176 protein-coding genes, 1 tRNA gene, 4 pseudogenes and 1 riboswitch (2 of these 182 only partly in view) are annotated in these 230,686 nt (G+C 71.7%); of the genes and pseudogenes, 103 read left to right on the top strand and 78 right to left on the bottom strand.

Annotation, left to right across the window (positions count from 1 at the left end):
• A protein-coding gene (phoU, locus tag EJC51_RS23170) for a phosphate signaling complex protein PhoU (protein ID WP_097265766.1) crosses the window boundary here: on the bottom strand, positions 1-615 show its 5' portion. It extends 75 nt beyond the left edge of the window; 615 of the gene's 690 nt are visible here — the first part of the coding sequence; the start codon lies at positions 613-615; its stop codon lies off the left edge, out of view.
• A gap of 268 nt (positions 616-883) precedes the next feature.
• Between phoU and phoR the strand changes: the two genes are divergently transcribed.
• Both phoR and phoP read left to right on the top strand, forming a co-directional pair.
• Positions 884-2,188, top strand: a complete 1,305-nt coding sequence (gene phoR / locus EJC51_RS23165; RefSeq protein WP_126272846.1) for a two-component system sensor histidine kinase PhoR — start codon at positions 884-886, stop codon at positions 2,186-2,188.
• A 5-nt stretch (positions 2,189-2,193) separates the two neighbouring features.
• The gene (gene phoP / locus EJC51_RS23160) at positions 2,194-2,865 is read left to right on the top strand and encodes a two-component system response regulator PhoP (protein WP_004000192.1); all 672 of its coding nucleotides are present in this window, start codon (positions 2,194-2,196) and stop codon (positions 2,863-2,865) included.
• 67 nt (positions 2,866-2,932) lie between these two features.
• Here the strand turns inward: phoP and EJC51_RS23155 are convergent, their stop codons facing one another.
• Entirely contained in the window at positions 2,933-3,568 is a 636-nt protein-coding gene (locus tag EJC51_RS23155) for a copper chaperone PCu(A)C domain-containing protein (protein WP_126272845.1), read from the bottom strand.
• 665 nt (positions 3,569-4,233) lie between these two features.
• On the opposite strand from EJC51_RS23155, the gene EJC51_RS23145 reads away from it, so the two are divergent.
• The 6 genes from EJC51_RS23145 (at position 4,234) to EJC51_RS23120 (ending at position 10,588) form a co-directional block, all read left to right on the top strand.
• Positions 4,234-4,716 (top strand): CarD family transcriptional regulator, encoded by a 483-nt coding sequence (locus tag EJC51_RS23145; protein ID WP_003953493.1) that lies wholly within the window; start codon positions 4,234-4,236, stop codon positions 4,714-4,716.
• A gap of 295 nt (positions 4,717-5,011) precedes the next feature.
• Complete coding sequence (gene ispD / locus EJC51_RS23140; RefSeq protein WP_126272844.1) at positions 5,012-5,776, top strand: 2-C-methyl-D-erythritol 4-phosphate cytidylyltransferase; 765 nt, start codon at positions 5,012-5,014, stop codon at positions 5,774-5,776.
• Positions 5,766-6,266 carry a 2-C-methyl-D-erythritol 2,4-cyclodiphosphate synthase gene (ispF, locus tag EJC51_RS23135; RefSeq protein ID WP_126272843.1) on the top strand — a complete coding sequence of 167 codons (501 nt, stop codon included), beginning with the start codon at positions 5,766-5,768 and terminating at the stop codon, positions 6,264-6,266. Before ispD ends, ispF begins: the two co-directional genes overlap by 11 nt.
• An 88-nt stretch (positions 6,267-6,354) precedes the next feature.
• The gene (gene cysS, locus EJC51_RS23130) at positions 6,355-7,755 is read left to right on the top strand and encodes a cysteine--tRNA ligase (protein WP_126272842.1); all 1,401 of its coding nucleotides are present in this window, start codon (positions 6,355-6,357) and stop codon (positions 7,753-7,755) included.
• 113 nt (positions 7,756-7,868) lie between these two features.
• Positions 7,869-8,810, top strand: coding sequence for a 23S rRNA (guanosine(2251)-2'-O)-methyltransferase RlmB (rlmB, locus tag EJC51_RS23125; protein ID WP_126272841.1), 942 nt, complete (start codon positions 7,869-7,871; stop codon positions 8,808-8,810).
• 152 nt (positions 8,811-8,962) lie between these two features.
• Complete coding sequence (locus EJC51_RS23120) at positions 8,963-10,588, top strand: DoxX family protein (RefSeq protein WP_165951439.1); 1,626 nt, start codon at positions 8,963-8,965, stop codon at positions 10,586-10,588.
• 139 nt (positions 10,589-10,727) lie between these two features.
• Here the strand turns inward: EJC51_RS23120 and EJC51_RS23115 are convergent, their stop codons facing one another.
• The 3 genes from EJC51_RS23115 to EJC51_RS23105 all read right to left on the bottom strand — a co-directional run bounded on the left by EJC51_RS23115 (position 10,728) and on the right by EJC51_RS23105 (position 13,337).
• On the bottom strand, positions 10,728-11,459 hold the full coding sequence (locus EJC51_RS23115; RefSeq protein ID WP_126272840.1) for a nucleotidyltransferase family protein: 732 nt from the start codon (positions 11,457-11,459) through the stop codon (positions 10,728-10,730).
• A gap of 110 nt (positions 11,460-11,569) precedes the next feature.
• A complete protein-coding gene (locus EJC51_RS23110) occupies positions 11,570-12,013 on the bottom strand; it encodes a hypothetical protein (RefSeq protein WP_097265751.1) in 444 nt (147 codons plus the stop codon).
• A gap of 235 nt (positions 12,014-12,248) precedes the next feature.
• Positions 12,249-13,337 carry an ABC transporter ATP-binding protein gene (locus EJC51_RS23105; RefSeq protein WP_126272839.1) on the bottom strand — a complete coding sequence of 363 codons (1,089 nt, stop codon included), beginning with the start codon at positions 13,335-13,337 and terminating at the stop codon, positions 12,249-12,251.
• A gap of 215 nt (positions 13,338-13,552) precedes the next feature.
• Between EJC51_RS23105 and EJC51_RS23100 the strand changes: the two genes are divergently transcribed.
• The 22 genes from EJC51_RS23100 (at position 13,553) to EJC51_RS22995 (ending at position 73,348) form a co-directional block, all read left to right on the top strand.
• Positions 13,553-13,626 (top strand) — tRNA-Thr (locus tag EJC51_RS23100).
• 76 nt (positions 13,627-13,702) lie between these two features.
• Positions 13,703-14,356 carry a response regulator transcription factor gene (locus tag EJC51_RS23095; protein WP_126272838.1) on the top strand — a complete coding sequence of 218 codons (654 nt, stop codon included), beginning with the start codon at positions 13,703-13,705 and terminating at the stop codon, positions 14,354-14,356.
• A gap of 124 nt (positions 14,357-14,480) precedes the next feature.
• Positions 14,481-15,134: a response regulator transcription factor gene (locus EJC51_RS23090; protein WP_126277097.1), complete on the top strand. Its 654-nt coding sequence runs from the start codon at positions 14,481-14,483 to the stop codon at positions 15,132-15,134.
• A 1-nt stretch (position 15,135) separates the two neighbouring features.
• Positions 15,136-16,458, top strand: a complete 1,323-nt coding sequence (locus tag EJC51_RS23085) for a sensor histidine kinase (RefSeq protein WP_126272837.1) — start codon at positions 15,136-15,138, stop codon at positions 16,456-16,458.
• Positions 16,459-16,679: 221 nt separating this feature from the next.
• Positions 16,680-25,946, top strand: coding sequence for a non-ribosomal peptide synthetase (locus tag EJC51_RS23080; RefSeq protein WP_126272836.1), 9,267 nt, complete (start codon positions 16,680-16,682; stop codon positions 25,944-25,946).
• A gap of 171 nt (positions 25,947-26,117) precedes the next feature.
• Positions 26,118-54,479 carry a non-ribosomal peptide synthetase gene (locus EJC51_RS23075; protein WP_126272835.1) on the top strand — a complete coding sequence of 9,454 codons (28,362 nt, stop codon included), beginning with the start codon at positions 26,118-26,120 and terminating at the stop codon, positions 54,477-54,479.
• A gap of 7 nt (positions 54,480-54,486) precedes the next feature.
• Positions 54,487-55,656, top strand: a complete 1,170-nt coding sequence (locus EJC51_RS23070) for a cytochrome P450 (protein WP_126272834.1) — start codon at positions 54,487-54,489, stop codon at positions 55,654-55,656.
• A gap of 5 nt (positions 55,657-55,661) precedes the next feature.
• Entirely contained in the window at positions 55,662-55,967 is a 306-nt protein-coding gene (locus EJC51_RS23065) for a ferredoxin (protein ID WP_165951290.1), read from the top strand.
• Positions 55,968-56,053: 86 nt separating this feature from the next.
• Positions 56,054-56,617, top strand: coding sequence for a hypothetical protein (locus EJC51_RS23060; protein ID WP_244362801.1), 564 nt, complete (start codon positions 56,054-56,056; stop codon positions 56,615-56,617).
• Positions 56,614-57,915: a peptidoglycan-binding protein gene (locus EJC51_RS23055; RefSeq protein ID WP_126272832.1), complete on the top strand. Its 1,302-nt coding sequence runs from the start codon at positions 56,614-56,616 to the stop codon at positions 57,913-57,915. The genes EJC51_RS23060 and EJC51_RS23055 overlap by 4 nt, the downstream gene beginning before the upstream one ends.
• Positions 57,912-58,634 carry an ABC transporter ATP-binding protein gene (locus tag EJC51_RS23050; protein WP_126272831.1) on the top strand — a complete coding sequence of 241 codons (723 nt, stop codon included), beginning with the start codon at positions 57,912-57,914 and terminating at the stop codon, positions 58,632-58,634. The genes EJC51_RS23055 and EJC51_RS23050 overlap by 4 nt, the downstream gene beginning before the upstream one ends.
• Positions 58,631-59,890, top strand: coding sequence for an ABC transporter permease (locus tag EJC51_RS23045; protein WP_126272830.1), 1,260 nt, complete (start codon positions 58,631-58,633; stop codon positions 59,888-59,890). The genes EJC51_RS23050 and EJC51_RS23045 overlap by 4 nt, the downstream gene beginning before the upstream one ends.
• A gap of 300 nt (positions 59,891-60,190) precedes the next feature.
• A complete protein-coding gene (locus EJC51_RS23040; RefSeq protein ID WP_079306987.1) occupies positions 60,191-60,415 on the top strand; it encodes an MbtH family protein in 225 nt (74 codons plus the stop codon).
• A gap of 46 nt (positions 60,416-60,461) precedes the next feature.
• A complete protein-coding gene (locus tag EJC51_RS23035) occupies positions 60,462-62,591 on the top strand; it encodes an ABC transporter ATP-binding protein (protein ID WP_126272829.1) in 2,130 nt (709 codons plus the stop codon).
• A gap of 388 nt (positions 62,592-62,979) precedes the next feature.
• Positions 62,980-63,906, top strand: coding sequence for a ParB/RepB/Spo0J family partition protein (locus EJC51_RS23030; RefSeq protein ID WP_244362799.1), 927 nt, complete (start codon positions 62,980-62,982; stop codon positions 63,904-63,906).
• Between the two features lie 314 nt (positions 63,907-64,220).
• Positions 64,221-66,986, top strand: a complete 2,766-nt coding sequence (locus EJC51_RS49205; protein WP_126272828.1) for an AAA family ATPase — start codon at positions 64,221-64,223, stop codon at positions 66,984-66,986.
• A 120-nt stretch (positions 66,987-67,106) separates the two neighbouring features.
• Positions 67,107-68,447: an aminotransferase-like domain-containing protein gene (locus EJC51_RS23020; RefSeq protein WP_244362797.1), complete on the top strand. Its 1,341-nt coding sequence runs from the start codon at positions 67,107-67,109 to the stop codon at positions 68,445-68,447.
• An 87-nt stretch (positions 68,448-68,534) separates the two neighbouring features.
• On the top strand, positions 68,535-69,659 hold the full coding sequence (gene dpgA / locus EJC51_RS23015) for a 3,5-dihydroxyphenylacetyl-CoA synthase DpgA (RefSeq protein WP_126272827.1): 1,125 nt from the start codon (positions 68,535-68,537) through the stop codon (positions 69,657-69,659).
• Positions 69,660-69,676: 17 nt separating this feature from the next.
• Complete coding sequence (gene dpgB, locus EJC51_RS23010; RefSeq protein WP_244362795.1) at positions 69,677-70,339, top strand: enoyl-CoA-hydratase DpgB; 663 nt, start codon at positions 69,677-69,679, stop codon at positions 70,337-70,339.
• Positions 70,336-71,637, top strand: coding sequence for a (3,5-dihydroxyphenyl)acetyl-CoA 1,2-dioxygenase DpgC (gene dpgC, locus EJC51_RS23005; RefSeq protein WP_399582626.1), 1,302 nt, complete (start codon positions 70,336-70,338; stop codon positions 71,635-71,637). Before dpgB ends, dpgC begins: the two co-directional genes overlap by 4 nt.
• The gene (dpgD, locus tag EJC51_RS23000) at positions 71,634-72,446 is read left to right on the top strand and encodes an enoyl-CoA-hydratase DpgD (protein ID WP_207924850.1); all 813 of its coding nucleotides are present in this window, start codon (positions 71,634-71,636) and stop codon (positions 72,444-72,446) included. Before dpgC ends, dpgD begins: the two co-directional genes overlap by 4 nt.
• Positions 72,447-72,538: 92 nt before the next feature.
• Entirely contained in the window at positions 72,539-73,348 is an 810-nt protein-coding gene (locus EJC51_RS22995) for an alpha/beta fold hydrolase (RefSeq protein ID WP_126272825.1), read from the top strand.
• Between the two features lie 19 nt (positions 73,349-73,367).
• Here EJC51_RS22995 and EJC51_RS22990 read toward each other — a convergent pair whose 3' ends face one another.
• Positions 73,368-74,276 carry an aminoglycoside phosphotransferase family protein gene (locus tag EJC51_RS22990; RefSeq protein WP_425276843.1) on the bottom strand — a complete coding sequence of 303 codons (909 nt, stop codon included), beginning with the start codon at positions 74,274-74,276 and terminating at the stop codon, positions 73,368-73,370.
• A gap of 6 nt (positions 74,277-74,282) precedes the next feature.
• Between EJC51_RS22990 and EJC51_RS22985 the strand changes: the two genes are divergently transcribed.
• Together EJC51_RS22985 and EJC51_RS22980 are read left to right on the top strand one after the other, a co-directional pair.
• Positions 74,283-74,936, top strand: coding sequence for a rhomboid-like protein (locus EJC51_RS22985; RefSeq protein ID WP_126272824.1), 654 nt, complete (start codon positions 74,283-74,285; stop codon positions 74,934-74,936).
• 9 nt (positions 74,937-74,945) lie between these two features.
• Positions 74,946-76,352, top strand: coding sequence for an NAD(P)/FAD-dependent oxidoreductase (locus EJC51_RS22980; protein ID WP_208870733.1), 1,407 nt, complete (start codon positions 74,946-74,948; stop codon positions 76,350-76,352).
• A gap of 15 nt (positions 76,353-76,367) precedes the next feature.
• On the opposite strand, the pseudogene EJC51_RS22975 reads toward EJC51_RS22980, so the two are convergent.
• The 3 genes and pseudogenes from EJC51_RS22975 to EJC51_RS22965 form a co-directional block, all read right to left on the bottom strand.
• A pseudogene (locus EJC51_RS22975) lies at positions 76,368-77,893 on the bottom strand (MFS transporter).
• A gap of 59 nt (positions 77,894-77,952) precedes the next feature.
• Entirely contained in the window at positions 77,953-78,933 is a 981-nt protein-coding gene (locus EJC51_RS22970; RefSeq protein WP_126272823.1) for a zinc-binding dehydrogenase, read from the bottom strand.
• Between the two features lie 45 nt (positions 78,934-78,978).
• Positions 78,979-80,145: an NAD(P)-binding protein gene (locus tag EJC51_RS22965; RefSeq protein WP_126272822.1), complete on the bottom strand. Its 1,167-nt coding sequence runs from the start codon at positions 80,143-80,145 to the stop codon at positions 78,979-78,981.
• Between the two features lie 182 nt (positions 80,146-80,327).
• Here EJC51_RS22965 and EJC51_RS22960 point away from each other — a divergent pair, with 182 nt between their 5' ends.
• Entirely contained in the window at positions 80,328-81,005 is a 678-nt protein-coding gene (locus EJC51_RS22960; RefSeq protein ID WP_126272821.1) for a pentapeptide repeat-containing protein, read from the top strand.
• Positions 81,006-81,063: 58 nt separating this feature from the next.
• Here the strand turns inward: EJC51_RS22960 and EJC51_RS22955 are convergent, their stop codons facing one another.
• The gene (locus EJC51_RS22955) at positions 81,064-81,564 is read right to left on the bottom strand and encodes a hypothetical protein (RefSeq protein ID WP_126272820.1); all 501 of its coding nucleotides are present in this window, start codon (positions 81,562-81,564) and stop codon (positions 81,064-81,066) included.
• A gap of 59 nt (positions 81,565-81,623) precedes the next feature.
• Here EJC51_RS22955 and EJC51_RS22950 point away from each other — a divergent pair, with 59 nt between their 5' ends.
• A complete protein-coding gene (locus tag EJC51_RS22950) occupies positions 81,624-83,021 on the top strand; it encodes a M1 family metallopeptidase (RefSeq protein ID WP_126272819.1) in 1,398 nt (465 codons plus the stop codon).
• A gap of 135 nt (positions 83,022-83,156) precedes the next feature.
• The gene (locus EJC51_RS22945) at positions 83,157-85,526 is read left to right on the top strand and encodes a LuxR C-terminal-related transcriptional regulator (RefSeq protein ID WP_126272818.1); all 2,370 of its coding nucleotides are present in this window, start codon (positions 83,157-83,159) and stop codon (positions 85,524-85,526) included.
• A 267-nt stretch (positions 85,527-85,793) separates the two neighbouring features.
• Here the strand turns inward: EJC51_RS22945 and EJC51_RS22940 are convergent, their stop codons facing one another.
• From EJC51_RS22940 to EJC51_RS22930, 3 genes are all read right to left on the bottom strand, one after another.
• Complete coding sequence (locus tag EJC51_RS22940; RefSeq protein WP_126277089.1) at positions 85,794-87,341, bottom strand: M4 family metallopeptidase; 1,548 nt, start codon at positions 87,339-87,341, stop codon at positions 85,794-85,796.
• 327 nt (positions 87,342-87,668) lie between these two features.
• Positions 87,669-88,199, bottom strand: a complete 531-nt coding sequence (locus EJC51_RS22935; RefSeq protein WP_126272817.1) for a GNAT family N-acetyltransferase — start codon at positions 88,197-88,199, stop codon at positions 87,669-87,671.
• 72 nt (positions 88,200-88,271) lie between these two features.
• A complete protein-coding gene (locus EJC51_RS22930; RefSeq protein ID WP_059195829.1) occupies positions 88,272-88,847 on the bottom strand; it encodes a TerD family protein in 576 nt (191 codons plus the stop codon).
• Between the two features lie 157 nt (positions 88,848-89,004).
• Between EJC51_RS22930 and arfB the strand changes: the two genes are divergently transcribed.
• Entirely contained in the window at positions 89,005-89,442 is a 438-nt protein-coding gene (gene arfB, locus EJC51_RS22925) for an alternative ribosome rescue aminoacyl-tRNA hydrolase ArfB (protein ID WP_126277088.1), read from the top strand.
• Positions 89,443-89,737: 295 nt separating this feature from the next.
• Positions 89,738-90,607, top strand: a complete 870-nt coding sequence (locus EJC51_RS22920; protein WP_126272816.1) for a sigma-70 family RNA polymerase sigma factor — start codon at positions 89,738-89,740, stop codon at positions 90,605-90,607.
• Here EJC51_RS22920 and EJC51_RS22915 read toward each other — a convergent pair.
• Positions 90,604-91,089 (bottom strand): GNAT family N-acetyltransferase, encoded by a 486-nt coding sequence (locus EJC51_RS22915; protein ID WP_126272815.1) that lies wholly within the window; start codon positions 91,087-91,089, stop codon positions 90,604-90,606. The genes EJC51_RS22920 and EJC51_RS22915 overlap by 4 nt on opposite strands.
• A 48-nt stretch (positions 91,090-91,137) precedes the next feature.
• The gene (locus tag EJC51_RS22910; protein ID WP_341870732.1) at positions 91,138-91,620 is read right to left on the bottom strand and encodes a flavin reductase family protein; all 483 of its coding nucleotides are present in this window, start codon (positions 91,618-91,620) and stop codon (positions 91,138-91,140) included.
• Between the two features lie 397 nt (positions 91,621-92,017).
• On the opposite strand from EJC51_RS22910, the gene cdgB reads away from it, so the two are divergent.
• Both cdgB and EJC51_RS22900 read left to right on the top strand, forming a co-directional pair.
• Positions 92,018-93,670, top strand: coding sequence for a diguanylate cyclase CdgB (gene cdgB, locus EJC51_RS22905; RefSeq protein WP_126272813.1), 1,653 nt, complete (start codon positions 92,018-92,020; stop codon positions 93,668-93,670).
• A gap of 120 nt (positions 93,671-93,790) precedes the next feature.
• Positions 93,791-94,750: a CBM35 domain-containing protein gene (locus EJC51_RS22900; RefSeq protein WP_126272812.1), complete on the top strand. Its 960-nt coding sequence runs from the start codon at positions 93,791-93,793 to the stop codon at positions 94,748-94,750.
• A gap of 7 nt (positions 94,751-94,757) precedes the next feature.
• Here the strand turns inward: EJC51_RS22900 and EJC51_RS22895 are convergent, their stop codons facing one another.
• The 3 genes from EJC51_RS22895 to EJC51_RS22885 all read right to left on the bottom strand — a co-directional run bounded on the left by EJC51_RS22895 (position 94,758) and on the right by EJC51_RS22885 (position 97,958).
• Positions 94,758-95,687: a 1-phosphofructokinase family hexose kinase gene (locus EJC51_RS22895; RefSeq protein ID WP_126272811.1), complete on the bottom strand. Its 930-nt coding sequence runs from the start codon at positions 95,685-95,687 to the stop codon at positions 94,758-94,760.
• A gap of 115 nt (positions 95,688-95,802) precedes the next feature.
• On the bottom strand, positions 95,803-97,014 hold the full coding sequence (nagA, locus tag EJC51_RS22890) for an N-acetylglucosamine-6-phosphate deacetylase (RefSeq protein ID WP_126272810.1): 1,212 nt from the start codon (positions 97,012-97,014) through the stop codon (positions 95,803-95,805).
• On the bottom strand, positions 97,014-97,958 hold the full coding sequence (locus EJC51_RS22885; protein ID WP_126272809.1) for an ROK family protein: 945 nt from the start codon (positions 97,956-97,958) through the stop codon (positions 97,014-97,016). Before EJC51_RS22885 ends, nagA begins: the two co-directional genes overlap by 1 nt.
• 103 nt (positions 97,959-98,061) lie before the next feature.
• On the opposite strand from EJC51_RS22885, the gene EJC51_RS22880 reads away from it, so the two are divergent.
• The 3 genes from EJC51_RS22880 to otsB all read left to right on the top strand — a co-directional run bounded on the left by EJC51_RS22880 (position 98,062) and on the right by otsB (position 100,555).
• Positions 98,062-99,327 carry an ABC transporter substrate-binding protein gene (locus EJC51_RS22880; protein ID WP_483025182.1) on the top strand — a complete coding sequence of 422 codons (1,266 nt, stop codon included), beginning with the start codon at positions 98,062-98,064 and terminating at the stop codon, positions 99,325-99,327.
• A gap of 33 nt (positions 99,328-99,360) precedes the next feature.
• The gene (locus EJC51_RS22875) at positions 99,361-99,588 is read left to right on the top strand and encodes a DUF3263 domain-containing protein (protein ID WP_059195838.1); all 228 of its coding nucleotides are present in this window, start codon (positions 99,361-99,363) and stop codon (positions 99,586-99,588) included.
• 85 nt (positions 99,589-99,673) lie between these two features.
• Positions 99,674-100,555 (top strand): trehalose-phosphatase, encoded by an 882-nt coding sequence (gene otsB / locus EJC51_RS22870; protein ID WP_126272808.1) that lies wholly within the window; start codon positions 99,674-99,676, stop codon positions 100,553-100,555.
• On the opposite strand, the gene EJC51_RS22865 is transcribed toward otsB, so the two are convergent.
• On the bottom strand, positions 100,531-101,919 hold the full coding sequence (locus EJC51_RS22865) for an alpha,alpha-trehalose-phosphate synthase (UDP-forming) (protein WP_126277086.1): 1,389 nt from the start codon (positions 101,917-101,919) through the stop codon (positions 100,531-100,533). The two genes, otsB and EJC51_RS22865, sit on opposite strands and share 25 nt — an antisense overlap.
• An 81-nt stretch (positions 101,920-102,000) precedes the next feature.
• Positions 102,001-102,945 (bottom strand): glucosyl-3-phosphoglycerate synthase, encoded by a 945-nt coding sequence (locus EJC51_RS22860; protein WP_126272807.1) that lies wholly within the window; start codon positions 102,943-102,945, stop codon positions 102,001-102,003.
• Between the two features lie 162 nt (positions 102,946-103,107).
• Positions 103,108-103,264: riboswitch (SAM riboswitch) on the top strand.
• Between the two features lie 18 nt (positions 103,265-103,282).
• On the opposite strand from EJC51_RS22860, the gene thrC reads away from it, so the two are divergent.
• The 7 genes from thrC (at position 103,283) to EJC51_RS22825 (ending at position 111,270) form a co-directional block, all read left to right on the top strand.
• Positions 103,283-104,578 (top strand): threonine synthase, encoded by a 1,296-nt coding sequence (thrC, locus tag EJC51_RS22855; RefSeq protein WP_126272806.1) that lies wholly within the window; start codon positions 103,283-103,285, stop codon positions 104,576-104,578.
• Between the two features lie 83 nt (positions 104,579-104,661).
• The gene (locus EJC51_RS22850; protein WP_059195843.1) at positions 104,662-104,937 is read left to right on the top strand and encodes a ubiquitin-like small modifier protein 1; all 276 of its coding nucleotides are present in this window, start codon (positions 104,662-104,664) and stop codon (positions 104,935-104,937) included.
• Between the two features lie 442 nt (positions 104,938-105,379).
• Complete coding sequence (locus EJC51_RS22845) at positions 105,380-105,583, top strand: cold-shock protein (protein WP_004986573.1); 204 nt, start codon at positions 105,380-105,382, stop codon at positions 105,581-105,583.
• A 321-nt stretch (positions 105,584-105,904) separates the two neighbouring features.
• A complete protein-coding gene (gene groL, locus EJC51_RS22840) occupies positions 105,905-107,527 on the top strand; it encodes a chaperonin GroEL (protein WP_059195844.1) in 1,623 nt (540 codons plus the stop codon).
• A 198-nt stretch (positions 107,528-107,725) separates the two neighbouring features.
• A complete protein-coding gene (locus EJC51_RS22835; protein WP_126272805.1) occupies positions 107,726-108,844 on the top strand; it encodes an NADH:flavin oxidoreductase in 1,119 nt (372 codons plus the stop codon).
• A gap of 28 nt (positions 108,845-108,872) precedes the next feature.
• Positions 108,873-109,736 (top strand): metallophosphoesterase family protein, encoded by an 864-nt coding sequence (locus tag EJC51_RS22830; RefSeq protein WP_126272804.1) that lies wholly within the window; start codon positions 108,873-108,875, stop codon positions 109,734-109,736.
• A gap of 76 nt (positions 109,737-109,812) precedes the next feature.
• Positions 109,813-111,270 (top strand): MFS transporter, encoded by a 1,458-nt coding sequence (locus EJC51_RS22825; RefSeq protein ID WP_126272803.1) that lies wholly within the window; start codon positions 109,813-109,815, stop codon positions 111,268-111,270.
• Between the two features lie 15 nt (positions 111,271-111,285).
• Here the strand turns inward: EJC51_RS22825 and EJC51_RS22820 are convergent, their stop codons facing one another.
• From EJC51_RS22820 to EJC51_RS22785, 7 genes are all read right to left on the bottom strand, one after another.
• Positions 111,286-111,852 (bottom strand): hypothetical protein, encoded by a 567-nt coding sequence (locus EJC51_RS22820; protein ID WP_126272802.1) that lies wholly within the window; start codon positions 111,850-111,852, stop codon positions 111,286-111,288.
• A 13-nt stretch (positions 111,853-111,865) separates the two neighbouring features.
• Complete coding sequence (locus tag EJC51_RS22815; protein WP_244362793.1) at positions 111,866-112,546, bottom strand: Uma2 family endonuclease; 681 nt, start codon at positions 112,544-112,546, stop codon at positions 111,866-111,868.
• A 1,012-nt stretch (positions 112,547-113,558) separates the two neighbouring features.
• Complete coding sequence (locus EJC51_RS22805) at positions 113,559-114,095, bottom strand: DinB family protein (RefSeq protein WP_126272801.1); 537 nt, start codon at positions 114,093-114,095, stop codon at positions 113,559-113,561.
• Positions 114,096-114,135: 40 nt separating this feature from the next.
• Entirely contained in the window at positions 114,136-114,360 is a 225-nt protein-coding gene (locus tag EJC51_RS22800; protein WP_126272800.1) for a hypothetical protein, read from the bottom strand.
• A complete protein-coding gene (locus EJC51_RS22795; RefSeq protein ID WP_126272799.1) occupies positions 114,357-115,691 on the bottom strand; it encodes a PTS transporter subunit EIIC in 1,335 nt (444 codons plus the stop codon). The genes EJC51_RS22800 and EJC51_RS22795 overlap by 4 nt, the downstream gene beginning before the upstream one ends.
• A gap of 16 nt (positions 115,692-115,707) precedes the next feature.
• On the bottom strand, positions 115,708-116,643 hold the full coding sequence (gene murQ, locus EJC51_RS22790) for an N-acetylmuramic acid 6-phosphate etherase (RefSeq protein WP_126272798.1): 936 nt from the start codon (positions 116,641-116,643) through the stop codon (positions 115,708-115,710).
• A 57-nt stretch (positions 116,644-116,700) separates the two neighbouring features.
• A complete protein-coding gene (locus EJC51_RS22785; protein ID WP_126272797.1) occupies positions 116,701-117,657 on the bottom strand; it encodes a MurR/RpiR family transcriptional regulator in 957 nt (318 codons plus the stop codon).
• A 56-nt stretch (positions 117,658-117,713) separates the two neighbouring features.
• On the opposite strand from EJC51_RS22785, the gene EJC51_RS22780 reads away from it, so the two are divergent.
• Complete coding sequence (locus EJC51_RS22780) at positions 117,714-118,109, top strand: hypothetical protein (protein WP_126272796.1); 396 nt, start codon at positions 117,714-117,716, stop codon at positions 118,107-118,109.
• Complete coding sequence (locus EJC51_RS22775) at positions 118,106-118,372, top strand: DUF4031 domain-containing protein (RefSeq protein WP_126272795.1); 267 nt, start codon at positions 118,106-118,108, stop codon at positions 118,370-118,372. The genes EJC51_RS22780 and EJC51_RS22775 overlap by 4 nt, the downstream gene beginning before the upstream one ends.
• 21 nt (positions 118,373-118,393) lie before the next feature.
• On the opposite strand, the gene EJC51_RS22770 is transcribed toward EJC51_RS22775, so the two are convergent.
• Together EJC51_RS22770 and EJC51_RS22765 are read right to left on the bottom strand one after the other, a co-directional pair.
• A complete protein-coding gene (locus tag EJC51_RS22770; RefSeq protein ID WP_207924847.1) occupies positions 118,394-119,515 on the bottom strand; it encodes a GNAT family N-acetyltransferase in 1,122 nt (373 codons plus the stop codon).
• A 27-nt stretch (positions 119,516-119,542) separates the two neighbouring features.
• Complete coding sequence (locus tag EJC51_RS22765; protein ID WP_126272794.1) at positions 119,543-120,187, bottom strand: HD domain-containing protein; 645 nt, start codon at positions 120,185-120,187, stop codon at positions 119,543-119,545.
• Positions 120,188-120,223: 36 nt separating this feature from the next.
• Here EJC51_RS22765 and EJC51_RS22760 point away from each other — a divergent pair.
• Positions 120,224-120,923 (top strand): annotated as a pseudogene (locus tag EJC51_RS22760) (maleylpyruvate isomerase family mycothiol-dependent enzyme).
• A 60-nt stretch (positions 120,924-120,983) separates the two neighbouring features.
• Positions 120,984-121,676 carry a copper homeostasis protein CutC gene (locus tag EJC51_RS22755; RefSeq protein ID WP_126272793.1) on the top strand — a complete coding sequence of 231 codons (693 nt, stop codon included), beginning with the start codon at positions 120,984-120,986 and terminating at the stop codon, positions 121,674-121,676.
• A 113-nt stretch (positions 121,677-121,789) separates the two neighbouring features.
• On the opposite strand, the gene EJC51_RS22750 is transcribed toward EJC51_RS22755, so the two are convergent.
• Positions 121,790-123,850, bottom strand: coding sequence for a HelD family protein (locus EJC51_RS22750; protein ID WP_126272792.1), 2,061 nt, complete (start codon positions 123,848-123,850; stop codon positions 121,790-121,792).
• 282 nt (positions 123,851-124,132) lie between these two features.
• Between EJC51_RS22750 and EJC51_RS22745 the strand changes: the two genes are divergently transcribed.
• Positions 124,133-124,318 carry a hypothetical protein gene (locus EJC51_RS22745; protein WP_207924846.1) on the top strand — a complete coding sequence of 62 codons (186 nt, stop codon included), beginning with the start codon at positions 124,133-124,135 and terminating at the stop codon, positions 124,316-124,318.
• Between the two features lie 10 nt (positions 124,319-124,328).
• Here the strand turns inward: EJC51_RS22745 and EJC51_RS22740 are convergent, their stop codons facing one another.
• Positions 124,329-125,972: a DNA repair helicase XPB gene (locus tag EJC51_RS22740; RefSeq protein ID WP_126272790.1), complete on the bottom strand. Its 1,644-nt coding sequence runs from the start codon at positions 125,970-125,972 to the stop codon at positions 124,329-124,331.
• A gap of 137 nt (positions 125,973-126,109) precedes the next feature.
• On the opposite strand from EJC51_RS22740, the gene EJC51_RS22735 reads away from it, so the two are divergent.
• Positions 126,110-126,655 (top strand): hypothetical protein, encoded by a 546-nt coding sequence (locus tag EJC51_RS22735; protein ID WP_126272789.1) that lies wholly within the window; start codon positions 126,110-126,112, stop codon positions 126,653-126,655.
• Positions 126,656-126,691: 36 nt separating this feature from the next.
• Here the strand turns inward: EJC51_RS22735 and EJC51_RS22730 are convergent, their stop codons facing one another.
• Complete coding sequence (locus EJC51_RS22730; protein ID WP_126272788.1) at positions 126,692-129,265, bottom strand: helicase-associated domain-containing protein; 2,574 nt, start codon at positions 129,263-129,265, stop codon at positions 126,692-126,694.
• A 153-nt stretch (positions 129,266-129,418) separates the two neighbouring features.
• Between EJC51_RS22730 and EJC51_RS22725 the strand changes: the two genes are divergently transcribed.
• Both EJC51_RS22725 and EJC51_RS22720 read left to right on the top strand, forming a co-directional pair.
• Complete coding sequence (locus EJC51_RS22725; protein WP_126272787.1) at positions 129,419-130,384, top strand: hypothetical protein; 966 nt, start codon at positions 129,419-129,421, stop codon at positions 130,382-130,384.
• Between the two features lie 38 nt (positions 130,385-130,422).
• Positions 130,423-131,058, top strand: coding sequence for an HAD family hydrolase (locus tag EJC51_RS22720; protein ID WP_126272786.1), 636 nt, complete (start codon positions 130,423-130,425; stop codon positions 131,056-131,058).
• Here EJC51_RS22720 and EJC51_RS22715 read toward each other — a convergent pair.
• On the bottom strand, positions 131,034-131,285 hold the full coding sequence (locus tag EJC51_RS22715; RefSeq protein WP_126272785.1) for a hypothetical protein: 252 nt from the start codon (positions 131,283-131,285) through the stop codon (positions 131,034-131,036). The genes EJC51_RS22720 and EJC51_RS22715 overlap by 25 nt on opposite strands.
• A gap of 164 nt (positions 131,286-131,449) precedes the next feature.
• Here EJC51_RS22715 and EJC51_RS49200 point away from each other — a divergent pair, with 164 nt between their 5' ends.
• Positions 131,450-131,833 (top strand): cold-shock protein, encoded by a 384-nt coding sequence (locus EJC51_RS49200; RefSeq protein WP_059195867.1) that lies wholly within the window; start codon positions 131,450-131,452, stop codon positions 131,831-131,833.
• A gap of 24 nt (positions 131,834-131,857) precedes the next feature.
• Here EJC51_RS49200 and EJC51_RS22705 read toward each other — a convergent pair whose 3' ends face one another.
• The 4 genes from EJC51_RS22705 to EJC51_RS22690 form a co-directional block, all read right to left on the bottom strand.
• Positions 131,858-132,697, bottom strand: a complete 840-nt coding sequence (locus tag EJC51_RS22705) for a 1,4-dihydroxy-6-naphtoate synthase (RefSeq protein ID WP_126272784.1) — start codon at positions 132,695-132,697, stop codon at positions 131,858-131,860.
• A complete protein-coding gene (locus tag EJC51_RS22700) occupies positions 132,694-133,338 on the bottom strand; it encodes a futalosine hydrolase (RefSeq protein WP_126272783.1) in 645 nt (214 codons plus the stop codon). Before EJC51_RS22700 ends, EJC51_RS22705 begins: the two co-directional genes overlap by 4 nt.
• Positions 133,339-133,351: 13 nt before the next feature.
• Positions 133,352-133,855: a hypothetical protein gene (locus tag EJC51_RS22695; protein WP_126272782.1), complete on the bottom strand. Its 504-nt coding sequence runs from the start codon at positions 133,853-133,855 to the stop codon at positions 133,352-133,354.
• Between the two features lie 62 nt (positions 133,856-133,917).
• Complete coding sequence (locus tag EJC51_RS22690) at positions 133,918-135,315, bottom strand: MFS transporter (protein WP_165951287.1); 1,398 nt, start codon at positions 135,313-135,315, stop codon at positions 133,918-133,920.
• 282 nt (positions 135,316-135,597) lie between these two features.
• Here EJC51_RS22690 and EJC51_RS22685 point away from each other — a divergent pair, with 282 nt between their 5' ends.
• Entirely contained in the window at positions 135,598-136,524 is a 927-nt protein-coding gene (locus EJC51_RS22685) for a DUF3027 domain-containing protein (protein WP_126272780.1), read from the top strand.
• 213 nt (positions 136,525-136,737) lie between these two features.
• On the opposite strand, the pseudogene EJC51_RS22680 reads toward EJC51_RS22685, so the two are convergent.
• The 4 genes and pseudogenes from EJC51_RS22680 to EJC51_RS22665 form a co-directional block, all read right to left on the bottom strand.
• A pseudogene (locus tag EJC51_RS22680) lies at positions 136,738-137,343 on the bottom strand (helix-turn-helix domain-containing protein); the annotation flags it as partial.
• A 90-nt stretch (positions 137,344-137,433) separates the two neighbouring features.
• A complete protein-coding gene (locus tag EJC51_RS22675; RefSeq protein WP_126272779.1) occupies positions 137,434-138,285 on the bottom strand; it encodes a hypothetical protein in 852 nt (283 codons plus the stop codon).
• Positions 138,286-138,329: 44 nt separating this feature from the next.
• Positions 138,330-139,109 carry a DUF5707 domain-containing protein gene (locus EJC51_RS22670; RefSeq protein WP_126272778.1) on the bottom strand — a complete coding sequence of 260 codons (780 nt, stop codon included), beginning with the start codon at positions 139,107-139,109 and terminating at the stop codon, positions 138,330-138,332.
• A gap of 187 nt (positions 139,110-139,296) precedes the next feature.
• A complete protein-coding gene (locus EJC51_RS22665; protein WP_126272777.1) occupies positions 139,297-142,425 on the bottom strand; it encodes a sacsin N-terminal ATP-binding-like domain-containing protein in 3,129 nt (1,042 codons plus the stop codon).
• A 242-nt stretch (positions 142,426-142,667) separates the two neighbouring features.
• Here EJC51_RS22665 and EJC51_RS22660 point away from each other — a divergent pair, with 242 nt between their 5' ends.
• Positions 142,668-143,516 (top strand): hypothetical protein, encoded by an 849-nt coding sequence (locus tag EJC51_RS22660; protein ID WP_126272776.1) that lies wholly within the window; start codon positions 142,668-142,670, stop codon positions 143,514-143,516.
• A gap of 27 nt (positions 143,517-143,543) precedes the next feature.
• Here the strand turns inward: EJC51_RS22660 and EJC51_RS22655 are convergent, their stop codons facing one another.
• The gene (locus EJC51_RS22655) at positions 143,544-145,943 is read right to left on the bottom strand and encodes a cation-translocating P-type ATPase (RefSeq protein ID WP_126272775.1); all 2,400 of its coding nucleotides are present in this window, start codon (positions 145,941-145,943) and stop codon (positions 143,544-143,546) included.
• Positions 145,944-146,050: 107 nt separating this feature from the next.
• Positions 146,051-146,320: a DUF2530 domain-containing protein gene (locus EJC51_RS22650; protein ID WP_097265608.1), complete on the bottom strand. Its 270-nt coding sequence runs from the start codon at positions 146,318-146,320 to the stop codon at positions 146,051-146,053.
• 133 nt (positions 146,321-146,453) lie between these two features.
• Between EJC51_RS22650 and EJC51_RS22645 the strand changes: the two genes are divergently transcribed.
• The gene (locus EJC51_RS22645) at positions 146,454-147,905 is read left to right on the top strand and encodes an NCS2 family permease (RefSeq protein WP_126272774.1); all 1,452 of its coding nucleotides are present in this window, start codon (positions 146,454-146,456) and stop codon (positions 147,903-147,905) included.
• Between the two features lie 10 nt (positions 147,906-147,915).
• Here the strand turns inward: EJC51_RS22645 and EJC51_RS22640 are convergent, their stop codons facing one another.
• Positions 147,916-148,104, bottom strand: a complete 189-nt coding sequence (locus EJC51_RS22640) for a ribbon-helix-helix protein, CopG family (protein ID WP_079083374.1) — start codon at positions 148,102-148,104, stop codon at positions 147,916-147,918.
• Between the two features lie 145 nt (positions 148,105-148,249).
• Between EJC51_RS22640 and EJC51_RS22635 the strand changes: the two genes are divergently transcribed.
• Positions 148,250-148,687 carry a MarR family winged helix-turn-helix transcriptional regulator gene (locus tag EJC51_RS22635; protein WP_030043600.1) on the top strand — a complete coding sequence of 146 codons (438 nt, stop codon included), beginning with the start codon at positions 148,250-148,252 and terminating at the stop codon, positions 148,685-148,687.
• A gap of 24 nt (positions 148,688-148,711) precedes the next feature.
• Complete coding sequence (locus tag EJC51_RS22630; protein WP_341870656.1) at positions 148,712-150,061, top strand: MFS transporter; 1,350 nt, start codon at positions 148,712-148,714, stop codon at positions 150,059-150,061.
• Between the two features lie 23 nt (positions 150,062-150,084).
• Here the strand turns inward: EJC51_RS22630 and EJC51_RS22625 are convergent, their stop codons facing one another.
• A complete protein-coding gene (locus EJC51_RS22625; protein ID WP_126272773.1) occupies positions 150,085-150,606 on the bottom strand; it encodes a GNAT family N-acetyltransferase in 522 nt (173 codons plus the stop codon).
• A gap of 34 nt (positions 150,607-150,640) precedes the next feature.
• Here EJC51_RS22625 and thpR point away from each other — a divergent pair, with 34 nt between their 5' ends.
• Positions 150,641-151,213 carry an RNA 2',3'-cyclic phosphodiesterase gene (thpR, locus tag EJC51_RS22620; RefSeq protein WP_126272772.1) on the top strand — a complete coding sequence of 191 codons (573 nt, stop codon included), beginning with the start codon at positions 150,641-150,643 and terminating at the stop codon, positions 151,211-151,213.
• 129 nt (positions 151,214-151,342) lie between these two features.
• Here thpR and EJC51_RS22615 read toward each other — a convergent pair whose 3' ends face one another.
• Entirely contained in the window at positions 151,343-152,335 is a 993-nt protein-coding gene (locus EJC51_RS22615; protein WP_126272771.1) for an aldo/keto reductase, read from the bottom strand.
• A 165-nt stretch (positions 152,336-152,500) separates the two neighbouring features.
• On the opposite strand from EJC51_RS22615, the gene EJC51_RS22610 reads away from it, so the two are divergent.
• Positions 152,501-153,436, top strand: coding sequence for a nuclear transport factor 2 family protein (locus tag EJC51_RS22610; RefSeq protein ID WP_126272770.1), 936 nt, complete (start codon positions 152,501-152,503; stop codon positions 153,434-153,436).
• Here the strand turns inward: EJC51_RS22610 and EJC51_RS22605 are convergent.
• Positions 153,433-153,615: a DUF397 domain-containing protein gene (locus tag EJC51_RS22605; protein WP_126272769.1), complete on the bottom strand. Its 183-nt coding sequence runs from the start codon at positions 153,613-153,615 to the stop codon at positions 153,433-153,435. The genes EJC51_RS22610 and EJC51_RS22605 overlap by 4 nt on opposite strands.
• Positions 153,612-154,454: a helix-turn-helix domain-containing protein gene (locus EJC51_RS22600; protein ID WP_341870731.1), complete on the bottom strand. Its 843-nt coding sequence runs from the start codon at positions 154,452-154,454 to the stop codon at positions 153,612-153,614. Before EJC51_RS22600 ends, EJC51_RS22605 begins: the two co-directional genes overlap by 4 nt.
• Positions 154,455-154,504: 50 nt before the next feature.
• Here EJC51_RS22600 and EJC51_RS22595 point away from each other — a divergent pair, with 50 nt between their 5' ends.
• Positions 154,505-154,933: a hypothetical protein gene (locus EJC51_RS22595; protein ID WP_126272768.1), complete on the top strand. Its 429-nt coding sequence runs from the start codon at positions 154,505-154,507 to the stop codon at positions 154,931-154,933.
• Here EJC51_RS22595 and EJC51_RS22590 read toward each other — a convergent pair.
• Positions 154,905-155,498 (bottom strand): Uma2 family endonuclease, encoded by a 594-nt coding sequence (locus EJC51_RS22590; protein ID WP_126272767.1) that lies wholly within the window; start codon positions 155,496-155,498, stop codon positions 154,905-154,907. The two genes, EJC51_RS22595 and EJC51_RS22590, sit on opposite strands and share 29 nt — an antisense overlap.
• Before the next feature lie 88 nt (positions 155,499-155,586).
• Positions 155,587-156,270 carry an SGNH/GDSL hydrolase family protein gene (locus EJC51_RS22585; RefSeq protein WP_126272766.1) on the bottom strand — a complete coding sequence of 228 codons (684 nt, stop codon included), beginning with the start codon at positions 156,268-156,270 and terminating at the stop codon, positions 155,587-155,589.
• Between the two features lie 95 nt (positions 156,271-156,365).
• On the opposite strand from EJC51_RS22585, the gene EJC51_RS22580 reads away from it, so the two are divergent.
• The 3 genes from EJC51_RS22580 (at position 156,366) to EJC51_RS22570 (ending at position 160,808) form a co-directional block, all read left to right on the top strand.
• Positions 156,366-157,361, top strand: coding sequence for a WD40 repeat domain-containing protein (locus EJC51_RS22580; protein WP_126272765.1), 996 nt, complete (start codon positions 156,366-156,368; stop codon positions 157,359-157,361).
• 141 nt (positions 157,362-157,502) lie between these two features.
• Entirely contained in the window at positions 157,503-159,017 is a 1,515-nt protein-coding gene (locus EJC51_RS22575) for a cellulase family glycosylhydrolase (RefSeq protein ID WP_126272764.1), read from the top strand.
• Between the two features lie 186 nt (positions 159,018-159,203).
• On the top strand, positions 159,204-160,808 hold the full coding sequence (locus EJC51_RS22570) for an alpha/beta hydrolase (RefSeq protein WP_126272763.1): 1,605 nt from the start codon (positions 159,204-159,206) through the stop codon (positions 160,806-160,808).
• A gap of 70 nt (positions 160,809-160,878) precedes the next feature.
• Here EJC51_RS22570 and EJC51_RS22565 read toward each other — a convergent pair whose 3' ends face one another.
• Entirely contained in the window at positions 160,879-161,301 is a 423-nt protein-coding gene (locus EJC51_RS22565) for a winged helix-turn-helix transcriptional regulator (RefSeq protein WP_126272762.1), read from the bottom strand.
• 66 nt (positions 161,302-161,367) lie between these two features.
• Between EJC51_RS22565 and EJC51_RS22560 the strand changes: the two genes are divergently transcribed.
• A complete protein-coding gene (locus EJC51_RS22560; RefSeq protein ID WP_126272761.1) occupies positions 161,368-162,303 on the top strand; it encodes an NADP-dependent oxidoreductase in 936 nt (311 codons plus the stop codon).
• 58 nt (positions 162,304-162,361) lie between these two features.
• On the opposite strand, the gene EJC51_RS22555 is transcribed toward EJC51_RS22560, so the two are convergent.
• The 8 genes from EJC51_RS22555 to EJC51_RS22520 all read right to left on the bottom strand — a co-directional run bounded on the left by EJC51_RS22555 (position 162,362) and on the right by EJC51_RS22520 (position 169,867).
• Positions 162,362-162,835 (bottom strand): hypothetical protein, encoded by a 474-nt coding sequence (locus EJC51_RS22555; RefSeq protein ID WP_126272760.1) that lies wholly within the window; start codon positions 162,833-162,835, stop codon positions 162,362-162,364.
• Positions 162,836-162,919: 84 nt separating this feature from the next.
• Positions 162,920-164,038 carry a phosphoserine transaminase gene (gene serC, locus EJC51_RS22550; protein ID WP_126272759.1) on the bottom strand — a complete coding sequence of 373 codons (1,119 nt, stop codon included), beginning with the start codon at positions 164,036-164,038 and terminating at the stop codon, positions 162,920-162,922.
• Between the two features lie 97 nt (positions 164,039-164,135).
• Complete coding sequence (locus tag EJC51_RS22545; RefSeq protein WP_126272758.1) at positions 164,136-165,356, bottom strand: cytochrome P450 family protein; 1,221 nt, start codon at positions 165,354-165,356, stop codon at positions 164,136-164,138.
• A 73-nt stretch (positions 165,357-165,429) separates the two neighbouring features.
• Entirely contained in the window at positions 165,430-166,635 is a 1,206-nt protein-coding gene (locus EJC51_RS22540; protein WP_126272757.1) for a cytochrome P450, read from the bottom strand.
• Positions 166,632-167,285 carry a GTP-binding protein gene (locus EJC51_RS22535; protein ID WP_208870732.1) on the bottom strand — a complete coding sequence of 218 codons (654 nt, stop codon included), beginning with the start codon at positions 167,283-167,285 and terminating at the stop codon, positions 166,632-166,634. The genes EJC51_RS22540 and EJC51_RS22535 overlap by 4 nt, the downstream gene beginning before the upstream one ends.
• A complete protein-coding gene (locus EJC51_RS22530) occupies positions 167,266-167,613 on the bottom strand; it encodes a DUF742 domain-containing protein (RefSeq protein ID WP_126272756.1) in 348 nt (115 codons plus the stop codon). The genes EJC51_RS22535 and EJC51_RS22530 overlap by 20 nt, the downstream gene beginning before the upstream one ends.
• Positions 167,610-168,017 carry a roadblock/LC7 domain-containing protein gene (locus EJC51_RS22525; RefSeq protein WP_079306837.1) on the bottom strand — a complete coding sequence of 136 codons (408 nt, stop codon included), beginning with the start codon at positions 168,015-168,017 and terminating at the stop codon, positions 167,610-167,612. Before EJC51_RS22525 ends, EJC51_RS22530 begins: the two co-directional genes overlap by 4 nt.
• The gene (locus EJC51_RS22520) at positions 168,014-169,867 is read right to left on the bottom strand and encodes a sensor histidine kinase (protein WP_126272755.1); all 1,854 of its coding nucleotides are present in this window, start codon (positions 169,865-169,867) and stop codon (positions 168,014-168,016) included. The genes EJC51_RS22525 and EJC51_RS22520 overlap by 4 nt, the downstream gene beginning before the upstream one ends.
• A 198-nt stretch (positions 169,868-170,065) precedes the next feature.
• On the opposite strand from EJC51_RS22520, the gene EJC51_RS22515 reads away from it, so the two are divergent.
• The 3 genes from EJC51_RS22515 to EJC51_RS22505 all read left to right on the top strand — a co-directional run bounded on the left by EJC51_RS22515 (position 170,066) and on the right by EJC51_RS22505 (position 175,216).
• Positions 170,066-172,894, top strand: a complete 2,829-nt coding sequence (locus tag EJC51_RS22515) for an FAD-binding and (Fe-S)-binding domain-containing protein (RefSeq protein WP_126272754.1) — start codon at positions 170,066-170,068, stop codon at positions 172,892-172,894.
• 127 nt (positions 172,895-173,021) lie between these two features.
• Positions 173,022-174,146: a lipid II:glycine glycyltransferase FemX gene (locus EJC51_RS22510; RefSeq protein WP_126272753.1), complete on the top strand. Its 1,125-nt coding sequence runs from the start codon at positions 173,022-173,024 to the stop codon at positions 174,144-174,146.
• Between the two features lie 116 nt (positions 174,147-174,262).
• Positions 174,263-175,216, top strand: a complete 954-nt coding sequence (locus EJC51_RS22505) for an EamA family transporter (RefSeq protein ID WP_244362791.1) — start codon at positions 174,263-174,265, stop codon at positions 175,214-175,216.
• Between the two features lie 86 nt (positions 175,217-175,302).
• Here the strand turns inward: EJC51_RS22505 and EJC51_RS22500 are convergent, their stop codons facing one another.
• Positions 175,303-176,070, bottom strand: coding sequence for a hypothetical protein (locus EJC51_RS22500; protein ID WP_126272751.1), 768 nt, complete (start codon positions 176,068-176,070; stop codon positions 175,303-175,305).
• A gap of 211 nt (positions 176,071-176,281) precedes the next feature.
• On the opposite strand from EJC51_RS22500, the gene EJC51_RS22495 reads away from it, so the two are divergent.
• From EJC51_RS22495 to EJC51_RS22460, 8 genes are read left to right on the top strand one after another with little or no spacing between them, the layout of a single operon-like run.
• Positions 176,282-177,076: a TIGR03084 family metal-binding protein gene (locus EJC51_RS22495; protein ID WP_126272750.1), complete on the top strand. Its 795-nt coding sequence runs from the start codon at positions 176,282-176,284 to the stop codon at positions 177,074-177,076.
• Positions 177,073-178,746, top strand: a complete 1,674-nt coding sequence (locus EJC51_RS22490) for an acyclic terpene utilization AtuA family protein (RefSeq protein WP_126272749.1) — start codon at positions 177,073-177,075, stop codon at positions 178,744-178,746. The genes EJC51_RS22495 and EJC51_RS22490 overlap by 4 nt, the downstream gene beginning before the upstream one ends.
• Positions 178,743-180,341, top strand: a complete 1,599-nt coding sequence (locus EJC51_RS22485) for an acyl-CoA carboxylase subunit beta (RefSeq protein WP_126272748.1) — start codon at positions 178,743-178,745, stop codon at positions 180,339-180,341. Before EJC51_RS22490 ends, EJC51_RS22485 begins: the two co-directional genes overlap by 4 nt.
• Before the next feature lie 17 nt (positions 180,342-180,358).
• Entirely contained in the window at positions 180,359-182,209 is a 1,851-nt protein-coding gene (locus EJC51_RS22480; RefSeq protein ID WP_126272747.1) for an ATP-binding protein, read from the top strand.
• Positions 182,206-183,345, top strand: a complete 1,140-nt coding sequence (locus EJC51_RS22475) for an acyl-CoA dehydrogenase family protein (RefSeq protein ID WP_126272746.1) — start codon at positions 182,206-182,208, stop codon at positions 183,343-183,345. The genes EJC51_RS22480 and EJC51_RS22475 overlap by 4 nt, the downstream gene beginning before the upstream one ends.
• 37 nt (positions 183,346-183,382) lie before the next feature.
• A complete protein-coding gene (locus EJC51_RS22470) occupies positions 183,383-184,951 on the top strand; it encodes a 4-coumarate--CoA ligase family protein (RefSeq protein ID WP_126272745.1) in 1,569 nt (522 codons plus the stop codon).
• Positions 184,948-185,694, top strand: coding sequence for an enoyl-CoA hydratase family protein (locus tag EJC51_RS22465; protein ID WP_126272744.1), 747 nt, complete (start codon positions 184,948-184,950; stop codon positions 185,692-185,694). Before EJC51_RS22470 ends, EJC51_RS22465 begins: the two co-directional genes overlap by 4 nt.
• Positions 185,682-186,338 carry a TetR/AcrR family transcriptional regulator gene (locus EJC51_RS22460; protein ID WP_425276801.1) on the top strand — a complete coding sequence of 219 codons (657 nt, stop codon included), beginning with the start codon at positions 185,682-185,684 and terminating at the stop codon, positions 186,336-186,338. The genes EJC51_RS22465 and EJC51_RS22460 overlap by 13 nt, the downstream gene beginning before the upstream one ends.
• Here the strand turns inward: EJC51_RS22460 and pdxH are convergent.
• A complete protein-coding gene (pdxH, locus tag EJC51_RS22455) occupies positions 186,328-186,957 on the bottom strand; it encodes a pyridoxamine 5'-phosphate oxidase (RefSeq protein ID WP_399582635.1) in 630 nt (209 codons plus the stop codon). The genes EJC51_RS22460 and pdxH overlap by 11 nt on opposite strands.
• 268 nt (positions 186,958-187,225) lie before the next feature.
• On the opposite strand from pdxH, the gene EJC51_RS22450 reads away from it, so the two are divergent.
• Positions 187,226-188,329, top strand: coding sequence for a citrate synthase 2 (locus EJC51_RS22450; protein ID WP_126272742.1), 1,104 nt, complete (start codon positions 187,226-187,228; stop codon positions 188,327-188,329).
• A 52-nt stretch (positions 188,330-188,381) separates the two neighbouring features.
• On the opposite strand, the gene EJC51_RS22445 is transcribed toward EJC51_RS22450, so the two are convergent.
• The 3 genes from EJC51_RS22445 to EJC51_RS22435 all read right to left on the bottom strand — a co-directional run bounded on the left by EJC51_RS22445 (position 188,382) and on the right by EJC51_RS22435 (position 191,434).
• Complete coding sequence (locus tag EJC51_RS22445) at positions 188,382-189,410, bottom strand: isopenicillin N synthase family dioxygenase (RefSeq protein WP_126272741.1); 1,029 nt, start codon at positions 189,408-189,410, stop codon at positions 188,382-188,384.
• 475 nt (positions 189,411-189,885) lie between these two features.
• Positions 189,886-190,473 carry a DUF4240 domain-containing protein gene (locus EJC51_RS22440; protein WP_126272740.1) on the bottom strand — a complete coding sequence of 196 codons (588 nt, stop codon included), beginning with the start codon at positions 190,471-190,473 and terminating at the stop codon, positions 189,886-189,888.
• Positions 190,474-190,522: 49 nt separating this feature from the next.
• Positions 190,523-191,434: an SDR family oxidoreductase gene (locus EJC51_RS22435; protein ID WP_126272739.1), complete on the bottom strand. Its 912-nt coding sequence runs from the start codon at positions 191,432-191,434 to the stop codon at positions 190,523-190,525.
• A 134-nt stretch (positions 191,435-191,568) separates the two neighbouring features.
• On the opposite strand from EJC51_RS22435, the gene EJC51_RS22430 reads away from it, so the two are divergent.
• Entirely contained in the window at positions 191,569-192,468 is a 900-nt protein-coding gene (locus tag EJC51_RS22430; protein ID WP_126272738.1) for a LysR family transcriptional regulator, read from the top strand.
• Here EJC51_RS22430 and EJC51_RS22425 read toward each other — a convergent pair.
• On the bottom strand, positions 192,452-193,336 hold the full coding sequence (locus tag EJC51_RS22425; RefSeq protein WP_126272737.1) for a LysR family transcriptional regulator: 885 nt from the start codon (positions 193,334-193,336) through the stop codon (positions 192,452-192,454). The two genes, EJC51_RS22430 and EJC51_RS22425, sit on opposite strands and share 17 nt — an antisense overlap.
• Positions 193,337-193,440: 104 nt before the next feature.
• On the opposite strand from EJC51_RS22425, the gene EJC51_RS22420 reads away from it, so the two are divergent.
• Both EJC51_RS22420 and EJC51_RS22415 read left to right on the top strand, forming a co-directional pair.
• Positions 193,441-193,890, top strand: a complete 450-nt coding sequence (locus EJC51_RS22420; RefSeq protein ID WP_126272736.1) for a GNAT family N-acetyltransferase — start codon at positions 193,441-193,443, stop codon at positions 193,888-193,890.
• A 153-nt stretch (positions 193,891-194,043) separates the two neighbouring features.
• Positions 194,044-195,450, top strand: coding sequence for a PAS domain-containing protein (locus EJC51_RS22415; RefSeq protein ID WP_126272735.1), 1,407 nt, complete (start codon positions 194,044-194,046; stop codon positions 195,448-195,450).
• Between the two features lie 18 nt (positions 195,451-195,468).
• Here EJC51_RS22415 and EJC51_RS22410 read toward each other — a convergent pair whose 3' ends face one another.
• Positions 195,469-196,224, bottom strand: a complete 756-nt coding sequence (locus tag EJC51_RS22410; RefSeq protein ID WP_126272734.1) for an SIS domain-containing protein — start codon at positions 196,222-196,224, stop codon at positions 195,469-195,471.
• Between the two features lie 238 nt (positions 196,225-196,462).
• On the opposite strand from EJC51_RS22410, the gene EJC51_RS22405 reads away from it, so the two are divergent.
• Together EJC51_RS22405 and EJC51_RS22400 are read left to right on the top strand one after the other, a co-directional pair.
• Positions 196,463-197,155: an iron-dependent transcriptional repressor DtxR gene (locus EJC51_RS22405; RefSeq protein WP_059195917.1), complete on the top strand. Its 693-nt coding sequence runs from the start codon at positions 196,463-196,465 to the stop codon at positions 197,153-197,155.
• A 578-nt stretch (positions 197,156-197,733) separates the two neighbouring features.
• A complete protein-coding gene (locus EJC51_RS22400; RefSeq protein ID WP_126272733.1) occupies positions 197,734-198,678 on the top strand; it encodes an alpha/beta fold hydrolase in 945 nt (314 codons plus the stop codon).
• A 280-nt stretch (positions 198,679-198,958) separates the two neighbouring features.
• On the opposite strand, the gene EJC51_RS22395 is transcribed toward EJC51_RS22400, so the two are convergent.
• Genes EJC51_RS22395 through EJC51_RS22385 form a run of 3 tightly spaced genes read right to left on the bottom strand, consistent with a single transcriptional unit; the run spans position 198,959 to position 202,008 of the window.
• Entirely contained in the window at positions 198,959-200,554 is a 1,596-nt protein-coding gene (locus EJC51_RS22395) for a transporter (RefSeq protein WP_126272732.1), read from the bottom strand.
• Positions 200,551-201,324 carry an ABC transporter ATP-binding protein gene (locus EJC51_RS22390; RefSeq protein WP_126272731.1) on the bottom strand — a complete coding sequence of 258 codons (774 nt, stop codon included), beginning with the start codon at positions 201,322-201,324 and terminating at the stop codon, positions 200,551-200,553. The genes EJC51_RS22395 and EJC51_RS22390 overlap by 4 nt, the downstream gene beginning before the upstream one ends.
• A gap of 21 nt (positions 201,325-201,345) precedes the next feature.
• Complete coding sequence (locus tag EJC51_RS22385; RefSeq protein ID WP_126272730.1) at positions 201,346-202,008, bottom strand: bifunctional DNA primase/polymerase; 663 nt, start codon at positions 202,006-202,008, stop codon at positions 201,346-201,348.
• A 285-nt stretch (positions 202,009-202,293) separates the two neighbouring features.
• On the opposite strand from EJC51_RS22385, the gene EJC51_RS22380 reads away from it, so the two are divergent.
• On the top strand, positions 202,294-203,679 hold the full coding sequence (locus EJC51_RS22380; RefSeq protein WP_126272729.1) for an NsdA family TPR-like regulatory protein: 1,386 nt from the start codon (positions 202,294-202,296) through the stop codon (positions 203,677-203,679).
• Between the two features lie 202 nt (positions 203,680-203,881).
• The gene (locus EJC51_RS22375; protein ID WP_126272728.1) at positions 203,882-205,774 is read left to right on the top strand and encodes a hypothetical protein; all 1,893 of its coding nucleotides are present in this window, start codon (positions 203,882-203,884) and stop codon (positions 205,772-205,774) included.
• A 7-nt stretch (positions 205,775-205,781) separates the two neighbouring features.
• Here EJC51_RS22375 and EJC51_RS22370 read toward each other — a convergent pair whose 3' ends face one another.
• Positions 205,782-207,089, bottom strand: coding sequence for an ABC transporter substrate-binding protein (locus tag EJC51_RS22370; protein WP_126272727.1), 1,308 nt, complete (start codon positions 207,087-207,089; stop codon positions 205,782-205,784).
• A gap of 117 nt (positions 207,090-207,206) precedes the next feature.
• Here EJC51_RS22370 and EJC51_RS22365 point away from each other — a divergent pair, with 117 nt between their 5' ends.
• Both EJC51_RS22365 and purU read left to right on the top strand, forming a co-directional pair.
• On the top strand, positions 207,207-207,707 hold the full coding sequence (locus tag EJC51_RS22365; RefSeq protein ID WP_079310506.1) for an SCO4402 family protein: 501 nt from the start codon (positions 207,207-207,209) through the stop codon (positions 207,705-207,707).
• Positions 207,708-207,753: 46 nt separating this feature from the next.
• The gene (gene purU, locus EJC51_RS22360) at positions 207,754-208,635 is read left to right on the top strand and encodes a formyltetrahydrofolate deformylase (protein WP_126272726.1); all 882 of its coding nucleotides are present in this window, start codon (positions 207,754-207,756) and stop codon (positions 208,633-208,635) included.
• 108 nt (positions 208,636-208,743) lie between these two features.
• Here purU and EJC51_RS22355 read toward each other — a convergent pair.
• Both EJC51_RS22355 and EJC51_RS22350 read right to left on the bottom strand, forming a co-directional pair.
• Positions 208,744-210,170: pseudogene (locus EJC51_RS22355) on the bottom strand (maleylpyruvate isomerase N-terminal domain-containing protein).
• Entirely contained in the window at positions 210,167-210,748 is a 582-nt protein-coding gene (locus EJC51_RS22350) for a sigma-70 family RNA polymerase sigma factor (protein WP_079310503.1), read from the bottom strand. The pseudogene EJC51_RS22355 and the gene EJC51_RS22350 overlap by 4 nt, the downstream one beginning before the upstream one ends.
• Before the next feature lie 330 nt (positions 210,749-211,078).
• Between EJC51_RS22350 and EJC51_RS22345 the strand changes: the two genes are divergently transcribed.
• Both EJC51_RS22345 and EJC51_RS22340 read left to right on the top strand, forming a co-directional pair.
• Entirely contained in the window at positions 211,079-211,459 is a 381-nt protein-coding gene (locus EJC51_RS22345) for an STAS domain-containing protein (protein ID WP_126272725.1), read from the top strand.
• A 168-nt stretch (positions 211,460-211,627) separates the two neighbouring features.
• Entirely contained in the window at positions 211,628-212,140 is a 513-nt protein-coding gene (locus tag EJC51_RS22340) for an EF-hand domain-containing protein (protein WP_126272724.1), read from the top strand.
• Between the two features lie 50 nt (positions 212,141-212,190).
• Here EJC51_RS22340 and EJC51_RS22335 read toward each other — a convergent pair whose 3' ends face one another.
• The gene (locus EJC51_RS22335; protein ID WP_425276800.1) at positions 212,191-213,738 is read right to left on the bottom strand and encodes a class I adenylate-forming enzyme family protein; all 1,548 of its coding nucleotides are present in this window, start codon (positions 213,736-213,738) and stop codon (positions 212,191-212,193) included.
• Positions 213,739-213,798: 60 nt separating this feature from the next.
• Here EJC51_RS22335 and EJC51_RS22330 point away from each other — a divergent pair, with 60 nt between their 5' ends.
• From EJC51_RS22330 to EJC51_RS22310, 4 genes are all read left to right on the top strand, one after another.
• A complete protein-coding gene (locus tag EJC51_RS22330) occupies positions 213,799-215,007 on the top strand; it encodes an amidohydrolase family protein (RefSeq protein ID WP_126272722.1) in 1,209 nt (402 codons plus the stop codon).
• On the top strand, positions 215,007-216,140 hold the full coding sequence (locus tag EJC51_RS22325; protein ID WP_126272721.1) for an acyl-CoA dehydrogenase family protein: 1,134 nt from the start codon (positions 215,007-215,009) through the stop codon (positions 216,138-216,140). Before EJC51_RS22330 ends, EJC51_RS22325 begins: the two co-directional genes overlap by 1 nt.
• A 4-nt stretch (positions 216,141-216,144) precedes the next feature.
• Positions 216,145-217,050, top strand: a complete 906-nt coding sequence (locus tag EJC51_RS22320) for an acyl-CoA dehydrogenase family protein (protein WP_126272720.1) — start codon at positions 216,145-216,147, stop codon at positions 217,048-217,050.
• Between the two features lie 493 nt (positions 217,051-217,543).
• Positions 217,544-218,032: an ATP-binding protein gene (locus tag EJC51_RS22310; RefSeq protein ID WP_126272718.1), complete on the top strand. Its 489-nt coding sequence runs from the start codon at positions 217,544-217,546 to the stop codon at positions 218,030-218,032.
• A gap of 356 nt (positions 218,033-218,388) precedes the next feature.
• Here the strand turns inward: EJC51_RS22310 and EJC51_RS22305 are convergent, their stop codons facing one another.
• Positions 218,389-219,315 (bottom strand): cyclase family protein, encoded by a 927-nt coding sequence (locus EJC51_RS22305; protein ID WP_126272717.1) that lies wholly within the window; start codon positions 219,313-219,315, stop codon positions 218,389-218,391.
• A gap of 84 nt (positions 219,316-219,399) precedes the next feature.
• On the opposite strand from EJC51_RS22305, the gene EJC51_RS22300 reads away from it, so the two are divergent.
• The 4 genes from EJC51_RS22300 (at position 219,400) to EJC51_RS22285 (ending at position 223,981) form a co-directional block, all read left to right on the top strand.
• Positions 219,400-220,314 (top strand): SDR family oxidoreductase, encoded by a 915-nt coding sequence (locus tag EJC51_RS22300; protein ID WP_126272716.1) that lies wholly within the window; start codon positions 219,400-219,402, stop codon positions 220,312-220,314.
• A gap of 136 nt (positions 220,315-220,450) precedes the next feature.
• A complete protein-coding gene (locus EJC51_RS22295; protein WP_126272715.1) occupies positions 220,451-221,599 on the top strand; it encodes an acyl-CoA dehydrogenase family protein in 1,149 nt (382 codons plus the stop codon).
• Positions 221,599-222,648: a Zn-dependent alcohol dehydrogenase gene (locus tag EJC51_RS22290; RefSeq protein WP_126272714.1), complete on the top strand. Its 1,050-nt coding sequence runs from the start codon at positions 221,599-221,601 to the stop codon at positions 222,646-222,648. Before EJC51_RS22295 ends, EJC51_RS22290 begins: the two co-directional genes overlap by 1 nt.
• 76 nt (positions 222,649-222,724) lie before the next feature.
• On the top strand, positions 222,725-223,981 hold the full coding sequence (locus EJC51_RS22285; RefSeq protein ID WP_126272713.1) for an MFS transporter: 1,257 nt from the start codon (positions 222,725-222,727) through the stop codon (positions 223,979-223,981).
• On the opposite strand, the gene EJC51_RS22280 is transcribed toward EJC51_RS22285, so the two are convergent.
• Complete coding sequence (locus EJC51_RS22280; protein ID WP_126272712.1) at positions 223,901-224,932, bottom strand: GlxA family transcriptional regulator; 1,032 nt, start codon at positions 224,930-224,932, stop codon at positions 223,901-223,903. The two genes, EJC51_RS22285 and EJC51_RS22280, sit on opposite strands and share 81 nt — an antisense overlap.
• Before the next feature lie 71 nt (positions 224,933-225,003).
• Between EJC51_RS22280 and EJC51_RS22275 the strand changes: the two genes are divergently transcribed.
• Positions 225,004-226,317, top strand: a complete 1,314-nt coding sequence (locus EJC51_RS22275) for an MFS transporter (protein WP_126272711.1) — start codon at positions 225,004-225,006, stop codon at positions 226,315-226,317.
• 8 nt (positions 226,318-226,325) lie between these two features.
• On the opposite strand, the gene EJC51_RS22270 is transcribed toward EJC51_RS22275, so the two are convergent.
• Positions 226,326-226,955: a flavin reductase family protein gene (locus EJC51_RS22270; protein WP_126272710.1), complete on the bottom strand. Its 630-nt coding sequence runs from the start codon at positions 226,953-226,955 to the stop codon at positions 226,326-226,328.
• Positions 226,956-227,036: 81 nt separating this feature from the next.
• Between EJC51_RS22270 and EJC51_RS22265 the strand changes: the two genes are divergently transcribed.
• Positions 227,037-227,978, top strand: a complete 942-nt coding sequence (locus tag EJC51_RS22265) for a hypothetical protein (protein WP_244362787.1) — start codon at positions 227,037-227,039, stop codon at positions 227,976-227,978.
• Positions 227,979-227,984: 6 nt separating this feature from the next.
• Here EJC51_RS22265 and EJC51_RS22260 read toward each other — a convergent pair whose 3' ends face one another.
• Both EJC51_RS22260 and EJC51_RS22255 read right to left on the bottom strand, forming a co-directional pair.
• On the bottom strand, positions 227,985-228,779 hold the full coding sequence (locus EJC51_RS22260; protein ID WP_126272709.1) for an enoyl-CoA hydratase/isomerase family protein: 795 nt from the start codon (positions 228,777-228,779) through the stop codon (positions 227,985-227,987).
• Positions 228,770-230,686, bottom strand: partial view of an acetate--CoA ligase family protein gene (locus EJC51_RS22255; protein WP_126272708.1) — the 3' portion only. 309 nt of this gene lie beyond the right edge of the window; 1,917 of the gene's 2,226 nt are visible here — the last part of the coding sequence; its start codon lies off the right edge, out of view — the gene reads right to left on this strand; its stop codon occupies positions 228,770-228,772. The genes EJC51_RS22260 and EJC51_RS22255 overlap by 10 nt, the downstream gene beginning before the upstream one ends.

Here is a 230,686-nt window from a genome sequence, read left to right as displayed (position 1 = left end):
CACCACCCGCTTCGCCACCGACACCGCGTGGTCGGCGAACCGCTCGTAGTAGCGGCCCAGCAGGGTCACGTCGACGGCCGTCTCGATGCCGTGCTTCCACTTGTCGTCCAGCAGGTGCTGGAAGAGCGTGCGGTGCAGCAGGTCCATCTCGTCGTCGTCCTGCTCCAGCTGGAGCGCCAGGTCGACGTCCTTGGTGATGATGACCTCCGCCGCCTTGGCCATCAGGCGCTGCGCGAGCTGGCCCATCTCCAGGATGGTCGCGTGCAGGTCGTGGGGGATCGCGCGCTCGGGGAAGCGCAGGCGGGCGAGCTTCGCGACGTGCTGGGCCAGGTCGCCCGAGCGCTCCAGGTCCGCCGACATCCGCAGCGACGTGACGACGATCCGCAGATCCGTCGCCACCGGCTGCTGCCGCGCCAGCAGGGCTATGGCCCGTGCCTCCAGGTCGTGCTGGAGGTCGTCCACCTTCTGGTCGGCCTCGATCACGCTCTCGGCCAGCTTCAGGTCGGAGTCGAGGATGGCCGTCGTGGCGCGCCCGATCGCCGACCCCACCAGCCGGGCCATCTCCACCAGACCGTCGCCGATCGAGTCCAGTTCCTCGTGGTACGCGTCCCGCATCAGGGGTCCCTCTCTTACGTCTGCCTCGGGGGTTCCGGGGGCCAGAACCAGCCTCCGGGAAGCCCGGAAGGGCTCCGGACGGAGCCTGGGAAGGCTCCGGTCGACCGGCGCTGTGAACCCCACGCTCCCACGTTCGGCCCTGTACGCGTCGTTTTCCGCCACCCCAAATGAACCATCCCTGGCTCCAAGGTGAACTCTGGGCGACGAGTGTTCGAGGTCGCACCCCGATGGCTGTGGCCAGGACCGATCCCGTGCCTAACCTGGATGCATGGACGTGAACGCGGCGGTCGCCGCAGCGGCAGCGATCGCCGGAGTGCTCACCGGCGTGATCGCCATGCTGGCGTTCCGCTTCAGCGAGCGGGAGCAGAAACGCCCCACACGTACCTCCCTGCACACCGACCCGGTGCTTCCGCCGGGCGTGGACACCGTCCTGTCCGTCCTGCGCTCCTCGGCGGTCGTCCTCGACGAGGCCGACTCCGTCGTCAAGGCCAGCTCCGCCGCGTACGCGCTCGGCCTGGTCCGGGGCGGGAAGCTGGCCGTCGAGCCGATGCTCCTGATGGCCCGCGACACCAGACGGGACGGGGAGATACGACAGGTCGAACTGGACCTCCCCAGGCGCGGCACCGGGCGCGGGGAGGCCCTCGCCGTCTCGGCCCGCGTCGCGCCCCTGGGATCGCGGCTGGTGCTGCTCCTCGTCGAGGACCTCACCGAGGCCCGGCGTATCGAGGCGGTACGACGCGACTTCGTCGCGAACGTCAGCCATGAGCTCAAGACGCCGGTCGGCGCGCTCTCCCTGCTCTCCGAGGCCGTCATGGACGCGTCCGACGACCCGGAGGCCGTGACGCGCTTCGCCGGGCGGATGCAGATAGAGGCGACCCGGCTCACCAACCTGGTGCAGGAGCTCATCGATCTGTCGCGGGTCCAGAACGACGACCCGCTGGAGGACGCCGAGCCGGTCCGGGTCGACGAACTCGTCGCCGAGGCCATCGACCGCTGCCGCCACCAGGCCGGCACCAAGCAGATCACGATGGCTGCGAGTGTGGCGGTGCCCGAAGGGCTCGAACAGGGTGATGGCGGGCGACGGGCGGGCGGCACCGCCGACCTGAGGATCTGGGGCAACCGCGGCCAGCTCGCCGCCGCCCTCGGCAACCTCGTCGAGAACGCCGTGAACTACTCCCCGGCCCGCACCCGGGTGGGCATAGCCGCCCGCCGGGTGACCGCGCCCGGCGGAGAGCTCATCGAGATCGCCGTGACCGACCAGGGCATCGGCATCTCCGACAAGGACAAGGAGCGCATCTTCGAGCGCTTCTACCGCGTCGACCCGGCCCGCTCCCGCCAGACGGGCGGCACCGGCCTGGGTCTCGCGATCGTCAAACACGTGGCCGCCTCGCACGGCGGGGAGGTCACGGTGTGGAGCTCCGAGGGTCAGGGCTCCACCTTCACCCTGCGACTGCCGGAGGCGGGGGCCGCCCGCGACCGCGCACCACACCAGTCCGGCCTCGACGACGAGACCGGCGGGCCCACCGACTCATCCCCGTACGAACCGCTTCCCGCCCCGGAGGTCCTTCCGTGACCCGAGTGCTTGTCGTCGAGGACGAGGAGTCCTTCTCCGACGCCCTGTCGTACATGCTCCGCAAGGAGGGCTTCGAGGTCGCAGTGGCGACCACGGGCCCCGACGGACTCGACGAGTTCGAGCGCAACGGCGCCGACCTCGTCCTCCTCGACCTGATGCTGCCCGGCCTGCCGGGCACCGAGGTCTGCCGCCAGCTGCGCGGCCGTTCCAACGTCCCGGTCATCATGGTGACCGCCAAGGACAGCGAGATCGACAAGGTCGTAGGCCTGGAGATAGGAGCCGACGACTATGTCACCAAGCCGTTCTCCTCGCGCGAGCTGGTCGCCCGGATCCGCGCCGTACTGCGTCGCCGCGGCGAGCCCGAGGAGGTCACCCCGGCCGCCCTGGAGGCGGGCCCGGTCCGCATGGACGTGGACCGTCACGTGGTCACGGTCTCCGGCTCGAAGGTCGATCTCCCTCTCAAGGAGTTCGACCTCCTCGAGATGCTCCTGCGCAACGCGGGACGCGTCCTGACCCGCATGCAGCTCATCGACCGCGTGTGGGGCGCCGACTACGTGGGCGACACCAAGACCCTCGACGTCCACGTCAAGCGCCTGCGCGCGAAGATCGAGCCGGACCCGGGGGCGCCGCGGTACCTGGTGACGGTCCGGGGCCTGGGCTACAAGTTCGAGCCGTAAACCGTCGTACGACGAACGAAGGGCGGGACCTCCTGGGTGAGGTCCCGCCCTTCGTCGTACGACTTGCTCAGTGGGCCGCGCTCTCGCTCGCCGACACCGACGCCGTCGCCTCGCCCGACGGGGTCGCCGAGCCGGTGGCGGACTCGGACCCGGTCGGGGACGGGGACGTCTCCGCGGGGGTCGACGGCAGCTCGGTCGGGCCCCACTTCTCGAAGTAGCTCTTGGCCGGGACGATGAAGGCCTGCAGGCTCACGTCGCCGGTCTTGCTGAAGGAGAAGGTGACCTTCTGCGCGGCACCGTCCTTCAGGCCCTCACGGCTGCCGGACAGGACCGCGGAGGCGTTGCCCTCGCCGCCGAGGACGAGGGAGCCGCCCGCCGGGACGGTCAGCTTGCCCTTGCCCTTGGCGGGGGAGAGCTCGGCGGGTCCGCTGACGCCGGCCACGGTGATCGCGTCCAGCGTCTGCGCGCTGGTGCCGCTGTTGAACAGGGTCGCGGAGATCACGGCCGGGCCGGTGGACTGCGCGTCGGGCTGGGTGATGACGAGGGCGTTCTGCACCTTGATCACGCCGACGGTGGTGGCCGCGTTGTCCGGCTTGATCTCCAGTGTCTGGGCGTTGTTGCCGGCGCCGCACGCGGCGAGCGAGGCGATCGAGAACGCGATGGCGGCGGCGGCGAGGGCGCCGCGTCGAAGGCTGCTGCTCACGGCGGCGGCAACTCCTTGACTCGAACGGGCGGGCACTGCATAAAGCCGCCCTAAGTGTCTGTCAGCGGCCTTAGGTTACCGAGCCGTTCCCGCGTCGCCGCACCCGACCCTCCCCTCAAGCGGTCGGCTTCCCTCAGCAGGGGTAGCCGGCGCGCGAAGGAGGGCGCCGAGTCACGGCCTTCACCAGTGACTCCCGAGTCACTTTGGCGCCGTTCTCGTCCGGCATTCACATAAGAGGTCGGCCCCAAAGAGCCGCGCACCACCGCTCGCAAATCTTCAGTGAAGGATTCCGTGATCGCCCACGGAATTGATCACGGGGTGATCCGGTGGGCGCTCGTGATTGCGCGGGATTGCGAGTGATCAATTCCGGATTCGGCGCGGAAGCGACTCCGGGTACCGAACGGAGTAGCGGAAGTCGCACACATGGAACCAGACATATGGGGACGTTCGTCCTTCCTGGAGGCCCTCCGGATGCGTGTAACGTACGGGTTTCACCTCCCCCGGACAGCCGCTCCGACCTGCGAATACCTTCTTCCGCTCGCCCTCCGCAGCACGTTCCTGTTGCTGTTGTCAAGCCCCGAGATATGCCCTGACCTGCGAAAACGCCATTCAGAACGCACAGTTTCCGTGTTACCCTGGATAGCCACGGAAGGGGTACCTGTCACATGACGTTCAAGGTTGGCGACACCGTGGTCTATCCCCATCACGGGGCCGCGCTGATCGAGGCCATCGAAACTCGCCAGATCAAAGGCGTGGACAAGACCTACTTGGTGCTGAAGGTCGCCCAGGGTGACCTGACGGTACGTGTGCCAGCGGACAATGCGGAGTTCGTCGGCGTGCGTGATGTGGTCGGTCAGGACGGGCTGGACCGGGTCTTCGAGGTGCTGCGCGCGCCGTACGCCGAGGAGCCCACGAACTGGTCCCGTCGCTACAAGGCAAATCTGGAGAAGCTCGCCTCCGGCGATGTCATCAAGGTCGCGGAAGTAGTGCGTGACCTGTGGCGTCGTGAGCGCGAGCGTGGACTCTCCGCCGGTGAGAAGCGCATGCTCGCCAAGGCCCGCCAGATCCTGGTGAGCGAGCTCGCCCTCGCGGAGAACACGAACGAGGACAAGGCCGAGGCCCTGCTCGACGAGGTCCTCGCGTCCTGACGACGCCCGCTGCCGCCAGGCCAGCACTCTGAAAATGCCGCGGTGCCCGATGACATTCCACAGTCGCCGGGCGCTGCGGCATGTCCATGCCCGGACACCGTACGTTCGCACGCAACCGTCCGGTGCGACCACTGGGATGGGGACCCCCGACACCTGGAGCCCCCGATACTTGGCGTGCCGGGCCCGGGCAGCTGGCTCGACCGGCGCGTCACGGAAGGGTCCGGTCAAGGCGTCGCGCCCGGCACGCTGTCTGTCGTACCCACGTTGGCCGAGCACACAAACCTGACAGGAACCGATGTCTGACGATTCGCGCCCTTCGCCCACGACGGCCCGTGCCGAAGCCCGCACAGCGGTCGTGATCCCGGCCGCCGGCCGGGGCGTACGCCTTGGTCCAGGCGCCCCCAAAGCACTCCGCGCGCTGAACGGCACCCCGATGCTGATCCACGCGGTCCGCGCGATGGCCGCCTCCCGCGCGGTCTCCCTGGTCGTCGTCGTGGCCCCGCCCGACGGCGCCGCCGAGGTCAAGAGCCTCCTCGACGCGCACGCCCTGCCCGAGCGCACCGACTTCCTCATCGTCCCGGGCGGCGCCGAGCGCCAGGACTCCGTGAAGCTCGGCCTGGACGCCCTGCCGCCGGAGTACGACATCGTCCTCGTCCATGACGCGGCCCGCCCGCTGGTCCCGGTGGACACCGTCGACGCCGTCATCGAGGCCGTACGGGACGGCGCGCCGGCCGTCGTGCCCGCGCTGCCGCTCGCCGACACCGTCAAGGAGGTCGAGCCCGCCTCGGCCGCGGGCGACCCCGAGCCGGTCGTCGCCACCCCCGAGCGCGCCCGGCTGCGTGCGGTGCAGACCCCGCAGGGCTTCGACCGGGCCACCCTGGTCCGCGCCCACGAGACGGTCACCGACAACGTCACCGACGACGCCAGCATGGTCGAGCAGCTCGGCCTGACCGTCGTGGTCGTGCCCGGGCATGAAGAGGCCTTCAAGGTGACCCGCCCCCTCGACCTCGTGCTCGCCGAGGCGGTCCTGGCCCGCAGGAGGCTCAACGATGGCTTCTGAGACACCCATGGTCCTCCCCCAGGTCGGCATCGGTACCGACATCCACGCCTTCGAAGAGGGTCGCGAGCTGTGGTGCGCCGGGCTGAAATGGGAGGGCGAGGGCCCGGGCCTGGCCGGTCACTCCGACGCCGACGTCGTCGCGCACGCCGCCTGCAACGCGCTGTTCTCCGCGGCGGGCCTCGGCGACCTCGGTCAGCACTTCGGCACCGGTCGGCCCGAGTGGTCGGGTGCTTCCGGGATCACCTTGTTGACGGAGGCCGCGCGGATCGTGCGGGACGCCGGATTCCGGATCGGGAACATCGCCGTACAGGTCGTGGGACCGCGCCCGAAGATCGGCAAGCGGCGGGACGAGGCGCAGAAGATCCTGTCCGAGGCGGCCGGGGCACCGGTGTCGGTGTCGGGCGCGACCACGGACGGACTGGGCTTCCCCGGCAGGGACGAAGGACTGATGGCGGTGGCGACCGCACTGGTCGTCCGAACCCGAGGATGAACCCTCTTATGAATCCTCGGACGAACCCGAGGATGACTGTTATCCACATCCGTCCGATGCACTAGGCATCGCCTACTACCCTGGTCTCGTGACTATTCGCCTGTACGACACCAACGCCCGGCAGATCCGTGACTTCACCCCGCTCACGCCGGGCTGCGTCTCGATCTACCTCTGTGGTGCCACCGTGCAGGCCGCACCGCACATCGGGCACATCCGGTCGGGGCTCAACTTCGACATCATGCGCCGGTGGTTCGAGTACCGCGGCTATGACGTGACGTTCATCAGGAACGTCACGGACATCGACGACAAGATCATCGCCAAGGCGGCCGAACAGGGCCGCCCCTGGTGGTCCATCGGGTACGAGAACGAACGCGCCTTCAACGAGGGCTACGCCGCCCTCGGCTGCCTCCCGCCCACCTACGAGCCGCGGGCCACCGGCCATGTGACCGAGATGGTCGAGATGATGCAGGGCCTCATCGAGCGCGGCCACGCCTACGAGGCCGACGGCAACGTCTACTTCGACGTGCGCTCCTTCCCCGGCTACCTGGAGCTGTCCCGGCAGGAGCTGGACAACCTGCTCCAGCCGTCCGGCGAGGGCGAGACCGGCAAGCGGGACCCGCGCGACTTCGCCATGTGGAAGTCCGCCAAGCCCGGCGAGCCCACCTGGGGCACGCCGTGGGGCCGCGGGCGCCCCGGCTGGCACCTGGAGTGCTCGGCCATGGCGCACAAATACCTCGGCACCGCCTTCGACATCCACGGCGGCGGCCTCGACCTGATCTTCCCGCACCACGAGAACGAGATCGCCCAGGCCAAGGCCTTCGGCGACGACTTCGCGCAGTACTGGGTGCACAACGCCTGGGTCACCATGGCGGGCGACAAGATGTCCAAGTCGCTGGGCAACAGCGTGCTGGTCAGCGAGATGGTCAAGGCCTGGCGCCCGATCGTGCTGCGCTACTACCTCGGCACCCCGCACTACCGCTCGATGATCGAGTACAGCGAGGAGTCGCTGCGCGAGGCCGAGTCGGCGTTCGCGCGCATCGAGGGCTTCATCCAGCGCGTCGTGGAGAAGGCCGGGGGGACGGTCGAGCCCGCCGCCGACGTCCCGCCCGCCTTCGCCGAGGCCATGGACGACGACCTGGGCGTCCCACAGGCGCTCGCCATCGTCCACACCACGGTCCGCCAGGGCAACTCCGCCCTGGCCGCCGACGACAAGGAAGCCGCCGTGGCCCGGCTCGCCGAGGTCCGCGCCATGCTCGGCGTCCTCGGCCTGGACCCGCTCGACCCGCACTGGGCCGGCGAGACCGACCGCGGCGAGGACCTGCACGGCGTGGTCGACAGCCTCGTCCGCCTCGTCCTCGACCAGCGCGAGGCCGCCCGCGGACGCAAGGACTGGGCCACCGCGGACGCCATCCGCGACCAGCTCAACCAGTCCGGACTGGCCATCGAGGACAGCCCCCAGGGACCGCGCTGGAGCCTCGGCCCCCGCTGAGCCCCACCCCGGTCACGAAGATCGATTGTGCCGTCCGGCTCTCCGGGCGGCACACTTCATAGAGCACACTTCACAGACGTACGAACATTTCGACGACGTAGGACAGGTAGGTCATGGCAGCCAACAACCGCCGCATGTCCGGCAAGAAGGGCGCGCAGGTCGGCAGTGGCGGCCAGCGACGCAAGGGTCTCGAGGGCAAGGGCCCGACCCCGCCCGCCGAGATGCGCAAGAAGCACAAGAAGAACCGCATCGCCACCGCCAAGGCCAAGCAGGCGGCGCGTCGTCCCGTGCCGCGCGGCCGGGGCGGCAAGGGCACCTCCGAGATGGTCGTCGGGCGCAACCCCGTCGTCGAGGCGCTGCGTGAGGGCGTGCCGGCGACGACGCTCTACGTCCAGCAGTTCATCGACAACGACGAGCGGGTGCGCGAGGCGCTCCAGCTCGCGGCCGAGCGCGGCGGGATCAACCTCATGGAGGCCCCCCGCCCCGAGCTCGACCGCATGACCAACGGCCTCAACCACCAGGGCCTCGTCCTCCAGGTCCCGCCGTACGAGTACGCGCACCCCGAGGACCTCGCCAGCGCCGCCTACGACGACGGCGAGGACCCGCTGATCGTCGCGCTGGACGGCGTGACCGACCCGCGCAACCTGGGCGCCGTCGTCCGCTCCGTCTCCGCCTTCGGCGGCCACGGTGTCGTCGTGCCCGAGCGGCGCGCGGCCGGCATGACCGCCGGTGCCTGGAAGACGTCCGCCGGTACGGCCGCCCGGACGCCGGTCGCCCGCGCCACCAACCTCACGCGCGCCCTGGAGGGCTACAAGAAGGCCGGCATCGTCGTCGTCGGCCTCGCCGCCGACGGTGAGCACGAGGTCGGCGAACTGGACGCCCTCGACGGCCCGGTCGTCATCGTGGTCGGCAGCGAGGGCAAGGGCCTGTCCCGACTCGTCGGCGAGACCTGCGACTTCCGCGTCCGCATCCCGATGCCGGGCGGCGCCGAGTCCCTCAACGCCGGTGTGGCGGCGGGGATCGTGCTGTACGAGGCGGCGCGTCGGCGCGGCTGATGGCGGGGCGCTTCCGCGGCGCCCGCCGCACCTGAACGCGCGTGCCCGTCCTCACCCGTACGGGGTAATCGGGGTGTTCTGTGCAAGCTTGACGGGGTCCGGACACATCCGGGCGGTCAAAGCAGTGTCCTAAACACACGTCACTCGGTTAGATGAGTGTGGACACCAGAACACCCCGCACACCCACGGGGGACCGCTCGTCGGGCTTCAACTCCGGATTCGCCTCCGGACTCGACGACGCTCCCGCGCTGAGCATGGTGAAGGTGCCGAGCGATCCGGCGCAGATCATCGTCAATCACGCCAGCTTCCGCGTGCAGTTGGGCGCGACGACGAGACGCGCGGCCCAATCCCCGCGGATCGCCCGGCACTTGAGCGCCACCGAGGACACCGCCCGGATGCCCGCCGTCGGTGCCACGGGCACCGGTGCGGCGCGCCGCCGGCCCGTCGTCTGGAGCGGCAAGTCCGCCCCCGACGACACCGGCGCCCACCGCCTGCTCCAGGCCGTGCGAGGCGGCGTCCGCCCCGTCGAGGAGCCGGCCGCCGACGCCGGAGCCACTCAGGTCATCCCCCGTGTCGGCGTCGACGGCGGCTACGACCCCGGCTACGACGACGCGTTGACCCAGACCGTCGAGACCCCCGTCGTCGGCGCCCAGCGCACCCACGAGCCGCTGCTGCCCGGCATGCGCACGGTGGGCAGTGCCTACGACGAGGAACTCGCCTACGCGGACGAGCAGTTCGCCGAAGCGGTCGACGCGGAGACCGGCACCCCCGGCAGGCGCCACGGCGACGACCCCGCCCGGCACGCCTACTACCCGGGCCGCCGCATGAACCTCGGCGTCGTCCTCCTCCCGCTGCGCATCTTCCTCGGCTTCATCTCCATCTACGCCGGCATGGGCAAGCTGTGCGACCCCGTCTACTTCGACGGCGGCAAGCGCGGCTCCATGGTCAAGTGGCTCAACACCCTGCACCCCTGGGAAGTCGCCGAGCCGCTGCGCCAGTTCGCGCTGCACCACCCCGTCGGCTCCGGCCTGGTCATCGCCTTCCTCCAGGTCATCGTCGGCGTCCTCACCATCCTCGGCTGCTGGCAGCGCGTCGCCGCCGCCTTCGGCGCGCTGCTCTCCGCCGCGCTGCTCCTCACGGTCAGCTGGAAGAGCGTCCCCGCCTACGACGCGCCCGACATCATCTACCTCGCCGCCTGGTCCCCGCTGATCATCGCCGGCGCCCCCGTCTACTCCATCGACGGGCGGCTCGCGGGCAGTGCCTGGCGTCGCCTCGGACCCCGCTCCGACATCTGGGACCTGCGCCGCTACGTCCTGCGCCGCGGCGCCCTCGTGACGGCCATCGTCATCGGCCTCACGCTGCTGATCGGCTCCCTCCTCGGCGGTGCCGTCCGGGACGCCGACCGGGTCGTCGTCCCCGGGCCCGGCGAGGCCCCGCGCAACGAGCTTCCGGGCTCCCCGCTCCCGCAGGACCCGGCCAAGCACAAGAAGCGCCCCAAGGCCTCCACGTCGCCCACCCAGGGCGCCACGGCCGGTTCCACCCCCTCCGGCGCCGCGACCACCCCGGGCGCCACCCGCGACACCGGCACGGCCGGCACGCCCAGCCAGACCCAGGGCACCGGCCAGGCGCCGCCCCAGCAGTCCTCCCCGGCCCAGCAGGCCCCCAGCACCAGCTCAGGACCGACCGGCTCCACCGGCGGCACCGGCTCCAGCGGAGGAACGGACACGGGAGGCACGTCCTCCGGTGAACCGGGCCTGGTAGGCGGCCTGTTGGGGTAGACGGGCCGGTGGGAGGCATCCTCGGGCAACCCACCGGCTGAACCGCAGGCCCGACGACGAAGGGCCCCGCAGCCGCGGGGCCCTTCGTGATGTTCAGTATGTTCGTGATGTTCCGTACTGCTGGGGACTATTGGGGCTGCTACCGGCCCAGCGCCGCCAGTTCCTTCGCCGCCTCCGTCAGGTCCTTCGCCGTGTCGATCGCCCGCCAGTACGCCCCCTGCGGGATCGGGAACCCGGCCAGCCGCAGCTCGCGCGCCAGATGCGGGAACGTCGTCCGCTCGTGGTCCCCGCGCTCGGGGAGCATCTCGGCGAACTCCGGCGAGAAGACGTACACACCGGCATTGATCTCGTACGTCGTCGGCGGCGACTCGATGAAGTCGGTGACGTGACCGAACCCGTCGGTCTGCACGGCACCCCACGGAATCCGCGGGCGCGCCAGCGCCAGCGTCGCCACCGCGTCGCGCTCGGTGTGGAAGTCCGCCATCTCGCGCAGCGAGAAGCGGGTCCAGATGTCACCGTTGGTCGCGTACCAGGGCTTGTCGGGGTGTGGGAGATGCGCCGCCGCGTACTTGAGGCCGCCACCGCGGCCCAGCGGCTCCGTCTCGACGACGGTCGTCACGTTCACCGGCAGATCGGCGGAGTCCAGCCACTTCTGCAGGACGTCGGCGAGGTGGCCGCAGCTGACCACCACATCGGTCACGCCCTCCTCGGCGAGCCAGGCAAGCTGATGGCCGATGATCGGCGTCCCCGTGCCGGGGATCTCGACCATCGGCTTGGGCCGGTCGTCGGTGTAGGGGCGCAGCCGTGAACCCTGGCCACCTGCCAGGACGACGGCTTGAACGGGGCGGGACGCGGCGTTCGGATCGGTCATGACCGAACTGTACGTGGCGTCCCGCTCGCGGCTTCTGCCGGTAACCGTTTCTTATTCAGCCGTAACGCTCCACAAGTGGAACAGCGAATTCCAGTGAGCCTCGGCAGGCTCTAGGTGTGCGAGGCCGCCACACCCGTGGCGAAGGAGGTGTCGCAGACAGGCCGGGCGTACGACTGCGCCCGCGTCGGGCCGTACACCCGCACCGCCGCGCGGCCCAGCGCACGGGCGATGGACGCGCAGTGCTTCGCGAGCGACGGGCGGTCGTTGACGGCCTCCTGGAGGTGGGTCAGCGCGATGCCAGGGTTCTCCTCCTGGAGCTCCGTCAGGAGCTTGTCGCGCAGCACGTCCTGCGGGGCACGGGCCTTCGCACGCGCCGCCGAGATGTCGGAGGCGGTGAGCACCGAGTCCGAGGGGCTCCCCGTCCAGTTGACCCGGGTGACCGCGAGGGTCCCGGAGAGCACCAGGAAGACGGGCAGGACAAGGGCGAGCGTGCGGCCGATACGGCGGGCGGGGCCCCGGCCGCGTCGCGTCTGTGGGTTAGTGGAGTGCTTCACGCGTGTGAGGGTAGCGCGGGGTGATGATTTGGCGACATTTAGTCACCGGTTCGGGGGATGAACTGGTGCCTCGAATTGGGTAAGGCGTTGACGCACACGGCTCGAAATGCCCGGTCTGCCGGGGTATTTGGATGCGGTCCCGGGGGCGCGAGAAGGGCCCCGCAGCGGTCTACGGGGCCCTTCTCGTCAACCTGGGTGATTTACCCCGGGTTGTTCTGTTGTTGGTTGTGTCGCGTCAGTCCGACAGACGGGCGCCCGTCGACGTCGAGAACACGTGGGTCTCGCCCGCGCGCGGGACGACGTGCAGCGTGCTGCCCTTCTCCGGGACGTCACGGCCGCTGACGCGGACGACGAGGTCCTTGGCGTCGTCGCCGACCTTCGCGGTGCCGTAGACGTACGCGTCGGCGCCGAGCTCCTCGACGACGTTCACGGTGATCGCGAGACCCTTCTCCGCGTCCGAGCCGGCCACGTCGAAGTGCTCCGGGCGGACACCGACGGTCACGGTCTTGTCCGTGGCGGCGGAAAGCGCGTCACGGTCCACCGGCACGACCGACTTGCCGAACTTCACGCCGCCGTCGGCGATCGGGACCTCGACCAGGTTCATCGCGGGGGAGCCGATGAAGCCGGCGACGAAGAGGTTCGCCGGGCGGTCGTACATGTTGCGCGGGGTGTCGATCTGCTGGAGCAGACCGTCCTTGAGGACCGCCACGCGGTCGCCCATCGTCATGGCCTCGACCTGGTCGTGGGTGACGTAGACGGTGGTGATGCCGAGGCGGCGCTGGAGCGACGCGATCTGCGTACGGGTCGAGACACGGAGCTTGGCGTCGAGGTTCGACAGCGGCTCGTCCATGAGGAAGACCTGCGGCTCACGCACGATGGCGCGACCCATGGCGACACGCTGGCGCTGACCGCCGGAGAGCGCTTTCGGCTTGCGGCCCAGGTACTCGGTGAGGTCGAGGATCTTCGCCGCGTCCTCGACCTTCTGCTTGATCTCGGCCTTCGGCACGCCGGCGATCTTGAGCGCGAAGCCCATGTTGTCGGCGACCGTCATGTGCGGGTACAGCGCGTAGTTCTGGAACACCATGGCGATGTCCCGGTCCTTCGGCGGCAGGTGCGTGACGTCGCGGTCACCGATGCGGATGGCGCCGGCGTTGACGTCCTCGAGCCCCGCCAGCATGCGGAGCGAGGTGGACTTGCCGCAGCCGGACGGGCCGACCAGGACGAGGAACTCCCCGTCCTCGATCTGGATGTCGAGCGCGTCTACGGCGGGCTTCTCGGAACCCGGGTAGATCCGGGTCGCCTTGTCGAACGAGACAGTGGCCATGGTGAAGGGCCCCCTTCTACCGGCAGGAACGTGCCGGACGATCCGTTGTAGGAAGGTGGTGGTGTAGTCCACACAGGTGAACTTGAGGGGACGCTACCTGGCGTTCGCCGGATCTGTCAGTAGTCCGGGGCATGTGAACTTCGTCGAAATTTTCGAGAAGGCTCCGCCGGGACCTGGGTACACTGCACGGGCGCGTACGCGACAGCCGTACGTCTGCCTCCTTAGCTCAGATGGCCAGAGCAACGCACTTGTAATGCGTAGGTCGTCGGTTCGAATCCGACAGGGGGCTCCGAGAGCAGGCGCGGTCGTGCCTGCCGTGTCTGCTTGTTACCCCTGGGTGACCTTCCGGGTGTCAGGGTGGGGACATGCGCGTACTGATCGTGGAGGACCACAAGGATCTCGCGGAGAGTGTCGCGAGGGGGCTGCGGCGGCATGCCATGGAGGTCGAGCTCGCGCACGACGGCGAGCAGGGGCTGAGCCGGGCCGCCACCGGGGCCTACGACGTCGTCGTACTCGACCGTGACCTGCCGCTCGTGCACGGGGACGACATCTGCCGGGCGCTGGTGCGGCAGGGCTGTCCGTCGCGGGTGCTGATGCTCACCGCCGCCGGGACGCTCGCCGACCGGGTCGACGGGCTGGATCTCGGCGCCGACGACTACCTCGCCAAGCCCTTCTCCTTCGCCGAGCTCATCGCCCGCGTCCAGGCCCTGGACAGACGCGACCAGCCCGCCGTGCCGCCCGTCCTCGTCCGCGGTGACATCGAGCTCGACCCGGCCCGCCGCACCGTGCTGCGCGGCGGGCGCAGGCTGGAGCTGTCGCCGAAGGAGATGGCCGTCCTGGAGGTGCTGCTCGCCGCCGGCGGTGCCGTCGTCTCCGCCGAGGAGCTGCTGGAGCGGGCCTGGGACCGGGACGCCGACCCGTTCAGCAACGCGGTCAAGGTCACCGTGAGCCGGCTGCGCCGCAAGCTCGGCGACCCGCCGGTCATCGAGACGCTCCCGCACGTCGGCTACCGGATCTGACGCCCGGCCGAGGAGCGTTGTTGCGGCGCGGGGGGCCGTGCGCCAGCCTGTGAAGGTGGTAACCCGGCTGTGACCGGGGGTGGGGCAGCCTGGGGTCCGTGGCGCGTGTCTCGTAGGGGGAATGATGAGGGTACTGGTGGTCGAGGATCACACGGAGCTCGCGGACTCGATCACCAGAGTCTTCCGCCGCCAGGGCCTCGCGGTCGACACGGCCTACGACGGCTCGACCGCGCTCGACCTCGTCGAGGAGGTCGACTACGACGTCGTCGTCCTCGACCGTGACCTCCCCGGCGTGCACGGCGACGACGTCTGCGGCGAGCTCGCCGCCAAGGGTGTGCGCACCAAGGTGCTCATGCTCACCGCGGCCGCCTCCATCGCCGACCGCGTCGAGGGCCTCGGTCTCGGCGCCGACGACTACCTCGCCAAACCCTTCGCCTGGCCCGAACTCCTCGCCCGCACCCGCGCCCTCGGCCGCCGCGCCCACCCGGAGCGCCAGCCCGAACTGGTCCGCGGCGCCCTGCGCCTGGACCCCGCGCGCCGCACCGCCAGCCACTCCGGCACCCAACTGCCGCTCACGACCAAGGAGTTCGGCGTGCTCGCCTATCTGCTCGGCGCCGAGGGACGGACCGTCCCCGCCGACGAGCTGCTCGCCAAGGTGTGGGACGAGGTCGCCGACCCCGGCACCACCACCGTCAAGGCGACCGTCAACCGGCTCCGCGCCAAGCTCCTCGACGCCTCGGTGATCCAGACCGTGCCCGGCCGGGGCTACCGGGTCTGACATGGCGCCGCCCGTCCTCGTCCGGCTCGCCCGAGCCCGCGACCGCGTCCTGCGCTCCGCCCCCGCGTCCTGGCTGCGCGCCGTCGCCCGGCGCCTGACACCGCGCCGGGTGCGGGTCCGGTTCGCGGTCCTCTTCGGCCTGCTGTTCATCGCGTCCGGCGCCGTCCTGCTCGGCATGACCTATCTGCTGGTCAACCGGCCCACCCACAGCAGCGTCGTCAAGTACGAGATCAACGGGGACGCCGGCCGGCAGCCCACGATCCACATCCAGCCCGGCGGCCAGGGCGGCGACGCCCCGCCACCCGAGTTCGCGCTCGACGCCCAGCTCCGCGACCAGGCCGCCCGGATGCACGAAGCGCAGATGCACGACCTGCTCGTGCAGTCCTGTATCGCCCTCGCCATCATGGCCGGTCTCTCCGTCGTGCTCAGCTGGCTGCTGGCCCGCCGGGTGCTGCGCCCCATGCGCACCGTCACCGCCGGCATCCGCAGCATCTCCGCCCGCAACGTCCACGAGCGGCTCGCCGTCGAGGGCCCCGGCGACGAGATCAGCGACCTCGCCGACAGCGTCGACGGCCTCCTCGACCGGCTGGAAGCCGCCCTGGAGTCCCACAAACGGTTCGTCGCCAACGCCGCCCACGAACTGCGCACCCCGCTCACCGTGGAACGCGCCCTGCTGGAGGAGTGTCTCCTCGACCCCGACGCCACCGCCGAGTCGTTCCGCGAGAACTTCGAACGCCTGCTGCGGATCAGCACCCACCAGGGCGCCCTGCTGGAGTCCCTGCTCACCCTGGCCGTCAGCGAGCGGGGCATGGACCGCACCGAGCCCGTCGACCTCGCCGAGGTCGTCGAGTCCGTCCTGCTCACCCAGCTGCCCCACAACCAGCGGCACGGCGTACGGATCGTGGACCGCACCGAGCCCGCCCAGGTCGCCGGTGACACCGCGCTGCTGGAACGCCTGGTGGCCAACCTCGTCCACAACGCCGCCTACTACAACGTGCCCGACGGGACCGTCGACGTCACCGTGCGCTGCCACGGCCGGCACGCCGTCCTCACCGTCACCAACACCGGGCCCGCCGTCCCCGAGGAGCGCGTCGACGAACTCTTCGAGCCGTTCCAGCGCATGAGCCGCACCGCGGGCGACGGCCACCACGGCCTCGGCCTGTCGATCGTCCGGGCCATCGCCGCCGCCCACGACGCCGCCCTCTCCGCCCGCCCCGGACCGCACGGCGGACTCGTCGTCGAACTCTCCTTCCCGCTCCTTGTCAAGGACGCCGAGCGATACGAGATCTGGCCGCAGCCCCGCGCGGCGACCGCGTCCAAGTGAGCAGAACGGCCGGTTGGACGACGCCCTTCGCTAGGTATTGTTCTTATTGACCGGCCCCGGTCGTGAACGGGTTATGGCGACGTTTCACCGGGCCTTTCGGTCCACGGGGTGATATTCCCAGGAGCTTCCCGAGCGGAAGCTCTTTTCCTTGCGTTTCCCATGGAATGGCGCGCCGGGCAGTCCACTGCCCATGGAGAGGGAATGAGGGGTGAGGGGCGGACATGAACGAGCGAATCGGCGACGGCATTTCCCTGTCCGACAGCCAGGAGGGCATCTGGCGCGCACAGCGCCTGGCGGGCCCCCGCGCGGGCTACAGCGTCGGGCAGGCCGTCGAGATCACGGGCGCGCTCGACGTGGCCGCCTTCGAGGCCGCGCTGCACCGGACGGTCGAGGAGACCGAGATCCTGGGCGTGCGCTTCACCGAGGACACGGCGGGCACGGTACGGGCCGTACCGCTGGACGCGGGGCGGCCGGCCCTGCGCGTCGAGGAGTGGGACGGGGCCGGCGGTGACCGGCGGGCATGGCTCGAAACCCGCATGCGCGAGGAACTCGCCGCGGTGGAGAACCCGCTCACGGCGCGGCTCTGCTCGTTCGTGCTCTTCAGACTCGATGCCGATCGGTACTGCTGGTTCCAGGGCTACAACCACCTGCTCCTCGACGGATATGCGTGCACCCTCATGGCCCGCCGGGTCGCCGAGATCTATTCAGCGATCGTCACGGACAGGGAATTTCCGCATTCCGATCGCATCTCACTGCGCGCGGCATTCGACGAGGAGACGGCATACCGCGACTCGATCGAATTCACAGAAGACCGACGCCATCTGTGCGACCGTTTTTCGGACCGCCCGGAATTGGCGGAGGTCGCGCGCCTTTCCGCGATCTCCGGAGGCGATGCCGGTACGGGGTCGGTGCTCCGGGCGACGGGCACCCTCGCTCCCGACGCCGCCGCCGCACTGCGGACCGCCGCCGACGGCGCCGGCCTTCCCGCCTCCCGGCTGCTCCTCGCCGCCACCGGCGCCTTCGTGAGCGGCATGGCCGGAGCGTCCGAGGCGCTCCTCAGCCTGCCCATGACCGGCCGCGTCAGCGAGACCGACCTCCTCGCACGCGTCACCCGGGCGAACATGCTGCCCCTGCGGTTCCCGGTCCCCACCGGAGCCAACCTGATCGACCTCGCCCACACCGCCCACCAGGCCGTCACCGAACTGCTCCGGCACCAGCGGTACCGGGGAGAACGGCTGCGCCGGGAACTGGGCTGGCCGGAAGGCGACCGCTGGCACTTCGGCCCCTACGTGAACATCCTGCCGCGCGCCGGAGAACTGGCCTTCGGCGACTGCCGGGGCGTGGCACGGGACGTGTCGACCCGGCTCGTCGAGGACTTCGGGGTGCTCATCGACCGGACCGCCACGGGGATCGAGATCACCGTCGAGGCGAACGCGGCGCGCTACGACCAGGCGTGGACGCGGGCCGTCCATCGCTCCCTCGTCGGCTTCGTCGAGCGAGCGGTCCGGGAGCCCGCGACGCCGGTGCGGCGGATCGGCGTGGCGGGGGAGGGTGAGCGGGGCCTGGTGACGGGTGCGTGGAATGCCACGGCTGAGGTGACTGAGCCCGGTTTGGTGGTGGAGCGGTTCCGGGGGTGGGTGGCTGAGGCTCCGGGGGCGGTGGCGGTGTGGTCGGGTGGGCGTGCGTTGTCGTATGCCGAGGTGGATGCGTGGTCGGATGCGGTGGCGCGAGGGCTTGTGGCGCGGGGGGTGGGGGCGGAGTCGCGGGTGGGGCTGTGCCTGCCGCGTGGGGCCGAGATGGTCGTGGCGATGCTGGGGGTGTGGAAGGCCGGTGGCGCGTATGTGCCACTGGATCCTGAGTATCCGTCTGAGCGGCTTGAGTTCATGGTGGCGGACAGTGGGGCCGGGGTGGTGGTTGTCGCGGAGGAGACCGCCGGGCGGGTGGCTTCGGGTGTGCTGCTGGATGAGTTGGTGAGTGATGCCGGTGTGCTGCCGGAGGTTGGTGGCGATCAACTGGCCTATGTGATCTATACGTCGGGGTCGACGGGGCGTCCGAAGGGTGTGGCCGTGGCGCATGCCTCGGTGGCGAATCTGGCCTCCGTGATGCGTCCGGTGCTTGGGGTTGGGCCGGGTGTTACGGCGTTGCAGTTCGCGTCGTTCAGTTTTGACGCGGCGGTGCTGGATGTGGCGGTGACGCTGGCTGCGGGTGGTGCGTTGGCGGTCGCTTCGGCAGAGGAGCGTCGGGATGCGTCTGCTTTGGCGGCCATGGTTGAGGCGGCGGGTGTCGACGTGGCGAGTGTGGTGCCGTCGTTGTTGGGGGTGTTGGAGCCGGACGCGGTTGGCGGGATAGGCAACTGGGTGTTGGGCGCTGAGCGCTTGGAGTCCGGTCTGGCGGCCAAGTGGCGGACGGGTGCGCGGGTTTGGAATACCTACGGGCCTACTGAGGCGACCGTTATCACTACCGCCGTTCTGCTGGACGAGGGCATTACGGGCGACGACGCCGCGCCCGCCATCGGTCGGCCCCTCGGGAACGTCCACACCTACGTGCTGGATGCCTTCCTGCGGCCTGTTCCTGTGGGTGTCCCCGGTGAGCTGTACATCGCTGGGTCCGGTCTCGCGCGTGGGTACGTCAATCGCCCGGACCTGACGGCGGAACGGTTTGTCGCTTGTCCGTTCGGTGAGGGTGGCGGGCGGATGTATCGCTCGGGTGATCTGGCGCGGTGGGCGGCGGATGGTCGGTTGGAGTTTGTGGGGCGTGCGGATGCGCAGGTGAAGCTGCGTGGTTTCCGGGTGGAGTTGGGTGAGGTGGAGGCCGTTCTCGCTGCGCATCCGGGGGTCGAGCGGGCGGTGGCTGTCGTACGGGATGGGCGGCTGGTCGGGTACGTCGTCGGCGCGGGCGCGGATGGTGACGACGTACGGGCGAGCGCGGGTGTGCGGTTGCCGGAGTACATGGTGCCGTCGGTGGTGGTCGTGCTGGACGCGTTCCCGTTGACCGTGAACGGGAAGGTCGACCGGGCTGCTCTGCCGGTGCCGGAGGCCGCGGCGGGGGCCGGGCGGGCGCCGGTTACTGCGGGCGAGGAGGTGCTGTGCGGGCTGTTCGCGGAGTTGCTCGGGGTGGAGCGGGTCGGGGCGGAGGAGAGCTTCTTCGAGCTGGGCGGTGACTCGATCACGGCGATGCTGCTGGTGTCGCGGGCTCGCCGGGCGGGGTTGGTCGTCGGCGCTCGGCAGGTGCATGAGTTGCGGACGCCGGCGCGGCTGGCCGCGGTGGTGGGGGTGGTCGGCGGGGCCGTGGACGGCGTTCGGCCGGTGGACTCGGCCGTGGGGGAGGTGCCGCTGACGCCGGTGATGCGGGAGGTGCTGGGCCGGGTCGGCGCCGACGGTGTGCGCGGGGTCGTGCAGTCGATGGTGGTGGAGGCGCCGGCGGGGCTGGACGAGGTGGCGCTGCGGGGTGCGGTGGCGGCCCTGGTGGAGCGGCATGAGGTGTTGCGGGCGCGGCTGATGGCGGAGTCCGGGGTGCTGGTGGTTCCTGAGCGGGCGGCGGCGGTGCCGGTCGACGGGATGGTGGTGCGGGTTCCGGTCGTGGGTGCGGATTCGTTGGCGTCGGCGTCAGGGCAGGCGTCGGTTTCGGATTCGGAGTCGGCTTTGGCGTCGGGGGAGGCGTCGGTTTCGGCTTCGGCTTTGGCGTCGGGGCAGGCGTCGGAGTCGGCTTTGGGCTCGGCTTCGGTTTCGGCTTTGGTTTCGGCTTTGGTCGAGGCGGAGGTTGCGGCCGCGGTGCGGCGGTTGGACCCCGTGGCCGGGGTGATGGTGCAGGTGGTGTGGCTGGACGCGGGGGTCGAGGTGGCGGGGCGGCTGGTCGTCGTCGCCTGTCATCTGGTCGTCGACGCGGTGTCCTGGCAGGTGCTGCTGCCGGATCTGTGGTCCGCGTACGAGAGCCTCGCCGAGGGGCGGGCCGTGGAGTGGGAGCCGGTTCCGGTGTCGTTCCGGGCGTGGGCGCGGGAGTTGGCGGCGGAGGCGGGGCGGCCGGAGCGGGTGGCCGAGTTGGGGGCGTGGCGGGCGGTGCTGGAGGGGCCGCATCCGTCGCTCACGGACGTGCCGCTGGACCCGGTCTTGGACGTCGGCGCGACGGTGCGTGAGGTGTCGGTGTCGGTCCCGGCGGAGGTGACGGCCGCGCTGCTGACGGCGGTGCCGGCGGCGTTCCATGCCGGGGTGGACGAGGTGCTGCTCGCGGGCCTCGCCGGGGCGGTCGGTGCGTGGGCCGGGGTGGACGAGTTCCTGGTGGACGTCGAGGGACACGGCCGTGAGCCGCTGTCGGACGGCGTCCAGGACCTGTCGCGGACGGTCGGGTGGTTCACGTCCTCGCGTCCGGTGCGGTTGAGCGCCGGTGTCGGGGTGTCGGTGCCGGCGGCGAAGGAGCGGGTGCGGGCGGTTCCGGGGGACGGGCTCGGTTACGGGCTGCTGCGCTACGTCCGTCCGGACACGGCGGGGGTGTTGGCGGGCCTGCCCTCGGCGCAGGTCGGCTTCAACTACCTCGGGCGGGTCGGCGCGGGCGAGGGCTTCGGGGCGGGGAGCGCTCCGGACGCCCCGGTGATGCACGCCGTAGAGCTGCTGGCAGCGGTACGCGACACGGCGGACGGTCCGGTGCTGGAGCTGCGGCTGGCCCATCCGGAGCGACTGCTGGGCGAGGGGCGGGCGCGCGCCCTGCTGGAGGCGTGGGCCGAGGGGCTCACCGGGCTGGTCGCGGACGTCGTCCGGGACGGGGCGGGCGGACACTCGCCGTCCGACTTCCCGCTGGTGGCGCTGGACCAGGCGGGCGTCGAGGAGATCGAGGCGGCGGTTCCGGGGCTGGTGGACGTGCTTCCCGTGGCGCCGCTTCAGGAGGGGCTGCTGTTCCACTCCCTCTTCGACGAGGAGGGCGTGGACGTCTATGTCGAGCAGCTGGTCCTGAAGCTGGACGGTGCTGTGGACGGGGCTCGGCTGCGGGCCTCGTGGCAGGCGCTGCTCGATCGGCACACGGCGTTGCGGGCCGGGTTCGTGCAGGTCGCGGGCGCGGCGGGCCCCGTGCAGATCGTGGTCGAGCGGGCCGAACTGCCGTGGCGGGACGTGGATGTGACGGGCCTGGACGCGGGCGCCGCGGACCGGGTGGGGGTCGAGGAGCGGGCCGCGCGGTTCGACCTCGCGGCACCGCCGCTGCTGCGGGTGGCGCTTGTCCGGGAGGGCGGGCGGCGGTCACGGATGGTGGTCACGCTGCACCATCTGCTGCTGGACGGCTGGTCGTTGCCGCTGGTGCTGCGGGAGCTGTGGACGCTCTACGCGGCCGGCGGCCGGGCGGACGGGCTCGATGCGCCGGTGTCGTCGCGGCCGTACTGGGCGTGGCTCGCCGGGCGGGACACGTCGGCGGCGCTGGAGGCGTGGCGGGCCGAACTGGCGCCGGTCGAGGAGTCGGTGCTCGTCGCGCCGGCCGAGCCGAGCGCGACGACGTCCGTCGTCCTGGACCGGGTCACCGAGCGCGCGAGTGTCGAACTGGTGCGCGATCTTGAGCGGCTCGCCCGGAGTGCCGGCGTCACCCTGAACACCGTGGTGCAGCTGGCCTGGGGGCTGGTGCTGGGGCAGCTCACGGGCCGGCCCGCGGTCGTGTTCGGGGCGACGGTGGCCGGGCGTCCGGCGGAGCTCGCGGGCATGGAGTCGATGCTCGGCCTGTTCATCAACACATTGCCGGTGCGTGTGGATCTGGACCCGGCCCGGACGGTCGGCGAGGTCCTGGCGGAGTTGCAGACACGGCAGTCGGCGCTCCTCGACCACCAGCATGTGGGGCTCAGCGCGGTGCAGCGGGCCGCGGGTCCCGGCGCGACCTTCGACACGCTGCTGGCCTTCGAGAACTATCCCGGCGACCTCGACGCCCAGCCCCTCGGCGCCGACCTCACCCTCACGGCCACGGAGCTGCGCGAGTCGACCAACTTCGCACTGGCCCTGGGCGTCACCCCGGCCGACGGCCTGGAGATCCGCCTCGACCACCGCGCCGATCTCTTCGACCGGCGGGACGCGTCGCGGATGGCTCGCCGCTTGGTGCGGGTGCTGGAGCAGATGGCCGCCGGTCCGGGGCTGCGGCTGAGTGGCGTGGACCTGCTGGATGCCTCCGAGCGGGACGCGGTGGTGGGGGAGTGGAACGCGACGGCGCGGGAGGTGGATGCGTCGTCGGTGGTGGAGCGGTTCCGGGGGTGGGTGGCTGAGGCTCCGGGGGCGGTGGCGGTGTGGGCGGGTGGGCGTGCGTTGTCGTATGCCGAGGTGGATGCGTGGTCGGATGCGTTGGCGCGTGGGTTGGTGGCGCGTGGTGTGGGGCGGGAGTCGCGGGTGGGGCTGTGCTTGCCGCGTGGGGTCGAGATGGTCGTGGCGATGCTGGGGGTGTGGAAGGCCGGTGGGGCGTATGTGCCACTGGATCCTGAGTATCCGTCTGAGCGGCTTGAGTTCATGGTTGCGGACAGTGGGGCCGGGGTGGTGGTTGTCGCGGAGGAGACTGCCGGGCGGGTGGCTTCGGGTGTGCTGCTGGATGAGTTGGTGAGTGATTCCGGTGTGCTGCCGGAGGTCGGCCCCGACCAACTGGCCTATGTCATCTATACGTCGGGGTCGACGGGGCGTCCGAAGGGTGTGGCCGTGGCGCATGCCTCGGTGGCCAACCTGGCGTCGGTGATGCGCCCGGTCCTCGGTGTCGAACCTGGCGTCACAGCCCTGCAATTCGCGTCGTTCAGCTTCGACGCGGCCGTGCTGGACGTGGCCGTCACGCTGGCTGCCGGGGGCACGTTGGCGATCGCCTCGGCCGAAGAGCGCCAGGATTCATCGGCGTTGGCGGCCATGGTCAAGGCGGCCGGCGTCGACGTGGCGAGTGTGGTGCCGTCGTTGTTGGGGGTGTTGGAGCCGGGCGCGGTTGGCGGGATAGGCAACTGGGTGTTGGGCGCGGAGCGCTTGGAGGCCGGTCTGGCGGCCAAGTGGCGTGAAGCAGCCCGGGTTTGGAATACCTACGGGCCTACTGAGGCGACCGTGATCACGACCGCGGTGTTGCTGGAGGCGGGCATCACGGGTGAGGACGCTCCGCCTGCGATCGGCCGGCCTCTGGGGAATGTCCGGACCTACGTGCTGGATGCGTCGCTGCGGCCTGTTCCTGTGGGTGTCCCCGGTGAGCTGTATATCGCCGGCGACGGTCTGGCGCGTGGGTATGTCAATCGTCCTGGTCTGACGGCGGAACGGTTTGTCGCTTGTCCGTTCGGTGAGGGTGGCGGGCGGATGTATCGGTCCGGTGATCTGGCGCGGTGGGCGGCGGATGGTCGGTTGGAGTTTGTGGGGCGTGCGGATGCGCAGGTGAAGCTGCGTGGTTTCCGCGTCGAGCTGGGTGAGGTGGAGGCCGTTCTCGCTGCTCATCCGGGGGTCGAGCGGGCGGTGGCTGTCGTACGGGATGGGCGGCTGGTCGGGTACGTCGTCGGGGATGTGGATGCCGAGGAGGTGCGGGCGAGCGCGGGTGTGCGGTTGCCGGAGTACATGGTGCCGTCGGTGGTGGTCGTGCTGGACGCGTTCCCGTTGACCGTGAACGGGAAGGTCGATCGGGCTGCTCTGCCGGTACCGGAGGCCGCGGCGGGGGCCGGGCGGGCGCCGGGGACCCTCGCCGAGGAGGCGTTCTGTGCGCTGTTCGCCGAGGTGTTGGGGCTGGAGAAGGTCGGGGTCGGGGACGGGTTCTTCGAGTTGGGCGGGGACTCGATCATGTCGATGCTGCTTGCCTCCCGGGCGCGGCGGGCCGGGTGGGTGGTGACGCCTCGGCAGGTCTTCGAGGAGCGGACGCCGGAGCGGCTGGCGCTGGTGGCGGTCGAGACCGGGGACCGGTCGGCGGCGATCGAGGACGGCGGGGTCGGTGAGGTGCCGTGGACGCCGGTGATGCGGGCGCTGGGCGCGGATGCGTTGCGGGCGGGGTTCGCGCAGTGGATGGCTGTGGGGGCGCCTGCGGGGCTGGGGACCGGGGTGTTGGAGGCGGGGCTGGGGGCGGTGTTGGGCGTGCACGCCATGCTTCGAGCTGGGGTGCGGGGTGCGGTCGAAGGGCCGCCAGTGCTGGGTGGGCCCGAGGGAGCGCCGGTGCTGGTGGTGCCGGAGGCCGGCGAGGTGGATGCCTCCGGTCGGGTAGTGCGGGTGGATGCCGTGGGTGTGCCCGACGACGGTCTCGACGACGTGGCCGCGCGTGCCGCCCAGGACGCGGTCGCGGGACTGGATCCGCTGGCGGGCGTGATGGTGTGTGCGGCGTGGGTGGACGCGGGTCCGGACCGGGTGGGCCGCGTGGTCGTCGTAGCGCATCACCTGGTCGTCGATGGCGTGTCGTGGCGGGTTCTGATGCCGGATCTGCGGGCGGCCTGCGAGGCCGTGGCCGAGGGGCGGAACCCGGCGGACGTGTTGGAGCGGGGTGGCGTCTCCTTCCGTTCCTGGGCGCGGCAACTGGAGCGCGCGGCGCGGAGTGCTGAGCGCACGGCGGAGTTGGACGGCTGGGTGGAGTTGCTGGCCAGCGCCGACGGGCGGCCCGTGGTCGGCGCTGGTGGGCGGGCCGTCGTCGGGGGCGGCGGCCGGCGAGCTGGCGGGGCTGATGTGCGGTGGGTTGTCGGGGGTCGGGAGCTGGATCCCGGGCGGGACACCGTACGCGTCCTCTCCCGGCGGGAGTGGGCCGTGTCCGCCGGGGTCAGTGCCGTTCTCGTGGGGCGTACCCCGGCGCTCTTCCACTGCGGTGTGCACGAGGTGTTGTTGGCGACGCTGGCCGGGGCCGTGGCGCGGTGGCGGCCCGAGGTCGGTGTCGACGGGCTGTTGGTGGACGTGGAGGCGCACGGCCGGGAACCGTTGGCGGAGGGCATGGACGTGTCCCGGACGGTGGGCTGGTTCACCGCCGTGCACCCGATGCGGCTGGAGGTGTCGGGCCTGGACCTGGACGATGCCGCGGTCGGCGGCGCCTCGGCCGGTGCGCTGGTCAAGCGGGTGAAGGAGCAGGTGCAGGCGGTGCCCGGGGACGGGCTGGGCCACGGCCTGTTGCGCTGGGCGAACCCGGACACGGCACGGGTGCTGGCGGGGCTTCCCGTGCCCGAGATCGGCTTCAACTACCTGGGCCGGTTCACCGCCGCCGGACCGGACGCTGGCCCGGTCCGTCCCTGGCAGACGGCCGGCGACGCCGCGATGGTCGGTACGGCGGATCCGGACATGCCGGTGGCGCACGCGCTGGAAGCCGGTGCCCTGGTGGCCGACACCCCGGACGGTCCGCTGCTCACCCTCACTCTGAGCTGGCCCCGGACGCTGCTCGACGAGCGCCGGGCGGAATGTCTGGGCGAGGCCTGGCTGGAGCTGCTGGAAGGGCTCGCCACCCATACCGCCGATCCGACGGCGGGTGGTCACACGCCCTCCGACTTCGCGCTGCTCGATCTCGACCAGGACGAGATCGAGGCCTTCGAGTCCGAGTTCGCCGACGACCACCACTGATCGTCGGCCGCTCAACTCACCAGGACCGTCGTCCGTCCGACTCACCTGGACCGTCCTCCGTCCACCTCTTGTCCCTCTTGTCCCTCTCGTCTCTGCTGCCTTCTCTCTGCTGCCTTCCTTGCCTTACTTGCGCCCGTTCTGGGCCATCCCATTTGTGAGGAGATCTACGCGATGACCCGGACTCGGAACGCCATCGAAGACATCTGGCCGCTCTCGCCCCTGCAAGAGGGACTGCTGTTCCACGCGGCCTTCGGGGACGGGGCGTCCGACGTGTACGCGGGACAGCGGGCCCTCGCTCTCGACGGGCCGCTGGACATCGCACGGCTGCGTCGCTCCTGGGAGGCCCTGGTCGCCCGGCACGGCGCCCTGCGGGCGGGCTTCCGCCGGCGCAGGTCGGGGCAGGCCGTCCAGGTCGTCGCCCGGCAGGTCGAACTCCCGTGGCAGGAAGCCGACTTGAGGGAGCTCCCGCAGGCCGAGGCGGAGGCGGAGGCGGCCCGGCTGTCCGAGGCGGAACTGTCGGCCGGCTTCGATCTGGAGCGGGGCCCGCTGCTGCGGCTGCTGCTGATCCGCCTCGGCGAGCGACGGCACCGTCTGGTGATGACGACCCATCACATCGTGCTGGACGGCTGGTCGTTGCCGATCCTGGTGGATGAGCTTTCGACGCTGTACCGGGCCGGGGGTGAGGTCCGGGCGCTGCCCCCGGTCCGCTCCTACAAGGACTACCTGGCCTGGCTGGGCCGCCAGGACCGGGAAGCGGCACGGGCCGCGTGGCGCGCGGAGCTGGCCGGGGCGGACGAGCCCACCCTGGTCGCCCCGGCCGACCCCGCCCGGGCACCGCTGCGCCCCGAGGCGCTGGTCACCGAGTGCAGCGCGGAACTGACCCGGGCACTGGAGACGCTGGCCCGCGACCACGGGGTCACCATGGCCACGGTGATGCAGGGCGCGTGGGCCCTGGTCCTCGCCCGGCTGGCCGGACGCCAGGACGTCGTGTTCGGCACCACGGTCGCGGGCCGCCCCACGGACCTGCCGGGCGCCGACTCGCTCATCGGCCTGTTCATCAACACCCTGCCGGTCCGGGTCGAGCTGACCGGCGCCCTCACCGTCGCCGACCTGCTGCGCACCTTGCAGGCCCGCCAGATCGCCCTTCTGGGCCACCAGCACCTCGGCCTCACCGAGATACGGCAACTCGCCGGACCGGGCGCCGAGTTCGACACGCTCGTGGTGTACGAGAACTACCCGCGCCCGGCGGACACCGCGACGGCCGACCCCGACGCCCTCAGCATCCGCTTCGACGGCCGCACGAGGGACGCCAGCCACTACCCGCTCGGTCTGATCGTCGGCCCCGGCGAGCGGCTGGAGCTGCAACTCGACCACCGCACGGACCTGTTCGACCGGGCCCGCGCCGAACAGGTGCTGGCCGCGCTCCACCAGGTACTCGAAGGCTTCGCGGCCGACCCGCGCACCCCGCTGGCCCGCCTCGGACTGCTGACCGGTGCCGAGCTGGCCCGTGTCACCCGGGACTGGCAGGACATCCAGCCCGAGGTGCCCACCGGGACGCTGCCCGAACTGCTCGCCGGACAGGTGCGGCGGACACCGGACGCGCCGGCCCTGGACTCGGACGAGCGGACGTACGGCTACGCCGAACTGCAGGACGAAGCGGGCCGCCTGGCACGGCACCTGATCACCCTGGGAGTGGGACCCGAGTGCCGCGTCGCCGTCGTCGCCGAACGCTCCGCGGACACCGTGGTCGCGCTCCTCGCCGTCTCGATGGCGGGCGGGGCCTTCGTCCCCCTCGACCCCGGGCACCCCGCCGACCGGCTCGCCCTCGTCCTGGAGGACGCCGACCCGGTCGCGGTGCTGTGCACCGAGGCCGGACGCGCCGTGCTGCCCGAGGCCGCCCGGGACCGCGCGATCGCCCTCGACGACCCGCAGGTCAGGGCAGCGGTGGCCCGCCAGGCCCCGGGCCGGGTGACCGACGCCGAACGCACGGCACCCCTGCGTCCCGCCAACGCCGCGTACGTCATCCACACGTCGGGTTCGACGGGGCGGCCGAAGGGTGTGGTGGTGTCGCATGCGGGGTTGGTGAATTTGGCGGGTGCGCAGATTGAGCGGTTTGCGGTGGGTGTGGGTGCTCGGGTGTTGCAGTTTGCGTCGTTGAGTTTTGACGCGGCGGTGTCTGAGTTGTGCATGGCGTGGGGTGCGGGTGCGGTGTTGGTGGTGGCGGGGTCGGATGGGTTGCCGCCGCGGGTGTCGTTGGGTGAGGCGTTGGTGCGGTCGGGGGCGTCGCATGTGACGGTGCCGCCGGGTGTGTTGGCGGTGGAGGAGGGGGTGTTGCCGGCGGGGTTGGAGACGTTGGTGGTGGCGGGGGAGGTGTGTGCTGCGGGGTTGGTGGAGCGGTGGTCGTCTGGTCGGCGGATGGTGAATGCGTATGGGCCGACTGAGGTGACGGTGTGTGCGGCGATGAGTGGGCCGTTGGAGTCGGGTGTGGTGGGTGGGTCGGGGGTGGTGCCGATTGGGCGTCCGTTGCGGAATGCCGGGGTGTTTGTGCTGGATGCGTTTTTGCAGCCGGTGCCGGTGGGGGTGCGTGGTGAGTTGTATGTGTCCGGTATTGGGTTGGCGCGTGGGTATGCGGGGCGTGCTGGTCTGACGGCGGGGCGGTTTGTGGCGTGTCCGTTCGGTGAGGGCGGGGGCCGGATGTATCGCACGGGGGATGTGGTGCGGTGGTTGGCGGATGGGCAGTTGGAGTTTTTGGGGCGTGCGGATGAGCAGGTGAAGATCCGTGGGTTCCGGGTGGAGCTGGGCGAGGTCGAGGCGGTTCTGTCGGCTCATGCGGGGGTTGAGCAGGCCGTGGCCGTCGTACGGGACGGACGGTTGATCGGCTACGTCGTCGGCGACGTGGACAGTGGAGAGCTGCGGACGCACGCCGCCGCCCGGCTGCCCGAGTACATGGTGCCTTCGGCTGTGGTGGTGCTGGACGCGTTCCCCCTGACGGTGAACGGGAAGGTGGACCGGGCTGCTCTGCCGGTGCCGGATCTGGGCGCGGGTGCGTCTCGTGGGCCTGCGACTCCGACGGAGGAGGTGCTGTGCGGGCTGTTCGCCGAGGTGCTGGGCCTGGAGCGGGTCGGTGCGGAGGAGAGCTTCATTGAGCTGGGTGGTGATTCGCTGCTGGTGATGCGGCTGATCGCCCGTGTGCGGTCGGTGCTGGAGGTGTCGGTCGGCGTTCGTGAGGTCTTCGCGGACCCGACGGTCGCCGGGATCGCGCGGCTGGTCGACACAGCCGGGGCGTCGGCAGGTGTGGTGCTGGGGCGGCGGGAGCGGCCGGAGCGGGTGCCGTTGTCCTTCGCGCAGCAGCGGATGTGGTTCCTGAACCGGATGGACGAGGCGGGGGCGGCCGCCTACAACATGCCGTTCGCCCTACGGCTGTCCGGCCGGCTGGACTCGGCGGCACTGGCGGCGGCATTGGGCGACATCGCCGATCGGCACGAGAGCCTGCGGACGGTGTTCCCCGACGTGGAGGGCGTGCCGTACCAGGAGATCCGTCAGGGCGCCGAGGGGCGTCCGGAGCTGATGGTCGTGGAGGCCGGCGAGCAGTGGCGTGACGTCATGCAGGACGAGGCGGGGCGTGGATTCGACCTGGCGGCTGAACTGCCATGGCGGACGACCCTGTTGAAGGTCTCCGACGCGGAGTGGGTGCTGCTCCTGGTCGCCCATCACATCGCGACCGACGCCTGGTCGATGGGCGTACTCGCGAACGACCTCCAGAACGCCTATCGCGCACGGCTTGCCGGGGAGGCTCCAGGGTGGACGCCGTTGCCGGTGCAGTACGCGGATTACGCGCTGTGGCAGCGTGAGGTGCTGGGCGAGTTGGAGGACCCGTCGAGTGCGGCGGCGGGGCAGATCGCTTACTGGCGGGGGGCGTTGGAGGGGGCTCCGCAGGAGACGGTGTTGCCCTTCGATCGTTCGCGTCCGGCGGTGCCGACGTTCCGTAGTGGGTCGGTGCCGGTCGGGGTGGACGCGGAGACGCATGCCCGGTTGGTGGAACTGGCCGCGCGGGGCGGCGCGACGATGTTCATGGTCGTGCACGCGGCCCTGGCGGTGCTGCTGGCGAGGATGGGCGCGGGTGAGGACGTCTGTGTCGGGACGCCGGTCGCGGGCCGTTCGGACGCTCAGTTGGAGGATCTGGCGGGGTTCTTCGTCAATACGCTCGTTCTGCGGTCGGACGCTTCCGGGAATCCGACGTTCGGTGAGCTGTTGGCGCGGGTGCGGGAGTCTGACCTTTCGGCGTACGCGCATCAGGACGTGCCGTTCGAGCGGCTGGTGGATGAGCTGAACCCGGAGCGCTCCGCTGCCCGCAACCCGCTGTTCCAGGTGATGCTGGCCCTCCAGAACGCGCCCGAGGCGCGGTGGGAGCTGCAAGGGCTGTGGGTGGAGCAGGTGCCGCCGGTGGAGGACCCCGCGGCACGGTTCGATCTGTCGGTGGACCTCAGCGAGCGGTGGGCCGAGGGTGGCGCCCCGGCTGGGCTGGGCGGTGGGCTTCTTTATGCCGCGGATCTGTTCGATGAGGCGACGGTGCGTGGGCTGGCCGGGCGGCTGGTGCGGGTGCTGGAGCAGGTCGCGGCCGATCCGGAGCTGCGGCTGAGCGACCTCGACCTGCTGGAGGAGGCCGAGCGGGCGGCGGTCGTCGAGGAGTGGAACGCGACGGCTGAGGTGACTGAGCCCGGTTTGGTGGTGGAGCGGTTCCGGGGGTGGGTGGCTGAGGCTCCGGGGGCGGTCGCGCTGTGGTCGGGTGGGCAGGGGCTGTCCTACGCCGAGGTGGATGCGCGCTCGGATGCGCTGGCGCGAGGGCTTGTGGCGCGGGGGGTGGGGGCGGAGTCGCGGGTGGGGCTGTGCCTGCCGCGTGGGGCCGAGATGGTCGTGGCGATGCTGGCGGTGTGGAAGGCCGGTGGCGCGTACGTCCCGCTGGACCCCGAATACCCGTCTGAGCGACTTGAGTTCATGGTCGCGGACAGTGGGGCCGGGGTGGTGCTGGTCACGGAGGAGACTGTCGACCGGCTGTCCGCGGGTGTGCTGCTGGATGAGTTGGTGAGTGACGTCGGTGCGCTGCCGGAGGTTGGTGGCGATCAACTGGCCTATGTCATCTATACGTCGGGGTCGACGGGGCGTCCGAAGGGTGTGGCCGTCGCGCATGCCTCGGTGGCCAACCTGGCCTCCGTGATGCGCCCCGTGCTCGGCGTCGAGCCGGGCGTCACAGCCCTGCAATTCGCGTCGTTCAGCTTCGACGCGGCGGTGCTGGACGTGGCCGTCACGCTGGCCGCCGGGGGCACGCTGGCGATCGCCTCGGCCGAAGAGCGGCTGGACTCTGCTGCCCTGGCCGGGATGGTGGAGGCGGCGGGTGTTGACGTCGCGAGTGTGGTGCCCTCGCTGCTGGGTGTGCTGGAGCCGGACGCGGTGCCGGGGATCGGGAACTGGGTGCTGGGTGCCGAGCGGCTGGAGGCCGGTCTGGCCGCCAAGTGGCGTGAAGAAGCACGGGTTTGGAACACCTACGGGCCCACCGAGGCGACCGTCATCACTACCGCCGTACTGCTGGACGAGGGCATCACGGGCCACGACCCCGCGCCCGCCATCGGCCGGCCCCTCGGGAACGTCCACACCTACGTGCTGGACGGCTTCCTCCGCCCTGTGCCCGTGGGCGTCCCCGGCGAGCTCTACATCGCCGGGGACGGTCTGGCCCGGGGTTACGTCAACCGCCCCGACCTGACAGCGGAACGCTTCATCGCCTGCCCGTTCGACGCGGACGGCGGCCGGATGTACCGCACCGGCGACCTGGCCCGCTGGACGCCGGACGGGCAGCTTGAGTTCGTGGGCCGTGCCGACGAGCAGGTCAAGATCCGTGGCTTCCGCGTCGAGCTGGGTGAGGTCGAGGCCGTCCTCGCCGCTCACCCGCAGGTCGAGCAGGCCGTGGCTGTCGTACGGGATGCGCGGCTGATCGGCTATGTCGTCGGCGATGTGGACGAGGACGCGGTGCGGGCGCATGCGGCGACGCGGCTGCCGGACTACATGGTGCCGTCGGCTGTGGTGGTGCTGGACGCGCTGCCGTTGACGGTGAACGGGAAGGTGGACCGGGCTGCTCTGCCGGTGCCGGATCTGGGTGCGGGTGCTTCCCGTGGGCCCGAGACGGAGGTCGAGGAGGCGCTCTGCGGGCTGTTCGCGGATCTGCTCGGGCTGGAGAGCGTGGGTGCGGAGGAGAGTTTCTTCGAGCTGGGTGGTGATTCGCTGCTGGTGATGCGGCTGATCGCCCGTGTGCGGTCGGTGCTGGAGGTGTCGGTCGGGGTCCGTGAGGTCTTCGCGGAGCCGACGGTCGCGGGGATCGCGCGGCTGGTCGACACGGCCGGGGCGTCGACCGGCGTCGTGCTTTCGCGTCGGGAACGTCCCGACCGCGTACCGCTGTCCTTCGCGCAGCAGCGGATGTGGTTCCTCAACCGGATGGACGAGACCGGGGCGTCCGTCTACAACCTGCCGTTGGTGCTGCGGCTGAGCGGCACCCTTGACACCGAGGCCTTGCAGGCGGCGCTGGGGGACATCGCCGACCGGCACGAGACGCTGCGCACGGTCTTCCCGGACATCGAGGGTGTGCCGTACCAGCGGGTGCTGGTGGGTGCGGACAGCCGTCCGGAGCTGGTGGTGGTCGAGGCCGGCGAGCGGTGGCGTGAGCTGATGCGGGACGAGATCGGCCGTGGTTTCGACGTCGGGATCGACCTGCCATGGCGTACCACGCTGCTGAAGGTCTCGGAGGCGGAGTGGGTGCTGCTCCTGGTGGCCCACCACATCGCGACCGACGCCTGGTCGATGGGCGTGATAGCAGGCGATCTCCGGGACGCCTATCGCGCCCGTCTCGCAGGAGAGGGCACCCCGGGGTGGACGCCGTTGCCGGTGCAGTACGCGGATTACGCGCTGTGGCAGCGTGAGGTGCTGGGCGAGTTGGAGGACCCGTCGAGTGCGGTGGCGGGACAGATCGCCTTCTGGCGGGGGGCGTTGGAGGGTGCGCCGCAGGAGACGGTGCTGCCCTTCGATCGTTCGCGTCCGGCGGTGCCGACGTTCCGGAGTGGGTCGGTGCCGGTCGAGGTGGATGCGGAGACGCATGCCCGGTTGGTGGAGCTGGCCGGGCAGGGCGGGGCGACCATGTTCATGGTCGTGCATGCCGCGTTGGCGGTGCTGATGGCGAGGATGGGGGCCGGGGCGGACGTCTGTGTCGGCACACCCGTTGCCGGGCGCTCGGACGCGCAGCTGGAGGATCTGGCCGGGTTCTTCGTCAACACGCTCGTTCTGCGGTCCGATGCTTCCGGGAATCCGACGTTCGGTGAGCTGTTGGCGCGGGTGCGGGAGGCCGATCTGTCGGCGTACGCGCATCAGGACGTGCCGTTCGAGCGGCTCGTCGACGAGCTGAACCCGGAGCGTTCCGCGGCCCGCAACCCGCTGTTCCAGGTGATGCTGGCCCTCCAGAACGTGCCCGAGGCGCAGTGGGGGCTTGAGGGGCTGACCGTCGAGCAGATACCGCCGGCGATGGCACCCGCCCGCTTCGATCTGTCGGTGGGCCTCGGTGAGCGGTGGACCGAGGGTGGCGCCCCGGCCGGGCTGGAGGGCGGGCTGCTGTATGCCGCGGATCTGTTCGACGAGGCAACGGTGCGTGGGCTCGCCGTGCGACTGGAGCGAGTGCTGGAGCAGGTCGCGGCCGATCCGGAGCTGCGGCTGAGCGACCTCGATCTGCTGGACGCCTCCGAGCGGGACGCGGTGGTGGGGGAGTGGAACGCGACGGCGCGGGAGGTGGATGCGTCGTCGGTGGTGGAGCGGTTCCGTACCAGCGTGGACAGGGCGCCGGAGACGGTCGCGGTGTGGTCGGGCGGCCGGGGCCTGTCGTATGCCGAGGTGGATGCGCGCTCGGATGCGTTGGCGCGTGGGTTGGTGGCGCGTGGTGTGGGGCGGGAGTCGCGGGTGGGGCTGTGCCTGCCGCGTGGGGCCGAGATGGTTGTGGCGATTCTGGCGGTGTGGAAGGCCGGTGGCGCGTACGTGCCCCTGGACTCCGAATACCCGTCTGAGCGGCTTGAGTTCATGGTCGCGGACAGCGGGGCCGGGGTGGTGCTGGTGACAGCCGAGACCGCCGGGCGGGTGGCCTCCGGTGTGCTGCTGGATGAGTTGGTGAGTGATTCCGGTGTGCTGCCGGAGGTCGGCCCCGACCAACTGGCCTATGTCATCTATACGTCGGGGTCGACGGGGCGTCCGAAGGGCGTGGCCGTGGCGCATGCCTCGGTGGCCAACCTGGCGTCGGTGATGCGTCCGGTCCTCGGGGTCGAACCGGGCGTCACAGCCCTGCAATTCGCGTCGTTCAGTTTCGACGCGGCCGTGCTGGACGTGGCGGTCACCCTCGCTGCCGGGGGCACGTTGGCGATCGCCTCGTCCGACGAACGGCTGGACGCGGCGGCGCTGGCGCGCATGATCGAGGCGGCCGGAGTGACCACGGCCAGCGTCGTGCCTTCCCTCCTCGGCGCGCTGGAGCCGGACACGGTCTCCGGGATCGGGAACTGGGTGCTGGGCGCTGAGCGCCTGGAGGCCGGCCTGGCGACCAAGTGGCGCGAAGGGGCCCGGGTTTGGAACACCTACGGGCCCACCGAGGCGACCGTCATCACCACCGCCGTCCTCCTGGAGGCCGGCATCACGGGCGAGGACGCCCCGCCCGCCATCGGCCGCCCTCTCGGGAACGTCCGCACCTACGTGCTGGATGCCTTCCTCCGCCCTGTGCCCGTGGGTGTGACAGGTGAGCTGTACATCGCCGGGGACGGCCTGGCGCGCGGCTACGTCAACCGCCCCGACCTGACCGCGGAACGCTTCATCGCCTGCCCGTTCGATGCGGACGGCGGGCGGATGTACCGTACCGGCGACCTGGCCCGCTGGATGCCAGACGGGCAGCTGGCCTTCGTGGGCCGTGCCGACGAGCAGGTCAAGATCCGTGGCTTCCGCGTCGAGCTCGGCGAGGTCGAGGCCGTACTCGCCGCCCACCCGCAGGTCGAGCGGGCCCTGGCTGTCGCACGCGACGGCCGTCTGGTCGGCTATGTCGTGGGGGATGTGGACGCCGAGGACGTACGGGCGTATGCCGCGACCCGGCTGCCGGAGTACATGGTCCCGTCGGCGGTCGTCGCCCTGGACGCCTTCCCGCTCACCGTGAACGGCAAGATCGACCGCACCGCCCTGCCGGTGCCGGATCTGGGCGCCGGTGCATCGCGTGAGCCTGCGACTCCGACCGAGGAGGTGCTGGCCGCTCTGTTCGCCGAGGTGCTGGACCTGGAGCGGGTCGGTGCGGAGGAGAGTTTCTTCGAGCTCGGCGGTGATTCGCTGCTGGTCATGCGGCTGATCGCCCGTATTCGCTCGGTGCTGGAGGTGTCGGTCGGAGTCCGGGAGGTCTTCGCGGACCCGACCGTGGCCGGTGTCGCACGGTTGGTCGAGGGCGCCGGGGCCACGGCGGGTGTGGTGCTGGCCCGTCGGGAGCGCCCCGAGCGCGTACCGCTGTCCTTCGCCCAGCAGCGGATGTGGTTCCTCAACCGGATGGACGGAGAGGGCGCGGAGGGAGCCGCTGCCTACAACCTTCCCTTCGCTCTGCGGCTGACCGGCAGCCTCGATGTCGAGGTGCTGGAGTCGGCGCTGTGGGACATCGCCGATCGGCACGAGAGTCTGCGCACGGTCTTCCCGGACGTGGACGGGGTGCCTTACCAGGAGATCCGCGAGGGCGCCGAGGGGCGTCCCCGGCTCCGGATCGTCGACGCCGGTGAGCGGTGGCGTGAGCTGGTGGCGGACGAGGCCGGGCGTGGCTTCGATCTGGCGGTTGAACTGCCGTGGCGTACCACGCTGTTGAGGGTCTCGGAGGCGGAGTGGGTGCTGCTGCTGGTCGCCCATCACATCGCGACTGACGCCTGGTCGATGGGCGTACTCGCCCGCGACCTTCAGGGCGCCTATCGCGCCCGCCTTGCCGGGGCGGCGCAGGCGCGGGAGCCGCTCCCCGTCCAGTACGCGGATTACGCGCTGTGGCAGCGCGAGGTGCTCGGCGAGTTGGACGACCCCGACAGTCAGGTGTCCGCCCAGGTCGCGTACTGGAAGCGGGAGTTGGCGGAGGCGCCGCAGGAGACCGTGCTGCCCTTCGACCGGCCGCGTCCGGCGGTGCCGTCGTTCCGTAGTGGGTCGGTGCCGGTGGACGTCGATGCGGTGACGCATGCCCGGTTGGCCGATCTGGCCGCGCGGAGCGGGGCGACCATGTTCATGGTCGTGCACGCGGCGCTGGTGATGCTGCTGGCGAGGATGGGGGCCGGGGAGGACGTCTGCGTCGGGACGCCGGTCGCGGGCCGTTCGGACTCGCAACTGGAGGATCTGGCCGGGTTCTTCGTCAATACGCTCGTTCTGCGGTCGGACGCCTCGGGGAATCCCACGTTCGGCGAGCTGTTGGCGCGGGTGCGGGCGGCCGACTTGTCGGCGTACGCGCATCAGGACGTGCCGTTCGAGCGGCTGGTGGACGAGGTGAATCCGGAGCGTTCCGCCGCACGCAACCCGCTGTTCCAGGTGCTGCTCGCGCTCCAGAACGTGCCCGAGGCCCTCTGGGACCTCGAAGGGCTGGTCGTCGAGCAGATCCCGCCGCTGGCGGATCCGCCGGCCCGCTTCGATCTGTCCCTCTCGCTGAGCGAGCGCCGCTCTGACAACGGCTCGGTCGATGGTCTGCGGGGCGGGATTCTCTACGCGGCCGACCTGTTCGACGAGGGGACGGTGCGTGGGCTGGCCGGGCGACTGGTGCGGGTGCTGGAGCAGGTCGCGACCGATCCGGAGCTGCGGCTGGGCGCCGTGGAGGTGCTGGAGGAGGGCGAGCGGGCGACGGTCGTAGAGCGGTGGAACGCCACCGCGAGTGACGACGCCGAAGCCGCGACCGTGATGGAGCTGTTCCAGGGGTGGGTGGCGCGCACGCCGGATGCGGACGCCCTGTGCTCCGAGGATCAGACCCTGTCCTACGCCGAACTCGACGCCCGAGCCGACGTGTTGGCGCGCGGGCTGGCGGCGCGCGGTGTGGGACGGGAGTCCCGGGTCGGCCTGTGCTTCCCGCGCGGGATCGATGCGGTCATCGCGATCCTGGCCGTGTGGAAGGCCGGCGGGGCGTATGTCCCGCTCGATCCCGCGTACCCCTCCGACCGGCTGGCCTACATGGTCGCCGACAGCGACGCCGAACTGGTCCTGGTCGCGCCCGAAACCGCCGACCGGCTGTCCGGTGAGGTGGAGACGGTCCTGCTCGACGAGCTGGACGGCGACCAGGCCGTGCGCGAACTGCCGGCTATCTCCCCTGACCAGCTCGCCTACGTCATCTACACGTCGGGTTCGACGGGGCGGCCGAAGGGTGTGGTGGTGTCGCATGCGGGGTTGGTGAATTTGGCGGGTGCGCAGATTGAGCGGTTTGCGGTGGGTGTGGGTGCTCGGGTGTTGCAGTTTGCGTCGTTGAGTTTTGACGCGGCGGTGTCTGAGTTGTGCATGGCGTGGGGTGCGGGTGCGGTGTTGGTGGTGGCGGGGTCGGATGGGTTGCCGCCGCGGGTGTCGTTGGGTGAGGCGTTGGTGCGGTCGGGGGCGTCGCATGTGACGGTGCCGCCGGGTGTGTTGGCGGTGGAGGAGGGGGTGTTGCCGGCGGGGTTGGAGACGTTGGTGGTGGCGGGGGAGGCGTGTGCTGCGGGGTTGGTGGAGCGGTGGTCGTCTGGTCGGCGGATGGTGAATGCGTATGGGCCGACTGAGGTGACGGTGTGTGCGGCGATGAGTGGGCCGTTGGAGTCGGGTGTGGTGGGTGGGTCGGGGGTGGTGCCGATTGGGCGTCCGTTGCGGAATGCCGGGGTGTTTGTGCTGGATGCGTTTTTGCAGCCGGTGCCGGTGGGGGTGCGTGGTGAGTTGTATGTGTCCGGTATTGGGTTGGCGCGTGGGTATGCGGGGCGTGCTGGTCTGACGGCGGGGCGGTTTGTGGCGTGTCCGTTCGGTGGTGATGGTGGCCGGATGTATCGCACGGGGGATGTGGTGCGGTGGTTGGCGGATGGGCAGTTGGAGTTTTTGGGGCGTGCGGATGAGCAGGTGAAGATCCGTGGGTTCCGGGTGGAGCTGGGCGAGGTCGAGGCGGTTCTGTCGGCTCATGCGGGGGTTGAGCAGGCGGTTGCGCTGGTCCGCGACGGACGGCTGATCGCATACGTCGTCGGCGACACGGATGCCACCGCTCTGCGCGCATTCGCTGCCGCTCGCGTACCGGATTACCTGGTGCCGTCGGCGGTCGTCGTCCTGGACGCCTTCCCGCTGACCGTGAATGGCAAGGTCGACCGGGCTGCTCTGCCGGTGCCGGATCTGGGCGCCGGGGTATCTCGTGGGCCTGCGACTCCGACGGAGGAGGCGCTGTGCGGGCTGTTCGCCGAGGTGCTGGGCCTGGAGCGGGTCGGCGCGGAGGAGAGCTTCTTCGAGCTGGGTGGTGATTCGCTGCTGGTGATGCGGCTGATCGCCCGTGTGCGGTCGGCGCTGGAGGTGTCGGTCGGCGTTCGTGAGGTCTTCGCGGAGCCGACGGTCGCGGGGATCGCGCGGCTGGTCGACACAGCCGGGGCGTCGGCAGGCCCGATGCTTTCGCGCCGGGAGCGCCCCGACCGCGTACCGCTGTCCTTCGCCCAGCAGCGGATGTGGTTCCTCAACCGGATGGACGAGACCGGGGCGTCCGCCTACAACATGCCCTTCGCCCTCCGCCTGACCGGCAGCCTCGACGTCGACGTGCTGGAGTCGGCACTGGGTGATGTGGCGGACCGGCACGAGAGCCTGCGGACGGTCTTCCCGGACGTGGAGGGCGTGCCGTATCAGGAGATCCGTGAAGGCGCCGAGGGGCGTCCGGAGCTGGTGGTCGTGGAGGCCGGCGAGCAGTGGCGCGCCGCCATGGAGAACGAGGCGGGACGTGGATTCGACCTGGCGGCTGAACTGCCGTGGCGGACGTCCCTGTTGAAGGTCTCGGAGGCGGAGTGGGTGCTGCTCCTGGTCGCCCATCACATCGCGACCGACGCCTGGTCGATGGGCGTACTCGCGAACGACCTCCAGAACGCCTATCGCGCACGGCTGTCAGGTGCCGAACCGGGATGGGAACCGCTTCCCGTCCAGTACGCGGACTACGCGCTGTGGCAGCGCGAGGTGCTGGGCGAGCTGGACGACCCGGAGAGCCCCGGTGCCGGACAGATCGCCTACTGGCGTGGCGCGTTGGAGGGTGCGCCCCAGGAGACGGCCCTGCCGTTCGACCGGCCGCGTCCGGCGGCACCTTCGTTCCGCGGTGCTCAGGTGCCGGTCGGGGTGGATGCGGAGACGCATGCCCAGCTGACGGAGCTGGCCGCGCGGGGCGGGGCGACGATGTTCATGGTCGTGCACGCGGCGCTGTCGGTACTGCTGTCGCGGATGGGAGCGGGGGAGGACATCTGCGTCGGCACCCCGGTTGCCGGCCGCTCCGACGCACAACTGGAGGAACTGGCAGGCCTCTTCGTCAACACCCTCGTCCTGCGCTCCGACTTGGCGGGGAATCCGTCCTTCCGGGATCTGCTGGCCCGAGTGCGGGAGTCCGACCTTTCGGCGTACGCGCATCAGGACGTGCCGTTCGAGCGGCTGGTGGACGAGCTGAACCCGGAGCGGTCGGCGGCCCGCAACCCGCTGTTCCAGGTGATGCTGGCCCTCCAGAACGTGCCCGAGCCGCACTGGGACCTCGAAGGACTGGCGGTCGAGCAGGTTCCTCACGCAGAGGACCTCGCGGCCCGCTTCGATCTGTCCCTCTCGCTGAGCGAGCGCCGGTCGGAGGGCGGCACGGCCGATGGTCTGCGGGGCGGCATCCTCTACGCGGCCGACCTGTTCGACGAGGCCACGGTCCGTGCGCTGGCCCGGCGGCTGGTGCGGGTGCTGGAGCAGGTCGCGGCTGATCCGGAGCTGCGACTGAGCGACCTCGATCTGCTGGAGGAGTCCGAGCGGGCGGCGGTCGTGGACGAGTGGAACGCCACGGCGAGCGAGGTCGACACCTCGACTGTGCTGGAGCGGTTCCGCGCCGGTGCGGCCAGGGCGCCGGAGACGGTCGCGCTGTGGTCTGGCGGCCGGGGGCTGTCGTACGCCGAGGTCGACGCCCGCTCCGATGCGTTGGCGCGAGGGCTCGTGGCGCGCGGTGTGGGCCGGGAGTCCCGGGTAGGCCTGTGCCTGCCGCGCGGGGCGGAGGCGGTCGTGGCGATGCTCGCGGTGTGGAAGGCCGGTGGCGCGTACGTCCCGCTGGACCCGGAGTACCCCTCCGACCGGCTGGCCTACATGGTGACCGACAGCGCGGCGCAGCTGGTGCTGGTCACGGAGGAGACTGCCGGGCGGGTGGCCTCGGGTGTGCTGCTGGATGAGTTGGTGAGTGATGCCGGCGTGCTGCCGGAGGTCACCGACGATCAACTGGCCTATGTCGTCTATACGTCGGGGTCGACGGGGCGTCCGAAGGGTGTGGCTGTCGCGCATGCCTCGGTGGCGAATCTGGCCTCCGTGATGCGTCCGGTCCTCGGCGTCGAGCCGGGTGTCACGGCGTTGCAGTTCGCGTCGTTCAGCTTCGACGCGGCGGTGCTGGACGTGGCCGTCACGCTGGCCGCCGGGGGCACGTTGGCGATCGCCTCGGCCGAGGAGCGGCTGGACCCCGCCGCCCTGGCCGAGATGCTCCAGGCGGCCGGCGTGACCACGGCCAGTGTGGTGCCGTCGCTGCTGGGGGTGCTGGACCCGGGGGCGGTTCCCGGGGTCGGGAACTGGGTGCTGGGCGCTGAGCGGCTGGAGGCTGGCCTGGCGGCCAAGTGGCGTGAAGGTGGCCGGGTTTGGAACACCTACGGGCCCACCGAGGCGACCGTCATCACCACCGCCGTACTGCTGGACGAGGGCATCACGGGCGAGGACGCCCCGCCCGCCATCGGCCGCCCCCTGGGGAATGTCCGCACCTACGTCCTCGACGCTTTCCTCCGTCCCGTCCCGGTGGGCGTGACGGGTGAGCTGTACATCGCCGGGGACGGCCTGGCCCGCGGTTACGTCAACCGCCCGGACCTGACGGCGGAACGCTTCATCGCCTGCCCGTTCGATGCGGACGGCGGCCGGATGTACCGCACCGGCGACCTGGCCCGCTGGGAAGCGGACGGGCAGTTGGCCTTCGTGGGCCGTGCCGACGAGCAGGTCAAGATCCGTGGCTTCCGGGTCGAACTCGGCGAGGTCGAAGCCGTACTCGCCGCCCACCCGCACGTCGACCAATCCGCGGCACAGATCCGCGACGGCCGTCTGATCGGCTACGCCGTCGGCGCCACCGACGCGGACGACCTCCGTGCCTTCGCCGCCACCCGGCTGCCGGACTACATGGTCCCGTCGACGGTCATCGTGCTCGACGCCCTGCCGCTGACCGTCAACGGCAAGGTCGACCGCGCTGCCCTGCCGGTACCGGATGTGCACGTCAGTGCATCTCGCGGGCCCGCGACTCCGACCGAGGAGGCGCTGGCCGCTCTGTTCGCCGAGGTGCTGGACTTGGAGCGGGTCGGTGCGGAGGAGAGTTTCTTCGAGCTGGGCGGTGACTCGCTGAAGGTGATGCGGCTGATCGCCCGCATCCGCTCGGTGCTGGAGGTGTCGGTCGGGGTCCGGGAGGTGTTCGCCGAGCCCACGGTCGCCGGGATCGCATGGCTGGTCGACACCGCCGCCGCGTCGACCGGCGTCGTGCTGGCCCGCCGGGAGCGCCCCGAGCGTGTACCGCTGTCCTTTGCCCAGCAGCGGATGTGGTTCCTCAACCGCATGGACGAGACCGGGGCCTCCGCCTACAACATGCCCTTCGCCCTCCGCCTGACCGGCACCCTCGACACCGAGGCCCTCCAAGCGGCGCTGTGGGACATCGCCGACCGGCACGAGAGCCTGCGCACGGTCTTCCCGGACATCGAGGGCGTGCCGTACCAGGAGATCCGCGAGGGAGCCGCAGGCCGCCCCCAGCTCCAGGTCATCGAAGCCGGCGAGCAGTGGCGGGACGCCATGCGGGGCGAGGCCGAGCGCTGCTTCGATCTGGCGGTCGAGCTGCCGTGGCGGACCACGCTGCTGAAGGTCTCCGACTCGGACTGGGTGCTGCTGCTGGTGGCTCACCACATCGCCTCCGACGCCTGGTCGATGGGCGTCCTCGCCCGCGACGTCCAGGGCGCCTATCGCGCCCGCCTTGCCGGGGCGGCCCCGGAGTGGGAGCCGCTCCCCGTGCAGTACGCGGACTACGCGCTGTGGCAGCGCGAGGTGCTCGGCGAGCTGGACGACCCCGACAGCGCGGGGGCGGGACAGATCGCCCACTGGCGACGGGCGTTGGAGGGGGCGCCGCAGGAGACGGTGCTGCCGTTCGACCGGCCGCGTCCGGCGGTGCCGTCGTTCCGTAGTGGGTCGGTTCCGCTGGACGTCGACACGCAGACGCACGCCCGACTTGCCGACCTGGCCGCGCAGGGCGGCGCGACGATGTTCATGGTCGTGCACGCCGCGCTGGTGGTGCTGCTGGCCCGGATGGGCGCCGGAGAGGACATCTGCGTCGGCACCCCGGTCGCCGGGCGCTCCGACTCCCAACTGGAGGACCTGGCTGGCTTCTTCGTCAACACCCTTGTCCTCCGCTCCGACGCGTCCGGTGACCCCACCTTCGGGGATCTGCTGGCGCGGATCAGGGAGACCGACCTCTCCGCGTACGCGCACCAGGACGTGCCGTTCGAGCGGCTCGTCGACGAGCTGAACCCGGCCCGTTCCGCCGCCCGCAATCCGCTGTTCCAGGTGATGCTGGCCCTCCAGAACGTGCCCGAGGCGCACTGGGAACTGGAAGGGCTGAGCGTCGAGCAGATCCCGCCGGCGGAGGACCCCCCGGCCCGCTTCGACCTCTCCCTGACGCTGAGCGAGCGCCGCTCGGACAACGGCTCGGTCGATGGTCTGCGGGGCGCGATCCTCTACGCCGCCGATCTGTTCGACGAGCAGACGGTCGGCCGGCTCGCGGAACGGCTGGTGCGGGTGCTGGAGCAGGTCGCGGCCGATCCGGAGCTGCGGCTGAGCGCCGTAGAGGTGCTGGAGGAGTCCGAGCGGGCGGCGGTCGTGGAGCAGTGGAACGCCACGGCGAGCGAGGTCGACACCTCGACTGTGCTGGAGCGTTTCCGTGCCGGTGCGGCCAGGACACCCGAGGCAGCCGCACTGTGGGCGGAAGGCCGGGCCTGGTCGTACGCCGAGGTCGACGCCCGCTCCGATGCGCTGGCGCGTGGGCTGGTGGCGCGCGGTGTGGGGCGGGAGTCCCGGGTGGGGCTGTGCTTGCCGCGCGGGGCGGAGGCGGTCGTGGGGATGCTTGCGGTGTGGAAGGCCGGTGGGGCGTACGTCCCGCTGGACCCCGAATACCCGTCTGAGCGGCTGGTGTTCATGGCCGCGGACAGTGACGCCGAGCTGGTGCTGGTGACGGCCGAGACCGCGGACCGCCTGTCCGCGGAGGTCGACACCGTTCTGCTGGACGAGTTGGGCAGTGACGTCGGCGATCTGCCGAAGGTCACTGCCGACCAACTGGCCTATGTCATCTATACGTCGGGGTCGACGGGGCGTCCAAAGGGTGTGGCCGTGGCGCACGCTTCCGTGGCCAACCTGGCGTCGGTGATGCGTCCCGTGCTCGGCGTCGAGCCGGGTGTCACGGCGTTGCAGTTCGCGTCGTTCAGCTTCGACGCGGCGGTGCTGGACGTGGCCGTCACGCTGGCCGCCGGGGGCACGTTGGCGATTGCCTCGGCCGAAGAGCGGCTGGACGCGGCGGCGCTGGCACGCATGATCGAGGCGGCCGGAGTGAACACGGCCAGCGTCGTGCCTTCCCTCCTCGGCGCGCTGGAGCCGGACACGGTCTCCGGGATCGGCAACTGGGTGCTGGGCGCTGAGCGGCTGGAGGCCGGCCTGGCGGCCAAGTGGCGTGAGGGTGCCCGGGTTTGGAACACCTACGGGCCCACCGAGGCGACCGTCATCACCACCGCCGTACTGCTGGAGGCGGGCATCACGGGCGAGGACGCCCCGCCCGCCATCGGCCGCCCTCTCGGGAACGTCCGCACCTACGTGCTGGATGCCTTCCTCCGCCCTGTGCCCGTGGGTGTGACGGGTGAGCTGTACATCGCGGGGGACGGTCTGGCCCGGGGTTATGTCAACCGCCCGGACTTGACGGCGGAACGCTTCATCGCCTGCCCGTTCGATGCGGACGGTGGCCGGATGTACCGTACCGGCGACCTGGCCCGCTGGACGCCAGACGGGCAGCTGGCCTTCGTCGGTCGTGCCGACGAGCAGGTCAAGATCCGTGGCTTCCGGGTCGAACTCGGCGAGGTCGAGGCCGTACTCGCCGCCCACCCACAGGTCGAGCGAGCCGTGGCACTGGTCCGGGACGGCCGTCTGGTCGGCTATGTCGTCGGGGACGCGGACGCCGAGAACGTACGGGCGAGCGCGGCCATCCGGCTGCCGGAGTACATGGTCCCGTCGACGGTCGTCGTCCTGGACGCCTTCCCGCTCACTGCCAACGGCAAGATCAACCGTGCCGCCCTCCCCGCCCCCGACCTCGGCGCGAGCGGCGGTCGTGCGCCTGCGACTCCGACCGAGGAGGCGCTGGCCGCTCTGTTCGCCGAGGTGCTGGACCTGGAGAGCGTCGGTGCGGAGGAGAGCTTCTTCGAGCTCGGCGGCGACTCGCTGAAGGTGATGCGGCTGATCGCCCGTGTCCGTTCCGTGCTGGAGGTGTCGGTCGGAGTCCGGGAGGTCTTCGCGGACCCGACCGTGGCCGGTGTCGCGCGGCTGGTCGACACCGCCGCCGCGTCGACCGGCGTCGTGCTGGCCCGCCGGGAACGCCCCGAGCGCGTACCGCTGTCCTTCGCCCAGCAGCGGATGTGGTTCCTGAACCGGATGGACGAGACCGGGGCGTCCGCCTACAACATGCCCTTCGCGCTGCGCCTGACCGGCACCCTCGACACCGAGGCCCTGCGGGCGGCGCTGGGAGACATCGCCGACCGGCACGAGACCCTGCGCACCGTCTTCCCGGACATCGAGGGCGTGCCGTACCAGGAGATCCGCGAGGGAGCCGCAGGCCGCCCCCAGCTCCAGGTCATCGAAGCCGGCGAACGCTGGCGCGCGCTCATGCGGGAGGAGGCCGAGCGTGGCTTCGACGTCCGGGCTGATCTGCCGTGGCGGACCACTCTGCTGAAGGTCTCCGACGCGGACTGGGTGCTGCTGCTGGTCGCGCATCACATCGCGACCGACGCCTGGTCGATGGGCGTCCTCGCCCGCGACCTTCAGGGCGCCTATCGCGCCCGTCTTGGCGGGGCGGCGCCGGAGTGGGAGCCGCTCCCCGTGCAGTACGCCGATTACGCGCTGTGGCAGCGGGAGGTGCTGGGCGACTTGGACGACGACGGGACGGGTGCGGGGTCCGCGCAGATCGAGTACTGGCGGGGGGTGCTGGAGGGGGCGCCGCAGGAGACGGTGCTGCCCTTCGACCGGCCGCGTCCGGCGGCGCCGTCGATCCGCAGTGGGTCGGTGCCGGTCGGGGTGGACGCGGAGACGCATGCCCGGCTGACGGAGCTGGCCGCGCGGGGCGGGACGACGATGTTCATGGTCGTGCACGCCGCGCTGGTGGTGCTGCTGGCCCGGATGGGCGCGGGGGAGGACGTCTGCGTCGGTACGCCGGTCGCGGGGCGGTCCGATGTGCAGTTGGAGGGGCTGGCCGGGTTCTTCGTCAACACCCTTGTCCTGCGCTCCGACGCGTCCGGTGACCCCACCTTCGGGGATCTGCTGGCGCGGATCAGGGAGACCGACCTCTCGGCGTACGCGCACCAGGACGTGCCGTTCGAGCGGCTGGTCGACGAGCTGGGCGTGGCGCGTTCCGCCGCCCGCAACCCGCTGTTCCAGGTGATGCTGGCGCTCCAGAACGTGCCGAAGGCGCAGTGGGATCTCCAGGGGCTGGCGGTCGAGGAGATACCGCCCGCGTCCGATCCGGCCGCACGCTTCGACCTGTCGGTGGCGCTGAACGAGTTCCACACCGCCGCGGGCGAGCCGGAGGGCATGCGTGGCGGCATCCTGTTCGCGGCCGACCTGTTCGACGAGGAGACCGTGCGCCGGCTGGCCGAGCGGCTCGCCCGGGTGCTGGAGCAGGTCGCGGCCGATCCGGAACTGCGGCTGAGCGCCGTGGAGGTGCTGGACGAGGCCGAGCGGGCCACGGTCGTGGCGGAGTGGAACGCCACGGCCCGCGACGCGGACGACGTCAGCACGGTCGTGGAACGGTTCCGCGAGTGGGCCGCGCTGACGCCGACGGCGGTGGCGCTGCGCTCCCTCGACCGGTCGCTGACCTACGCGGACGTGGAAGCGCGGTCGGATGCGCTGGCGCGTGGGCTGGTGGCGCGGGGCGTGGGCGCGGAGTCCCGGGTTGGCCTGTGCCTGCCGCGCGGGGCCGAGATGGTCGTGGCGATCCTGGCGGTGTGGAAGGCCGGTGGCGCGTACGTGCCGCTGGACCCGGAGTACCCCTCCGACCGGCTGGCCTACATGGTGACCGACAGCGCGGCGCAGCTGGTGCTGGTCTCGGACGAGACCGCCGACCGGCTGCCGGAGGACATCGCCACCGTCCGCCTCGACGAACTCGCGGACGGCTCCGGTGACTTGCCGGAGGTCGGTGCCGACCAGCTGGCGTACGTCATCTATACGTCGGGTTCGACGGGCCGCCCGAAGGGTGTCGCCGTGGCGCACGCCCCGGTGGCGAACCTGGCCACCGCCATGCGTCCGGTGCTGGGCGTCGAACCGGGGGTGACGGCCTTGCAGTTCGCGTCGTTCAGCTTCGACGCGTCCGTCCTGGACGTCGCAGTCACGCTCGCCGCCGGCGGTACGTTGACCATCGCGTCGGCCGAGGAGCGGCTGGACCCCGCCGCCCTGGCCGAACTGGTGGAGACCTGCGGGGTCGAGGTCGCGAGCGTCGTCCCGTCGCTGCTCGGGGTGCTGGAGCCGGAGGCGGTCGCCGGGATCGGCACCTGGGTGCTGGGCGCCGAGCGGCTGGAGGCCGGTCTGGCCGCCAAGTGGCGGGCGCGGTCCAGGGTGTGGAACACCTACGGCCCGACCGAGGCCACCGTCATCACCACGGCGACGCTGCTGCCGAAGGGCCTCACCGCCCAGGACGCGCCGCCGCCCATCGGACGCCCCCTGGAGAACGTCCGGACCCATGTCCTGGACGCCTATCTGCGGCCGGTGCCGGTAGGGGTCGCCGGCGAGCTGTACATCGCCGGCGACGGACTGGCCCGCGGTTACATCGGACGCCCCGACCTGACGGCGGAGCGGTTCGTGGCGTGCCCGTTCGATGCGGACGGCGGCCGGATGTACCGCACCGGCGACCTGGCGCGCTGGATGGCCGACGGGCGACTGGAGTTCGTGGGCCGCGTCGACGAGCAGGTGAAGATCCGTGGCTTCCGGGTCGAACTCGGCGAGGTGGAGGCCGCGTTGGCCGCCCACCCGGAGGTGAGGACGGCCATCGCGGTCGTACGCGACGAACGGCTGATCGGGTACGTGCTGCCCGCGGCCGGGCGTGAGCCGCGGACGGACGCGGTACGGGAGTTCGCCGCCGGCCGGCTGCCCGACTACATGGTGCCGTCCGCCCTCGTGCTGCTCGACGCCCTGCCGCTGACCGTCAACGGCAAGATCGACCGTGCCGCGCTGCCCGAGCCGGAGCGCGCGGTGGACGGTGGCCGTGCGCCTGCGACTCCGACCGAGGAGGCGCTGGCCGCTCTGTTCGCCGAGGTGCTGGAATTGGAGAGCGTCGGTGCGGAGGAGAGTTTCTTCGAGCTGGGCGGTGACTCGCTGAAGGTGATGCGGCTGATCGCCCGCATCCGCTCGGTGCTGGAGGCGTCGGTCGGGGTCCGTGAGGTGTTCGCCGAGCCGACCGTGGCCGGTGTCGCGCGGCTGGTCGACACCGCCGGGGCGTCGGCGGGCGTGATGCTTTCGCGCCGGGAACGCCCCGAGCGCGTACCCCTGTCCTTCGCCCAGCAGCGGATGTGGTTCCTCAACCGCATCGAGGGCGCCGAGACCGACGGGGCCGGGGCATCCGCCTACAACCTCCCCTTCGCGCTGCGCCTGACCGGCACCGTCGACACCGAGGCCCTGCGGGCGGCGCTGTGGGACATCGCCGACCGGCACGAGAGCCTGCGCACGGTCTTCCCGGACGTGGAGGGGGTGCCGTACCAGGAGATCCGCGAGGGCGCCGAAGGGCGTCCCGAGCTGGTGGTGGTCGAGGCCGGCGAACGCTGGCACGAGCTGATGCAGGAGGAGATCGGGCGCGGCTTCGACGTACGGGTCGACCTGCCGTGGCGGGCCTCCCTCCTGAGGATCTCCGAGACCGAATGGGGCCTGCTGCTGGTGGCCCACCACATCGCCTCCGACGGCTGGTCGATGGGCGTGCTGGCGAACGACCTCCAGGCCGCCTATCGCGCACGGCTTTCGGGTGCCGAACCGGGATGGGAGCCGCTCCCCGTCCAGTACGCGGACTACGCGCTGTGGCAGCGCGAGGTGCTCGGCGAGCTGGACGACCCGGAGAGCGCCGGAGCGGGGCAGATCGCTTACTGGCGCCGGGTGTTGGAGGGCGCGCCGCAGGAGACGGTGCTGCCGTTCGACCGGCCGCGTCCGGCGATGCCGTCGTTCCGCAGCGGTCAGGTGCCGGTGCGGGTGGACGCGGAGACGCATGCCCGGCTGACGGAGCTGGCCGCGCGGGGCGGGGCGACGATGTTCATGGTCGTGCACGCGGCGCTGGTGGTGCTGCTGGCCCGGATGGGTGCCGGGGAGGACGTCTGCGTCGGCACCCCGGTCGCGGGGCGCTCGGATCTGCAACTGGAGGGGCTGGCCGGGTTCTTCGTCAACACCCTTGTCCTGCGCTCCGACGCGTCCGGTGACCCCACCTTCGGGGATCTGCTGGCGCGCGTCCGGGAGACCGACCTCTCGGCGTACGCCTATCAGGACGTGCCGTTCGACAAGCTCGTCGACGAGCTGAACCCGACCCGCTCGGCGGCCCGCAGCCCGCTGTTCCAGGTGATGCTGGCCCTCCAGAACGTGCCCGAGGCGCAGTGGGACCTCGAAGGGCTGACGGTCGAGCAGATCCCGCCGGCGGAGGACCCCGCGGCCCGCTTCGACCTCTCCTTCTCTCTGGGAGAGCGGTGGTCCGAGCAGGGAGTCCCGGCCGGTATGGGCGGCGGGATCCTGTACGCGGCCGATCTGTTCGACGAGGCGACGGTCCGTGCGCTGGCCGGGCGGCTGGTGCGGGTGCTGGAGCAGGTCGCGGCCGATCCGCAGCTGCGGCTGAGCGCCGTGGAGGTACTGGAGGAGGGTGAGCGCTCCGCGGTCGTCGAGGGCTGGAACGCCTCTGACCAGCAGGTGGACACGTCGACCGTGCTGGAGCGGTTCCGCGCCGGTGCGGCCAGGGCGCCGGAGACGGTCGCGCTGTGGTCTGGCGGGCAGGGGCTGTCCTACGCCGAGGTGGATGCGCGCTCGGATGCGCTGGCGCGTGGGCTGGTGGCGCGCGGTGTGGGCCGGGAGTCCCGGGTCGGCCTGTGCCTGCCGCGTGGGGCGGAGGCGGTCGTGGCGATGCTGGCGGTGTGGAAGGCCGGTGGCGCGTACGTCCCGCTGGACCCCGAATACCCGTCTGAGCGGCTGGTGTTCATGGCCGCCGACAGCGACGCCGAGCTGGTGCTGGTGACGGCCGAGACCGCGGACCGTCTGTCCGCGGAGGTCGACACCGTTCTGCTGGACGAGTTGGGCAGTGACGTCGGTGTGCTGCCGGAGGTCGGTGGCGATCAACTGGCCTATGTCATCTATACGTCGGGGTCGACGGGGCGTCCGAAGGGCGTGGCCGTGGCGCATGCCTCGGTGGCCAACCTGGCGTCGGTGATGCGTTCGGTCCTCGGGGTCGAACCGGGCGTCACAGCCCTGCAATTCGCGTCGTTCAGCTTCGACGCGGCCGTGCTGGACGTGGCGGTCACCCTCGCTGCCGGGGGCACGTTGGCGATCGCCTCGGCCGACGAACGGCTGGACGCGGCGGCGCTGGCGCGCATGATCGAGGCGGCCGGAGTGAGCACCGCGAGTGTGGTGCCCTCTCTCCTCGGCGCGCTGGAGCCGGAGATGGTGTCCGGGATCGGTAACTGGGTGTTGGGCGCTGAGCGGTTGGAGGCCGGTCTGGCGGCCAAGTGGCGTGAGGGTGCGCGGGTTTGGAACACCTACGGCCCCACTGAAGCGACCGTCATCACCACCGCCGTACTGCTGGAGGCCGGCATCACGGGCGAGGACGCCCCGCCCGCCATCGGCCGCCCCCTGGGGAATGTCCGCACCTACGTCCTCGATGCCTCTCTCCGTCCCGTCCCGGTGGGTGTGACAGGCGAGCTCTATATCGCGGGAGACGGCCTGGCGCGCGGTTATGTCAACCGTCCCGATCTGACGGCGGAGCGGTTCGTGGCCTGCCCCTTCGGTGACGGTGGCCGGATGTACCGCTCCGGTGACCTGGCCCGTTGGACGGCTGACGGGCAGCTGGCCTTCGTCGGTCGTGCCGACGAGCAGGTCAAGATCCGTGGCTTCCGGGTCGAACTCGGCGAGGTCGAGGCCGCGTTGGCCGCGCATCCGGAGGTGAAGACGGCCATCGCGGTCGTGCGTGAGGACCGCCCGGGCCGGCCGCGCATCGTCGGGTACGTCCTCCCGGAGGACCCCGCGACCGCGGCCCCTGAGCCCGCGAGGTTGCGGGAGTTCGCGGCGACGCGGCTCCCGGACTACATGGTCCCCTCGGCCGTGGTCGTCCTCGACGCGCTGCCGCTGACGGTCAACGGCAAGGTCGACCGGGCCGCGCTGCCCGTCCCCGACCCGGAGAGCGACGGCTCGGGTCTCCTGCCCCGGAACGCGACCGAGGCGCTGCTGTGCACCCTGTTCGCCGGGGTGCTGGGCGTCGACCGGGTGGCCGCCGACGGCAACTTCTTCGATCTGGGCGGCAATTCGGCGCTGGCGATGCACCTCGCGGGCCGGGTGCGGTCGGAGATCGGGGCGGAGCTGAACCTGAAGCAGTTCTTCGGTGATCCGACGCCGATTGGCGCGGCACGCATCCTGGGCACCAAGTCGCGTCCCTCGCTGCTGCCGGCCGACCACGAGGGGGGCGAGGCGCCGGCGACGGCCGGACAGCGGTTCGTCTGGCGGCGGGCCGCGGCCGATCCGGGGACGCGGGCCCTTCAGTCGTCCGTCGCCCTGCGGCTGCGCGGGGAACTCGACCGGGACGCGCTGCGGGCGGCGCTGGCGGACGTGGCCGCACGGCACGCCATCCTGCGGACGGTGTTCGCCGAGACCGCGGACGGGGAGCTGGTCCAGCGGATCCTGGACGCCGACGACCCCGCGGCCCGCCCGGAACTCCCGGTCGTCACGGCGACCGAGCGGGAGCTGCCGGCCGTACTGGCCGCCGGTGCCGCCCGCCGGTTCGACCTCGCGAGCGAAACCCCCTGGGCCGCCACGCTGGTCCAGCTCTCCGACACCGACCATGCCCTGCTTCTCGTACTGCACCGGATCGGTGGCGACGACGCGTCCCGTGACGCTCTCGTGCGCGATGTCTCCGTGGCGTACGGCGCACGCTGGGAGGGCCGCGCTCCGGAACGGGCACCCCTGCCACTCCAGTTCGCCGACTACGCGGTCTGGGAGAGCCGGCTGCTCGCGGACGCGGACGCGGACTCCGACGCGGAGACGGCGGAGAGCGTGGCCGGTGATCAGCTCGCGTACTGGAAGGAGGCGCTGGCGGACGCGCCGGCCGCGATCACGCTTCCCGTGGACCGGCCGCGATCCGCGCGGCCCGCCCGGCGGACCGGCGCGGTGCCGCTGCGGGTGCCGGCCCCGGTGCACGTCCGGCTGATGGAGACGGCCCAGACGCTCGGCGTGACCTCGGTCGCCGTGGTGCACGCCGGGCTGGCGATGCTGCTCGCCCGGATGGGCGCCGGCACCGACCTGGTGGTCGGCGCGGTGGCGCCGCGGCCCACGGGCGAGGGCGAACTCGAGGCCGTCATGGGCCCGTTCGCCGGGCTGCTGCCGCTGCGCACCGATGTCTCGGGCGACCCGACGTTCCGGGAGATGCTCGGCCGGGTCCGGGAGACCACCGAGGAGGCGGAGCGGTCCCGGGACGTGCCGTTCGCGCGGATCGCCGAGGCCCTGGGGGTCGCGGACGCCGCACCCGGTGACCCGCATCCGCTGGTCCAGGTGGTCCTGGACGTCCGGGACGACACCGCGGCGAAGTGGGACGTCCCGGCGGTCCCGGGGCTGGACGCCTCGCTCGTCGGCCTCGGCACCCCGGCGTCCGGGTTCGATCTGACGGTACGGCTGACCGACCGGCACCGGGACGACGGCGGGCCCGACGGCCTCGACGGCAGCCTGGACTACGCCGAGGAGCTGTTCGACCGGGCCACCGCCGTCGCTCTCGTACGGCGCCTGCTCCGGCTCCTCGGACAGGTGGCGGCCGAGCCGGAACTGCGGCTGAGCCAGCTCGACATCCTGCTCGGCGAGTCGGAGCGGCGGCAGCTGACCGAGGACTGGAACCGCGGCGCGGCCAGGGTCCCGGACGGCACCGTGCTCCCGGCGCTCGCCGAGGCCGCGGCCCGCGAGCCGGGCGCGCCGGCCGTCCAGGACCGGTACGGCTCCCTCAGCCGCCGCGCCCTGGACCGGGCCGCCGCGTGGCTCGCCGCGGGGCTGGACCGGCGCGGGGTGGGCGCGGGCGACACCGTGGTGGTGGCGGTACGGCCCGGCACCGACTGGGCGGTCGCCGTGCTCGGTGTGCTGCGGTCGGGCGCCCTGTGCGTGATCGCCGCCCCCGACGCCGCCGAGGGGCCGTTGGCGGCGGCGGCCGGACTGGGCTGCGTGGGGCCGGCCGCGCTCGTCGTGTCGTCGGGTGGCGCCGGGGGCGGCGGCCGGGCGGAGGTCTCCGGGGTGGAGGCGGTGCCCGTGCTGCGGGTGGCGGACGCGATCCGGGCCGCGGGCAGGCGGTTGCGCCGTCCTGCCGTACTCCCGGATCCGCGGCCGTCCCAGCCGGCCGTACTGCTTCCCGCGGAGGCGCCGGACGGCACGTCGGTGGGCGAGCTGGTGGACCACCGGTCCCTGCTCGGCCGGGTGATCGACCGTCAGGCGGCGTCGCCGTCGTCCGAGTCGGCCGCCGCGACGATCCACTTGGACGCGACCGCACCGGTCACCGAGCTGCTCGTCGGGCTGCTGGCCGCGTTGAGCGGGGGGCGTACGGCAGTTGTGGGGAGCGCGGTTGTGGGAACCGCGGTCGTGGAAACCGTAGCCGAGGGTTCCGCGCTGGTCCCCGCCCTCGCCCTGCCCCGTACCGCCCGCGCCTACGTGCTCGACGAGTGGCTGCGGCCGGTGCCCGTCGGTGTGGCCGGTGATCTGTACGTCGCCGGGCCGTCGCTGGCCCGTGCCTTCGCCGGGGCCCCGGCCCGCACCGCGGGCAGTCTGGTCGCCGATCCCTTCGGGCCCGGCGGTGACCTGATGCTGCGTACCGGGCGGCGTGCCGCGTGGACCTCGGACGGGCTGGTGCAGCCGCGCGCGGCGCAGGACGGCGCGGCCGGGCTGACGGCGCCGCGGCGGGCCGGGCGGCGGCGGGACGACCTCGACGCGCTGCTGGCGTTGCAGCGCGGCGGGTCCCGGACGCCGTTGTTCTGCCTGCACCACAGCACGGGCCTGGCCTGGTCCTACGCCGCGCTGCTGCGCCACCTGCCGCAGGATCTGCCGGTCTACGGCCTCCAGACGCCCGGGTTCACCGACCGCAGGGCGATGCCGGGCAGCGTGCCGGAGCTGGTGGCCGACTACGTCGAGCGGATCCGCTCGGTGCAGCCCGAGGGGCCGTACCAGCTTCTCGGCTGGTCCTTCGGCGCGGTGCTGGCCCAGGCCATCGCCGCGGAGCTGGAGGAGCAGGGGCAGGAGGTCGCGCTGCTGGCGCTGCTGGACGGCTACCCCGGCGGACACCACCGCAGGGACGAGGACGGCCCGCGCCAGGACGGCGACGATGGCGGTGGCGGCGGCGCCGCGGCCGGCGTGGACGGCACGCTCGTCCGGATCGACGGCGCCGCGGACCAGGAGGGGCGGGCCCTGCTCGACGGGCCCGGGGCGATGAGCCCGCCGGCCGACTCGTTCACGGTCAACGTGGAGGAGACGAAGGAGCACATGATCCGGCTGGCGCAGGGTCACACCCCCCGGCGCTTCGGCGGTGGCGCGGTGCTGTTCCTGGCCACCCAGGGCGACCTGGCCCAGGTGTCGCTCGCGGCGGCCCGCTCCACCTGGGAGCAGTACATCGCCGAGCCCATCGAGGGGATCGAGATCGCCGCCGACCACGTCGGGATGCTGCGGGGCACGCACGCCGAGACCATCGGCCGGGAGGTCGCCCGGCGCCTCGTGACCCCGGAACCCACGTCGGACCACAAGCCCGTGTCAGAAAGGTAGGACTCGCATGACGCAGTCGTTCGAGCTTCCGGTGGACAAGCGCCGGGACGTCCTGGACCCGGTGCCGGAGCTCCTGGAACTCAACGCGCGGGCGCCGCTGTTCCGGCCGCCCGGCGGGATGCCCCACTGGATCGTGACCGATCGTGAGGTGGTGCGGCAGATCCTCGCCGACGCCGAGCGGTTCTCCAGCATGCCGCCGCCCGAGCCGGACGGCCGCAAGCCCGATCCGCATCCGGGGAGTTTGTTGCAGACCGACGGGGCCGAGCACAGCCGGCTGCGGCGGCTGGTGGCGCCGATGTTCACGGTGCGGCAGATGAAGGCAATGGAGCCGATGATGGCGCGGATCGTGGAGCAGCGGCTGGAGGTGCTGGAACGGGCCGGCCGCCCCGCCGACTTGATGCGCCACTTCGCCCGGCCGGTGTCGGGCCTGATCCTCGCCGAGCTGATCGGCCTGCCCCGCGACGACCTGTCCGAGCTGTCCCGGCTCGGCGACCACCGGGCGTCCGGGCACAGCCCGCGCAGACACCCGGCGACGTCGGAGTACGTGGGGCACTTCCGGAAGCTGGCCGCGGCCCAGCGCCGCGATCCGGGCGAGGGCCTGGCCGGGATGCTGATCCGGGAGCACGGGGACGCGGTGTCGGACGAGGAGGTCGCCGGCATCTGCGAGAGCGTCGCCAACGGCTCGATCGAGAACACGGCGGAGACCATCGGCCTCGGGGTCCTGGCGCTGTTGTGCCATCCGGACCAGCTGGCCCTGCTGCGGGAGCGGCCCGCGCTGATGGACCGGGCGGTGGAGGAGCTGCTGCGCTATGTGTCGGTGGTGGCGTCCGTGTCGCCGCGGACCGCGCTGGTGGACGTGGAGATCGGCGGGGAGCTGATCAAGGCCGGCGAGGTCGTGTCGTGCTCGGTGTTCGCCGCGAACCGCTGCCCGTACGGCGGCGACGACGGCACCGCGGACCGGCTGGACATCGCCCGGGAGCCCGGCAACCACCTGGCGCTGGGCTTCGGCGTGCACTTCTGCCTCGGCGCGGCGCTGGCGCGGCTCCAGCTGCGGATCGCGCTGACGGGGCTGCTGGAACGCTTCCCCGGCCTGCGGCTCGGCGCCGGGGTGGAGGAGCTGCGGTTCCGGTCGCTGGCGCCGCAGTTCGGCGTCGAGACGCTGCCGGTCCTGTGGTGAGGCCGGTGGCGGACACGGCACACACGGCTGATACGGCACACACAGCGGACACCGCAGGCACCGCGGACACCGCCCGGGTGGGCATCCGCGTGGACCGCGACAGCTGTGTGGGCTCGGGCGCCTGCGCGCTGTTCGAGCCGGAGTTCTTCGACCAGTCGGAGGACGACGGCCTGGTCGTGCCGCGGGCCCGGGAGGCGGGCCCTGAGGCCCTGCCGGCGCTGCGCAGGGCCGCGTCCCGCTGTCCCGCCCGCGCCATCGCGCTGGTGCCGTCGGACGGACAGGGAAGTGCCGGGTGGGACCGGTCTGACTGAACGGCCCCGCGGGGCGCCCGTTGCAACCCTGGTGTGACCGGGCGCCCCGTAGAACTTCTGGTATGCCGAATAACCATCAGAAGCGCATGACCGGGCCCCTCCTGGCGGTGCTGTCCGTGATGACAGCAGGAGCACTTCTCGCCGGCTGTTCGTCGGGCGACAAGGACGCGACCGTGACCAGCGAGGGCGGCGCGGACTCCTCCTCTTCCAGCGCGGGCGGCACGGAAAGCGCGGGCGTGGCCTACGCGAAGTGCATGCGCGAGCACGGTGTCTCGGAGTTCCCCGACCCGGAGAAGGACAGCGGGGGCGGCGTGAAGCTCGTCATCCCGCAGGGCGTCGACCAGAACTCGCCGACCTTCAAGTCGGCCCAGTCCGCCTGCCAGGGCCTGCTGTACCAGGGCGACACCGGTGATGCCGCCGGCAGCCGGGCCTTCGACGCGACGAAGGTCGCCGCCTGGGCGAAGTGCATCCGTGAGAACGGCGTACCCAACTTCCCCGACCCGCAGGTGAACGGGAACACGATCGTCATCGACGCCAACGCCTCCGGCCTGACCGGGCGGGACGACCCGAAGTTCTCGAAGGCGGCCGAGGCCTGCTACAGCATCCGGCCCGGCGGCACGCTCGCCTTCATGGGAGGACCGCAGGGATGACCAGTCAGGAGGAGGGGACCGTCGCGCGGGCCCCCGAGGAAGCGCCGGGCGTCGACGGCGGGGAGCTGGAGCTGCGGCCCGAGGCCATCCCCTCCCCTTCCTACGAGGGGAGCGGCGGCGCCGTGGACGAGGCGCCGGTGGACCGCCGCCGTCGCCGCCGCGGGGTGCGGATCGCCCTGGTCGTCGCGTGCGCGGCGGTGGTCGCCGCGGCCGCGGCCGGTGCCGCCCTCGGGGTGTTCGGCGGCGGGGACGACGGGACGGAGGCGACGGCGCCGTCCGGGCCGCCCGCCACGACGCAGGTGAAGCGGACGACGCTGACCAGCTCGCAGGCCCTGGACGGGCAGCTCGGGTACGGCGACACGGTGGCCGTGCAGGCCCCGGCCGCGTCCGGCTCGGCCGGGTCCGGGCAGGCGCAGGGCGGGGGCGGGGCGGCCGCCGGGATCGTCACCTGGATGCCCTCCGACGGCGACACCATCACCCGCGGCAAGCCGGTCTACAAGGTCAACCAGGAGTCGGTGCCGCTGCTGTACGGCTCGGTGCCGTTGTACCGGACGCTGAAGCCGGGCGTCAGCGGCAGCGACGTCAGGATGCTGGAGAAGAACCTGAAGGCGCTCGGCTACGACGGCTTCACGGTGGACTCCGACTACACCTCGGACACGGCCGCCGCCGTCGAGGAGTGGCAGGACGACCTCGGCCGTACGGAGACCGGGGAGGTCGCGCCCGGCGACGCGGTGGTGGCGTCCGGCGCGCGGCGGGTCGCCAAGGCGGGCCTCGCCGTCGGCGACAGCCTCACCGGTGACGTGCTCACCTGGACGGGCACCGACCGGGTCATCTCCGTCGACCTGCCCGTGCAGTACGCGGACCTGGCGAAGAAGGGCGGGAAGTCGACCGTCACGCTGCCGGACAACACCACGGTGACCGCCGTGGTGACGGACATCGGTACGCCGACCTCGTCGGGCGACTCCGGGGGCGAGGGCGGGGACCAGCAGAAGTCCTCGGGCTCGGGTTCCTCGAACGCCACCGTGCCGGTGGAGCTGAAGGTCGAGGACGCCAAGAAGCTCGGCGCCTACCAGGCGGCCTCCGTCAGTGTCGAGTTCGCGGCCGAAGCCCGCTCGAACGTGCTCGCGGTGCCGATCAGCGCCCTGTTCGCGCGGCCGGGCGGCGGCTACGCGGTCGAGGTGGTGACCGGGACGAAGACCGAGTACCGCGACGTGAAGCTCGGCATGTTCGGCAACGGCATGGTCGAGGTCTCCGGCACCGGCATCACCGAGGGCACCGTCGTGGGGGTCCCGAAGTGACCGTCACCGCCCACCCGGTGATCGAGCTGGCCGGGGTCGGCAAGTCGTACGGGGACGTGGCCGCCCTGGTCGAGGCGGACCTGGTGGTCCACCGCGGCGAGATGCTCGCGGTCGTCGGCCCCTCGGGCTCGGGCAAGTCCACCATGCTCAACATCATGGGCACCCTGGACCGGCCCACCTCCGGGACGGTGGCGATCGCCGGGCACGAGGTGGACTCCCTCAACGACCGTGAACTGTCGGCGCTGCGGGCCGGCACCATCGGCTTCGTCTTCCAGCAGTTCCATCTCGCCTCCGGGGTGTCCGCGCTGGACAGCGTGGCGGACGGCCTGCTGTACAGCGGACGGCCGCGCCGGGAGCGGCGCCGGGTCGCCGAGGTGGCACTGCGCCGGGTGGGCCTGGGGCACCGGCTCTTCCACGAGCCGCAGCAGCTGTCCGGCGGTGAGAAGCAGCGCGTGGCGATCGCCCGGGCGGTGGTCGGCGATCCGCCGCTGCTGCTGGCCGACGAGCCGACCGGCGCGCTGGACTCCCGCTCGGGGACAGTGGTGATGGAGCTGCTCCACGAACTGCACGAGGCCGGCACGACGGTCGTCGTCATCACCCACGACCGGGACATCGCGGCGTCCCTGCCGCGCGAGGTCAGGGTGCGGGACGGCCGGATCGAGCACGACTCGGGATCACCGGGGCCGCGGGCCCTGACGTACACGGGGGTGGGGCGATGAGCACGGCGTATCCGGCGCTGCCGGCCGAACGGCAGCGGCCCTGGGCCGATCTGCCCCCGCCGCCGCGCCCCAAGGCGGCCCGGCTGAGCCTGTCGGACGTGGCCCGGGTGGGCGGCTGGGGTCTGCGCTCGCGCCCCATGCGGGTCTTCCTGTCGGCCCTCGGCATCGCGATCGGCATCGCCGCGATGATCGGCGTGGTGGGCATCTCCACCTCGTCGACCAACGACCTCAACAAGCAGTTGGAGGCGCTCGGCACCAATCTGCTCACCGTCGCCCCCGGCACCACCATGACCGGCGACAACGCCCATCTGTCGGAGGACGCCGTCGCCATGATCGCGAACCGGCCCGAGGTGCTCTCGGCCTCCGCGACGGGCACCACGGACGCGAAGCTCTACCGCAACGACCGGGTGCCGGCGGTGGAGTCGGGCGGTCTGACGGTCAGCGCGGCCCGTACGGACCTGCTGCGCTCCATCGGCGGGAAGATCGTCGACGGCCGCTGGCTCAACAACGCCAACAGCCGCTACCCGGCCGTGGTGCTGGGCGCGGAGACGGCACGCAGCCTGGGCATCCACCGGGCCGGGACGGACGTCCAGGTGTGGCTCGGCAACCGCTGGTTCACCGTGGTGGGGCTGCTGGCCCCCAACGAACTGCTGCCCGCCCTTGACACCCAGGCCTTCGTCGGTTGGACGGTCGCGGAGAAGGAACTGTCCTTCGACGGCTACCCGACGACCGTCTACACCCGGGCGAAGGACGCTGAAGTCGAGACGGTGCACAGCGTGCTGGGCCCGACGGTCTCCCCGGAGGACCCCAACGAGGTCAACGTCTCCCGCCCCTCCGACGCGCTGGCCGCCAAGCACGCCGCGGACAAGTCGCTGAGCGGGCTGCTCCTCGGCCTGGGCGGGGTCGCGCTGCTGGTCGGCGGGGTCGGGGTGGCCAACACCATGGTCATCTCGGTGCTGGAACGCCGCTCGGAGATCGGACTGCGCCGCTCACTCGGCGCCACCCGGGGCCAGATCAGGGTCCAGTTCCTCGCCGAGGCGCTGCTGCTGTCCGGGCTCGGTGGCCTCGGCGGTGTCCTGCTGGGCATCGGGGTGACCGACGGCTACGCCGCCTATCAGGGGTGGGCGGCCCTGGTGCCGCTGTGGGCGATGGCCGGGGGCCTGGCCGCCACCCTCGCCATCGGCGGACTGGCCGGCTTCTACCCCGCGGTCCGCGCGGCCCGGCTCCCTCCGACGGAGGCCCTCGCGACCAACTAGCCGCCCTGGACGGTGGCTTGACATTCCGGACCGCGGCGCCTCCGTCGCCATCCCCCGCCGGCGGAGGCGCCGCACCCTGGTCGTCCGGTGTCCAACTGCCCGGGTCGGCCGGTTGGACGAGCTGTCGCGCCGGGCGCCCGCAGGTCAGACTGTGAGCCGGCTCCGCCCGGCCCCCGTGAAAAGTGAATATCTATTGCCGCGGATTGTTTCCCCGAATTGGTGAACCTTGTTCGGCCCATATGGCTCGGGCTAAGGTTTTCCTATCCATCGAGGAATTAATCCGATCCGCGGGAGTGACTAATGGCGAACCCGTTCGATGATGAAGACGGGACCTTTCTGGTGCTCGTGAACAGGGAAAATCAGCACTCGTTGTGGCCTGCATTCGCTGAAATTCCGAATGGCTGGCGGCTCGTTTTCGGAGAGGCCTCGCGCAAGGAATGCCTCGCCTATGTGGAGGAGAGCTGGACGGATCTCCGTCCGCAGAGCCTCATCGACGCCATGAAGGAGACCGAGGCGGCCCGCTAGTGGCCCGCCCGACCGCAGCGACGCTACCCAGGGAGTACCCGTGGCCATGATGGGCGGACCCGTCATGATCCGGTCCGACGGGCCGGATTCCTCGAACAACACCCAGCGGGCGAAGCCCGGAACGACGAGAAGGATCATCCCGTACACCCGCGGGCACCGCCGCTCCATCGGCTTCCTCGTGGTCTGCACCACGCTGAACGCCCTGTGCGCGGTGGCCCCGCCCCTGCTCCTGAAGTACCTGATCGACGACGGCATCATGGCCGGCGACAACCGGACCGTGGCCTGGCTCGCGGGCGCGGTCGCCGCGGTCTCCGTCCTGGCAGCCGTGGTGGGCTTCGGGGAGAGCTGGTTCTCCGCCAAGGTCAGCGAGGGGCTCGTCTACGACCTGCGGGTGCAGGTCTTCGACCATGTGCAGCGCCAGTCGCTGGCCTTCTTCACCCGCGCCCAGACCGGCGCGCTGGTGAGCCGGCTGAACACCGACGTGATCGGCGCCCAGCAGGCGGTCACCCAGATGCTCTCCACGGTGGTCTCCGCCGGGCTGACCGTCCTGTTCGTGCTCGGCACGATGTTCTACCTGTCCTGGACGATCACCCTGATCTCCCTGGTCCTGGTCCCGTTCTTCATCCTCCCCGGCCGGCTCGTCGGCCGCCGGCTCCAGGGCCTGGCCCGACGGCACATGCAGGTCAACGCCGAGATGGGCTCGCTCATGCACGAGCGGTTCAACGTCGCCGGCGCGCTGCTGGCCAAGCTGTACAGCCGCCCGGACCGGGAGACCGCCGGCTATGCGCGGCTCGCCGCCCGCGGCCGGGACATCGGCGTGCGCAACTCGGTGTCGATGAAACTGCTGTTCCTGTCGAGCATGTTCATCGGCTCGATCGCCACCGCCGTCGTCTACGGCGTCGGCGGCACCCTCTCCGTGAACGGCGTCTTCGAGGTCGGCACCCTGGTCGCCCTCGCCACGCTGCTCACCCGGCTGATGGCACCGGTCGGCCAGCTGTCGAACGCCCAGGCCGACGCGATGACGGCGCTCGTCAGCTTCGACCGGCTCTTCGAGATCCTCGACCTGAAGCCGCTGGTCACCGAGAAGCCCGACGCGGTGGCGCTGCCCCCCGCGAGCGCCCGCGAGACGGCCCCGGGCGTCGAGTTCCGCGGGGTCTCGTTCCGGCACCCGAGGCCCGCCGACGTCTCGCTGGCCTCCCTGGAGGACTTCGCCACGCCGACGCGCGAGCAGGCCGGCGACAGCTGGGCGCTGCGCGACCTCAGCTTCACCGTGCCGGCCGGCAAGCTCACCGCGCTGGTCGGCCCGTCCGGGGCGGGCAAGACCACCGTCACGCATCTGGTCCCGCGGTTGTACGACCCGGAGGAGGGCACCGTCCTCATCGACGGCCGCGACGTGCGCGACCTGACCCTTCAGTCGCTGACCGACACGGTCGGCATGGTCACCCAGGACGGGCACCTGCTGCACACCACCATCCGGGAGAACCTGCTCTACGCCCGCCCGGACGCCACCGAGGAGGAGCTGGTCGCGGCCTGCCGGGCCGCCCAGATCTGGCGGCTGGTCGCCTCCCTGCCGGACGGCCTCGACACCATGGTCGGCGACCGCGGCTACCGGCTCTCCGGCGGCGAGAAGCAGCGCATCGCCATGGCCCGGCTGCTGCTCAAGGCCCCGCCGGTGGTGGTGCTCGACGAGGCGACCGCGCACCTGGACTCCGAGTCCGAGGCCGCCCTGCAACTGGCCCTGAAGACCGCGCTCGCGGGCCGCACCTCCCTGGTCATCGCGCACCGGCTGTCCACCATCCGGGACGCGGACCAGATCATCGTCCTGGACCAGGGACGGATCGCGGAGCGCGGCACCCATGACGAACTGCTCGCGCTCGGCGGGCTCTACGCCGAGCTGTACCGCACCCAGTTCGCCACGCCGGCCCTCATCGACGAGGAGGTGGCCGAGGTCGAGGAGGCGCCGCAGCAGCGGGTCCCGGAACCGGTCGGCCACGGCCACGGGGGGCCGGTCTTCTTCGGCCCCGGCGGCCCCGAGGGCCCGGGCGGTCCCGGCGGCCCGGGGATGGCGGGGGGCCCGGGGATGCCCGGACCAGGCCCCGGGCCCGGACCGCGGCCGGTCGTCTTCGGCCCCGGCCCCCAGGGCCCCGGCGGACCGGGAGGCCCCCGGCCCCACTGAGTACGACCCGGAAGACCGGTGCCCGCGACGCTCCCACGGCGTCGCGGGCACCTCTTTGCCCAGCTCACACCCACACCCCCTAGAGGTAGGGGGGAGGACCGCTCGAACCGCAGGGGTTTCGCCCAGGATGTCAGGCTGTTAATTTCGGTCACATCTGAAGCATGCAAATGTCGACCTTGTGAAATCGCTCCCCCCACATTCGGACCACCGGCGATGGATTTTCGGCAGAAAGCGTGCTCGGACGAGAAATTCTTCTTCGTGGACGGCAACCGCCTTTCGCAGCAGCGTGGGGATGTAAGGAGCTGGGGTGGAGTCCGAGGGAGCAATAAGTCAGCAGCCCGTCGTGGAGGTCGAGATCGGCTCGTTGAGCCTGTCCGGATCGCCACGGTTGGCCGGAGAGAGAACGGAGCACATTCAGGTACTCGCGGCGGCGCAGAATCCGCTGCCGCCGATCACGGTGCACCGGCAGACGATGCGGGTCATCGACGGCTACCACCGGCTGAAGGCCGCCCGGTTGCGCGGCGAGAGCAGGATCGCCGCCCGGTTCTTCGACGGCGACGAAGCCGCGGCCTTCGTCCTGGCGGTCCAACTCAATGTCCATCACGGCCTTCCGCTGGCGCTCGCCGACCGCAAGCGCGCCGCCGAGCGCATCGTCGTCTCCCATCCGCAGTGGTCGGACCGCAGGGTCGCCTCGGTCACCGGGATCGCCCCCGGGACCGTCGGCGAGATCCGCAAGCGGGTCGTCCAGCTGCCGGGACCGGAGGGGCGGCGGCTCGGCCAGGACGGCAGACTGCGGCCGGTCGACGGCAGTACCGGCCGCATCCTGGCGGGTGAACTGCTCACGGAGAACCCGGAGCTGTCGCTTCGTCAGGTCGCGCGGGCGGCGGGGATCTCCCCCGAGACCGCCCGGGACGTCCGCAACCGGCTGCGCAACGGCGAGGACCCGCTGCCCCGGCAGCGCCGGCGCAAGCAGGAGCGGCCCGAACCCGGGGAGCCGCCCGGCCGCGGGGAGTTCGGGGCGCTGCGACTCGCCCGGCCGGCTCCCCGGACCCGTCCGGACATGACGCAGGCGCCGGACCGCGCCGTGCTCATCAAGCGGCTGAAGGCCGACCCGGCACTGCGCTTCACCGAGACCGGCCGCAACCTGCTGCGCCTGCTCGTCCTGCACTCGCTGCGCAAGGAGGAGTGGGAGGCGATCGTCAGCAACGTCCCGCCGCACTGCAGCGACATCGTGGCCGATCTCGCCCGGCAGTTCGCCGACCTGTGGTCGGATTTCGCCGAGCGGGTCAGGGACGACGTCGCCCAGATCGGCTGAGACCGCATTTCGGAATGTCGACCGTCGCGAAAGTTGCCGCTTTCGCGACGGTTTTCCTGTTCGGTGCTCCACGGCTGATGGCGCGAATCCTTCGCCCGTTATTCGCCGATGGGTTCGGTGTCTTCCTTTTGAGTTCCCTATGAATTATCGGCCGTCGGCTGTCCGAAAATCGCCCCCTTTCGTCTCGCCGAGTGGCCGAAATCTTGCCGTGCTGGCGCTAATGAGCCGCTATCCTGGCGATGTAGTTGCAGGTCAGAGACGGTTTGGTTCTGACCTCAAATACTCACGGGTCGGCGTAGGTACGGGGGGTACCTGTGAAGCTCCATGAAAGGGACGGAGAACTCGGTCTGCTGCGAGAGCTCTACGAGGGGTGCGTGGCCGGAAAGGGAGCCCTGGTCATCGTCAACGGCCCCGTGGGCTGCGGCAAGACCACCCTGGTCCGGGCGTTGGCCCAGCAGGTCACGGCAAGACAAGGAACCTTCCTGTCGGTGACCGGCGCCGCGAGCGAGAGCCTCGACAGACTGGGACTGATCGACCAACTGGTCACCGCGATGCGGGCGACGGGCCCCGTCGACGGACCACCGGCCGCCACCGAACTCGCCAAGGCGGCGGAAGCGAGCGGACGCGTGCCGCGCGCCCTCATGCAGCGCATCCACCGCTCCGTCGCCGAACTCGCCGGCCGCGGACCGCTCGTCCTGCACGCCGACGACGTGCACTTCGCCGACGAGGCGTCACTTCAGTGCCTGCGCTATCTCGTACGACGCATCGACGCGCTGCCCGTCCTGGTCGTCCTGACCGAGACCGCCGGCCACGACCGGACCCTCGCGGCGCTGCACGCCGAGACCCTGCACCTGCCGTACTGCCGGCGGCTGCGGATCGGACCGCTCGGCGTCGACGGGGTCGCCGCCCTGCTGGCCGGGCATCCGGCGGCGCGCGCCGCGGCGCCGGAGGCCGTCGAGCTGTGGGCCAGGACCAGCGGCGGGAACCCGCTGCTGCTGGAGGCCCTGATCGAGGACACCGCGACGTGCGGCACCCCGGAAGCCGTCGGACGCGGCGCCCCGACGCCCCACGAGGCGTTCCGCAACGCCTTCCTGCGCTGTCTCCACCGCGGTGAGCCGACCCTGCTCGCCGTCGCCCGGGCCGCCGCGGTCCTCGGCGAGTCGGTCACCCCGGCGCTGATCGGCACCCTCCTGGGGGCGGACGCGACCTCCGTGCGCTGGAGCATCACCGAGCTGCGCGCGGCCGGACTGTTCTCGGGCGCCTGGTTCGGCCACGAACGCGCCCGGCTGACCGTCCTGGCGGACATCCCCGGACCGGACCTCCACGCCCTGCGCACCCGGGCCGCCGAGGTGCTCCGGGAGAGCGGCGCCCCGGCCGCGGTGGTGGCCCGGCAGCTCCTCGCGGCCCACGACCCGGCCGGAGCCGCCTGGCAGCTCGACATCCTGCGGGAGGCCGCGCGCGAGGCCCTGGCCGCCGGTGACCTCGCCGCCGCCGTCGACCATCTGCGGCACGCCTCCGGCCTGTGCACCGACGCCGACCAGGAAGCGGAGGTGATCGCCGCCCTCGCGGAGGCCCAGTGGTCCATGGACCCCGCGAAGGCGTCCCGGTACCTCCCGCAGCTCGGCCGGATGGTGCGCGCCGGGCAGCTGACCGGCTCCGACGCCCTGGTCGTCGTCAAGCAGAAGGTGTGGCGGGGCGAGTTCGCGCAGGCCGACGACCTGCTGCGGATCATCGAGGCGCGCGAGGGCGCCGGCCCCGAGCAGGCCTGGGACACCGCGGGCTACCCGCCCGCCCTCAACCGCTCGGACCCCGCCCTGGTCCGGCTCTGGCTCTCCTTCTGCTGCCCCGGCCTGCGGCGCGGCACCAGAGCGGCGACCCGTACGGCGGCCCACGCGCGGACGGCGGGGACGGGGGAACCGGCGGGCCGGGCGGCCACCATGTCGCCGCGTACGTTCCTCACCCTCGCGGCCGACCTCGTCGAGTTCGAGAAGGGCCGCGCCGCCGGCCGGCTGCTGCCCGGCCCCGGCAGCGTGACCCCGTTCGCGGACCCGCTGGTGGCACTGATCTTCCTGATCGGGGCCCAGCGGCTGGACAGGGCGGTGCTCCAGGCGGAGCGGCTGCTGGACGAGCCCCGCACCCGGCGGATCCCCCTGGGACACGCCCTGCTGGAGACGATCCGGGCGGCCGCCGCCCTGGGCCGCGGTGACGTCGAGGGCGCGGGCGAGGCCACCAGGACCGCGCTCGACCTCGTCACCCCCGAGGCCTGGGGCATCGCGATCGGCCTGCCGCTGGCCCTGGCGATCCGCGCGGCGACCGAGGCCGGCGACATCGAGACCGCGCGGGCCTTTCTCAACGTGCCCGTTCCCATGGTCATGTTCGGCACGCCCTTCGCCCTGCCCTACCTCCATGCCCTGGGCCGTTTCCGGCTCGCCCTGCACCGGCCGCGCGCGGCCCTGCGGGACTTCGAGTCGTGCGGCGAGCTGATGGCGAAGTGGGAACTCGACTCCCCGGAACTCGTGGACTGGCGCAACGACGCGGCCGCCGCCCTCATCGCCCTCGGCGACCGCCGGCACGCCCGCGAGCGGATCGAGGAACACCTCACCCGGCTCGGCACGCGGCCCAGCCGGGCCCGCGGCACCGCCCTGCGCCATCTCGCGGCGGTGAGCACGCCCCGGCACCGGCTGCGCCTGCTCCAGGAGGCCGAGCGCGTCCTCGACGCCTGCGGTGACGGTCTGGAACTGCGGCGGGCCCGCGCCGACGCGCAGGCCGCCCGGCACGCGGCCCAGGTCGACGCGCCGGTGGGGCCGCCGGTCGCGCTGTGGGACGCGCCGCCCCCGCTCGACCGGGAGGCGCTGCCCGCGCCGCTGGCCGAACTCACCGACGCCGAACTCCGCGTCGGGGCGCTCGCCGCCGCCGGCCGCACCAACCGGGATATCGCCGACCGGCTCTCCATCACGGTCAGCACCGTGGAACAGCACCTGACAAAAATATACCGGAAATTGAAGGTACGCGGCAGGGCCGATCTTCCGGCGGCAATCACCGGTCTTTCCGAGGCCTCCTGCTCGCCGAATGTCAGATGAATAACCCCCCGTCCAAGTGACGGTTTCGGGCTGTTGGACAGAGTTGTGACCAGGATTGCGATCGTGTGATTCTGGTCGAGGAAATCAACCTGCCAAATCCGAATCCGCCGGGGGGAATTCATGGGCCTGGATCTCGTGCTGGAAGAATCCCCGGAAACCGCGGTCCAGGCGCTGCGCAAGGACGACCTGCACCCCAGCCTCTCGGACCCCGTCCTGGACACGATGACCTTCCTCAACGAGGTCACCCACCACTTCCCGGACGCGATCTCCTTCGCGCCCGGCAGGCCCTACGACGGGTTCTTCGACACCGAGCAGATCTTCACCTACCTGCGCCGCTACCTGGACCACCTGGCGGCGCAGGGCGCCACCGAGCAGGACATCCGCACCGCGATGTACCAGTACGGGCCCACCGCGGGCCAGATCCGGGAGATCGTCGCCGACTCGCTGCGCAAGGACGAGGACATCGACGTACCGCCCGAGTCGATCGTGATCACGGTCGGCGCCCAGGAGGCCATGCTGCTGGTGGTGCGGGCCCTGACCGCCGGGCCCGAGGACACGCTCCTGGTGGCGAGCCCCTGCTATGTGGGCATCACCGGCGTGGCCCGGCTGCTGGGCGTGCCGGTGACCGCCGTGGAGGAGCGGGAGGACGGGTTCTCCCGCGCCGACCTGGAGGCCGCGATCCTGCGGGAGCGCGCCCGGGGACGGCGGCCCCGCGCCCTCTACGTGATCCCCGACCACTCCAACCCGTCCGGCACCACGATGGACCTGCCGACGCGCCACGCGCTGCTGGAGGCGGCCGAGCGGCACGGCATCCTCCTCATCGAGGACAGCCCGTACCGCCGGGTGAGCCCCGGCACACCGCTGCCGACGCTCAAGTCCCTGGACCGGGCCCGCCGCGTCGTCCACCTCGGCTCGTTCGCCAAGACGGTCTTCCCGGGCGCCCGGGTCGGCTTCGCCGTCGCCGACCAGCAGGTCGTCGACGCCGAGGGCCGGACCGGCCTGCTGGCCGCCGAACTCGCCAAGATCAAGAGCATGGTGACGGTCAACACCTCGTCGCTGAGCCAGGCCGCCGTCGCGGGCGCCCTGCTGGCCGGCGACGGCCGGCTGTCCGAGCTCAACGCGGAACCGGCCGCCTACTACGGCGACGCGATGCGCACCACGCTGCGGGCCCTGGACGCCCGGCTGCCCGAGGCCCGGCGGACCGCCCTGGGCGTGCGCTGGAACGAACCCACCGGCGGCTTCTTCCTCACGGTCCACGTTCCCTTCCGGGCGGACAACGCGGCCCTGACCCGGTCGGCAGAGGAATTCGGCGTCATCTGGACGCCGATGAACTACTTCTATCCGCAAGGCGGCGGCCACCAGGCCCTCCGTCTCTCCACCAGCTATCTGACGACCGCCGATATCGAAGAAGGCACCGAGCGGCTCGCGCGGTTCATCGAGTCACAGGCTTCGGCGTCGTGAACTCTCCGGAAAGGCGAGGCAAGTGAGCGGGAACAGCCATGCACAGCGATCGCGGTCCAAGCCGCGCATGTGGGGGTGGACTTTTCGATGACAGTCATTCTGGACCGGCCGCCGGTCACCCTGACCGGTGACGGCGCCCTGAAGACGCCGTACCGGCCGCGGATCCTCGGAGTGGGGACGGCCACCTCGGCCGCCGTCTACTCCCAGCAGGAGGTGCTCGACGCCTTCGCCATCACCGACCCGAAGATCCGGTCCGTCTTCGCCAACAGCGCCATCGACCGGCGCCACCTCACCCTGCCGGAACCGGGCACCGACGGTGTCCGCGCCCCCGAACCGCAGGGCGACCTCCTCGACAAGCACAAGGCCATGGCGGTCGAGATGGGCGCCGAGGCACTGCGCGCCTGTCTGAAGCGGGCCGGCGCCGAGCTCTCCGACCTGCGGCACCTGTGCTGCGTGTCGTCGACCGGCTTCCTCACCCCCGGCCTCAGCGCCCTGATGATCCGTGAGCTGGGCATCGACCGGCACTGCAGCCGCAGCGACATCGTCGGCATGGGCTGCAACGCGGGCCTCAACGCGCTCAACGTGGTCGCCGGCTGGTCCGCCGCGCACCCCGGCGAACTCGCCGTCGTGCTCTGCACGGAGGCCTGCTCGGCGGCGTACGCGATGGACTCCTCGATGCGCACCGCGGTCGTCAACAGCCTCTTCGGCGACGGCGCCGGGGCGATCGCCCTGATGAGCGGGCCCGGTGACGAGGCGTCCGGGACCACCGAGGGCCCGACCGTCCTGAAGTTCGCCAGCTGCATCATCCCCGAGGCGATCGGCGCGATGCGCTACGACTGGGACCGCGAGCTGGACCGCTTCAGCTTCTATCTCGACCCCCAGATCCCGTACGTCGTCGGCGCGCACGCCGAGATCGTGGTCGACCGCCTGCTCGGGGACACCGGTCTGCGGCGCAGCGACATCGGCCACTGGCTCGTGCACTCCGGCGGCAAGAAGGTGATCGACGCGGTCGTGGTCAACCTCGGGCTGACCCGCCACGACCTGCGGCACACCGTCGGCGTCCTGCGGGACTACGGAAACGTGTCGAGCGGGTCGTTCCTCTTCTCGTACGAACGACTCCTCGACGAGCAGGTGACCCGGCCCGGCGACTACGGAGTGCTCATGACCATGGGCCCGGGCTCCACGCTCGAGACGGCGCTGGTGCAGTGGTGACAACAGGAGAGAGTGCAGTGAGCGAGCTGAGCGACGTGACGACACTGACCATCGACGGCTCCCAGCCGCTGTCGATCAAGGCCATCAAGGACGTCACCGTCCTGTGCGACGAGGTGGAGGACCGGGGCGGGGCCGTGGTCCTGCGCGTCACCGGCGCCCCCGCGCCGGGCTGGACCGCCGGGCTGGACGTCGCCCTCGTCACCAAGTGGGAGCGGGTGCTGCGGCGGCTGGAGCGGCTGCCCGCGGTGACCGTCGCGGTCGCGACCGGCGACAGCGGCGGAACGGCCCTCGACGCGTTCCTCACCGCCGACATCCGGATCGCGACCCGCAGCAGCCGGCTGCTCCTGCCCTTCGAGGGGGAGGCCACCTGGCCCGGCATGGCCGTCTTCCGGCTCGCCCGCCTGGCCGGTGCCGCGCGCGCCCGCCGCGCCGTCCTGTTCGGCCAGCCGATCCAGGCCCCCGAGGCGCTGATGCTGGGCATCGCCGACGAGCTGACCGAGACGCCCGACACCGCGGCGGCCACCGCCGTGCAGCGCCTGGAGGGCCTGTCCGGCAAGGAGATCGCCCTGCGCCGCCAGCTGCTCTTCGACGCGGCCACCATCAGCTTCGAGGACGCCCTCGGCCCCCACCTGGCCGCCTGCGACCGGGCCCTGCGGCGCACCGCCGAGGAGGCGGCCTGATGGGGGCGGCCGACGACGGGACACCGGAGTGGCCGGCCCTGACGGAGGCCGCCGAGCAGGTGGACAAGACGCTCGCGGCCCTGCCGGAGCCCACCCGCCGCACCCCGGAGCAGCGCGAGGAGGCCGAGGCGGCGAAGAACCGGGCCCGCGCCCTGCGCGCCCGCTTCCTCGACGCGCACGCCGACACCGTGTACGACCGGCTCACCGAGGGACGCACCCGCCATCTGCGCCTCGACGAACTCGTCGAGGCCGCCGCGACCGCCTACCCCGGACTGGTCCCGGACGCCGACCGTCTCGCCCAGGAGCGCAGCCGCCCGCAGGCCGACAAGGAAGGCCACGAGATAGACCAGGGCATCTTCCTGCGGGCCGTCCTGCGGTCGCCCACGGCCGGCCCGCACCTTCTCGACGCCATGCTCCGGCCCACGGCCCGCGCCGAACGGCTCCTCCCGGAGTTCCGGCGCACCGGCGTCGTGGAGCTGGAAGCCGTACGGCTGGAACGCCGGGACGGTGTCGCACGGCTGACGATGTGCCGGCACGACCGGCTCAACGCCGAGGACAACCAGCAGGTCGACGACATGGAGACGGCCGTCGACCTGGCCCTCCTCGACCCGGACGTGCGGGTCGGGCTGCTGCGCGGCGGGGAGATGAGCCACCCCCGCTACCGCGGCAAGCGGGTCTTCAGCGCCGGCATCAACCTCAAGAACCTCAGCTCCGGCGACATCTCCCTGGTCGACTTCCTGCTCCGCCGCGAACTCGGCTACCTCCACAAGCTCGTCAGGGGCCTGCGCGTCGAGGGCGCCGACGCGCCCTGGCACTCGCCCCACGTCGAGAAACCCTGGGTCGCGGCCGTCGACGGCTTCGCGATCGGCGGCGGCGCCCAGCTGCTGCTGGTGTTCGACCACGTCCTCGCCGCGTCCGACGCCTACCTCAGCCTCCCGGCGGCCAAGGAGGGGATCATCCCCGGCGTGGCCAACTTCCGCTTCAGCCGGTACGTCGGGCCGCGCCTGTCCCGCCAGGTGATCCTGGAGGGCCGTCGCATCTGGGCCACCGAGCCCGCGGCACGGCTGCTGGTCGACGAGGTCGTGGACCCGCAGGAGCTGGACGACGCCGTCGAGCGGAGCCTGGCCCGCTTCGACGGGGACGCGGTGCTCGCCAACCGGCGGATGCTCAACCTCGCCGAGGAACCCGCCGACGCGTTCCGCGCGTACATGGCGGAGTTCGCCCTCCAGCAGGCGCTGCGGCTCTACGGGGAGGACGTCATCCACAAGGTCGGCAGGTTCGCGGCGAGGTCCGCGTGAGCGCCGCCGACCGCCCCCGGGTGCGGTACGAGAAGAAGGACCACGTCGCCCACGTCACCCTCGACCGGCCCGAGGTCCTGAACGCGATGGACCTGCGGATGCACGAGGAACTCGCCGGCGTCTGGGACGACGTGGAGGCCGACGACGACCTCCGCGCGGTCGTCCTGACCGGCGCGGGCGAGCGGGCCTTCTCCGTCGGACAGGACCTGAAGGAACGCAGCCGCCTCGACGACGCCGGCATCCCGCGCACCACCTTCGGCAGCCGGGGCCTGCCCGGCTGGCCCCGGCTCACCGAGCGGTTCACCCTGTCCAAACCGGTGGTGGCGCGGGTCAACGGCTACGCCCTCGGCGGCGGCTTCGAGCTGGCGCTCGCCTGCGACCTCGTCATCGCCTCGCACGACGCGGTGTTCGCCCTGCCCGAGGCCAGGCTCGGCCTGGTCCCGGGCGCGGGCGGGGCGTTCCGGCTCGCCCGCCAGCTGCCCCTGAAGACCGCGATGGGGTACCTGCTCACCGGCCGCACCATGGACGCGGCGACCGCCCTGCACTTCGGACTGGTCAACGAGGTCGCCGACGCCGAGGAGGGCGACCTGGACCGCCGGGTGGCCGCCTGGACGGACGACCTGGTGCGCAGCGCGCCCCTGTCGGTGCGGGCCATCAAGGAGTCCGTGATGCGCTCGCTCGACCAGCCGCTGGAGGAGGCCTTCGCCACCCGCTACGTGTGGGAGGAACGGCGCATGCACAGCGAGGACGCCGTGGAAGGCCCCCGGGCCTTCGCGGAGAAACGCGCTCCCGTGTGGTCCGGCCGCTGAGCCGGAAGAGCCGCTTCGGCCCTCACCGCTCTCCGCCCCGATAGCCCCCGAACTTCTGAACTCCTGATTTCCGACGGCGGAAGGACACGCCGATGCCGATCGCGCACGTCAACGGGATCAACCTCAATTACGAAGACCACGGCCCCGCCGACCGGGAGGAGCCCGTCGTGATGCTCGCCGGCACCGGCGGCCCGGGCCGGATCTGGCGGAGCCACCAGGTCCCCGCCCTCCGGGCGGCCGGCCACCGGGTGATCACGCTCGACAACCGGGGCATCCCGCCGACCGGCCCGTCCGTCGTCGGATTCACCCTCGCCGACATGACCGCGGACGTCGCCGCGCTGATCGAGCGCCTGGGGGCGGGCCCCTGCCGGGTCGTGGGCCACTCGCTGGGCGGCCTCATCGCGCAGGAACTCGTCCTCGCCCGCCCCGACCTCGTCAGCCGAGCCGTGCTGATGGCCAGCTGCGGACGGGCGGACGCGCTGATCGCCGCCATGTCGGCCGCCGACATCGAACTGGCCGACAGCGGCGTCAAGATGCCGCCCTCGGTGACCGCGTACCAGCAGGCCCTCCAGAACCTCTCGCCCCGCACCCTCAACTACGAGGACGGGCTGCGGGACTGGCTCGGCATCTTCGAGCTCTCGGCCCCCGACCCGTCGACGATCCGCGCGCAACTCGGCCTGGAGGTCATCCCGAACCGCCTGCCGTACTACCGCCGGATCAGCCGCCCCTGCCTCGTCATCGGTTTCCAGGACGACCTGGTCGTGCGCCCGCATCTGTCGCGCGAACTCGCCCGGGCCATCCCGGGCGCCCGCTACACCGAGATCCCCGGCTGCGGACACTACGGCTATCTGGAGCGGCCCGACGCCGTGAACGACGCGCTCATCGACTTCCTCGCCGCCTGAGCGCGCCCGGGCGGACGGCTCAGGCGTCCCGCAACCGCCGGGCGATCTCCAGTTGTTGCGCGTCCATCGGACGGCCGTCCTCGATCTCCCACAGGGAGGTCTGGAGCACCCGCCCCAGCGTCCACGCACGCGCGCGTGCCCGGTCGAGCCCCAGGACTTCCGTCATGGCGTCGAACCGGCGGCGGATGTCGTCGGCGTCGAAGCGGTTCCACAGGGCGGGCAGCAGGTCGAAGGCGGGGTCGCCGGCGAGGGGCTTGGGGTCGATGGCGAGCCAGTCCGCGCGGTCGGCGCCGAGGACGTTGTCGTAGTGCAGGTCCCAGTGGAGGAGGCGGTCGCCGGGTTCGTCCGCGACCTCGTTCACGGCGGCCGCGCAGTCGGCGACGAGCGCCCGCTCCTGCGGGTCCGGGATGCGCTCCAGCGCCCGGGGTGTCCGCTCCAGCATGGCCCGCGCGATGTCGCCGAGCCGGCGCATGCCCGGCGGGGCCGGAAAGGCCGTCAGGTGGGCCAGGAGGCGGGCGATGACGAGGACGGCCTCGCGGGTGTCGGGGACGTGGGACAGCATGCGGGCCGGGTCGAGGCGTTCCAGCAGCATGGTGCCGGTGGGTTCGTCGTGGTCGAGGAGGCGTACCGCGCCGTCGCCGTCCCAGACGCGCAGGGCGACGGGCTCGCCCGCGCTCTCGTCGTCGAGGAGTTGCAGCTTCAGGACGGCTCCGCTGCCGTCGGCCCGCAGGACGGGCAGGACGAGGGCCGCGACGCCGTGCATGGCGGCGCCGTCCGGCCGCAACTCCCAGCGCTCCAGGAAGCTCGCCGCCCGCTCCGGCAGCCCGGCGATGAACGCCCGCCCCGCCGCTCCGTTGAACTTCTCCTGCGCCGCCGCGAGTCCCTCCGGGATGTCGATCACGCGTCGAGCGTATCGACGTGGGTAAATCGGCTCATGGGAATTACCGGGGGCCTGCGCGGGGTGTGGACGTACGTGGGCGGTGCGCCCGGCACGTACATCTGGCTGGCGGTCCTGTTCGTGACGACGGTGGCCTTCCATCACATGTCACCGGACTTCGAGGCGGAGTTCCTGCGGCAGCGCTCGACGAACATCCGTGAGCTGTCCAGCAACCCGGTGCGGGTGCTGGTGTCCAGCGCGATGTGGATCGACGGCGGGCGGTGGCTGCCCTACGCCGTCCTGTACTCCGTCGTCCACGCACCGGCCGAGCGCTGGCTGGGGACGGCGCGCTGGCTGGCGGTGTGCGCGGCGGCGCATGTGCTGGCGACGCTGATCAGCGAGGGCGCGCTGCTGTGGGGCATCCGGCACGGGATGGCGCCCGAGGCGGCGGTCAACACCCTCGACATCGGGGTGAGTTACGCGCTGGCGGGGGTGGTGGCAGTGCTGGCGTACCGGATTCCGGTGCCCTGGCGGGCGCCCTACGCCGCCGCCGTGCTGATCGTGTACGGGGTGCCGCTGGTGACCGGGCGGACCTTCACCGACCTGGGGCACTTCACTTCCGTGTTGATCGGGTTCGCGTGCTATCCGCTGGTCAGGAGCCGTGTGAAACCACGGAATCCGAAGGAGACAGCGGCGGCCGTGCGGGGTTAACGTCCCGGCATGAGCAGCTCGGCCACCGCTGTCGTGAACGGCGGCATCTCGTTCTGGTTCGCCGACGACGGTCTCCCGGCGGTGCGGGAGCCGCTGACCGGGGACGCCACGGCGGACGTGGTGATCGTCGGAGGCGGATACACCGGCCTGTGGACGGCGTACTACCTGAAGAAGGCCGCCCCCTTCCTCCGCGTCACCGTCCTGGAGCAGAAGTTCTGCGGCTACGGCGCCTCCGGCCGCAACGGCGGCTGGCTCTACAACGGCATCGCCGGCCGCGACCGCTACGCAGGGCTGCACGGCCACGAGGCGGCGGTGCGCCTCCAACGGGCGATGAACGACACCGTCGACGAGGTCGTCCGGGCCGCGGCGGCAGAGGGCATCGAGGCGGACATCCACCAGGGCGGGGTCCTGGAAGTCGCCCGCACGCCCGCCCAGTTGGCCCGCCTCAAGGACTTCCACGCGCACGAGCTGTCGTACGGCGAGAAGGACCGCGAGCTGTACGGCGCGGGGGAGACGGCCGAGCGGATCCGGGTGGCCGACGCGGTCGGTTCGACGTGGACGCCGCACGGGGCGCGGCTGCACCCGGTGAAGCTGGTGAAGGGGCTGGCCGCGGCCGTCGAGGCGCTGGGCGTGGTCCTTCACGAGCGGACGCCGGTGACGGAGATCCGGCCGAAGCACGCGGTGACGCCGTACGGCACGGTCCGCGCCCCCTACGTCCTGCGCTGCACCGAGGGGTTCACGGCGAGCCTGAAGGGGCAGCGGCGGACCTGGCTGCCGATGAACTCGTCGATGGTGGTGACCGAGCCGCTGACGGCCGAGCAGTGGGCGTCGGTCGGCTGGGACGGGCGGGAGGCGCTCGGGGACATGGCGCACGCGTACATGTACGCGCAGCGCACCGCCGACGGGCGGATCGCGCTGGGCGGGCGCGGGGTGCCGTACCGCTTCGGGTCGCGGACGGACAACGACGGACGGACGCAGGCGGCGACGGTCGAGGCGCTGCGGGAGATCCTGGTCGGCTTCTTCCCGTCGCTGGCCGGGGTCGCCGTCGAGCACGCCTGGTCGGGGGTGCTGGGGGTGCCGCGCGACTGGTGCGCGACCGTCACCCTGGACCGGGCGACGGGCCTCGGCTGGGCCGGGGGGTACGTCGGTTCGGGTGTCGCCACGACGAACCTCGCCGCCCGGACCCTGCGCGACCTCGTGCAACTCGACTCCGGGCAGGGCGGCCGGACCGAGCTGACCGATCTGCCGTGGGTCGGGCACAAGGTCCGCAAGTGGGAGCCGGAGCCGTTGCGGTGGCTGGGGGTGCAGGGCATGTACGCGACGTATCGGGCGGCCGACCGGCGGGAGGCCCTGTCGCACGCGGTCCGGTCCTCGAAGCTGGCCCGGATCGCGGACCGGGTCGCGGGGCGGCACTGAGGACCGCCGGTCGGCTCATGCCACCGATTCCGGCACGGGAGCCTGCGCCGACGCCCGGTGCCCGGACGGTTTCGTCGTCACCATCAAAGCCGCCACCACCCCCGCCAGCAGCATGATCCCCGCCGCCCACCAGATCGCGACCGTGTACCCGTGCACGACCGCCTCCTTCGCGACCAGGTCCCGGTCGGCGCCGCCGGTCAGATGGGCCGTGAGATAGGCCGTGCTGCTGGTCGTGGCGATCGTGTTGAGCAGGGCCGTACCGATCGAACCGCCCACCTGCTGGGAGGTGTTGACGGTGGCCGAGGTGACGCCGGAGTCCTGCGGGGCGACGCCCGCCGTCGCGGTGGCGAACACCGGCATGAAGGTCAGGCCCATGCCGAGGCCCATGAGGATCAGCGCGGGCAGGATCTGCGTCGCGTAGTCGGAGTGGATCGTCATCCGGGTCAGGATCAGCATGCCGCCCGCGGCCAGGACCATGCCGGGAGCCATCAGCCACCGGGGCGGCACCCGGTCCATCAGACGGGCCGAGATCTGGGTGGAGCCGATGATGATCGCGGCCGTGAGGGGCAGGAAGGCCAGGCCGGTCTTGACGGGCGAGTAGGCGAGGATGACCTGGAGGTAGTAGGTCATGAACAGGAACAGGCCGAACATGCCGATGACGGCCAGGCCCATCGTCAGGAAGCAGCCCGCGCGGTTGCGGTCCTTCACGATGTGCAGGGGCAGCAGCGGCATGGGGGCCCTGCTCTGCCACCACACGAAGGCCGCCAGCAGGACCACACCCCCCGCGAGGAGCCCCAGGACCAGCGGGTCGCTCCAGCCGCGCGGCTCCGCCTCACTGAAGCCGTAGACGATGGCGACGAGACCGCCGCAGCCCAGCAGCACGCCGGGCACGTCGAGACGGGCGCCGGCGTGGCCGGGCCGGTCGTGCAGGAGGGCGAGGGCGCCGAAGACGGCGATGACGGCGATGGGGACGTTGACGTACAGGCACCAGCGCCAGTCGAGGTACTCGGTGAGCAGTCCGCCGACGATGAAGCCGATGGCGGAGCCGGACCCGGCGAGCGCGCCGTAGATGCCGAAGGCCTTGCCGCGTTCCTTCGGGTCCGTGAAGGTCGTCGTCAGCAGGCTCAGCGCGGACGGGGCCAGGACCGCGGCGAAGACGCCCTGGAGGGCGCGGGCGCCGAAGAGCATGCCGGAGGTCTGCGCGGCGCCGCCGAGCGCGGAGGCGGCGGCGAAGCCGACGAGGCCGATGACGAAGGTGCGTTTGCGGCCGACGAGGTCGGCGATCCGGCCGCCGAGCAGGAGGAGGCCGCCGAAGGCGAGGGTGTAGGCGGTGATCACCCTCCCCCACTGCCTTAAGGGCGTGGGAGGTGCCCCCACCGGTCGCCGTCGGAGATGCCCAGGTCCTCCTGTGCGGAGGGGAGGGCGATGTTCACGATGGTGGCGTCGAGGACGACCATCAGCTGGGCGAGAGCGATGATCACCAGACCCCACCAGCGGCGCGGGTCGGCCTGATCTGGTTCACCTGTTCGGGTGACACTCATTCCGTCAGAAGACCATGAATCGGGACGTATCGCATCTGCGACGGGTGCCTTGCGGTTGCTCATGGTTCGAGAACGACCTTTCCGGTGGTGCCGCGGGTCTCCAGCGCCCGGTGCGCGGCGGCGGCCTCGGCCAGCGGGAAGCGCTGCACGGCCGGGGTGAGCCGGCCCGCGGCGGCCTCGGCGAGGGCACGGAGTTCCAGGGTCTGCACGGGGTGGGGGCCGCCGGCCTTCCGCATCATCACGGGGCCGAGGACCTGCTCGGAGACGCCGTCGACCAGGTAGGGCTCGCCGCCCTGGATGCCTTCGGCGGACCAGCCGAACACGAGGTGTCTGCCGCCGGGGGCGAGCAGGGCGACGGCCTCCCGGGCGACGTCGCCGCCGACACCGTCGAAGACGACGGTGACCTTGTCGCCGCCCAGGTGGGCGCGGACCTTGTCGGGCCAGGCCGGGTCCTTGTAGTCGACGGCGAGGTCGGCGCCGTTGGCCTCGACGCGGGCGGTCTTCGCGGGGCCGCCGGCGAGGCCGACGACGGTGGCGCCGGCGTTCTTCGCGTACTGCACGAGCAGGGTGCCGATGCCGCCGGCGGCGGCCGGGACGAGGGCCACGGAGTCGGGGCCGAGCTCGGCGAACTGGAGGATGCCCATCGTCGTACGGCCCGTCCCGATCATGGCGACGGCCTCGGCGAAGTCCAGGTTGCCGGGGATCTCGTGGACACGGTCGACATCGGCGACGGCGAGCTCGGCGTAACCGCCGGGCGCGAACCCCAGGTGGGCGACGACGCGCTTGCCGAGCCAGAGGGGGGCCACGCCCTCGCCGAGGGACTCGACCACGCCGGCGACCTCGCGGCCGGGGATCGTGGGCAGGCCGGGACGTTCGGGCAGCGGGCCCTGGGCGCCCTCGCGCAGGGCGGTGTCCAGGAGGTGGACACCGGCGGCTCGTACGGCGACACGGACCTGGCCCGGGCCCGGGCGGGGGTCCTCGGTCTCCTCGTAGGTGAGGTTCTCGGCCGGGCCGAAGGCGTGCAGGCGGATGGCGTGCATGGAAGCTCCCTGGACGATTGCTGCGGAGACCCCCAGCCTTCAACCTCAAGCATGCTTCAGGTCAAGGGCGTCGCGGCCGGGCCCCAGGGCCAGCGACACGGCGGTGAGGGCGCTGTTGAAGGAGACCTCGGACAGCACGCCGGGGGCGGCCACCTGGTCGCCGACGAGGTAGACGCCGTCGCCGCGGTCGATGGCGGGACGGTCCCGCCAGCTGGTGCCGGGCAGGTCGACGGCGCCGGTACGGCCGTTCGCCAGGGCTTCGCTGCGCCAGGTGACGCGGTCCCGCCAGCCGTCGAAGCCGAGGTCGAGAAGCTGCTCGGCGCGGGCGACACCGTCCGCCTTGGACTCGTGCGGGGCGACGGGGATCTGCCCCTGGATCAGCTGCTCGCCGGCCGGGGCGAGGGTGCGGTCCTGGGCCGTGAAGCGTTCGATCCAGCCGGGGGAGTCCAGGTCGGAGACGGCGAAGGCGTCACCGCGCCGGGTGCGCACGCCGAGGTCGATGAGGGCGGTACGGCCGCTGGGCCACGTCAGCGTGGGGTCGTCGAGGAGTCGGCGGGCGGCGTCGAGTGAGGTGGCGACGACGACGGGGGTGTCGGTGGGGAGGGTGTCGACGCGGGACAGGGTCTCCATCCGCACCCCCAGATTCCAGGCGCGGGCGGCCATGCGGTCGACGACGGTCGCCCAGCCGCCGACGGGGTAGTGGGCCTCGGGCGGCAGCTTGGTGGCGCGGCGGAGCCGCTCCTGCACGAAGGCCGCGGACAGGGCGCCCGGGTCGTGGTGGAAGAGGGCGACGGCGGAGTAGTGGGCGGCGGCGCGGGCGCCCTCCTCACCGGCGATGCCGGTGGCCCAGGTCAGGAAGTCGCCGTCGACGGGGGCCTGCTCCAGCCCGGGCCGCAGCAGCTTCAGCATCGCGAAGGGCGGGGTGCGGCGCAGGACGCCCTTGTGCCGCAGCCGCAGCCGGGCCGCCTCCAGGGGCGGTATCGGGGCGAGCGGTCCGATGAGGTCGCGCTGCTTGAGCCAGGCCCAGTGCGGACCGCCGTTGTAGAGCGCGTGCGGGCCCTCATTGGTCCGGTACGGCCCCTCGGCGGTCCGCGCCCGCCCGCCGAGGGTGTGATGGGCCTCGTGGACGGTGACCTTGGCGCCCGCTTCGGCGGCCGTGATGGCGGCGGTGAGTCCGGCCAGGCCGCCGCCGATGACGGTGATGCGGTGCATGGGGTGTCCTCACGGTGGGGTGGGCTGACGGTGGTGTGGGCTGACGGTGGTGTGGGCTGACGGTGGTGGGGGATGTCGCGAATATGACGTCCGCGCGGGCCGAAATGTGACGTGAGGGGCGTCTTTCCAGGTCAGGGCGTAGATCCCGGGGCGTTGTCAGTGGTGCGGTGCAGCATGGGGGGATGGCGAGCAGAGCGGTGGGCGGAACGGGCGTGAAGAGTGCGCGGCGGCCGGAGGTGCGGTTGCCGGCGTTGGAGGCGTTCGACGGGGGTGCGCTGGAACCGGACGGGGACTACGACGGGCTGGGGTTCCGGGAGCTGGACCTCGCCGGGCAGGACGGCGGGGGCGCCCGCTTCATGGACTGCGCGCTGACGGGCTGCGCGCTGGACGAGACGCGGCTGCGCCACGCGCGCGTCCTGGACTCGGTGCTCACCGGCGTACGGGGCGTCGGCACCGACCTGTCCGAGGCGACCCTGCGAGACGTCGAGCTGGTGGACGCCCGGCTGGGCGGCGTGCAGATGCACGGGGCGGTGCTGGAGCGGGTGGTGATCCGCGGCGGCAAGATCGACTACCTGAACCTGCGCACGGCCCGGCTCAGAGACGTCGTCTTCGAAGGCTGCGTCCTGGTGGAACCCGACTTCGGGGGCGCCCACCTGGCACGCGTCGAGTTCATCGACTGCGCCCTCAAACGCGCGGACCTGACCGCGGCGACCCTGACGGACGTCGACCTGCGGGGTGCGGTCGAACTGGACATCGCGCGGGGCGTGGAGCGGCTGGCGGGGTCGGTGATCAGCACGGCCCAACTGATGGACCTGGCACCGGTGCTGGCGGCCCAGATGGGCATCCGGGTGGAGGGCTGACGGGGGGAGTGTCCGAGGCCCCCCGACTCCCTGAGCCGCCGGGCAGGGCAGGCCTGGCTCAGCTCACCCGGGGGAACGTCGCCTGCAGACTCCAGATCGCCGGGTTCTCGCCCAGGCCCTCGTGGAGGTCGACCAGGTCGGCGATGAGGTCGTGGAGGAAGTCGCGGGACTCGCGGCGCAGTTCGGCGTGGGAGAAGGTCAGCGGGGGTTCCTCGGCCGGCATCCAGTCCGACTCGATGTCCACCCAGCCGAAGCGGCGCTCGAAGAGCATGCGGTCGGTGGACTCGGTGAAGTCGAGTTCGGCGTGCTGGGGGCGGGACGCACGGGAGCCGGCCGGGTCGCGGTCGAGGCGTTCCACGATGTCGCACAGCGCCCACGCGAAGTCGAGCACCGGCACCCATCCCCAGGCTGTGGACAGCTCCCGGTCCGCCTTGGTGTCGGCGAGGTAGACGTCCCCGCAGAACAGGTCGTGCCGCAGCGTGCGGACGTCCACGCGGCGGTAGTCCGTCTGGGGCGGGTCGGGGAAGCGGTTGGAGAGGGCGTAGCCGATGTCGAGCACGTACGTGATGGTGTCACGCCGCCGGAACCGGGACCTCGGCGCGCCATAGGATCGCTGACATGTCCAGATCCGTGCGCCTTGTCCCGGCCTGTGTGGCCGCCCTCACCGCCCTCGCCCTGACGGCCACGGCGTGCGGCGGCGACGGCGGTGTGCAGGGCACTCCGGGCGGGGCAGGGGTCCGGGACCCGTACTTCCCCAAGGCGGGCAACGGCGGCTACGACGTCGGCCACTACGACCTGCGGCTGTCCTACGACCCCGACACGCACCGGCTCACCGGCACCGCCGCCCTCACCGCCCGGGCCACCCAGGACCTGTCCGCCTTCGACCTGGACCTGAAGGGCCTGGACGTCGAGAAGGTCACCGTCGAGGGCAAGCCCGCGCGCTGGAACCGCACCGGGCAGGAACTGACCGTCCGCCCCCACGACGACCTCGACGACGGCGAGACCTTCGAGGCCGAGGTCCGCTACTCCGGCACCCCGCGCACCCTCACCGACGCCGACGGCTCCCACGAGGGCTGGCTGCGCACCGCCGACGGGGCCCTCGCCCTGGGCGAGCCGGTCGGCTCGATGACCTGGTTCCCCGGCAACCACCACCCCTCGGACAAGGCGTCGTACGACATCACGGTCACCGTCCCGGAGGGACTGGAGGCCGCTTCCAACGGGGAGCTGCGCGGCAAGGAGACCCGCGACGGGCGCACCACCTTCGCCTGGCACGCCGCCGAGCCCATGGCGAGCTATGTCGCCACCCTCGCCATCGGCGACTACGACATCCACCGGTCCACCGCCGGGGGCGTGCCCGTCCACAGCGCCGTCCAGGAAGGGGAGAACGCGAAGGTGCTGGACCGGCTGCCCGAGGTCATGGACTGGGCGGAGACCAACTTCGGGCCGTACCCCTTCTCCTCCGCCGGCGCGATCGTCGGCGGCGAGGACGACGCCGAGTACGCGCTGGAGACCCAGAACCGGCCGTTCTTCCCGGGCGCCCCCGACACCGGGCTCCTCGTCCACGAACTCGCCCACCAGTGGTTCGGCGACTCCGTCACGCCGAAGAGCTGGCGGGACATGTGGCTCAACGAGGGGTTCGCGACCTACGCGGAGTGGCTGTGGGAGGAGGACGAGGGCGGCGACAGCGCCCAGGACACCTTCGACGAGCTGTACGAGGAGGGCGAGGACGAGTACCCGGACCTGTGGGCCTTCCCGCCGGCCGAGCCCACGAGCGGCGCGCACATCTCCGACGACCCCGTCTACCAGCGCGGCGCGATGGTCGTCCACAAGATCCGGCAGCAGGTCGGGGACGACACCTTCTACGACATCGTCCAGGGCTGGACGGCCGAACACCGGCACGGCAACGCCGGCACCGACGACTTCACGGCCTACGTCGAACAGCAGGCGCCCGACGAGGACTTCGACGCGATCTGGGACGAGTGGCTGTACGGAGAGGGCAAGCCGGCACACCCATAGCGGTCGCCGGTGATCACAAGCCGACCTCAGGCGGTCGTATGCGGGCACCTTGCGCAGGGCCGCCCCGCGCGCGCATCGGTATACCTAGGGTGAGCGCCCCGGGTAGGTATCCGGTCCCGCTGCCGAAGGGGCGCCATGGACAGCTTCGTACAGCCCGCGCTGCCGGCCCATGACACGGACGACGTCGGACTGCCCGCCGAACTCACCCGGTTCATCGGCCGCGAGGCCGAACTCGCCGAGATCCAGGACGTGGTGCAGCGGGAGCGGCTGGTGACGCTGATGGGCGCGGGCGGGGTCGGCAAGACCCGGCTGGCGCTGCGCACGGCCCGGCGGATGCGGGAACGCTGCCCGGACGGCGTGTACTTCGTGGAGCTGTCCGAGCTGCGCGACCCGGAGCTGCTGGCCAACGCGGTCGCGGCGGTCGTGGAGCTGCCCGAGCAGTCCGAGCGGGCGGCCCGCACCCCGCTGGAGGCGCTCATCGCCTACTTCGGGGCCCGCAGGCTGCTGCTCGTCCTCGACACCTGCGAGCATCTCGTCGACGCCTGCGCGGTGTTCGCCCAGTCCGTGCTGCGCCATTGCCCGCAGGCGCGCATCCTGGCGACCAGCAGGCAGCCGTTGGACGCGCCCGGCGAACGGGTGCTCCAGGTGCTGCCGCTGCCCGTCATCGACCCGGACGACGACGCCCGGCCCGGCGCCGAACCCGGCGACGCCATGCTGCTGTTCGCCGAACGCGCGGCGGCCGTGGTGCGCGGCTTCGCGCTCACCGACGCCAACCGCGGCCCGGTGGCCCGCCTGTGCCACCGCCTGGACGGCATCCCGCTGGCCATCGAACTGGCCGCCGTACGCCTGCGCGCCCTCTCCCTGGAACAGCTCCTCGCCCGTCTCGACCGCCGCTTCCGCCTCCTGTCCGGCGGCAGCCGCGGAGTGCTGCCCCGGCACCAGACGCTGCGCACGGCCATCGACTGGAGCCATGGACTGTGCACCGAGCAGGAGCAGGTGCTGTGGGTGCGGCTGTCGGTGTTCGCGGGGGAGTTCGAGCTGACCGCCGCCGAGGAGGTCTGCGCCGGGCCCGGGCTGCCGCCCGAGGAGATCCTGGAGTGCCTGATCGGGCTGGTCGACAAGGCGATCGTGCTGCGGCTCGACGACGAGGGCGACGGCGGCGACGCCCGCTACCGCATGCTCGACACCATCCGCGAGTACGGCCGCGAGCGCCTCGCCGAGAGCGGCGCCGAGCTGGAGTACCGCACCCGCCACCGCGACCACTGCCTCGCCCTGGCCGAGGAGTTCGACGCCCGCTGGCTCACCCGTGACCAGGTGGGGTGGATGCGCAGGGCCTGGCGGGAGCGGGCCAGTCTGCGCTCGGCCCTGGAGTTCTGCTGCACCGAACCCGGCGAGGCCACCGCGGGCCTCCGGCTCGCCGCCGCCCTGTGGGGCCTGTGGCTCGGCACCGGACGCACCGTCGAGGGCCTGTACTGGCTGGAGCGGCTGCTGCCGCTGTGTCCCGAACCGCACCCCGCCCGGGTGACCGCCCTGCGCGTCGCCGGCCACCTCAGCCTCATGTCCGGCGCCCACGGCCGCGGCCTGGAGCTGACCGGACGCGCCGAGGACGCCGCGCACGAGGACGGCGGCAGCGTCGACGCCGCCTACGTCGTCTTCAACCGCGGCCTCGCCCACACCCTGGTCGGCGAGGTCGACTGGGCGCTGGAACGGCTCACGGACGCCCGCGAGCGGTTCGCCGGCCTCGGTGAACGGGGCGGCGAGGCATGGATGCTGGGCACGATGTGCGGGGCGTACGTCTGCGCCGGCGAGTACGACAAGACCCTCGCCACCTGCGAGGAGACCCGCCCGGTCCTGGAGCCGCTGGGGGAGCGCTGGGTGCAGGGCTGGGTCGGCTGGATCCAGGGCTGCGCCCTGTGGGGGCTCGGCCGGCACGAGGAGTCGGCGACCGTGCTGCGCTCCGCGCTCACCATGTGCCTGGAGATCAACCACGCCCAGGGCATCGCCTTCTGCATCGACACCCTCGGCTGGATCGCCGCCGCCGAGGGCCGCCACGAGCGGGCGGCCGCGCTGCTGGGCGCCGCCGACCGGCTGTGGGAGAGGTTCCACGACCCGCGGCTCGGCATCCCCGCCATGCACCGGGCCCACGCCGAGGCGACGGCCGCCACCCGCGGCGCCCTCGGCGAGCGCCGCCACGAGGAGTCGTACGCCGCCGGAGCCGCGCTGTCGCTCCAGGAGGCCGTCGACCGGGCCGTCGCCGAGCGCCATCCGGCCGGCACGGAAGCCGGCGCCAAGGGAGCCCGGGGAAACGGCGGTTGGGCCGCACTCACCGCCCGGGAGCGGGAGATCGCGACCCTGGTCGCGGAGGGCCTGTCGAACCGGCGTATCGCGGAACGGCTCAGCATCTCCAAGCGCACCGTGGACTCGCACATGGAGCACATCATGGGCAAGCTCGGCTATGCGTCCCGCACCCAGATCGCCACTCTCGCGGTGGCCGCCGACCGCTGAGGTTCGGCCGCCCGGGGAGCCGCCCGGCGCGTACTGATGATCCGCCGACAGACCACCGTACGCACCGGACGGCCTCGGGACCCGCCGACGGCGCCGCCGGACAGGCCGATGCCGCCGTCGCCGATCACCAGGACGAGCGGGCTCTGTGGTCGCACCCCGCACAGTCTGCGCCGGCCCGGCGGCCGCCCGCATCGGCAACAACACCCACATCCGGATGCGCGAGATGCCGAGGCGGACGGCCTGGGTATGCCCACAAGGGCCGTACGGCTACTGCACGTTGACGGCCTTCCAGGCCGCCGCCACCGCGTTGTACTCGGCGCTGCCCGCGCCGTACAGGTCGCTCGCCGCCTTGAGGGTGCCGGTGCGGGCGCCCGCGTAGTCGGTCGAGGAGGTGAAGTACGTCGTCAGGGCCTTGTACCAGATCTGGTAGGCCTTGGCGCGGCCGATGCCGGCGACCGTGGAGCCGTCGTACGTGGGCGAGTTGTAGCTCACCCCGTTGATCGTCTTCGCGCCGCTGCCCTCGCTCAGCAGATAGAAGAAGTGGTTGGCGACACCGGACGAGTAGTGCACGTCGAGCCGGCCCACGTTGCGCGACCAGTAGTCGGCCGAGCCGCCGTCCTTGCTGGGCTTGTCCATGTAGCGCAGCGGAGTGCCGTCACCGTTGATGTCGATCTTCTCGCCGATGAGGTAGTCACCGACGTCGGCGGAGTTGTTGGCGAAGAACTCCACGGACGTGCCGAAGATGTCGGAGGTGGCCTCGTTGAGCCCGCCCGACTCCCGGCTGTACTTCAGCCCCGCGGTGGCCGCCGTCAGCCCGTGGCTCATCTCGTGGCCCGCGACGTCGAGCGAGGTCAGCGGGTGGGAGTTGCCCGAGCCGTCGCCGTACGTCATGCAGAAGCAGCTGTCGTTCCAGAAGGCGTTGACGTACGCGTTGCCGTAGTGCACCCGGGAGTAGGCGGCCTTGCCGTCGCCGGCGATGCCGTTGCGGTTGAAGGCGGACTTGTAGAAGTCCCAGGTGACGGCCGCGCCGTAGGCCGCGTCGACGGCGGCGGTCTGCCGGTTGGCCGGGGTGCCGTCGCCCCAGGCGTCGTCGGCGTCGTGGAAGAGGGTCCCGGTCCCGGACGTACCCCCGTTGAGGTCGTACGTCTTGTGCCCGCCGCGCCCGGAGTCGAGAAGGTCGAAGCCCCCGGAGGCGGCGGCGGTGGTGCCCAGCGTCACGGTCCCGCTGTACTCGCTGGTGCCCGTGCCGGTGTCGATGCCCTGGTACTCGTAGATCTTCTTGCCGGTGGTGGCGTCGGTGATGACGTGCAGCTCGCTGGGAGTGCCGTCGGCCTGCACGCCCTTGACGACGGACTCGTAGGCGAGGACGGACTTGGCCCCGGCGGCCCAGACCACCTTGCGGGCGGAGGCGTTCCCGGAACCGGCGTCGGCGAGGGCGGCCTTCTTGGCCGTGGCGGCGGATATCCGCGCGTCCGTCGACGCGACGGCTATGCGCGCGCCGGTCGCCTTGCTGACGCCCTTGAGCGCGCCGCTCTTCGCCACGTGGGTGACCAGATCGCCGCCCAGGACGGGCAGACCGGCGTAGGTGCGCTCGTAGCGGGTGTGCACGGTGCCGTCGGCGTCCTTGACGACGTCCCGGACGACGAGCGCCTCCTGGGCGCCGAGCCCGAGCTCGGCGGCGGTCGAACCGGCCGCGTCCTGCGCCGACTTGAGCGCGGCGGCCCGGGCCGAGGCGCTGAGCGGGAGGGCGCTCGCCCCGTTGACGGACTCGGGGGCCGCGGTGGCGGCACCGTTCTGCAGCGCGAGCACGACCATCGCCGCCGAGCCGATGAGGGCGGCGGCACGCAGGGTGGTCGTACGGGGAGTGCGGGAGGCGCTGGGGGTGCGGGACTGCAGTCTCACTCGGTCTCCTTCGGGCCGGCCTCAAGGGTGTCGAGGCACTGGCGAGGCACAGGACTGGCACAGGTGGGGCACAGAGTTGCGGCGAGCGAGGAGAGGGTGACACCCGAACCGGCCTGTTTGACAGGCCGCCGTCAAGACTTTACGTGTTCTTGTCCGAAAGTCAGGAGCCGAGATCCGCTATACGGACACTTGACCCATGGTCAACTCTCCGCTCCTCCAGCGCAGTCGGCACCGAAAACGTCACTCCTGGCGGGCACCGCCCAGCACCTTGCGCAGCACGGCACAGGGACGACCGAGCTGAAGGTCGGCCCGGTGCCCGATGACCTCGAAGCCGAGGGCGGTCCAGAAGGCGAGCCCCTTGGGGTTGTTGTCGAGAACGGCGAGCCGTACGGCGGTACGACCGCCCGCGCGGAACCGCTCCTCCACAAGACCCGCGACCCGCGTGCCGACCCCCTTGCGATGTGCCGCGGCGTCCACCATCAGCAGCCCGATCCACGGGTCGGGATCGGACGGATCGGGATGGTGGGCGAGAGTGATCACCACCCCCACCACCCTGCCCTCGCTCCGGGCGAGCAGCACCTCCACCTCCGGGTTGGCCAACTCGTCGGCCAGTGCGGCGGCCACCTGCTCGGGACGGATGTCGTCCGGGTCGGGGAAGTCGCCGCTGAGGGCGTGGAACTCACGGTTGGAGGCGTAGAGCGCGGTGAGTTCGGTGAGCACGGGGGCCGGAATGTCGTGATCGGCCGTCAGGGGAAGCGATTCGAGACGCACGCGCCGACGCTACCCCCGGACAAACCGGAACCCCCGGCCGAAGCCGGGGGTTCCGGGACAACCACGCAACCGTCAGACGTTGACGCCGAAGTCCTGCGCGATACCGACCAGGCCGGAGGCGTAGCCCTGGCCGACGGCGCGGAACTTCCACTCCGCGCCGTTGCGGTACAGCTCGCCGAAGACCATGGCGGTCTCGGTGGCCGCGTCCTCGGACAGGTCGTAGCGCGCGATCTCGGCGCCGCCGGCCTGGTTGACGATGCGGATGTAGGCGTTGCGGACCTGGCCGAAGTTCTGCGAGCGGTTCTCCGCGTCGTAGATCGAGACCGGGAAGACGATCTTGTCGATGTCGGCCGGCAGACCGGCCAGGTTGACGTTGATCGCCTCGTCGTCGCCCGCGCCCTCGCCGGTGCGGTTGTCACCGGTGTGGACGATGGTGTTGTCCGGGGTCTGCTTGTTGTTGAAGAACACGAAGTGGGCGTCGGAGTAGACCTTGCCCTGCGTGTTGACCGCGATCGCGGAGGCGTCGAGGTCGAAGTCCGTACCGGTGGTCGTGCGGACGTCCCAGCCGAGGCCCACGGTGACGGCGGTCAGGCCCGGAGCCTCCTTGGTGAGCGAGACGTTGCCACCCTTGGACAGGCTTACAGCCATGGTTGGGAGTCCTTTCCCTCGTTTATGTACGGCTCGAAGCTACATCTACCCCTATGAACGCCGAGAGGGGTAGCGAAGGTTCCAGCTGTCTTTACTTTCTTTACCGAACAGACAGTGAACGATATTCGCGTGACGTGTGCCGGTCAGCCGGGGGACGATGGGCGGCATGTCCGGTCCTTACGTCATCCGCGGCTCCGTCTCACTCCCCGAGGCCGAGCTCCAGTGGCGTTTCTCGCGCTCCTCCGGACCCGGCGGCCAGCACGTCAACACCAGCGACTCCCAGGTGGAGCTCCGCTTCGACCTGGCCAACACGGACGCGCTCCCCGACGTCTGGAAGACCCGGGCCCTGGAACGGCTGGCGTCCCGCCTGGTGGACGGCGTCATCACCGTCCGCTCCTCCGAACACCGCTCCCAGTGGCGCAACCGCGAGACCGCGGCGGTGCGCCTGGCGGCGCTCCTGGCCGAGGCGACGGCTCCGCCGCCGAAGCCCCGGAAGCCGACGCGCATTCCGAGGGGCATCAACGAACGCCGGCTGAGGGAGAAGAAGCAGCGCTCGGAGACGAAGCGAGGCAGGACGGGCAGGGACTGGGGGTGACCGCCGTCGCCCGACTGCGGGAGTGTCGTGGCCGGTCGCGTAGTTCCCCGCGCCCCTGGGGCGTCGGCCCCCACGGAGTCGCAGTCGGCAACGGCGGGAAGGGGACGTGTCGGGGGGTGTCCGCCCGCAGCGGTTGGCGCGTCAACACGAGCTCCCTGTTATAGCTGCCCGATTCCGCGCCGTTCCGAGGACGGACACCCCCCGGCGCGGCCCCGACCCGCAACGCACCGAACCCGCCCCCCGGTCACAACCCGCACCCGACATCCGTCAACACCACGACGGAAAGGTGTGACAGATGACCGACAACGGCAACGGCGACAGCAACGGCAACGACTTCCTGGCCCGCCGCTTCGAGACCCACCGCCCCCACCTCAGCGCCGTGGCCCACCGCATGCTCGGCTCGGCCGCGGAGGCGGAGGACGCGGTGCAGGAGGCCTGGTTCCGCCTCAACCGCACCGGCGACAAGGACATAGACAACCTCGGCGGCTGGCTGACGACCGTAGTGGGCCGGGTCTGCCTGGACATGCTCCGCACCCGCACCTCCCGGGCCGAACAGCCCCTGGAGCCCGACGCCCCCGTCCCCGACACCACCGCCGACCCTGAACAGGACGCGCTGCTCGCCGATTCCGTAGGCGTCGCCCTCCTCGTCGTACTCGACACCCTCACCCCCGCCGAACGCCTGGCCTTCGTGCTGCACGACCTGTTCGCCGTCCCCTTCGAGGAGGTCGGCGAGATCGTGGGCCGCACCCCGGCCGCCGCCCGCCAGCTGGCCAGCCGCGCCCGCCGCCGCGTACAAGGCGCCCCCGCCCCCGACGCCGGCGAGGCACGGCGGCGTCAGAGGGAGGTCGCCGACGCCTTCCTCGCCGCCACGCGCGAGGGCGACTTCGAGGCCCTCGTAGGCGTCCTGGACCCGGACGTCGTGGCCCGCAGCGAGGCCGGCGTGACATCCGGCGCGCTCGCGGTGGCAAAGGGTGCGACGAGCTTCGCCGCCCTGGCCGGTTTCGCGCACCCCGCCCTGGTCGACGGCAGGATCGGCATCGCGGCCGTCGTCGACGGACGCGTGGATCGCACGCTGGCGTTCACGTTCGTACGGAACCGGATCGCGGTGATCGACATAGTGACGGACGCCGCACACGTGGCCGAAAGCACGGTGGAGCTCCTCTAGGGCCTGTCCGGCTCCAGCGCCAGCACCCCCACCACCTCGCCCTCCACCATCTCCCCGTTGGGCCGGAACCCCAGCCCGAGATAGAAGTTCTCGGGTCCGTGCTCCCCGGGGTGCCAGGTGACGTACAGCTCATCGCCGCCCCGTCGCCGGATCTCCGCCGCCACCGACTCCACGGCGAACCGGCCGTACCCGCGCCCCTGCGCGCCCGCGTCGATGTTCAGCCGCCACAGCCCGGACCGGACGACGGTGCCGTCGTCGCCCCAGTCGATGTCGAGGAAGGCCATGAGGAAGCCGACCGGACGGGCGTCGTCACCGTCGACGATGAGGCGCGGCCAGGCGGTGCCGGGATGGACGTACGCCTCGGCGAGGGACTTCACCACCGGGGAGACCGCGAATTCCTGCTCGGGGCGGACGCGAATAGCGAGGGCGGCGTCGATATTGCGGGGGGTTATTTCCTCAAGGCGAGGTCCGGACGTGATCATGCGCGCACCTTAGACCGCCCCGTCCACCCGGCACCCGCGAATTACCCGTCACCCCAACTGCCGGTACCGCCCCCGGAAGTACGCCAGCGGCCCCCCGTCCGCACTCGGCACATGCGCCGTCAGCACGCGCCCGATCACCAGCGTGTGGTCGCCGGCCGTGACGCGCTGCTCGGTGCGGCACTCCAGCGTCGCCAGGGCGCCGCCGACGAGCGCGGCGCCGGTCGCCGCGCCGCGGACGTACGGGATGTCCTCGAAGAGCAGACGGTCGCTGAGCCGGCCCTTCATCGCGAAGCGCCCCGCGATGTGCCGCTGGCTCTCGGCGAGGACGGAGACGGCCCACAGGGGCTGTTCGTCGAGGAGGTCGTCCATGCGGGAGCCCTCGCGCAGGCTGACCAGCACCAGCGGCGGATCCAGGGACACCGACATGAACGAGGTCGCCGTCATGCCGACGTCCTCGCCCTTGGGCCCCTCCGCGTCCAGCGGTGGCTCGAAGGCGGTCACCAGGACCACACCCGCGGCCAGCCGGGACATGGCGGCGCGGAACTCGTCGTTGCTCACCCCCTCAGGATGCCCGGAGGGGACGACGGTGGCGGTGGGGGCTGTGTTCGGCACGTCGGGAACGCTAGTGTCCGCCCGGTGGCCGCCGCATCGGACCTCAGCCCGAACCCGGACCTAGGACCCCCGACCTACCGCTCATAGGCACGCCGCACATGCCGACAAAGTTTGCGTTCAGTAAACGCACAGCGAAAACGCAGAAACACCACTCAATTGTTCATCTTTAGCTGTGACTTGAGTCACAAGGGGCATTAATTGTTGACCCTGTGTACCGAGTGGGCAGCGCGCTGTGATTCAGTGGCGGGGAAGCTGCCAGAACGATACGCCGATGAGAACCCTTGATTCGCTGCGAGGTCTCGGGGGGAGGGCGAGCATGGAGACCGAGTCGGAGCCCTACGTCCGCCTTGCCTCTCTGCGGCAACTGCATCAGGTCATGGCGGACATGAACACCGCCCGGTCTCTTGCGGACACCCTGCAGACAGTCGCCGACGGCGTCGTCAACGGCCTCGGTTACGAACTGGCGTGCGTCAACCTCGTCCGCCCCGACGGCGACCTCGTCGTCGCCGCCTTCGCCGGCAACCCCGCCGCCGAGGCGCTGATCACCGGCCGGGTCGGCTCCCGCGAGTCCTGGGAGCGCCGGCTGGGCATGGGCGAGAACTGGGGCGACCTGGTCTTCATCCCGCACACCGAGGGCTGGGTCCTCGACGACGACGACGTACCGCAGTGGTACACCGACGGCCCCGCCCCCCGCTTCGAGGACGAGTGGCACCCCTCCGACCGGCTCTTCGCGCCGATGTTCACGCCGGGCGTGCAGGGCGGCTCGTGCGGCGAGCTGATCGGCGTGCTGTCGGTGGACCGGCCGCGCAACGGACGACGGCCGGGCGCATGGGGTCGCGAGGCGCTCCAGATGTACGCGTTCCAGGCCGCGATCGCGATCAGCAACGCGCGCCTGCGCGCCAACATGCAGCGCGCACTGGTCAGGCTCGAAAGGGAACAGCAGGCGCTCAGGGCGAGTGAAGAGAGCTTTCGGCAGGCATTCGAGTACGCCCCCTCCGGCATGGCCATCGCCGAGATGGGCGGCGACCAGCACGGCCGGATCCTCCGGACCAACGACGCGCTGTGCCGGCTCCTCGGCCGCCCCGCGTCCGCGATGCGCCGCTACTCCTTCTCCGACCTCGTGCACCCCGAGGACATAGGCACCCTGCTGCGCACCTCGGCGGAGGGCGGCCGCGCGGAACTCCGCCTGGGCCGGCGCGACGGCACGTACGTCTGGGTCTCCCTCCGCAACTCGGTCGTCGCCGACGCGGCCGACGGCCCGCGCTTCCTCCTCACCCACGTCGAGGACATAGAGGACCGCAAGCGCCGCGAGCTCCAGCTCGCCCACCGCGCCTCCCACGACTCCCTCACCGGCCTGCCGAACTCCGCCGAGCTGCGCGCCCGCCTCTCCTCGCGCCTGTGCCAGCGCCCCGCGCACCCCGGCGCCCTGGAGTCCCTGGACGCGGCCTACGGCCACCCCGCCTTCGACGCCCACGGCCACGGCTTCGACTTCCGGCCCGGCGCCGAGTCCTTCGACGCCTACGACCACCACGTGCACACCGTCGCCCCCGAGGGCGACCGCGACGACGGCACCAAGGGGCTCGCGGTCCTCTTCTGCGACCTCGACGGCTTCAAGTCGATCAACGACCGGTTCGGGCACAACGCCGGTGACGCGGTCCTCATCGAGGTCGCCCGCCGGCTGACCCGCCAGGTCCGCGACGGCGACACCGTCGCCCGGCTCGGCGGTGACGAGTTCGTCATCCTCGCCGACGGCCTCGGCCGCGCCGACGCCGCCGACCTCGCCGTACGCCTGCGCAACGAGATCATCCAGCCCATCCGTGCCGAGGGCCGGGCCGTCCGGGTGGGCGCCAGCTTCGGCATCGGCTGGGCGCACTGCGGCATGACCGCCGACGAAGTGCTGAAGTCCGCCGACGAGCGGATGTACGTAGAGAAACGATCTCGTCCCAAACAGCACAGGCGCGCGGGATGATCCCCAGGTCAGAGAGCTGATGCGATCCGAGTCACCCGTTTGGGTCAGCTGGAGCGGGTAGGCTCGCCATTCTGACCCCTCGTATCGCATCCGCCCGCACCTGGTGAGGAGTACCAAGGGATGACGTCCGGCAACAACGGCGCCAGCACGCCCGAGGACGACGACCCGTTCGGCTACCTCTACGCCGACGGGCAGGCCAACGGAGCCCAGCCGCCGTCCGGTGGCTACGGCTACCCGAACACCGTCAACCGGGTGCGCCCCGTCGGACAGCGCCAGTACGGCCAGCAGCAGCCGGCCGCGCCGTACGGACAGGTCCCGCAGCAGCAGGCAGCGCAGCAGGGCGCCTACGGCCAGCCGACCAACGCGCACTACGCCGCGCCGGAGACGTTCCCGGGCGGCGCCCCCACCACGCAGCAGCCGTACGGCGGCCATGGCGGCAACGGCGGCGGCCGGGGCCGCGGCCCCAACACCAAGGGCCTCCTCATCGGCGCCATCGCGGTGGTCGCCGCGGTCGTCATCGGCATCGGCGTGGCCATGCTCGGCGGCGACGACGACAAGGACGCGGGCGGCGGCGACGCGTCCGCCACCCCGTCCGCCCAGCAGAGCAGCGAGCCCAGCCCCTCGGACACCTCCACCGAGGTGACCGAGGAGGACCTGCCGAAGATCGACGCGAAGGCGCTCTCGCTGAGCCCCGGCATCACCACCGCGACCGACGTCAAGGGCGCCAAGGCCGACGGCGGGATCTACCTCAACGGCTTCAACCAGGTCGGCGCCTCGGTCACGTGGAACGTGAGCGGCATCCCGAAGAGCGGCAAGTACACGCTGTACACGGGCTACAGCGTCCCCGGCAAGGACGCCACCGCGACCCTCTCGATCAACGGCACGGCCTCCACCACCCCGGTCGGCATGGACAACTACGCCAAGGCCGCCGAGGGCGACTACGCCAAGGGCTGGACGCAGACCTACAACTACGTCCAGCTCAACAAGGGCAGCAACACCATCAAGATCTCCTGCGAGCAGGGCAACCAGTGCGACGCCCTCCTCGACCAGCTGTGGCTGGTGAAGGGCTGGGTCAAGTAGGAGTCGGCTAGGCCGCGTTGACCCCGCTGGTCACCGCGACCCGCTCCAGCAGTTCCTCGTAGACCCGTCGGTCGAACTCGCCCGCCACCGGCGCCGCGACCGTCGCCGCCGACAGGGCGACCGCGCGGGTCAGCCGGTCGGGCCACGGCAGGTGTTCCACCAGACCCGACAGCAGGCCCGCGACCGCCGAGTCGCCGGCGCCGGTCGGGTTGCCGTGGACGCGGGCCGGCGGGGCGGCGCGCCAGCGGCCCTCGGGGGCGGCGGCGAGCAGGCCGTCGGTGCCGAGGGAGGCGACGACCGCGCGGGCACCCCGGCGAAGGGCGTCCTGCGTGGCCCGCAGCGGCTCGTGGGAGCCGGTCAGCTCGGCCAGCTCGTCGGCGTTCGGCTTGATGAGGTCGGGGCGGGCGGCCACGCCCCGGCGCAGCGGCTCCCCGCTGGTGTCCAGCACCACAGGTACTCCGGCCGCCCTCGCGGTCCGGACCAGCCCGGCGTACGCGCCCACCGGCACACCCGGCGGCAGGCTGCCGCACAGGGCCACCGCGTCCGCCGACGCGAGGAGATCCTCGTACGCCTCCTGGAAGGCCGACCACTCCGGCGGGGTGATCGCGGGGCCGGGCTCGTTGAGCTGGGTCGTGTCGCCGGTCCGCTCGTCGACGACGGCGATGGTGCGGCGGGTGGCGCCGGAGACCGGGAGCAGCGCGTCGATCACGCCGGGGGTCGAGGTGAGCCGGTCCTGGATGACGCGGCCGGTGGCGCCGCCCGCGAAGCCGGTGACCGTCACCTCGTGCCCGAGGGCCGCCAGCACGCGGGCCACGTTCAGGCCCTTGCCGCCGGGGCGTTCCGTGACCTCGGAGACCCGGTGGGAGGCGTGCGGCCGGAGGGCTTGTACCCGGTAGGTGATGTCGAGAGCGGTGTTCAGTGTGACCGTGAGGATCACCTGGGCCGACCTCCCCCGAAGACGTTGCTGAGCCGTTTGGTGGGGTGATCATGCCAAACGGACGGCGGTCGGCCCAGTCTCCCAGGACAACCGCCGCCCTCAACAGATGGACAGATCAGCCCAGTTGGGGATCGACCACCCATTCACCCCGGCGCATCACGCCCTTGAGCTCGAAGTCGGCGTCGAGAAGGACGAGGTCGGCGTACCTGCCGGGCTCCAGGGAGCCGACGCGGTCGGACATGCCAAGGAGCCGGGCCGGGTTGGCGGACAGCGCCGCGACGGCGTCCTCGACGGGCAGCTGGTCGATGGTCACCGCCCGCTTGAAGGCACGGTCGAGGGTGAGGGTGGAGCCCGCGATCGAGCCGCCCTCCACGAGACGGGCGACGCCGTCGCTCACCTCCACCTCCAGCGGGCCGAGCATGTAACGGCCGTCGCCGAAGCCGGCCGCGTCCATCGCGTCCGTGATGAACGCGACCCGGTCCGCGCCCTTGTGATGGAACGCCAGCTGGAGGGCGGCCGGGTGCAGATGCGTACCGTCGTTGATCAGCTCGACCGTGATCCGCTCGTCCTCCAGGAGCGCGGCGATCGGGCCGGGGGTGCGGTGGCCGAGGGCGGGCATCGCGTTGAAGAGGTGGGTGGCGACGGTGGCGCCCGCGTCGATGGCCTCCACCGTCTGCTCGTACGTCGCGTCCGTGTGCCCGATCGCCGCGATGACGCCGTGCTCGGCGAGCAGCCGTACGGAGTCGACGCCACCGGGGAGTTCGGTGGCGAGCGTGACCATCCGGGCCTGGCCGCGCGCCGCGTCGATCAGCTTGCGGACCTCGGCCGGGTCGGGGTCGCGCAGCAGCTCCTCCGAGTGCGCGCCCTTGCGGCACGGGGAGATGAACGGGCCCTCGAAGTGGATACCGGCGATGTCGCCCTGCTCGGCGAGTTCGGAGAGCAGGCCGGCGCGCTGGGCGAGGAAGTCCATGTCGCCGGTGACGGTGGAGGCGACGAGGGTGGTGGTGCCGTGGAGGCGGTGGGTGTGGATGCCGGTGAGTACGTCGTCGGTGGTGCCGGAGGTGAAGGAGGCTCCGCCGCCGCCGTGGTTGTGGATGTCGACGAACCCTGGGATGAGCCAGTGGCCGGTTACGTCGGTGACCTGGGCGTTTTCTGGTGCGGCGCCGATGATTCTGTCGCCGTCGATGATCACTCGGCCGTTGTGGACGGTTCCTGTGGGGAGGACGACCGTTGCGCCGGACAGGATGAGGGGCGCGCTGTCCGATGCGGGCTGCGGGCTCGTCGTGGCTTGTCGCGCAGTTCCCCGCGCCCCTGGGTCGGCTGCCATCAGGGAGTTACCTCCATACCGTTCGTCGTGTCGAGGAGATCCCAGGCCAAGAGCCCGGCACCCAGGCAACCCGCCGTGTCGCCCAGCGCCGCCGGGACCACCGACGGCAGCTTCTGGAAAGTGATCCGTTGCCGGATCGCGTCCCGCAGTGGTGTGAACAAGGTTTCCCCCGCCTCCGCCAGGCCGCCACCGATGATCACGATCCGCGGGTCCAGGAGGGTGAGGGCGGTGACCAGGCCGTCGGCGAGGGCGTCGACGGCGTTCTGCCAGACGGTCCGGGCCCGGGGGTCGCCGGACTCGACCGCTTTCGCGCAGTCGGCCGCGTCCGCCTCCGGGTCACCGGTCACCGCGGCCCACGCCTCACTGACCGCCGCCGCCGAGGCGTACCGCTCCAGGCAGCCGACCTGTCCGCACGGACACGGGGTCCCTCCCGGTCGTACGACGATGTGGCCGATCTCGCCCGCGAAGCCGTGGGCGCCCGCCTCCACCCGGCCGCCGATGCCGATGGCGCCCGCGATGCCGGTGCCGAGGGGGACGAAGAAGAAGCGGTCGGCGCCCTGGCCGGCGCCGATCCGGCCCTCGGCGAGGCCGCCAGTGCGGACGTCGTGGCCGAGGGCGACGGGGATGCCGCCGAGCTTCTCGGTGAGCAGGTCGCGCAGCGGGATGTCGCGCCAGCCGAGGTTGGCCGCGTAGACGGCGACACCCCGCTCCGCGTCGACGATGCCGGGGACGGCGACGCCGGCGGCGGACGCGGGCTCGCCGAGGTGCTCGGCGCCGTACGCGTGCAGCTCGGCGGCGAAGTCGAGGATGCCGTCGACGACCGCGTCCGGACCGCGGTCACGGCCGGTCGCGCGGCGGGCCTGGTGCAGCAGCTCGCCGCCGGTGCCGACCAGGGCGGCCTTCATTCCGGTGCCGCCCACGTCGAGGGCGATGACATGTCTCACGGGGGTAGTGTGGCCCGCCGACCCGCGAGAGGTCTAGTCCACTCACGTGGTGTAGACCTTATGTCTGACCTTTCGAAACTTTCGATGTGAGTGAGGCCTGGCAGTGCAGCGGCGTAGGACAGGAACGATCGCGGTGGTGTCCGCACTGGGCATGACGGCGGTTCTCGGCGGCTGCGGCCTCGGCGGGGAGTCCGGGGACGTGACCTTGAAGCTGGTCGCCGCCGACTACGGGGACAGCAAGGCGAACAGCTCGCAGAAGTACTGGGACAAGCTGGTGGCGGACTACGAGTCCGAGCACCCGGGCGTCAAGGTCGACGTCAGCGTCTACTCCTGGAACGACGTCGACCGCAAGGTCAAGGAGATGGTCGCGGACGGCGAGGCGCCCGACATGGCCCAGATCGGCGCGTACGCCGACTACGCCCACGACGACCTCCTGTACTCGGCGGACGAACTGCTCTCCATCCCCACGCAGGCCGACTTCGTCTCGCAGCTCGCCACGGCGGGCGAGGTGGACTCGACGCAGTACGGGATGCCGTTCGCCTCCTCCACCCGGCTGCTCTTCTACAACAAGACCCTCTTCGCCAAGGCCGGGCTGACCCCGCCGAAGACCTGGGACGAACTCGCCGAGGACGCCGCCGCGCTGAAGGCGGAAGGCGTGAAGTACCCGTACGCCCTGCCGCTCGGCCCCGAGGAAGCGCAGGCCGAGACCATGCAGTGGCTGCTCAGCGGCGGGGGCGGCTACACCGAGGACACCGGCACCTACGGCATCAACTCCCCGGCGAACGTCGACACCCTCACCTGGCTCAAGGACGACCTGGTCGGCAAGGGGCTGACCGGACCGGTCGCGCCGGGCAAGCTGAACCGGGCGGACGCGTTCGCCGCGTTCGCGAACGGCCAGGTCGGCATGCTCAACGGGCATCCCACGCTGATGAAGACGGCCGCGGCGAAGGGCGTGAAGTTCGGCATGGTCCCGATGCCCGGCGTCGACGGGCCGACCAAGTACTCCATGGGCGTCGCCGACTGGATGACGGCGTTCAAGCACAACGGGCACGCCGAGCAGATCGGGGACTTCCTCGACTTCGTCTACGACGAGAAGAACGTGCTCGCGTTCTCCCGCGAGTACGACCTGCTGCCGGTGACGATGTCGGCGTCCGACGTGATGAGCACGGCGAAGCAGGACCATGACCTCAAGCCCTTCCTGACCGAACTCAGCGGCTCCGAGCTCTACCCCGTCGGCAAGGTCTCCTGGGCGGAGGTCAGCGCGGCGGTCAAGCGGCGGATCGGCGAGGCGGTGACGGCCGGGGGCAGCCCGGCGGGGATCCTCAACGGCCTCCAGTCGAAGGCGCTGATGGCGGAGAGCGCGGAGTAGGGCGTGTCAGTGGTGGGGGCTACGGTCGTCGACATGAACGACCTGGCCCCCCGAGAACAGGCCATCCTCGCGTTGGAACGCCGCGGCTTCGCCGGCCCCGGCGCGAAGGAACGCGCGATACGCGAGGAACTGGGCCTGGCCCCGGTCCGCTACTACCAGCTGCTGAACGCCCTGCTGGACGACCCACGCGCCCTGGCCCACGACCCGGTGACGGTGAACCGCCTACGCCGGGTACGAGAGGCGCGCAGGTCGGAGAGGTGAGGGGCGTCGCCTCGCAACGCCGGTCCAGGCCATCTCAGCCCGTCCGGAAAGGCGTGCGATCCGCCCACGTGGATATGGTCCCCCTATGGGCAGCCACAAGGACTTCACCGACGACTCCCTGCCGACCCCGGTGACCCCGGCCGGGCGGGACGGGCTCGCCGCAATCCTCGCGCACCCCGCGAAAACCATCGTCGCGCTCGACTTCGACGGCACCCTCGCCCCGATCGTCGCCGACCCGGAGCAGGCGCGGGCCCACCCCGACGCCGTGCCCGCGCTCGCCGCCCTCGCGCCGAAGATCGCCGCGGTCGCCGTCGTCACCGGCAGGCCCCCCGGAGTCGCCGTACGCCTCGGCGGCTTCGCCGGTGTCCCCGGCCTCGAACATCTCGTCGTCCTCGGCCACTACGGCGCCGAGCGCTGGGACGCGGTCACCGGCGAGGTCACCGCGCCCGCCCCGCACCCCGGTGTCGCCGCGGTCCGCGCGGAGCTGCCCGGCTTCCTCGACGGCATCGGTGCCTGGCAGGGCACCTGGATCGAGGAGAAGGGGCGGGCCGTCGCGGTCCACACGCGCAGGGCCGAGGACCCGCAGGCCGCCTTCGACGCACTGCGCGCCCCGCTCACCGACCTCGCCACCCGGCACGGCCTGATCGTCGAACCCGGCCGCCTCGTCCTGGAACTCCGCCCGCCCGGCATGGACAAGGGCCGGGCCCTGACGGACTACGTCCGCGAACTGGGCGCCGAGGCCGTCCTGTACGCCGGCGACGACCTCGGGGACCTCCCGGCCTTCGCCGCGGTGGAGAAACTCCGCTCCGACGGCGTTCCGGGCCTCCTCGTGTGCAGCACGGGCAGCGAGGAGGTGGCCGACCTGAAGGAACGGGCGGATCTGGTGGTGAACGGCCCGGCGGGATTGGTACGGCTGCTGGGGCAACTGGCGGGGACGCTTCCTCAGCCCCCCAACGCCGCCAGCTGATCAAGGAACCATTGCGCGGGCGGCAACGCGGTAGCGGCGGCAGCCAGCCGCTTCGTGCGTTCCGCCCGCTCGCCCGGCGCCATCGTCAGCGCCTCGTGCAGCGCGTCGGCGGTGCCGATCACGTCGTACGGGTTCACCACGATCGCGTCGTCGCCCAGCTCCTCGTACGCCCCCGCCTCCCGCGACAGCACCAGCGCGCACCCCTCGTCGGAGACGACCGGCACCTCCTTCGCGACGAGGTTCATGCCGTCGCGGATGGGGTTGACGAGCGCCACGTCGGCGAGCCGGTAGGCGGCGAGGGAGCGGGCGAAGTCGTCCTTGACGTGCAGCACCACCGGGGTCCAGCCCGGCGTGCCGTACGTCGAGTTGATCTCGTCGGCCAGGCGCTGCACCTCGGCGGTGTAGTCCCGGTAGACGGCCAGGTCCTGCCGGGACGGGTAGGCGAACGCCACGTGCACGACCCGCTCCCGCCACTCGGGCCGGGTCTGAAGCAGATGCTCGTAGGCGCGCAGCCCCCGCACGATGTTCTTCGACAGCTCGGTCCGGTCGACCCGGACGATCGCCCGGCGCCCCTCGCCGATCTCCGCCTTCAGCGCGGTCATCCGCTCGGCCACGTCCGCCTCGTGCGAGCGCTCGCGCAGGAAGTCCGCGTCCGCGCCGAGCCCGTGCACCCCGATCCGGGTGTCGCCGAGCCCGCCGGTGATCTCCGCCGCGCACGCCTCGAACGCCGACGCCCAGCGCCGGGTCAGGAACCCCAGCCGGTCGGCGCCCAGCATGCCCCGCAGCACCTGCTCGGCCACGTCGTCCGGCAGCATCCGGAAGTACTCCGGCGGCGCCCACGGCGTGTGCGAGAAGTGCCCGATCCGCAGGTCGGGGCGGAGCGCGCGGAGCATGCCCGGCACCAGGGTGAGGTGGTAGTCCTGCACGACGACCGCCGCACCCCGCGCCGCCTCCTGCGCGAGCGCCTCGGCGAAGGCGCGGTTGTACGTCTCGTACGACGCCCACTGGCGCCGGAACTCCGCGTCGAAGACCGGCTCCAGCGGGGTCTGGTACAGCATGTGGTGGACGAACCACAGGACCGAGTTGGCGATGCCGTTGTACGCGTCCGCGTGCACGTCGGCCGGGATGTCGAGCATCCGCACCCCGGCCTCGCCCACCCCGCGCCGCACGGCCTCGCGGTCGCCGTCGCTCAGCGCCGAGCACACCCACAGCGCGTCCGCGTCCGACCCGATCGCCGACAGCCCCGAGACCAGCCCACCGCCGCCGCGCCGCGCGGACAGCGTGCCGTCCGCCTGGACGTCGTACGAGACCGGTCCCCGGTTGGAGGCCACCAGGACCCGCGCAGCACCGAACGTTGAAGCGATACGAGCCATACGGATCAACCTAGCCCGGCCACGGATTGCTCAAACGTTCGTCCGGTTCCCCGGGGTACCGGTCCGGCGGGGTCAGGCCACCTTTCGTTCCGCGTACTCCGCGATGTCCGCCATCGGCGGGCGTTCCTCCGTGTCCACGGAGTAGGTGCGCGGTTCGAAACCGGTCTCGCCCCGCTCGAACTGGGTGAGGGCGGGGCGGATCAGATGGCCGCGGGCCAGGCGGAGCTGGGCCGTGCGGTAGATCGCGGCGGACATCCGGCCGAGGGCCTGGCCGTCCTGGTGGCGGTGCTTGCGGACGCCCACGTCGACCTGGGCGAGCGCGTCGAGGCCGACCAGGTGCAGGGCGTCGACCAGCATGCCGAGCTCGACGCCGTAGCCGACGGGGAACGGCAGCTGTTCCAGCAGCGAGCGGCGGGCCGCGTACTCGCCGCCCAGGGGCTGCACGAAGCCCGCCAGCTGCGGCCAGTGCATGTTGAGCAGCGGGCGGGCCATCAGCTCGGTCACCCGGCCGCCCTGGCCCGCCGCGCCGCCCAGCGGGCGGTCGTACATGGCCTTGACCAGGTCGACCTCGGGCTCGGTCAGCAGCGGGCCGACGATCCCGGTGACGAAGTCGGAGGAGAACTCCTTCAGGTCGGCGTCGATGAAACAGACGATGTCACCGCTGGTCACCAGCAGCGACCGCCACAGCACCTCGCCCTTGCCGGGCACGGTGGGGATACGGGGCAGGATCTCGTCGCGGTGCACCACCGTGGCCCCGGCCGCGGCCGCCACCTGCGACGTCCGGTCGGTCGACCCGGAGTCGACGACGACGATCTCGTCGACGAGCGGGACCTGCTGCATCAAGTCGTGGCGGATGATCGCGACGATGTCGCCGACCGTCTCCTCCTCGTTGAGCGCGGGCAGCACGACGCTCACCGACTGTTTCGTGCGTTGCTTGGCAGCCAGGATCTGGTGGAGCGGGCGATCGGTCACCGACCAGGAGCGGGTGGTCAGCCAGCGCTCGACTTCGTTCAGCACAGTGCGCGGCTCCTCTGCGTTCTTTCGGCGAGCTGGACCCCGTCTGTGATCCATCTCGCGGTTCGGACGACTATCTCAACTGTCCTGGTCGTCGGTTACAGTCTTGAACAACGCGGATGACCATCGCATGTCCTGGCTCGTCCGATGTTCACAACTTCATACCGCTCATCCAGAGGGGCAGAGGGATACGGCCCGATGAAGCCCCGGCAACCCTCCAGCCGGTCTCGTAGCGATCAGTATCGATCGCACCGCGAGGCTCCCGGCTAGGGAAGGTGCCAAATCCGTCTCACGGCGAGATGCGTCGTGAGGAAGATGAGGAGAAAGGGCCTCGCCTCTCATGGCTGCGCAGACTGTTGCAAGCACCACCGATTCCGCCTCCACCAGCGTAGACCTCGGTCCCGCCGCGGCGCTCAGCTGCCGTGAATGCGGCCACCGGGTGCCGCTCGGCCCGGTCTTCGCGTGCGAGGAGTGTTTCGGCCCGCTCGAGATCGCCTACGACTTCTCCGCCTACGACGCCGAGGAGCTCCGCAAGCAGATCGAGGCGGGACCCGCGAACATCTGGCGCTACGCACCGCTGCTGCCCGTCCCCGCGGACGTGGCCGGCAAGCCCAACATCAACCCCGGCTGGACCAAGCTCGTCCAGGCCGACAACCTCGCCCGCGAACTGGGTGTCGAGGCCGGCAAGCTCTTCGTGAAGGACGACTCCGGCAACCCGACGCACTCCTTCAAGGACCGGGTCGTCGCCCAGGCCATCGAGGCCGCCCGCGTCTTCGGCTTCACCACGCTCTCCTGCTCCTCCACCGGCAACCTCGCGGGTGCCGTCGGCGCCGCCGCCGCCCGCGCCGGCTTCCGCTCCTGCGTGTTCATCCCGCACGACCTGGAGCAGGGCAAGGTCGTCATGGCCGCTGTATACGGCGGTGAGCTCGTCGGCATCGAGGGCAATTACGACGACGTGAACCGCTTCTGCTCCGAGCTGATCGGCGACCCGGCCGGCGAGGGCTGGGGCTTCGTCAACGTCAACCTGCGGCCGTACTACGCGGAGGGGTCCAAGACCCTGGCGTACGAGATCTGCGAGCAGCTCGGCTGGCGGCTCCCGGACCAGCTGGTCGTCCCGATCGCCTCCGGCTCGCAGCTCACGAAGATCGACAAGGGGCTCCAGGAGCTGATCAAGCTCGGGCTGGTCGAGGACAAGCCGTACAAGATCTTCGGCGCCCAGGCGGAGGGCTGCTCGCCGGTGTCCGTCGCCTACAAGGCGGGCCACGACGTCGTCCGTCCCCAGAAGCCGAACACCATCGCCAAGTCCCTCGCCATCGGCAACCCGGCCGACGGCCCCTACGTCCTCGACATCGCGCGCCGCACGGGCGGTGCCGTGGAGGACGTCAACGACGAGCAGATCGTCGACGCGATCAAGCTGCTGGCCCGCACGGAGGGCATCTTCGCGGAGACCGCCGGTGGTGTGACCGTGGGCGTGACTCGAAAGCTGATCGAGAACGGGTTGCTGGATCCGACGTTGACGACCGTTGTGCTGAACACGGGCGATGGGCTGAAGACGCTGGATGCGGTGGCGGGTACGGGGCTTACCGCGACCATCCGCCCCAACCTCGATTCGTTCCGTGAGGCCGGCCTCGCATAACCGTTTTCGTCTGCGGGCCGGTGGGGGCTGGTCGCGCAGTTCCCCCCGCCCCTAGGTGTGTCACCCTGACCGGAGGTTCCAACGTGAGCGTCACCGTCCGCATCCCCACCATCCTGCGCACCTACACCGGCGGGCAGGCCGAGGTCGCCGCCGAGGGTGCCACCCTCGCCGACGTCATCGCCGACCTGGAGAAGAACCACACGGGCATCGCCGCCCGCGTCCTCGACGACCAGGGCAAGCTGCGCCGCTTCGTCAACGTGTACGTCAACGACGACGACGTCCGCTTCGAGCAGGGCCTGGAGACCGCCACCCCGGACGGCGCGGGCGTCTCGATCATCCCGGCCGTCGCCGGCGGCTGACCGAATGACCGAACATTACCTTCGGTAACGCTCATTACCGAGAGTTCATTGAATTGCCCCCTCCGTGAGAGAAGCGGAGGGGGCAATTCTCTATGGTTGAGCGCGGTACAGTTGGGGAACCTGCTGCGCCTTCCATGCCACACGCATATGAGTACCTGCTCCACTTGCGTCGAGAAGTAGCCAAAGTGTGCGGTTCTTTTGCGAGTTTTGTGCCTTTTATGGGGCCCGACTTGCCCTGAGTTCGGGTGAATTCTCACTACATTCCGGACCCCGCACGTCCAGAATTCTCGTCCGATTGACCTGTTGCAGACGGCAGTTGGACAGATACATTCAGCCGCGGTCGACGCGTTCCGGCGCACGCCCCCAATCCGTGGGGGGTGAGGTCTGACCCGGATCCGCGAAGTGTGGATCTGTGCAAGGGCCAGTAATAGGGGAGTTAGGCATGGCTCAGGGCACCGTCAAGTGGTTCAACGCGGAGAAGGGGTACGGCTTCATCGCGGTCGACGGTGGTGCGGATGTTTTCGTCCACTACAGCGCGATCCAGATGGACGGGTACCGCACCCTGGAAGAGGGCCAGCGGGTGGAGTTCGAGATCTCGCAGGGCCAGAAGGGCCCGCAGGCCGACATGGTTCGCGTCACCGCCTGATCGCGCGACCGACCAAACCGCAAGCGACGTCTTCTGTTGAAGGGCTCGTACCTCGCGAGGGGTACGGGCCCTTCGGCCTGTCCGGGGCGGGTCGAGGGCTGGTGGCGGGGCCGCCCGATCCCCGGGAGGCGCTTGCACTCGCAGGGGCCGAGTGCTAATCATTGGCGTTAGCACTCTGAAGGTGAGAGTGACAAAGAAGGACCGGGTCGGTGAGGCCCGCAGGCCAGGTGGGGCAAGGAACCACGAGGTGTGCGAGCCGTCCGTCGCGGGCGCGGGCGCGGTCCGAAGGAATCACCCCCAGTCCTGGAGGGACCACTTCACATGGCCAAGATCATCGCGTTCGACGAGGAGGCGCGGCGCGGCCTCGAGCGCGGCATGAACCAGCTCGCGGACGCCGTCAAGGTGACGCTCGGCCCCAAGGGTCGCAACGTCGTCCTCGAGAAGAAGTGGGGCGCCCCCACGATCACCAACGATGGTGTGTCCATCGCCAAGGAGATCGAGCTCGAGGACCCGTACGAGAAGATCGGCGCCGAGCTGGTCAAGGAAGTCGCGAAGAAGACCGACGACGTAGCCGGTGACGGCACGACGACCGCGACCGTCCTGGCCCAGGCCCTGGTGCGCGAGGGTCTGCGCAACGTGGCCGCCGGTGCCAACCCGATGGCTCTCAAGCGCGGTATCGAGAAGGCCGTCGAGGCCGTCTCCGGTGCCCTCCTTGAGCAGGCGAAGGATGTCGAGACCAAGGAGCAGATCGCTTCCACGGCCTCCATCTCCGCCGCCGACACCCAGATCGGCGAGCTCATCGCCGAGGCGATGGACAAGGTCGGCAAGGAAGGCGTCATCACCGTCGAGGAGTCCCAGACCTTCGGTCTGGAGCTGGAGCTGACGGAGGGTATGCGCTTCGACAAGGGCTACATCTCCGCCTACTTCGCCACCGACATGGAGCGTATGGAGGCGTCGCTCGACGACCCGTACATCCTGATCGCCAACTCCAAGATCGGCTCCGTCAAGGACCTGCTCCCGCTCCTGGAGAAGGTCATGCAGTCGGGCAAGCCGCTGCTGATCATCGCCGAGGACGTCGAGGGCGAGGCCCTGTCGACCCTGGTCGTCAACAAGATCCGCGGCACCTTCAAGTCCGTCGCCGTCAAGGCCCCGGGCTTCGGTGACCGCCGCAAGGCCATGCTCGGCGACATCGCCATCCTCACGGGCGGCGAGGTCATCTCCGAGGAGGTCGGCCTCAAGCTGGAGAACGCGACCCTGGACCTCCTGGGCCGCGCCCGCAAGGTCGTCATCACCAAGGACGAGACCACCATCGTCGACGGTGCCGGCTCCGCCGACCAGGTCGCCGGTCGCGTGAACCAGATCCGCGCCGAGATCGAGAACAGCGACTCCGACTACGACCGCGAGAAGCTCCAGGAGCGCCTGGCGAAGCTCGCCGGTGGCGTCGCCGTCATCAAGGCCGGTGCCGCGACCGAGGTCGAGCTCAAGGAGCGCAAGCACCGCATCGAGGACGCCGTGCGCAACGCCAAGGCGGCCGTCGAGGAGGGCATCGTCGCCGGTGGTGGCGTGGCCCTGCTCCAGGCCTCCGGTGTCTTCGAGAAGCTGGAGCTGGAGGGTGACGAGGCGACCGGCGCCGCCGCCGTCAAGCTCGCCCTTGAGGCCCCGCTGAAGCAGATCGCCGTCAACGCCGGCCTCGAGGGTGGCGTCGTGGTGGAGAAGGTCCGCAACCTCACCCCGGGTCACGGCCTCAACGCCGCGACCGGTGAGTACGTCGACCTGGTCAAGGAAGGCATCATCGACCCGGCGAAGGTCACGCGCTCCGCGCTCCAGAACGCCGCGTCGATCGCCGCGCTCTTCCTCACCACCGAGGCCGTCATCGCCGACAAGCCGGAGAAGGCCGCCGCGCCCGCCGGTGGCGGCATGCCGGGCGGTGACATGGACTTCTGATCCCCGGCGGATCGGACTCGTCCTAACCGAGGGCGGCACCCCCTGTTCCGACAGGGGGTGCCGCCCTCGGGCGTTTCCGGAGGTGGGCGGGATCACAGGGGCCGGAGGAAATGGAGGGGTGTCCTGAGCGGTTGCTCAGTGCGTAGTGTCCATGCGTATGCACATACCCGCTGGTACCCCACCGCTAGGAGCCCCCGCGTGACCGCCTCCCCCACCCGCGCCGCCGAGATCCTCGCCCGGCCGATCGCGATCAACGGTCTGACCGTCCCGAACCGCATCGTGATGGCGCCGATGACCCGGATGTTCTCCCCGGGCGGTATCCCGGGCGCCGACGTGGCCTCGTACTACGCGCGGCGCGCCGCGGCGGGCGTCGGCCTGGTCGTCACCGAGGGGACGTACGTCGGTCACGACTCGGCCGGCAACAGCAGCCGCGTCCCGCGCTTCCACGGCGCGGAGCAGCTCGCGGGCTGGCAGCAGGTGGCCGCGGACGTGCACGCGGCGGGCGGCACCATCGTCCCGCAGCTGTGGCACATCGGCATGGTCCGCAAGGAGGGCCAGAACCCCGTCCCCGAGGCCCCCGCGGTCGGCCCCTCCGGCCTGCGCATCGGCGAGACCGAGCCCACCGGCACGGCCATGACCCAGCGCGACCTCGACGACGTCATCGGCGCCTTCGCCGAGGCCGCGGCCGCCGCGGAGCGCATCGGCATGGACGGCGTGGAGATCCACGGCGCGCACGGCTACCTGGTCGACCAGTTCCTGTGGGCGGGCACCAACCGCCGTACCGACGCCTACGGCGGTGACGCGGTCGCCCGCACCAAGTTCGCCGCCGAGATCGTCGCCGCCGTCCGCGAGACCGTCTCCGCCGACTTCCCGGTCATCTTCCGCTACTCGCAGTGGAAGCAGGAGGCCTACGACGCCCGGCTCGCCGAGACCCCGGAGGAGCTGGAGGCCATCCTGACCCCGCTCGCCGCGGCCGGCGTCGACGCCTTCCACGCCTCCACCCGCCGCTACTGGCTCCCGGAGTTCGACGGCGCCGACCTCAACCTCGCGGGCTGGACCAAGAAGCTCACCGGCAAGCCCACCATCACCGTCGGCTCGGTCGGCCTCGACGGCGACTTCATCAACGCGTTCGTCGGCGAGGGCTCCCCGCTCAAGGGCCTGGACGACCTCCTCGACCGGCTGGAGCGCGACGAGTTCGACCTCGTCGCCGTCGGCCGCGCGCTGCTCCAGGACCCGGAGTGGGCGGCGAAGGTCCTCGCGGGCCGCCTCGACGAGCTGAAGCCGTACGACGCGGCGGCCCTCCAGTCGCTGAGCTGACCGTCAACTCCTGTGTAGTGTCCGGGAGATGAGGATTCTCCAGCTCTCGGACACGCACCTGGAGCGCACCGACGCCGTCAACCGGCACGGCGTCAACGCGCATGACTCCCTGCGGCTTCTCCTCGACGAACTCCGGCATCTGCGGGGCATCGACGCCGTCGTCGTCACCGGCGATCTCGCCGACGACGGTTCCCCGGAGGCGTACACGGCCGTGCGGGCACTGGTGGGCGGGTTCGCGCGGGACGTGCTGGGCGGGGTGCCGGTGTTCTGCACGACCGGCAACCACGACGAGCGCGAGGCCTTCGGGAAGGTGCTCGGCAGCGGGCATGACGAGCCGGAGGCGGTGTTCGCGTCGGAGGCCGGTGAGCGGGCCGCGGTGAGCACCGTCGCCGGGTGGCGGTTCGTCACGCTCGACTCGCTGGTGCCCGGCAAGGTGCACGGCCACCTCTCCGCCGGGCAGCTCGCCTGGCTGCGGCAGGTGGTGAGCACCCCGGCCGGGCACGGCACCGTCCTCGCCTTCCACCACCCGCCCATCGCCCTCGACAACCCCCTCCAGCAGGTCTTCGGCCTGCGCAACCCCGCCGACCTCGCCGACGCCCTGCGCGGCAGCGATGTCCGGGTCGTCCTCACCGGGCACTTCCATCTCCAGCTCTTCGGGCTGCTGGAGTCGGTGCCGGTGTGGGTGACGCCCGGCGTGGTCAACCGCATCGACCTGACGGCGGCGCCGGGCACCGAGCGGGCGGTGCGCGGGGCGTCCGCCTCCCTCGTGGTGCTCGGCGGGCCCTCCGGCCCGCTCTTCCACACGCTCCACGCGCGGGATCCCCGGGCGCACGAAACGGTCTACGAGCTGGACGCGGACAGGGTGCGCTCCCTCGTGGAGCAGTACGGCTGACCTGGACCTCTTCATTAAGTCAATCAACTGACTTAATGTTGCGTAGGTCAAGTACTACGCCGATGGAGGCCCCGCCATGTCCGACGCTCCTTCCGCAGTACCACGGTCGAACGCCGTGGTGGTGGTGCTGGCCTTCGCCGGAATCGTGGTCTCGCTGATGCAGACCCTGGTGATCCCGATCGTCCCCGAGCTGCCGAGGCTCCTGGACGCGCCCGCCTCCGACACCGCCTGGGCCGTCACCGCCACGCTGCTCGCCGCCGCCGTGGCCACGCCGGTCGTCGGACGCCTCGGCGACATGTTCGGCAAGCGCCGCATGCTGCTGATCAGCGGCGTCATGCTGATCGTCGGCTCGGTCGTCTGCGCGCTGGCCGACTCCCTCCTGCCGATGATCATCGGCCGTGCCCTCCAGGGCCTCGCCTCCGGTGTCATCCCGCTCGGCATCAGCATCATGCGCGACGAACTGCCCGCCGAGCGGCTGGCCTCCGCGACCGCCCTGATGAGCGCCTCCCTCGGCATCGGCGGCGCCCTCGGGCTGCCCGCCGCCGCGCTCATCGCCGACAACTTCAGCTGGCACGTGCTGTTCTGGACCTCGGCTGCGCTCGGCGCCGTGGCCATCGGCCTGGTCACCGTCTTCGTACCGGAGTCCAAGGTGCGCACCGGCGGCCGTTTCGACCTCGTGGGTGCCCTGGGCATGGCGGCAGGGCTCGTCTGCCTGCTCCTCGCCATCTCCAAGGGCGCCGACTGGGGCTGGGGCAGCGGCACCACGATCGGACTCTTCCTCGCGGCCGTCGTGATCCTGCTGGCCTGGGGCTTCTTCGAACTGCGCACCGACCAGCCGCTGGTGGACCTGCGCACCACCGCCCGCCGTCAGGTACTGGTCACCAACCTCGCCTCGATCGCGGTCGGCTTCGCCATGTTCGCGATGAGCCTGGTCATCCCGCAGCTTCTCCAGCTCCCGGCCCAGACCGGTTACGGCCTCGGCAAGTCGATGCTGGCCGCCGGTCTGGTCATGGCCCCCTCCGGCCTGGTCATGATGGCCACGGCACCGATCTCCGCCGCCGTCTCCAAGGCCCGCGGCCCGAAGGCCACGCTGATGATCGGCGCCCTGATCGTCGCCGCCGGGTACGGCCTCAACATCGTCCTGATGAGCGAGGTCTGGCACTTCGTGCTCGTCTCCTGCGTCATCGGCGCCGGCATCGGCTTCACGTACGGCTCGATGCCCGCGCTCATCATGGGCGCGGTGCCCGCGTCGGAGACGGCCGCGGCGAACAGCCTCAACACCCTGATGCGCTCCATCGGCACCTCGTCGGCCAGCGCCATCGCCGGCGTCATCCTGGCCCAGCTGACCACCGACTTCGGCGGTTACGCGCTGCCGTCCGAGAACGGCTTCAAGGCGGTCCTGGCGGTCGGCGCCGGAGCGGCGCTGCTGGCCTTCGCGGTCGCGTCGTTCATCCCGCGGCAGCGGGTGGCGGGGGACGGGACGCTGGTGGCGGAGGGGGCGACGGAGTCAGCGGAGGCCGCCGCCAAGTCGTAGGCGCGGTCTGTCGCTTTACAGGTTCCCCAGCGGCTCGATGTCGACCTTCACCGGGGTGCCCCACACCCGCAGCACCTCGTAGTCGGTGAACTCGTGCACCAGCCGGTACGCCATCGCCGCGCGCGGCCCCCGGCGGGCCGCCGCGAGATACAGCTCGGCCTCGCGGCGGTCGCGGCGCGGGGTGCCGCACAGCTGCCACTCCTGGCCGTTCCACAGCTCGGGCAGCCAGCGCTGCTGCGGCTGCGGCCGGTCGTCGCGGACGCCGTAGCGGGACGGGGCGGTGGCGGACGGGCCGGTCTGGGCGGGGCCGTTGATGGAGGCGCGGCGTGCGGCGCGGCGCCGGGTCTCGCACAGCAGGCACAAGTCGGGGGCGTTCTCGTCGACCGGGCCGTTCGGGTGTTCGGCACAACGGGTGCTGGGCGCGGCGCTGGTGACGCTCTCGTCGAGCAGCTCCAGGGCGCGCTTGAGGTCGGCCTTGACCTCGTGCAGCTTGGCGTCCGGGGTATCGGCGGAGAGGGCCTCGCCGTGCTCGCCGAGGAGGCGGAGGGCTCGGCCTAGGGCGGTGAGCTGGGCGTGGTTCATGAAGGCCAGTGTCTCAGTCGGCGTAGTCCTTGAGTTCCTCGGTGTCCAGGGTGAAGCCGAGGGGGTCGGGCAGTTCGACCGGAGATCCCCACGGGTGGGAGACGGTCTCCTGGTAGCGGCTGTCCTTGGGGTCGCTGTATACGACGACGGTGTTGTTGTCACGGTCGATCAACAAGTAGACGGGGATGTCGACCGCCGCGTAACCGACGGGCTTGTCGATGCCGTCGCCCTGGTTGGTGTCATGGTCGTGGGAGGTGATCTCTATGGCCATGAGGATGCCGTTGGCGGCGGACCACTCGCCATGTCCCTTGAAGTGGCCCTTCAGCGCGACGGCTCCGTCTGTGCGGGCGCGCCCTTTGCGGTAGGCCTCGGACATGACACCTGATTCTCCGTAGACGCGGAGGTCGGGGCGGTATTGCATGCACTGCTCCTGGAGCCAGACGAAGATCTCCCGATGGTTGCCGTCCGGCATGGCCTTTACGACTACCTTTCCGTTGATGTACTCAAGTCGCACGGTTTCCGGAGCCGCGGCGGCCAGCTCCTCGAATTCGTCGACGTCGAGCGGGCCGTGCCGGATGCAGAGCCTTCCGCCGAGGAACTCCAGCCTGTTCTTCAGCTCCCTAGGGGCCCTGCGGACGAGTTCATCGAAGTCCTCGACGGACATCTGGGGCCGCTCAGCGGTGTCAGGGGTCATGCCATCGCCTCCTTCCTCCCATCGTGCCCCGGAGCGGTGACGTCGGACCGTCGGCGCTGTCATACGGGTGTCCCTTCTCGTCGTCTCTGTGACATTGCGGCACGGATCTCCGCCGCACGAGCGTGGATCTCAGGGGCGGGCGGGAGCGCGGCGGGGCGTTCGGAGGTGCGTCCTCCGCCCCGGCAGCCGCCGCACTGTGGACCGGGACGGGCAGACCGCTGGTCAGGGCATGGCGTACGACCTCGTCGGTGGCGCCCCGCTCGAACCACGGCGTCAGCAACGGGGCGAGGCGCGCACTCGGCGCCGGAGAGGGAGAGCGCGGGGGCGGTGCGGCCGAGGGCGGCGAGGAGGACGTGAGCGCGGGAAAGCGTACGGCGAGGCCGGTCCGGCGGCTCCTGCGGTACGTCTCCCCGCGTGAACGCCGCCCACCAGTCATCGTCCCGCGCGGTACGGGAGAACCACGATCGGGTGATCCAGTGGGAGGTGCCGGATTCCGAGGCCAGTTGTTCGCGTCCGCGTCGCAAGTGCCCTTCCCTTTGCAGGCGGTTGAGGGCGGTACGGAGGGCGCACTGTCCGTACGGCAACTGCTTGGCCAGCGTCTTTACGGAGATGTCGGCGCCGTCGGGAAGGCGGTCGAGGTAGCCGGCGATGGCGGCTTCGCGGGGTGGGAGGTGGGCGAAGTCGTGGTGGGAGCGGGGGCGTTGGTCGGGGGCGGTGCGCTTGCCGTAACCCGGCTTGGACATCGGGTGCGGGGCAGCGTGCGCGGGCAGGGAGGCAGCACTAAACTGGGCGTCAGCCACGGATCGACTCCATTTCGATCTCGTCGGTCAAGCCCCCGCAGGTGTTGGCGCACCTGGCGGGGGCTGTTCGTTATCCGGACCGCAGACGATCGTGACTCTGCGTGGCAAGCCGGACGCGTGCGGTCAACTCGCGGGGTGGGAGGGTGGGTTGAGGTCCTCTCCCATTCCAAGCAAAGAGGGCTCGGAGCTGGCCGCTTGAGCTTCGGGAGCAGTCAGCTCATGCTCTTCGCGCCGTCCAGGGACTCCCGGATGATGTCGGCGTGCCCGGCGTGCTGGGCCGTCTCCCCGACGATGTGCAGCAGCACCCTGCGGGCCGACCATCGAGCCCCGGGCTTGAACCAAGGAGCCTCGGGCAGCGGGTGGTCGGCGTTCAGGTCGGGCAGGGACGTGACGATCTCGTCGGTCCGGCGGGCCGCCTCCTCGTAGGCGGCCAGCACACCGGCCAGGGTGTCGCCGGGCAGCATCCGGAATTCGTCGGCGCGCCGGGCGAAGTCGGCCTCGGTCTTGTTCTTGAAGTCGTCGGCCGGCGACGGGCCGTTGAGGATGAAGGCCGCCCAGTTCCGCTCCACCGACGTGACGTGCTTGATCAGGCCGCCCAGACACAGCTCACTGGCCGTGGTCCGCTGCCCGGCCTGTTCGTCGGTGAGGTCACGGGTCGTGAAGCGCAGGAAGTGCCGCTGGTGGGCCAGCACTTCCAGCAGGTCGGGGCGTTCGGTGGCGGTGACAGTGTCCTGCGTGGTGTTGGTCATGGGGGCACGCTAGGAGCCGTATAGGTCAGATCCTGACCGCTCAGCCCTCGGGGCAAGCGTGCGTCGGTGCGGAGGCGAGGTCGCCCAGGACCGGGGTGACGGCGTGTTCCGCGGTGCACACCACCGGGGCGGCCGAGCCCCAGTGGTTGCCATCATGGGGGTCGGCGTGTGCGGGGGTGGCGAGGACTACGGCGGAGGAGGCCAGGGCGGCGGCCATCAGCATGTTCTTCATGGTCGGGGAACGACCGGCCGCCGCCGGAGTCACCTCTCCTTCGGCAGCCCGAAGGCGTACGTCGCCCCGAACCCGACCGCGTACCCCGTCAGCAGCCCGCCCGCGTAGATCGCCGCCGCCGTTCCCAGCCCCAGCCCTCCGTCCCCTGCCAGCAGCGGGAACAAGGCCCAGCCCGACGGGCCGATCGCGGTCGCGCCCACCCGTTCACCCAGCATCGCGAACAGGCCGACGAAGGCACCCCCGGCCGCCCCGCCCGCGCAGGCGGTGACGAAGGGGCGGCCCAACGGCAGCGACACCCCGTAGATCAGCGGCTCGCCCACGCCCAACAACCCGGCGGGCAGGGCCGACTTGATCGTCGTGCGCATTGCGGTGTCGTGGCGGAGGCGGACGTACACCGCGGCCGCCGCGCCCACTTGGCCCGCGCCCGCCATCGCCAGCAGGGGGAGCAGGGTCGTGGAGCCCTGCTGTTCGATGAGGGTGGCGTGGATCGGGATCAGGGCCTGGTGCAGGCCCAGCATCACCAGGGGGAGGAACAGGCCGCCGAGGACCGCGCCCGCGAAGGCGCCCGTCGTCGACAGCAGCCAGTTCGCCGCCGTGCCGATCGCCGAGGAGACCGTGCCGGCGGCGTACATGAGGACGTACAGGGTCGCCAGGCCGGACACCAGGACCGTCAGGGCCGGGGTGAGCAGGACGTCCAGCGTCGCGGGCACGTGGCCGCGGCACCATTTCTCCACGTACGTCCCGAGCAACGCCGCCGCCAGCGCGCCCAGGACACCGCCCTGCCCGGGGGCCAGCGCCACGCCGAAGGCCGTCACCTTCGCGACCCCCGGGTACACGACGACGGCCGCGATCGCCCCGCCCAGCACCGGGGTGCCGCCGAACTCCTTGGCGGTGTTGTAGCCGACGAAGACCGCGATGAGGGACATGAAGGCGGACGCGACGGCCGCCAGGGCCGGGGTCAGACCGGGCAGCCAACCGGCGTTCGTCAGCAGCCCGTTGAGGCCCGCGAGGATGCCGCAGCCGATGAGCGCGGGGATGAGCGGGACGAAGACGTTCGCCACCCGGCGCAGCGCCAGCTTCAGCGGGGTCGCGTTCTCAGCCTTCCGCGTCTCCTTCCGCAGCAGTGCCTCGAAGTCGGCCGTCACCCGCGCGACCGCCCCCGGCCCGAGCACGATCTGGTACGTGTCGTCGTCCTCGACCACCCCCAGCACCCCCGGCAGCGCCCGCAACGCCTCCCCGTCCACCAGCGACGGGTCGGCCAGGCGCAGCCGCAGCCGGGTCATGCAGTGGGCGACGGAGGCGACGTTGGCGGGGCCGCCGACCAGAGGGAGGAGCGCTGTCGCGGTGTCGTACGAGGTGGTCATCCGCCGAGCGTGCTGGTCAGCCGCCCGCCGCCGCCAGCGCGGCACGCAGATGGCCGCCGGACTCCTCCAGAAGGCGGGTGGCCGCGGGGCCGTCCACGCCGGTGAGGATCACCAGGATGGCGTTCTTCACCTCGCCGTCCGTCTCCGCCAGCGCCCGCTCGATCTCGTCGTCCCCGGCGCCCGTGGCGAGGGCGACGATCCGCCGGGAGCGCGCCCGGAGCTTCTCGTTGGAGGCGCGGACGTCGACCATCAGGTTCCCGTACGTCTTGCCCAGCCGGATCATCGTGATCGTCGACAGCATGTTCAGCACCAGCTTCTGGGCGGTGCCCGCCTTGAGCCGGGTGGAGCCGGTGACCAGTTCGGGGCCGACGACCACCTCGATGCCGTGCTCCGCCGCGGCGGCCAGCGCGCTGTGCCTGTTGCAGGACAGCCCGATCGTCAACGCGCCCTGCGCGCGGGCGTGTTCGACGGCACCGATGGCATAAGGGGTACGACCGGACGCGGAGACGCCGACCACCGTGTCCAGGGGCGTCAGCTTCAGCGCGTCCAGGTCGGCTCTCGCCAGTTCCCTGGAGTCCTCGGCGCCTTCGACGGAGGTCACCATGGCCTCCGGGCCGCCCGCGATCAGGCCGACGACCTGCGCGGGGTCGGTGTTGAAGGTCGGCGGGCACTCGGAGGCGTCCAGCACACCGAGGCGCCCGGCGGTCCCGGCACCGGCGTAGACGAGCCGACCGCCCTGGGCCATCCGGGTGGCGACGGCGTCGATGGCGGCACCGATCTCGGGCAACCGCTCGGCGACGGCGGCGGGCACGGTGACGTCCTCACCGTTCATGAGCCGGGCGATGTCGAGGGTGGGCAACTGGTCGATGTCGGCGAGCTCGGGCCGGAAGGCCTCGGTGGTGAGGGCTTCCAACTCGGCACGCAGAACACGGGGATCGGAGGTGGAGGTCATGGGGGGCGGCTCTTTCACGTGGTTCTTTCACGTAACGGAGTGGGGGCGGGCGCTTTTCTACGTTCTGCCGCGATGCCGGTGTGCCAAGGCCTCGTACGACGAGGCCAGGGCGGGCGCCGCGCTCTCGTATGTCCTTTGCGCCACCCCTACGAACAGACAGTCCACGACCAGCAGCTGGCTGGTCCGCGACGACATCGCCGCCGGCCGCAGCTCGCTCTCCCGGGCCGTGGACGTCGTCAGCACATGGTCCGCGTACTGCGTCACCGAACTGTCCGGCCGTCCGGTGATCGCGACCGTCGTGGCCCCGCGCTCGAACGCGACCCGCAGCGGCTCGATGACGTCCCCCGTCGCCCCGGAGTGCGTGATCGCGATGGCGACGTCCCCCGCCTTCAGCTGCACCGCGTTGGTGACGGCGAGATGCGGATCGCTGTGGGCGTGGGCTATCAGCCCTATCCGCAGCAGCTTCTGCACCAGGTCCTGGGCGACCAGCCCGGACGCCCCGACTCCGTACACGTCGATGCGGCGGGCGGTCGCCGCCGCGGCGACGGCCGCCGCCAGCTGCACGGTGTCCAGACCGGCGGCCGTGTCGGCGAGCGTCTGCTGCTCGTCGTAGGCGAGTTTCGCGACGACGTCGGCGATGGGGTCGTCCACCGCGATGTCCGTCGTGATCGCCGGCGCCCGCCCCGACTGCTGCTGCGCGGCGAGGCCGGCGAGGGCGAGGCGCAGGTCGCGGTAGCCGGGGTAGCCGAGGATGCGGGCGGTGCGGACGACGGTCGCCTCGCTGGTGCCGGTCAGTTCCGCGAGGCCGGTGACCGTCAGGGCCGCGCAGCCGGCCGGGTCACCGGCGACGGCCTCGGCGACCCGCTGCATGGAGCGGGTCATGGAAGGGGTGAGGGTGCGCACCTTGGCGGCGAGCGCGGCGGGGGCGGGCGGTGTGCCGGGACCACCCGGACCACCCGGACCACTCGGGCCGCCCGAGGCGCCGCCGAAAATTTCCTTCACTTCCTGGGTCACGTATGAAAGATATTTTCGGCTCGGTCCCGTGGTCAAGAGTGCGCACAATAGGGGGCATGGATCCCTCCGGCCTCCCCGTAAGCCCTTTGGAGCAGGCGTTGCATGCGGCACGCGCCCTGGTGCTCGCCGACCTGGTCGCGGGCGAGGTCGCCGACGCGGACGTGGTGTCCCTCGTCGAGGAGTCCGTCGTCCAGCGCCGCTGGTGGGTGGAGCAGTGGCCGGACGGCGCGGAGTTCGTGGCCGGGCTGGTCGCGCAGGACGTCCAGGACGCGCTCCTGGAGCGTTACGGCCGCTGGCCGCTGTGCCCGGTGTGCGGGGCCGGCGACCCGCACGCGCTGGAGGTCGAGCCGGAACTCGGGCCCGACCCGCACTGGGTGTGCCACAAGGCGGGCGTGAAGGTCGCGTCCGTCGGCGCGCTGGGCTCGGCGGCCGGCGGGACGCCCTCCTCGTGACCGTCTACATAGACCCGCCCGCCTGGCCGGGACACGGCCGGATGTGGTCCCACCTGGTGAGCGACGTGTCGTACGACGAACTCCACGCGTTCGCCGACGGGTTGGGCGTGCCGCGCCGGGCCTTCGAACGCGACCACTACGACATCCCCGCGCACCGGTACGCGGACGTGGTCGCGGCCGGCGCGGTGGAGGTCAGCAGCCGCGAGGTGGTGCGCCTGCTGACGGAGTCGGGGCTGCGGCGCCCCAAGGGGCGTCCGGCCTAGGGACTGTCCGCCGGACCGGCCCTACGGCCGCTCGCGCAGGTACAGCCGGAGGTCGGTGTCCTCCTCGTGCGGCGCGTGCTGCTCGTGCGTGAGCACTTCGTGCTGTTCCCCGACCGTCGCCCGGGTGTATCCGGCGCGGGTGACGACGGCCTGGGAGGCGCGGTTCGTCTCCTCGATCGTCGCCATCAGCAGCCGTACGCCGTCCCGCGCAAGCGCCCACTCGCTCAGCGCGCGCAGCGCCTCCGTGGCGTAGCCCCGGCCGCGGGCGGAGGGGGCGAGGTCGTAGCCGACCTCGGCGCGGCCGTCCTCGTCCGGGGCGCCGTGGAAGCCCATGCCGCCGACCGCCTTGCCGTCCTCGCGCCGGACGAGGACGAAGACACCCCACTCCGGGCGGTGCACGCCCGCCTCGTACGCCTTGACCAGCATCCCGGCGGCCTCGCGGGTGCCGTCGAAGGGGCCGTCGGCGACCCAGTCGTAGCCGCCGTCGCCGCCCAGGCGCAGGTCGGCGGCGGCCGCGGGGGTGAGGCCCTCCAGGGTGAGGCGGTCGGTGGGCAGGACGAGGTTGTTGTACCAGTCCCACTCGGTGACCGGGGCGCGGCCGGGCAGCTCGCCGCGGCCGGTGGCCCACAGCAGGGTGGGCCAGTGCTCGGGTCCTGGCTGGATGTGCGGGAACATGCGGGTGAGCACGAACTCGGCGAGGTCGGCCGGGGGTTCGTAGGGCAGACCGAGGCCCTCGGCGATGTCGTGGGTGTGCAGCAGCACCTCGCCGACGGCGAGCGCGGCGAAGCCCTCGGGGTTGGCGGAGTAGTACGGCCGCGGGTGATAGGCGCGGGCCCTGGGTGGCGTCACCCGGATCGTCGCGGTGAGCAACACCCCGCCGCCCTCGATGAGTTGGAGGACACGAGCGTTGTCCGTGCTGTCGTCGACGACGACGTCGAAGGGGCGGTAGGTGTCCTGCACCCGCCCGGCCAGCCGCCCCGCGTACACGATCAGGTCCTGCGCGATGTGCTGGGCCGTCTCCCGGCAACTCCACTCGCACCGCCCGGCCCGCACGCCGTCCCAGTCCCGCTCGACCGCGCCCCGCAGCACCCCCACGGCCCCCGCGACGGCCTCTTCCACCCGCTCCGCACCCCTGTTTCCCATGAGGGGCAGGCTATGAGGCCGCCGCCCTCAGGGCGACAGCATTTCCAGCTCGGCGGCGAGGTTGTAGCGGGCGGTCGCCTCCCACTCGGCCGCCCCGTACGGCGTCCGGAACAGCCTCGGCAGCTCGAGCAGCTGCCGCAGGATCGCCGAACGCCCCTCCCGGAAGGCCTCGTTGGGGACGAAGTGGTACTCCTCCCGCACGGCGGCCGTGTACGCGGCGTACGCGGAGGGTGGGGCGGCGAGGATCGCGAGGTCGGCGTCGCAGAGCACCTGTCCGTTGCGGTCGTCGGGGGTGGGGGCGTGGGTGACGGTGAGCCGCACGAGCCGCGCGACCTCCGCGGTCTTCCCCGCCGCCACCCCGGCCTCGGGAAGGGCCCGCTCGGCGATCCGTGCCGACCGCTCCTCGTTCTCCGACCGCTCGGGCAGGTACACGGCGTCATGGAACCAGGCCGCGAGCCGTACGACGTCCGGGTCGTCCGCGTACTTCTCCAGTGCGTCGACATGGTCCAGGACCGCGGTGAGGTGCGCGAGCGTGTGATAGCGCCGCTGCGGCTCCTGCCAGCGGGCGAGGAGGTCGTCGGCGTAGGGGGTGGGGTCGGGGCCGTCACCGCTACCCCTGACCGACCGGAGCGCGTGGGAGAAACGGACGCGGAGGGCATCGAGATCGACCATGTACCGATTGTCGCGCGCCCCCTAGCGTGTGGGGGCATGACGACGACTGACGACGTACGCGACCCCGAACTGCCCGGCCTCCTCCTGACCACCGAGCGCGACGGTCTGATCCCGCTCCTGCGGTCCCGCCCGGACGCCGACTTCGCTCTGCCCACGGCCGGGTGTCCCGGCTGGACCGTCCGGGACGTGGTGGCGCACTGTTCGTCCGCGCTGATGCGGATCGTGGAGAGCCGCTTCGAGAAGGGCGTCTTCTCGCCGGAGTCGAACGACCGGGACATCGCCGAGCGGGCCGATTGGACGAACGCGCAGGTCGTGGACGAGCTGGAGCGCGGCATGACCGAAGCCGGCCCGATGATCGCCAAGGCGGGCGGGGTGCTGGACCTGGCCGCGGTGGGGTGGGGGTCCCCCCACGCCTTTAAGGCAGTGGGGGAGGGTGCACGGCGGCGACGTACGTGACGCCCTCGGCGAACCGGGCGCCTACGCGGGCCCCGGCCTGCCGCACGCCCTCCTGCTGCTGTCCCGGATCACCCGGCACAAGGGCACGCTGCCCCTGCACGCCGACCTCGACGACGTCGACGAGCCGCTCACGCTGGGCGCGGTGTCGGGGGAGCGGACGCCGGCCCGGTACATCGGCGACGCCGCCACCCTCGTAAGGCTGTACGCGGGGCGTCCGGTGGAGGGGCGGGCCTTCGAGCTGGCGGGGGCGGAAGCGGAGGAGTTGAACATCTTCTTCTGAGAGGCTGGCGTACCCTGAGATTGGACTAGACCTGTCGCCTACGCCTACGAACGGGGTCCCATGAGCAAGCGTGCAGTCCTCGAGGTCATCGCCCTCGACGCCGAGGACGCGATCGCGGCGCAGGCCGGTGGCGCGGACCGGCTGGAGCTGGTGACCGACATGGCGGCCGACGGTCTGACCCCGTCCGTGGCGACCTTCGCCGCGATCCGGGCCGCCGTCGACATCGACCTGCGCGTGATGCTCCGGCTGACGGACGGCTTCGCGGCGGGGGATGTCGACCGGCTGGTCCGTACCGCCGGCGAGCTGCGGGCGGCCGGTGCGGACCAGTTCGTGCTCGGGTTCCTCGACGCGGAGGGCGGCGTGGACCTGACGGCCGTGGAGCGACTGGTCGCGGAGCTGGACGGCTGCCCCTGGACCTTCCACCGCGCCATCGACCACACCGCCGACCGGGACGCCCTGCGCAAGCAGCTGGCGGACCTGCCGGGCCTGGACACGTACCTCACGGCCGGGTCGGCGGAGGGCGTCGAGACGGGGCTCCCCACACTGCTCGCCGAGGCGGCGAGGGCGGGGGAGCCGGGGTACGAGCAGCAGGTGCTGGTGGGCGGGGGCCTGGCGCTGGAGCATGTCCCGCAGCTGCTGGCGGCGGGGATCGACGCCTTCCACATCGGGGGCGCGGCGAGGCCGAGGGGCTGGGAACACCCGGTGTCGGCGAGGGCGGTAGAAGAATGGCGCCGCGCACTGCAAGGCTTTTAGGGGCGCGGGGCTGTATCAATGTGCGGCTCCGCCGCGCGGGCGCGACAAGCCACGACCCACCCGCACCCGGCCCCCGGCCTCAAGCGGCACCCCCTTAGCCGCAACCCGTCTGACTAGCCGAGCTGAACCGGCAACGGCGCCGCATGGGTCACGATCAACCCCGACACCGCACGGGTGAGCGCCACATACAACCGACGCAACCCCGTCCGCTCATCCGGCTCACCGTCGACCACCGCCTGCGGCTCGTCCAGGACCACGTAGTCGTACTCCAGACCCTTCGCCAGCGACGCCGGCACCAGCGTCAGCCGCGTCTCCTCGGTCGTCTCCTCGCCGGGTGCGAGGTAGCCGATGCCGGCCGCGTCGAGGGCCTCCGCCAGGGCCGGGACGCGGGCGTCCGCCGCGATCAGGCCCGTCGAGCCCTCGTTGCGCAGCAACTCCTCGCAAGCGGCGACCACTTCGGCCGCGCCGGTGATCGCGCGGAGGTCGAAGAAGCCGGGGTTCTCACGGACCGACGCCACCGGCGTCAGACCCGGCGCGATGTGCGGGAGCAGCCGGGAGGCGTACGTGATGACGTCCGTCGGCACACGGAAACCCGCCGTCAGCTCCTCGATCACGCCGTCCGCCTTGCCGAGGTGGGCGAGCGCCTCGTCCCAACTCCGGGTCGCCCAGGGCGTGGTGCCCTGCGCCAGGTCGCCGAGGACGGTCGCCGAGCCGGTGGTGCAGCGGCGGCCGACCGCCCGGTACTGCATGGGGGAGAGGTCCTGCGCCTCGTCGAGCACCACATGCCCGAGCGAGTGCGTGCGCTCGACGACGTCCGTCGCCTCGTCGATCAACACCGCGTCCGCGGCCGACCACTTGGCCGACTTCACCGACCGCACGGGCTTCGCCCACAGGATCGTCTTCTGCTCGTCCTCGTCGAGGATCCCGTCCGCGTGCGCGGCGAGGAAGTCCGCGTCCGTGAGCAGACGCAGGACGAGTTTCGCCGGGTCGACCGGCGGCCAGATCTGCTTCACCGCCGCCTTCACCGCCGTGTTGCGCGCCACCGAGTCCTGCACCCGGTCGTCCGGCGCCTCGCCCGAGCGCTCCATCTGCACCAGCACCGCGTGCGCGATGCGCTGCGGGAGGGCGTCGCGGGCGGCGCCGTAGCGGATGTCGCGGTCGAGCAACTCGCGGACGATGTCCTCCAGTTCGTACGCCGGGACCCGCCACCGGCGCGAGCCGCGCACGACCACGACCGGCTCGGTCGGCATCGTCACGTGCGCGTAGACGGCCCGCCGCAGGACCTCCGCCATCCGCGCGTCACCCTTGATGACCGCGGCGGCCGCGTCGTCGCTGCCGCGCACCTCGATGCCCTTCGCCACCAGGTCGTCGACCGTGGCCTGCTGCACGCTCAACTCGCCCAGCGCGGGCAGCACTTGCTCGATGTAGTGCAGGAAGGACCGGTTCGGCCCGATGACGAGGGTGCCGGTGCGGGCGAGCCGGTCGCGGTGGGCGTAGAGCAGATACGCGACCCGGTGCAGACCGACGGCCGTCTTCCCGGTCCCCGGCCCGCCCTGCACGCACACCGTGCCGCCCAGCCCGGACCGCACGATCTCGTCCTGCTCGGGCTGGATGGTCGCGACGATGTCCCGCATCGGACCCACACGCGGCCGCTCGATCTCCTGCTGGAGGAGCTTGCTGGTGGTGGCCGCCTCGGCGGGGTCGGAGAGGTGCTCGTCCTCGTACGCCGTGATGTCACCGCGCGTGTACCCGAAGCGGCGGCGCAGGCCCACGTCCATCGGGTCCTTCTTGGAGGCCCGGTAGAACGGCTGCGAGACCGGCGCACGCCAGTCGATGACCATCGGGTCGCCGTCGTGGTCGTGGACGTGCCGCCGCCCGATGTAGAAGCGCTCGCCGTCCGCGCCCTCGGCCAGGTCCGTGCCGGGTGCGTGCAGATAGTCGAGGCGGCCGAAGAAGAGCGGGGTGTCGCTGAGGTCGGCGAGGGCCGCGATCCGCTCGTTGATCTGGCGTTCCAGGATCTGGGCGTTGACCCAGTTCGCGGTGACGTCCTTGATGTCGAGGGACTCGGCGTCCTCCCGCATGGCGCGCAGGGCGGCACGGGACGCGGCGAGATGGCCGCGCTCGCGGCCGAGCGGGTCGTCCAGGGGCGCGGGGTCGTCGACGGGCGTGGACAAGGGGGTGCCTCCGAAGGTGCTGCGGGCTGGGTGGCTGCTGCTGCGAGGTACCGACCGGTTTCCGTCCGGACGGCGGCGCTCCGTCGAGGGAGGCGGGCAAGAGCGGAGATTCTAGGTGAGCGCGCGCGGGGGCCGCCAATGCATTTCCGCGGGCCGGGCTCCGGGAGGCACGGGCGGGGCCCCTAGGGGACGGCCCCCCGGGGCCCCTACGACTCAGGTATCACAGCAAGTCGGGACCTTGGGCCGATGCCCTCCTTATGCCTCGAAAGCCACCATGGAGACATGAGTGCAGCGACCATCACCCCAGCCCCAGGTCGCCCTTCCGGAGCGACCCCCGTCACCGACACCCACCCCACCCACCGCCTCGGCGACACCCTCCGTGCGATACGCGTCTTCGTCGGCGCCGCGTTCGAGGTGATCATCCTCGGCGAGTACGGCGAGGAGTCCGGAGTCCGCCGCAGGCGCTAGCCCTCCGCCCTCAGCCCTCCGTCAGCAGCTCGTCGGCGTCCACGATCCGGTAGGCGTACCCCTGCTCCGCCAGGAACCGCTGCCGGTGCGCGGCGAAGTCCTGGTCGATCGTGTCCCGGGCGACGACCGAGTAGAAGTGCGCCTGGTGCCCGTCCGCCTTGGGCCGCAGCACCCGCCCCAGCCGCTGCGCCTCCTCCTGCCGTGATCCGAAGGTGCCCGACACCTGGATGGCGACCGTCGCCTCCGGCAGGTCGATGGAGAAGTTCGCGACCTTCGACACCACGAGGACGCTGATCTCGCCCTCCCGGAAGGCGTCGAAGAGCCTCTCGCGCTGGGCGTTGGGCGTCTCGCCCTTGATGACCGGCGCCCCGAGGTGCTCGCCGAGCTCGTCGAGCTGGTCGATGTACTGCCCGATCACCAGGATCTGCTGCCCGGCGAACCGTCGTACCAGCGCCTCCGTGACCTTCCGCTTCGTCGCGGTCGTCGCACAGAAGCGGTACTTCTCCTCCTGCTCGGCGGTGGCGTACGCGAGCCGCTCGGAGTCGGTCAGGTTGACCCGGACCTCGACACAGTCGGCGGGCGCGATGTAGCCCTGCGCCTCGATCTCCTTCCAGGGCGCGTCGAACCGCTTGGGCCCGATGAGCGAGAAGACGTCCGACTCCCGCCCGTCCTCCCGGACGAGGGTGGCCGTCAGGCCCAGCCGCCGCCGCGCCTGGAGATCGGCCGTGAACTTGAAGACGGGCGCGGGCAGCAGATGCACCTCGTCGTAGACGATCAGCCCCCAGTCCCGGGAGTCGAACAGCTCCAGGTGCGGATAGACGCCCTTCCGCCGGGTCGTCAGCACCTGGTAGGTGGCGATGGTGACGGGCCGGATCTCCTTCTTCGTCCCGCTGTACTCGCCGATCTCGTCCTCGGTCAGCGAGGTCCGCTTCACCAGCTCGTGCTTCCACTGCCGGGCGGAGACGGTGTTGGTGACGAGGATGAGCGTGGTCGACTTGGCCTGCGCCATGGACCCGGCCCCGACGAGGGTCTTCCCGGCACCGCAGGGCAGCACGACCACGCCACTCCCGCCGTGCCAGAAGTTCTCCACGGCCTGCTTCTGGTACGGCCGCAGGGCCCACCCGTCCTCGGCCAGCTCGATCGGGTGCGCCTCGCCGTCGACGTACCCGGCGAGGTCCTCGGCGGGCCAGCCCAGCTTCAGCAGCGTCTGCTTGATCTGTCCCCGCTCGGACGGATGCACGAGGACGGTGTCCGGGTCGATCCGCGCCCCCACCAGCGGCGCGACCTTCTTCGACCGCAGGATCTCCTCCAGCACCGGCCGGTCGGTGGTCGTCAGCACCAGCCCGTGCACCGGGTGCTTGGAGAGCGTCAGCCGTCCGTACCGGTCCATGGTCTCGGCGACGTCGACGAGCAGCGCGTGCGGCACCGGGTACCGGCTGTACTGCACGAGCGCGTCGACCACCTGCTCGGCGTCGTGCCCGGCGGCCCGGGCGTTCCACAGCCCGAGCGGCGTCACCCGGTAGGTGTGGATGTGCTCCGGCGCCCGCTCCAGTTCCGCGAACGGCGCGATGGCCCGACGGCACTCGTCGGCCTGCTCGTGGTCGACTTCCAGGAGCAGGGTCTTGTCCGACTGGACGATCAGCGGTCCGTTCACGTACGCACTTCCCTTCCGCACGGGCCAAACCTCCAGTGTGCCGCATACCGGCGGGAACCGATCGGGGCGCCCGCGCAACCTCTGCCCCGGGTTGTCTGTCTAGTCGGGCGGGGACCCGGCGGAGTGAGGAGCACACGGTGTCGGTGGTCAGGTGGGGGGTCGGGCTCGGCGCCACGGCGGTGCTGGTGGCCACGGGGGCATGGGTGGTGTGGCCGCAGGACGTCGACAGCGACCTGTGGCACGAGATACGCCCCGCGATCGAGGCCCGCCTCGTGGCCGACGCGCATGGCACCGGGTACGGCGAAACCGCCCCGGAACTCGACGCGCGGTGGTTCTGCCACGCGGAGGCACTGGAGCTGGACGAGCGCGACGGGGTCGTGCGGGCGGGCGTCGACACGCTCTGCATGGAGTACGGCGTCCAGGCGCACGCCCTGGTCGAGTGCTCCGGCGCCCACGTCCCGCAGGTGCTGCGCCTGGAGCGGGACGCGGACGCGGTCGGCGGCTACCGGATCGTGTCGCAGGAGGCGGCCCCCGAAGGGGCGGGCTACGCGGAGTGGACGCACACCCACTTCGGCCACTTCACCCGCACCGAACTCGACGACCCCCTGTCGACCACGCCCCTGGAGACCGCCGCCCGCACCCACTTCGGCCTGGCGGCGGACGCCCCTGTGAGCGACTGTTAGCCACCGACCCACCGACCCACCGACCCACCGAGCCGCCTAGTCGTCGGCGAGCTCCGCGACCCCCGTGATCCGGTGCAGCGGGTACGTCCGTACCTCGTCCGCCGTGTGGTCGTACGCCGTCACGAAGCCGCCCTCCACCCGGACCGGGGCGATGACGCGCTGGCTGGCGGCGCCCTCGGCGTTGACGTAGCCGATCCACAGGGCCTCGCCGGTGAGGACGGCGGCCTGCATGGTGGCGAGGGTCTCGGCGGAGCTGGTGCGCGGGAGCTCACCGGTCGGGCCCGCCGAGGGGGCCTGCTTGCGCGGGGTCGTGGAGGCCAGGTCACCGGCCCGGATCGCGCGGATCGCCGCCGCCAGCAGCGTGGCGTCCGGCACCGGCGGGCCGTCCGGGACCGGTTCGGGGGCGGTGCGCGGCGGGGTGCGGTGGGCGTGGGCGCGGGCGATCAGGACGTCGCCCTCGGCGGACTCGGCGGCCGGTGCGAACCCCATCGAGCGCAGCCCGTCCAGCAGGGCGGACGGGTCGGCCTGCGAGGCGAGGACCGTGGGCGCCAGCCGCCGTAGCCTCAGCCCCGCGGCCCGCTTGTCGGCGAGGATCTCGTTCAGCACGGCGTCGTCGTCGCAGCGGACGTACGCGGAGGCCGCGCCGACCCGGAGATGCCCGTGCTTGCGGGCCACGTCGTCGATCAGATAGGCGAGCGGCTGCGGCACCGGCGTACGGGAGTGCGCGGTCAGGAAGGCGTGCAGGTCGGAGGCGGACTGCCCGGCGTCCAGCGCCCGCCGCACCGAGCCCGGCGTGAACCGGTACACGGTCGCCCCGCCCTTCGACTCCACGTCCGCGAGCACGCCCAGCATGTCGGCGAGCGGCCGCCGCAACGGCCCGGGCGCCACCGCCGTCAGGTCGGCCTGGAGCAGCACATGGTCGAGCGGCTCGGGCAGCAACGGCGCGAGCAACCGCCCGGCGGCCGCGACGGCGACGGCCTGCTCGGCGGCGGAGAGGGGTTCGGCGGGCCCGGGGACGTGATGGTGCACGGGGAGTTTGTCACCGGCTCCGGCCGGGTCGTGGGCGACACCGGCACCGGCACCGGCGACACCGCCCGCCGCGGCTCCGGGAGAGGCGGAGCCTGCGCCGACCCGGCCGGGTGCGCCCACCCCCAGCAACGCCCGCCCGTGCGCCGCCAGCGCCCCGCGCCCCGTCACGCCCAGCAGCTCGGCCTCGCTGAGGGTCCACTGGGCGAGTCGCGCGCGCAGGTCGTCCTCGCGGCGCTGCGGCCGTTCCCACCGCAGCCGCGCCAGCACGGACTCCGCCGTCGGTGCCGCGCCCTCGGGGAGGCCCGCCAGCAGGGTCAGCACCCGGTGTCGTACCTCCGACGCGGCGCTGCGGTCGAGGCCGGGGCCCAGGGCCGACAGGGTCCGCTCCTTGGCGTCCCGGCCGCCGACCAGCCCCGGCGTCCGGGTCGCCGCCAGCCACGCCTCCGCGAGCCGCGCCCAGCGCTCCGCGGGGGGCTGCTCCAGCCACTCGTCGTACGCCGGGGTCGCCGCGTACCGCTCGTCGGCCTCGCCGTCGGAGGCCAGCAGCCCGGCCGCGTAGGCCAGTTCGACCCAGAACGCGGCGACCGGCTCGGGCACGTCGAGGGCGACCGCGGTCCGCTTCAGGTCCCGCACGCTCAGCCCGCCGGCCCGCAGCACCGCGGGCCCGCCCTCGTCCCAGTCCTTCAGCAGCTCCTCGACGGTCGCCAGCGCGGTGTACGCCTGCCCGGCCGCCGTCGCGTCCACAACCTGTGGACGGTACGAGGCGGCCGCCTCCACGACCGGCGGCACCGGCTCGGTCGCCCGGTGCGCGAGGCCGCCCCGCAGATGCAGCGCGACCTCACGCGGCAGGACGACCGTCCCCGGCGCCGTCGGCAGCAGCAGCCCGAGGTCCAGCAGCCGCCGCAGCCGGGGCGCCGGATCGGCGGTGACCTGCCCGTACGGCGGCCCCCACATCAGCCGCCGCAGCACGTCGAGGGACTCCTCCGGCAGCCCGCCGAGCAGCTTCGCCATCCGCCTGCGGTCGGTGAACAGCCCGGTCAACGCGGCCACCGCCGACACCGAATCGTGCGTGGACGGCAGCCCGGCCGCGGTCACGATCTCCTGGATCCGCCCCGGCGACATCCCCGCGGACGCCTCCTGCACGGTCGGCCCGAGGCCGGTCGGCGACGGATGCTGCGGCGAGGGCGCGAGCAGCTCCCGCGCGGTGCGCACCAGCCGCAGCCGCGTGTCCTCGCCCCACACCAGCGCCTGCTCGCGCAGTGTGCCCACCGCGCGGGGCAGCGCGGCGGCGACGGCGTGGTCCCCGGCGTCCCCGCCCATCAGCCCGAGCAGTTCCTCGTACGACGCCGGGTCCCCGGCCACGGCGAGCGCCTCCGCGGTCTGCAACGCGAACCGGTCCAGGCGTTCGAGGGCACGCACGACCGAGGCACGCGTCCCGGCGCGGGTGGCGAGCTGGGTGAGATCGGTGGGAACGGGGGTGATGAGGTCGGGGCGGGCCCGCAGCAGCAGGGCCAGGGAGGCGTCGTCCCTGGACCGGAGGGCTTCGGCGAGGGAGCGGGGCGGGGTGGCCGGGGTGCTCATCCGACCCACGGTATCCGGTCGGTACGACGGTGCGGCGCGGCTCGGTGGGTCACGACCCACCCCGGCGGCACGACCGTACGCGGCTACGTCGGCCGCCCCGCGCGCGATACCGTCACTCCGGGGTTTCAACGCGCCGCCCCCCGGAGGGACTTCGTGGATATCGAGAGCGATCAGGTCGTCTACGAGTATCTGAGCCGTGTCGGCGACGTCGCGCAGCAGCGGCAGTTGCCGTCCGGCACCCGCATGCGCCTCGTCTCCGAGCTGCGCAACGAGATCGACCGGCGCCGCGCCAAGGCCCCCGTGGACAGCCCCGCGGCCGTGCGCCGCATCATCGACCGGCTCGGCAGCCCCGACGAGGTCGTCACCGCGGCCGGCGGCGCCCCGCAGGCCGCGTCGGTGCCCGCGCCCACCCCCACCGCCGTCCCCGTGCAGCGGGACCGGGACGTGGCGGAGCCCCGCCCCAAGGGGCTGCGCCGGATCATCCCCAAGCCCCGCCCCGCCGAGACCCCGGACGAGGCCCCGGCCCCGCCGCACCTCGCCGGCGCGGCCGAGCTCGGGAACAGCACGCTCCCGCCGGACTGGTGGCGGGTGGAGGACTCCCCGTTCGGCGCCGGCGAGAGCGTCCCCGGCTTCGTCGGCGGCGTGGAGATCCCCGAGCTGCTCAAGCCCCCGCCGCCGAAGGAGACGCCGAAACCGCCGGTCGAGAAGGCGGCGGAGGAGACGGCGGCGGAAGAGGAGGCCGCGGTGCCGCGCCGGCGGCGGCTCTTCGCCCTGCCGAAGGGCAAGTGGACCAACCCCCTGCTGCTGCTCGCCGCCGGCTGCCTGGTCGTCGGCGCCGTGATCGGCAATCTCGTCGTGCTCCTCGTCGGCTGGCTCATCGCCTACGCCTCCCGGCGGCTGACCGACACCGAGACCAAGTGGGCGGTGATGTACCTGCCCGGCCTGGCGCTCACCGCCGGGATCGTGTGGCTGTGGGGCAGGAACGAGGGCCGCTGGGGCGAGCCCGTCGCCGAGGGGCAGATGAACGCCGCGGTCGCCGACACCTGGCCCTGGGTGGTGCGGGGCGCGGCGGTGGCGTCGGCGCTGTTCGTGGTGTGGCGGTCCCAGCGGCGGAAATAGCGGGAAGCCGGTCGCCGCGACTGGGCACAATGGTCCATATGGCATCTGCACCCATCTCCGCCCCGACCGTCGGCTTCGACCTCGACATGACCCTCATCGACTCCCGCCCCGGCATCCACGCCTGCTACGTGGCGCTCGCCGAGCGGACGGGGACGTACATCGACGCCGACCTCGCGGTGACGCGGCTCGGGCCGCCGCTGACGGAGGAGATGGCCCACTGGTTCCCCGCGGAGCGGGTCGCGGCCGTCGCCGATCTCTACCGCGAGCTCTACCCGACGTACGCCATCACCGGCACCCTCGCGATGCCGGGCGCCCGGGAGGCGATAGCGGCCGTGCAGGCGGCAGGCGGCCGGGCCGTCGTCGTGACGGCCAAGTGGGAGCCCAACGCCAAGCTGCACATGGAGCACCTGGGCATGGCGCCCGACGCGGTCATCGGCAACCTCTGGGCCGAGCAGAAGGCGGTGGCCCTGCGCGAGCACGGCGCGCGCGTGTACGTCGGCGACCACGTCGGTGACGTGCGCGGCGCCCGCACCGCCGAGGCCCTGTCGGTGGCGGTGCCGACCGGCCCGTGCAGCGCGGCGGAGCTCACCGAGGCCGGTGCGGACGTGGTCCTGGCCGACCTCACGGAGTTCCCGGCCTGGTTCGCCGGCTACCTCCCGGCCGCCCGCGCCTGACGCCGCCCCGCCGCGACCGACCGCAGCACCCCGGCAGCGGCGATCAGGAAGCCGACGCCCATGAGCATGCTCAGTCCGAACATGTACGTCGGAAAGGGCGTCGTACCGAGAAACAGCGGGGCCACGGTGACGAGTGTGGCCACCGTACCGACGAAGAAGACGATGGCACCGGTACGGATCAGTCGGTCACCGGGCCCGGCGGAATTCGCTTGGGTTTTGTCACGCACCGGACCAGGGTAGTTCCCTGCCCGAAGGAACAACCGGGCGACGTCTTGTCACCGGCCCTAAGACCATTAGCCTTGGTACCGGCGGGTCCGACGACCCGCCCCAGTGCTATCAAGAGCCGTTTTCAGAAGCAGTTTTCCGACGAGTACGAGGACGAGGAACAGACGTGCCTACCGGCAAGGTCAAGTGGTTCAACAGCGAGAAGGGCTTCGGCTTTCTCTCCCGCGACGACGGCGGTGACGTCTTCGTCCATTCCTCGGTCCTCCCCGCCGGAGTCGAGACACTGAAGCCGGGCCAGCGAGTCGAGTTCGGCGTCGTCGCCGGACAACGCGGTGACCAGGCCCTTTCGGTCGTCATCCTGGATCCGACCCCGTCGGTCGCGGCCGCCACCCGAAAGAAGCCGGACGAACTGGCCTCCATCGTCCAGGATTTGACGACCCTCCTGGAGAACATCACGCCGATGCTGGAGCGCGGCCGCTACCCCGACAAGGTCGCCGGAAAGAAGATCGCCGGCCTGCTGCGCGCGGTCGCCGACCAACTCGACGTATAGAAGGCGTACGGAACTGGTGGATTTCTAGGGGAATTCCAGTGCGTTCGGGCCGAGGGGCGGTACCAGCCCCTCGGCCGCCGCACGCGTCAGCAGACCCCTGACGGCGGCGTACCCGTCCGCACCGAGATCCGCCGTGAACTCGTTGACGTACAGCCCGATGTGCTGGTCGGCGACGGCCGGGTCCATCTCCTGCGCGTGTTCCATGACATACGGCCGGGACACCTCGGGCTCGTCCCAGGCGGCACGCACGGATGTGCGGATGGAGTCGGCGAGCAGCGTCAGCGTCTCGGCGCCCAGCGACCGCTTCGCGATGATGGCGCCGAGCGGGATGGGCAGTCCGGTGGTGTCCTCCCAGTGCTCGCCCATGTCGGCGAGCTTGTGCAGCCCGTAGTTCCGGTACGTGAAGCGCGCCTCGTGGATGACGAGTCCGGCGTCGACCTTCCCGTCCCGCACGGCCGGCATGATCTCGTGGAACGGCATGACGACGATCTCGCCGACCCCGCCCGGCAGCGTGTCCGCCGCCCACAGCCGGAACAGCAGATACGCCGTCGACCGCTCGCTCGGCACCGCGACCGTCCGCCCGGTCAGGTCGGCCCCCGCCTCCCGGGTCAGCACCAGCGGCCCGCAGCCCCGCCCCAGCGCCCCGCCGCAGGGCAGCAGCGCGTACTCGTCGAGGACGTACGGCAGCACGGCGTACGACACCTTCAGCACGTCGAACTCACCGCGCTCGGCCATGCCGTTGGTGATGTCGATGTCGGCGAACGTGACGTCCAGCGCGGGCGCGTCCGGCACCCGGCCGTGCGCCAGGGCGTCGAAGACGAAGGTGTCGTTCGGGCAGGGGGAGTAGGCGATGTCGAGGCTCATACCGTCTTCCAACTCTCCAGTACGGGTGCGAGCTTCCCGAAGCCCTCCGTCAGGGCCTCCAGGGCGTCGCCGATCCGCCAGGCGGCGCGGTCGCGCGGGCCGACGGGGTTGGAGACGGCCCGGATCTCCAGCACGGGCACGCCGTGCAGCGCGGCGGCCTCGGCGACCCCGAATCCCTCCATCGCCTCGGCGAGCGCGGTGGGGTGACGGTCCTTCAGGAGGGCCGCGCGGGTGGCGGTGCCGGTCACGGTGGAGACGGTGAGGACGGCTCCGGCGCGGGCGCCGGTGGCGGCGACGGCATCTCGTACGAGTGGTCCCGGCGGACGATGGGTGACGGTCCCGAAGCCGAGTTCGGTGACCGGCAGGAACCCCTCGGCCGTCTCGGCGCCCAGATCGGCCGCGGTGATCTCGTCGGCGACGACGAGCGACCCGACGGGCGCGTCCGGCTGGAAGCCACCGGCGATCCCCGCCGAGACGACGAGGCCGTACGGGGCCGCGGCGAGGGCGGTGGCCGTGGCCGCGGCGGCGCGGGCGGGACCCACCCCGGCGGCGATCACCTCGGCCTCGACGTCCGTCCCCGCCAACGCGCGAGCCACCGCGTCCCGTTCGACCGGGACCGCGGTGGCTACGAGGATGCGCATGGCGTACGGCGGATCAGGCGTCGCCGTTGACGAGCTTGAAGTTCCAGACGCCCTTGAACTCCTTGCTGGTGCCGGCGCTCTTGGGCTTGTCCTGCTCGACGATGCTGATGTACAGCGTCTTCGGCGCGGCCTGGCCCTGCTGGTCGGCGAAGAGGTCGACGCCCTGGAAGGAGTAGTACGTCTTCTTGTAGACGTTCGTGACCTGCTGGCCGTTGATCCACAGCGCCCAGCCGGTGTCCGCGATCTTCGGGTCGACGCCGATGCGGAGGGTCTCGCTCTGGGCGACCTCGATCGAGTCGGACGCCTTCTTCAGGGCGCACTTGGTGGCCTTCTCCTGGCCGAGGTCGTCGCCGTCCTCGTAGCAGGTGGCCTCGGCGCTGATGGAGTTCTTGCCGACCGTCACGGTCGCGCGGGGCGTCGGCTTGTCACAGGCCGCCAGGACGAGCAGTCCGGCGGAAACGGCGCCGGCGACGGCGACGGCGCGGCGGCGTCGCACAGCGGCTTGCATCGTGGTCATGGCCGAAGGCTATCGGGCGGGTGCGACAGTCTCTTTATGCGGGGTACGGCGTGCCCTGTTCGTTACGCCACGCGCGTGCGCGGAGCGCCCCCGTGGCGGGCCGAGCCGAGCAGCCCCTTCACCGTCGTCAGCCAGCCCAGGGCGATGACCGCGGCGGCCACCGCCAGGCCCAGCGTGCCGTTGAGGGGCATCACGATGCCGACCGCGCCGCCGAACACCCAGGCCATCTGGAGCATCGTCTCCGAGCGGGCGAACGCCGAGGTGCGCACCTGTTCGGGCACGTCCCGCTGGATCAGCGCGTCCAGGGACAGCTTGGCGAGGGCCAGCGTGAAGCCGGTGACCGCGGTGAGGACGGCGACGAGGAACGCGCCGAAGAAGATCGCCGCCGTGATCGCGGTACCGAGGACGACCGCGAGGACGGTCACGATGATGATCTCCGGCGCGCGGGAGCGCAGCCCGGCGCCGACCGCCGTGCCGAGCGCGTTGCCCACACCGGCCGAGACGGCGACGATACCGAGGGAGACGGCCGCGCTCTCGCCGGTGAGGGGGTGCTCGCGCAGCAGGAACGCGAGGAAGAAGGTCAGGAAGCCGGACAGCCAGCGCAGGGCGGCGTTGGCGCCGAGGGCGTGGGTGACGGCGAGGCCGACGGTCCGCAGGCCCGGGCGCTTGACCGGCTGCCGGTGGGGTCCGTGCAGATGCTTCTCGTCGGCGGCGAGCAGGGCGACGTCCTCGCCCTTGGCGGAGTCGACCTTCGGCGGCAGCGTGAAGGACAGGAAGGTCCCCGCCACGAAGATCACGAAGGCGCCGTAGAGCGGCCAGCGCGGCCCGATCGCCTGCAACCCGGCGCCGATCGGCGCGGCGATGCCGGTGGCGAGGAGCCCGCCGAGCGTGACGCGGGAGTTGGCCTTGACGAGGGAGAACTTCGGCGGCAGCAGCCGGGGCACCACGGCGCTTCTGACCACCCCGTACGCCTTGGAGGAGACGAGCACCCCGAGCGCCGCCGGATACAGCTCCAGGCTGCCGCTGACGACGGCCCCGGACAGCACGAGCGCGAGCAGCGCCCGGGCGAGCATGGCACCGGCCATCGCGGCGCGGCGGCCGTGCGGGAGCCGGTCGAGGAGCGGGCCGATCACCGGGGCGAGGACCGTGAAGGGCGCCATCGTGATGGCGAGGTAGAGGGCGACACGCCCGCGGGCCTCGTCGGTGGGGACGGAGAAGAACACGGTCGACGCGAGCGCGACCGTGATCATCACATCGCCCGCGCCGTTCACACCGTGCAGCTCGATCAGCTTGCCGAGGCCGGATTCCCCCGCCCCGTGGGCGTGCGTGGCCTTGCGGATGCCGCGGGCGGGCCCGGACACCGGGAAGTGCAGGGCACGCCCGACGGAACGCAGAGAACCTCGCGTCCTGCCGTTGCCCTTGATCCCGGTGGCCCCTTGGGGCGTCTTCGCGGTTGCCACGACGTTCATAGTGCCCCGAGTCAGGCGTTCGTAGTGCGGTTACCGCGCGTATGTCCGTGCTTTCGTGGCGGTCGGAAGGGCGGTAAACGTCCCGTCGGTGTAGGCCGTACGCACGCGAGCAGGTAGCGTGCGTATCTCAGCCATCCCGCAGAATGGATGGACAGGTGCGCCCGAGTGCGAGCGGGCGCGGACGTCGACGCGGCCCTCCGGTCCGCTCCGTCCGCCCCACCGCGCTTTCAGGCAGGCGCACCAGAGAGACGGCGTAGGAGAGAAGCGATACCTGTGAGCGCAGCGACCACGCGAAGCCGCACCCCCGACCGCCTGTGCGCCGAGGCCGTCGACCTCGCCCGTGCCGCAGCCGAGGAGGCGGCGGCTCCCGGTGTGGTCGGGGAGCACGCGGGTGCGGTCTCCGAAGGCGACCGTGTCGTCACGCACTTCTTCGAGTGCAAGGAACTCGGCTACCGCGGCTGGCGCTGGGCGGTGACGGTGGCGAGGGCGTCGCGCGCGAAGGTCGTGACGCTGGACGAGGTCGTCCTGCTCCCCGGCCCGGACGCCCTCCTCGCCCCCGAATGGGTCCCGTGGAGCGAGCGGCTGCGCCCCGGCGACATGGGCCCCGGCGATCTCCTGCCCACCGAGGCCGACGACCTCCGCCTGGAGCCCGGCTACTCCGGCGAGGACGAGCCGTTCCCGAACTCGGCGGTCTCGGAGGACATGGCCGAGCTGGTGGAGGCGGAGGACGCGGAAGTGACCGCGGGCACGCCCTCCAACCTCCCGGTGGCCCCCATCCGGGGCACGATCGCCGCGGTCGCCGAGGAACTCGGCATGCGCCGGGCCCGCGTCCTGTCCCGCTACGGCCTGCACAGCGCCGCGGACCGCTGGGAGGAGGCGTTCGGCTCCAAGACCCCCATGGCCCAGGCGGCCCCCGCCACCTGCGTCAGCTGCGGCTTCCTCACCCCGATCGGCGGCTCCCTCGGCCAGGCCTTCGGCATCTGCGCCAACGAGTTCGCCCCGGCGGACGGCAGGGTGGTGTCCCTGGCGTACGGCTGCGGCGGCCACTCGGAGGCGGCGATCATGCCGAAGCCGCCCCGCCCGGCGCCCCCGGTGATCGACGAGACGAAGGTCGATGCCTTCCCACTCCGCCCGGCGGCGGACTCGGGTTCGGTACCGACGACGACGGACGAGGACTCGGCGGAACTGGGGCACTCGTAGCCGGGGCGGCTCAGCTCTCGTAGCGGGGCGGGTCCTGCGTCGAGATCGTCCAGTCGCCTGCCGGTGCGGGGGGCGAAGATCGCGTAGACGGGGATGCCGATCTCCGCCTCGGCGATCACCATCACGTCAGGTCGCCGCATGATCCCCTCGGGTTCGTCTGTGTGCTCATGGTGGTTCCCTGGGTTCGGCAGTCGCGGCAGCGGTCTGGTACGGCGGTGGTGGGGGCGGTAGCTGGGCCGTGAGGCGGTGGGCCAGCAGCGCTGCCGGGCGGTGCAGCGGTTCGTCGGGCAGGTCGCGGGTCAGCGCTTCGCGTACGAGCGTGGCGGGGACCTCACGTTCCAGCCAGGCGGCGACCCCCGGAGCCAGGTGGGCCGCGTCGCAGGCCGACAGGAGGAGGCGGGGGTCGTCCCGGTGGACGCGGGCGAGGAGGTCGGTGGCCCGCTGGAGGAGCTGGGGCGCGGGGTAGACCGGCCGCGGGACCGCGGGGAGGGGCTTCTTGCGGGGCGGGTGCGGCTTCTTCGGCTGTTTCGGTGGGGCTGCGGGTCGGTCGGCCTCGCGTGGGCTGCGGCCGGCGCCCGGCTGGTTGCAGGAGATCGTGCGGGTGATGACCCGGCCGCCGGAGGCGCGTTCCACCTCGCGGCGCAGAGAGCCGTGGTCCGCCAATTCCCGCATCGCGGCGGCGATTCGGGTCGAACCCTCCTTGAAACGGGCCGTGAGGCTCTTGATGCACACCTGCGCGCCCTTGGGCAGCGACTGGATGCGGGTGGCGAGACCGGTCGCGACCAGCGACAGGTCCGGGTGCTGGTGGGGGTCTTTCACCGTCGTGGTCCTTTGGAAAGGGCGAGCAACACGAACGCCGGCCCCGGATGGCTTCCGGGACCGGCGTACGGAGACGGTGCTTGGTGGGACTTACTGCACGTCGACGAAGTCACCCGCGGCGGAGACCGCCGGGGTGGTCGAGGTGCCCGCGAAGGAGTAGCGGAAGTAGCCGTCGGTGGCGGCGGTGACGGTCGTCTTGAGGTCGCCCGTCGAGTTGGACTTGATCGTCTTCACCGTGGTGTAGGTGCTGGTGCCCTTCTTGCGGAACTGAAGCTTCACCGGCTGGTTGGTGTACCCGTGGTACTTGTTGTCCTCCCAGTTGGCGCGGGAGAGCTTGCCGGTGACGGTGATGGTCTTGCCCTTGCGGACCGGCTCGGGCGAGGCGTTGACCGTCAGCTTGGAGTTGCGCTGGACGAGGGTGGCGCCCAGGTCGCCCTGGAGGGCGGTGTCCTCGGTGCTGTAGTTCAGGGCCAGCGCCCCGGCCTTCCACGAACCGGCGTCGGAGTTCAGCAGGTCGCCGTCGCCGGGGTAGATGTCGATCAGGCCGGCGCAGTTGGCGGTGGTCGCCGAGGTGGCCGTGCAGGTGGCCGCGTCGTAGCCGAGGAGGACGTTGACCGGCTCTTCGAGGGTGCCCTTGTAGATGAGCGGGCCGTTGGCGAAGTCCGGGGAGTCGATGTCCACGTCGGCGCCGTGGGTCAGCGTGTAGGTGACCTTGGTGGAGACATGGTTGGTGGTGCCGACCTTGACCGCCTTGGCGATCTTCAGGTTGGAGAAGGAGACGTCCAGCTGGGCGGCGGCGGACGCGGCGAAGGCGGACTTGCCGGACAAGGCCTGGGCGGCGGCGTCACGGTACGAGGTGCTGTCGGCCTGCGCGGCCGGGACGGCCAGCGCGGAGAGGGCCAGGGCGCCGGAGACGGCGGCCACGGTGGCGCGAATACGCATGTGTTTCCCCAGATGAGAAAGAGAGTGTGCGGGTGCGGGGCTGACTACTGCACGTCGATGTAGTCACCCGTGGCGGAGACCGCCGGGGTGGTCGAGGTGCCCGCGAAGCTGTAGCGGTAGTAGCCGTCGGCCGACGCGGTGACCGTGGTGCTCAGACCGCCCGTGGAGGTGGTCTTGATGGTCTTCACGGTCGTGTAGGTGCTGGTGCCCTTCTTGCGGAACTGAAGCTTCACCGACTGGCCGGAGTAGCCGGAGTACGTCGCCGCGTCCCAGTTGGCGCGGGTCAGCTTGCCGGTGACCGTGATGGTCTTGCCCTTCTTCACGGGCTCCGGGGAGGCGTTGGCCGTCAGCTTGGACAGACGCTGGACCTTGAAGGTCTTCACGTTGTCCTTCTGGACGTAGTCGGCGTCCTTGCCCGAGGCGATGCCCCAGACCTTCCAGGTGCCGGCGACCGCGTTGACGGCGTTGTACTGCGGCTCGATCTCGTAGCTGGCCTTGCAGTTCGCGGTGGTGGAGCTCGTCGCGGTGCAGCTGGCGTAGCCGTCGTTGCCGGTGGCCACGGCGCCGCTGTCGGAGTTGTCGAAGTCCGAGCCGTGCCACAGGATGGCCATGGCGTCCTTGACACCCGAATCGTCCGTGACCTTGAAGGTCACGGAGATGGTCTTGGTGGCGGTCGCGCCGACGACGACAGCCTTGCCGCCGTTCACGACGACGTTCGAGATCGTGGTGTCGCCTTCGACGGTGTCGGCCTGGGCGGCCGGCACGGCGAGGGCGGACAGGGCCAGGGCGCCGGTGACGGCAGCCCCGAGGACTCGAATGCGCATGCGTTCCCCACGTGAAGAGGGGCCCGGCGGAGATCGTCCCCCACGGTCGTGTCAGCACGCCTGGGCCCAAAGTGATCGGTGAGTCTGTTGACTCAGCTGATCAGATTCGTGACGCATGGGAATGGTTGTACGGCCGATCAGAAATTTATTCGAGAGATTTCTGACCGGTCGTACCGTGCCCTGCCCCTCAGTCGAACCAGCGGTCCCGCGCCAGCTCCTCCGTCCGCGAAGGATCCTCCAGCAGCGCCGCCACCTCGAACCGCCGCGGCCACTGCCCCGCCGCCCAGGCGAGTCCCGCCGCGACCCCTTCCAGCGTCGCCGCGTGCAGCACGCCGTCGCCGGTCAGGCGCCAGTCGATCTCCACGCCGTCCACGACGAGCTCCTCGTGTTCCACATACGACTCAGGCGTTCGCGACCCCAGCAGCACCCGCACCGGGTCCGGTACGTCGTGCTCGGTGCCCTCGGAGTCCACCGACCCCGTCACGGACTCGCTCAGCCGCCGCACCTGGAACAGCTCGGCCAGTTCCGCGGCCCGCGCCGGCCGTACCGGCAGCAGCGGCACGCCCTCGGTGAAGGGCAGCAGGTCCGGGGAGTCGACGACCACCGCGTCCGCCGCGTCCACGACCTCCACCCGCCCGTCCACGACGGCCCGCAGTTCGTCGGGGAGGGTGACCTGTTCCGGGTCGAGGTCGGCCAACGCCCCGTAGAGGGCGTGCAGTTGCGCCCCGCTGACCTCCCGCTCGGGGTCCGCGAGGCGGTCGAGGAGTTCCGCCGCGCCGCCCGGCTCGTCGAGGAGCGCGGCGACGGACGTGCGGACGCCCAGCGCCCGCAGCACCTGCTCGTCGTCGAACCCGGTCGCGTCGGCCTCGTCGTACAGGCCGCGGAGGAGGGGGTCGCCGCCGGCCGCCAGCAGGCCCGCGGGGCGCCGGCCGTCCAGCACCGGGTGGCCGCGCAGCCACCATGCCGTGTAGGGCCGTACGACCTCGTGCGTGCCGTCCGGGAGCAGGATGCGCACCTGCTGGGTGAGCGCGTCCCGCAGGGGCGGCTGGGCGAGGAGCGCGAGGGCCTGGGGCCAGCGTTCCTCGTCGACGAGTTCGAGGTCCCGTACGGCGACCAGCTCGGTGGCGACCGGCGGCACCGGCGAGTCCGGGAAGCGGTCGAGGACGTCCTCGCTCCACACGTCGACGGCGTCCAGCAGTCCGGCGTCGTCGGGCTCGGCGAAGTCCCCGTCGCGCGGCTCCAGTTCGTCCGGGTCGAGGACGACGTCGGTGGCGCGGACGAGCGCGAAGGTGGCGAGCACGCCACAGGCGGCGAGCGGCTGTTCGCCCCAGCGGTCGGCCAACTCCGCGTCCACCGTCGCCAGTTCGCCTTCTCGCATCACCTGGTGGAAGGGGCTGCCGGGGAAGACCAGTTCACCGGCGGGGGCGGGCTCGCCGTCCTCGTCGGGGAGGGCGAGCGCGCCGAGCCACGGCTCGTCACCGGGTTCGAGGCCCGCGTCCCGCACCAACGCCAGCACGGTGTCGGCGAGTTCGTCGGCGTCGAGGGTGTCCTGCTCCCAGTCGAGGCCGCCCTCGTCGTCCAGCGAGGCGGCGACGGCGGCCCTCACCTGGGGGGTCGTGAGGACGGCTCGCGGGGACGCGGGCAGCGCGCCGAGCTTCTCCAGCAGCGGGTGGGCGCCGTCGGGATGCGCGACCTTCAGCCCGAGCCGGGCGAGCGTCTCCGGCTCGACCGAGGCACCCTCGGACGTGGGCAGCAGCACCTGTCGCGGCCCGATGGTGGTCCGCCCGTCGGCGAGCGGCACGGGCAGTCCGGACAGCCGGTCCGGGTCGACCCCGGCGAGGCTGTCGTAGAGCCGCCGCCACCAGCCGGGCTCCTTCTCCAGCCCGGCGAGCCGGTCGATCGCGTCGGTGAGCGGGACGCGGGCGACGCCCAACGTCCGCAGTTCCACGCGCCGTTCGAGCCCGGCGGGGAGGAGGGTCGGCAGCACTTCCGCCAGTACGCGTACGGTGTCCGCCCCCGCGCCCTCGACGACCTCCGCATCCCTCGGCCGCAGCGCCTCGGGCAGCTCGTCCGTGGGCTCCAGGACGGGCGGCAGGAAGGCGGTACGCGGCAGCCGCTCCAGGACGGCGTGGCGCAGCGCGCCGTCCAGCTCGCCCTTGCCCAGCGGGCCGGGCACGAGGTCGATGATCCCGACGCCCACCGGCCGCCAGGCGGCGAGCAGTTCGGCGTACGCGTCCGCCGCCCGCTGCACGAGGAAGTCCGTCAGCGGACCGGGGGCCGCGTGCCGCCGGGTGGGGTCGAGGGGGAAGGAGGCGATGAGCAGGGCGGGGACGCCGAGGGGCTCGTCGCTGGGGGTCGGGGCGTGCACGACGGGGTTGGTGCGGGGCCGGACGGGCGCGCCGTCCGCGTCCACCGGCACGGCCCAGGTGACCGACCAGTGGGGCCGCAGCCGCTCCTCGACGGGCCGGTCGGCGAGCAGGTCGGCGGTGAGCGGCCCGTGCCCGGAGACGACCCGCCACGTGGTGGCGCCGGTCTCCCCGTCCCGTACGTCCTCCACGACGACGAAGGCGCCGTCGGTGCGGCGGCGCAGGGTGCGGGCGTCGGTGCCCGCCTCGATCACGACCTCCTCCAGGCCGGGCAGGGCAAGGAGCAGGGCGTCGTCGACGGCCCGCAGCAGCCGTTCGGCGAGGTCGGCGGCGGCCGTGTCGCGCAGCGGGAGGATGACGGCGGTGTCATAGCCGTCGGGGGCGGTGCCCTCGGCGGCGAAGGGAAGCCGGAGCAGCGGGACGTGCCCGTCGCGCCGCCGGATCTCGTCACCGAGGCCGGGGCTGTGCCGGGCGGTCTCGGCGGCATGGTCACGGGCCTCGGCGAGGGACCAGCGGACACCACCGTGCCGGCCGACGACGGCGGGCTCGTCGGTGACGGCGAGGACGGCCGCGAACCCGACGCCGAACCGCCCTACGGAGGGCGTGCCGGCAGCGGTGTCCCGTTTGGCGGAAGCACGGAGGGTGGAGAGCGACTCGACACCGGCGGCGTCCAGCGGGGCGCCGGTGTTGGCGGCGACGAGGACGCCGTCGCGCAGGGTCAGCCGCAGCCGCCCGGCGACTCCCGCCCGCGCCGCCGCGTCGGCGGCGTTCTGGGCGAGCTCGACGACGAGCCGGTCCCGGTAGCCGCCGAGGACGAGGTCCTCCTCGGCGTTGGCGTCCTCGCGGAACCGGGCGGGGCTGGTCGCCCAGGCGTCGAGCACGCCCCGCCTGAGACGGGCGGTCCCGAACGGGTCGGCTCCCTCGGCTGCGGGCCGCACGAACTTGCTCACGATGACTCTCCTCGTCTGCGTGCGACGAAGGTACCGCGAGTTGGTCTTGGCGCCCTGACGGGATCTCCCGGCGAGGAACCCCTCGTTTCGTCATGCACGTCCCATACGATGATCAAGCAACCCGCATGTAACGACAAAGTCGGCAAATTCGCCGTAGGGCCCTACAACCCCCTCCTCGGGCCAAGGATCTGATCCCACGAGTCAACAGACTCCTAGATCAACTCTCCCCCTGGGGAACGCACATGCGCATCAGAGCCACCGCGGCCGCCGTCTCCGCCGTCACCGGCGCCCTGGCCCTCACCGGCCTCGCCGTCCCGGCCGCCCAGGCCGCCGACTCCGGCACCCCCTACACGCTGGACGTCAGCTTCTCCAACTTCAAGATCGCCTCGTCGATCAAGGTCGGCACCACCGCCGCCGTCAGCACGAAGGTCAGCTACACGCTGACCCACGGCTCCGACGTCGACCCCACCGCGTCGGACTTCTACACCGACGCGCTGCTCTACCGGGGCACGCTCGACGGCACCGAGGACAGCTCCGACGGCGTCAGCGGCGGCCCGGCCACCTGCACCGTCACCTCGGCCACCACGGCCACCTGCACCGGCACCCTCGACATCTACCCGGCCGACGGCGACCTCCGCAACGCCGACGCCGGTACCTGGAAGGCTGCCGCCGAGGCCGTCGACTTCAACGGCCAGGACCCGAACAGCAACAACCTCGACCTCAGCAAGGTCGGCTACAAGGACCAGGGCGACCTCGCCACCACCAAGGTGCTGCGCCTCGGCAAGCTCACCGCCAACGCCTCGCCCGAGCCGGTCCGCAAGGGCCGGACCATCACCGTCACCGGCAAGCTGACCCGCGCCAACTGGGAGACCGGCAAGTACGCCGGCTACTCCGGCCAGTCGGTGAAGCTTCAGTTCCGCAAGAAGGGCACCAGCACCTACACCACGGTCAAGACCATCAAGTCCAGCTCCACGGGCGGCCTGAGCACCACGGTCACGGCTTCCGTCGACGGCTACTACCGGTACAGCTTCGCGGGCACCGCGACCACGTCGGCGGTGAGCGCCACGGGCGACTTCATCGACGTGCAGTAAGCAGTAAGCAGTAAGCAGTAACCCCCGTCATGCGGGGAAGCGGCGGTCGACCCATTTCCACGTCACCTCAAGGGCGGCCGCCGCCACCACCGAGATCCCCACCGCCATCCACGGCATGGTCACACCCACCAGCTTCAGCGCGAAGAAGTCCTGCAACCACGGCACGGCCAGGACCAGCAGGAACCCCGCGCCCATCGACGCCACCAGCACCACCCGCCACCACGTGTACGGCCGGGCGATGATGGCCAGCACCCACATCGAGATCAGGAACAGGGTCAGGGTCGCGACGCTCGTCTCCGCGTCCAAGGAGCCTTCGCCCGTGTAGTGGTGACGGGCGATCAGGTAGGTCACGAAGGTCGCCACCCCCGCCACCAGCCCGCCGGGGATCGAGTACCGCATCACCCGGCGTACGAAGTGCGGCTTGGCCCGTTCCTTGTTGGGCGCCAGCGCCAGGAAGAACGCCGGTACGCCGATCGTCAGCGTCGACAGCAGGGTCAAGTGCCGGGGCAGGAACGGGTATTCCACCTGCCAGCACACCACCAGCACCGCCAGCAGCACCGAGTACACCGTCTTCACCAGGAACAGCGTCGCCACCCGCGTGATGTTCCCGATGACCCGGCGCCCCTCCGCCACCACGTCCGGCAGCGTGGCGAAGCTGTTGTTGAGGAGGACGATCTGGGCGACCGCGCGCGTGGCCTCCGACCCCGAGCCCATCGAGACGCCGATGTCCGCGTCCTTGAGCGCCAGCACGTCGTTCACGCCGTCGCCGGTCATCGCGACCGTGTGCCCGTGGGACTGCAACGCCCCCACCATGTCCCGCTTCTGCTGCGGGGTGACCCGTCCGAACACCGTGCCCTCGTCGAGCGCGTCCGCCATCCCGTCCTGGTCCGAGGGGAGCGTACGGGCGTCGACCGCCGTACCCGTCAGGCCCAGCTTCCCGGCCACCGCGCCCACCGACACCGCGTTGTCACCGGAGATGACCTTGGCGCGGACGTCCTGCTCGGCGAAGTAGCGCAGGGTGTCGGCCGCGTCGGGCCGCAGCCGCTGCTCCAGTACGACGAGAGCGGCGGCGGACGCACCGCGCGCGACCTCCGGATCGTCGAGGTCGCCCGTCACCCGGGCCAGCAGCAGCACCCGCAGGCCCTGCTCGTTGAGCCGCTCGGTCTCGGCCAGCGCAGGGTCGTCGGCGCCCAGCAGCACGTCCGGCGCGCCAAGGAGCCAGGTGCTGGACTCGCCGTTCCCCTCACTGAAGCGTGCCCCGCTGTACTTGCGGGCGGAGGAAAAGGGGAGCGACTCGGTGCAGCGCCAGTCCTCGGCGTCCGGGTAGGCGTCGATGATGGCCTGGAGGGAGGCGTTCGGGCGCGGGTCCGATTCCCCCAGGGCACCCAGCACCTTGCGTACGTACGTCTCGTCGCTGCCGCCCAGCGCGCGCAGCTCCGTGACGTCCATGCCGCCCTCGGTCAGCGTGCCCGTCTTGTCGAGGCAGACCGTGTCGATGCGGGCGAGGCCCTCGATGGCCGGCAGCTCCTGAACCAGGCACTGTTTTCGGCCAAGCCGGATCACGCCGATCGCGAAGGCGACGGAGGTCAGCAGGACCAGCCCCTCCGGGACCATCGGGACGATGCCGCCGACCGTGCGGGCGATGGACTCCTTCACGTCGTGGCTCTTGACGACCAGTTGCGTGATCACCAGGCCGATCGCCGCCGGGATCATCATCCAGGTCACGTACTTGAGGATCGTGGAGATGCCGGTCCGCAGCTCGGAGTGGACCAGCGTGAAGCGGGAGGCCTCCTCGGCGAGTTGGGCGGCGTACGCCTCCCGCCCCACCTTGGTGGCCTGGAACGCGCCCCCGCCCGCGACGACGAAACTCCCGGACATGACCGGGTCGCCGGGCTGTTTGACGACCGGGTCGGCCTCACCGGTGAGCAGCGACTCGTCGATCTCCAGACCGTCCGCCTCGACGCACACCCCGTCGACGACGACCTTGTCGCCGGGCCCGATCTCGATCAGGTCGTCGAGCACGATCTCCGACGTACTGACTTCGAGCGCCTCGCCGTCCCGCCGTACCGTCGGCTTCGCCTCGCCGATCACGGCCAGCGAGTCCAGGGTCTTCTTCGCCCGCCACTCCTGGATGATGCCGATGCCCGTGTTGGCGATGATCACGTACCCGAACAGGCTGTCCTGGAACGGCGCGACGAACAGCATGACCAGCCAGAGCACACCGATGATCGCGTTGAACCGGGTGAAGACGTTCGCGCGGACGATCTCGCCGAACGACCGGCTGCTGCGCACCGGTACGTCGTTGACCGCCCCCCGCGCCACCCGCTCGGCGACCTCGGCGGCGCTCAGCCCGCCGTTCGCCACGGGGGCGCGCACGGGTACGGGATGCACAGGATCGAGTTCGGCGCCCGCGTCGATGTGCGTCATGCATTCGACGGTACGTGCGGTTTTGCGGCTTCACCCGCCGAGTGGACGGAAGTTCCGACCTGGGGAGGAGAGGCGGCCGGGCCGAGTGGTGCCCAGGTAGTACGGGCCTACTCGGCTTCCCGTAGGGTCCCGGCGGCCTCGGCGCGCTTGATGGCCGCGTCGCGGCGGCGGACGTAGTAGATGCCGATCAGGCCGAGCCCCGCGCCGGCCAGGCAGGTCCACACCCACCAGGCGTGTCCGCGGTCGTCGAACCAGCCGTAGAAGGGGAGCTGGACGAGGAAGAGGACGAACCAGAGGATCGTGCCGCCGATGATGGTCGGCACGATGGGGCCCTCCAGGGGCTCCGGTGCCTCGTGCTGAGGGGTCCACTTCGCCATGGGCACAGCTTACGAGGCGGTACCCGGTGCTTCGTCGGCGATCAGTTCTACGCGCGGAGATAGCTAACTCCGGGTTTATATGTTCATACTGAAACGGTTTACGTCTGTCCACTTCTGCTCGTAGGAACATCCAATGTCGACCTCGGCCACCGCCAAGGCTCCCGCGCCCGAACAGCCGGGCGGCACGCCCGCGTACGGCGCCCTCGACCGCTACTTCAAGATCTCCGAGCGGGGCAGCAGCTTCGCCCGCGAGGTCCGCGGCGGTTTCGCCACCTTCTTCGCGATGGCCTACATCATCGTGCTGAACCCGATCATCCTGGGCAGCGCGAAGGACATGTACGGGCACCAGCTCGACAACGGCCAGCTCGTCACCGCCACCTGTGTCACCGCGGCCTTCACCACGCTCCTCATGGGCGTCATCGGCAATGTGCCGATCGCGCTGGCCGCCGGTCTCGGCGTGAACTCGGTCGTCGCCCTCCAGCTGGCGCCCCGGATGTCGTGGCCGGACGCCATGGGCATGGTGGTCCTGGCGGGCTTCATCGTGATGCTGCTGGTGGCGACCGGTCTGCGCGAGCGCGTGATGAACGCGGTGCCCTTCGGTCTGCGCAAGGCGATCAGCATCGGTATCGGCCTGTTCATCATGCTGATCGGGCTGGTGGACTCCGGCTTCGTCTCCCGCATCCCGGACGCCGCCCACACCACCGTCCCGCTCCAGCTCGGCGCCGACGGTCACCTCAACGGCTGGCCGGTCCTGGTCTTCATCCTCGGCGCGCTGCTCACGCTCGCGCTGATCGTCCGCAAGGTGTCCGGCGCGATCCTGATCTCGATCGTCGCCATGACCGTCCTGGCGGTGATCATCGACGCGGTCGCCACGATCCCGTCCTGGGGTCTGACGACGCCGAAGTGGCCCGGCAACCCGGTCGCCAGTCCCGACTTCGGTCTGATCGGTGACGTCAGCCTGTTCGGCGGCTTCGACAAGGTCGGTGTGCTGACCGGCATCCTCTTCGTCTTCACCGTGCTGCTGTCGTGCTTCTTCGACGCGATGGGCACGATCATGGGCGTCAGCGACGAGGCCAAGCTGACCGACGCGCAGGGCCAGATGCCCGGCATCAACAAGGTCCTCTTCGTCGACGGCCTCGCCGTCGCGGCGGGTGGCGCGAGCTCCTCGTCCGCCACCACCGCCTTCGTCGAGTCGACGGCCGGCGTCGGTGAGGGCGCCCGCACCGGCTTCGCCAACCTCGTCACCGGCGGCCTCTTCACGGTGGCGCTGTTCCTCACGCCGGTCGCCACGATGGTCCCGTCCCAGGCGGCCACCCCGGCGCTGCTCGCGGTCGGCTTCATGATCCTTGCGGGCTCGGTCAAGGAGATCGACTGGGCCGACTACACGATCGCGATCCCGGCCTTCATCACGATGGTGATGATGCCGTTCACCTACTCCATCACCAACGGCATCGGCATGGGCTTCATCACCTTCGTGGTGCTGCGCCTGGCGGCCGGGCGGGCCAAGGAGATCCCGGTCGCGATGTACGTGGTCTCCGCCGTGTTCGCCTTCTACTACCTGATGCCGGCCCTGGGTCTGACCTGATCGACAGGCCTCACGTGAGGCCGTAGAACTTCTCCGTCTCCTCGACGGCGGTCTGGAACCGCTCGTCGAAGTCGTCCCGAATGAGCGTCCGGATCACATAGTCCTGGACGCTCATTCCCCTTTTGGCCGCATGGTCCCGGAGCCGGTCGAGCAGCTCCCCGTCTATCCGCAGGCTGAGCACGCTGGTCCCCATGAACACGAGGGTCGCGGGCCGATCCGGACGCCGTTCACTTTCCGCTGCCGTCTCACTCGTACGGGTGAAGGTCCGGTTTCAGTGGCCAGGCTCACGGGAATCCTCGCGCGCGCCAGCTTGTTTAGCGAGAGTAATGAGTTACGCTAAGGAGATGCCGGACCTTACGCATGGCGACGACGCTGCCGCCGTGAACTCCCTACGCTCCGCCGTGATGCGACTGTCGCGCCGCCTGAAGCACCAGCGGGTCGACGAGTCGCTGAGCCCGACCGAGATGTCGGTCCTGGGCACCCTCTCCCTCTGCGGCAAGGCCACCCCCGGTGAGCTCGCCCGTAAGGAGCACGTACAGCCGCCGTCGATGACCCGCATCGTGGCGCTGCTGGAGGCCAAGGGACTCGTCCGGCTGGAGCCGCACCCCGAGGACCGCCGCCAGAAGGTCGTCACGAAGACGGAGCAGGCGGAGGCGATGCTCGCCGAGAGCCGCGCCAAGCGCAACGCCTTCCTGGCCACCCTGGTCGACGGACTCGACGAGGACGAGTGGGCGAAACTGCGCGCCGCCGCCCCCGTGCTGGAGAAGCTCGCACACCTGTAAGCCACACCGAGGAGGCGAACCCTTTTGAGTACGGGACCCGGAGCAGACTCCGCCCCCGCACCGTCCACCCCGATCCTTGAGGACCCTGGCAAGTCCTCGATGTTCGGCTCACTCAGGAACCGCAACTACCGCCTGTTCTTCCTGGGGCAGGTCGTCTCCAACACCGGCACCTGGATGCAGCGCATCGCCCAGGACTGGCTCGTCCTCAGCCTCACCGGCTCCGCGACCGCCGTCGGGGTCACGACGGCACTCCAGTTCCTGCCGATGCTCCTGTTCGGCCTCTACGGCGGCGTCCTCGTCGACCGGCTGCCCAAGCGCCCCACCCTCCTGGTCACCCAGTCCGCGATGGCCCTCACCGGCCTGGCACTCGCCTTCCTGACCCTGACCGGCCACGTCGAGGTCTGGCACGTCTACCTGGCGGCCTTCGCCGTCGGCCTCGCCACGGTCGTCGACAACCCGGCCCGGCAGACCTTCGTCTCCGAGATGGTCGGCCCCGACCAGCTCCAGAACGCCGTCAGCCTCAACTCCGCGAACTTCCAGTCGGCCCGCCTGATCGGCCCCGCCGTCGCGGGCCTGATGATCACCGGCGTCGGCACGGGCTGGGCGTTCCTGGCGAACGGCCTGAGCTTCATCGCCCCGATCACCGGCCTGCTCCTGATGCGCGCCCGCGAGCTGCACGTCGTGCGGCGCGCCCCGCGCGGCAAGGGCCAGCTGCGGGAAGGGCTCCAGTACGTCGCGGGCCGCCCGGACCTGATCTGGACGATCGTGCTGGTCGGCTTCGTGTCGACCTTCGGCTTCAACTTCCCCGTGTACCTGTCGGCCTTCGCCGACGACGTCTTCCACGCGGGCGCCGGCTCCTACAGCCTCTTCAACACCGTCATGGCGGTCGGCTCCCTCGCGGGCGCCCTGCTCGCCGCCCGCCGCGGCACCGCCCGGATGCGGGTGCTGGTGGTGGGCGCGGTGGCCTTCGGCACGCTGGAGATGGTGGCGTCCCTCGCCCCGTCCCTGTGGCTGTTCGCCCTGCTGATGATGCCGATCGGCATGTTCGGCATGACGGTCAACGTCACCGCCAACAGCAGCGTCCAGCTGGGCACCGACCCGGCCATGCGCGGCCGGGTGATGTCCCTCTACATGATGGTGTTCATGGGCGGCGCCCCGCTCGGCGCACCGATCGCCGGCTGGATCACCGACGCGTACGGCGTCCGGGCGGGCCTGGCGGCCGGCGGCGCGATCGCCGCGGGCGCCGCGGTCGTCATCGGGCTGGTCCTCGCCAGGGTCGGCAACCTGCGGCTGTCGGTCGGCTGGCACCGCGGCCACCCGCAGGTCCGCTTCGTGCCGCGCCAGGCACAGGAGCAGCTGGCGCCGGCGGCGTAGGTGTCGTACCGGCCCGGGGGGTGTCAGACCCTCCGGGCCAGCAGCTGCCCGGGCCACCGCTGCTCCCCGACCGTGAAGGCCTCGACGCGGCGGAAGCCGTTGTCCTCGTAGTAGCGGACGAGCTTGCCGTCGTCGCCCGCGTAGCAGTCCACCCGCAGGAGCCCGACCCCGGCCCGCCGGGTCTCCTCGGCCGCGTGCTCGATGAGGGCGCTGCCCACCCCCTGGCCCTTGAAGCGCCGCTCCGAGGCCAGCCAGTGGATGTACCGCTCGGGCTCGCCGGGGGCGGGGAGGTGGGCCAGATAGGCGCCGGGCGCGTCGGTGAGGCTGAGGGTGGCGGCCGGGACGCCGTCGACCTCGGCGATGTAGGTGATGCCGTCGTCCATGTACCGGGTGACGGACTCGACGGTCTTCGGGCTCTCCGACAGCGGCTTCGACCCCCACTGCCCGGTCCGCCCCTGCGCGGCCAGCCACTCCACACAGCTGTCCAGCATGCCGAGTATCGCCGGGATGTCGTCGTGGTCGCCGTTCCTGATGGTGATCGCCATGACGGCAGCGTAGATCTTTGCCAAGGTGACGGACATGAGACTTTTCGCCGCGGTGCTGCCGCCGGAGGACGTGGCCGAGGAACTGGCCACCGAGCTGCACGGGTTGCAGCGGCTGCCGGGGGCGGACGCGCTGCGCTGGACCGGACGGCCCGGCTGGCACTTCACGCTGGCCTTCTACGGCGAGGTCGACGACGACGTCGTACCGGACCTGTCGGCGAGGCTGGAGCGCGCGGCGGGGCGTACGGAGGCTTTCGAGCTGGCCCTGCATCGAGGCGGGCAGTTCGGCAGAGGACGGGCCCTGTGGATCGGGGCGGACGGGGACATGGCGGCGCTGCGGCTGCTCGCGGAACGGGCGGAGGCGGCGGGGCGCAAGGCGGGCGTCGACATGGGGGAGCACCGGCGGTACAAGGCGCATCTGACCGTGGCCCGGAGCCGGTCGGAGGTGGACGTGCGGCCGTACGTGGTGGCGCTGGACGGTTTTACCGGGCGGGCGTGGACGGTGGGCGAGCTGGCGCTCGTGCGGAGCAGCCTGCCGCGGTCGGGGGTGCCGGGGGAGCAGCCCCGGTACGAGGTGGTCGGGCGGTGGGGGTTCGGAGGGGCCGGTTAGGCTCTGGGACGTGGACCCGAAGACCCGGAACCGGATCATGGCCGTTGTGCTGGTGCTGATGTTCGGCGTTGTCGCGCTGGCGGCGGCGCTCGGCAAGTGAGGGGCGGGAGGCCCCTCACTCACCCGTGACTACCAGGCGAAGGCCTCCGGGGACGGCCCCGGACCCGGGAAGATCTCGTCGAGGCCGGTCAGGAGTTCCTCGCTCAGGTCCAGTTCCGAGGCCCGGATCGCTGATTCCAGCTGCTCCGCCGTGCGCGGGCCGACGATCGGGCCGGTGACACCGGGGCGGGTCAGGAGCCAGGCCAGGGCCGTCTCGCCGGGTTCCAGACCGTGCTTGTCGAGGAGATCCTCGTACGACTGGATCTGCGCGCGTACGGCCGGATTGGTGAGCGCCTCCGCCGTACGGCCGGAAGAGCGTCGGCCGCCCTCGACCTCCTTCTTGATGACCCCGCCCAGCATGCCGCCGTGCAGCGGCGACCAGGGGATCACGCCGAGGCCGTACTCCTGGGCGGCCGGGATGACCTCCATCTCGGCGCGGCGCTCGAAGAGGTTGTAGAGGCACTGCTCGCTGACGAGGCCGATGGTGCCGCCGCGGCGGGCGGCGATCTCGTTGGCCTGGGCGATCTTGTAGCCGGGGAAGTTGGAGGAACCGGCGTACAGGATCTTGCCCTGCTGGACCAGGACGTCGATCGCCTGCCAGATCTCCTCGAAGGGGGTGGCGCGGTCGATGTGGTGGAACTGGTAGACGTCGATGTGGTCGGTCTGGAGGCGCTTGAGCGACGCGTCGACGGCCCGCCGGATGTTCACGGCGGAGAGCTTGTCGTGGTTGGGCCAGGCCTCGCCGTCGGCGCCCATGTTGCCGTAGACCTTGGTGGCGAGGACGACCTTGTCGCGATGGGCGGGGTTCTTCGCGAACCAGGTGCCGATGATCTCCTCGGTACGGCCCTTGTTCTCGCCCCAGCCGTAGACGTTGGCGGTGTCGAAGAAGTTGATGCCCGCGTCCAGCGCCGCGTCCATGATCGCGTGGCTGTCGGCTTCGTCCGTCTGCGGGCCGAAGTTCATGGTGCCGAGGACGAGCCGGCTGACCTTGAGTCCCGTGCGTCCGAGCTGCGTGTACTTCATGACTTCTTAGCCAACGACGTGGAGTGCGCTCTAGGCAAGGGCAGTTGGGGTGCGTTGGGTGCGTTGGGCACGTGTGGCCCTTGGGGGTTGACGCTAACTGTTGGTTAGTGCTTTCCTGTGGGAAGTGTCAGCTTGAACTTTCAATATCTATTCCCGGAGTGTCGTATGCCCCCCACCTCCGTCCGCCGGGCCGTTGTCGCCTTCGTCGCCTCCACCGCCATGCTGGGTGCCGCAGCTGTTCCGGCCCTCGCGGCGCCGCACGTCGCGTCGGCGGGTCACGCCGGTTACGGCGCCCCTGGCGATCCCGCCCGCCTCGGCTACCAGAAGGACGTTGCCGTCCGTGTCCTCAAGGGCGTGTTCGAGCGCGGGGACACCGCGATCGTCGACCGTTTCGTACGGCCGGACTACATCCAGCACAACCCGCTCGCGCCGGACGGTGCGGAGACGCTGAAGGGGCTGGCGGTTTCGGTCCACCAGCAGTTCCCCGACGCCGAGTACGACATCAAGCGGGTGATCTCCGAGGGCGACCTCGTCCTGGTGCACTCGAACGTCGTCCTGACGCCGGGCGCGCGGGGCTCCGCCGTCTTCGACATCTTCCGCTTCCAGGGCGGGAAGATCGCCGAGCACTGGGATGTGGGACAGGCGGTGCCGGAGTCCTCGGTGAACGGCAACGACATGTTCTCGACGGTGAGTTGGCCGCGGACGGAATGGCCGGGGCCGGGGTTCCTCACGGGGTACAACAAGAAGCTGGTGACTGCCGCCTTTGACCAACTGCTGGTGAAGAAGGACCTGTCGGCGATCGACCGATACTGGGGCACCGAGTACCACCAGCACAACCCCGGGATCGCGGATGGTGTGGCGGGCGTCAAGTCAGGCCTGGGCGCGTACTTCAAGGCGTTCCCGCAGCTGAAGGTGGAGCCCAAGCGGGTCATCGCCGAGGGGGACCTGGTCGCCGTCCACAGTCACTACGTGCCGGCGCCGGGGGAGCGGGGGCAGGCGATCGTGGATCTGTTCCGGGTGCGGGGCGGGAAGATCGTGGAGCACTGGGATGTGATCCAGGATGTTCCGGAGAGCTCCGCGAACGACAACGGGATGTTCTAGAGCAGGGTGTTGAGGAAGGCCTTCCAGGTGGCGGGGGTCACCTGGAGGGTCGGGGTGGTGGGGGTGGCGGGGGTTTTTGAGTCGCGGATGTGGATGGTGGTGGGGGCTACGGCTATTTCGAGGCACTCGCCTTCGCTGCCGCTGTAGCTGCTCTTGAACCAGACGAGGTCCGTGCTCATAGCTTCCCTGCCACCTCTTCGATCAGCGTTGCCGACTCCTCGGGGTTGAGAGCCTGCGCTCGCAGCGTGCCATATTTCCCGAGCAGGTCTCCCAGGTCAGGCTGTTCGCTGACGAAGTAGCCGCCTCGATGTCCCTCAACGTAGGCGAGTTGGCGGCGTTCTTCCGTCTCCAGAAGGATCATGCTGCCGTTCAGACCGGCGTGTACTTGCCGGTCGTGTGGCATCACCTGGATCTCGACATGGCGGAGTTGGCCGATGGCGAGGATGTGGTGGAGCTGCTCCTTGAGGGCCGCCGGGCCGCCCAAGGGGCGTGTCAGCGTGCTTTCTTCGAGCACGTAGCTGACGTTGGGCGGGGGCTTCCGGGCGAAGAGTTGCTGCCGCTGAAGCCGGGTCGTCACCTGCTTCTCGATCTCCTTGTCCTCCAGGGTCGGGTAGCAGTTGCAGGTGATGACCGCCCGCGCGTATGCCTCCGTCTGTAGCGAACCCGGAATCAGATGGGTCTGGTACACATGCAGCGCGGCGGCCTTCTTCTCCTCCGCCAGATAGTCCTCGGTCCACGGGCGGAGCCCGCCCTTCCCGAACTCCTTCTCGGCCAGTACCGCCAGTGCACCTTGTGCACCGAGCACTTGGTCGGCGATCTCCACCAACTGCCCCTTGGGCGACCGCTCCCCGCGCTCCACCATCGCCACCTGTGACTTGGAGTACCCGACGTGCTTTCCGAGGGCCTCCTGAGTCATCCCCGCCCGCTCGCGGAAGAACCTCAACAGCGCCCCGAACGTCTCCGACCCGCGATCACCGGAGTGCACAACCGCCTCCCCAAGTGCACAGCCCTGCACCACCCTTGCCAACCCCTGGTCACAGTATGTGAGCGCCCGCAACGATTTGCGGCATGAACGAGAGAATCGACGCCCCCTGGATCCCGCTCTGGATTCCCGACGCCGGTCACGCCCTGCGGCTCGCCGGCGTGCACTTCGACGCCGTACGCATGCGCGGGCCGCTGGCCGAGCGCGTCGCCTCCGAGCTGCTGCGCTGTACCGACTTCGAGGCGGGGCCGATCGTCACCGAGGCCACGGGCGACCGGAACATGTACTTCCTGTTGCCCCCGCAAACCGGCGGAGCCTATGCATGGCCGCCGGGCGTACGGGTGTTGACGCGCAGTCACGGTGCCATGGCCTACGTGGGCGTACCCGCGCTGACCGGGGTCACCTGGCCACTGGGGTGGCGGTCGGTGCCGTCGGCAGGGGTGCCGTTCGTGGACGGGGAACTGCTGTGGGAGGTCGGGTGCGGGCTCAGTCCCGAGGGAACTCGTCGGTCTTGAGAACGAGGTCGACGACGGTGCCGGTCAGGTCGAGGTCGGTGCCGAAGTCGACCTTCGTGGGCTCGGCGTAGTCGCCCTGCTTAGGGTCGGTGTAGACGTGGCACCGTCCCTGGTAGGGATCGGCGATCACGTACAGGGGGACCTCCGCCTCCGCGTAGGCCAACCTCTTCGGACCGTAATCGTTGGCGGCCGTGCCCTTGGAGATGACCTCGGCGACGAACACGACGTCCTGCCAGCGCCAGTGACCCGTGTCGTCCTGTTTCGCGGAGTCCTTGAGCAGGGCGATATCCGGGCAGAAGCCGTTCTCGTGGCCCGGGAAGTCGATGCGGACGTCCGAGAACACCTTGACCCCCCTGCCGAACCGGTCCTCAAGAGCCCAAAGGAACCCGCGAATGATCTCCCAGTGAGCGCTCCGCTGCGGCGTCATATGGACGTTGCCCCCGACGATCTCGACCTTGTATCCCTCGGGGACGGGCATCCGCTCCAGCCGCTCGAACCACTCGTCCAAGCGCGCTGTGTTGGCGTCGGCGTCGGCCATCTCGATCCTGTCTTCAAGGACGGTCATCGTGGCGCTCCTCCCCGGCCGCCCCACGGACAGGTGCAGCCGCGCGGTACAACGATACGCACGGTGATCGGGGTGCGCCGATATTCAGTCAGTCTGTTCCGGCCTCGTACGTCTGTCCCCAGCCCCACGCCTGGTACATCGCCTCCGCGAACGCCTCCGCGATCTTGTGCTCACCGCTCGCGTTCGGATGCGTCCCGTCGTACGTGTCGATCGTGAAGTCGTACGACTCCGGCGGCGACGCCAGCAACAGCGGCGAGCGCGGCTCGTCGAGGTCGGCCACCACCTTCGCGAGCAGCTCATTGAAGCGGGTGACCTGCGCGGCGAAGTCGGTGTCCTCCTCGACGCGGACGTTGCGGAGCACGGGAAGCACGACCATGCGAACGCGCGGGTTCGCCTCCCGCGCCGCCGCGATGAAGTCACGCGCGTTCTCCGCCGTCTGCTCCGCGTTCGTGTAGAAGCCCAGGTCGATCAGGCCGAGCGAGACGAGCAGCACATTGGCCCGGCAGGTCCGCACCGCCTCGCCGATCAGCGGGGCCATGTGCAGCCAGCCCTCGCCCCAGCCCGCCAGGTGCGCGCTGGGGAAGTCCGGGTCGGCGTACTCGTACGACGTCGGCGCGTCCGTCGCCTTGTCGTGCAGGGTCTCGCGCGGGCCCACCACGGCGAACGGGCCGCCGTACGTGTCGCGCAGGTGCTGCCACATCCGGTAACGCCATGTGTGTTCGCCCGCGCTTCCGATCGTCATGGAGTCGCCGACGGGCATGAACCTGAGCATCCGATCATGATGAACGATCCCGGGGAGAGGTGGGGTGTGAGAGTCGCCACCTGGTCGCCCGCGCCTCCCCTTCCTGGGATGGCAAGCTTGACCGCATGCGTGCGCTACTGGGTGTCGTCGGAGCCTGTGCCCTGCTCGTTCTCACGGGCGCGGCCCCCGCCGCCGTCGCCGCCGACGGGGACGGCAAGGGGGACCAGGACTTCACCATCGAGGACTCCCGCATCACCGAGTCCAGCGGCCTCGCCGCCTCCCACCAGCACCCCGGCATCTACTGGACGCACAACGACCAGGACACCGGCAGTTACCTCTACGCCGTCGACAGCGGCACCGGGAAGACCGTCGCCCGCATCACCCTCGCCGGGGTCGGGCAGCAGCGGGACGTCGAGGCGATCTCCATCGGGCCCGACAACCAGATCTACGTCGGCGACATCGGCGACAATGATGGTGTGAGCTGGCCGTACGTCTGGATCTACCAGCTTCCCGAGCCCAAGGAGCTCAAGGACCAGACGATCCGCGCCAAGCAGTACGTCGTGAAGTACACGGACGGTTCGCGGGACGCCGAGTCGATGATCGTCCACCCCAAGACCGGGCGCGTCTACATCATCGACAAGCAGGAGGACGGCGGGCATCTCTACGAAGGGCCCGCCAAGCTCTCCACCTCCGGCACCAACGTCTTCAGGCCCGTCAAGCCCGTCGACCTCTGGGCCACCGACGCCGCCTTCTCACCGGATGGCCGACGCCTCGCCGTACGCGGGTACTTCGGCGGCATCTGGTACGACTGGAACGGCGGCGACCTGAAGAAGGAGGGGCGGCTGAGCGTGCCCCTCGGCCAGGGCGAGTCCGTCAGCTACTCCGCCGACGGCACCAAGCTCATGCTCGGCAGCGAGGGCGAGGGCAGCGAAGTGGTGGCGCAGGACGCGCCGGGGGGCGGTGGCGGGTCCTCCGGTTCGGCTTCCGGGGGCGGGAGTTCCGCCCAGGGGGGCGGCGGGGACGGCGGCGGCAACGGCACCGTCAAGGTCGGCGCCCTCGCCGTCGCGGCCGTCGTCGCCGTCGTCTTCGGGTTCCGGAGGCTGCTGCGGCCCCGGCGCTGACCTGCCCGCCGGCCTTGAAGTTCAGCCGGTGACGTCATGTGTCTTGACGTGTTCATGTGACCTGACTTCCATGGGGGGAGCGGGTGATGGGAGCGCTCCCATCACGTTCCGGGCCCGCGCCCCCCTAGAGAAGGCAGCGACATGTTCCGCACCTTGCGAAGAGCGTTGTGCGCGGCGGCGCTTCTGATCCCGCTCCTGGTCGGCGTCAGCCCCTCGGCGCAGGCGGCCGAGGCCGCCGCCGGTGCCGGGTACTGGCACACCAGCGGGCGCCAGATCCTGGACGCCAACGGCCAGGCGGTCCGGGTCGCCGGGATCAACTGGTTCGGCTTCGAGACCAGCAACCACGTCGTCCACGGTCTCTGGTCCCGCGACTACAAGTCCATGATCGACCAGATGAAATCGCTGGGCTACAACACCCTCCGCATCCCGTTCAGCGACGACATCTTCAAGTCCGGGACCGTCCCCAACAGCATCGACTTCAGCAGCGGCAAGAACGCCGACCTCCAGGGGCTCAGCTCTCTGGGCGTGCTGGACAAGATCGTGGCGTACGCCGGACAGGACGGCCTCAAGGTCATCCTCGACCGGCACCGCCCGGACTCCGCGGGGCAGTCGGCGCTCTGGTACACCGCCGCGGTCCCCGAGTCGACGTGGATCGCCAACCTGAAGGCGCTGGCGACCCGTTACCTCGGCCAGGACACCGTCGTAGGCATCGACCTGCACAACGAGCCGCACGACCCCGCCTGCTGGGGCTGCGGCGACACGGCGACCGACTGGCGGCTGGCCGCCCAGCGGGCCGGCAACGCGGTCCTCTCCGTCAACCCGGACCTGCTGATCTTCGTCGAGGGCGTGCAGACCTTCAACGGCGTCTCCGGCTGGTGGGGCGGCAACCTGATGGGCGTCGCCCAGTACCCGGTGAACCTGAGCGTCGCCAACCGGGTCGTCTACTCCGCCCACGACTACGCCACGAGCGTGGCCCAGCAGAGCTGGTTCAGCGACCCGTCCTTCCCCGCGAACATGCCGGGGATCTGGGACAAGTACTGGGGTTACATCTTCAAGCAGAACATCGCGCCCGTGTGGGTGGGCGAGTTCGGCACGACGCTCCAGTCGACCGTCGACCAGAAGTGGCTGGCGGCGCTCGTGGACTATCTGCGGCCGACGTCGACGTACGGCTCGGACTCCTTCCACTGGACCTTCTGGTCCTGGAACCCCAACTCCGGTGACACCGGCGGGATCCTGAAGGACGACTGGCAGTCGGTGGACGCGGTGAAGGACGGCTACCTGGCGAGCATCAAGGCGCCGGGCTTCCCGTCGAACGGCGGCGGTCCGGGCGGCCCCGGCGGTCCGGGCGGGCCCGGAGCCGCCTGCACCGCCGCCTACACCGTCACCAGCGACTGGGGCGGCGGCTTCAACGCCGAGGTGAAGGTGACCAACACCGGGACGACCGCGATCAGTTCATGGAAGGTGACCTGGACCTGGAGCGGGTCGCAGAAGGTCACGAACATGTGGAACGCGTCGTACACGCAGTCCGGGGCGACCGTGACCGCCACGAACGCCGCGCACAACGGGGCGGTGGCCGCGGGCGGTTCGGCGACCCTCGGGTTCGGCGGGGCGCCGGGAGGCGGGAGCGTGCCGACGGTGAGCTGCACGGCGACCTGAGCGAGGGGGCGCCCGGCACCCGGCCGGGCGCCCCTCCGTGTCGTCCACGGGGCGGGGCCGCCGGATCACAGCTGGTTCAAATTTTCGGTCGGGATGTTCTCCGTCGGCACGCTTTTCCGAAAAGATCGCGCCTGGACCGCCATCCTTCCGATCTCTGCCCAGCCCCCCATGCTCTGAAGGACCTTCATGAGAAGAAGTACAGCCGTGCTGTGCGGTGCGACCGTCGTCCTCGCCGGCTCGCTCACCGCCGTCCCGGCCCAGGCCGACGCCTCGCAGTCCTCGCGCTCCGCGCAGGCGTCCGGCCTCACCTGGAAGAAGTGCGGCACGGACGACTACCCGACCCTCCAGTGCGCGTCGGTGAAGGTGCCCCTGAACTACGCCAAGCCGGCGGGGCGGAAGATAACCCTCGCCCTGTCCCGCGTGCCGCACACCGCGCAGCACTACCAGGGCCCCCTTCTGGTCAACCCCGGCGGCCCCGGCGGCAGCGGCCTGACCCTCGCCGGCTTCGTCGCCTCCGCGCTCCCCAAGCAGGTCGCGAGCCAGTACGACGTCATCGGCTTCGACCCGCGCGGCGTCGGCAAGAGCAAGCCCGCCCTGGACTGCGCGCCGGGCTACTTCAACCCGGTCCGCCCGGACTCCGTGCCCGGCACGGCCGCGATCGAGAAGGCCAACCTCACGCGCGCCAAGTCCTTCGCCAAGGCCTGCGGCACCAAGTACAAGGACGTGTTGCCGTACATCAACACGATCAGCGCCGTGAAGGACATGGACTCGATCCGCAAGGCGCTCGGCGCGTCGAAGATCAACTACTTCGGCTACTCGTACGGCACCTACCTGGGCCAGGTCTACGGCAAGCTCTTCCCGAACCGGGTGCGCCGCCTGGTGCTGGACTCCATCGTCGACCCCGACGGGGTCTGGTACGACGCCAACATCTCGCAGGACTACGCCTTCGACGCCCGGCACAAGGCGCTCATGGCGTGGATCGCCAAGTACGACTCCACGTACAAGCTCGGCACCGACCCGGCCAAGATCGAGGCCAAGTGGTACGCGATGCGGGCGGAACTCGCCAAGACGCCGGCCGGCGGCAAGGTGGGCGCCTCCGAGCTGGAGGACATCTTCATCCCGGGCGGGTACTACAACGGCTACTGGCCCACGCTGGCCAAGGCGTTCGCGTCCTACGTGAACGACAAGAAGACCGCCCCGCTGGTCAACGCGTACGAGAACATCGCGGCCATCGACGCCTCCGGTGACAACGGCTACAGCGTCTACACCGCCGTGCAGTGCCGTGACGTCTCCTGGCCGCGCGACTGGAAGCAGTGGCAGAAGGACAACTGGAAGGTGTACGCCAAGGCCCCGTTCATGGCCTGGAACAACGCCTGGTACAACGCGCCGTGCGCGTTCTGGCCCACGAAGACCCTGAAGCCGGTGAACGTCGCCAACAGCAAGCTGCCTCCGGTGCTGCTGTTCCAGGCGACGGACGACGCGGCCACCCCCTACCAGGGCGGTGTCAACGTCCACCGTCTGCTCAAGCACTCCAGCCTGGTCGTGGAGCAGGGCGGCGGCAACCACGGCATCTCGCTGAGCGGCAACGCCTGCCTCGACAAGTACCTGGTGAAGTACCTCACCGACGGCACGGTGCCGCGTGGCAGCGGTGTGGCCGACGCGGTCTGCAAGAAGACCCCCGACCCCAAGCCGGAGGCCCCGGCCTCGGCGATGTCCGCGGCGACCGCCGGCCAGCCGGCCACGGCGCCGAGCGGGGCCGGCCTGCACGATCTCCTCGGCTTCCGCGGCTGAACCGACAAGCGCCGAAGCAGCACTGAAGCAGGACGGAACGAACAGGGCGCCCGGTGCACACCGGGCGCCCTCACCGTCGTACGGGACCGGGGTCCTGGCTCTCCGCGGCGCGTTCGTCGAACTGGCGGCGGGCGGCCCGGATGGTGTCGATGTTGGCCTGCGACCAGTCGGTGATGTGCTGGATCAGGGCCCCCACCTCCCTTCCCAGGACGGTGAGTCGGTACTCCACGCGGGGCGGCACCGTCGGGTACACCTCGCGGGCCAGCAGGCCCTCGCGTTCCAGGGAGCGCAGGGTCGCGGTCAGCACCTTCTGGGTCACGCCGTCGAGGCGGCGGCGCAGTTCGGTGAAGCGCATCGGGCGGCCGTCCTCCAGGGCCACCAGCACCAGCATGGTCCACTTGCTCGCGATCACCTCCAGCACGGCGCGGGTCGGGCAGTCGCGCAGGAAGACGTCCACGCCGCCGTGTTCTCTGAGGTCGAAGCCGGTATCCATGAGGAACCTCGATATCAGACAAGTGCCGTCTTCCGCGCGGGGATTGCGGCGGCCGAGGATGAGCGCATGAACCGTATGCATGCCATCGTCCAGTCCGCGTTCGGCGGCCCCGAGGTGCTCACCTACGCCGAGACCGACGTGCCCGAGCCCGGGCCCGGGGAGGTGCTGGTGCGGGTCGGGGGTGCCGGGGTGAACCCCGGGGACACGGTGCTGCGGTCCGGGCGGGTGCCGGAGCTGGTGAGCCTGCCGTGGACGCCGGGGAACGACGTCGCCGGGGTCGTGGCGGGCGTCGGCCCCGGGGTGAGCCGGTTCGCGGTGGGGGACGAGGTGTACGGGCTGCTGCCGCTCTCGCCGCGCGGGGCGTACGCCGAGTACACCGCCGTACCGGCCGCCGTGCTGGCGCCGAAGCCCAAGAACCTGGAGCTGGCGCAGGCGGCCGCCGTGCCGCTGGTCTCCGTGACCGCCTGGACGGCCCTGTCCGTGCTGGCCGGTGTGCGGCCCGGCGACCGGGTGCTGATCCATGCGGCGGCGGGCGGGGTCGGGCACGTCGCGGTGCAGCTGGCCAAGGAACTGGGCGCGTACGTCATCGGCACGGCGCGGGAGGCCAAGCACGCGTGGCTGCGGGAGCTCGGCGCCGACGAGGTGATCGACTACACGGCCGTGGACTTCCGGGACGCGGTCGCGCCGGTGGAGGTGGTGCTGGACCTGGTCGGGGGTGCGTACGGGGCGCGGTCGCTGGAGGTGCTGCGGCCGGGCGGGCTGCTCGTGGGGGCGGCGATCGACCCGGGGGTCGACGAACAGCGGGCGGCCGAGCGCGGGTTGCGTTATGTGTGGGTGACGGCCGACCCCTCGGGCGAGCTGCTGTCGGAGATCACCGAGCGGATCGAGGCGGGGCGGCTGCGGGTGACGGTCGAGCGGAGCTACCCGCTGGCGGAGGCCGCGGCGGCACACCGGGCGATCGAGGAGAAGCGGACGACCGGGAAGCTCGTGCTGGTGCCGTGAGCAGGGATGAGAGCGCCCGGGTCCACACCGGACGCCCGGGGCGGGGGTGTGCCGGCGGTCAGTTGCGCACCGGCATGATGCCGTGGAGCTTGGGGGCGTCGAGCTTGCTGACGCCGGTGTAGCGGAGGCTCGTGACGAAGAACATGGGTGCGGCGAAGATCGCGAGGGCGATCGCGATGATGCTGATGGGGAACAGGACCGGTAGCGACTGGCCCTCGGGCAGCGTCTTGCCGCCTTCGTGGACGGCGTAACCGAAGGCCATGACGAGGACGAGCACGGACAGTGCGGCAAGGGTCCGCAGGATGCCGGTGGTCCGGCGGGTGGCGGCCTCGTCGCGGACCTCGGCCCGGACGGCCGCGTCGCACGCGGAGCAGGTCAGTTCCACGGTGTGCTTGCCCGATGCCGGCCGGCGGACCCGGTACGGGGTGTCCTGCCAGGTGATCCTGCGGGTCCTGGTCATCACGCCGGTCGTGTGGTCGCTGAGGATGTGGCGCACCGCGATCTGCACGGTGCCCGGTATCGGTCTGTTCATGCCCCAGCCGTACCCGGTGAACAGGGCCCTGTCACCGACAGGGCCCTGCAACAAGTTACGCAACTACGGGATTTTACCCGTGAGTTACAGCTTCTCGATCACGTAGTCGATGCACTTCGTCAGCGCCTCGACGTCCGCCGGGTCGATCGCCGGGAACATCGCGACGCGCAGCTGGTTGCGGCCGAGCTTGCGGTAGGGCTCGGTGTCGACGATGCCGTTGGCGCGCAGAACCTTGGCGATCGCGGCCGCGTCGATGTCGTCGGAGAAGTCGATCGTGCCGATGACCTGCGAGCGCTTGGCGGCGTCGGCGACGAACGGGGTCGCGTGCTTGCTCTCCTCCGCCCAGCTGTACAGGCGCGTGGAGGAGTCCTTCGTGCGGGCCGTCGACCATGCCAGGCCGCCCTGGCCGTTGATCCACTCCAGCTGCTGGTTCAGCAGGAACAGGGTGGCGAGGGCCGGGGTGTTGTACGTCTGGTTCTTGCGGGAGTTGTCGATCGCCGTGGGCAGCGAGAAGAACTCGGGCACATGGCGGCCGGACGCGTGGATGCGCTCGGCGCGCTCGATCGCGGCCGGGGAGAAGACGCCGATCCACAGGCCGCCGTCGGAGGCGAAGGACTTCTGCGGGGCGAAGTAGTAGACGTCGGTCTCGGCGATGTCGACCGGGAGGCCGCCGGCGCCGGAGGTGGCGTCCACGAGGACGAGCGCGCCCTCGTCGGCACCGGCCACGCGCTGGATCGGGGCGGCGACACCGGTGGAGGTCTCGTTGTGCGTGAACGCGTACACGTCGACGCCCGCCTCGGCCTGCGGCTCCGGGTGCGTGCCCGGGTCGGAGGCGATGACGGTCGGCTCGGCCAGCCAGGGAGCGAGCTTGGCCGCCTTGGCGAACTTCGAGCTGAACTCGCCGAAGTTCAGGTGCTGCGACTTGTTCTCGATCAGACCGTGGGTCGCGACGTCCCAGAACGCGGTGGAGCCGCCGTTGCCGAGGATCACCTCGTAGCCCTCGGGGAGGGAGAACAGCTCGGAGATCCCCTCGCGCACCTTGCCGACCAGGTTCTTGACCGGAGCCTGGCGGTGGGAGGTGCCGAGCAGGGAGGTACCGGTCGCGGCGAGGGCGTCCAGCGCCTCGACACGCACCTTGGAGGGGCCCGCGCCGAAACGTCCGTCGGCGGGCTTGATGTCAGCGGGAATCTGGATCTCAGCCACGAGCCGGAGCGTATCGCCTCGGAGAAACCGCACGGAAACGTGTCCGTTCGATGAGACGACGGCACCGGCTCGTGGAACGGTGCGTATCGACGAAGGGTTACGGGGTCAGCCGGACCGGCAGCTCGAACAGGTCGTTCTGCGTCACCACCGGCTTGTTGCGCAGCTCCGTCGCCGGGACCGCCAGGTCGAGGGCCGGGAAGCGGGCGTACAGGGCCGGCAGGGCCACGCCCGCCTCCAGCCGGGACAGCGCCGCTCCCGGGCAGACGTGCGGGCCGTGGCCGAAGCTGATGTGGCGGTTGGGGGAGGTGCGGGTGATGTCGAACTCGCCCGCCGTGGGGCCGTGGGCCTGCTCGTCGCGGCCGATCGCGGCGTACGACACGATCAGCGCGTCGCCCGCCGGGAGGACCTTGTCGCCGACCTGGACGTCCTCCGTCGCGAAGCGGATCAGGACGTGGGAGGTGGGAGTGGAGTGGCGAAGCGTTTCCTCGACCACCGAGGACCAGTCGACCTCACCCGCCAGGACCAGGGCGCGCTGGACCGGGTGGAGTGAGAGCTGGACCACCGCGTTGACGATGAGGGAGATCGTCGTCTCGTGGCCCGCCGCGACCATCAGCTGGAGCGTGGAGACGATCTCCTCGTCGGTGAGGTGGTCGCCGTTCTCGGAGGCCTGGATGAGGGCCGAGGTGAGGTCGTCGCCGGGCTCGGCGCGCTTGGCGGCCACCGTCTCCGCCATGATGCCCGCCAGCTCCATCAGCGTGGCGACGACCTCCTCCGGCGGCGTCTGCGTCGAGAAGAACTTCTCGAACAGCTCCTTCAGACGGGGCAGCTTCTCCTCGGCCAGGCCCATGAGGTCGGCGATGACGTACATGGGGAGGGGGTAGGCGAAGGCCGCCTTGAGGTCGACGGTGTCGCCCTCCAGGCCGTCGAGCAGCTTCTCGGTCAGCGCCGTGATCCGCTCCCGCATCTCCTCCACCCGGCGCGGCGTCAGCGCCTGCGCGACCAGCGTGCGCATCCGGCGGTGGTCGGCGCCGTCGACGGTCAGCATGGAGCGGCCCGGGTTGGCCAGGCCGATCAGCGGCCAGTCCGCGGGGATCTCCCCGCGCTGCCAGGCGCCCCACACGTTGATGTCCTTCACCAGCCGCGGGTCGGTCAGCAGCGCCTTCGCCTCGGCGTGGTGCGTGACCGCCCAGACGGGCACCCCGCCGGGCAGCTCCACGGCGGCCAGCGGACCGGCCTCCCGCAGCCGCGCGCTCTCGCCGTCCAGGTCGGTGACGAACGGGTCGAGGGCTATGCGCGTCTGTTCCAGGTCAGTGGTCATAGGGGTCTCCAAAGAGAAAGAGGACGTAGGTGTCAGAGCGCGGGCACCGGCGTGCGGCGGACCGGCGTGGGGCTCAGCGGGCCGGCACCGGCGTGAAGCGGACCGGCAGTGCGGTCAGCCCCCGCAGCCACGGTGAGGGGCGGCGCGTCAGGGAGTCGGCGGGGACCGCGAGGTCGATGTCGGGCAGGCGGTCCAGGACGACCTCGATGCCGGTCCGCGCGATGACCTCGGCGACCTCCTGCGCGGGGAACGGGCACCGGTGCTCGCCGTGTCCGAAGGAGAAGTGGGCGCTGTTGCCGCCGGTGAGCGTGGAGCCGTCGGTGCGCACCTGCGGATCGGAGTTGGCGCCCTGGAGGCCGAGCAGCAGCAGGTCGCCGGCGCGGACCCGGCGCCCGCCGAGCTGGGTGTCGCGGGACGCCCAGCGACCGGCCACGTTCTGGGTCGGCGTGTCCTCCCACAGGACCTCGTTCATGGCGTCGGCGACACTGTTGCGGCCGCCGAACAGGGAGGCCGCGAACCGTTCGTCGGTCAGCATCAGCCGCAGCGAGTTGCCGATCCAGTCGGCGGTCGGCTGGTGTCCCGCCGCCATCATCACCATCAGGTCCTGGGCGATCTCCTCGTCCGTGAACCCGCCGCGGTGGGCGAGCATCCGGGAGACCACGTCGTCGGCCGGTTCGGCGCGCCGGTCGGCGAGGAGCTGGAACATGGAGCCGGCGAGGTGCGTCTGGCCCGCGAGGGCCCGCTCCCGCCCGTCGATCATGTCGTTGAGGGCGGTGACCAGGCCCGGACCCTGCTCGTCGGAGAAGCCGTACAGCCGGGCCAGGACCCGTACCGGCAGCAGCATCGCGTAGTTGCCGACGATGTCCGTCTCGCCCTCGGCGCACACCGCGTCGATCAGCTCGTCGGCGAACGTCTCGGCGTAGGCCCGCAGTTCGGACGGGCTCACCGCCTCCAGCGCCTCGCTGATCATCGCCGCCCGCTCGCGGTGCCGTTCGCCGACCGTGTAGAGGATCGACGGCTGCTTGCGGCCGATCATCGGCAGCAGCGGCCAGTCGTCGGGGATGCGGTCCCACTGGTTCCACAGCTCGGAGTCCCGGCTGAACAGCACCGGATCGCCGGTGACCTGGTGCAGCTCGCGGTAGCCGAGCACCAGCCACGCCGGGATGTCGCCGTCGAGCACGACCGGGGTGACGGCACCGTGGTCGCGCCGCATCTCCCGGTACAGCCGCGCCGGTTCGGTCTGGAACCTGGGGCCGCTGAGGGGTACGGGGGCGGTCACCGCGTCAACTCCTGTTCGGGTACGGGGGAGTGGGGAGTGTGGGGGTGGCCGGCGTACGTGTCCCGGACGTGCTCGACCAGGGTGATCAGGACCTGCTTGCCCGAGGCCCGGGAGCGGGCGTCGCAGTCGAGCAGCGGGACCTGCGGATCGAGGTCGAGGGCGTCGCGGATCCGGCCCGGGGCGTAGGCCGGGCCGCCGAAGTCGTTGCAGGCCACGACGAACGGCGTGCCGTGGTGTTCGAGCCGGTCGATGGCGTACCAACTGTCGTCGATACGGCGGGTGTCGACGAGTACGACCGCGCCGAGCGTCCCGGAGAACAGCCGGTCCCACAGGAACCAGAACCGTTCCTGGCCGGGCGCGCCGAACAGGTACAGCACATTGCGGGCGTCGAGCGTGATGCGGCCGAAGTCGAAGGCGACGGTGGTCGCCGACTTGCCCCGGACCTCGCTGATGTCGTCGATGTGCTCGCCGGTCCGGGTCATCGTCTCCTCGGTGTTGAGGGGACGTATCTCGCTGACCGAGCGGACGAGGGTGGTCTTGCCGACGCCGAAACCGCCGACGACGACGATCTTGAGGCCGTTGTCGGCGGTGGCACCCAGCGGGGTGCGGGCGGCTGCCTCCACGGCTGCCTCAGAGGTTGCGGAGTCCAACGAGCACCTGTTCCAGGACGTCGGGGTCGGGGACAGCGGCCTTGCGGGGGTGGCGGGCGCTGACGCGGCCCGACGTGAGCAGGTCGCCGAGCAGGATCTTGGTGATGCTCACCGGCAGCTTCAGCTCGGCCGCCAACTCGACGACAGCCGTCGGCAGTTGGGTCAGCTTCAGGATCGCCGCGTGCTCCGACTGCATGCCGGGGGTCGGATCGCACTCGGCGACCACGAGCGTCACCAGGTCGAAGGGGCTGTCCGGAGTGGCGTGCGCGCGGCCACCGGTGAGGGTGTACAGACGGTCGGGTGAGTCGTCCCTGCCGGGGCGGCTCATGACGTCCGGGGCTGCGCGGTCAGATGGGCGCCGAGCTGCTCGACGAGCTCGCTCATGTTGTGCCCGACGAGACCGGCGTCGGCGTCCTCGGTGGTGACGACGGCCAGATGAGCGCCCTCGCCGGCCTCCACGATGAACAGGACACCGCCGTAGAACTCGGTCATCGCCGACCGTACGCCGCCGGTGCCGTCCCCGAACTCCACGGACGCGCCCTGCGACAGGGCCTGGATGCCGGCGGCGATCGCGGCGAGCTGGTCGGCCTGGTCGACGGTGAGCTCCGGCGTGCGGCACAACTTCAGCCCGTCCCGAGAGAGGACGAGCGCGTGCCGCGCGCCCGGGGTGCGCTCCAGCAGGCCCTCGATGAGCCAGGTGAGCTTCTCGTCGGCGGTGGTCGTGCCGGTCATGACGTGGGGTCGCCTTCCGGGGTGGGGTGGGTGTGGGCCGGGGTGGCCGGTTCGGGGGTCTCCGCGGGCGCCGGAGTGGCGGGGTCGCTCTGGTCGGTGAGGGTGCCGCGTACGGCTTGCCGGAAGCTGCTGAAGCGGATGGCTCGGGCGGGGGTGTCGTCGGCGGGACCGGTGGAACGGGTGGGCCTGGTGTGGCCGGCGGATTCGGTGGGCCTGGCGTGGCCGGTGGGTGCGCCGGCGCCGAGTGCGCCAGGGGCACCGGTGGCACCGGAGGCGTTGGTGGAACCGCCGGTTCCGATGGTGCCGGTGGTCCTCGCGGTCCCGGCGGTCCTGGCCGTTTCGGCGGCACGCGCGCGTACCCGCTCCCGCTGCTCCCGCTCGGCCGCGGCGAGGGCGCGGCCCCGGCGGCGCTTGGGAAGGCCGTCGGGAAGCCCTTCGGGGCGGCCTTCCGGCCGTCCTTCCGGCCAGCCTTCGGACCGGCCCGTGGGCAGGTCGTCGGGAAGGGTGGCGGCGCTGTGGTCGGGGGACTCGTGGGTGGGAACGGGGTCGGGGGCCGGGGTGGACGGCGCGTCCGGGGCCGGGTCCGCCTCCGTGCCCGGGGCCGGCCCGGCCGGCGTGGTGTCGGCCCGTACGGCCGTACCCGCCCCCGCACCTTCGGCCGCCGCACTCTCCACCTGCGGAAGCGTCCGCGCCCCGTGCGGGCGCGGGGCCGGCTGCTCCGGTACGAGGATGTCCTGGGGTACGAGCATCAGGACGCCGGTGCCGCCGCGGGCCGAGGGGCGGAAGGAGACCGTGAGGCCGTACTTGCGGGACAGGCGGCCCACGACCGCGAGGCCGAGACGGGTGCCGGTGAGGCCGCCGAGTTCGGCGTCGTCGCCCGACACCGCCCGTTCGGCGCGCCGGAGTTGGGTCTCGCCCATGACGAGGCCGCTGTCCTCGACGGAGACGATGACCCCGGCCGGGACCTCCTCGACGTACACGTGGACCTCGGCGGTCGGCGGGGAGAAGTTCGCCGCGTTGTCGAGGAGTTCGGCGAGCGCGTGCATCACGCCTTCGGCGGCGTGCCCGGCGACGGCGGCCTCGCAGGCGGAGTGCACCCGCACCCGCCGGTAGCCGCTGATGCGGCCCATCGCGCCGCGCAGGATCGACTCCATGGCGATGGGGCGGGCCCAACGGCGGCCGGAGCGGGCGCCGGTGAGGACGGCGACGGAGTCGGCGAGGCGGCCCGCCTGGGCGGTGCGGTGGTCGAGGTGGAGGAGGTCGGCGAGGACGTCCTCGTCGTCGTGCCGTTCCTCCATGGCGCGCAGGTCGGCGAGCATGCCGGTGGCCAGGGCCTGCATGCGGCCGGCCGCGTTGGCGGTGGCCGACAGGGCGGTGGACCGCTCCTGCTCGGCGCGGCGGGCGCGCTCGGTGAGGCGGGCGTTCGCGGCGGTGAGGCGGGCCCGCTGCTCCTCCAACTCGGCGGTGAGCCGGGCGCGTTCCCGGGTGAGTTCGGTGGCGTGCCGGGCCCGCTCGTGGGTCAGCTCCTCGGTCAGCTGCACGCGCTCCTGGTCGAACTCCGCGCTCTGCCGGGCCCGGTCCTGGAGCAGCCGCCCGGCGTCGAGGGTGACGGCTTCGAGGCGGCGGCGGGTGATCCGGGCGTTCTGCGTGGCGTGGGCGGCCACGGCGACGGCCGCGGTCAGCAGCAGCGCGCCCGCACCGGCACCGAGGGCGAGCGGGATGCGTACCGACTCCGGCGCCCGGGCCACCGCGCCGGTGACCGCGAGCGCGGCGAGCACGGCGGTGAGCAGCGGGGCGGTCAGGAGGGCGCGGGCGGTGGGGCGTTCGCCGGGCAGGTTTGGGGCGGTCATGAGTCGGGTCCTCGGTAGGGGGCCGCTGTGCATTCCTGGGCGAGAAGCGACGCCTGTCGCTCAATAAGCGGTCACTATATGGGAGTTGGTGATCAAACTGGGTAGGTTCTGGAGGCGTTCACAGATTCCGGCGGCGCGCGGTGGGTTCGTCGCCGTCGGTGTTTCGTCACTGTCAGTGGTCGGATGCATGCTGGAGCCATGACGGATCTCGAGTCGGCGCTGCGGGCGGCCGTCCGGGGTGAGGTCGGGTTCGACGTCACGTCCCGGGCGCTGATGACCATGGACGCGTCCAACTACCGGCGGGTCCCGCTGGGGGTGGTGGCGCCGAGAGACGCCGACGACGTGGCGGCGGTCCTCGCGGTGTGCCGGGAGCGCGGCGTGCCCGTGGTGCCGCGCGGCGGCGGGACGTCGATCGCCGGTCAGGCCACCGGCACCGGTGTCGTGCTGGACTTCACCCGCCACATGAACCGCCTGGTCGCCCTCGACCCGGAGTCCCGTACGGCCGTCGTCCAGCCCGGATTGGTCCTGGACCGCCTTCAGGACGCCGCCGCCCCGTACGGCCTGCGTTTCGGCCCCGACCCCTCCACCCACAGCCGCTGCACGCTCGGCGGCATGATCGGCAACAACTCCTGCGGCTCGCACTCGGTGGCCTGGGGGACGACCGCCGACAGCGTCCGCGCACTCGACGTGATCACCGCGCGTGGCCGGCGGCTGCGGCTCGGGCAGGACTGGGCCGGCGCCCCGGACGGCCTGCGCGACCTGGTGGCGGGCGACCTCGCCCGGCTGCGCACCGGCTTCCCGGAGCTGCCCCGCCGCATCTCCGGGTACGCGCTGGACGCGCTGCTGCCGGAGAAGGGCGCCGACGTCGCCCGCGCCTTCTGCGGCAGCGAGGGCACCCTCGGCGTGCTGACCGAGGCGGTCGTACGGCTGGTGGCGGCGCCCCGCGCGCGTGCGCTGGCCGTGCTGGGGTACGCGGACGAGGGCGCGGCCGCCGAGGCCGCCGCCGGGCTGCTGCTCCACCACCCCCTGACCGTGGAGGGCATGGCGGCCGACCTGGTGCCCTCGGCGGCCGCCCTCCCGCGCGGCGGGGCCTGGCTGTTCGTGGAGACCGGCGGCGACACCGAGGCCGAGGCACGCGCGCGTGCGGAGACGGTCGTGCGGGCCGCGGACGTCGTGGACGCGCTGGTGGTGACCGACCCGGCCGGACAGCGGGCCCTGTGGCGCATCAGGGAGGACGCCTCCGGGACCGCGACCCGGATGCCGGACGGCTCCGAGGCCTGGCCCGGCTGGGAGGACTGCGCGGTGCCGCCGCCCCGACTGGGCGCGTACCTACGGGACTTCAGGCGCCTCCTCACCGACCACGGGCTGCGCGGGACGCCGTACGGCCACTTCGGTGACGGCTGCATCCACGTCCGCATCGACTTCGACCTGCTCACCGACAAGGGCGTCGCCCGCTTCCGCCGGTTCTCCGAGGAACTCGCCGACCTGGTCGTGGCGCACGGCGGTTCGCTGTCCGGGGAGCACGGCGACGGGCAGGCGCGGGCGGAGCTGCTGCCGCGGATGTACGGCGCGGAGCTGGTGTCCCTCTTCGAGCGCGCCAAGGGCGTCTGGGACCCGGACGACCTCCTCAACCCCGGCATGCTGGTCCGCCCGGCCCCGCTGGACACCAACCTCCGCTTCTCGGCCCTCCCCCGCGAACCGGTCGACGTGGCCTTCGGCTACCCCGGCGACGGCGGCGACTTCTCGGCCGCGGTCCGCCGCTGCGTGGGCGTCGCGAAGTGCCGTACGACGTCGGTGGCCGGGTCTGCCGTGATGTGCCCGTCGTTCCGGGCGACCGGCGAGGAGGCGCACTCCACGCGCGGGCGCGCCCGGCTGCTGCACGAGATGCTCGCGGGCGAGGTGGTGACCGACGGCTGGCGCTCGGAGGAGGTGCGGGAGGCGCTTGACCTGTGCCTGTCCTGCAAGGGCTGCCGCTCGGACTGCCCGGTCGGGGTGGACATGGCCACGTACAAGGCGGAGTTCCTGCACCACCACTACGCCGGGCGCCGCAGGCCGGCCGCCCACTACGTGATGGGCCGGCTGCCGGTGTGGCTGCGGGCGGTGGCACGTACGCGCACGGCGGCGGTGGTCAACGCGCTGGCCGCGGTGGGGCCGTTGGCGTGGGCGGCGAAACGGCTGGGCGGGATCGCGCCCGAGCGGCGGCTTCCGCGGGTGGCGGGGGAGACGTTCACGCGGTGGTGGGGGAGGCGGCCGACTCCGGCAGGTACCGGCCCGAAGGTGGTGCTGTGGCCGGACACCTTCACCGAGCACCTGTCGCCCGAGGTGGGCCGCGCGGCGGTCCGGGTCCTGGAAGCGGCGGGCCTCTCGCTGGTCCTCCCGCCCACCCTTCACACCTCCTCACCCACCTTCGCCCCGCTCACGGCCCGCCGCGGCCGGGTCTGCTGCGGGCTGACGTACGTCTCGACGGGCCAGCTCGACCGCGCCCGTACGGTCATGCGCCGCACCCTCGACCTGATGGCACCGGTGCTGGCGACGGACCTCCCGGTCGTCGTCCTGGAACCGAGCTGCGCGGCGGCCCTGCGCACGGACCTGCCGGAACTCCTCCGCGACGACCCGCGCGCGGCCGCGCTGTCATCCCGCGTCCTCACCTTCGCGGAGGCGCTGCAACGCCTGGCCCCCGACTGGACCCCACCGCGCGTGAACCGCCCGGCGGCCGGCCAGACCCACTGCCACCAGCACGCGGTCCTGGGCGACATGGCCGACCGCCGCCTGCGCGAAGCGGCGGGCCTGGACGGGGAGTTGACCGGCGGCTGCTGCGGCCTGGCGGGCAACTTCGGCTTCGAGGCAGGGCACTTCGAGGTGTCACGGGCCTGCGCGGAGGAGCAGCTGCTGCCGGCCGTGCGCGAGGCGACCGCCGGGACGGTGATCCTGGCGGACGGCTACTCCTGCCGGACACAGTTGGAACAGCTGGCGGGGGTGCGGGGGAGGCATCTGGCGGAGGTGCTGGCGGAGGGGCTGGAGGCGTGACCGGACGTCCGGTGGGAAGGGCGGGAGGCGTGATCGTTGGGGTGGGGGGAGGGCGGCCGGACAGTTCGTAGAGTGACGGGATCCGGGTAGCCGGGGTAGCCGCAGCCGATCCACAGGAGCACTGTCCATGTCCCTCCGTCTCCGTCCCATCTCCCGCCCCGACCACCTCGCCTTCATCGCCGCCCGTCCCTCCGCCAGCCACACCCAGATCCCCGCCTGGGGCGAGGTGAAGCCGGACTGGCGGGCGGAGAGTCTCGGGTGGTTCGACGAGGGGGAGCGGCTGGTGGGGGTGGGGCTGGTGCTGTACCGGCCGGTGCCGAAGCTGAAGAAGTACCTCGCGTATCTGCCCGAGGGGCCGCTCATCGACTGGTACGACGCCGAGCTCGCCGAGCGCTGGCTGGAGCCGATGCTCGTCCATCTCAGGCAGCAGGGCGCGTTCTCGGTGAAGATGGGGCCGCCCGTCGTCGTGCGCCGCTGGAGCGCCGACGCCGTGAAGGCAGCGATCGCCGACCCGGCCGCCCGGCGGCTGCGGGACGCCGAGGCGACGTCGTACGAACCCCGTGCCTTCGACGTCGCCGACCGGCTGCGGCGGGCGGGCTGGCAGCAGACGGAGCCGGGCGGCGAGGACGGCTTCGCCGCCGGACAGCCCCGTTACGTGTTCCAAGTCCCGTTCGCCGGGCGGTCGTTGGACGAGATCCACCGCGGCCTCAACCAGCAGTGGCGGCGCAACATCAAGAAGGCCGAGAAGGCGGGAGTCGAGGTCGTGCGGGGCGGCCCCGAGGATCTCCCGGCGTTCTACGCCCTCTACACCGAGACCGCCGAACGCGACCGCTTCATCCCGCGCCCGCTCGCCTACTTCCAGCGCATGTGGACCGTCCTCAACGCCGAACACCCCGACCGCATGCGCCTGTACCTCGCCCGCCACGACGGCGACGTCCTCGCCGCGGCCACGATGCTCACGGTCGGCGAGCACGTCTGGTACTCGTACGGCGCCTCCACCGCCCACAAGCGCGAGGTCCAGCCGAACAACGCGATGCAGTGGCGGATGATGGCCGACGCCCACGAGCTGGGCGCCGCCGTCTACGACCTGCGCGGCATCACCGACACCCTGGAGGACTCCAACCACCTCCTCGGCCTGCTCCGCTTCAAGGTCGGCACGGGCGGTCAGGCCATCGAGTACCTGGGGGAGTGGGACTTCCCGATCAACCGGCTGCTGCACAAGGCGCTGGACCTGTACATGGCGCGGCGGTAGAGAGGCTCGCTCCGGACAGCGGCAAAAGGGGTTCACGTTCCTGACGTAGTCCATTACTCTGGACTGGACAGTACATCGAGATGAACGTCCCGCGTGCCGAACCCCTGGAAGGCCCCGTGAGCACCCCCAGCACCGCCGCCGACTCGCTTTCGGCACCCCTGGTTGCCGAGACCTCCACCGCCCAGCCGTCGGCGGGCACCCCGCGCCGACGCTCCCTCGGCTCCATCGGCCTGGTGCTGTCCGCGGGCATCTCCGTGCAGTTCGGCGGGGCCCTCGCGGCGAGCCTGATGCCGCGCGCCGGGGCGCTCGGCGTGGTGACGCTGCGGCTGGTGGCGGCGGCGCTCGTGCTGCTGGTGGTGTGCCGGCCGCGGGTACGCGGACACGGCCGCGCCGACTGGGCCACGGTGATCGTCTTCGGCCTCACGATGGCCGGGATGAACGGCCTCTTCTACCAGTCGATCGCCCGCATCCCGCTCGGTCCGGCGGTCGCCCTGGAGGTCCTCGGCCCCCTCGCCCTGTCGGTCCTCGCCTCCCGCCGCGCGATCAACCTCGTCTGGGCCGGCCTGGCCCTCGCCGGTGTCGTGCTGCTCAGCGGCGGCGGCTTCGGCAGCCTCGACGTCGTGGGCGTCCTCTTCGCCCTGGGCGCGGGCGCCATGTGGGCGGCGTACATCGTCTTCAGCGCCCGCACCGGCCGCCGCTTCCCGCAGGCGGACGGGCTCGCCCTCGCCATGGCGGTCGCGGCGGTGGTGTTCCTGCCGCTCGGCATCGTCGAGTCCGGCACCAGGCTCCTCGACCCCACGACCATCGCCCTGGGCTCGGCGGTGGCCGTCCTCTCCTCGGTCCTGCCCTACACCCTGGAACTCATCGCCCTGCGCCGCCTGCCCGCCTCCACCTTCGCCATCCTCATGAGCCTGGAACCGGCCATCGCCGCGACGGCCGGCTTCCTGGTCCTGAGCCAGGCCCTGTCCGCGACGGAGGCCGCCGCGATCGCCCTGGTCATCGCGGCCAGCATGGGCGTGGTGCTGACGCAGACGGGGCGGGGGAAGGCGGAGGTGCCCGAGGGGCACTGAACCCAGGTCACCCCGCTCAGCCTGGGGGGTACAGCAGCCCGGTCAGCCCGGTCAGCCCGGTCGGCCCGAGGGGAACAGCACCCCGCTCAGCCCGACGCCGCCGCATCCCCCGGCAGCTCCGGTGCGCGCACCATCCGCAGGAACGCCTTCACCCCCGCGATGATCTCCTGGTTGTCGGTGAGGCGGTTCACCGTGGACTCGAACTCCCGGCCCAGCGCGGCGATCCTGCGGTCCGCCTCCTCGGCCCGTTCGTACGCGCTCATCGCCAGCGCGTCCACGGTCCGGCGCAGCTCGGCGAGGGCCCGGTACTGTTCCTCCGCCTTCTCCTCCAGCACCCGCGTCCCGGTCTCGGCGCGGTCGAGGCGGGCGTTCAGCTCGACCACGTCGTCCCGGGGATACGTGACGTCCTTGAGCAGCGTCCCGAGCCGCCGCCGGAGCTGGCCGAACCAGGCGCCGGCCGGGCGGAAGAACGTACTCAGCAGGAAGAACGCGGCGAACCAGTAGCCCGTCAACGCGCCCGTCGCCCAGGTGACCGCGACGACGACCGCCGCCGTCACCACATGCCCCGCGACCGCCGTCCGCAGCATCGCGCGGGCGATCCGCCGGGCCTCGGCGTCCCGGGACGAGGAGATCTTGAGGCCCTTCTCCCGGCTCACCGCGATCTCCGCGAGCACGGCGTGCGCCCGGAAGTAGAGGTTCCACGGCACGGTCAGCAGAAGCAGCAGCCACAGCAGGCTCAGCACCCCCGCCCCGGCCCCGAACACCACATCCGCCGGCGCCCCCGCCAGATACGCCACGATCAGCGCCACCCCGGCCGCGACCACGGCCCCGACCCCCGCCAGAAACCTGCCCATGCCCCACCTTCCAGGTCGGATGCCCACCCTCCTCGCCCATCGTTCCCGCGCCGCCCGGCGACGGCATGAGTAGCCGTACTCACTCGGCGGGACCGAACTCGACGGGACCGAACTCGACGGGACGGGGCTCGGCGGGACGGGGCTCGGCGGGACGGAAAAAAGAATGCAAGCGCGCTTGCTTGTTTATGAGCCGGCTGCCATCCTCGCTGCCATGGCAGACCCCACGCCCGTCATCGACGACCTGTGCGCGGAGAGCGAGGAACTCGACCAGCTCGTGGCCGGGTTGAGCAAGGAGCAGTGGTCGTTGCCGACCCCCGCCCCCGGCTGGACCGTCGCCCACCAGATCGCCCACCTCGCCTGGACGGACCACTCCTCCCTGCTCGCCGTGACCGATCAGGCGGCCTTCTCCCGTGAGGTCGAGAAGGCGCTGGCCGCACCCGGGGACTTCGTGGACAACGGTGCCGAGGAGGGGGCGGCGAAGCCTCCGGAGCGGCTGCTCGCCTACTGGCGGGCGGGGCGCGAGGACCTGGCCGACGCCCTGCGTGCCGCTCCGCCCGGCGCCCGTTTCCCCTGGTACGGCCCGCCCATGTCCACCGCCTCCATGGCCACCGCCCGCCTCATGGAGACCTGGGCGCACGCCGGGGACGTGGCGGACGCGCTGGGCGTGACCCGCACCCCCACCGACCGGCTCCGGCACATCGCCCGACTCGGCGTCCGCACCCGCGACTTCGCCTTCGGCGTGCACGGACTGACCCCGCCGTTCGAGGAGTTCCGGGTCGAACTCGTCGCTCCGTCCGGTGCGTTGTGGATCCACGGTCCCGAGAACGCCACCGACCGCGTCACCGGCCCCGCCCTCGACTTCTGCCTCCTGGTCACCCAGCGCGCCCATCGCACCGATCTCGCCCTGACCGCCGTGGGCGAGTACGCCGACCGGTGGCTGGACATCGCCCAGGCCTTCGCGGGCCCGCCGGGCGACGGGCGCGCACCCAAAGGGGCCGGAGAATGACCCTGCGCATCGGCAACGCCTCCGGCTTCTACGGCGACCGCTTCGACGCCCTCCGCGAGATGCTCACCGGCGGTGAACTCGACGTCCTCACCGGCGACTACCTCGCCGAGCTGACCATGCTCATCCTCGGTCGCGACCGGCTGAAGGACCCCGGCGCCGGGTACGCCCGCACGTTCCTGCGGCAGTTGGAGGAGTGCCTCGGCCTCGCGCAGGAGCGGGGCGTACGGATCGTCGCCAACGCCGGTGGCCTGAACCCGGCCGGACTCGCCGACCGAGTAAGGGAGTTGGCCGACCGTCTCGGTATCGCCGTCCGCGTCGCCCACGTCGAGGGCGACAACCTGACCTCCGCCCACCCCGGCAGCCTCGCCGCCCACGCCTACCTCGGCGGCTTCGGCATCGCGGAGTGCCTGCGCGCGGGCGCCGACGTGGTCGTCACCGGGCGGGTGACGGACGCCGCCCTGGTCACCGGGCCCGCCGCGGCCCACTTCGGCTGGGGGCCGGCGGACTTCGACCGGCTCGCGGGCGCGGTCGTCGCCGGGCACGTCCTGGAGTGCGGCACCCAGACGACGGGCGGCAACTACGCCTTCTTCGCCGACGGCTCCCACGACCTCCGCCGCCCCGGCTTCCCCCTCGCCGAACTCCACGAGGACGGCGCCGCCGTCATCACCAAACACCCCGGCACCGGCGGCTTCGTCGACGTCGGCACGGTCACCGCCCAGCTGTTGTACGAGACCCAGGGCGCCCGGTACGCCGGCCCCGACGTCACCGCCCGCCTCGACACCGTCCGCCTCACCCAGGACGGCCCCGACCGCGTCCGCGTCTCCGGCGTCCGCGGCGAGGCCCCGCCGCCCACCCTCAAGGTCGGCCTGAACAAGCTCGGCGGCTTCCGCAACGAGGTCGTCTTCGTCCTCACCGGCCTCGACATCGAGGCGAAGGCGGCGCTGGTGCGGGCGCAGATGGAACCGGTCGTCGGCAAAGTCGCCTCCGCCCGCTGGGAGTTGGCCCGCACCGATCGCGTGGACGCCGACACCGAGGAGACTGCCAGCGCCCTGCTGCGGCTCGTCGTACGGGACCCCGACCAGGACGCGGTCGGGCGGGCCCTGAGCGGCGCCGCGGTCGAACTCGCCCTCGCCAGCTACCCCGGCTTCCATGTGCTCGCGCCACCTGGAAAAGGCGCGCCTTATGGGGTCTTCGAGGATGTGTACGTCCCCCATGGCGCCGTCGACCATGTGGCCGTCCTCCATGACGGCCGCCGCATCCCTGTGGCGCCGGCCCGCGACACCCTCGTACTCGAAGATCCCGCCGAACCCGAGCCGCCCGCCCCCCTTCCGCAGGGCCCCACCCGACGCGCCCCGCTCGGCCTCGTCGCCGGGGCCCGCAGCGGGGACAAGGGCGGCAACGCCAACGTGGGCGTGTGGGTCCGGACCGACGAGGCCTGGCGCTGGCTCGCGCACACCCTCACCGTCGACCGCTTCCGTGAACTCCTGCCGGAGACAGCGGACTTGAAGGTCATCCGGCACCAACTCCCCAATCTGCGGGCCCTCAACTTCGTCGTCGAGGGCATCCTCGGCGCCGGTGTCGCCGCCCAGCACCGCTTCGATCCGCAGGCCAAGGCGCTCGGCGAATGGCTGCGCTCCCGCCACCTGGACATCCCGGAGGCCCTCCTGTGACCGTCCTGTCGTCCGCGCTGGACGTGAAAGGCGCCGACTACCTCGCCCACCGCGAGACCATGCTCGCCAAGCTGGACGAGCTGACCGCCGAGCACGCCAAGGCGCTGGCCGGGGGCGGTCCGAAATATGTGGAGCGCCACCGCACGCGCGGAAAGTTGCTGGCCCGCGAGCGCATCGAACTGCTCCTCGACCCGGACACGCCCTTCCTGGAACTGTCCCCGCTGGCCGCGTGGGGCAGCGAGTACCCGGTCGGTGCCTCGCTCGTCACCGGTATCGGGGTGGTCGAGGGCGTGGAGTGCCTGATCACCGCCAACGACCCGACCGTGCGCGGCGGTGCGAGCAACCCGTGGAGCCTGAAGAAGGCGCTCCGGGCGAACGACATCGCCCTCGCCAACCGGCTGCCCTGCATCAGCCTGGTGGAGTCCGGTGGCGCCGACCTGCCGTCCCAGAAGGAGATCTTCATCCCGGGGGGCGCCATCTTCCGGGATCTGACGCGGCTCTCCGCCGCCGGCATCCCCACGGTCGCGGTCGTCTTCGGCAACTCCACGGCGGGCGGGGCCTACATCCCCGGCATGTCCGACCACGTGATCATGGTCAAGGAGCGCGCCAAGGTGTTCCTCGGCGGTCCGCCCCTCGTCAAGATGGCCACCGGCGAGGAGAGCGACGACGAGTCGCTGGGCGGCGCGGAGATGCACGCGCGCGTGTCGGGCCTCGCCGACTACTTCGCCGTCGACGAGCAGGACGCCCTGCGGCAGGCGCGCCGCGTGGTCGCCCGCCTCAACCACCGCAAGGCGTACGCCGATCCGCCCCTCGCCGAGCCGCCCAAGTACGCGGCCGACGAACTCCTCGGCATCGTCCCGGGCGACCTCAAGACCCCCTTCGACCCGCGCGAGGTCATCGCCCGGATCGTCGACGCCTCCGACTTCGACGAGTTCAAACCGCTGTACGGCACGAGCCTGACGACCGGCTGGGCGGCCCTGCACGGCTACCCGGTCGGCATCCTGGCCAACGCCCAGGGGGTGCTCTTCTCCGAGGAGTCGCAGAAGGCCGCCCAGTTCATCCAGCTCGCCAACCAGCGCGACATCCCCCTCCTCTTCCTCCACAACACCACCGGCTACATGGTCGGCAAGGAGTACGAGCAGGGCGGCATCATCAAGCACGGCGCGATGATGATCAACGCGGTGAGCAACAGCAGGGTGCCCCACCTCTCGGTCCTCATGGGTGCCTCCTACGGCGCCGGCCACTACGGCATGTGCGGCCGCGCCTACGACCCCCGCTTCCTCTTCGCCTGGCCCAGCGCCAAGTCCGCCGTGATGGGACCGCAGCAGCTGGCGGGCGTCCTCTCCATCGTCGCCCGGCAGTCGGCGGCGGCGAAGGGGCAGCCGTACGACGACGAGGCCGACGCGGCCCTGCGGGCCATGGTGGAGCAGCAGATCGAGTCCGAGTCGCTGCCGATGTTCCTCTCCGGCCGCCTCTACGACGACGGCGTCATCGACCCGCGCGACACCCGCACGGTCCTCGGCCTGTGCCTGTCGGCCATCCACACGGCGCCGTACGAGGGTGCGCGCGGCGGCTTCGGCGTCTTCCGGATGTGAGGGATGTGAGGGATCACTTGATAGGGACTGTGCTCGTCGCCAACCGGGGCGAGATCGCCTGCCGGATCTTCCGCACCTGCGGTGAGTGGGGAATCCGAACCGTCGCCGTGCACTCGGACCCGGACGCGAACGCGCTCCACGCGCGCGTGGCCGACGCGGCGGTACGACTTCCGGGGGCGACGCCTGCCGAGACGTATCTGCGCGGCGACCTGATCGTGAAGGCGGCCGTCGCCGCCGGCGCGGACGCCGTGCACCCCGGTTACGGCTTCCTCTCCGAGAACGCGGACTTCGCCCGCGCCGTCCTGGACGCGGGGCTGGTGTGGATCGGCCCGCCGCCCGAGGCGATCGAGGCGATGGCGTCCAAGACGCGCGCGAAGGAGCTGATGGGGCTCCGGCCGCTGGGGGAGGTGAGCGCGTCCGACCTGCCGGTGCTCGTGAAAGCGGCCGCCGGCGGCGGGGGGCGCGGGATGAGGATCGTGCGCCGCCTGGAGGAGCTGAGCGCCGCACTGGAGGGCGCGCGCGCCGAGGCCGCGAGCGCCTTCGGGGACGGTGAGGTGTTCGTCGAGCCGTACATCGAGAACGGCCGCCATGTCGAGGTGCAGATCCTCGCCGACACCCACGGCACGGTCTGGGCGCTCGGCACCCGCGACTGCTCCCTCCAGCGCCGCCACCAGAAGGTCATCGAGGAGGCACCGGCGCCCGGGCTCTCCCCGGGGCTCGAAGAGGAGCTGCGCACGCTGGCCGTGCGCGCCGCGCGCGCCGTCTCCTACGTCGGCGCGGGCACCGTCGAGTTCCTCGTCGCCGACGACAAGGCGCACTTCCTGGAGATGAACACCCGCCTCCAGGTCGAGCACCCGGTGACGGAGGCGGTGTTCGACGTGGACCTGGTCGCACTCCAGATCGCCGTTGCGGAAGGACAGCCCCTCCCCGAATCACCGCCACGCGCGCGAGGCCACGCCGTCGAAGCCCGCCTCTACGCCGAGGACCCGGCCCAGGACTGGGCCCCCCAGACCGGCACCCTGCACCGCCTCACGATCCCCGGCGTCCGCCTGGACACCGGCTACGAGGACGGCGACGAGATCGGCGTCCACTACGACCCGATGCTCGCCAAGGCCGTCGCCCACGCCCCCACGCGCGCGGAGGCGATCCGCAAACTGGCCGGCGCGTTGGAACAGGCCCGGCTCCACGGCCCGACGACCAACAGAACCCTCCTGGTGAACTCCCTGCGCCACGACGAGTTCACGACAGCGGCCATGAACACGGCGTTCTACGACCGCCACCTCACGTCGTTGACCTCAACGCCCCCCGACCCGCACGCCCCGCTGGCCGCCGCCCTCGCCGCCGCCCACGGCCGCTCCCGCTTCGGCGGCTGGCGCAACGTCCCTTCACAGCCACAGGTGAAGCGGTACGAGGTGGCGGGCGAGGAGATCGAGGTCCGGTACCGGCACACACGGGAGGGCTGGGAGCCGGACGACGCCGCCGGGGTGCGGGTGGTGCACGTGGACGCACGTCTGGTCGTACTCGAAGTGGACGGCGTGCGGCGCCGGTACGAGGTGTCGAGGTACGGCGACGAGGTGTACGTCGGCGCGACCGCGCTGAGGGCCCTGCCCCGCTTCCCCGACCCGAAGGCACAGCTGGCCCCGGGCTCCTTGGTGGCCCCCATGCCGGGAACGGTGGTCAGGATCGCCGAGGGCCTGGAGGCCGGGGCGAAGGTCGAGGCCGGTGAACCGATCGTCTGGCTCGAAGCGATGAAGATGCAACACCGCATTTCGGCCCCGGTCACGGGGACGCTCAGCGTTCTGCACGCGGTCGTCGGCGGTCAGGTCGCCGTCGGTGCCCTGCTCGCCGTCGTAGAGGAGGACCAGTGAGCATCACCCTGGAGTCAGAGGAACACACCGCCCTGCGCGCCGCCGTCGCCCAGCTGGGCAAGCGCCACGGCCGCGGCTTCGACCGAGAGACCCTCTGGTCCGAGGCCGCCAAACTCGGCTACCTCGGCGTCAACCTCCCCGAGGAGTACGGCGGCGGAGGCGGCGGCATCTCCGAACTCTCCATCGTCCTCGAAGAGCTCGGCGCCGCGGGCTGCCCCCTGCTGATGATGGTCGTCTCACCCGCCATCTGCGGCACGGTCATCGCCCGCTTCGGCACCGAGACCCAGAAGCAGGAATGGCTCCCGGCCCTGGCCGACGGCACCCGCACCATGGCCTTCGGCATCACCGAACCCGACGCCGGCTCCAACTCCCACCGCATCACCACCACGGCCCGCCGCGACCCGGAGACAGGGGACTGGCTGCTCACCGGCCGCAAGGTCTTCATCTCCGGCGTCGACATCGCCGACGCCACCCTCATCGTCGGCCGCACGGAAGATTCCCGCACCGGCCGCCTCAAGCCCTGCCTCTTCATCGTCCCGAGGGACGCCGAAGGGTTCCACCGCCGCCGGATCGACATGGAACTCCAGGCTGCGGAGAAGCAGTTCGAGCTGACGCTCGACGAGGTACGGCTCCCCGCGGACGCGCTCGTCGGCGACGAGGACGCCGGTCTCCTCCAGCTCTTCGCCGGCCTCAACCCCGAGCGCATCATGACGGCCGCGTTCGCGATCGGCATGGGCCGGTACGCACTCGCGCAGGCCGTCACCTACGCCCGCGACCGCACCGTGTGGAACACCCCCATCGGCGCCCACCAGGCCATCGCCCACCCCCTCGCCCAGGCCCACATCGACCTGGAACTGGCCCGCCTGATGATGCAGAAGGCGGCCCACCTCTACGACGCCGGGGACGACGCCGGCGCGGGCGAGGCGGCGAACATGGCGAAGTACGCGGCGGGGGAGGCCTGCGTGAAGGCGGTGGACCAGGCCGTGCACACCTTGGGCGGCAACGGCCTCACGCGCGAGTTCGGGCTCGCCTCGTTGATAACCGCCGCGCGCGTGGCTCGTATTGCCCCGGTGAGCCGGGAGATGATTCTCAACTACGTCTCCCACCAGACCCTGGGCCTGCCCAAGTCGTACTGAGAGCCTGACCCGGCACAGCGTTGTGCGAGGAGGAACCATGTTCCGCAGCGAGTACGCAGACGTCCCGCCCGTCGAACTCCCCATCCACGAGGCCGTACTGGGCCGCGCCGCCGAGTTCGGCGACGTACCCGCCCTGATCGACGGCACCGACGGCACCACCCTCACGTACGCCCAACTGGACGCCTTCCACCGGCGGGTGGCCGCCGGGCTCGCCGAGGCAGGGGTGCGCAAGGGGGACGTGCTCGCCCTGCACAGCCCCAACACGATCGCCTTCCCGACCGCGTTCTACGCGGCCACGCGCGCGGGCGCCTCCGTCACCACCGTCCACCCGCTCGCCACGGCGGAGGAGTTCGCCAAGCAGCTCACCGACTCGGCGGCCCGCTGGATCGTCACCGTCTCCCCCCTCCTCGAAACGGCCCGCAGGGCGGCCGAACTCTCCGGCGGAGTCGAGGAGATCTTCGTCTGCGACAGCGCGCCCGGACACCGCTCGCTCATCGACATGCTGGGCACCACGGCCCCCGAGCCGCAGGTCGACATCGACCCGGTCGAGGACGTGGCGGCGCTGCCGTACTCCTCCGGCACCACCGGCATCCCCAAGGGCGTGATGCTCACCCACTCCCAGATCGCCACCAACCTCGCCCAGCTGGAGCCGCTGATCCCGGCGAAACCCGGCGACCGCATCCTCGCCGTCCTGCCCTTCTTCCACATCTACGGCCTGACCGCCCTGATGAACGCGCCGCTGCGGCAGGGCGCCACCGTCGTCGTCCTGCCCCGCTTCGACCTGGAGACCTACCTCGCGGCCATCCAGAACCACCGCATCACCGACCTGTTCGTGGCCCCGCCGATCGTCCTCGCGCTCGCCAAGCACCCGCTGGTCGCGCAGTACGACCTGTCGTCCCTGCGGCACATCATCAGCGCCGCCGCCCCGCTGGACGCCCAGCTCGCCGCCGCCTGCTCGCGGCGCCTGAACCTGCCGCCGGTCGGCCAGGCGTACGGCATGACCGAACTGTCGCCCGGCACCCATATCGTCCCCCTGGACGGCATGCGCGAGGCCCCCGCCGGCACCGTCGGCAAGCTCATCGCCGGCACCGAGATGCGCATCGTCTCCCTCGACGACCCCGACAAGGACCTCGGCGTCGGCGAGGCCGGCGAGATCCTCATCCGCGGCCCCCAGGTCATGAAGGGCTACCTCGGCCGCCCCGACGCCACCGCCGCGATGATCGACACCGACGGCTGGCTGCACACCGGCGACGTCGGCCGTGTCGACGCCGACGGCTGGCTGTTCGTCGTCGACCGCGTCAAGGAACTCATCAAGTACAAGGGCTTCCAGGTCGCCCCGGCCGAACTCGAAGCCCTGCTCCTCACCCACCCGGGCATCGCCGACGCCGCCGTCATCGGCGTCTACAACGACGAGGGCAACGAGGTCCCGCACGCCTACGTCGTCCGCCAGCCCACCGCCACCGACCTCTCCGAAGGAGAGGTCATGATGCACGTCGCCGAACGCGTCGCCCCCTACAAACGCGTCCGCCAGGTCACCTTCATCGACGACGTCCCGCGCGCCGCCTCCGGCAAGATCCTGCGCCGCCGACTGAGGGAGCTCGCATGACAGCGCACCCGGCCCTGATCGGCCGCACCCGCACGCGGGGCGTCGAGACCCTCACCCTCGACTCCCCGCACAACCGCAACGCCCTGTCGGCCGCCCTGGTCGGCGAGTTGGCGGACGCACTGACCGACTGCGCCAAGGACGGCGACGTCCGCGCGGTCGTCCTCACCCACACCGGCACCACCTTCAGCGCCGGCGCCGACCTCAAGAACCCACCCGACCCCGACGCGCTGGTGGGCCTCCTCCGCCAGATCGTCGCCGCACCGAAACCCGTCCTGGCCCGCGTCACCGGCCACGTCCGCGCGGGCGGCCTCGGCCTGCTCGCCGCCTGCGACATCGGCGCGGCGTCCACCGCGGCGACCTTCGCCTTCACGGAGGTACGGATCGGGGTCGCCCCCGCCGTCATCTCCCTCCCCCTGCTGCCCCGCACCGACCCGCGAGCCCTCGCCCGCTACTACCTCACCGGCGAGCGCTTCGACGCCGCCGAGGCCGCCCGCATCGGCCTGCTGACGGCGACCGGCGACGACGTGGACGCCGTACTCGAACCCGTCCTGGAAGGACTGCGCAAAGCCGCCCCCGAAGCCCTGGCCGAGACGAAACGGCTGCTCACGGTTAGGGTGCTGGAAGCCTTCGACCGGGACGCGGCGGACCTCACCGCGCTCTCGGCCCGCCTGTTCGCCTCCGCGCAGGCCCGCGAGGGCATGACAGCCTTTCTAGAACGACGGGACCCCGCATGGGCGCTGTGAGCACGGTCGGCGACCGTATGGACCGTTCCCCCGGCGAACGCACGGACCGTTCCGCCGGCGAACGCACGCCGAAGCAGGACCGCAGCCGGGCCACCCGCCGGCGGCTCCTCGAAGCCGCCGTGGCCTGCCTCGCCGAACGCGGCTGGGCGGGCTCCACGGTCTCCGTCGTCGCCGAACGCGCGGGCGTCTCCCGCGGCGCCGCCCAGCACCACTTCCCCACCCGCGAGGACCTGTTCACGGCGGCCGTGGAGTACGTCGCCGAGGAGCGCTCCGGTGCGATCCGCGCCTTGTTCCCGCAGGGCGCGGCGGGCGACCGCCGGGCGGTCGTGGCCGCCCTGGTCGACCTCTACACCGGCCCGCTCTTCCGCGCCGCCCTCCACCTGTGGGTCGCCGCGTCCAACGAGGAACAACTCCGCCCGCGAGTGACGGAGTTGGAGGCCCGCGTCGGCCGCGAGACCCACCGGATAGCGGTCGACCTGCTGGGCGCGGACGAATCGAGACCGGGCGCACGGGAGACGGTCCAGGGCCTGCTGGACATGGCCCGCGGCCTGGGCCTGGCCAACCTGCTCACCGACGACCAGGGCCGCCGGGAGAAGGTGGTCGCACAGTGGACGGCGCTGGTGGAGTCGGCGCTCAGGGACTGAGCCGCTCCACCCGCCAGCTCCCGTCCGCCTCCGCCACGTACCGCAGTCGGTCGTGCAGCCGGTTCTCCCGGCCCTGCCAGAACTCCACCGTCCGCGGAGCCACCCTGAAGCCACCCCAGTGCGGCGGCACCGGCACCTGCTCGCCCTCCGGATAGCGGGCCGCCAACTCGGCGTACGACGCCTCCAGATCGGCCCGGGTCCCGATCACCGAGGACTGCTCACTGGCCCACGCCCCCAGCTGCGAACCGTGCGGCCGGGTACGGAAGTACGCGGCGGTCTCGTCCCGTCCCGTACGACGCGCGACGCCACTGACGATCACCTGGCGGGCCATCGGATGCCACGGGAAGAGCAGCGAGACGTACGGGTTCTCGCCGAGGTCGCGCGCCTTGCGGGAGTCGTAGTTCGTGTAGAAGACGAACCCCTGCTCGTCGAACTGCTTCAACAGCACCGTCCGCGAACTCGGCCGGCCCTCCGCGTCCGCCGTCGACACCACCATCGCGTTCGGTTCGAACAGATGGGCCTCCGTCGCCGCCTGCTTGAACCAGCGCGCGAACTGCTCCACCGGGGTGGCGGCGAGCTCGGTCTCGGAGAGCCCCTCGGCCCGGTACTGCTTGCGCATGGAGGCGGGGTCGGGAAAGACGGCATCGGTCACGTGGTCATCTTGCCGTATCGAACGTCACTCCACGGAAGGTGGCACTGAGTGCCGCGAACCCTGCCCAAGGGTGACACTCAGGGATATGGTGCAGATGCCACCCCCGTGGGGTGACCGCCGACCGAACGGGGCATCAACGGGGCAGCACCGGGTTGACCGCCCAGGACCGCGAGCCCCCGCACAGGCCGTGGATCCGTCGGCGTCATCCGTCGTACACATCATGAGGAGCCGCCTGATGTCCGACTTCGTACCTGGCCTCGAAGGAGTCGTCGCGTTCGAGACGGAGATCGCCGAACCGGACAAGGAGGGCGGCGCCCTCCGCTACCGCGGCGTCGACATCGAGGACCTCGTCGGCCACGTCTCGTTCGGCAACGTCTGGGGCCTGCTCGTCGACGGCGCCTTCCGCCCCGGCCTGCCGCCCGCCGAGCCCTTCCCGATCCCCGTCCACTCCGGCGACATCCGCGTCGACGTCCAGTCGGCCCTGGCCATGCTCGCCCCCGTCTGGGGCCTGAAACCCCTCCTCGACATCGACGAGGCCCAGGCCCGCGACGACCTCGCCCGCGCCGCCGTCATGGCCCTGTCCTACGTCGCCCAGTCCGCCCGCGGCCAGGGCCGCCCCATGGTCCCGCAGCGCGAGATCGACAAGGCCCAGTCCGTCGTCGAACGCTTCATGATCCGCTGGCGCGGCGAACCCGACCCCAAGCACGTCGCGGCGGTCGACGCGTACTGGACCTCCGCCGCCGAGCACGGCATGAACGCGTCCACCTTCACGGCCCGGGTCATCGCCTCGACCGGCGCGGACGTCGCGGCGGCGCTCTCGGGTGCCGTAGGAGCGATGTCCGGCCCGCTGCACGGCGGCGCCCCCTCCCGCGTCCTGTACATGATCGAGGAGATCGAGCGCACCGGGGACGCGGAGGCGTACGTCAAGCAGGCCCTCGACAAGGGCGAACGGCTGATGGGCTTCGGCCACCGGGTGTACCGGGCCGAGGACCCCCGCGCGCGCGTGCTGCGCCGCACGGCACGCGAACTGGGCGCGCCGCGCTTCGAGGTCGCCGAGGCGCTGGAGAAGGCGGCCCTGGCGGAACTCCACGCCCGCCGCCCGGACCGCGTCCTGGCCACGAACGTGGAGTTCTGGGCGGCGATCGTCCTCGACTTCGCCGAGGTCCCGGCGCACATGTTCACGTCCATGTTCACGTGCGCCCGTACGGCCGGGTGGTCGGCGCACATCCTGGAGCAGAAGCGCACGGGCCGCTTGGTACGGCCCTCCGCCCGCTATGTGGGACCGGGTGTGCGCAGCCCGCAGGAGATCGAGGGATACGGCAACATCGCCGACCACTGAGGTGGGTGGATGAGGAGCGCGGGCGACTGCGGGCCGGTGCGAAGGGCGCTCCTCACGCCGGAGTCAAGAGGCTCCCGTGATGCCGCTCCGCCACCAGCGGATGCGCCCGCAGCTTGCCCTTGAGCTCGTTGTAGCCGTACTCGGCGAAGAGCGGGTTGGCCGGGTCGTCGGTGATACCGCGCGCGGTATCGGCGTACGGGAAGGGCAGCGGCTCCACCCGCGCGTCCAGGCGGGGGTTGTAGAAGAACGGCACGGAGAACCGCTCGGTGGCGCCGGGCGGGGAGACGACCCGGTGGTTGGTGGCCACGAGATACCCGTTCGTGGCCACCTCCAACAGCTCCCCGAGATTCACGACGAAGGCCCCCTCCAGCGGCGGCACGTCATGGAAGAGCCCGTCCTCCCGCTGCACCTGGAGGCCACCGACCTGGTCCTGGAGGAGCAGGGTGAGGAACCCGTAGTCCTTGTGGGCGCCGACGCCCTGATCGGCGCCGTCACCGGCGCTCCCCGGGTAGCGCACGAGCTTGAGGTGCGGGTGGGCCCGGTCGCCGAAGATCGGGTCGTAGAAGTCGGCGGGCGCCCCGATGGAGACGAGCAGCTCGTGCAGCAGCCGCTCGGCGACGGAGCTGAGCCGCTCGACCCAGGCGAGCGAGGCGGTACGCAGCTCGGGCAGCGAGTCGGGCCACTGGTTGGGCCCCTCCAGCCACCAGTACGCCGGCTCACCGGCCCCGGGTATCCGCGCGGGCCGCTCGGCCCCGATGTCGAGCTGGTCCCGCCAGTCCCGGCTGCCACCGGTGCGCTCGTCACCGGTGCGGGTGTATCCGCGGAAGTGCGGCGACCGTACGTTGTCGAGGGCGAGCCGCTCGTCCTCGGGCAGCGCGAAGAACCTCCGCATGGCGGACAGGAGGGCGCGCGTCTCCGCTTCCGGGACCCCATGCCCGACGAGCTGGAAGAACCCCACGTCATGAGCGGCGCTGTGCAGCTGGGCACGGAGCAGCGCACGGGCCTGGGGACCGCGATCGGCGGCCGAGAGATCGATGATCGGGAGCTGCTGGTACGACGGAGTCGTCGACACGTGGGTCATGGTGCGTCCGCAAAGGGTGAGAGGGAGAAAAGGCGGCAGCGGATGGCTGCGCGGAAGGGCTGGAGGCTCAGATGGAGCGTCGACAGCCCATGCTCGTGACGCGGACGTAGTCCACGTGGCGGCGTCGAACGAGCGAAAGCATACGGTCAGAGTACTGCGCACCGAAGAAAACGCGGGTGTCGCAGATCATGCCCGTAAAACTTCTCCGCATCCCTGCGGAGACGCAGACGACCCGCGAGCTCGGGTCCCCCCGCCTCGGCGGGGGAGCCGGCCGGACGTACCGGCGAGCTCACGGGTCGGGTGACTGCTTGGGATTGGGCCGGCTGCACGCTTCTGTCGCGCACTGGTCCGGCACCGCACTGAATGTGGTGACGGGCCGCTAGCCCGCAGCCACCTCTTCCGTCCGGTAGGAATACATCTGCCGAACCACCTCCCTTCTGAAGTAGCAGCAGCCTAAAAACCCCTCGGCGCTCGATCAACCGCTTTTTCGAGATGTTGACGGAGCGGGGAGGAACAGGGCCGCCAGCCGAGGCAGCCGTCGGCGCATCTCGTCCTCGTCGTCGAAGTCGAAGTCCTCGCCCAGTGGATCGGCGGGGGAATCGACAGAGGGACGGTCGGCCACGTACTGCTTCCAGTCGGCCCAGAAGGTCTCGCCCTCGCCGGTGATCCGCTCGTAGGCGTCGGAGGCGCAGTAGTTGGCGTCCTCGTCGAAGAGGGCGCGGTCCCCGACATCGGTGGCTGCCGCGATGACGTCGGGGTGCTCGGCGAGGGAGTCGGGGGAGGCGGCCGCGCGTTCGTACCAGTGGCGGCCCTGGGCTATCAGGCCCGCGCGGAAGTCCATGAAGCTGTCGTCGGAGCAGCCGCCGCCGATGAGGTAGGCGGCGGCCCAGACGTCCCAGCGGTAGAGGGCGTCGTGGAGGGTGTCGAAGTGGTCCTGGTACTCCAGGATCTGTTGCTTGGGGCGGGCTGCCAGGAGGGCGGCCAGTGCCTCGTGGAAGGGGGCTTCGTCCGTCGTGGCGAAGCGGGCCTTGTTGATGAGGTGCCAGAACTCTTTCGTGTCCACGGCACGCACTGTGCCAGCCGGGTCTGACAGTCGCCCCGCTGCCGAGCCCTCAGAGGATGCTCCGGCGCCCCTCCTCGAAGTAGTGCCCCTCCGCCAGGTCCGCGAGCAGGTCGGGCTGCTCCGGCTTCCAGGACAGGCGTTGCCGGGTCAGGGTGCTGGAGGCGCGGAGGTCGAGGGCGATGAAGTGGGCGAACCAGCCGAAGTGGGCGGCGGCCTCGGCGCCGGCCACCTGTACCACCGGTACGCCCAGGCCCTGGCCTATCGCGGTCGCGATGGCGTGGAAGGGGACGCCCTCGTCGTCGATCGCGTGGACGCGGGTGCCCGCGTCGGCCTTCTCCAGGGCCAGGCGGTAGAGGCGGGCCGCGTCGAGGCGGTGGACGGCGGGCCAGTGGTTGGTGCCGGCGTCGATCGTCGCGGAGACGCCCTTGTCGCGGGCGATGTCGATGAGCTTGGGGACGAAGGCGCCGTCGTCGCGGCCGTGCACGGACGGAGGCAGGCGGACGACCGAGGCGCGTACGCCGCGGTCGGCGAGGGCGAGGGTGGCCTCCTCGGAGGCGACGCGGAAGGGCGCCACGGAATCCGGGTGGGCCGCGTCCTCCTCCGTGCCGAAGACGCCGCGCTCGACCAGGAACGCCGACGTCGTCACGAAGGGCTTGCCGGTGCCTTCCAGCACCGACCCCATCGCCTCGATGGCGTGCAGGTCGATGACGCCCGAGGCGGCGATGTTCGAGAAGTCGTGCTTGAAGGCGGTGTGGATGACACCGTCGGCCGCCTCCGCTCCCCGGCGCAGGCTGTCGAGGTCGTCCAGGTCGCCGCGGTGCACCTGCGCGCCCGCGGCCCGCAGCGCCGCCGCGGAGTTGTCGGAGCGGGCCAGGCCGACCACTTCGTGGCCGGCGCCCATGAGTTCACGTACGACGGCGCTGCCCACGAAGCCGCTGGCGCCGGTGACGAACACACGCATGCTGATGACCCCCAGAGGGATGGAAACCGGGATTTCGGGATGCCTCCAGCCTCGGGAACGGTGGGCTCCCGCGTCCAAAGCCTCTTTCGTATACGGCAATGCGATCTGGGCATCACCGCAGCTAGGCTCGTTGTATGGCCGACTCCCAGCCGAACCCCGGCACCGTGGACCTCGATCTCCGTCTCGTCCGCTACTTCACCGTCGTCGCCGAGCATCGCCACTTCGGCCGGGCCGCCGACGCCCTGCACATCACCCAGCCCTCGCTGAGCCGCCAGGTGCAGCGGCTGGAGCGGGAGTTGGGGGCGCGGCTGCTGGACCGGACGCCGCAGGGGACGCGGCTGACGGAGGCGGGGGAGGTCTTCCTCACGGAGGCGAAGGCGTTGCTGCGGGCGGCGGCTCAGGCGTCCGTACGCGCGCGTGCCGCCGCTCAGCCGCATCGGATGACGGTCGGTTTCACCCCGGGCATCATCGTCACCCCGGCGGTCCGGGCGGTACGGCACCGGCACCCGGACGCCGAGGTGGTGACCGCCCACCTGGCCTGGGACGACGTACACCACGCCCTGCTCGACCACCGGGTCGACGCGGTGGTGACGCGGTTGCCGTTCCGCACCGAGGGGCTGCGGGTGACGGTCCTCTACGACGAGCCGCGCGTGCTGATCGTGCCGCTGGACCACCGGCTGGCCGGCAAGGAGGCCGTCACGCTGGACGACATCGCCGACGAGCGGCTGCCGCGCACGGCGGACCCGGTGCGCAGCGCGTTCTGGCGGTTCGAGCCGCGCCCGGACGGGCGCCCGGCGCCGGACGGGCCGCTCATCGAGGCGGTCGAGGACAAGTTCGAACTCGTCGCCTCCGGCGAGTCGTTGGCGGTCGCCGCGCAGTCCGTGGGGCGGGTCCTGCGGCCCGACCTCACCATGGTCCCGCTGGAGGGCGTCGAGCCCAGCCACGTCGTCGTCGCCACCCGCGCGGACGACCGCAACCGCCTGGTGACGGCCTTCCGCAAGGCCGCGCGGGAGCATCTCACCCCTGGTGCGTGACCGTCTCCAGGAGGTTCGCGACGAGCGGGCTGTCGTCGTCCCGGCGCCAGGCCACCGCGACCACGGTCCGCGCGCCCGGCGCGGCGAGGGGCCGGAAGGCGACGCCCTTGAGCCGGACACGGCGGATGCTCGCCGGTGCGAGCGACACCCCGAGGCCGGTCTCGACGAGGGCGCAGACGGTCTGCCACTCGGTGGCGTGCTGGGCGACGCGCGGGGCGCACAGGCCGGTGATGCGGTCATGGAGGCCGGGACCCGCCTCGCGCGGCAGGAGGACGAAGGGGTGGGCGCCCAACTCGTCGGGGGTCACCGTGCGTTGGGCCGCCAGGGGATGGGCGCGCGGCAGCACCGCCACGAACGGCTCCGTCAGGACCGTACGGAAGGACAAGTCCGGGTCGGCGGACGGTGGTTCGCGCAGGAGGCCGACATCGAGACCGCCCTCGCGCAGGGCGGTCAGCTGGGGTGCGGTGGTCATCTCGCGGATGTCCAGGCGTACGTGCGGATAGCGGTCCACGTAGCTGCGCAGCAGCCCCGGCAGCAGCGTCAGGGCGAGCGACGCGGCGAAGCCGAGGCGCAGGGTGCCGGTCCGGCCGGCGGCCGCCGCGCGGGCCGCCGCGAGGCCGTCGGTGAGCGCGGCAAGGGCCTGGCGGGCGGCAGGGAGGAGTTCCCGTCCAGCCGGTGTGAGGGTGACCGGGCCCGGCGGCCGTACGAGGAGCGGGGCGCCGACCTTGTCCTCCAGGCGCCGGATCTGCTGGCTCAGCGGCGGCTGAGCGATACCGAGCCGCGCGGCGGCCCGCCCGAAGTGCAGTTCCTCGGCGAGGACGACGAAGGCGTGAAGTTGAGGGAGGGGGACTTCCGGCCGCTGCTCCATATCTCCATGCATATCACTTCATCCACCGCTGGATGTGCGACGTATGACCGCAGCTCCTGTGAAGATCGAGATTGAGGTGTCCGCGCGGCGGGGAGGTGGAGGACGTGTCTGATCTTCCGATAGTCCGGCTGGAGCGTGCGGTCGGCGACGCCCTGCTCGAACAGTGGCGGTACGTCCACAACGTGATCATCCCGGCCGACCCGCTGAGCCTCGACGCGGTGCGGGAGCGCAGTACGCGCTACCGCCTGGAGAACGCGTACGTGGATGACGTCCTCGTCGGCTGTTCCACCGTGCGCCCGCCGGAGGGCGCGGACGCGGTGGCGACCGTCATCGCGCGCGTGCTGCCCGCGCACCGGCGGCGGGGATACGGGACGGCCCTGTACGAGAACGGGCTCGCCCACGCGCGCGTGCTGGGCGCGAAGGTGATCGAGACGTGTGTGCTGGCCGTCAACGAGGACGGTCTGCGCTTCGCCGGGAAACAGGGCTTCGTCGAGGTCGAGCGGTATGTGCTCGACGGCGAGAGCGACGAATGGGTCGATCTCCGGCTCGCCTAGGCGCACCGGGACACCCGCAGAGACAGGAGCGGCGTACAACGATTCCCCCAACTTGTGGGAACTCGGTGTGTGCTGCGTCACGTTCCAGTTAGATGATTGCAAGTGAGCGAACCGACGTGCCGTACGTACGGACGCAGCCTGCAGGGGGTCCGGGTGAGTGCTTCCAGGCGTAGTGGGACCACCGACGAGCTGGGGCCGGACGAGCCGGAGCAGCCCGACCAGCCCGACCGGGACGGCGCCGACCTGCTCGCCGCCCTGCTCGACGGCATGGACGCGGCGCTGTGCGCCTTCGACGCGGACGGCGTCGTCACCCACTGGAACCGCGAGGCGGAGCGGATTCTGGGCTGGACCGCGGCCGAGGCCGTGGGCCGGCACGGCTTCGCCGGATGGGCCGTACGGGAGGCCGACGCCGAGGAGGTCGAGGGGCGGCTGATGTCCGCCATGCAGGCCCCGGGACGGCAGGTGCACGAGTTCGCGCTGCTGACCAAGGACGGCGGACGGGTCCTCGTACGGACGCAGTCGGCCGCCGTGCACGGCCCGGACGGCAAGCCCGCCGGGGTGTACTGCGCGTTCAGCGAGGTGCACGCGCAGATCGACCTGGAGCGGTCGATCGCGCTGAGCGAGGCGCTCTTCGAGGACGCCAGCTGGGGCGTCGTGCTGGTCGACGCGGACCTGCGGCCCGCGGTGGTGAACGCGCACGCGGCGCGGGCGCTGGGCATCGGCCGTACGGCCGTGCTGGGACGGCCCCTGGGCGAGCTGCTCGCGCAGGGCGTGGAGGAACTGGAGAGCGCCCTCACGCATGTGCTCGCGGAGGGCGCGCCGCCCGCGCCGGCCGAGATCTGGGTGAGCGTACGGACGCCGGAGGGCGAGCAGCGGCGCTGCTGGCGGTGCGGGTTCGTGCGGCTGGCCTCGCCGCTCGCCGAGGAGCCGGTGCCGCTGGGCGTGGGCTGGCTGTTCAACGACGTCACCGTGGCCAAGCAGGCCGAGCAGGAGGCGTCCCTGCTGCGCTTCCGGGGCAACCAGCTGCACCGCGCGGCCCGCGCGGCCGCCGAGTGCGAGGACCCGGCGGAGGCGGCGACGATCCACCTGGACTTCGCGCTCGCCGGCTTCGCCGACCACGCGCTGATCGACCGGGTGGCGGGGGACGGCTCACTGGCCGACGGGGACTCGGACGTTCCGGTACGACTGGTCCGGGTCGCCGCGACTCCCTCGGGGGCACCGGGGCCGAGCCTGCTGACCGGGCAGGCCGGGTTGCCGGTGCGGTACGCGGAGGGGCATCCGGCGTTGCAGTGCGTGGAGCGCGTCGGGTCGGTACGGGCCAGCGTGGGCTCGGTGCCGGCGGAGCGGGCGCGCGAGTGGGCGCTGTCCCGGCAGTGGCCGCCGGACGCGGTGCACGCGCTGTGCGCGGTGCTGCGGAGCCGGGGGCGGACGCTGGGGGCGGTGACGTTTCTGCGGGGTGCCGGACGGAGTCCGTTCGAACGGTCCGACGCGGCTTATGCGGAGGACGTGGCGCTGCGGATCGCCGCGGCGCTGGATCTGGCGGGGGCGTTGCGGGGGTGAGCGGAGGCAGGTGAAGGGTCAGCGCCGGTAGAAGATCCGGTCCCCGTACTCATCGAACACCCGCTCGTTCCACTCCAGCCCCCCGTCCACGTTCCCCGACCGCAGCATCGGCGGCTCCACGCCCCGTTCCGCCAGGGATGTCGCCGCCGTTGCCACCATGGCCTGCATCAGGGCGGACGTCACCACCGTCGAGGCGGGGGCGAAGGGGGCCGGGACCGTGTCGAGGGTGAGCTCCGCGTCGCCGATGGCGATCTTGGAGTCGAGGACGACGTCGCAGTGGTCCTTGAGATAGGTGCCGGAGGAGTGCCGGGAGCGGGTCTCCGTGGCGTACGCCACCGACGTCACGCCGATGACCTTCACCCCGCGCGCGCGGGCGGTCATCGCCATCTCCACCGGCATCGCGTTGCGGCCGGAGAGGGAGATGATCACCAGGGCGTCGCCCGCGCGGAGCGGGGAGCAGTCCAGGATGGTGCTCGCGAGGCCGTCGACGCGCTCCAGGGCGGAGCCGAGCGTGGCCGGCATGACGTCCACGCCCACCATCCCGGGCGCGGCGAGGAGGTTCATCAGGGCGAGGCCACCGGCCCGGTAGACGACGTCCTGGGCGGCGAGCGAGGAGTGCCCGGCGCCGAAGGCGAACAGCCGGCCCCCGGCGGCGACGGTGTCGGCGAGGAGCGTGCCGGCCGTGGCGATGGGCTCGGCCTCCTCGTCGCGGACCCGCTGAAGCAGGCCGATGGCGGCGTCGAGGAACCGGTCGGCGGGCGTGCCGTCGCTCATACGAACCCCTTCGGGTTGGCTGTGTCGCGGATCACCGTGCGGTCTGGACCAGTGCGGTGTCAATACGGCCTGCCGAAGCTCCGCGGGGGGCGTCCCGCGCTGGACCGCGCGCCCGCGAAACCAGCTCGTTTCACCGGCGCGGCACGGTTGTCAGTGCCATGCGTCAGAATTGGGGTCAGGGCCAGCGCACGCGCCGCGGAGTGGTCGCGCTTCCGGCAGAGCTAATCGAGGGGCACGTATGTCCGGACTGATCGACACCACGGAGATGTATCTCCGCACCATCCTCGAGCTGGAAGAGGAAGGTGTGGTCCCCATGCGCGCCCGGATCGCCGAGCGGCTCGACCAGAGCGGGCCGACCGTCTCCCAGACGGTGGCGCGGATGGAGCGGGACGGCCTGGTGTCCGTGGCGAGCGACCGGCATCTGGAGCTGACCGACGAGGGCCGCCGGCTGGCGACGCGCGTGATGCGCAAGCACCGCCTCGCGGAGTGTCTCCTGGTCGACGTGATCGGCCTGGAGTGGGAGCAGGTCCACGCCGAGGCCTGTCGCTGGGAGCACGTGATGAGCGAGGCCGTCGAGCGCCGCGTCCTGGAGCTGCTGCGCCACCCCACCGAGTCGCCGTACGGCAACCCGATCCCCGGTCTGGAGGAGCTCGGCGAGAAGGACGGTGCCGACCCCTTCCTCGACGAGGGCATGGTGTCGCTGGCCGACCTGGACCCGGGCGGCGAGGGCAAGACGGTCGTGGTGCGCCGCATCGGCGAGCCGATCCAGACGGACGCACAGCTGATGTACACGCTGCGGCGCGCGGGGGTGCAGCCCGGCTCGGTGGTGAGCGTGACGGAGTCGGCCGGCGGGGTGCTGGTGGGCAGCGGCGGCGAGGCGGCCGAGCTGGCGGCGGACGTCGCCTCGCATGTGTTCGTCGCCAAGCGCTGACCGGCCGGTCGTCCTGGGGTTTTTCCAACTGCGGTGGCCGTAGGGACAGTTGTGGCGTCCCGGGGGAGGCCGCCGATGTGGCGACGCGGTGTGGCCGATTCGAAGATTCAGTGCGCCGAATCGCAGCGCTCCGACGCCCCGCGTGCAAGGCTGTCGCGTGAGGCATATGACCTGAGGGGGCCGGGATGATGTGCCGCAGACGCGTGGAGGGCCCCGGCGCCATGTGGCGCCGGGGCCTGTCCTCCCCTGTGCTGACCCGGAGCCCCGAGCTCTCAGGGTCATTCCCCTCGGACCGATTTCCCCGAGCGGTCCGCCTCCCGCAGAAGATCTCCCCTCGGTCGCGACGATCAATCCTTGAGTGAGGTCACTCGAATGAGGGGTGTTGGCGGCGGAGGACGCATTTTCGAATGGGCATTCGATAGCCTTGGGGTGACACGCGGGGCGGAACATGCGCTTCAGGGAGGGGCGGCGGCGCGACAGCGAGCGCGTCGGGCAGGGCAAGGCAGACATGGTTCACAGGACCGGCCGGCTGAGCGGGAGCAAGCGGTCCGAGCGGAGCTAGGGGGGTGCCAGGACCAATGGCGCGGCGCATCGACGTGACCGGAGCGGGCGGCGTACGCCTTGCCGCCTGGGAGTTCGGCGACCCTCCCAAGCCCGACCAGGCGGCGGGGCCGACGGAGCGGGGCCTGGAGCAGGGCGGCGCCGCCGGCCGGCGGGCGGGGCGGCGGACCGTCCAAGGCGCCCTCGACCGCTCACCCGGCGTGCTGTTACTGCACGGCCTCATGGGCCGCGCCTCCCACTGGGCCCCCACCGCCCGCTGGCTGTCCGAACGCCACCGGGCCGTCGCCCTCGACCAGCGCGGCCACGGCCGCAGCGACAAGCCCCCGCAGGCCTCCTTCACCCGCGAGGCCTACGTCGAGGACGCCGAGGCGGCCCTCGAACAGCTCGGCCTCGGCCCGGCCGTCCTCATCGGCCATGCCATGGGCGCCCTGACCGCCTGGCAGCTCGCCGCGAAACGGCCCGACCTGGTCTCCGGTGTGATCATCTGCGACATGCGGGCCTCAGCACTCGGAGCGGCCTCGCAGCGGGAGTGGGCGGACTGGTTCAAGTCCTGGCCCCTCCCCTTCGCCACCCTGGCCGACGTACGCAAGTGGTTCGGCGAGGACGACCCCTGGGTGGAGCGCCCGAACCCCGCCCGCGGCGAGTTCTACGCCGAGGTGATGGCCGAGTCGCCGGACGGCTGGCGGCCCGTCTTCGAACCCGAGCAGATGCTGAAGTCCCGGGAGACCTGGGTGCTCGACGCGCACTGGGAGGAGCTGGCGCAGGTCCAGTGCCCCGCGCTGGTCGTCCGCGGTCTCGACGGCGAGCTGGGGCGGGCGGAGGCGCAGGAGATGGTGCGGGTACTGCCGCGGGGGGAGTACGCCGAGGTCGCCGACGCCGGCCACCTGGTGCACTACGACCAGCCGGACGCCTGGCGGGCAGCCGTGCAGCCCTTCATCGAGAGCCTGTTCGGAGAACGGTAGCGGTCAGCTTTCTCCGACCGCCGCAAGGATCGCTGGCGGCCACCAGCCCCTGCTTGACCGGCGCAAGGGCCACTGGCGGACTCAGCCCTCGTTTGACTGCCGCGAGGGCCACTGGCGGCCGTCAAGCCCTTGATCGACCGCCGCAAGATCGTTGGCGGCCGTCAGCCCTTGCGTGGCCGCCGCCAGGATTGCCGGCGTCCGTCAGCCCTCGCTTGACCGGCCCAGGGGGCACTGGCGGACTCAGCCCTCGTTTGACCCCCGCAAGCGTCACCGCCGGTCGTCAGCCCTTGCTGACCGCCGTCAGAATCTCCGGTAGCCGGGCTGCCGTCCTCGGTGCCGCCAGTCGCAGCCCCGCCAGCGTGATCGCCGCCCCGTACAGCGCCCCCACCGGCAGCAGCACCCAGCTCCACCGGTCGCCGTCGCGTACCACGTTCAGCCAGATCGTCAGCGTGATGACCGGGGCGCACAGCAGCGCGGCGGCGATCATGCCGCCGAAGATGGAGATCCAGGCGAGCCCGGCCTGGCCGGGGGCCACGTTCTTGTAGCCCTCCTGCGGGATGGAGTACGGGAAGCGGGCCGAGGTCCAGGCGCCCGTCGCCAGCATCGCGCCCAGCAGGGCGAAGGACAGGCCGAGCGCCTCCGGCAGCCTGGCCCAGTCACCGAGCATCGCCGTCGTCACGACGGTCACGAGCGTCGCGTACGGCAGGGTGATCACCAGCAGCGCCAGGGCGCGGCCGCGCAGCTCGACGTACGCGTCCCGGGACGAGGAGATGGTCGTCGCGACCATCCAGAACGCGGAGGTGTCCTGCCCGAACTGGTTGTACATCTGGATGCCGAGCATTCCGGCGGCGAAGCACGCGAAGTAGATCGAGCCGGTGCCCTGAAGGGCGTTGAACACGGGGACGATCAGCCCGATCGCCAGCGAGGTGACCCACGCGGCCTTCGTCTTCGGGTCGCGCCAGATGTAGCGCAGGCTGCGCTCGACCACCGTGCCCGTGCGCCCGCCCGGCAGCAGCCGTCCCAGCCCCGTCGACGTCCGCTCGCGGGCGGCCGAATCGGTGGCGGCGGCCTGGAGCGTGGAGCCGTCCGGCGAGATCATCAGCCGCGTCAGATGCCGCGACCAGAGCGCGACCAGGGCGACCAACGCACCGGCGCTCAGCGCGAGTTGGGTGACCGCGACGCCGTACGACCCCGAACTCGCCGAGTCCACCGCCCCGATCGCGGACGCCGGCGGCACCCAGCGCAGCACGTCCCCGGCCGGGTCCAGCTGCGCCAGACCGCTCGAACCCAGGCGTTGCACACCGAAGTTGGCCAGCTGCGCCCCGATCGCGATCACGAGGCCGCTCAGCACCGCCAGGTCCCGCCCCTTGCGGCTGGTCAGCAGCCGGATGTTGGCGACGGCCACGGCCCGCGCGAGCGCCACGCACACCAGCAGCGCCAGCACCACCCCGACGACGGCGACGACGTACGCCACCGAGCCGTGCGCCACCGACACCGCGGAACCGACCAGCAGGCACAGCGTGAACACCGGCCCGATCCCCACCAGCGAGGCCACGAGCAGCGCCCGCACCAGCGGCCGGGGCCGCAGCGGCAGCATCACCAGGCGCGTCGGATCAAGGGTTTCGTCGCCACCCGGGAAGAACAGCGGCATCACCGCCCACCCGACGGCCAGCACCGCCACCAGCAGCACGGCCACGGACACGGCGTGCGCATTGCCGCGCAACGCGATCAGCCCGAGCAGTTGCAGCGCCGCGAACAGCAGCGTGACGACGGCCGACACGATGTACGCGGCCCGCCGCCCACCGGACTGCCGCAGCCCGTTCCTGAGCAGCGACAGCTTCAGCCGTACGACGACGGCGGTGACGTCGGCACTCATCGGGCCGCCCCGCCGCCCAGCCAGTCCAGATCGGACCCGGCGTCCCGCCCGTGCGCCCCGACCAGCTCCAGGAACGCCTGCTGGAGCGAGGGCGCCTCGCCGCGCACCTCGGCGAGCGTGCCCTGGGCCCGGATGCGTCCGGCGGCCATCACCGCGACCCAGTCGCACAGCGACTCGACGAGCTCCATGACGTGCGAGGAGAAGACGACGGTGGCGCCGGAGGCGGTGTAGCGCTCCAGCACCCCGCGGATGGTCTGCGCGGACACCGGGTCGACGCCCTCGAACGGCTCGTCCAGGAAGAGGACTTCGGGGTTGTGGAGGAGCGCGGCCGCGAGTCCGATCTTCTTCCGCATGCCGGTCGAGTAGTCGACCACCAGCTTGTGCTGTGCCCCGGCGAGGTCGAGGACGTCGAGCAGTTGCGCGGCGCGCTTGTCGACCTCGGCCCCGGGCAGCCCCCGCAACCGCCCGGAGTAGCCGAGGAGTTCGCGCCCCGAGAGCCGCTCGAAGAGCCGCAGCCCCTCCGGGAGGACCCCGATCCGGGCCTTGACCTCGACGGGGTCCCGCCAGACGTCGTGCCCGACGACGGACACCGACCCCTGGTCGGGCCGCAAAAGGCCGGTGATCATGGAGAGGGTGGTGGTCTTCCCGGCTCCGTTGGGCCCCACGAGCCCGATGAACTTCCCGGCGGGCAGTTCGAGATCAATCCCGGCAACGGCAATCTGCTGCCCGAACCGCTTCCAGAGCCCACGCACACTTACAGCCGACGTCATGCATGCCAACCTAAGGGCTGGCTACCTGTCGCGACCGCACGCGTAGGCGAGCGGCGAGATCAACTCCTCGGCATCCGGCAACCACCGATTGGCGGGAGTGGGCCGACAAGCCCACTGCACAGCCCCGCGCGAGCCATACCGCGTAGGCGGAGCGGCAACGTAAGCACCCTCACCCAACGCCACCAGGTCCAGGGAAGACGGCGTCCACCCCAGCTTCCGCACCAGTTCCGGCACCTTCACGGACGCCCCCGGCAACACGAAGAAGTGCATCCGGCGGTCGGGCGACAAGGTCACCGGCCCGAGCGTCAACTCCATCCGCTCCATCCGGGCCAACGCGAGAAACCCGGCCGTCTCCGGCACGGACACCGCGTCGAAGGTCCGCCCCGTCGGCAGCAGGATCGCCGCGAGCGGCTGCTTCTGCCACAACCGGCGCGCGACCGTCGCACTGCCGGTCGCCTGCGTCGCCCAGTCGTCGCGCGCGGGGTGCGCGCCGGGTGCGGCGCACGCCGCGTCGCCGCAGGAGCAGCGCTGCACCCCGTCGACGGCTTCCAGCCAGGTGCCGGGGAAGACGTCCCAGTGGCGCTCCTCGGCGTAGCGTACGGCTGTCTCCAGCAGCGATTCGCCGCGCTGCTTCGGAATCTGAGCGGCTTCGGTGCCCGCGATCGTCTCTTCCACGATGAACACAACTCCCGCACCCACCTGGAGTTACGGGGGTAACGCGCGCGGGGGAGGGGCATCGATTCCGCATCTGGGGCGCATGGATGCACGTGTGGGGGCGCGCGGGAGGAACGACGGCGCGATCGGGGTAGCCAGCTGTGGGGGCGGCAACCGCCTTTACCCCGGCAATCCTCGCAAGCCTCGCATTTTCGGTTCGATCGCGGGGCATCGATCTTCACGGCCGGATTTTTTCGGTGGAAGACACGTCAACTCGGTGCGTGGGCAGGCACCGCAGCCACAGGGGGTTACGCCATGGCCGCAAGGCCTCTCGTCGCGCGGCAGCCGAACGAACGGTTGCAGGCGCTCATCCAGGAAGCGGGCTGCTCGAACGCCGGGCTGGCCCGCCGCGTCAACATGTGCGGTGCGGAGCACGGCCTCGATCTGCGCTACGACAAGACGTCCGTGGCGCGTTGGCTGCGCGGCCAGCAGCCGCGGGGCCGGGCGCCGGCGATCATCGCGGAGGCCCTGGGCCGCAAGCTCGGCCGTACGGTCACGATCGACGAGATCGGCATGGCCAACGGCAAGAACCTCGCCTCGGGCGTGGGTCTCCAGTTCTCGCCGACCGTACTGGGGGCCATCGAGCAGGTCTGCGAGCTGTGGCGCAGTGACGTGGGCCGGCGGGACTTCCTGTCCGGCTCGTCCATGGCCGCCTCCGCGCTCGTCGAACCGAGCCGCGACTGGCTGATCTCCTCGCCGGACTCCCAGGTGGCGCGCTCGGCAGGACCCCGGGTGGGGCAGTCGGACGTGGCGGCCGTGAAGGCGATGACCCAGGCCCTCGTCGACCTCGACCACCAGTACGGCAGCGGGCATGTGCGGCCGGTCGTCGTGCACTACCTCAACAGCGTCGTCTCCGGGCTGCTCGCCGGGTCGTACCGGGAGGCCGTGGGGCGGGAACTGTTCGCCGCCGTCGCGCGGTTGACGGAACTCGCCGGGTACATGGCCATCGACACCGGCCAACCGGGCCTGGCCCAGCGGTACTACATCCAGGCGCTGCGCCTCGCGCAGGCCGCCGGGGACCGCGGCTACGGCGGGTACGTCCTCGCCGCCTCCATGAGCCATCTCGCCGCGCAGCTCGGAAACCCGCGCGAGATCGCGCAGTTGGCGCGCGCGGCGCAGGAAGGAGCGCGGGGGCGCGTGACACCGCGCGCGGAGGCGATGTTCTACGCGGCCGAGGCACGCGGGCACGCCCTGCTGGGCGACGCGCGGGCGGCGCAGGCGGCCTCCGGGCGGGCGGTGAGCGCGCTGGAGTCGGCGGACGCGAGCTCCGGGGACGACCCGGCGTGGATCGCGCACTTCGACGAGGCCTATCTGGCCGACGAGTTGGCGCACTGCCACCGCGACCTCGGCCAGGCCGAGGCGGCGGCGCGACGGGCGCAGGAGTCGCTGGACGGCCTGCCGGAGACCAAGGCGCGGCGCCGGGCCATCGGATACGTCCTGCTGGCCACCGCACAGGTGCAGCAGCGCGAGATCGAACAGGCCTGCCACACCGGCCTGAAGGCCGTGGAGCTGCTGGAGACGGTCCGGTCCAACCGGGGCGCCGAGTATCTCGACGACTTCCAGCAGCGTCTCGAACCCTTCCGGGACGAGCCCGTGGTACGGGAGTTCGGGGCCCGGCTGGAGTTGCAGGCCGCCGCATGAAATCCGTGGGTACGAGGGCGTGAACTCCCGGGAAACGAAGGCACTTGAGCGGAAAGGAGGGCTTATAGAGCGGATGCGGGCCCGGTTCTGTTACCGCGGTCACAGGGACGCAGGTCACGTCCCGTGCTGCGTGGCACCGGGCTCGGGGGACCCGGTAGCGTGAGCCGACGATTCACAAGGTCCCCCATTAGTAGGAGTCCCGGTGACGCAGAGTGGACAGGGCGAGGAGCCCTCGCCGCGCGTGGCGCGCGAAGGCATCGTGCTGCCCTCGGACGGTGGCGAACCGCTGCTGCCGGGTATGACCGGCGTCCCCGCGGGCGGCAGCCACGTACCGGCGCCCGCCCCGTCGGCACCGCCCGCCGCGCCGCCGGGCGCTCAGGCCTGGGGCACCCCGTGGGGACCCGACCAGCAGGCACCGGCTCCGCAGCAGCCCGCCCCGGGTGACGGCTGGGGGGCGTCGCAGGGCCGGCCGTGGGGAGCCCCGGACCCGTACCAGACGCAGACCCCGAACCCGTACCAGGCTCAGACCCCGGACCCGTACCAGGGGGAGGCCCCGGGCTCGTACCAGGGGGAGAGCCAGGGCTCGTACCAGGCACATGCCCCGGGCTCGGGCCCCTACCAGGGTCAGGCGCAGGCACCCGACCCGTACCAGGCGCAGCCGCCGGGCTACCAGACCGACCAGCCCACCTCCTACTACCTGCCGCCGGTCGGGCAGACGCCGCCGGCGCCCCAGCCGCTGCCGCAGGAGAACGCCCCGGCACCGCAGCCGTCCGGCTACGACGCCGACCAGGCGACCTCCTACTACCTGCCGCCGGTCGCCCAGACGCCCCCCGCCTCCCAGCCGCTGCCGCAGGAGAACGCCCCGGCACCGCAGCCGTCCGGCTACGACGCCGACCAGGCCACGTCCTATTACCTGCCGCCCGTGGGGCAGCCCCTGCCGACGCCGCCGGGCGCCGACCCGTACGGCGCCCCCGCCGGACCCGGCGCCGCCACCGGCGCACCCCTGCCGCCCGCCGACGAGGGCGCCACGCAGTACATCCCGCCGGTCACGCCGGGCGCGCTGCCGCCCGAGGTGCCGGGCGAGCGGACGCAGTTCCTGGGGCAGCCGCCGCAGGGGCCCGCGGCGCACGGACAGGGGGCGCAGGCCGGACCGGGTGGCGTGCCGCACGGTCAGGGGGCGCAGGCCGGTCCGGGTGCCGGGCCGCTGCCGCCCGTGTCGGGGCCGGACGCGGAGGCGACGCAGTACATCCCGCCCGTGACCGGGCAGCACGGCGGGGAGCGCCAGCCGCCCGCCGAGTTCGACAACCTCTTCCGCAGCGGGACCGGCGGGGAGGGCCCGGCCGGGGCCACGCAGGTGCTGCCGCGGTTCGAGCCGGAGCCGGCCCAGCCGCAGCAGTCGTACGTCCCGCCCACCGGTGCCGGACGGCGGGCCGCGCAGGCGGACGAGCGGGACCACAGCGGCCCCACCCGGTCGCGGGTACCCGCCATCGCCGCCGTGGGCATCGGTATCGCCGTTCTCGGCATCGGCGCGGGGGCGCTGCTGGCGAGCGGCGGCGGGGACGACAAGGGCGACGACAACAAGCCCGTCTCCGCGACCGCCCCGGCGTCCGAAGGTTCCGCCTCGCCGTCCACGGACGCGGCGAAGGAGCAGGCGGTCGCGCTGGACAAGCTGCTCGCCGACAGCGGTGACAGCCGGGCGTCCGTGATCAGCGCGGTCGGCAATGTGAAGGCCTGCAAGGATCTCGGGCAGGCGGCCACCGACCTGCGCGACGCCGCGGGTCAGCGGAACGACCTGGTCACCAGCCTGTCCGGGCTGTCCGTCGGCCAGCTGCCGAACCACTCCGAGCTGACCACCGCCCTGACCAAGGCGTGGAAGGCGTCCGCGTCGGCCGACAACCACTACGCGGCCTGGGCGGACCAGGTCGCCGGCAACAAGAAGGCCTGCAAGAAGGGCCAGGCCCGCTCCACCCCGCAGACCCTGGCCGGCAACCAGGCGAGCGGCGAGGCGACCATCCAGAAGAAGACGGCCGCCCGGCTGTGGAACGCGATCGCGAGGAAGTACGGCCTGACCGAGCGCACCTACACCCAGCTGTAGCGGGGTCCTAGCCGACCTCGGCGTTCGCCAGCGTCTTGCGGACGTCGGTGAAGCCGGGGTGGGCGGCCACGAGCCGGCCCTCGCGGACGACCTGGAGCGTCACGTCGGTGTTGACCAGGCGGGTCAGGCCGATGGCGGCGAGGCCGTTCTCGTACTCCCAGTTGAGGGTCGGGGTGAGCCCGCCGGTGTTGACCTTCAGGCCGCCGTCGAGGGCCTTGCGGATCGCGGTGCCGGTCACCTCGCCGTCGCCGAGCGACTCCAGGACGGCCTTGAGCACGGTGTAGGCGATCCACGTGGTCTGCACTCCGGCGTCCGCGGGGTCGATGCGGTTGTCGCCGAACGCCTCCTTCTTGATCACCTGCTTCATGGGGTCCCAGCGCTTGTCGCTCGCGACCGGGTACCAGCTGGTGATGTACGACCCCTCGTACGGCCCCGACTGCCCGCCGGAGGCGTTGATCACCGTCTGGTCGACGCTGCCGAGCACGGTGGCCGTGCGCACGGCCGGGTAGTTCTCGCGGGCGCGGCGGAAGGAGTCCATGAAGGTGCCGGTGTGGTCGCCGAGGGCGGGCACCACACAGCCCTTCTTCGCCGGGTCGGTGGTGGTGTGCTTCAGGGCGCGCTCGGACTGGGCGGAGTACTCGGTGGCGTCCTCGTCGGCCAGCTGGTCCGCCGCGGTGGGATGGCCGCCCGCCTTGAGACCGGAGTCGATCATGGCGTGCAGCTCGTCGCCCGCGATGGAGTCGGGCCGGACCAGGGCGACGGGCCCGCAGGCACCGGCGAGTTCCTTGCCGAGACCGGCGAGCAGGCTGGGCTGGCCGCCGTTGACGGGGAAGGAGAGCGGGCTCTCCAGCTCGGCGTTGGTGATGCCGTAGCCGCCCAGGTAGGGGATGTCGGCGCTCTCCAGGGTCGGGAGGAACGCGTCGCCGTGCTGGCTGTAGGAGCCGACGACCGCGACGACGCCCTCGTCGGCGGCGCGCTGGGCGCACTTGGCGGCGGTGACGGTGTCGTTCTGGTCGTTGCAGACCAGGATGGAGAGCTTGCGGCCGTTGATGCCGCCCTGGGCGTTGATCCAGCGCGCGTAGGCCTGCGCGAGGGCGGGCATGCCGGGCTTGTTGGTGGCGTTCGTGTTCATCGGCGCCCAGGTCATGATCTTGATCGGGTCGTCCCCGGCGCCCCCCGTGACACCGGGGACGACCCCGCAGCCGGCTATGAGTGACGCACATCCCACCAGCGCCCCCGCCGCGAGGGCGGTGGCTCTGACGGGCCGCGTGAAGGTGGGGAGGAAGGTGCTGCGGGTGCGTCGCCTGCCAGTCATGGGCACACACGCTTCCGCCACATCGCCAACCTGGGAGTGACGCACGGTCAACGAACGGTGACGTGCGGGTGAATTGCGGGGGCCGGTGAGACCGGTGTGACGGGGAACGTACGATCGATGACCGTGCAAGGTTCGGAGAACTCTTCCCGTCGCGGCCGTCGCTCATCCACCATGGGCGCTATGCCACTGAACGACATGCCGTGGTGGCGCTGGCGCAGCAATGTGCGCTCCGCGCTGCACATGCTCTCCGACCCCGGGTTCCAGCGGGACGTCTGGCTGGCCGGCGTCGAGGGGTACGGGGACGTCACCGACGCCGTGTACCGCCTCGTCGAGGACACCTGGCTCGACAACTGGTCCGCCGAGAAATACGTCGGCACGATCTTCCGGGACTCCCAGGAAGCCGCCCTCGTCGACACCGCCGTCCTGCGCGTGCTGCGGATCATGCACCAGGTCGGCCCGGACGCCCCGGTCTCCGTGTACATGGAGAACCCCGGCTGGCCGGAGGCGGTGCGGGCGGCGCGGGACGCGCATGTGCGCATGGCGACGGCCGACGGGGAGGACCCGGACGCCCCGCCGCGCACGCTGCACGTCCTGCAGATCATGACCCGGTCCGCGTGACGGACGCGTTCCCTGCGGAACCGGCGGTCGTGAGACCCTGTCCTGCATGAACGAGCAGTCCACCCGAGCCGCGGCCCCGGCCGAGCAGTACGTCCTCACCCTGTCCTGCCCCGACAAGCAGGGCATCGTGCACGCCGTGTCGAGCTACCTCTTCATGACCGGTTGCAACATCGAGGACAGCCAGCAGTTCGGTGACCACGACACGGGTCTGTTCTTCATGCGCGTCCACTTCTCGGCGGAGGCGCCGGTGACGGTGGACAAGCTGCGGGCGAGTTTCGCGGCGATCGGTGACGCCTTCCACATGGACTGGCAGATCAACCGGGCCGAGGACAGGATGCGGGTCGTGCTGATGGTCAGCAAGTTCGGGCACTGCCTGAACGACCTGCTGTTCCGCGCGCGGATCGGGGCGCTGCCCGTGGAGATCGCGGCCGTGGTGTCCAACCACACGGACTTCGCCGAGCTCGTGGGGTCGTACGACATTCCCTTCCACCACATTCCGGTGACGAAGGAGAACAAGGCGCAGGCCGAGGCGGAGCTGCTGGAGCTGGTGCGGGAGCAGGACGTCGAGCTGGTCGTGCTCGCCCGGTACATGCAGGTGCTCTCCGACGACCTGTGCAAGCAGCTCAGCGGGCGGATCATCAACATCCACCACTCGTTCCTGCCGAGCTTCAAGGGTGCGAAGCCGTATCACCAGGCGCATGCGCGGGGTGTGAAGCTGATCGGCGCCACCGCGCACTATGTGACGGCCGACCTCGACGAGGGGCCGATCATCGAGCAGGAGGTCGAGCGGGTCGGGCACGACGTCACGCCGGACCAGCTGGTCGCGATCGGGCGGGACGTGGAGTGCCAGGCGCTGGCGCGGGCCGTGAAGTGGCATGCGGAGCGGCGGATTCTGCTGAATGGACGGCGGACGGTGGTGTTCGCCTAGGAGCTCGGGGGGTTCGGGTCGTCGGCGGGTGCGGGTGAGTGGGGGCTGGTCGCGCAGTTCCCCGCGCCCCCAGAAGTCGTCCACCTCACGTACCTCAGCAGGGCCCCCTCACATCCTGCTCAGGCTCGCCGCCGCGAACAGGACGTCCCTGATCGCCTCCCGATCTCCCACCTGCCCGCCGCCGCTTCCTCCGGCGACACATGGCCCGCGGCCAGCTGGCAGAACTCCACGCCGTCCAGCGCCACATGCGCCACCTCGTGCTCCGCTGAGCCCACCGCCGCCGGGGAGTCCAGGGGGATCAGCCACTCGCCGCCGCCCAGGCCCTCGATCTCCAGGCGGAGGGTGCGGCCGGGTTCGCCCGCGGTGACCAGATGGCGGCCGTGCACGGGAGACGCCAGACCGTGTTGCCGCCGCATGGCCACCGCCGTGGGCAGCATGCGGGCCGCGAGGTCGATCATGCGGTTGAGGTGGCGTGGGGACGGGGGTTCGTACGGGTAGTCGACGGCCTCCGCGATGTCCTCCGCGTGGACCCAGCATTCGAAGGCGCGGTCCAGCATCGCGTCGTGCAGGGGGAGATCGAAGTCGCCGTAGGGGACGGACAGCTTTCCGGCGCCGCCGCCCGTGAACGACACCGTGCGCACCAGGTCGTGGCTCTGCTCGCGCCACGGGGCGCGCACGGAGCGGGTGGGCGGGAAGCGCGAGCCCTGCCAGTACGCCTCGGTGCGGGCCGACGGGGTGGGCGCCTGCGCGGTGACCTCGCCCAGCGGGTCGTCGAGCCCCAGGGCCAGTGCCACCAGGCCGTCGACGGTGAGCAGATGCGCGATCACGCCGGCGACGGTCGTACGACGGCTCGTCGCCGCGTCGGCCTCGAACCAGCGCAGCCGCACGGGCGCGTGCCACTCCGCGTCGCCCATGTCACGGAGCAGGGCGTCCAGGCGGGCGGTCTCGGCGTCGTACGGCGCCGCCCACTCGGGGACCGGGATGCGGGGCGGGCGCCGGTCCAGGCAGCTCTCCAGGACGCGGGTGCGCAGGCCCGGGTCGAGGTCGAGGCTCTCGGGCGGGTGGAGCAGGCCGACCGCCTCGCGCAGCCGCAGCGCCTCGTCCGCGCACGCGCCGCACACGCCCAGGTGGTCCTCCACGGCGGCCGTCTCCTCCGGTGAGCAGGCGGCCAGCGCCCAGGCCCCGAGCAGCGACTTCAGCACCGGGTGCTCCAGGACGAGCGGCGGCGGCTTCGGCAGCTCGTCCAGCGGGGGGAGCGGCTGTCCCGTGTCCTCGACGGAGGCACGGGGCAGCGGTATGCGGGGCGGCCGGCCGGGGTTCTGGGCGGGCCCGGGCGAGCCGCCGTCGGTCGGTCCACCGGGGCCGGCAGGGCCGGTCGGCGTGTTGGCGTGCGGCTCGCGGGGGTCGTGTCCCCCGGGGGCCTCGGAGTCCTTCCAGGCTTCCCGGGACTCGTCCTTCTCGGGGTCCTTCCCGTCGTCCCGGCCCTCGGGCTCGTCATGCTCGTCGTACGCCTCGAAGCGGTCCGCCTCGTTCATGCCGCACCCCCGTATTCCGGAGGGGCTCCGGGGGCGCCGGTGTCATGGGCCGTGGACAGCAGTTGCAGGCCCAGGCGGAGGCGGCGGCGGGCCTCGTCCTCGGTGACGCCGAGGTCGGCGGCGGTCTGGCGGTAGTCGCGCCGCTGGAAGTAGGCCAGCTCCAGGGCGGCGCGCAGCGGGGCGGGCATGGAGGTGACGATGTAGTCGGCGCGGGCGGCGACGGAGGCGTGGCGGACCTTGCGCTCCAGTTCCTCCGTGGAGCCGCCGCCGCCCTGGGCGAGGGCGGCGGTCTCGGTGGCGCGCAGGCGCTGCACGGCGAGGCGGTGGGTCAGCCCCGCCACCCAGGTGCGCAGCGGGCCCTGCTTGGGGTCGTAGGCGTCGGGGTGCTGCCAGACGTGGGCGAAGACCTCGCGGGTGATGCCGTCGGCGGCGCGCTCGTCGCCGAGGACGCGGTGCGCGAGGCCGTGCACGAGGGAGGCGAAGCGGTCGTAGAGCTCGCCGAGGGCGGCCGCCTCACCGCGTGCGAGTCGCTGCTGCATCTTGCGGTCCCAGCGGGGCGGTGCGTCCTTCTTCGCCATGCGGCCCCCTCACCCTGTTCGCCTGCCCGTCGAGCCGGGCGCCGTGCCCGTCAAGCCTGAACCCACCGTCTCCTCGAATGTAGTCGGCACGTCTGACAGCGCACGCCCCTTTGTCGCAATGCGCGCCCCCGGTGAGCGGAGGGTGATAGTGAACCTTCGCCTACCCCACCGGTTTCGTGCTCATCCCCGATCGAACAGGATCGAAGGCGACTAAAACAAGCCTCTTTTGATCGGTTTCCGTTTCCTGGCACGTGTTTCAGGGCACCGCCGCTGGGCAGCCGCGCTGCAAGGAAGCGTAGGAATCGCTTCCGTTTCCGGCGAGCGAAGGGCGTGGTGGTGGCGTTCAACGTGACCGGCGACAAGCACGGTGACTGGGCCGTGCTGCGGGTGTCGGGCGAGCTGGACCTGGTGACGTCGCCGATGCTGCGCCAGCGGGTGCACGACGCGGTGGCCGAGGGCCGCCACAGTCTCGTCCTGGACCTCTCGGAGGTCTTCTTCTGCGACTCCAGCGGCGTCGGCGTCCTCATCGCCTCCCGCCGCCTCATCCGCTCCTGCCAGGGCCGGCTCCGCCTGATACTGCCGGCCCAGGGAGCGACGGAGGGGTCGCACGTCAACAGGGTGCTGGGCGCGCTGGGCGTACGGCGGCTCTTCGACGTCCACCTCGACCTGGACTCGGCGACGGACGACGAGGCGGGCCCGCTGTCGGCGTAGGGGCCCCGTTTCCACAAGGGTCTCGGCTGTGCCACACCGTTGTTCCAGAATTCCCTCGGTCTTGGCACAACCGTCGCTTTCCGCAGCCTGGAACGGGCCGCGCGTCGTACGCTCCGAGCGAGATGCACCAGATGCACCCCCACGTGACGTAAGGCGGCTGGAAGAGACATGGTCAGCAGCGAGTACGAGCGCAGGATCGCCGCCCGGTTCGCCACCTTCGACCAGGACGGCAACGGGTACATCGACCGGGAGGACTTCAGCGCGGCGGCCAAGGCGCTGCTCGCGGAGTTCGGCACTGCCGCCCGGTCGGACAAGGGACAGGCCCTGTACATCGGCGCGGAGGCGTTCTGGCAGGGCATGGCCGGGATAGCGGACCGGGACGGCGACCAGCGCATCAACCGGGACGAGTTCGTCAACGGCGCCGTCAAGCGGCTGCGGGACAACCCCGACCGGTTCGCCGAGATCGCCCGCCCCTTCCTGCACGCGGCCCTCGCCGTGGCCGACCGGGACGACGACGGCACGGCGACGGTCGAGGACACCGCGCGCGTGCTCAGGGCCCTCGGCGCGGCGCCGGACGTGGCCCTGGCCGCCGCCACCGCCCTGGACGCCGACGGCGACGGGAAGATCGCCGAATCCGAGATCGTCCCCGCCTTCGCCCGCTACTTCACCGTGCCGGAATAGCGGACCTTCGCTCCCTACCGCACCGTTCCGGAGTAGCGGACTTTCGCTCCCTACCGCACCGTTCCGGAATAGCGCTCGCGCAGCTTGTACTTGAGCACCTTGCGCAGCGTCTCGTTCCGCGGAAGGGCGTCCACCACCTCCAGCCGCTCCGGCAGCTTGTGGACCGACAGCCCTTCCGCGCGGAGGTACGACACGGCGTCGGCCAGCGTCAACTCCGCTGCCCCGGGCGCCGGTTCCAGCACCGCGCACACCAGCTCGCCCCGCTCCGCGTCCGGCAGCCCGACGACCGCCACGTCCCCCACGGCCGGGTGCGCGGCCAGCAGGTCCTCGATCTCCTTCGCCGAGATGTTCTCGCCCTTGCGGATGATCACGTCCTTGGCGCGGCCGGTGAGGACCAGATGCCCGGTCTCCGTGCGGAACCCCAGGTCGCCGGTGCGCAGGAAGCCGTCCTCGTCGAAGGCCTCCGCCGTCTGCGCCGGGTCCAGATAGCCCTGGCAGACCGCCTCGCCGCGCAGCCGCACCTCGCCGTCCACGATCCGGATCTCCATGCCCTCCGGCGGCCGCCCCTCGGTCGTCGCGAGGTTCTCCGTCGTGTCGTCCGGCGAGCCCATCGTGATCATCGGCACCTCGGTCATGCCGTACCCGTGGGTGAGCTGGACGCCCATCTCGCGCACGACCGCGTGATAGACCTCCGGCGGCTTCGGCGCCCCACCGCCGGCGAGCAGCCGCAGGGTGGGGATGACGGGCGTGCCCGGCTGCTTGCGCTGTTCCGCCAGGAACATCGAGTAGAACGCCGTCGAGCCGCCCGCCACCGTCACCCCGTGCTTGCGGTACCCCTCCAGCGCGTCCGGCAGCGCGAACTGCTCGAACATCACCGCCGGGAAGCCGTACAGCAGCAGCATCACCGTGTAGTCGGGGCCCGCTATGTGGGCGTACGGGAAGGCCATCGAGCCCACGTCGGCGGCGGTCAGGCGCAGCGCGTGGGCGAGGCAGGAGCCGCCCGCGATCAGTGAACGGTCCGTGTGGAGGACGCCCTTGGGGTCGGAGGTCGTGCCCGAGGTCCAGTAGATCCAGCGCACCGAGGTGCCCTCGGCGGGCGGGGCGGGGAGAACGTCCGGATCGCCGTCGGGTAGGTCGTCGTACGCCGTGAAGACGCCCTTGGCGCCCAGTCGCCGTGCCATCGCCGGGTAGTCGAAGCCCCGCCACTCTCCCGGTACGGCGAAGTACTCGGCCCTGGACTCGCGAAGGGCGAAGCCGACCTCGCGGTCGCGGTAGAAGGGGATGACCGGGGACTGGACGGCCCCGAGACGGGCCAGGGCGAAGGAGAGCAGGGCCGTCTCGATACGGGTGGGCAGCTGCCAGGCGACGACCGTGCCGGGGCGGACCCCCATGCCGTACAGACCGGCCGCCACCCGCTCGGCACGCGCGCGTAGGTCGCCGAAGGTCAGGGTGCGGTCGTCCTGGAGGAGGACCGGACGGTCGGGGGTGAGGTCGGCGCGGCGGACGACCAGGTCCCAGAGGGTGCGGGCGGAACTCAGGGAGTGCGGGGTCTCGTTCACATGTGCCCCCTGCTTGGCTGACGACTCGTCAGGTGACATGCTATCTGACGATCCATCAGATAGTGCCTGTCAGGTGAACACCGTCCGGCGGAGGGGATCATGCCGACCGAACTGCCCCGCATCATCAGCGTCGACGACCATGTGATCGAGCCCGCGCACCTCTTCGAGACCTGGCTGCCCGCCAAGTACCGCGACCGCGGCCCGCAGCCGCTCACCGCCGGGATCGGCGAACTCGCCTACGTGGGCGGCAAGTACCAGATCACGATGGACCCGGACGGTCCGCCCACCGACTGGTGGATCTATGAGGACCTGAAGTTCCCGTACAAACGCAACATCGCCGCCGTCGGCTTCGACCGGGACGAGATGACCCTGGAGGGCATCACCCGGGAGGAGATGCGGCGCGGCTGCTGGGACCCCAAGGCACGCCTGGCCGACATGGACCTCAACCATGTCGAGGCCAGCCTCTGCTTCCCCTCCTTCCCCCGCTTCTGCGGGCAGACCTTCGCCGAGGCGCACGACAAGGAGGTCGCACTGGCCTGCGTGCGCGCCTACAACGACTGGATGGTCGAGGAGTGGTGCGGCGACAGCGGCGGACGGCTCATCCCGCTGTGCCTGATCCCCCTGTGGGACGTGGAGCTGGCGGTCGCGGAGATCCGGCGCAACGCCGCGCGGGGGGTGCGCGCCGTGACCTTCTCCGAGATCCCGACCTACCTCGGGCTGCCCTCCATCCACTCCGGCTACTGGGACCCGTTCTTCGCGGCCTGCCAGGAGACCGGCACGGTCGTCAACATGCACATCGGCAGCAGCTCCCAGATGCCGGCCGCCTCACCCGACGCACCCCCCGCCGTCCAGGCCGCCCTCAGCTTCAACAACGCCATGGCCTCGATGATGGACTTCCTGTTCAGCGGCGTCCTGGTCAAGTTCCCGACGCTCAAACTGGCCTACAGCGAGGGCCAGATGGGCTGGATCCCGTACGCCCTGGAACGCGCCGACGACGTCTGGGAGGAGCACCGCGCGTGGGGCGGGGTGCGCGGCACGATCCCCGAGCCGCCGTCGACGTACTACTACCGGCAGATCTACTGCTGCTTCTTCCGCGACAAGCACGGCGTCGCGTCCCTGGACGTCGTCGGCCGCGACAACGCCACCTTCGAGACCGACTACCCGCACGTCGACTCGACCTTCCCGCACACCAAGGAGGTCGCCCTCGACCATGTGAAGGGCCTCGACGACGAGACCGTCTACAAGCTGATGCGCGGCAACGCCATCCGCATGCTCGAACTCGACTTCGACCAGGACCGCGCCCAGTAATGGACCTGTCGTACACCGCCGAAGAGGAGGAGTTCCGGGCGGAGTTGAGGCACTGGCTGGGTGACGTCCTGCCCTCGCTGCCGTCCAGGCCGTCCCCCGACGACTGGCCGGGGCGCCGCGCGTACGACATGGGCTGGCAGCGGATGCTGTACGACGCCGGGTACGCGGACGTGCACTGGGACGCCTCACCGACCCTGCGGCTCATCTTCCTGGAGGAGACCGAGAAGGCCGGCGCGCCCTATGTGGGCGCCGGTTTCGTCGGGCTGCTGCACGCCGGGCCGACCATAGCCGCCGAGGGCACGCCGGAGCAGCGGGCGCGCTGGCTGCCGCCGATCCTGCGCGGGGACGAGGTGTGGTGCCAGGGGTTCAGCGAGCCCGACGCCGGTTCCGACCTCGCGGCGCTGCGCACGCGCGCGTGGCGCGACGGGGACGACTACGTGGTGAGCGGCTCCAAGATCTGGACCTCGCACGCCGAAGTCGCCGACTGGTGCGAGCTGTTGGTGCGGACGGATGCGGCGGCGCCGAAGCATCGCGGGATCACGTGGCTCGCGATGCCCATGGACGCGCCGGGGATCACCGTACGGCCGCTCAAAACCCTTGTCGGGTCCGCCGAGTTCGCCGAGGTGTTCCTCGACGAGGTGCGGGTGCCGGTCGGCAACCGGGTCGGGGACGAGAACGACGGCTGGCGCGTGACCATGGTGACGCTGTCCTTCGAACGCGGCACGGCCTTCGTGGGCGAGGTCGTCGCCTGTCGCCGTGTGCTGCGCGAACTCGCCGCGGAGGCCCGGAAGAACGGGCGCTGGGACGATCCGGCGCTCAGGCGGCGCCTGGGGGGCCTCAACGCCGAGTTCCGGGCGTTGTGGCGGCTCACGCAGTGGAATGTGAGCGAGGCGGAGGCGCGGGGCGGGGGGCCGGGGGTCGGGGGGTCCGTCTTCAAGTTGCGGTATTCGCAGGCGCGGCAGGAGTTGTACGACGCGGCGGCGGAGGTGCTGGGGGAGGGGGCGTTGGACTTGGGGGCGCCCTGGGTGGTCGATCGGTTGTCGTCGTTGTCGTACACCATCGCGGCGGGGACGTCGCAGATTCAGCGGAACATCGTGGCTGAGCGAATTCTTGGGTTGCCGAAGGGGAGGTGAGGGGGTGCGGTTTCAACTGACGGAAGATCAAAGGGCATTGCGGGCTGCCGTGCGGGGTGTTGTGGGACGGTGGTCTGGTGCGGGTTCGTGGGGGCTGGTCGCGCAGTTCCCCGCGCCCCTTAACGGCACTGCGCAGACCGGCGATTCACAGTTCCGGCTTGATCGGGGGTTGTGGCGGGCGCTCGGGGAGCTTGGGTTCTTTTCTCTGCGGTTGGCCGAAGCGGATGGTGGGGCTGGACTTGGGCTGCCCGAAGCCGTGTTGGCTTTTGAGGAGGCCGGGCGGGCGCTTGTGCCCGGGCCGCTTGTCGCCACGCACCTTGCCGCCGGTGTGGTGCTCGGTGCGGATACCGGTGAGGTGGTCGTGGCCGCCGCGGACGGGCGGCTCGTGGAGTGGATGGACGAGGCCGATGTCGTGCTGCCGGGGGCCGAGGGGGCCGTGCCGTTGCGGTCCGTGGACCCGTTGACGCCGCTGCACCGGGTGCCCGCGCCGGCGCCCACCGATACCGTCGCCGTCCTCCTCACCGCCGCCGAGCAGCTCGGGACCGCCACGCGCGCGTGCGAGCTGGCGGTGCAACACGCCCGGGCCCGTGAGCAGTTCGGGCAGCCGATCGGGGCGTTCCAGGCCGTCAAGCATCTGTGCGCGGAGCAGCTGGTGCGGGTCGAAGTGGCCCGGGCGGCGGTGTACGCGGCGGCCGTGACCGAGGACCCGGCCGACATCGCGGCGGCCCGGCTGCTCGCCGACGAGGCCGCCGTGCGCGGCGCCCGCGACTGCCTCCAGGTGCACGGCGGCATGGGCTTCACCTGGGAGTCCGAGGTGCATCTGCTGCTGAAGCGGGCGTGGGTGCGGGCGCAGCGTGGTGGCGGTCGTACGGAGAGTGAGGAGCTGCTCGCCGCTGAGCTGACGGCCTGACAGGGGCTGGTCTGCGGAGCGTCCGAGACCCGCCCGGGAAATGTCGCGGACTGTGGCATACCGGAATCACGGAGCGTTGATATCGGGTTGTGTCCTAGGCGTGACCCGTCACGGCCTGGAGTCGGTGTCCCGCTCCGGTACCTTCTGTGGGATGCGAGTGGTTCCGAGCACTAGCCGTGCCGGTGTTGCCTCCGAGGCGGCTCCGGACGAGGCGGTGCGCGCCGCTTCTCGCCGGGTGGGAGGGCTGTCGGCCCCCGCCTGTTCGACTCCCCGCGGCGAGCGTCGCACAGTATGGCGCACGCGTACTCCTTCGCGCTGGAATATGCCCGAAGCGCTTGTTGGGGTGACTGTACGTCAACCATGCTGTCTCGTAAGGGACTCACGTTCTGTGACCCCGGCTTTGGCCATTGTTCTGGCCATGCAAAAAATGGCTACGATCGTGGCCCTCGTGAGGCGCGAGGCTATGTGTCTGCCGGTTCGGATGGTGTGAGCGGTGCAGGTGCTTCAAGTGCAGCTGGAGATCCGGCCCGACCCCGCTGAGGTGGGACGAGCCCGCAGGTGGGCGCGGTCGCGGCTCGCCGGGTCCGGCGTGGGGGCCGACGAGCCGCTCGCCGAGACCCTGATCCTGCTCGTGTCCGAGCTGGTCACCAACGCCGTGGTGCACACCGGCTGTCCGGCCGTGCTCCGGCTGTCGCTGCCCGGTGCCGCGACCGGGGAGGCCACCGTCCGTCTGGAGGTGGCCGACACCAGCAGCTGTGCGCCGGTGCCGCGTTGCGTCGACGGGGACGCCACGGGCGGCCGGGGGCTCGCCCTGGTCGACGGCCTCGCCGACCGCTGGGGCTGGAGTCCCGAGGGTGTCGGCAAGCGCATCTGGTGCGAACTCGACCGGTCCGCGCAGGACGACCGCGCCGCCACGCCCGCCTTCACGGGCGGGGCTTCGGCGTTCGAGGGCTACGAAGGCTTCGCGTACGAGGCGGTGTAGGGGCCGCGCGGTCGGTGCACGGCTGCACAGCGGCCTGGTCGCCTCCGTCGGGTGAGGGGCGGTGCGCCGGGACGTGCTTCCGTGCGCGCCCGTGGCAAATAGGGCGTAAGTAACAAAACCCCTGGCAGGTGTTGACGCCGCGTGTTCGTCTGCTCACGCTTGTGGTCAGCGATTCGCCGCGAGGGGACGACGAGGGTTCCGGTGACGGGAGCCCTTGCCGAGTGTGGGTCGTTGATTCGGCGTCGGTTCCCTCGGGGCCTGGGAATCGACGGGGGTCCCCCCGCTCGAGCGCAGTCGAGAGTGGGGGAGGGTACGCCGAGTCGGACGGCGGTGCTCGGTGCCGCCGTCCGACCACCTCACAGAACGGCGACCGGTGCCACGGGTGTTCCCGTCGCGCCGGTGAACGGCTCGGGCATCGCCGACAGCAGGAACGCGTAGCGGCCTTCTTCTCCACAGGCTGTGGACAACTCTTCGAGGTTCCAGTTCTGGCCTTGCAGCATCCCCATCTCCACCAGGTCGAGCGCGTGTACGGGCAGCCACAGGTCCTCGATCTCGGGCGGGAAGATCTCGAACGTCAGGGTGTCGTTCGCGACGGCCGCGACATCGCGCGCGTGGAACCACTCCGGCGTGCGGAAGGACAAGCCGGGCGACGGATATCCGTACCCGTGCTTGTCGCCCGCGAGCAGGACCTGCATCTGCCCCGTCCGTACGAGCACGATGTCGCCGGCCCGCACCCGCGTGCCCGCGAGTTCCTCGGCCGCCTCCAGGTCCTCCGGGGTGACCGCGTGGCCGCCGTCGAGCCGGGCGACGCCACGCGCGCGTGCCACGTCCAGGAGCACCCCGCGCGAGACGATGTGCCGCGCCTTGTCGATGCCGCTGAACTGCGCGCCGCCGTGCGCGGTGACGGTGTCGGCCGGGCGGCCGTTGTAGAGCCTCCCCGAGTGCGAGACGTGCGGGAGCGCGTCCCAGTGGGTGGCGGCCTGGAGACCCATCGTCACGGCGTCGTCGCTGCACGCCACCGTGCCCGGGCCGAAGATCTCCTGGTTGATCTGCACCATGGCGTGCAGCGGGTTGACCCGGCCCGGGATCATGCCGGTCTGCACCCCGTCCTGGTGGAGCGGCAGCGCGAGGGGGACACGGCGACCTGTCCTGACCTCGGCGGCGGCCTGCCGCACCACCTCGTCGGTGATCAGGTTGAGGGTGCCGATCTCGTCGTCGGCGCCCCAACGCCCCCAGTTGTTCACGCGCTTGGCGATCTCGTGGAACTCGGCCGGCAATGTCATCGGCGCTCCCAGGGGCTTGTCTCCAGCTATCTGACGGGTCATAAAATCTAACGGTCCGTCAGAAACCGCGGGAAGGGGCCGGTCGTGGGGAACTTCTTGGCAGGCAAGGTCGTCGCCGTGACGGGGGCGGGGCGCGGGATCGGGCGGGCGGTGGCGATCGCGGCCGCGGCCGAGGGGGCGCGGGTCGTCGTCAACGACTACGGGGTGTCCGTGGACGGGTCCTCACCGACGAGCGAGGTCGCCGAAGCGGTCGTCAAGGAGATCGTCGCGGCGGGGGGCGAGGCCGTCGCGGTGGCCGACGACGTGTCCACGATGACGGGCGGGCAGCGGATCGTCGACGTGGCCCTGTCGTCGTACGGGCGGCTCGACGGGGTCGTGTGCGTCGCCGGGATCCTGCGCGAGCGGATGCTGTTCAACATGACCGAGGAGGAGTGGGACTCGGTCGTCGCCACGCATCTGAAGGGGACGTTCACCCTGTTCCGCGCGGCGTCGGCGGTGATGCGGAGGCAGCGGGGCGGGACGCTGATCGGGTTCACCAGCGGCAACCACCAGGGCTCCGTGTCGCAGGCGAACTACAGCGCGGCGAAGGGCGGGATCATCTCGCTGGTCCGGAGCGCGGCGTTGGGGTTGCACAAGTACGGGGTGACGGCGAACGCGGTGGCGCCTGTCGCCCGTACGCGGATGTCCGCCGGGGTTCCCATGGAGCTGGCGGAGATCGGGGAGCCGGAGGATGTCGCCGCGCTGGTGGTGTACCTGCTGTCGGACCGGGCCCGGGAAGGCGGGGTCACGGGGCAGGTGTACACGATCGCGGGGGCGAAGTTGGCGGTTTGGGCTCAGCCGCGGGAGCTGCGCGCCGCGTATGCCGGGGGTGGGTCCTGGACGCCGGAGGCGATTGCGGAGTTTCTGCCGGGGTCGGTTGGGACGGACCCGATGCCGATGCTTGCGCGGGTGGCGGAGATGGAGGCGGCGGCGCGGGGAGGAGAGCGGCCTAACGCCTAGTAGCTCGGGGGGATTTGTCGTTCGGCGGCTACGGGTGGGCTGTGGCTGGTCGCGCCCACGCGGCGGAGCCGCAAATTGACACAGCCCCGCGCCCCGGAGGGGCGTTGACCCCGCCCGGCGATCAAGAGGAGGGTCCGTGGACTACGGGTTCAGTGCGGATGACGAGGTGTTCCGTGGCGAGGCGCGCGCCTGGCTCGGTGCGCATGCCCGGGCCGGTGTCGATCGCCGTGCGTGGGAGCGGGAGCTCGGTTCCGCCGGGTGGATCGGGATCGGGTGGGGGGAGGCGGGGTACGGGAACCGGACCCTTGGGCTTACACGGCAGGTCGTGTGGGCCGAGGAGTATGCGCGGTCCTCGGCTCCTCCCCGGTCCGGGCACATCGGGGAGAACCTGCTGGCGCCCACCCTCATCGCCCACGGCAGCCCGGAGCAGAAGGCCCGCTTCCTGCCGGCCATCGCCGCCGGGGACGAGCTCTGGTGCCAGGGGTACAGCGAGCCCGGGGCCGGCTCGGATCTGGCCGGGGTGCGGACCGGTGCCGTGCGGGACGGGGAGTGGTACCGGGTCAGCGGGCAGAAGATCTGGACCTCGCTCGCGCAGGACGCCGACTGGTGTTTCGTGCTGGCCCGGACCGAGGCCGGGTCGCGGCGGCATCAGGGGTTGTCCCTGCTCCTCGTGCCCATGGACCAGCCGGGGCGGATCGAGGTGCGGCCCATTCGGCAGCTGACCGGGACCAGCGACTTCAACGAGGTCTTCTTCGACGGGGCACGCGCGCGTGCGGAGCATGTCGTCGGGGGTGAGGGGAACGGCTGGCAGGTCGCCATGAGCTTGCTCGGGTTCGAGCGAGGGGTGTCCACGCTGGCCCAGCAGATCGGGTTCGCCGAGGAGTTGGGGCGGGTGGTGCGGGCCGCCGTCGACTCGGGGGCGGTGGACGATCCCGTCGTACGGGACCGGCTCGTCCGGCAGTGGGCCGAGCTGCGGGTGATGCGGTGGAACGCGCTGCGCACGCTCGGGCGGGCCGGGGACGCGGGGGCGCCCAGCGTGGCCAAACTGCTGTGGGGCGGCTGGCATCAGCGGCTCGGGGAGCTGGCCATGGCCGTGCGGGGGGTCGGTGGGGGTGTGGGGCCGCGGGAGTGGGACGTCTCCTCGCCGTACGAACTCGACGCGTTCCAGCATCTGTTCCTGTTCTCCCGGGCCGACACCGTCTACGGCGGCTCGGACCAGATCCAGCGCACGATCATCGCCGAGCGGGTGCTCGGGCTGCCCAGGGAACCCAAGGGGGTTGTGTGATGCGCGGTGTCCTGTTCGACGGGAAGCGGGTCGAGGTCGTGGCCGACCTGGAGGTGCGGGAACCGGGGCCCGGGGAGGTGGCCGTCGCCATCGCGGCCGCCGGGCTGTGCCACAGCGATCTGTCCGTGGTGGACGGGACCATCCCGTTCCCGGTGCCGGTGGTGCTGGGGCACGAAGGGGCGGGCGTGGTGGCGGCCGTGGGGGCGGGCGTGACCCATGTCGCGGCCGGTGATCACGTCGCGCTGTCCACTCTCGCCAACTGCGGGACCTGCGCGGAGTGCGACCGGGGGCGGCCCACCATGTGCCGTCAGGCCATCGGGCGGCCGGGGCAGCCGTTCGCGCGGGGTGGGCGGCCGGTGTTCCAGTTCGCCGCCAACTCGGCGTTCGCCGAGCGGACCGTGGTGAAGGCCGTGCAGGCGGTGCGGATCCCGAAGGACATTCCGCTGTCCTCGGCCGCGCTCATCGGGTGCGGGGTGCTGACCGGGGTGGGGGCCGTGCTCAACCGGGCCAAGGTGGACCGGGGGGACAGCGTGGTCGTGATCGGTACCGGGGGCATCGGGCTCAACGTCCTCCAGGGGGCCCGGATCGCGGGGGCGCTGCGGATCGTCGCCGTGGACGCCAATCCGGCCAAGGAGGCGGTGGCCCGGCAGTTCGGGGCGACCGACTTCCTGACGTCGACCGAGGGCGTGCGGGAGCTGCTGCCGACGGGGGCCGACCACGTCTTCGAGTGCGTCGGGCGCGTGGAACTCGTCAGGCAGGCCGTCGATCTGCTGGACCGGCACGGTCAGGCGGTGCTGCTCGGGACGCCGCCGGCCGGGGCGGAGGCGTCCTTCGTCGTGGCGTCCATGTTCCTGGACAAGTCGATCCTGGGCTGCCGTTACGGCTCCTCGCGGCCGCAGCGGGACATCCCGCTGTACACCGAGCTGTACCGGGAGGGGCGGCTGCTGCTCGACGAGTTGGTGACGCAGACGTATCCCGTGGAGGAGTTCGAGCGGGCCGTGGCGGACGCGGAGGCGGGGAAGGTGGCTCGCGGGGTGCTGACCTTCTGAGGGGCTGCGGCGGGGTTTTCCACAGGCCCGGAAAATCGCTGCCGTGTTGTCGGTGGCGACGCCTACGGTCGTTCGCATGACCTACCGCGACGTCGTCTCCAAGTCGGTGCTGATCTGGGCCGGTACGGCCGTCGGCGCCCGTATGCCGGTCGCGATGGCCCCGTTGGCGCTGGTCTTCCTGGTGCGGGAGCGGCCCGGTGGGTACACGCTGGGGGCGGCGCTCGCGGCGGCCTATGTGATCGGCGAGATCATCGGCGCACCGGTGCTCGGGATGCGGCTGGATCCCGCGCGCGGGCGCCGGCATCTGGCCGTCGGGCTCTCGGGCGGGGCGGTGGGGTTCGCGGCGCTGGGGGTGTGGCCCGGTGCGCCGAGCGGGGTGCTGGGGGTGTGCGCCTTCGTGGCCGGGTTCACGCCGGGGGCGGTCACCGGCGGCTTGCGGACGCTGCTGACCTCGCTGGTTCCGGAACGCGCCGTGGCGCAGGCGCTGTCCACCGAGTCGATGCTGATGTCCGGGGTGTGGGCCGTGTCGCCGGTGGCGGTCGCCGGACTCGCCCTCGGCGCCGCGCCCCGCGCCCCGCTGCTCCTCGCCGCCGCGCTGATGGCGGCGTCGGTCGCGGGGCTGTGGCTGCTTCCCGCCCGCTGGGACGAGGAGACGCACCAGGGGGCGGGCGGCGCGTCTTCGGCCTTCCGGGTGCTGATACGTGCGTGGCCGGTGTACGTCACGGGCGCGGCCAGCCTCACCCTGCTGGGCCTCGCCGAGCTCACCCTGCCCGCCCTCCTGGAACAGCGCGGCATCGGCGTCGGCTGGACCGGCCCGATGCTGGCCGGCATGGCCGTGGCGGCGGGACTGGGCGCGTTCCTGTACGGGCTGCGGGCGTGGCCGGGGCGGCTGCGCACCCGCAGTGTGGTGCTGATGAGTGGCATGTCGGCGTTCGTGGCCCTCGCCGCGCTGATACCGGGCGCGGCCGGGATCGCGGTCGCCCTGGCGCTCGCGGGCACGCTCCAGTCGGGTGCGCTGATCACGCGCAACCTGTCCCTGCGGGAGGCCGTCCCGCCGGGTGCCGCGGCCGCCGGGTACTCGGTGATGTACGCGGCGGCGGGGGCGGGTTACGCGGCGACCGGGTCCCTCGCCGGTGGGCTGCTCCGGGTCGTGGCCCCGTCCACGGCGATCCTGGCGGGCGTGGCCCTGGGGCTCCTGCTCACCGCGCTCGGCTGGTGGGGAGAGGCCCGCGGCGAGGGGCGGGCGGAAGAGTCACATGCGGCCGCCGGCAGCGGCGCCCGCCTCGGCGCCCGCGCGGAAGGTGCGCCGGTAGCTCGTCGGGGTGACGCCTAGCGCCGCCTGGAGGTGCTGCCGCATCGACTGCGCCGTGCCGAAACCGGCGTCCCGGGCCACCTGGTCCACGGACAGGTCGGAGGACTCCAGCAGCTGCCGGGCGCGCTCCACCCGCTGCTGGGTGAGCCACTGGCCGGGGCTGACGCCGACCTCCTCGCGGAAGCGGCGCGTGAAGGTCCGTACGGACATCGACTCCTGCTCGGCCATGTCCCGCAGCTGGATCGGCTCGTGCAGCCGGGCGAGGGCCCAGGCGCGGGCCGCGGTCGTGGTGGCCAGCTGCGGCTCGGGCACCGGACGCTGGATGTACTGCGCCTGCCCGCCCTCGCGGTGCGGCGGTACGACGGTGCGGCGGGCCACGGCGTTGGCGACCGCGGTGCCGTGGTCGCGGCGCAGTATGTGCAGGCACAGGTCGACCCCGGCGGCGACGCCGGCGGAGGTCAGGACGTCCCCGTCGTCGACGTACAGGACGTCCGGGTCGACCTTGATCTTCGGGAAGAGCCGTTGGAGGCGCTCGGCGTCGATCCAGTGCGTGGTGGCCGGGCGGCCGTCGAGATAGCCGGCGGCGGCGAGGACGTAGACGCCCGTGCAGATGGAGGCGAGCCGGGTGCCGGGGCGGATGTGGGCGAGCGCGGCGGCCAGTTCGGGGGTGAGGACGCCCTCGTCGTAGACCGGGCCGAACTCGTAGGAGGCGGGGACGATCACGGTGTCGGCGGTGGCCAGGATCTCCGGGCCGTTCGGCACCAGGACGTCGAAGTCGGAGTCCGTGCTGACCGGGCCCGGTGGCCGGACCGAGCAGGTGACGACCTCGTACAGCGGCCGCCCCTCGGCGTCCCTGGGGCGGCCGAAGATGCGGTGCGGGATGCCCAGCTCGAAGGGGAGCAGGCCGTCCATGGCGAGGACGACGACGCGGTGCGGACGGAACCCCGGCCGGCTGCTCGGTTCACTACTCATGGCCCGATCCTAACGAATACTGTCCTTCGGGCCACTCGATGCGGCGGGATCCGGCCGCGATGCTCAAGGGCGTGACTCAGACGACCCCGGCCGCAACCGCCGTACAGGAGACCCCGAGCCCCCGGAAGCCGCGCATCCACCGGGCGTGGTTCGTCGCCGCCGTCACCTTCGTGACGATCATCGGCGCGGCCGCCTTCCGGTCCCTGCCCGGGCTGCTCATCGACCCGCTGCACCAGGACTTCGGCTGGTCGCGCGGCACGATCAGCGCGGCGGTCTCGATCAACCTCGCCCTGTACGGGCTCACCGCCCCCTTCGCCGCCGCGCTGATGGACCGTTTCGGCATCCGCCGGGTCGTCGCCGTCGCGCTGACCGTGATCGCGGTCGGGTCCGGGCTGACCGTGTGGATGACGGCGGCCTGGCAGCTGATGCTGTGCTGGGGTCTGCTGGTCGGGCTGGGGTCCGGGTCGATGGCCCTGGCCTTCGCGGCGACCGTCACCAACCGCTGGTTCACCGAGCGGCGCGGCCTGGTCACCGGCATCCTGACCGCCGCCTCCGCCTCCGGCCAGCTGATCTTCCTGCCGGTGCTGTCCTGGATGGTGGAGAAGCACGACTGGCGCCCGGCCGCCGTCACCGTCGCCCTCGCCGCCCTCGCGGTCGTCCCCTTCGTGTGGCTGCTGCTGCGCGACCACCCGGCCGACGTGGGCCTGAAGCCGTACGGCGCCGAGGAGTTCGTGCCCAAGCCGGAGCCGGTGCCGGGCGCCGCGCGGCGTGCCGTGGGCGTCCTCTTCAAGGCCGCCCGCACCGGCCCCTTCTGGCTGCTCGCCGGGACCTTCGCGATCTGCGGCGCCTCCACCAACGGCCTGATCCAGACCCACTTCGTGCCCGCCGCCCACGACGCGCACATGCCGGTCCAGGCGGCGGCCTCGCTGCTCGCGGTCATCGGTGTCTTCGACGTCGTCGGCACGATCGCCTCCGGCTGGTTCACCGACCGCTACGACGCCCGCCGGCTGCTCGCGATGTACTACGCGCTGCGCGGCGTCTCACTGCTGTTCCTGCCGATGCTGCTGGCGCCGAGCGTCCACCCGCCCATGCTGTTCTTCATCGTCTTCTACGGCCTCGACTGGGTCGCCACGGTGCCGCCGACGGTGGCGCTGTGCCGGGAGCAGTACGGCGAGGACAGCGCGATCGTCTTCGGCTGGGTGCTCGCCTCGCACCAGGTCGGGGCGGCGCTGGTGGCCTTCCTCGGCGGTGTGGCGCGGGACGTGTTCGGGTCGTACGACATGGTCTGGTACTTCTCCGGGGCGCTGTGCGCGGCGGCGGCGCTGATGGCGCTGGTGATCCGGCGGAAGCAGACGCCGCTGCCGTCGGTGGCGGCGGTGGCCTGAGCCACGGGCTAGAGGAACCGCCCCTTGTGGAACAGCAACGGCGCCGCGTCCTCGTCGCCCGTGCCCAGTGCGTTCACCCGGCCGACCACGATCAGATGGTCGCCGCCCGTGTGCACGGCGTGGATCGTGCAGTCGACCCATGCCAGCGTGTCCGCGAGGCGCGGGGAGCCCGAGCAGGGCGCCGCGTCGTAGGTCACGCCCGCGAACTTGTCCGCGCCACTGACCGCGAAGCCGCGGCACAGGGCGCCCTGGTGGGCGGCGAGGACGTTGACGCAGAAGACGCCGGCGCGGGCGATGCGCGGCCAGGTCGTCGACGTACGGCCCACCATGAACGTGACCAGGGGCGGGTCGAGGGAGAGGGAGGAGAAGGACTGGCAGGCGAAGCCGGCGGGGCCCGACTCGCCGTCGGCGGCGGGTGCCGTGACCACGGCCACGCCCGTCGCGAAGCTCCCCAGCACCCGCCGGAACTCGCCCTGCCCGACCGGCGCCCGCTCGTCCTCGCCGACACAGCGCAGGTCGGGGCGGGGCAGCGGGTCGAGGGGGGCGGTGGAGCCTTCGCGCGCTGTGGATCGCCCCGCCGCCGCTTTACCGGACCGCAGATAGCGGACGGCGGCCTCGGCCGTGCCTGCTTGTCCCATCACCCCTCCATTGAAGCTGACGGAGCGTCAGATAGGAAGGGGCGGTGAGAGGCGGCCGAAGGCGCTTCGTACCCTGCGTGCATGGGGTGGGGAGAGACAAGACGGCAGCTCGCGGACGCCTGGAAGTGGTCCGAGCTGCACACCGCGGCGGCGACGGCCGCGCTTCAGGTGCCGGTGCTCTGGGTGCTCGCGTGGCTGACGACCGTCAACGACGACGACTACGGCAGCGGCCTCGGCGGCGCGCTCGCCGGGTTCTTCTTCCTGGCGGTGCTCGTCGTGCTGCCGTTCCTGGCGACCCTGTACGCGGTCCTGTTCACCATGCCGGCGCTCGTCCTCGCGCGCCTGGCCGCGCGTCGGACGCGCGGGCCGGAGTGGCTGTGGCAGTTCGGGGTCGTGGTGCTGGTGAGCGTCTTCTGGGTGCTCGTGCTGGGCGGGTGGTCCGCGTCCGTGCCGGCGTTGGCGGCCGCGGCCGGAATGCTCGCCGCCTTCGGACTCCTCCCGCTCCTGGCCGTCGCCCACGCCCGCCGCCGCGCCCGGATCAACGGGCGCTCCTGGGGGTTCTTCGGCGCCTGGCTCCGCTCGACGGTCGCCACCTTCGGGCTGTGCGTGCTGATCATCGGCGGCGCGATCGCCGCCACCTTCGCCGGACTGCTCAAGGACTACGAGCCCCCGACGCTCTCCACCGCCCAGCTCACCGGAGCCTGGCACGGCGACGGCGGCGCGGTCCTGGACCTGCGTGCGGGCGGCCGGGTCGAGTTCACCGACCTCCCGCTCCAGGACCCCGACGGCTGGGATGCCGTCCGCTGCACCGGCACCGGTACCTGGACCGTCGACCGGGACGGCCGCGACGACGCCTACGCCGGGGAGGGGCCGGAGGAACGGGACGGGGTCGTCGTACGGCTCGACGGCGGCTGCGGTGAGCAGACGTACTGGACGATCGGCGGCACGGCGGACGCGCCCGAGCTGTTCGTGCTGTTCGGCGACCCGGACGCGGGTGACCTGCGGATCCTCAAGAAGAAGTGACGCCGGTCAGCGCCCCTTGAACTCCGCGCCGCGCCGCTCCACGAAGCTCGCCACCCCCTCCCGCGCGTCCGCGGTCGTCATGTTGATCTCCTGCGCGGCGGCCTCCGCGGCGAACGCGGTGGCGCGGTCGGTGTCGAGGGAGGCGTTGACGAGCTGCTTGGTGAGGGCGAGGGCGCGGGTCGGACCGGCGGCGAGACGGGAGGCCCACTCCGCGGCGGTCTTCGCCAGCTCGCCCTCCGGGACGACCCGGTTGACCAGACCCAGCCGCTCGGCGTCGGCCGCGGTGAGCGCGTCGCCGAAGAACATCAGCTCCTTCGCGCGCTGCGGCCCGATCAGGCGGGGGAGGAGATACGCGCCGCCGCCGTCGGGGACGAGTCCGCGGCGTACGAACACCTCGATGAACTTGGCCGATTCCGCGGCCAGTACGAGGTCGCAGGCGAGCGCGAGATGCGCGCCGATGCCGGCCGCGGTGCCGTTGACCGCCGCGATCACCGGCTTCTCGCAGTCGAGGACCGCGGCGACCAGGCGTTGGGCGCCCGAGCGGAGCATGCGCGCGACATCGCCCGCGACCCGCTCACCGGACTCCGTGCCGCCCCGCAGGTCCGCGCCCGCGCAGAAGCCGCGTCCGGTCCCGGTGATGACCACCGCCCGCACCCCGGGGTCGGCGGAGGCGTCGCCCAGCAGCCGGATCAGCAGGTCCCGCCCCTCGGGGGTGAGGGCGTTGAGGGCCTCGGGCCGGTTGAGGGTGAGGGACGCGACCTGGTCCGTCACGGTGTGCAGCACCTCGGCGCTCACCGGCACACCACCAGCGCGTCCAGCGCCACCGCGCCCTGCCCCCGTGGCAGGACCATCAGCGGGTTGATGTCCAACTCGGCCAGTTCGTCCCCGAGTTCCAGGGCCATGCGCTGCACCCGCAGGATCACCTCGACGAGCGCGTCGACATCGGCCGGCGGCCGCCCCCGCACCCCGTCCAGCAGGGGCCGCCCGCGCAGGTCGCCCAGCATGTCCAGGGCCTGCTCCTCGGTGAAGGGCGGCACGCGCACGGCCGCGTCGCGCAGGACCTCCACCAGCACGCCGCCGAGCCCGACCGTCACCGTGGGCCCGAAGAGCTCGTCGTGGGTGACGCCGACGACCATCTCGACGCCCCGCTCGACCATCTGGCAGACCAGCACGCCGTCCAGGGAGACGCCCTCGTAGCGGGCGATGTCGGTCAGCTCCCGGTAGGCGTCGCGGACCTGGCTCGCGGAGGTGAGCCCGATCTTCACCAGGCCCAGCTCGGTCTTGTGAGCGATCTGCGCGCCGGAGGCCTTCATCACCACCGGGTAGCCCACCAGGCCCGCCGCGCGCACGGCCGCCGCCGCGCTGGTCACCAACTGCTCGCGCGGCACGCGGATGCCGTACGCCCGCAGCAGCTGCTTCGCCGCGTGCTCGCTCAGCTGCTGACCCGGGCGCATCAGGGCCTGCGCCTTGCGGAAGGAGGGGGAAGTGGTGCGCGGCGCCTCGTCCAGGGGGGATCGGTAGCTCGCCGTGAAGCGGTGGTGGTCGAGGTAGGCGCGGACCGCGGTGATGCAGTTGCCGACCGTGCGGAAGGTGGCCACCCGGGAGGAGCCCAACAGGACCTCGCGGTACGCCGGTTCGGTGCCGACCGGCGAGCCCCACACCACGCAGACCAGCTTGTCCGTCTCCTCGGCCGCGTCCACCAGGTCCTGGACCAGCCGGTCGCTGAGCGGCGGGAAGGGGCCGGTGACCGGGCAGATCAGCACCCCGACCGACGGGTCGTCGAGGATCGCGTCGATGATCTTCCGGCCGCGCCAGTCGCCCACGGGATGCCCGCCGTTGTCGACCGGGTTGGCCACGGTCAGGTACTCCGGTATCCACTGGTGCAGTTCGGCCTGCTTGGTGTCGGACAGCGTGGGCAGCCGCAGCCCCGCCTCCGTCGCCAGGTCGGCGAAGTGGGCGCCCGTGCCGCCCGAGATCGAGTAGACGACGACCCCGTCGGCGCGCGGCGGCCGGGCGCGCGCCAACAGGGCGGCGGTGTCCTGGAGTTCGTCGAGACCGTCGACCCGGATCACGCCGTACTGCCGCATCGCCGCGTCCACCACCGCGTCCGCGCCGGTCAGCTTGCCGGTGTGGGAGGCGGCGGTGCGGGCGCCGGTCTCGGTGCGGCCCACCTTGACCGCGACCACCGGCACCTTGCGGCGGGCGGCCCGGTCGGCGGCCAGCAGGAAGGAGCGGCCGTCCTTGAGGCCCTCGACGTAACAGGCGATGGCACCGACGTCCGGCTGCTCGGCGAACCAGGAGAGGAAGTCGGCGGTCTCCAGGTCGGCCTCGTTGCCGGTCGGCGCCCAGTGGGTCAGGCGGATGCCCAGCTCCTGGAGGGCGAAGACGGGGCGTCCCTGGTGCCCGGACTGGGTGATGAGGGCGATCGCCGGACCGTCGAGGTCGTCGCGGAACCGCTCGAAGGCGTTGAGGTTGGTGTTCGGTCCGAGCAGCCGCATCCCGGACCGCCGTACGGCGGCGGCCAGCCGGTCCTGGGCGGCGGCGCCCTCCTCGCCGGTCTCCGCGAAACCGGAGGCGAAGACGACCGCGAACTTGACCTTGGCCTCGGCCAGTTCCTCGATCACCGGCAGCGGGTCGGCGACCAGCAGGACGGCGAGGTCGACCTGCTCGGGCAGCTCGGCGACGGACGCCACGCAGGGGATGCCGAA

Source organism: Streptomyces aquilus (assembly GCF_003955715.1).
GTDB classification, from domain to species: Bacteria; Actinomycetota; Actinomycetes; order Streptomycetales; family Streptomycetaceae; genus Streptomyces; species Streptomyces aquilus.
This window is presented reverse-complemented; position numbering and strand designations above follow the sequence as displayed.

Bases quoted from the DNA above. Each gene is read 5' to 3' on its own strand.
- EJC51_RS22960 (WP_126272821.1), top strand. From the start codon at position 80,328: ATGGCGAGCAGAGCGGTGGGCGGAACGGGCGTGAAGAGTGCGCGGCGG.
- nagA (WP_126272810.1), bottom strand. From the start codon at position 97,014: ATGGCAGCCGACCCAGGGGCGCGGGGAACTGCGCGACAAGCCACGACG.
- EJC51_RS22635 (WP_030043600.1), top strand. From the start codon at position 148,250: ATGCCGGACCTTACGCATGGCGACGACGCTGCCGCCGTGAACTCCCTA.
- ispD (WP_126272844.1), top strand. From the start codon at position 5,012: ATGTCTGACGATTCGCGCCCTTCGCCCACGACGGCCCGTGCCGAAGCC.
- EJC51_RS22575 (WP_126272764.1), top strand. From the start codon at position 157,503: ATGTTCCGCACCTTGCGAAGAGCGTTGTGCGCGGCGGCGCTTCTGATC.
- EJC51_RS22510 (WP_126272753.1), top strand. From the start codon at position 173,022: ATGTCCCTCCGTCTCCGTCCCATCTCCCGCCCCGACCACCTCGCCTTC.
- EJC51_RS22340 (WP_126272724.1), top strand. From the start codon at position 211,628: ATGGTCAGCAGCGAGTACGAGCGCAGGATCGCCGCCCGGTTCGCCACC.
- EJC51_RS22815 (WP_244362793.1), bottom strand. From the start codon at position 112,546: ATGACCCCTGACACCGCTGAGCGGCCCCAGATGTCCGTCGAGGACTTC.
- EJC51_RS22940 (WP_126277089.1), bottom strand. From the start codon at position 87,341: ATGGTCGTGCTCGCGCTGCAGAACGGTGCCGCCACCGCGGCCCCCGAG.
- EJC51_RS22705 (WP_126272784.1), bottom strand. From the start codon at position 132,697: ATGAGCCTCGACATCGCCTACTCCCCCTGCCCGAACGACACCTTCGTC.
- EJC51_RS22765 (WP_126272794.1), bottom strand. From the start codon at position 120,187: ATGGTCGATCTCGATGCCCTCCGCGTCCGTTTCTCCCACGCGCTCCGG.
- EJC51_RS22900 (WP_126272812.1), top strand. From the start codon at position 93,791: ATGACGTCCGGCAACAACGGCGCCAGCACGCCCGAGGACGACGACCCG.
- EJC51_RS22915 (WP_126272815.1), bottom strand. From the start codon at position 91,089: ATGATCACGTCCGGACCTCGCCTTGAGGAAATAACCCCCCGCAATATC.
- EJC51_RS22430 (WP_126272738.1), top strand. From the start codon at position 191,569: ATGGCCGACTCCCAGCCGAACCCCGGCACCGTGGACCTCGATCTCCGT.
- EJC51_RS22675 (WP_126272779.1), bottom strand. From the start codon at position 138,285: ATGCGTATTCGCGCCACCGTGGCCGCCGTCTCCGGCGCCCTGGCCCTC.
- EJC51_RS22285 (WP_126272713.1), top strand. From the start codon at position 222,725: ATGACCTACCGCGACGTCGTCTCCAAGTCGGTGCTGATCTGGGCCGGT.
- EJC51_RS22425 (WP_126272737.1), bottom strand. From the start codon at position 193,336: ATGGAGCAGCGGCCGGAAGTCCCCCTCCCTCAACTTCACGCCTTCGTC.
- EJC51_RS22945 (WP_126272818.1), top strand. From the start codon at position 83,157: ATGGACAGCTTCGTACAGCCCGCGCTGCCGGCCCATGACACGGACGAC.
- EJC51_RS22405 (WP_059195917.1), top strand. From the start codon at position 196,463: ATGTCCGGACTGATCGACACCACGGAGATGTATCTCCGCACCATCCTC.
- dpgA (WP_126272827.1), top strand. From the start codon at position 68,535: ATGACAGTCATTCTGGACCGGCCGCCGGTCACCCTGACCGGTGACGGC.
- EJC51_RS22730 (WP_126272788.1), bottom strand. From the start codon at position 129,265: ATGAGCACCCCGGCCACCCCGCCCCGCTCCCTCGCCGAAGCCCTCCGG.
- murQ (WP_126272798.1), bottom strand. From the start codon at position 116,643: ATGACCTCCACCTCCGATCCCCGTGTTCTGCGTGCCGAGTTGGAAGCC.
- EJC51_RS22490 (WP_126272749.1), top strand. From the start codon at position 177,073: ATGACCCTGCGCATCGGCAACGCCTCCGGCTTCTACGGCGACCGCTTC.
- EJC51_RS22845 (WP_004986573.1), top strand. From the start codon at position 105,380: ATGGCTCAGGGCACCGTCAAGTGGTTCAACGCGGAGAAGGGGTACGGC.
- EJC51_RS23045 (WP_126272830.1), top strand. From the start codon at position 58,631: ATGAGCACGGCGTATCCGGCGCTGCCGGCCGAACGGCAGCGGCCCTGG.
- EJC51_RS22700 (WP_126272783.1), bottom strand. From the start codon at position 133,338: ATGCGCATCCTCGTAGCCACCGCGGTCCCGGTCGAACGGGACGCGGTG.
- EJC51_RS22270 (WP_126272710.1), bottom strand. From the start codon at position 226,955: ATGGGACAAGCAGGCACGGCCGAGGCCGCCGTCCGCTATCTGCGGTCC.
- EJC51_RS22450 (WP_126272742.1), top strand. From the start codon at position 187,226: ATGTCCGACTTCGTACCTGGCCTCGAAGGAGTCGTCGCGTTCGAGACG.
- EJC51_RS23040 (WP_079306987.1), top strand. From the start codon at position 60,191: ATGGCGAACCCGTTCGATGATGAAGACGGGACCTTTCTGGTGCTCGTG.
- EJC51_RS22280 (WP_126272712.1), bottom strand. From the start codon at position 224,932: ATGAGTAGTGAACCGAGCAGCCGGCCGGGGTTCCGTCCGCACCGCGTC.
- EJC51_RS22590 (WP_126272767.1), bottom strand. From the start codon at position 155,498: ATGACCGTCCTTGAAGACAGGATCGAGATGGCCGACGCCGACGCCAAC.
- EJC51_RS22570 (WP_126272763.1), top strand. From the start codon at position 159,204: ATGAGAAGAAGTACAGCCGTGCTGTGCGGTGCGACCGTCGTCCTCGCC.
- otsB (WP_126272808.1), top strand. From the start codon at position 99,674: ATGGGCAGCCACAAGGACTTCACCGACGACTCCCTGCCGACCCCGGTG.
- EJC51_RS22395 (WP_126272732.1), bottom strand. From the start codon at position 200,554: ATGAGTGCCGACGTCACCGCCGTCGTCGTACGGCTGAAGCTGTCGCTG.
- arfB (WP_126277088.1), top strand. From the start codon at position 89,005: ATGGGCGGCATGTCCGGTCCTTACGTCATCCGCGGCTCCGTCTCACTC.
- thpR (WP_126272772.1), top strand. From the start codon at position 150,641: ATGAGACTTTTCGCCGCGGTGCTGCCGCCGGAGGACGTGGCCGAGGAA.
- EJC51_RS22720 (WP_126272786.1), top strand. From the start codon at position 130,423: ATGGCATCTGCACCCATCTCCGCCCCGACCGTCGGCTTCGACCTCGAC.
- EJC51_RS22920 (WP_126272816.1), top strand. From the start codon at position 89,738: ATGACCGACAACGGCAACGGCGACAGCAACGGCAACGACTTCCTGGCC.
- purU (WP_126272726.1), top strand. From the start codon at position 207,754: ATGAACGAGCAGTCCACCCGAGCCGCGGCCCCGGCCGAGCAGTACGTC.
- EJC51_RS22585 (WP_126272766.1), bottom strand. From the start codon at position 156,270: ATGCTCAGGTTCATGCCCGTCGGCGACTCCATGACGATCGGAAGCGCG.
- EJC51_RS22445 (WP_126272741.1), bottom strand. From the start codon at position 189,410: ATGACCCACGTGTCGACGACTCCGTCGTACCAGCAGCTCCCGATCATC.
- EJC51_RS22470 (WP_126272745.1), top strand. From the start codon at position 183,383: ATGTTCCGCAGCGAGTACGCAGACGTCCCGCCCGTCGAACTCCCCATC.
- EJC51_RS22830 (WP_126272804.1), top strand. From the start codon at position 108,873: ATGAGGATTCTCCAGCTCTCGGACACGCACCTGGAGCGCACCGACGCC.
- EJC51_RS22980 (WP_208870733.1), top strand. From the start codon at position 74,946: ATGAGCAGCTCGGCCACCGCTGTCGTGAACGGCGGCATCTCGTTCTGG.
- phoR (WP_126272846.1), top strand. From the start codon at position 884: ATGGACGTGAACGCGGCGGTCGCCGCAGCGGCAGCGATCGCCGGAGTG.
- EJC51_RS22330 (WP_126272722.1), top strand. From the start codon at position 213,799: ATGCCGACCGAACTGCCCCGCATCATCAGCGTCGACGACCATGTGATC.
- EJC51_RS23095 (WP_126272838.1), top strand. From the start codon at position 13,703: ATGCGCGTACTGATCGTGGAGGACCACAAGGATCTCGCGGAGAGTGTC.
- EJC51_RS22435 (WP_126272739.1), bottom strand. From the start codon at position 191,434: ATGCGTGTGTTCGTCACCGGCGCCAGCGGCTTCGTGGGCAGCGCCGTC.
- EJC51_RS22460 (WP_425276801.1), top strand. From the start codon at position 185,682: ATGGGCGCTGTGAGCACGGTCGGCGACCGTATGGACCGTTCCCCCGGC.
- EJC51_RS23120 (WP_165951439.1), top strand. From the start codon at position 8,963: ATGAGTGTGGACACCAGAACACCCCGCACACCCACGGGGGACCGCTCG.
- EJC51_RS22530 (WP_126272756.1), bottom strand. From the start codon at position 167,613: ATGAGCCGCCCCGGCAGGGACGACTCACCCGACCGTCTGTACACCCTC.
- EJC51_RS22305 (WP_126272717.1), bottom strand. From the start codon at position 219,315: ATGACATTGCCGGCCGAGTTCCACGAGATCGCCAAGCGCGTGAACAAC.
- EJC51_RS22950 (WP_126272819.1), top strand. From the start codon at position 81,624: ATGTCCAGATCCGTGCGCCTTGTCCCGGCCTGTGTGGCCGCCCTCACC.
- EJC51_RS22515 (WP_126272754.1), top strand. From the start codon at position 170,066: ATGACGGATCTCGAGTCGGCGCTGCGGGCGGCCGTCCGGGGTGAGGTC.
- EJC51_RS22500 (WP_126272751.1), bottom strand. From the start codon at position 176,070: ATGGGCAGGTTTCTGGCGGGGGTCGGGGCCGTGGTCGCGGCCGGGGTG.
- groL (WP_059195844.1), top strand. From the start codon at position 105,905: ATGGCCAAGATCATCGCGTTCGACGAGGAGGCGCGGCGCGGCCTCGAG.
- pdxH (WP_399582635.1), bottom strand. From the start codon at position 186,957: ATGCGCAAGCAGTACCGGGCCGAGGGGCTCTCCGAGACCGAGCTCGCC.
- EJC51_RS22390 (WP_126272731.1), bottom strand. From the start codon at position 201,324: ATGACGTCGGCTGTAAGTGTGCGTGGGCTCTGGAAGCGGTTCGGGCAG.
- EJC51_RS22755 (WP_126272793.1), top strand. From the start codon at position 120,984: ATGAGCAAGCGTGCAGTCCTCGAGGTCATCGCCCTCGACGCCGAGGAC.
- EJC51_RS22930 (WP_059195829.1), bottom strand. From the start codon at position 88,847: ATGGCTGTAAGCCTGTCCAAGGGTGGCAACGTCTCGCTCACCAAGGAG.
- EJC51_RS22745 (WP_207924846.1), top strand. From the start codon at position 124,133: ATGAGTGCAGCGACCATCACCCCAGCCCCAGGTCGCCCTTCCGGAGCG.
- EJC51_RS22910 (WP_341870732.1), bottom strand. From the start codon at position 91,620: ATGTCCCGGCTGGCCGCGGGTGTGGTCCTGGTGACCGCCTTCGAGCCA.
- EJC51_RS22650 (WP_097265608.1), bottom strand. From the start codon at position 146,320: ATGGCGAAGTGGACCCCTCAGCACGAGGCACCGGAGCCCCTGGAGGGC.
- EJC51_RS22965 (WP_126272822.1), bottom strand. From the start codon at position 80,145: ATGCACCGCATCACCGTCATCGGCGGCGGCCTGGCCGGACTCACCGCC.
- EJC51_RS22875 (WP_059195838.1), top strand. From the start codon at position 99,361: ATGAACGACCTGGCCCCCCGAGAACAGGCCATCCTCGCGTTGGAACGC.
- EJC51_RS23145 (WP_003953493.1), top strand. From the start codon at position 4,234: ATGACGTTCAAGGTTGGCGACACCGTGGTCTATCCCCATCACGGGGCC.
- ispF (WP_126272843.1), top strand. From the start codon at position 5,766: ATGGCTTCTGAGACACCCATGGTCCTCCCCCAGGTCGGCATCGGTACC.
- EJC51_RS22625 (WP_126272773.1), bottom strand. From the start codon at position 150,606: ATGGCGATCACCATCAGGAACGGCGACCACGACGACATCCCGGCGATA.
- EJC51_RS22365 (WP_079310506.1), top strand. From the start codon at position 207,207: ATGACCGTGCAAGGTTCGGAGAACTCTTCCCGTCGCGGCCGTCGCTCA.
- EJC51_RS22795 (WP_126272799.1), bottom strand. From the start codon at position 115,691: ATGACCACCTCGTACGACACCGCGACAGCGCTCCTCCCTCTGGTCGGC.
- EJC51_RS22565 (WP_126272762.1), bottom strand. From the start codon at position 161,301: ATGGATACCGGCTTCGACCTCAGAGAACACGGCGGCGTGGACGTCTTC.
- EJC51_RS23085 (WP_126272837.1), top strand. From the start codon at position 15,136: ATGGCGCCGCCCGTCCTCGTCCGGCTCGCCCGAGCCCGCGACCGCGTC.
- EJC51_RS22780 (WP_126272796.1), top strand. From the start codon at position 117,714: ATGGATCCCTCCGGCCTCCCCGTAAGCCCTTTGGAGCAGGCGTTGCAT.
- EJC51_RS22660 (WP_126272776.1), top strand. From the start codon at position 142,668: ATGCGCATCAGAGCCACCGCGGCCGCCGTCTCCGCCGTCACCGGCGCC.
- EJC51_RS23115 (WP_126272840.1), bottom strand. From the start codon at position 11,459: ATGACCGATCCGAACGCCGCGTCCCGCCCCGTTCAAGCCGTCGTCCTG.
- EJC51_RS22560 (WP_126272761.1), top strand. From the start codon at position 161,368: ATGAACCGTATGCATGCCATCGTCCAGTCCGCGTTCGGCGGCCCCGAG.
- thrC (WP_126272806.1), top strand. From the start codon at position 103,283: ATGGCTGCGCAGACTGTTGCAAGCACCACCGATTCCGCCTCCACCAGC.
- rlmB (WP_126272841.1), top strand. From the start codon at position 7,869: ATGGCAGCCAACAACCGCCGCATGTCCGGCAAGAAGGGCGCGCAGGTC.
- EJC51_RS22465 (WP_126272744.1), top strand. From the start codon at position 184,948: ATGACAGCGCACCCGGCCCTGATCGGCCGCACCCGCACGCGGGGCGTC.
- EJC51_RS22580 (WP_126272765.1), top strand. From the start codon at position 156,366: ATGCGTGCGCTACTGGGTGTCGTCGGAGCCTGTGCCCTGCTCGTTCTC.
- EJC51_RS22985 (WP_126272824.1), top strand. From the start codon at position 74,283: ATGGGAATTACCGGGGGCCTGCGCGGGGTGTGGACGTACGTGGGCGGT.
- EJC51_RS22770 (WP_207924847.1), bottom strand. From the start codon at position 119,515: ATGGGAAACAGGGGTGCGGAGCGGGTGGAAGAGGCCGTCGCGGGGGCC.
- EJC51_RS23075 (WP_126272835.1), top strand. From the start codon at position 26,118: ATGACCCGGACTCGGAACGCCATCGAAGACATCTGGCCGCTCTCGCCC.
- EJC51_RS22805 (WP_126272801.1), bottom strand. From the start codon at position 114,095: ATGACCAACACCACGCAGGACACTGTCACCGCCACCGAACGCCCCGAC.
- EJC51_RS23060 (WP_244362801.1), top strand. From the start codon at position 56,054: ATGACCGGGCCCCTCCTGGCGGTGCTGTCCGTGATGACAGCAGGAGCA.
- EJC51_RS22555 (WP_126272760.1), bottom strand. From the start codon at position 162,835: ATGAACAGACCGATACCGGGCACCGTGCAGATCGCGGTGCGCCACATC.
- EJC51_RS22695 (WP_126272782.1), bottom strand. From the start codon at position 133,855: ATGACCACGATGCAAGCCGCTGTGCGACGCCGCCGCGCCGTCGCCGTC.
- EJC51_RS22825 (WP_126272803.1), top strand. From the start codon at position 109,813: ATGTCCGACGCTCCTTCCGCAGTACCACGGTCGAACGCCGTGGTGGTG.
- EJC51_RS22265 (WP_244362787.1), top strand. From the start codon at position 227,037: ATGGGGTGGGGAGAGACAAGACGGCAGCTCGCGGACGCCTGGAAGTGG.
- EJC51_RS22995 (WP_126272825.1), top strand. From the start codon at position 72,539: ATGCCGATCGCGCACGTCAACGGGATCAACCTCAATTACGAAGACCAC.
- EJC51_RS22610 (WP_126272770.1), top strand. From the start codon at position 152,501: ATGCCCCCCACCTCCGTCCGCCGGGCCGTTGTCGCCTTCGTCGCCTCC.
- EJC51_RS22495 (WP_126272750.1), top strand. From the start codon at position 176,282: ATGGCAGACCCCACGCCCGTCATCGACGACCTGTGCGCGGAGAGCGAG.
- EJC51_RS22350 (WP_079310503.1), bottom strand. From the start codon at position 210,748: ATGGCGAAGAAGGACGCACCGCCCCGCTGGGACCGCAAGATGCAGCAG.
- EJC51_RS22670 (WP_126272778.1), bottom strand. From the start codon at position 139,109: ATGCGCATTCGAGTCCTCGGGGCTGCCGTCACCGGCGCCCTGGCCCTG.
- EJC51_RS22325 (WP_126272721.1), top strand. From the start codon at position 215,007: ATGGACCTGTCGTACACCGCCGAAGAGGAGGAGTTCCGGGCGGAGTTG.
- EJC51_RS22410 (WP_126272734.1), bottom strand. From the start codon at position 196,224: ATGAGCGACGGCACGCCCGCCGACCGGTTCCTCGACGCCGCCATCGGC.
- EJC51_RS22380 (WP_126272729.1), top strand. From the start codon at position 202,294: ATGGCCGCAAGGCCTCTCGTCGCGCGGCAGCCGAACGAACGGTTGCAG.
- EJC51_RS22520 (WP_126272755.1), bottom strand. From the start codon at position 169,867: ATGACCGCCCCAAACCTGCCCGGCGAACGCCCCACCGCCCGCGCCCTC.
- EJC51_RS23090 (WP_126277097.1), top strand. From the start codon at position 14,481: ATGAGGGTACTGGTGGTCGAGGATCACACGGAGCTCGCGGACTCGATC.
- EJC51_RS22335 (WP_425276800.1), bottom strand. From the start codon at position 213,738: ATGTCACCTGACGAGTCGTCAGCCAAGCAGGGGGCACATGTGAACGAG.
- EJC51_RS23055 (WP_126272832.1), top strand. From the start codon at position 56,614: ATGACCAGTCAGGAGGAGGGGACCGTCGCGCGGGCCCCCGAGGAAGCG.
- EJC51_RS22970 (WP_126272823.1), bottom strand. From the start codon at position 78,933: ATGCACGCCATCCGCCTGCACGCCTTCGGCCCGGCCGAGAACCTCACC.
- EJC51_RS23080 (WP_126272836.1), top strand. From the start codon at position 16,680: ATGAACGAGCGAATCGGCGACGGCATTTCCCTGTCCGACAGCCAGGAG.
- EJC51_RS23035 (WP_126272829.1), top strand. From the start codon at position 60,462: ATGATGGGCGGACCCGTCATGATCCGGTCCGACGGGCCGGATTCCTCG.
- EJC51_RS22615 (WP_126272771.1), bottom strand. From the start codon at position 152,335: ATGAAGTACACGCAGCTCGGACGCACGGGACTCAAGGTCAGCCGGCTC.
- EJC51_RS22370 (WP_126272727.1), bottom strand. From the start codon at position 207,089: ATGACTGGCAGGCGACGCACCCGCAGCACCTTCCTCCCCACCTTCACG.
- EJC51_RS22655 (WP_126272775.1), bottom strand. From the start codon at position 145,943: ATGACGCACATCGACGCGGGCGCCGAACTCGATCCTGTGCATCCCGTA.
- EJC51_RS22525 (WP_079306837.1), bottom strand. From the start codon at position 168,017: ATGACCGGCACGACCACCGCCGACGAGAAGCTCACCTGGCTCATCGAG.
- EJC51_RS22595 (WP_126272768.1), top strand. From the start codon at position 154,505: ATGAACGAGAGAATCGACGCCCCCTGGATCCCGCTCTGGATTCCCGAC.
- EJC51_RS22820 (WP_126272802.1), bottom strand. From the start codon at position 111,852: ATGAACCACGCCCAGCTCACCGCCCTAGGCCGAGCCCTCCGCCTCCTC.
- EJC51_RS23020 (WP_244362797.1), top strand. From the start codon at position 67,107: ATGGGCCTGGATCTCGTGCTGGAAGAATCCCCGGAAACCGCGGTCCAG.
- EJC51_RS22545 (WP_126272758.1), bottom strand. From the start codon at position 165,356: ATGACCACTGACCTGGAACAGACGCGCATAGCCCTCGACCCGTTCGTC.
- cdgB (WP_126272813.1), top strand. From the start codon at position 92,018: ATGGAGACCGAGTCGGAGCCCTACGTCCGCCTTGCCTCTCTGCGGCAA.
- EJC51_RS22290 (WP_126272714.1), top strand. From the start codon at position 221,599: ATGCGCGGTGTCCTGTTCGACGGGAAGCGGGTCGAGGTCGTGGCCGAC.
- EJC51_RS23105 (WP_126272839.1), bottom strand. From the start codon at position 13,337: ATGGCCACTGTCTCGTTCGACAAGGCGACCCGGATCTACCCGGGTTCC.
- EJC51_RS22645 (WP_126272774.1), top strand. From the start codon at position 146,454: ATGTCGACCTCGGCCACCGCCAAGGCTCCCGCGCCCGAACAGCCGGGC.
- EJC51_RS22605 (WP_126272769.1), bottom strand. From the start codon at position 153,615: ATGAGCACGGACCTCGTCTGGTTCAAGAGCAGCTACAGCGGCAGCGAA.
- EJC51_RS23070 (WP_126272834.1), top strand. From the start codon at position 54,487: ATGACGCAGTCGTTCGAGCTTCCGGTGGACAAGCGCCGGGACGTCCTG.
- EJC51_RS22400 (WP_126272733.1), top strand. From the start codon at position 197,734: ATGGCGCGGCGCATCGACGTGACCGGAGCGGGCGGCGTACGCCTTGCC.